General features: G+C 60.0%; 178 protein-coding genes, 14 pseudogenes and 1 riboswitch. Of the genes and pseudogenes, 98 read left to right on the plus strand and 94 right to left on the minus strand.

From position 1 onward, the window contains the following. Nucleotides 1–145 (minus strand): transposase family protein (locus tag C5748_RS13525; RefSeq protein WP_146119520.1); only part of this gene is annotated, 145 nt, incomplete at its 3' end. A 132-nt stretch (nucleotides 146–277) separates the two neighbouring features. Further along, nucleotides 278–397, plus strand: a riboswitch (TPP riboswitch). A gap of 88 nt (nucleotides 398–485) precedes the next feature. On the opposite strand from C5748_RS13525, the gene thiC reads away from it, so the two are divergent. Continuing rightward, nucleotides 486–2,285 (plus strand): phosphomethylpyrimidine synthase ThiC, encoded by a 1,800-nt coding sequence (gene thiC / locus C5748_RS13530; RefSeq protein ID WP_105742470.1) that lies wholly within the window; start codon nucleotides 486–488, stop codon nucleotides 2,283–2,285. A gap of 267 nt (nucleotides 2,286–2,552) precedes the next feature. Here the strand turns inward: thiC and C5748_RS13535 are convergent, their stop codons facing one another. The 4 genes from C5748_RS13535 to C5748_RS13550 all read right to left on the minus strand — a co-directional run bounded on the left by C5748_RS13535 (nucleotide 2,553) and on the right by C5748_RS13550 (nucleotide 5,932). Further along, entirely contained in the window at nucleotides 2,553–2,786 is a 234-nt protein-coding gene (locus C5748_RS13535; protein ID WP_105742471.1) for a DUF2093 domain-containing protein, read from the minus strand. 70 nt (nucleotides 2,787–2,856) lie between these two features. Then, nucleotides 2,857–4,722, minus strand: a complete 1,866-nt coding sequence (gene mutL, locus C5748_RS13540) for a DNA mismatch repair endonuclease MutL (RefSeq protein ID WP_105742472.1) — start codon at nucleotides 4,720–4,722, stop codon at nucleotides 2,857–2,859. A gap of 186 nt (nucleotides 4,723–4,908) precedes the next feature. Beyond that, nucleotides 4,909–5,370: a preQ(1) synthase gene (gene queF, locus C5748_RS13545; RefSeq protein ID WP_105742473.1), complete on the minus strand. Its 462-nt coding sequence runs from the start codon at nucleotides 5,368–5,370 to the stop codon at nucleotides 4,909–4,911. 169 nt (nucleotides 5,371–5,539) lie between these two features. Beyond that, nucleotides 5,540–5,932, minus strand: coding sequence for a RidA family protein (locus C5748_RS13550; RefSeq protein WP_105742629.1), 393 nt, complete (start codon nucleotides 5,930–5,932; stop codon nucleotides 5,540–5,542). Between the two features lie 226 nt (nucleotides 5,933–6,158). On the opposite strand from C5748_RS13550, the gene C5748_RS13555 reads away from it, so the two are divergent. After that, a complete protein-coding gene (locus C5748_RS13555; RefSeq protein ID WP_105742630.1) occupies nucleotides 6,159–6,680 on the plus strand; it encodes a DUF1993 domain-containing protein in 522 nt (173 codons plus the stop codon). A gap of 641 nt (nucleotides 6,681–7,321) precedes the next feature. On the opposite strand, the gene C5748_RS13570 is transcribed toward C5748_RS13555, so the two are convergent. Beyond that, nucleotides 7,322–7,738, minus strand: coding sequence for a VOC family protein (locus tag C5748_RS13570; protein WP_105742476.1), 417 nt, complete (start codon nucleotides 7,736–7,738; stop codon nucleotides 7,322–7,324). A gap of 443 nt (nucleotides 7,739–8,181) precedes the next feature. On the opposite strand from C5748_RS13570, the gene C5748_RS13575 reads away from it, so the two are divergent. Next, entirely contained in the window at nucleotides 8,182–9,372 is a 1,191-nt protein-coding gene (locus C5748_RS13575; protein ID WP_105742477.1) for an acyl-CoA dehydrogenase, read from the plus strand. A 217-nt stretch (nucleotides 9,373–9,589) separates the two neighbouring features. After that, nucleotides 9,590–9,958, plus strand: coding sequence for a hypothetical protein (locus C5748_RS13580; RefSeq protein ID WP_146119521.1), 369 nt, complete (start codon nucleotides 9,590–9,592; stop codon nucleotides 9,956–9,958). Here C5748_RS13580 and C5748_RS13585 read toward each other — a convergent pair. Further along, entirely contained in the window at nucleotides 9,955–10,296 is a 342-nt protein-coding gene (locus C5748_RS13585) for a protein tyrosine phosphatase family protein (protein ID WP_105742479.1), read from the minus strand. The genes C5748_RS13580 and C5748_RS13585 overlap by 4 nt on opposite strands. A 212-nt stretch (nucleotides 10,297–10,508) precedes the next feature. On the opposite strand from C5748_RS13585, the gene C5748_RS13590 reads away from it, so the two are divergent. From C5748_RS13590 to C5748_RS13625, 7 genes are all read left to right on the plus strand, one after another. Beyond that, nucleotides 10,509–11,402 (plus strand): LysR family transcriptional regulator, encoded by an 894-nt coding sequence (locus tag C5748_RS13590; RefSeq protein ID WP_105742480.1) that lies wholly within the window; start codon nucleotides 10,509–10,511, stop codon nucleotides 11,400–11,402. A 265-nt stretch (nucleotides 11,403–11,667) separates the two neighbouring features. After that, nucleotides 11,668–12,153 (plus strand): formate dehydrogenase subunit gamma, encoded by a 486-nt coding sequence (locus tag C5748_RS13595; protein ID WP_105742481.1) that lies wholly within the window; start codon nucleotides 11,668–11,670, stop codon nucleotides 12,151–12,153. Beyond that, a complete protein-coding gene (locus tag C5748_RS13600; RefSeq protein ID WP_105742482.1) occupies nucleotides 12,150–13,706 on the plus strand; it encodes a formate dehydrogenase beta subunit in 1,557 nt (518 codons plus the stop codon). The genes C5748_RS13595 and C5748_RS13600 overlap by 4 nt, the downstream gene beginning before the upstream one ends. A gap of 276 nt (nucleotides 13,707–13,982) precedes the next feature. Continuing rightward, nucleotides 13,983–16,868 carry a formate dehydrogenase subunit alpha gene (gene fdhF / locus C5748_RS13610; protein WP_105742484.1) on the plus strand — a complete coding sequence of 962 codons (2,886 nt, stop codon included), beginning with the start codon at nucleotides 13,983–13,985 and terminating at the stop codon, nucleotides 16,866–16,868. 250 nt (nucleotides 16,869–17,118) lie between these two features. After that, nucleotides 17,119–17,943 carry a formate dehydrogenase accessory sulfurtransferase FdhD gene (gene fdhD, locus C5748_RS13615; protein WP_105742485.1) on the plus strand — a complete coding sequence of 275 codons (825 nt, stop codon included), beginning with the start codon at nucleotides 17,119–17,121 and terminating at the stop codon, nucleotides 17,941–17,943. After that, nucleotides 17,933–18,169, plus strand: coding sequence for a formate dehydrogenase subunit delta (locus C5748_RS13620; protein ID WP_105742486.1), 237 nt, complete (start codon nucleotides 17,933–17,935; stop codon nucleotides 18,167–18,169). Before fdhD ends, C5748_RS13620 begins: the two co-directional genes overlap by 11 nt. Before the next feature lie 337 nt (nucleotides 18,170–18,506). Continuing rightward, on the plus strand, nucleotides 18,507–20,156 hold the full coding sequence (locus tag C5748_RS13625; protein WP_105742487.1) for an OFA family MFS transporter: 1,650 nt from the start codon (nucleotides 18,507–18,509) through the stop codon (nucleotides 20,154–20,156). A gap of 60 nt (nucleotides 20,157–20,216) precedes the next feature. On the opposite strand, the gene C5748_RS13630 is transcribed toward C5748_RS13625, so the two are convergent. After that, on the minus strand, nucleotides 20,217–21,380 hold the full coding sequence (locus C5748_RS13630) for a dihydrodipicolinate synthase family protein (RefSeq protein WP_105742488.1): 1,164 nt from the start codon (nucleotides 21,378–21,380) through the stop codon (nucleotides 20,217–20,219). A gap of 253 nt (nucleotides 21,381–21,633) precedes the next feature. On the opposite strand from C5748_RS13630, the gene C5748_RS13635 reads away from it, so the two are divergent. From C5748_RS13635 to C5748_RS13695, 12 genes are all read left to right on the plus strand, one after another. Further along, nucleotides 21,634–22,677, plus strand: coding sequence for a LacI family DNA-binding transcriptional regulator (locus C5748_RS13635; RefSeq protein WP_105742489.1), 1,044 nt, complete (start codon nucleotides 21,634–21,636; stop codon nucleotides 22,675–22,677). Continuing rightward, nucleotides 22,674–23,675, plus strand: a complete 1,002-nt coding sequence (locus tag C5748_RS13640) for a Gfo/Idh/MocA family protein (protein ID WP_105742490.1) — start codon at nucleotides 22,674–22,676, stop codon at nucleotides 23,673–23,675. Before C5748_RS13635 ends, C5748_RS13640 begins: the two co-directional genes overlap by 4 nt. Nucleotides 23,676–23,680: 5 nt before the next feature. Next, nucleotides 23,681–25,294, plus strand: coding sequence for an acyl CoA:acetate/3-ketoacid CoA transferase (locus C5748_RS13645; protein WP_199194792.1), 1,614 nt, complete (start codon nucleotides 23,681–23,683; stop codon nucleotides 25,292–25,294). Beyond that, nucleotides 25,287–26,078, plus strand: coding sequence for an enoyl-CoA hydratase/isomerase family protein (locus tag C5748_RS13650; RefSeq protein WP_245429100.1), 792 nt, complete (start codon nucleotides 25,287–25,289; stop codon nucleotides 26,076–26,078). Before C5748_RS13645 ends, C5748_RS13650 begins: the two co-directional genes overlap by 8 nt. Continuing rightward, a complete protein-coding gene (locus C5748_RS13655) occupies nucleotides 26,078–27,586 on the plus strand; it encodes an aldehyde dehydrogenase family protein (RefSeq protein ID WP_105742491.1) in 1,509 nt (502 codons plus the stop codon). The genes C5748_RS13650 and C5748_RS13655 overlap by 1 nt, the downstream gene beginning before the upstream one ends. Nucleotides 27,587–27,720: 134 nt before the next feature. Then, the gene (locus C5748_RS13660) at nucleotides 27,721–28,974 is read left to right on the plus strand and encodes an ABC transporter substrate-binding protein (protein WP_105742492.1); all 1,254 of its coding nucleotides are present in this window, start codon (nucleotides 27,721–27,723) and stop codon (nucleotides 28,972–28,974) included. Between the two features lie 118 nt (nucleotides 28,975–29,092). After that, nucleotides 29,093–29,971 carry a carbohydrate ABC transporter permease gene (locus C5748_RS13665; RefSeq protein WP_105742493.1) on the plus strand — a complete coding sequence of 293 codons (879 nt, stop codon included), beginning with the start codon at nucleotides 29,093–29,095 and terminating at the stop codon, nucleotides 29,969–29,971. Further along, on the plus strand, nucleotides 29,971–30,852 hold the full coding sequence (locus C5748_RS13670; protein ID WP_105742494.1) for a carbohydrate ABC transporter permease: 882 nt from the start codon (nucleotides 29,971–29,973) through the stop codon (nucleotides 30,850–30,852). The genes C5748_RS13665 and C5748_RS13670 overlap by 1 nt, the downstream gene beginning before the upstream one ends. A gap of 17 nt (nucleotides 30,853–30,869) precedes the next feature. Next, nucleotides 30,870–31,994 (plus strand): ABC transporter ATP-binding protein, encoded by a 1,125-nt coding sequence (locus C5748_RS13675; protein WP_105742495.1) that lies wholly within the window; start codon nucleotides 30,870–30,872, stop codon nucleotides 31,992–31,994. A gap of 229 nt (nucleotides 31,995–32,223) precedes the next feature. Next, the gene (locus tag C5748_RS13685) at nucleotides 32,224–33,744 is read left to right on the plus strand and encodes a GMC oxidoreductase (protein WP_105742496.1); all 1,521 of its coding nucleotides are present in this window, start codon (nucleotides 32,224–32,226) and stop codon (nucleotides 33,742–33,744) included. Beyond that, complete coding sequence (locus C5748_RS13690) at nucleotides 33,741–34,517, plus strand: 3-ketoacyl-ACP reductase (protein WP_105742497.1); 777 nt, start codon at nucleotides 33,741–33,743, stop codon at nucleotides 34,515–34,517. Before C5748_RS13685 ends, C5748_RS13690 begins: the two co-directional genes overlap by 4 nt. 83 nt (nucleotides 34,518–34,600) lie before the next feature. After that, complete coding sequence (locus C5748_RS13695) at nucleotides 34,601–36,256, plus strand: GMC family oxidoreductase (RefSeq protein WP_105742498.1); 1,656 nt, start codon at nucleotides 34,601–34,603, stop codon at nucleotides 36,254–36,256. 441 nt (nucleotides 36,257–36,697) lie between these two features. Here C5748_RS13695 and C5748_RS13700 read toward each other — a convergent pair whose 3' ends face one another. From C5748_RS13700 to C5748_RS13710, 3 genes are all read right to left on the minus strand, one after another. After that, nucleotides 36,698–37,399: a pirin family protein gene (locus tag C5748_RS13700; RefSeq protein ID WP_158259856.1), complete on the minus strand. Its 702-nt coding sequence runs from the start codon at nucleotides 37,397–37,399 to the stop codon at nucleotides 36,698–36,700. A gap of 66 nt (nucleotides 37,400–37,465) precedes the next feature. After that, the gene (locus C5748_RS13705) at nucleotides 37,466–38,113 is read right to left on the minus strand and encodes an alpha/beta hydrolase (RefSeq protein ID WP_105742500.1); all 648 of its coding nucleotides are present in this window, start codon (nucleotides 38,111–38,113) and stop codon (nucleotides 37,466–37,468) included. A gap of 78 nt (nucleotides 38,114–38,191) precedes the next feature. Then, entirely contained in the window at nucleotides 38,192–39,124 is a 933-nt protein-coding gene (locus tag C5748_RS13710; protein WP_105742501.1) for a VOC family protein, read from the minus strand. 123 nt (nucleotides 39,125–39,247) lie between these two features. Here C5748_RS13710 and C5748_RS13715 point away from each other — a divergent pair, with 123 nt between their 5' ends. The 10 genes and pseudogenes from C5748_RS13715 (at nucleotide 39,248) to C5748_RS27900 (ending at nucleotide 49,753) form a co-directional block, all read left to right on the plus strand. Beyond that, entirely contained in the window at nucleotides 39,248–40,147 is a 900-nt protein-coding gene (locus tag C5748_RS13715) for a LysR family transcriptional regulator (RefSeq protein ID WP_105742502.1), read from the plus strand. 286 nt (nucleotides 40,148–40,433) lie between these two features. Continuing rightward, a pseudogene (locus tag C5748_RS13720) lies at nucleotides 40,434–40,559 on the plus strand (ferritin-like domain-containing protein); the annotation flags it as partial. A gap of 258 nt (nucleotides 40,560–40,817) precedes the next feature. Next, nucleotides 40,818–40,907: a K(+)-transporting ATPase subunit F gene (gene kdpF, locus C5748_RS13725; RefSeq protein WP_105742503.1), complete on the plus strand. Its 90-nt coding sequence runs from the start codon at nucleotides 40,818–40,820 to the stop codon at nucleotides 40,905–40,907. Then, nucleotides 40,904–41,050: a hypothetical protein gene (locus C5748_RS28200; protein ID WP_158259857.1), complete on the plus strand. Its 147-nt coding sequence runs from the start codon at nucleotides 40,904–40,906 to the stop codon at nucleotides 41,048–41,050. Before kdpF ends, C5748_RS28200 begins: the two co-directional genes overlap by 4 nt. Nucleotides 41,051–41,087: 37 nt before the next feature. Then, a complete protein-coding gene (gene kdpB, locus C5748_RS13730; RefSeq protein ID WP_105742504.1) occupies nucleotides 41,088–43,160 on the plus strand; it encodes a potassium-transporting ATPase subunit KdpB in 2,073 nt (690 codons plus the stop codon). A 309-nt stretch (nucleotides 43,161–43,469) separates the two neighbouring features. After that, the gene (gene kdpA, locus C5748_RS13735; protein WP_199194794.1) at nucleotides 43,470–45,128 is read left to right on the plus strand and encodes a potassium-transporting ATPase subunit KdpA; all 1,659 of its coding nucleotides are present in this window, start codon (nucleotides 43,470–43,472) and stop codon (nucleotides 45,126–45,128) included. A gap of 14 nt (nucleotides 45,129–45,142) precedes the next feature. After that, the gene (locus C5748_RS13740; RefSeq protein WP_105742505.1) at nucleotides 45,143–45,700 is read left to right on the plus strand and encodes a potassium-transporting ATPase subunit C; all 558 of its coding nucleotides are present in this window, start codon (nucleotides 45,143–45,145) and stop codon (nucleotides 45,698–45,700) included. Nucleotides 45,701–45,797: 97 nt separating this feature from the next. After that, nucleotides 45,798–48,530, plus strand: coding sequence for a sensor histidine kinase (locus tag C5748_RS13745; RefSeq protein WP_105742506.1), 2,733 nt, complete (start codon nucleotides 45,798–45,800; stop codon nucleotides 48,528–48,530). After that, complete coding sequence (locus tag C5748_RS13750) at nucleotides 48,527–49,219, plus strand: response regulator transcription factor (RefSeq protein WP_105742507.1); 693 nt, start codon at nucleotides 48,527–48,529, stop codon at nucleotides 49,217–49,219. Before C5748_RS13745 ends, C5748_RS13750 begins: the two co-directional genes overlap by 4 nt. A gap of 339 nt (nucleotides 49,220–49,558) precedes the next feature. After that, nucleotides 49,559–49,753, plus strand: a complete 195-nt coding sequence (locus C5748_RS27900; protein WP_146119523.1) for a hypothetical protein — start codon at nucleotides 49,559–49,561, stop codon at nucleotides 49,751–49,753. A 75-nt stretch (nucleotides 49,754–49,828) separates the two neighbouring features. On the opposite strand, the gene C5748_RS13755 is transcribed toward C5748_RS27900, so the two are convergent. Both C5748_RS13755 and C5748_RS28205 read right to left on the minus strand, forming a co-directional pair. After that, nucleotides 49,829–50,590 (minus strand): GntR family transcriptional regulator, encoded by a 762-nt coding sequence (locus C5748_RS13755; RefSeq protein WP_105742508.1) that lies wholly within the window; start codon nucleotides 50,588–50,590, stop codon nucleotides 49,829–49,831. Between the two features lie 934 nt (nucleotides 50,591–51,524). Then, nucleotides 51,525–51,662 (minus strand): hypothetical protein, encoded by a 138-nt coding sequence (locus tag C5748_RS28205; RefSeq protein ID WP_158259858.1) that lies wholly within the window; start codon nucleotides 51,660–51,662, stop codon nucleotides 51,525–51,527. Nucleotides 51,663–51,900: 238 nt separating this feature from the next. Here C5748_RS28205 and C5748_RS13760 point away from each other — a divergent pair, with 238 nt between their 5' ends. After that, entirely contained in the window at nucleotides 51,901–53,136 is a 1,236-nt protein-coding gene (locus tag C5748_RS13760; protein ID WP_105742509.1) for a Fic family protein, read from the plus strand. A 194-nt stretch (nucleotides 53,137–53,330) separates the two neighbouring features. On the opposite strand, the gene C5748_RS13765 is transcribed toward C5748_RS13760, so the two are convergent. The 3 genes and pseudogenes from C5748_RS13765 to C5748_RS13775 form a co-directional block, all read right to left on the minus strand. Continuing rightward, nucleotides 53,331–53,954, minus strand: coding sequence for a glycosyltransferase family 29 protein (locus tag C5748_RS13765; protein ID WP_105742510.1), 624 nt, complete (start codon nucleotides 53,952–53,954; stop codon nucleotides 53,331–53,333). 258 nt (nucleotides 53,955–54,212) lie between these two features. Further along, nucleotides 54,213–54,953, minus strand: a pseudogene (locus C5748_RS13770) (YoaK family protein); the annotation flags it as partial. A 465-nt stretch (nucleotides 54,954–55,418) separates the two neighbouring features. After that, nucleotides 55,419–56,045 (minus strand): helix-turn-helix transcriptional regulator, encoded by a 627-nt coding sequence (locus C5748_RS13775; protein WP_245429103.1) that lies wholly within the window; start codon nucleotides 56,043–56,045, stop codon nucleotides 55,419–55,421. A 117-nt stretch (nucleotides 56,046–56,162) separates the two neighbouring features. Between C5748_RS13775 and C5748_RS13780 the strand changes: the two genes are divergently transcribed. Then, the gene (locus C5748_RS13780) at nucleotides 56,163–57,593 is read left to right on the plus strand and encodes an MFS transporter (RefSeq protein ID WP_105742512.1); all 1,431 of its coding nucleotides are present in this window, start codon (nucleotides 56,163–56,165) and stop codon (nucleotides 57,591–57,593) included. 112 nt (nucleotides 57,594–57,705) lie between these two features. Here C5748_RS13780 and C5748_RS13785 read toward each other — a convergent pair whose 3' ends face one another. The 5 genes from C5748_RS13785 to C5748_RS13800 form a co-directional block, all read right to left on the minus strand. Continuing rightward, nucleotides 57,706–58,467: an amino acid ABC transporter ATP-binding protein gene (locus C5748_RS13785; RefSeq protein ID WP_105742513.1), complete on the minus strand. Its 762-nt coding sequence runs from the start codon at nucleotides 58,465–58,467 to the stop codon at nucleotides 57,706–57,708. After that, complete coding sequence (locus tag C5748_RS13790; RefSeq protein ID WP_105742514.1) at nucleotides 58,464–59,144, minus strand: amino acid ABC transporter permease; 681 nt, start codon at nucleotides 59,142–59,144, stop codon at nucleotides 58,464–58,466. Before C5748_RS13790 ends, C5748_RS13785 begins: the two co-directional genes overlap by 4 nt. A gap of 113 nt (nucleotides 59,145–59,257) precedes the next feature. After that, a complete protein-coding gene (locus C5748_RS13795; protein ID WP_105742515.1) occupies nucleotides 59,258–60,028 on the minus strand; it encodes an amino acid ABC transporter substrate-binding protein in 771 nt (256 codons plus the stop codon). Nucleotides 60,029–60,361: 333 nt separating this feature from the next. Then, nucleotides 60,362–60,679 carry a hypothetical protein gene (locus tag C5748_RS27905; protein WP_146119524.1) on the minus strand — a complete coding sequence of 106 codons (318 nt, stop codon included), beginning with the start codon at nucleotides 60,677–60,679 and terminating at the stop codon, nucleotides 60,362–60,364. 50 nt (nucleotides 60,680–60,729) lie between these two features. Further along, a complete protein-coding gene (locus tag C5748_RS13800; RefSeq protein WP_105742516.1) occupies nucleotides 60,730–61,626 on the minus strand; it encodes a DMT family transporter in 897 nt (298 codons plus the stop codon). 134 nt (nucleotides 61,627–61,760) lie between these two features. Between C5748_RS13800 and C5748_RS13805 the strand changes: the two genes are divergently transcribed. Beyond that, nucleotides 61,761–62,207 (plus strand): Lrp/AsnC family transcriptional regulator, encoded by a 447-nt coding sequence (locus C5748_RS13805; RefSeq protein ID WP_105742517.1) that lies wholly within the window; start codon nucleotides 61,761–61,763, stop codon nucleotides 62,205–62,207. Continuing rightward, the gene (locus C5748_RS27910; RefSeq protein ID WP_146119525.1) at nucleotides 62,204–62,434 is read left to right on the plus strand and encodes a hypothetical protein; all 231 of its coding nucleotides are present in this window, start codon (nucleotides 62,204–62,206) and stop codon (nucleotides 62,432–62,434) included. Before C5748_RS13805 ends, C5748_RS27910 begins: the two co-directional genes overlap by 4 nt. A gap of 200 nt (nucleotides 62,435–62,634) precedes the next feature. Here C5748_RS27910 and arsH read toward each other — a convergent pair whose 3' ends face one another. From arsH to C5748_RS13835, 6 genes are all read right to left on the minus strand, one after another. Beyond that, nucleotides 62,635–63,360, minus strand: coding sequence for an arsenical resistance protein ArsH (gene arsH / locus C5748_RS13810; protein ID WP_105742518.1), 726 nt, complete (start codon nucleotides 63,358–63,360; stop codon nucleotides 62,635–62,637). Further along, nucleotides 63,335–63,757 carry an arsenate reductase (glutaredoxin) gene (gene arsC / locus C5748_RS13815; protein WP_105742519.1) on the minus strand — a complete coding sequence of 141 codons (423 nt, stop codon included), beginning with the start codon at nucleotides 63,755–63,757 and terminating at the stop codon, nucleotides 63,335–63,337. The genes arsH and arsC overlap by 26 nt, the downstream gene beginning before the upstream one ends. Continuing rightward, nucleotides 63,757–64,818, minus strand: coding sequence for an ACR3 family arsenite efflux transporter (arsB, locus tag C5748_RS13820; RefSeq protein ID WP_105742520.1), 1,062 nt, complete (start codon nucleotides 64,816–64,818; stop codon nucleotides 63,757–63,759). The genes arsC and arsB overlap by 1 nt, the downstream gene beginning before the upstream one ends. Nucleotides 64,819–64,820: 2 nt before the next feature. Continuing rightward, nucleotides 64,821–65,348, minus strand: coding sequence for an arsenate reductase ArsC (locus tag C5748_RS13825; protein ID WP_105742521.1), 528 nt, complete (start codon nucleotides 65,346–65,348; stop codon nucleotides 64,821–64,823). A gap of 76 nt (nucleotides 65,349–65,424) precedes the next feature. Then, nucleotides 65,425–65,772, minus strand: coding sequence for an ArsR/SmtB family transcription factor (locus C5748_RS13830; protein ID WP_105742522.1), 348 nt, complete (start codon nucleotides 65,770–65,772; stop codon nucleotides 65,425–65,427). A 245-nt stretch (nucleotides 65,773–66,017) separates the two neighbouring features. Next, the gene (locus C5748_RS13835) at nucleotides 66,018–67,820 is read right to left on the minus strand and encodes an ABC transporter ATP-binding protein (protein ID WP_105742636.1); all 1,803 of its coding nucleotides are present in this window, start codon (nucleotides 67,818–67,820) and stop codon (nucleotides 66,018–66,020) included. A gap of 580 nt (nucleotides 67,821–68,400) precedes the next feature. Here C5748_RS13835 and C5748_RS13840 point away from each other — a divergent pair. Then, nucleotides 68,401–69,915 (plus strand): S10 family peptidase, encoded by a 1,515-nt coding sequence (locus C5748_RS13840; protein WP_105742637.1) that lies wholly within the window; start codon nucleotides 68,401–68,403, stop codon nucleotides 69,913–69,915. A 117-nt stretch (nucleotides 69,916–70,032) separates the two neighbouring features. Here the strand turns inward: C5748_RS13840 and C5748_RS13845 are convergent, their stop codons facing one another. The 4 genes from C5748_RS13845 to C5748_RS13860 form a co-directional block, all read right to left on the minus strand. Next, the gene (locus tag C5748_RS13845) at nucleotides 70,033–70,503 is read right to left on the minus strand and encodes a DUF1801 domain-containing protein (protein ID WP_105742523.1); all 471 of its coding nucleotides are present in this window, start codon (nucleotides 70,501–70,503) and stop codon (nucleotides 70,033–70,035) included. 34 nt (nucleotides 70,504–70,537) lie between these two features. Further along, the gene (locus tag C5748_RS13850; protein ID WP_199194795.1) at nucleotides 70,538–70,729 is read right to left on the minus strand and encodes an SRPBCC domain-containing protein; all 192 of its coding nucleotides are present in this window, start codon (nucleotides 70,727–70,729) and stop codon (nucleotides 70,538–70,540) included. 113 nt (nucleotides 70,730–70,842) lie between these two features. Further along, a complete protein-coding gene (locus tag C5748_RS13855; protein WP_105742524.1) occupies nucleotides 70,843–71,295 on the minus strand; it encodes a DUF1801 domain-containing protein in 453 nt (150 codons plus the stop codon). A 61-nt stretch (nucleotides 71,296–71,356) separates the two neighbouring features. Continuing rightward, nucleotides 71,357–71,608 (minus strand): hypothetical protein, encoded by a 252-nt coding sequence (locus C5748_RS13860; protein ID WP_105742525.1) that lies wholly within the window; start codon nucleotides 71,606–71,608, stop codon nucleotides 71,357–71,359. Nucleotides 71,609–71,682: 74 nt separating this feature from the next. Between C5748_RS13860 and C5748_RS13865 the strand changes: the two genes are divergently transcribed. The 5 genes from C5748_RS13865 (at nucleotide 71,683) to C5748_RS13885 (ending at nucleotide 76,092) form a co-directional block, all read left to right on the plus strand. Continuing rightward, nucleotides 71,683–72,666 (plus strand): helix-turn-helix domain-containing protein, encoded by a 984-nt coding sequence (locus C5748_RS13865; RefSeq protein WP_105742526.1) that lies wholly within the window; start codon nucleotides 71,683–71,685, stop codon nucleotides 72,664–72,666. Between the two features lie 391 nt (nucleotides 72,667–73,057). Beyond that, nucleotides 73,058–73,489 carry a nucleoside diphosphate kinase regulator gene (gene rnk / locus C5748_RS13870; RefSeq protein ID WP_105742527.1) on the plus strand — a complete coding sequence of 144 codons (432 nt, stop codon included), beginning with the start codon at nucleotides 73,058–73,060 and terminating at the stop codon, nucleotides 73,487–73,489. 218 nt (nucleotides 73,490–73,707) lie between these two features. Continuing rightward, on the plus strand, nucleotides 73,708–75,225 hold the full coding sequence (adh, locus tag C5748_RS13875; RefSeq protein WP_105742528.1) for an aldehyde dehydrogenase: 1,518 nt from the start codon (nucleotides 73,708–73,710) through the stop codon (nucleotides 75,223–75,225). Nucleotides 75,226–75,287: 62 nt separating this feature from the next. Next, nucleotides 75,288–75,623, plus strand: coding sequence for a DUF779 domain-containing protein (locus C5748_RS13880; RefSeq protein ID WP_105742529.1), 336 nt, complete (start codon nucleotides 75,288–75,290; stop codon nucleotides 75,621–75,623). Nucleotides 75,624–75,705: 82 nt separating this feature from the next. Then, nucleotides 75,706–76,092, plus strand: a complete 387-nt coding sequence (locus tag C5748_RS13885) for an ester cyclase (protein WP_105742530.1) — start codon at nucleotides 75,706–75,708, stop codon at nucleotides 76,090–76,092. A gap of 7 nt (nucleotides 76,093–76,099) precedes the next feature. Here the strand turns inward: C5748_RS13885 and C5748_RS13890 are convergent, their stop codons facing one another. After that, entirely contained in the window at nucleotides 76,100–77,170 is a 1,071-nt protein-coding gene (locus C5748_RS13890; RefSeq protein WP_105742531.1) for a LacI family DNA-binding transcriptional regulator, read from the minus strand. A gap of 240 nt (nucleotides 77,171–77,410) precedes the next feature. Between C5748_RS13890 and C5748_RS13895 the strand changes: the two genes are divergently transcribed. The 5 genes from C5748_RS13895 (at nucleotide 77,411) to C5748_RS13915 (ending at nucleotide 82,844) form a co-directional block, all read left to right on the plus strand. After that, a complete protein-coding gene (locus C5748_RS13895; protein WP_105742532.1) occupies nucleotides 77,411–78,400 on the plus strand; it encodes an autoinducer 2 ABC transporter substrate-binding protein in 990 nt (329 codons plus the stop codon). A 90-nt stretch (nucleotides 78,401–78,490) separates the two neighbouring features. Beyond that, on the plus strand, nucleotides 78,491–80,005 hold the full coding sequence (locus C5748_RS13900) for a sugar ABC transporter ATP-binding protein (protein WP_105742533.1): 1,515 nt from the start codon (nucleotides 78,491–78,493) through the stop codon (nucleotides 80,003–80,005). Further along, a complete protein-coding gene (locus C5748_RS13905) occupies nucleotides 79,998–80,999 on the plus strand; it encodes an ABC transporter permease (protein WP_105742534.1) in 1,002 nt (333 codons plus the stop codon). The genes C5748_RS13900 and C5748_RS13905 overlap by 8 nt, the downstream gene beginning before the upstream one ends. After that, nucleotides 80,996–81,991 (plus strand): ABC transporter permease, encoded by a 996-nt coding sequence (locus C5748_RS13910; RefSeq protein WP_105742535.1) that lies wholly within the window; start codon nucleotides 80,996–80,998, stop codon nucleotides 81,989–81,991. The genes C5748_RS13905 and C5748_RS13910 overlap by 4 nt, the downstream gene beginning before the upstream one ends. A gap of 4 nt (nucleotides 81,992–81,995) precedes the next feature. Then, nucleotides 81,996–82,844, plus strand: a complete 849-nt coding sequence (locus C5748_RS13915) for a sugar phosphate isomerase/epimerase family protein (RefSeq protein ID WP_105742536.1) — start codon at nucleotides 81,996–81,998, stop codon at nucleotides 82,842–82,844. Nucleotides 82,845–83,074: 230 nt separating this feature from the next. Here C5748_RS13915 and C5748_RS13925 read toward each other — a convergent pair whose 3' ends face one another. Further along, nucleotides 83,075–83,566, minus strand: a complete 492-nt coding sequence (locus C5748_RS13925; RefSeq protein ID WP_105742538.1) for an SRPBCC family protein — start codon at nucleotides 83,564–83,566, stop codon at nucleotides 83,075–83,077. Between the two features lie 139 nt (nucleotides 83,567–83,705). Next, on the minus strand, nucleotides 83,706–84,191 hold the full coding sequence (locus tag C5748_RS13930; protein ID WP_105742539.1) for an Lrp/AsnC ligand binding domain-containing protein: 486 nt from the start codon (nucleotides 84,189–84,191) through the stop codon (nucleotides 83,706–83,708). Between the two features lie 154 nt (nucleotides 84,192–84,345). Here C5748_RS13930 and nhaC point away from each other — a divergent pair, with 154 nt between their 5' ends. Continuing rightward, nucleotides 84,346–85,863: a Na+/H+ antiporter NhaC gene (gene nhaC, locus C5748_RS13935; RefSeq protein ID WP_105742540.1), complete on the plus strand. Its 1,518-nt coding sequence runs from the start codon at nucleotides 84,346–84,348 to the stop codon at nucleotides 85,861–85,863. A gap of 441 nt (nucleotides 85,864–86,304) precedes the next feature. Further along, a complete protein-coding gene (locus C5748_RS13940) occupies nucleotides 86,305–86,967 on the plus strand; it encodes a MarC family protein (RefSeq protein WP_245429106.1) in 663 nt (220 codons plus the stop codon). A 238-nt stretch (nucleotides 86,968–87,205) separates the two neighbouring features. Here the strand turns inward: C5748_RS13940 and C5748_RS13945 are convergent, their stop codons facing one another. The 4 genes from C5748_RS13945 to C5748_RS13960 form a co-directional block, all read right to left on the minus strand. Next, nucleotides 87,206–88,246, minus strand: coding sequence for a LacI family DNA-binding transcriptional regulator (locus C5748_RS13945; protein ID WP_245429110.1), 1,041 nt, complete (start codon nucleotides 88,244–88,246; stop codon nucleotides 87,206–87,208). 118 nt (nucleotides 88,247–88,364) lie between these two features. Beyond that, the gene (locus tag C5748_RS13950) at nucleotides 88,365–89,864 is read right to left on the minus strand and encodes a tripartite tricarboxylate transporter permease (RefSeq protein ID WP_105742542.1); all 1,500 of its coding nucleotides are present in this window, start codon (nucleotides 89,862–89,864) and stop codon (nucleotides 88,365–88,367) included. Nucleotides 89,865–89,885: 21 nt separating this feature from the next. After that, the gene (locus C5748_RS13955; RefSeq protein ID WP_158259859.1) at nucleotides 89,886–90,311 is read right to left on the minus strand and encodes a tripartite tricarboxylate transporter TctB family protein; all 426 of its coding nucleotides are present in this window, start codon (nucleotides 90,309–90,311) and stop codon (nucleotides 89,886–89,888) included. Between the two features lie 106 nt (nucleotides 90,312–90,417). Continuing rightward, nucleotides 90,418–91,455, minus strand: a complete 1,038-nt coding sequence (locus C5748_RS13960) for a type 2 periplasmic-binding domain-containing protein (RefSeq protein WP_105742544.1) — start codon at nucleotides 91,453–91,455, stop codon at nucleotides 90,418–90,420. Nucleotides 91,456–91,996: 541 nt separating this feature from the next. Here C5748_RS13960 and araD point away from each other — a divergent pair. The 7 genes from araD (at nucleotide 91,997) to C5748_RS13995 (ending at nucleotide 100,678) form a co-directional block, all read left to right on the plus strand. After that, the gene (gene araD / locus C5748_RS13965; protein WP_105742545.1) at nucleotides 91,997–93,739 is read left to right on the plus strand and encodes an L-arabinonate dehydratase; all 1,743 of its coding nucleotides are present in this window, start codon (nucleotides 91,997–91,999) and stop codon (nucleotides 93,737–93,739) included. A 20-nt stretch (nucleotides 93,740–93,759) separates the two neighbouring features. Then, on the plus strand, nucleotides 93,760–94,470 hold the full coding sequence (locus C5748_RS13970) for a ribonuclease activity regulator RraA (RefSeq protein WP_105742546.1): 711 nt from the start codon (nucleotides 93,760–93,762) through the stop codon (nucleotides 94,468–94,470). A gap of 27 nt (nucleotides 94,471–94,497) precedes the next feature. After that, on the plus strand, nucleotides 94,498–95,400 hold the full coding sequence (locus C5748_RS13975; protein WP_105742639.1) for a dihydrodipicolinate synthase family protein: 903 nt from the start codon (nucleotides 94,498–94,500) through the stop codon (nucleotides 95,398–95,400). Nucleotides 95,401–95,448: 48 nt separating this feature from the next. Then, nucleotides 95,449–96,519 carry an SMP-30/gluconolactonase/LRE family protein gene (locus C5748_RS13980; RefSeq protein WP_105742547.1) on the plus strand — a complete coding sequence of 357 codons (1,071 nt, stop codon included), beginning with the start codon at nucleotides 95,449–95,451 and terminating at the stop codon, nucleotides 96,517–96,519. Nucleotides 96,520–96,734: 215 nt separating this feature from the next. Continuing rightward, nucleotides 96,735–97,769, plus strand: coding sequence for a serine hydrolase domain-containing protein (locus tag C5748_RS13985; RefSeq protein WP_105742640.1), 1,035 nt, complete (start codon nucleotides 96,735–96,737; stop codon nucleotides 97,767–97,769). Between the two features lie 603 nt (nucleotides 97,770–98,372). Next, entirely contained in the window at nucleotides 98,373–98,756 is a 384-nt protein-coding gene (locus tag C5748_RS13990) for a hypothetical protein (RefSeq protein WP_105742548.1), read from the plus strand. Next, the gene (locus C5748_RS13995) at nucleotides 98,753–100,678 is read left to right on the plus strand and encodes a pyrroloquinoline quinone-dependent dehydrogenase (protein ID WP_105742549.1); all 1,926 of its coding nucleotides are present in this window, start codon (nucleotides 98,753–98,755) and stop codon (nucleotides 100,676–100,678) included. Before C5748_RS13990 ends, C5748_RS13995 begins: the two co-directional genes overlap by 4 nt. Nucleotides 100,679–101,013: 335 nt before the next feature. Here C5748_RS13995 and C5748_RS14000 read toward each other — a convergent pair whose 3' ends face one another. The 7 genes and pseudogenes from C5748_RS14000 to C5748_RS14035 all read right to left on the minus strand — a co-directional run bounded on the left by C5748_RS14000 (nucleotide 101,014) and on the right by C5748_RS14035 (nucleotide 108,425). Further along, entirely contained in the window at nucleotides 101,014–101,451 is a 438-nt protein-coding gene (locus C5748_RS14000; RefSeq protein ID WP_105742550.1) for a TA system VapC family ribonuclease toxin, read from the minus strand. After that, entirely contained in the window at nucleotides 101,448–101,675 is a 228-nt protein-coding gene (locus C5748_RS14005) for a CopG family transcriptional regulator (protein ID WP_105742551.1), read from the minus strand. Before C5748_RS14005 ends, C5748_RS14000 begins: the two co-directional genes overlap by 4 nt. Before the next feature lie 320 nt (nucleotides 101,676–101,995). After that, the gene (locus C5748_RS14010; RefSeq protein WP_245581803.1) at nucleotides 101,996–102,598 is read right to left on the minus strand and encodes a disulfide bond formation protein B; all 603 of its coding nucleotides are present in this window, start codon (nucleotides 102,596–102,598) and stop codon (nucleotides 101,996–101,998) included. 11 nt (nucleotides 102,599–102,609) lie between these two features. Beyond that, a complete protein-coding gene (locus C5748_RS14015) occupies nucleotides 102,610–102,861 on the minus strand; it encodes a hypothetical protein (RefSeq protein WP_105742553.1) in 252 nt (83 codons plus the stop codon). Nucleotides 102,862–103,227: 366 nt separating this feature from the next. Then, a complete protein-coding gene (locus tag C5748_RS14020; protein WP_105742554.1) occupies nucleotides 103,228–105,495 on the minus strand; it encodes a glycoside hydrolase in 2,268 nt (755 codons plus the stop codon). 574 nt (nucleotides 105,496–106,069) lie between these two features. Further along, nucleotides 106,070–107,030 (minus strand): annotated as a pseudogene (locus C5748_RS14030) (IS30 family transposase). A gap of 270 nt (nucleotides 107,031–107,300) precedes the next feature. After that, nucleotides 107,301–108,425 (minus strand): iron-containing alcohol dehydrogenase, encoded by a 1,125-nt coding sequence (locus C5748_RS14035; protein ID WP_105742555.1) that lies wholly within the window; start codon nucleotides 108,423–108,425, stop codon nucleotides 107,301–107,303. Between the two features lie 513 nt (nucleotides 108,426–108,938). Here C5748_RS14035 and C5748_RS14040 point away from each other — a divergent pair. From C5748_RS14040 to C5748_RS14065, 6 genes are all read left to right on the plus strand, one after another. After that, nucleotides 108,939–109,418 carry a tripartite tricarboxylate transporter TctB family protein gene (locus tag C5748_RS14040; RefSeq protein WP_105742556.1) on the plus strand — a complete coding sequence of 160 codons (480 nt, stop codon included), beginning with the start codon at nucleotides 108,939–108,941 and terminating at the stop codon, nucleotides 109,416–109,418. 58 nt (nucleotides 109,419–109,476) lie between these two features. Then, a complete protein-coding gene (locus C5748_RS14045; RefSeq protein WP_105742557.1) occupies nucleotides 109,477–110,433 on the plus strand; it encodes a tripartite tricarboxylate transporter substrate binding protein in 957 nt (318 codons plus the stop codon). Nucleotides 110,434–110,504: 71 nt separating this feature from the next. Next, complete coding sequence (locus C5748_RS14050) at nucleotides 110,505–111,980, plus strand: tripartite tricarboxylate transporter permease (protein ID WP_105742558.1); 1,476 nt, start codon at nucleotides 110,505–110,507, stop codon at nucleotides 111,978–111,980. 15 nt (nucleotides 111,981–111,995) lie between these two features. Beyond that, on the plus strand, nucleotides 111,996–112,877 hold the full coding sequence (locus C5748_RS14055; RefSeq protein WP_105742559.1) for a dihydrodipicolinate synthase family protein: 882 nt from the start codon (nucleotides 111,996–111,998) through the stop codon (nucleotides 112,875–112,877). Continuing rightward, nucleotides 112,874–113,842 carry a phosphoglycerate dehydrogenase gene (locus C5748_RS14060; protein WP_245429112.1) on the plus strand — a complete coding sequence of 323 codons (969 nt, stop codon included), beginning with the start codon at nucleotides 112,874–112,876 and terminating at the stop codon, nucleotides 113,840–113,842. The genes C5748_RS14055 and C5748_RS14060 overlap by 4 nt, the downstream gene beginning before the upstream one ends. Before the next feature lie 2 nt (nucleotides 113,843–113,844). After that, on the plus strand, nucleotides 113,845–114,894 hold the full coding sequence (locus C5748_RS14065) for an Ldh family oxidoreductase (RefSeq protein ID WP_105742560.1): 1,050 nt from the start codon (nucleotides 113,845–113,847) through the stop codon (nucleotides 114,892–114,894). Here the strand turns inward: C5748_RS14065 and C5748_RS14070 are convergent. Both C5748_RS14070 and C5748_RS14075 read right to left on the minus strand, forming a co-directional pair. Beyond that, nucleotides 114,866–115,630: a FadR/GntR family transcriptional regulator gene (locus C5748_RS14070; protein WP_105742561.1), complete on the minus strand. Its 765-nt coding sequence runs from the start codon at nucleotides 115,628–115,630 to the stop codon at nucleotides 114,866–114,868. The genes C5748_RS14065 and C5748_RS14070 overlap by 29 nt on opposite strands. Before the next feature lie 11 nt (nucleotides 115,631–115,641). Next, nucleotides 115,642–116,730, minus strand: a complete 1,089-nt coding sequence (locus C5748_RS14075; RefSeq protein ID WP_105742562.1) for a four-carbon acid sugar kinase family protein — start codon at nucleotides 116,728–116,730, stop codon at nucleotides 115,642–115,644. A 185-nt stretch (nucleotides 116,731–116,915) separates the two neighbouring features. On the opposite strand from C5748_RS14075, the gene pdxA reads away from it, so the two are divergent. Continuing rightward, nucleotides 116,916–117,884: a 4-hydroxythreonine-4-phosphate dehydrogenase PdxA gene (gene pdxA / locus C5748_RS14080; RefSeq protein ID WP_245429114.1), complete on the plus strand. Its 969-nt coding sequence runs from the start codon at nucleotides 116,916–116,918 to the stop codon at nucleotides 117,882–117,884. An 85-nt stretch (nucleotides 117,885–117,969) separates the two neighbouring features. Here the strand turns inward: pdxA and C5748_RS14085 are convergent. The 13 genes and pseudogenes from C5748_RS14085 to C5748_RS14145 all read right to left on the minus strand — a co-directional run. After that, nucleotides 117,970–118,131, minus strand: a pseudogene (locus tag C5748_RS14085) (DUF2938 family protein); the annotation flags it as partial. A 101-nt stretch (nucleotides 118,132–118,232) separates the two neighbouring features. Continuing rightward, nucleotides 118,233–118,976: a glycerophosphodiester phosphodiesterase family protein gene (locus C5748_RS14090; RefSeq protein ID WP_105742564.1), complete on the minus strand. Its 744-nt coding sequence runs from the start codon at nucleotides 118,974–118,976 to the stop codon at nucleotides 118,233–118,235. A 54-nt stretch (nucleotides 118,977–119,030) separates the two neighbouring features. After that, nucleotides 119,031–119,894 carry an ABC transporter permease gene (locus C5748_RS14095; protein WP_105742565.1) on the minus strand — a complete coding sequence of 288 codons (864 nt, stop codon included), beginning with the start codon at nucleotides 119,892–119,894 and terminating at the stop codon, nucleotides 119,031–119,033. A 10-nt stretch (nucleotides 119,895–119,904) separates the two neighbouring features. After that, nucleotides 119,905–120,834: an ABC transporter permease gene (locus C5748_RS14100; RefSeq protein WP_105742566.1), complete on the minus strand. Its 930-nt coding sequence runs from the start codon at nucleotides 120,832–120,834 to the stop codon at nucleotides 119,905–119,907. Continuing rightward, complete coding sequence (locus C5748_RS14105) at nucleotides 120,834–121,832, minus strand: ABC transporter ATP-binding protein (protein WP_105742567.1); 999 nt, start codon at nucleotides 121,830–121,832, stop codon at nucleotides 120,834–120,836. Before C5748_RS14105 ends, C5748_RS14100 begins: the two co-directional genes overlap by 1 nt. Beyond that, nucleotides 121,829–122,839, minus strand: coding sequence for an ABC transporter ATP-binding protein (locus tag C5748_RS14110; protein WP_105742643.1), 1,011 nt, complete (start codon nucleotides 122,837–122,839; stop codon nucleotides 121,829–121,831). Before C5748_RS14110 ends, C5748_RS14105 begins: the two co-directional genes overlap by 4 nt. Before the next feature lie 32 nt (nucleotides 122,840–122,871). Next, nucleotides 122,872–124,506: an ABC transporter substrate-binding protein gene (locus C5748_RS14115; protein WP_105742568.1), complete on the minus strand. Its 1,635-nt coding sequence runs from the start codon at nucleotides 124,504–124,506 to the stop codon at nucleotides 122,872–122,874. A gap of 411 nt (nucleotides 124,507–124,917) precedes the next feature. Then, nucleotides 124,918–125,982 (minus strand): annotated as a pseudogene (locus C5748_RS14120) (ABC transporter ATP-binding protein); the annotation flags it as partial. A gap of 15 nt (nucleotides 125,983–125,997) precedes the next feature. After that, nucleotides 125,998–126,855, minus strand: coding sequence for a carbohydrate ABC transporter permease (locus C5748_RS14125; RefSeq protein WP_105742570.1), 858 nt, complete (start codon nucleotides 126,853–126,855; stop codon nucleotides 125,998–126,000). Nucleotides 126,856–126,862: 7 nt separating this feature from the next. Beyond that, nucleotides 126,863–127,792 (minus strand): carbohydrate ABC transporter permease, encoded by a 930-nt coding sequence (locus C5748_RS14130; protein WP_105742571.1) that lies wholly within the window; start codon nucleotides 127,790–127,792, stop codon nucleotides 126,863–126,865. A 491-nt stretch (nucleotides 127,793–128,283) separates the two neighbouring features. Next, a pseudogene (locus C5748_RS14135) lies at nucleotides 128,284–129,006 on the minus strand (carboxylesterase family protein); the annotation flags it as partial. Nucleotides 129,007–129,108: 102 nt separating this feature from the next. Continuing rightward, complete coding sequence (locus C5748_RS14140; protein WP_105742573.1) at nucleotides 129,109–131,715, minus strand: glycosyltransferase family 39 protein; 2,607 nt, start codon at nucleotides 131,713–131,715, stop codon at nucleotides 129,109–129,111. A 250-nt stretch (nucleotides 131,716–131,965) separates the two neighbouring features. After that, on the minus strand, nucleotides 131,966–132,220 hold the full coding sequence (locus C5748_RS14145) for a hypothetical protein (RefSeq protein ID WP_105742574.1): 255 nt from the start codon (nucleotides 132,218–132,220) through the stop codon (nucleotides 131,966–131,968). Nucleotides 132,221–132,578: 358 nt separating this feature from the next. Between C5748_RS14145 and C5748_RS14150 the strand changes: the two genes are divergently transcribed. The 8 genes and pseudogenes from C5748_RS14150 (at nucleotide 132,579) to C5748_RS14190 (ending at nucleotide 141,773) form a co-directional block, all read left to right on the plus strand. After that, nucleotides 132,579–133,316, plus strand: coding sequence for a response regulator (locus tag C5748_RS14150; protein WP_105742575.1), 738 nt, complete (start codon nucleotides 132,579–132,581; stop codon nucleotides 133,314–133,316). Continuing rightward, nucleotides 133,316–134,707, plus strand: coding sequence for an ATP-binding protein (locus C5748_RS14155; RefSeq protein ID WP_105742576.1), 1,392 nt, complete (start codon nucleotides 133,316–133,318; stop codon nucleotides 134,705–134,707). Before C5748_RS14150 ends, C5748_RS14155 begins: the two co-directional genes overlap by 1 nt. A gap of 428 nt (nucleotides 134,708–135,135) precedes the next feature. After that, nucleotides 135,136–135,303 (plus strand): annotated as a pseudogene (locus tag C5748_RS14165) (IS110 family transposase); the annotation flags it as partial. A gap of 217 nt (nucleotides 135,304–135,520) precedes the next feature. Then, nucleotides 135,521–136,831 carry an amidohydrolase family protein gene (locus tag C5748_RS14170; protein WP_245429117.1) on the plus strand — a complete coding sequence of 437 codons (1,311 nt, stop codon included), beginning with the start codon at nucleotides 135,521–135,523 and terminating at the stop codon, nucleotides 136,829–136,831. 505 nt (nucleotides 136,832–137,336) lie between these two features. After that, on the plus strand, nucleotides 137,337–138,479 hold the full coding sequence (locus C5748_RS14175) for an amidohydrolase family protein (protein WP_105742577.1): 1,143 nt from the start codon (nucleotides 137,337–137,339) through the stop codon (nucleotides 138,477–138,479). A 132-nt stretch (nucleotides 138,480–138,611) separates the two neighbouring features. Further along, entirely contained in the window at nucleotides 138,612–139,685 is a 1,074-nt protein-coding gene (locus C5748_RS14180; protein WP_105742578.1) for an efflux RND transporter permease subunit, read from the plus strand. 103 nt (nucleotides 139,686–139,788) lie between these two features. Beyond that, nucleotides 139,789–141,483, plus strand: coding sequence for an ISL3 family transposase (locus C5748_RS14185; protein ID WP_105742579.1), 1,695 nt, complete (start codon nucleotides 139,789–139,791; stop codon nucleotides 141,481–141,483). A 26-nt stretch (nucleotides 141,484–141,509) separates the two neighbouring features. Further along, nucleotides 141,510–141,773 carry a hypothetical protein gene (locus C5748_RS14190; protein WP_146119526.1) on the plus strand — a complete coding sequence of 88 codons (264 nt, stop codon included), beginning with the start codon at nucleotides 141,510–141,512 and terminating at the stop codon, nucleotides 141,771–141,773. 145 nt (nucleotides 141,774–141,918) lie between these two features. Here the strand turns inward: C5748_RS14190 and C5748_RS14200 are convergent, their stop codons facing one another. From C5748_RS14200 to C5748_RS14220, 6 genes and pseudogenes are all read right to left on the minus strand, one after another. Continuing rightward, complete coding sequence (locus C5748_RS14200; protein ID WP_105742581.1) at nucleotides 141,919–142,767, minus strand: metallophosphoesterase; 849 nt, start codon at nucleotides 142,765–142,767, stop codon at nucleotides 141,919–141,921. 17 nt (nucleotides 142,768–142,784) lie between these two features. Continuing rightward, entirely contained in the window at nucleotides 142,785–143,651 is an 867-nt protein-coding gene (locus tag C5748_RS14205; RefSeq protein WP_105742582.1) for an ABC transporter permease, read from the minus strand. After that, nucleotides 143,648–144,583: an ABC transporter permease gene (locus C5748_RS14210; protein ID WP_105742583.1), complete on the minus strand. Its 936-nt coding sequence runs from the start codon at nucleotides 144,581–144,583 to the stop codon at nucleotides 143,648–143,650. The genes C5748_RS14205 and C5748_RS14210 overlap by 4 nt, the downstream gene beginning before the upstream one ends. Further along, nucleotides 144,580–145,548: an ABC transporter ATP-binding protein gene (locus C5748_RS28895; RefSeq protein ID WP_245429120.1), complete on the minus strand. Its 969-nt coding sequence runs from the start codon at nucleotides 145,546–145,548 to the stop codon at nucleotides 144,580–144,582. The genes C5748_RS14210 and C5748_RS28895 overlap by 4 nt, the downstream gene beginning before the upstream one ends. Nucleotides 145,549–145,764: 216 nt before the next feature. Continuing rightward, a pseudogene (locus C5748_RS29490) lies at nucleotides 145,765–146,244 on the minus strand (ATP-binding cassette domain-containing protein); the annotation flags it as partial. Between the two features lie 2 nt (nucleotides 146,245–146,246). Beyond that, nucleotides 146,247–147,710: an ABC transporter substrate-binding protein gene (locus tag C5748_RS14220; protein ID WP_158259861.1), complete on the minus strand. Its 1,464-nt coding sequence runs from the start codon at nucleotides 147,708–147,710 to the stop codon at nucleotides 146,247–146,249. 263 nt (nucleotides 147,711–147,973) lie between these two features. Here C5748_RS14220 and C5748_RS14225 point away from each other — a divergent pair. Next, nucleotides 147,974–148,081: pseudogene (locus C5748_RS14225) on the plus strand (IS6 family transposase); the annotation flags it as partial. A gap of 426 nt (nucleotides 148,082–148,507) precedes the next feature. On the opposite strand, the pseudogene C5748_RS14235 reads toward C5748_RS14225, so the two are convergent. Both C5748_RS14235 and C5748_RS29630 read right to left on the minus strand, forming a co-directional pair. Further along, nucleotides 148,508–148,951 (minus strand): annotated as a pseudogene (locus tag C5748_RS14235) (beta-barrel domain-containing protein); the annotation flags it as partial. Between the two features lie 123 nt (nucleotides 148,952–149,074). Then, complete coding sequence (locus C5748_RS29630; protein WP_483428564.1) at nucleotides 149,075–149,272, minus strand: GFA family protein; 198 nt, start codon at nucleotides 149,270–149,272, stop codon at nucleotides 149,075–149,077. Nucleotides 149,273–149,587: 315 nt separating this feature from the next. Between C5748_RS29630 and C5748_RS14240 the strand changes: the two genes are divergently transcribed. Further along, entirely contained in the window at nucleotides 149,588–149,863 is a 276-nt protein-coding gene (locus tag C5748_RS14240) for a hypothetical protein (protein WP_105742588.1), read from the plus strand. Between the two features lie 42 nt (nucleotides 149,864–149,905). Here C5748_RS14240 and C5748_RS14245 read toward each other — a convergent pair whose 3' ends face one another. After that, complete coding sequence (locus C5748_RS14245) at nucleotides 149,906–150,619, minus strand: RES family NAD+ phosphorylase (RefSeq protein WP_105742645.1); 714 nt, start codon at nucleotides 150,617–150,619, stop codon at nucleotides 149,906–149,908. Continuing rightward, nucleotides 150,616–151,029: an MbcA/ParS/Xre antitoxin family protein gene (locus tag C5748_RS14250; RefSeq protein WP_105742589.1), complete on the minus strand. Its 414-nt coding sequence runs from the start codon at nucleotides 151,027–151,029 to the stop codon at nucleotides 150,616–150,618. Before C5748_RS14250 ends, C5748_RS14245 begins: the two co-directional genes overlap by 4 nt. A gap of 81 nt (nucleotides 151,030–151,110) precedes the next feature. Between C5748_RS14250 and C5748_RS14255 the strand changes: the two genes are divergently transcribed. The 4 genes from C5748_RS14255 to C5748_RS14270 all read left to right on the plus strand — a co-directional run bounded on the left by C5748_RS14255 (nucleotide 151,111) and on the right by C5748_RS14270 (nucleotide 154,696). Continuing rightward, entirely contained in the window at nucleotides 151,111–151,371 is a 261-nt protein-coding gene (locus tag C5748_RS14255; protein ID WP_105742590.1) for a hypothetical protein, read from the plus strand. Nucleotides 151,372–151,493: 122 nt separating this feature from the next. Then, complete coding sequence (locus C5748_RS14260; RefSeq protein WP_105742591.1) at nucleotides 151,494–151,958, plus strand: MarR family winged helix-turn-helix transcriptional regulator; 465 nt, start codon at nucleotides 151,494–151,496, stop codon at nucleotides 151,956–151,958. Next, a complete protein-coding gene (locus C5748_RS14265; protein WP_105742592.1) occupies nucleotides 151,951–153,159 on the plus strand; it encodes an HlyD family secretion protein in 1,209 nt (402 codons plus the stop codon). Before C5748_RS14260 ends, C5748_RS14265 begins: the two co-directional genes overlap by 8 nt. Continuing rightward, on the plus strand, nucleotides 153,152–154,696 hold the full coding sequence (locus C5748_RS14270; RefSeq protein WP_105742593.1) for a DHA2 family efflux MFS transporter permease subunit: 1,545 nt from the start codon (nucleotides 153,152–153,154) through the stop codon (nucleotides 154,694–154,696). Before C5748_RS14265 ends, C5748_RS14270 begins: the two co-directional genes overlap by 8 nt. Here C5748_RS14270 and C5748_RS14275 read toward each other — a convergent pair whose 3' ends face one another. From C5748_RS14275 to C5748_RS14285, 3 genes are read right to left on the minus strand one after another with little or no spacing between them, the layout of a single operon-like run. Then, nucleotides 154,697–155,452 carry an ABC transporter ATP-binding protein gene (locus C5748_RS14275; protein WP_105742594.1) on the minus strand — a complete coding sequence of 252 codons (756 nt, stop codon included), beginning with the start codon at nucleotides 155,450–155,452 and terminating at the stop codon, nucleotides 154,697–154,699. Further along, nucleotides 155,446–156,510 carry a FecCD family ABC transporter permease gene (locus C5748_RS14280; RefSeq protein WP_105742595.1) on the minus strand — a complete coding sequence of 355 codons (1,065 nt, stop codon included), beginning with the start codon at nucleotides 156,508–156,510 and terminating at the stop codon, nucleotides 155,446–155,448. Before C5748_RS14280 ends, C5748_RS14275 begins: the two co-directional genes overlap by 7 nt. Beyond that, nucleotides 156,511–157,650: an ABC transporter substrate-binding protein gene (locus C5748_RS14285; RefSeq protein ID WP_105742596.1), complete on the minus strand. Its 1,140-nt coding sequence runs from the start codon at nucleotides 157,648–157,650 to the stop codon at nucleotides 156,511–156,513. It lies immediately after the preceding gene. 107 nt (nucleotides 157,651–157,757) lie between these two features. Here C5748_RS14285 and C5748_RS14290 point away from each other — a divergent pair, with 107 nt between their 5' ends. Continuing rightward, the gene (locus C5748_RS14290) at nucleotides 157,758–158,555 is read left to right on the plus strand and encodes a class I SAM-dependent methyltransferase (protein WP_105742597.1); all 798 of its coding nucleotides are present in this window, start codon (nucleotides 157,758–157,760) and stop codon (nucleotides 158,553–158,555) included. Nucleotides 158,556–158,666: 111 nt separating this feature from the next. Here the strand turns inward: C5748_RS14290 and C5748_RS14295 are convergent, their stop codons facing one another. Genes C5748_RS14295 through C5748_RS14305 form a run of 3 tightly spaced genes read right to left on the minus strand, consistent with a single transcriptional unit; the run spans nucleotide 158,667 to nucleotide 160,861 of the window. Beyond that, a complete protein-coding gene (locus C5748_RS14295) occupies nucleotides 158,667–159,554 on the minus strand; it encodes an NAD(P)-dependent oxidoreductase (protein WP_105742598.1) in 888 nt (295 codons plus the stop codon). Between the two features lie 34 nt (nucleotides 159,555–159,588). Continuing rightward, entirely contained in the window at nucleotides 159,589–160,086 is a 498-nt protein-coding gene (locus tag C5748_RS14300) for a gluconokinase (RefSeq protein WP_199194797.1), read from the minus strand. 7 nt (nucleotides 160,087–160,093) lie between these two features. Next, nucleotides 160,094–160,861 carry an SDR family oxidoreductase gene (locus C5748_RS14305; RefSeq protein ID WP_105742600.1) on the minus strand — a complete coding sequence of 256 codons (768 nt, stop codon included), beginning with the start codon at nucleotides 160,859–160,861 and terminating at the stop codon, nucleotides 160,094–160,096. Between the two features lie 111 nt (nucleotides 160,862–160,972). On the opposite strand from C5748_RS14305, the gene C5748_RS14310 reads away from it, so the two are divergent. Then, the gene (locus tag C5748_RS14310) at nucleotides 160,973–162,004 is read left to right on the plus strand and encodes an L-idonate 5-dehydrogenase (RefSeq protein WP_105742601.1); all 1,032 of its coding nucleotides are present in this window, start codon (nucleotides 160,973–160,975) and stop codon (nucleotides 162,002–162,004) included. Nucleotides 162,005–162,048: 44 nt separating this feature from the next. Here the strand turns inward: C5748_RS14310 and recQ are convergent, their stop codons facing one another. The 6 genes from recQ to C5748_RS14340 form a co-directional block, all read right to left on the minus strand. Then, nucleotides 162,049–163,908 carry a DNA helicase RecQ gene (gene recQ / locus C5748_RS14315; RefSeq protein WP_105742602.1) on the minus strand — a complete coding sequence of 620 codons (1,860 nt, stop codon included), beginning with the start codon at nucleotides 163,906–163,908 and terminating at the stop codon, nucleotides 162,049–162,051. A 136-nt stretch (nucleotides 163,909–164,044) separates the two neighbouring features. Then, a complete protein-coding gene (locus C5748_RS14320; RefSeq protein ID WP_105742603.1) occupies nucleotides 164,045–164,827 on the minus strand; it encodes a FadR/GntR family transcriptional regulator in 783 nt (260 codons plus the stop codon). Then, nucleotides 164,820–165,674: an ATP-binding cassette domain-containing protein gene (locus C5748_RS14325; protein WP_105742604.1), complete on the minus strand. Its 855-nt coding sequence runs from the start codon at nucleotides 165,672–165,674 to the stop codon at nucleotides 164,820–164,822. Before C5748_RS14325 ends, C5748_RS14320 begins: the two co-directional genes overlap by 8 nt. After that, the gene (locus C5748_RS14330) at nucleotides 165,671–167,482 is read right to left on the minus strand and encodes a dipeptide/oligopeptide/nickel ABC transporter permease/ATP-binding protein (RefSeq protein WP_105742605.1); all 1,812 of its coding nucleotides are present in this window, start codon (nucleotides 167,480–167,482) and stop codon (nucleotides 165,671–165,673) included. The genes C5748_RS14325 and C5748_RS14330 overlap by 4 nt, the downstream gene beginning before the upstream one ends. Next, nucleotides 167,479–168,426 (minus strand): ABC transporter permease, encoded by a 948-nt coding sequence (locus C5748_RS14335; RefSeq protein ID WP_105742606.1) that lies wholly within the window; start codon nucleotides 168,424–168,426, stop codon nucleotides 167,479–167,481. The genes C5748_RS14330 and C5748_RS14335 overlap by 4 nt, the downstream gene beginning before the upstream one ends. Nucleotides 168,427–168,491: 65 nt before the next feature. Then, on the minus strand, nucleotides 168,492–170,060 hold the full coding sequence (locus C5748_RS14340) for an ABC transporter substrate-binding protein (protein WP_105742607.1): 1,569 nt from the start codon (nucleotides 170,058–170,060) through the stop codon (nucleotides 168,492–168,494). A 144-nt stretch (nucleotides 170,061–170,204) separates the two neighbouring features. Here C5748_RS14340 and C5748_RS14345 point away from each other — a divergent pair, with 144 nt between their 5' ends. Next, nucleotides 170,205–171,455 (plus strand): Zn-dependent hydrolase, encoded by a 1,251-nt coding sequence (locus C5748_RS14345; protein WP_105742608.1) that lies wholly within the window; start codon nucleotides 170,205–170,207, stop codon nucleotides 171,453–171,455. Nucleotides 171,456–171,480: 25 nt separating this feature from the next. Here the strand turns inward: C5748_RS14345 and C5748_RS14350 are convergent, their stop codons facing one another. After that, on the minus strand, nucleotides 171,481–171,909 hold the full coding sequence (locus tag C5748_RS14350) for a MarR family winged helix-turn-helix transcriptional regulator (RefSeq protein ID WP_245581799.1): 429 nt from the start codon (nucleotides 171,907–171,909) through the stop codon (nucleotides 171,481–171,483). 156 nt (nucleotides 171,910–172,065) lie between these two features. Here C5748_RS14350 and C5748_RS14355 point away from each other — a divergent pair, with 156 nt between their 5' ends. Genes C5748_RS14355 through C5748_RS14365 form a run of 3 tightly spaced genes read left to right on the plus strand, consistent with a single transcriptional unit; the run spans nucleotide 172,066 to nucleotide 176,781 of the window. Continuing rightward, nucleotides 172,066–173,841, plus strand: coding sequence for an N-acetylglutaminylglutamine amidotransferase (locus C5748_RS14355; RefSeq protein ID WP_105742646.1), 1,776 nt, complete (start codon nucleotides 172,066–172,068; stop codon nucleotides 173,839–173,841). Between the two features lie 4 nt (nucleotides 173,842–173,845). Further along, complete coding sequence (gene ngg / locus C5748_RS14360; RefSeq protein ID WP_105742610.1) at nucleotides 173,846–175,654, plus strand: N-acetylglutaminylglutamine synthetase; 1,809 nt, start codon at nucleotides 173,846–173,848, stop codon at nucleotides 175,652–175,654. Continuing rightward, the gene (locus C5748_RS14365; protein ID WP_105742611.1) at nucleotides 175,651–176,781 is read left to right on the plus strand and encodes an osmoprotectant NAGGN system M42 family peptidase; all 1,131 of its coding nucleotides are present in this window, start codon (nucleotides 175,651–175,653) and stop codon (nucleotides 176,779–176,781) included. The genes ngg and C5748_RS14365 overlap by 4 nt, the downstream gene beginning before the upstream one ends. An 89-nt stretch (nucleotides 176,782–176,870) precedes the next feature. Here C5748_RS14365 and C5748_RS14370 read toward each other — a convergent pair whose 3' ends face one another. Continuing rightward, nucleotides 176,871–177,554, minus strand: coding sequence for a L,D-transpeptidase (locus C5748_RS14370; RefSeq protein WP_105742612.1), 684 nt, complete (start codon nucleotides 177,552–177,554; stop codon nucleotides 176,871–176,873). Between the two features lie 97 nt (nucleotides 177,555–177,651). Here C5748_RS14370 and C5748_RS29495 point away from each other — a divergent pair. The 9 genes and pseudogenes from C5748_RS29495 to C5748_RS14410 form a co-directional block, all read left to right on the plus strand. Then, a pseudogene (locus C5748_RS29495) lies at nucleotides 177,652–177,777 on the plus strand (helix-turn-helix domain-containing protein); the annotation flags it as partial. Nucleotides 177,778–177,918: 141 nt separating this feature from the next. Continuing rightward, entirely contained in the window at nucleotides 177,919–178,554 is a 636-nt protein-coding gene (locus C5748_RS14375) for a substrate binding domain-containing protein (protein ID WP_425350253.1), read from the plus strand. 171 nt (nucleotides 178,555–178,725) lie between these two features. Continuing rightward, entirely contained in the window at nucleotides 178,726–179,742 is a 1,017-nt protein-coding gene (locus tag C5748_RS14380) for a Zn-dependent oxidoreductase (protein WP_105742614.1), read from the plus strand. Nucleotides 179,743–179,809: 67 nt separating this feature from the next. Further along, nucleotides 179,810–180,802: a TRAP transporter substrate-binding protein gene (locus tag C5748_RS14385; protein WP_245581800.1), complete on the plus strand. Its 993-nt coding sequence runs from the start codon at nucleotides 179,810–179,812 to the stop codon at nucleotides 180,800–180,802. Nucleotides 180,803–180,974: 172 nt separating this feature from the next. Next, nucleotides 180,975–181,469 carry a TRAP transporter small permease gene (locus C5748_RS14390; RefSeq protein ID WP_105742615.1) on the plus strand — a complete coding sequence of 165 codons (495 nt, stop codon included), beginning with the start codon at nucleotides 180,975–180,977 and terminating at the stop codon, nucleotides 181,467–181,469. Next, on the plus strand, nucleotides 181,469–182,746 hold the full coding sequence (locus C5748_RS14395; protein WP_105742616.1) for a TRAP transporter large permease: 1,278 nt from the start codon (nucleotides 181,469–181,471) through the stop codon (nucleotides 182,744–182,746). Before C5748_RS14390 ends, C5748_RS14395 begins: the two co-directional genes overlap by 1 nt. A gap of 7 nt (nucleotides 182,747–182,753) precedes the next feature. Beyond that, on the plus strand, nucleotides 182,754–184,235 hold the full coding sequence (locus tag C5748_RS14400) for a mannitol dehydrogenase family protein (protein WP_105742617.1): 1,482 nt from the start codon (nucleotides 182,754–182,756) through the stop codon (nucleotides 184,233–184,235). A gap of 50 nt (nucleotides 184,236–184,285) precedes the next feature. Beyond that, nucleotides 184,286–185,470, plus strand: a complete 1,185-nt coding sequence (gene uxuA, locus C5748_RS14405) for a mannonate dehydratase (protein ID WP_105742648.1) — start codon at nucleotides 184,286–184,288, stop codon at nucleotides 185,468–185,470. Between the two features lie 218 nt (nucleotides 185,471–185,688). Next, entirely contained in the window at nucleotides 185,689–186,423 is a 735-nt protein-coding gene (locus C5748_RS14410; protein WP_245581801.1) for a GntR family transcriptional regulator, read from the plus strand. A gap of 55 nt (nucleotides 186,424–186,478) precedes the next feature. Here the strand turns inward: C5748_RS14410 and C5748_RS14415 are convergent, their stop codons facing one another. After that, nucleotides 186,479–187,489: an alpha/beta fold hydrolase gene (locus C5748_RS14415; protein ID WP_105742618.1), complete on the minus strand. Its 1,011-nt coding sequence runs from the start codon at nucleotides 187,487–187,489 to the stop codon at nucleotides 186,479–186,481. Nucleotides 187,490–187,624: 135 nt separating this feature from the next. Between C5748_RS14415 and C5748_RS14420 the strand changes: the two genes are divergently transcribed. The 3 genes from C5748_RS14420 (at nucleotide 187,625) to C5748_RS14430 (ending at nucleotide 190,772) form a co-directional block, all read left to right on the plus strand. Then, nucleotides 187,625–188,086: a MarR family winged helix-turn-helix transcriptional regulator gene (locus C5748_RS14420; RefSeq protein ID WP_105742619.1), complete on the plus strand. Its 462-nt coding sequence runs from the start codon at nucleotides 187,625–187,627 to the stop codon at nucleotides 188,084–188,086. 528 nt (nucleotides 188,087–188,614) lie between these two features. Then, a complete protein-coding gene (locus C5748_RS29220) occupies nucleotides 188,615–188,749 on the plus strand; it encodes a hypothetical protein (RefSeq protein WP_280953483.1) in 135 nt (44 codons plus the stop codon). Between the two features lie 73 nt (nucleotides 188,750–188,822). Continuing rightward, nucleotides 188,823–190,772: a putative bifunctional diguanylate cyclase/phosphodiesterase gene (locus tag C5748_RS14430; RefSeq protein ID WP_245581802.1), complete on the plus strand. Its 1,950-nt coding sequence runs from the start codon at nucleotides 188,823–188,825 to the stop codon at nucleotides 190,770–190,772. A 66-nt stretch (nucleotides 190,773–190,838) separates the two neighbouring features. Here C5748_RS14430 and C5748_RS28210 read toward each other — a convergent pair whose 3' ends face one another. From C5748_RS28210 to C5748_RS14460, 7 genes and pseudogenes are all read right to left on the minus strand, one after another. Next, nucleotides 190,839–190,991: a hypothetical protein gene (locus C5748_RS28210; protein WP_158259862.1), complete on the minus strand. Its 153-nt coding sequence runs from the start codon at nucleotides 190,989–190,991 to the stop codon at nucleotides 190,839–190,841. A 94-nt stretch (nucleotides 190,992–191,085) separates the two neighbouring features. Then, a pseudogene (locus C5748_RS14435) lies at nucleotides 191,086–191,991 on the minus strand (NAD(P)-dependent oxidoreductase); the annotation flags it as partial. A gap of 72 nt (nucleotides 191,992–192,063) precedes the next feature. After that, a complete protein-coding gene (locus C5748_RS14440) occupies nucleotides 192,064–192,978 on the minus strand; it encodes an SMP-30/gluconolactonase/LRE family protein (protein WP_105742622.1) in 915 nt (304 codons plus the stop codon). 51 nt (nucleotides 192,979–193,029) lie between these two features. Continuing rightward, nucleotides 193,030–193,980 (minus strand): ABC transporter permease, encoded by a 951-nt coding sequence (locus C5748_RS14445; protein ID WP_105742623.1) that lies wholly within the window; start codon nucleotides 193,978–193,980, stop codon nucleotides 193,030–193,032. Next, a complete protein-coding gene (locus C5748_RS14450; protein ID WP_105742624.1) occupies nucleotides 193,977–194,924 on the minus strand; it encodes an ABC transporter permease in 948 nt (315 codons plus the stop codon). Before C5748_RS14450 ends, C5748_RS14445 begins: the two co-directional genes overlap by 4 nt. Continuing rightward, complete coding sequence (locus C5748_RS14455) at nucleotides 194,921–196,402, minus strand: ATP-binding cassette domain-containing protein (RefSeq protein ID WP_105742625.1); 1,482 nt, start codon at nucleotides 196,400–196,402, stop codon at nucleotides 194,921–194,923. Before C5748_RS14455 ends, C5748_RS14450 begins: the two co-directional genes overlap by 4 nt. A gap of 66 nt (nucleotides 196,403–196,468) precedes the next feature. Beyond that, the gene (locus C5748_RS14460; RefSeq protein ID WP_105742626.1) at nucleotides 196,469–197,485 is read right to left on the minus strand and encodes an ABC transporter substrate-binding protein; all 1,017 of its coding nucleotides are present in this window, start codon (nucleotides 197,483–197,485) and stop codon (nucleotides 196,469–196,471) included. A gap of 281 nt (nucleotides 197,486–197,766) precedes the next feature. Here C5748_RS14460 and C5748_RS14465 point away from each other — a divergent pair, with 281 nt between their 5' ends. Next, the gene (locus C5748_RS14465) at nucleotides 197,767–198,990 is read left to right on the plus strand and encodes a GAF domain-containing sensor histidine kinase (RefSeq protein ID WP_105742627.1); all 1,224 of its coding nucleotides are present in this window, start codon (nucleotides 197,767–197,769) and stop codon (nucleotides 198,988–198,990) included. A 22-nt stretch (nucleotides 198,991–199,012) separates the two neighbouring features. Then, nucleotides 199,013–199,765 carry a response regulator transcription factor gene (locus C5748_RS14470; protein WP_105742651.1) on the plus strand — a complete coding sequence of 251 codons (753 nt, stop codon included), beginning with the start codon at nucleotides 199,013–199,015 and terminating at the stop codon, nucleotides 199,763–199,765. Here the strand turns inward: C5748_RS14470 and C5748_RS14475 are convergent. Together C5748_RS14475 and C5748_RS14480 are read right to left on the minus strand one after the other, a co-directional pair. After that, a pseudogene (locus C5748_RS14475) lies at nucleotides 199,766–200,116 on the minus strand (helix-turn-helix domain-containing protein); the annotation flags it as partial. A gap of 36 nt (nucleotides 200,117–200,152) precedes the next feature. Further along, nucleotides 200,153–200,258 (minus strand): annotated as a pseudogene (locus C5748_RS14480) (IS5/IS1182 family transposase); the annotation flags it as partial.

The raw sequence follows: 200,258 nt of genomic DNA on the forward strand, positions 1-200,258 counted from the left end.
GCTCGATCTCAACGAAATCGTCCGCCCCGGCCATCGTCGCGCACAGCACGCAAAGCAATATCTCGGCTAAAGGATACAGCACCTTCCACGACTGGCGCGGGTCTTCAAGGGAGCCAAACTGATCGAGTAATGCTTTGCCGGACATAGGAAACCTCCACAAATCGAGGTTCCCTATGAATCATAACAATTCCGCCGCTGGAAGCGCTGTTCTTCAAGCGATTGCCCTGTGCCCGGCGTCGCCAGCGATTGACATAGCGCGCGTCACCTCGCATCATTGAAGCTTCACCAGGGGTGTCCCGACAAGGGGCTGAGATACTGTTGGGCCGCAAGGCAGCGCAGGGACCCTATGAACCTGATCCAGTTCACACTGGCGTAGGGACGGTGCGGATGCCTTCCGGTCGCGCGCGGCCAACCTATCCAAAGGTTTCCTTTCTCCTTCCCGTCAGAGCTGGGTCTCCATTGCTTGGATAGCGAGGAGCCTCGACATGACATCCACCCCCACGGTTACCACCGGGCCGCTGCCGGCTTCGGCCAAAATCCTTAAACACGGCATTCTGCACCCCGAAATTCGTGTGCCGATGCGCGAGATCACCTTGCATCCGAGCGCCGACGAACCGCCGGTCACGGTCTACGATTCCTCCGGTCCCTATACCGATTCGGCTGTGAAGATCGCCATTGAGCACGGTTTGCCACGCTTGCGCGAAAGCTGGATCGCCACGCGCGGCGACGTCGACGCCTATTCAGGACGGCATGTCAGGCCGGAGGACAACGGCTTTGTCTCGGCCGACCGGCTGACGCCGGAGTTTCCCGTCCGCCACCGTCCGCTCCGCGCGAATGATAGTAAGGCTGTGACCCAGCTCGCCTATGCGCGCGCTGGCATCGTCACGCCCGAGATGGAGTTCGTCGCCATCCGCGAAAATCTCGGCCGTCAGCAGGCCCACGCCGCACTGGAGCGTGACGGCGAGAGCTTTGGCGCTGCAATCCCCGATTTCGTCACGCCGGAGTTCGTGCGCGAGGAGGTGGCGCGCGGCCGCGCCATCATCCCCGCTAACATCAACCATCCGGAAGCCGAGCCGATGGTGATCGGCCGCAACTTTCTCGTCAAGATCAATGCCAATATCGGCAATTCCGCAGTCACCTCCTCCATGGCCGAGGAGGTCGAGAAGATGGTCTGGGCGATCCGCTGGGGCGCGGATACCGTGATGGACCTGTCGACCGGCCGCAACATCCACAATATCCGCGACTGGATCATCCGCAATTCTCCCGTGCCCATCGGCACTGTGCCGCTCTATCAGGCGCTGGAGAAGGTCGGCGGCGTGGCGGAAGACCTGACATGGGAGGTGTTTCGCGACACACTGATCGAGCAGGCCGAGCAGGGCGTCGACTATTTCACCATCCATGCGGGCGTGCGGCTGCACTACATCCCACTGACCGTCGAGCGCGTGACCGGCATCGTCTCGCGCGGCGGATCGATCATGGCGAAGTGGTGCCTGCACCACCATCGCGAAAGCTTCCTCTACGAGCACTTCGAGGAAATTTGCGACATCTGCCGCGCCTATGACGTGTCCTTCTCGCTCGGCGACGGTCTGCGCCCCGGCTCGATCGCCGACGCCAACGACGCCGCGCAGTTCGCGGAGTTGGAGACGCTTGGCGAGTTGACACAGATCGCCTGGTCAAAGGACTGCCAGGTGATGATCGAAGGCCCCGGCCATGTGCCGATGCACAAGATCAAGGAGAACATGGACAAGCAGCTCGCCGTCTGCGGCGAGGCTCCGTTCTACACGCTCGGGCCGCTGACCACCGACATCGCGCCGGGCTACGACCACATCACCAGCGGCATCGGTGCGGCGATGATCGGCTGGTTCGGCACCGCCATGCTCTGTTACGTCACGCCCAAGGAGCATCTCGGCCTGCCCGACCGCGATGATGTGAAGACCGGGGTGATTACCTACAAGATCGCGGCACACGCCGCCGATCTTGCCAAAGGTCATCCAGCAGCGAAAATCAGGGACGACGCGCTTTCCCGCGCCCGTTTCGAGTTCCGCTGGGAGGATCAGTTCAACCTCTCGCTCGATCCGGAGACGGCGCGCGCCTTCCATGACGAAACACTGCCTAAAGAGGCGCACAAGGTGGCGCATTTCTGCTCCATGTGCGGCCCGAAATTCTGCTCCATGCGCATCTCGCACGATATCCGCGCCGAGGCGCAGAAGGAGGGCATGGCTGCCATGGCGCAGAAATACCGCGAGGGCGGCGACCTCTATGTGCCAGCGGAACAGGAGGTTTGAGTGATGATGACGCCTTCCAATCTGTCCGCGCGCGTCGCCGCGATCACGACAAGGACGTCGCCTTCTGATCGAGATTCTACGAGCGCCTGGCTACAGCATCGGCCCGAAAATCGATTCCGATTTTCGGGTCGATGCTGTAGAAGGGGTGGTGTCAGGATCTGTGAGGCCGATCCTCCATCCGAGTGCATTTCTTGAAAATGCCGCCCGTTAGACGCCGCCTCGCGTGGCAAGGGCATCCAGCCGCGAACCCAGGAAGTCTTCGAGGATCTAACCCTTACGGCTGCGCAACGCCGGATTGCACTCCAACTCGCGCTGGTAGGACAGCAGGCCATTGGCATAGGGCTCCTGGCGCGCGACGCTCCAATATTTCAGCTCGTCAAGCGGGATTTGTTCGCCCGAGACCGCGCAGACGACATAGGCGCCGGGGCTGAGAACCTGAAAGTCGCCATCGAGATAGCGCAGCCGCGCCTCCTGGGAACGTGGACCTTCAAATCTGTTCATGGTTCTTCCTGTCTTACTACGTTCATTCAAAGCGCCATAAAACGGCTGAGGGGTCAAGGCCGGTCGCAGTTTATCTGCGTCCGAACAGGCGCTCGATATCGTTGAGTTTCAACTCGATATAGGTCGGACGCCCGTGATTGCACGTGCCTGAGCCCGGCGTCGCCTCCATCTGGCGCAACAGCGCGTTCATTTCTTCCGGTTTCAGGCGGCGTCCGGCGCGCACCGAGCCATGGCAGGCCATGGTCGCGGCGACATGATCGAGCATCGCCTTGAGCCCGTTGGACGTATCGTGCTCGGCAATTTCGTCGGCGAGATCGCGGATGAGTTGCTGCACATCCGTTTCCCCCAGCATGGCCGGCGTCTCGCGCACCGCGACCGCGCCCGGCCCGAAGCGCTCGACGCCGAGCCCGAAACATGCAAGCGTCTCGGCATGGCTTGCCAGCCGCTCGGCATCCTCCTCCGGCAAGTCGACGATTTCGGGGATGAGCAGCATCTGCGCGGGAAGCGGGCGTGAATGAAGCGCATTCTTCAGCGCCTCATAGACAAGCCTCTCATGCGCCGCATGCTGGTCGACGATCACCAGGCTGTCGTCGGTCTGCGCCACGATATAATTGGCATGGACCTGCGCCCGCGCCGCGCCGAGCGGCGCGGCTGTGAGCTCGGCCGCCGCATCCTCCACCGTTGCGCGTGCGTCCGCGCTGGGCATGGTCACGCCTTCGAAGGCGGCCTGCTCGTTCTCCCCGAAGCCCATATCCAGCGGACGATGCGCCGGGTGCGCCGTGGCGGGCGACCATTCGGAGCGTGGCCTTGGCGCATCGGCCCAATTGCCGGATTGATAGGCAGGAGCGCGATAAACCTGCGGGGAGGGGGCTGCCTTCGCGCCGAACCCTTCCGCACGGAACGCCTGCATCATCGCCTCCGCCCCGCTGGTCGCAGCCCGGATGCCGGATTGCGCGAGCGCTTGCCGGATCGCGCCGACGATCAACCCGCGCACCAGCCCCGGATCGCGGAAGCGCACATCCGCTTTCGCCGGATGGACATTGACATCGACCAACGCCGGATCGAGCGTCAGGAACAGCACGGCGACGGCATGGCGGTCGCGGGCGATCACATCGGCATAGGCGCCGCGGATCGCGCCCCATATCTGCTTGTCGCGCACCGGGCGACCGTTGACATAGGCGAACTGGTGCAGGCTGTTGGCGCGGTTGAACGAGGGAATGCCGGCGAACCCCGCCAGCCGCACGCCGTCGCGCTCCGCATCGATGGCAATCGCGTTTTCGGAAAATTCCTTGCCCAGCACCTGGGCGATGCGCTCCAGCATGCCGTCGCTGCCCGCACCCGTCGCGGGCATTTCCAGCGGCGAGCGGTCGCTGCCGGCGAGCGAGAAGCGGATATGCGGGAAGGCGATGGCGACCCGCTTGACGATATCGTTGACGGCCATTGCCTCGGCCCGGTCGGTCTTCATGAATTTCAGCCGCGCCGGTGTGGCGAAGAACAGATCGCGCACCTCCGCGATGGTGCCCTGGTTGAGCGCCGCCGGCCGCGGCCCCTCCAGGCGTCCGCCGGTAACAGCGATCTCGAAGCCGGATTCGGCATTGGCGATGCGCGATTTCAGCGACAGCCGCGCCACCGAGCCAATGGAGGGCAGCGCCTCGCCGCGAAAGCCGAGCGCGCGGATATCGTGCACGTCGTCGGCGAGCTTCGATGTGCAATGGCGCGCGACGGCGAGCGCCAGTTCGCCGGCGGGAATGCCCGAACCATTGTCGGTGACGCGGATCAGCGTCTTGCCGCCGCCCGCCGTCACCACCTCGATGCGCGTGGCACCGGCATCGATGGCGTTTTCGACGAGTTCCTTCACGACGCTGGCGGGCCGCTCGATGACCTCGCCCGCCGCAATCTGGTTGATGATGGTTTCGCTTAGATGCCGGATCGTCATGGAGTGCTTATAGGCGGATTCGCTATCCGATAGGAATGCCTATCAGCGCCAAGCGCCCCCGTGGTTCGAGGCTCGCTGTGCTCGCACCTCACCATGAGGGCTACTGAGGCGCTGGCCCTTCACCCTCATCCTGAGGTGCGAGCGCAGCGAGCCTCGAAGGACGAGGGTGAAGGGCTTGTTCTGACCTTACCCCCGTCCGCGGTAAGACGGCACCCCGGTCTCCGGCACCCATGCCCCTTCGGGCGGGGTACCCGTCTGCCAGAAAACATCGATGGGGATGCCGCCGCGCGGATACCAGTAGCCACCGATGCGCAGCCACAGCGGCTTGGTCGCCCCCACGATCCGCCGGGCGATCTCCAGCGTGCAATCCTCATGAAACGCGCCATGGTTGCGAAACGAAAACAGGAACAGCTTCAGCGATTTCGATTCCACCAGCCGCGCATCCGGCGCATAATCGATGACGATATGCGCGAAATCCGGCTGCCCGGTCATCGGGCAGAGCGAGGTGAACTCCGGGCAGGTGAAGCGCACGATCGCCGGCGGCCCATCGCGGCGGGTGTAGGGAACGGTTTCGAGCACCGCTTCGTCCGGCGAGGCCGCGATGCGGCTCTCCGCCCCCAGCTGGGTCAGTCCATGGACATCGGTCATGGGTTGTTCCTTTCAGCATTTTTCACACCGCAATGGCACTGAAAAGGCTGGTTGCGCAACCCCTGGGGAGGGTGAATGGTGAATAGTGAAATAGTGAATAGGAGGGAAAATTTCCCTTTGATATTCCCCATTCGGCTATTTGCACCATTCACCATTCACCATTCACCATTCACTTCGAAATCCGCGCGATCACCTTGATCTCGAAGTCGAAACCGGCAAGCCAGTTCACGCCAATCGCCGTCCAGTTCGGATAGGGCTTCTCGGTGAAAATCCGGTTCTTCACGTCCATGATGGTTGCGAACTGATTTTCGGGATCGGTATGAAACGTGGTCACGTCGACAATATCGTCAAACGTACACCCCGCCGCCTTCAACGTCGCTTCCAGATTGGCGAACGCCAGTTCGACCTGGGCTTTGAAATCAGGCTCGGGCGAGCCATCGGCGCGGCTGCCCACCTGTCCCGAAACGAACAGCAAATCATCGGAGCGGATTGCGGCGGAATAGCCATGCGCTTCGTAAAGAGCGTGGCGGTTGGCGGGGAAAACGGCATTGCGCTTGGTCATCTTCATTCCTTCGGTCGGTTCCCGAGTGTCTATGGCGCTGGCCGATCAGCCTGCGCCGCCGAAGCAACAAGCACATATACGCATTGTATGTCAATTCACATACGTGCCGTATATTGGTGTCCGGCACATCTGAAACAGCAGCATGGAAAATTCATTTGACCAGCCGCGCGCCCGCCCTCAAGGTCTGCGCCATCACTTTCAGATTCTCCGAACCGAAAGAAAACCCATGTCCCTGTCGCTCTATGATGTCACCGTGCCCGTCTTCCTGCGATCCTTCGCAAACTTAAGCGAAATCCTGGAAAAAGGCCGCGCCTTTGCGGACCAAAACGGCATGCCCCACGCCGACCTGCTCGAAGCCCGCCTCTTCCCCGACATGGCCCCGCTCACCGCCCAGATCCAGCGCGCCAGCGACACCGCCAAATTCGTCGCCGTTCGCGTCGGCCAGGTCGAGACCGTCGCGATGGAAGACGACGAGGCCAACTTCAACGACCTCCAAGCCCGCATCGCTGCAACCGTCGCCTTCCTGAAGACGGTTCCGGCCCATGCGATGGACGGGCGCGAGGAGGCCGAAGTGGAACTGAAGACCGGCCAGGGATCGAAGACCTTCACCGCAAGAGATTACGTGCTGGGCTTCGCCATCCCGAATTTCTTCTTCCACGTCACCACCGCTTATGCGCTCCTCCGCCACAAGGGCGTGCCGCTGGGGAAATTGGATTATCTCGGGCGGGGTGAGGAGCGGTCCGCGTAGCGGGCAAAAAGCCAACGATTTGGCTTTTTGAGCGACGAACGCCCGGAGCCATAGCGGAGGGCCGGGGATGGCGGGCGGCGGAGGGTGCAGGCTATCATCGCCACGCCCGCGTTCACCGCGTCTGGCCATTGAGAAAGAGCGCCCAAATCCTGGGATGGGAAGACGGGCGGTCTTGCGAACGCTCGCATGAAATTGTTTTGACTGCGGCCACAGGACCGCCCGTCCGGCGATTTCTGTCCCCGTCCGTCCCGCTTAAGTGCTCGTCCAGCACATACCGGTCGTAGTGCCGGCAGGGAAACCCAGGACGGAGCCCCCCAGGCACACCGCTACGTCAGCAGCGAGGCGGAGGCGCCGGTCCTTCCCCGCGAGACCCGCCATCGCGAGCCGCGTTCCCGCGGGAAGAACTGAGGCAAGGATAAGGGCGGAGTGAGGCTGTGGGATAAGTTTTGGGAGGGGCTGCTTCGGGGCCGACAGGAGACCGTCCCCTTGGACACGCCGAGTAATCGAAGCGGACATTCAATTGTGGCGCGCCCACAGTCGTTTCCGGCCCATTGCGGACTTTTGTACTCGGCGTAGCTAATGAGCTGCTTCGAGCCCAAACTACCGAATGCTGCGCTTCGCACGAATGTCTGCTCCCGCGTTTATTCATCGCGGCCAGGCTCATTCGGGTCGCTAGAGAACAGCGCGATTTTGTTTCCGTGCGGATCTCGAAGGTAGCTGACATAGAAGTTCGGCCCATAGGAATTCCGAAAACCAGGCTGCCCCTCGTCAGAGCCGCCTGCGGCCAGCGCGGAGGCGTGAAGGTCACGCACTTGTTTCTGCGACTGGGCCTGAAAAGCGACCATTACGCCGTTCCCAGCCGTGGCGGATTGCCCATTGAATGGCGATTTGACGTAGAAATCTGGCTGAACTGAGGACCGGCCCGGCTCTACGGGCAGGATGTAGCTCAGGTCGCCCTGGTATTCTTCGACCTCGTAGCCGAGGGACGGGAGAAAAGCCGAGTAAAAGCGTTCGGCCTGTGCGATGTCATCTGCACCAACGGTTATATAAGCAATCATAAAGTAGGGCTCCTCCGACAGATTCGGCGATGCTGATGGCATCACGGTTCGACACAACAGTAGCACAAACGGAAGCAGTCATTGGAGTAGCCGCAGCGAAAGCTCAGTTTGTCCGCAAAGCCGGCATTGGTGCAAACTGCTGCAAATGACTGCTTTCCGCCGACCTATCAAATTCACTGCGACGCAATGAATGTCAGCTTCTGGGATGCGGTCGATGATCTTTTAATGACCGCCTTGGGGGCGCAAACTTACCGTTTATAGCCCCCTCATTCCCCTCCCTCATCCCCCCATCACAAATCATCATAGCCCCACGTCCCCAAATCGAATTGCCCCGCCACAATTCCCACCTATGATGCGCGGCACATGTTCGTCTGGATATTTTAGCCGCATTTATGCGCCGCCAAGTTCCATTGGCTGCAAAATGCTTGAGGGAGCAAACCATCATGCCGCACGCCAAGCCGTCCTTTGTCTGGAGCGATCCTTTCCTCATTGAGGATCAACTGACCGAAGACGAGCGGATGATCCGTGACAGCGCGCGCGCCTTCGCGCAAAGCGAGCTCGCGCCCCGCATCGAGGAAGCCTATCTCGAGGAGAAGACCGATCCTGATCTTTTCCGCCTGATGGGCGAGGCGGGGCTGTTGGGCGTCACTTTGCCCGAGGAATACGGCACGGCGGGCGCGTCCTATGTGGCTTATGGGCTTGTCGCGCGCGAGGTCGAGCGCGTCGATTCAGGCTATCGCTCGATGATGAGCGTGCAGTCCTCGCTGGTGATGTACCCGATCCATGCCTATGGCTCCGAGGAGCAGCGCCGGAAATATCTGCCGAAGCTCGCCTCGGGCGAATGGATCGGCTGTTTCGGCCTGACCGAGCCCGACGCCGGCTCCGATCCCGGCGGCATGACGACGCGCGCCGAGAAGGTCGCGGACGGCTATCGCCTTTCCGGCTCCAAGATGTGGATTTCCAATTCGCCCATCGCCGATGTCTTCGTCGTCTGGGCGAAATCGGATGCGCATGACGGCGCGATCCGCGGCTTCGTTCTGGAAAAGGGCATGAAGGGGCTTTCCGCCCCGAAGATCGGCGGCAAGCTCTCGTTGCGCGCCTCGATCACCGGCGAAATCGTCATGGACGGCGTCATCGTGCCGGAGGAAAATCTGCTGCCCAATGTGTCCGGCCTCAAAGGCCCGTTCGGCTGCCTCAACCGCGCCCGCTACGGCATCTCCTGGGGCGCGATGGGGGCTGCGGAGGATTGCTGGCAGCGCGCCCTGGAATATGGCCTCGACCGCAAGCAGTTCGGCAAGCCGCTTGCCGCGACGCAGCTTTTCCAGAAGAAACTCGCCGACATGCAGACGGAAATCGCCCTCGGACTGCAGGCCTCGCTTCGTGTCGGGCGCCTGATGGACGAGGGCAGACAAGCGCCGGAGATGATCTCTATCGTCAAGCGCAACAATTGCGGCAAGGCGCTCGATATCGCGCGCGCCGCACGCGACATGCACGGCGGCAACGGCATCCAGATCGGCTACCACGTCATGCGCCACGCGCAGAATCTGGAGACGGTCAACACCTATGAGGGCACGCATGACGTCCATGCGCTGATCCTCGGCCGCGCGCAGACAGGTATTCAGGCGTTCTTCTAATAAGCGTGCAATATCGCGCAGTTGCGGCAAGCAAGGCCGGTGAAAACGCATAAAATTCTAAGCAAGGTGGGTAAAAGCGGGTAAGATAAAGTGATGGTATAGTGTCGGCAGCGACGCCGGCCGAACACGATCTCAACACAAAGCCACCCTAGCCACTTCAACCTAGATCAGGAAAAGGCGGAAGGTTTCCGCCCCGACCTGCTTCGGAGTGATTGTGATGGAAGCTGCCGTCAACACCGATGCCTGGCTGCCGATCGAACTGGTCCGGGTTGAACTGATCAATGTCGGCCTTGCCGCCGCGCTGTTCTTCTTTTGCCTGGGGCTTTCGTTCTGGCGGGCGCTCAACGACCATGAGCACCCGGTCTACTGGCGAACCGCCGCCGTGCTGATATGGGTCGGCGTCGTCACCATCGCCTTTGCCGGAAGCCGGCCCGACGTCTGGACGATCCTGCTCAATGCCGGCTGGTTCATGCTTTTGGCGGGCATGGCCGCGACCCTCCTGCGCGTAGGCGTCACGATCTGCCAGCATCTTTATGCCGGTGCGGCCAAGACATCAGGCACCCCTTCGGGCAGGATGCGCTCCTAGCCCTTTTTCTGCTGCTGCACGATCCCGTAGATGTTGGTCGAGCGTGCGCCCGAGCGGCAATAGGCGAGGATGGGTCCTTCCGCATTCTCGAGCGCCGCCGCCATCGCATCGACATCGTCCTGCGTCAGCATTCCCGAGACAACCGGGACATAATGGACCGGGATGCCGGCCTTTTCCGCGACATTGGCGATCTCGGCGAAATCCGGCTGGTCGGGCGCTTCGCCGTCCGGGCGGTTGCAGATCAGCGTCTGATAGCCGGAAGCCGCTATGTCGCGTATATCGTCCGGAGAAATCTGGCCGGTGACCGAAAAATTGTCGTCGATCTGGCGAATGTCCATGCGTTTCGTCCTTCAAGGCAGGAGATTTGTCCGGCGGCACAATACATCAAACGCTTGCTGGCGCCAGATCAAACCATAGCGTTTCCATTTGATATCGCCGATATGGTGATGCCGGTTTGCAGCCGCAACGAATATGCTTAACCTGGCCAGCGGGAGCAGGGCTATCGCATATCGCGTGATATGCGATAGCCCTGCTCCGGGGGAGTGACATCATGATCGACAAGCTGGAGTTTTTCATAGCGCTGGCCAAGGAGGAGCATTTCGGCCGCGCGGCGGAGGAATGCGGCGTGACGCAGCCGACGCTTTCGGCGGCGATCCGCCAGCTCGAGGATACGCTCGGCGTCATGCTGGTGCGGCGCGGCTCGCGCTACAAGGGGCTGACGCCGGAGGGCCAGCGCGTTCTGGAATGGGCAAGGCGCATCGTCGGCGACACCCGCACCATGCGCGAGGAACTCCGCGCCGCCCGCCTGGGGCTCTCGGGCCATATCACCATCGCCGCCATTCCGACCGCGCTCGCCATGGTCTCGCGGCTGACCACACCGTTTCGCGAGAAGCACCCTGACGTGACGTTCTCGATCCTGTCGCGCAACTCGCTCGAAGTGCTCTCGCTTCTGGCGAATTTCGAGATCGATGCGGGCTTCACCTATGTCGACAATGAACCGCTCGGAAAAGTCACCACCGTGCCGCTTTATTCCGAGCGCTATCATCTCATCACATCGACCGGCAATATTCTTTCCGACCGCGATTCCGTTAGCTGGGCGGAGGTCGCTGATCTGCCGCTTTGCCTGCTGACGCCCGATATGCAGAACCGCCGGATCATCAATCAGCATCTGCGCGAGGCGGGCGTGGAGGCCCAGCCGACGCTCGAATCCAATTCCATGATCTTGCTCTTCTCCCATATCCGTACCGGCAAATGGGCCAGCATCATGCCGCTCAATCTGGCGGAGACGCTTGGCTTCACGGAACCGATTCGTGCCATCCCCATTGTCGAGCCGGATGCCAGTCACCTTGTGGGGCTCGTTGCGGCCGAGCGCACGCCTTACACGCCGCTCGTTTCCGCGCTCCTGCATGAAGCCAGGACGCTGGCGGCGGGATTCAGAGCATGAAGAATAGCCCTATCCTGTCGTCATTCTCGGGCTTGTCCCGAGAATCTACCGAGGTCTGATCGGTCAGAACGGTATTCACTTACGTCCTTCTTATGGCAGATTCTCGGGACAAGCCCGAGAATGACGGCCCCGGGGAACTCTAATTCAAGAAGCCAAACCTTGATAGGTTTTTTCTATCAAGCAACGATATTGCGCTATTGATTATATCCAGACTTTTTGGTCTCATTCTAAAGTGAGGGGAAACAAGGGAGGGCGCTGCGTGGAAATGCAGACTGCTGGTACCAACAAAAGGGCCGATATCGCCGCAAGAGCGATAGAGATTATCGATCAAAACAAAAGCGCCGAAGGGCCGCTGCTGCCGATCCTCCATGGTCTGCAGGAGGAATTCGGCTATGTCCCGCCAGAAACGCTTCCCCTGGTTGCCAATGCGCTCAACCTGTCGCGCGCCGAAGTGCATGGCGTCTTCACCTTCTATCATGATTACCGCAGCCATCCGGCGGGCCGCCATGTGCTCAGGATCTGCCGGGCCGAGGCCTGCCAGTCGATGGGCGGCGATGCGTTGGCCGAACGCGCGGTCGAGCTTCTCGGCATCGACTGGAGTGAGACCAGCGCCGATGGCGCGGTGACGCTGGAGCCGGTCTATTGCCTCGGCCTTTGCGCCTGCGCGCCCGCCGCCATGCTCGATGGTGAGATGATCGGCAGGCTCGATGACGAACAGCTGCAAGAGATCGCGACGGAGGTCCGGCTATGACGACGACGGTCTATATCCCCCGCGATTCCGGCGCGCTGGCGCTCGGCGCCGACAGGATAGCGAAGGCGATCGAGAAGGAGATCGCAGCCCGCGGGCTCGACGCCAGGATCGTGCGCAATGGTTCGCGCGGTCTTTATTGGCTGGAGCCGATGGTCGAGGTCGAAACGCTCAACGGGCGCATGGCCTACGGCCCGGTGAAACCCGCCGATGTCGCTTCGCTCCTCGATGCCGGATTGCTTGAAGGCGGTACGCACCGTCTCTCCCTCGGCCCCACCGAAGAAATTCCGTTCTTCGCCCGTCAAACGCGACTCACCTTCGCCCGCTGCGGCATCATCGATCCCGTCTCGCTCGACGATTACCGCGCCCATGGCGGACTGAAGGGCCTGGAAAACGCCCTGAAACTGCAGCCCGCCCAGATCGTGGCGCAGGTCACCGAATCCGGCCTGCGCGGCCGTGGCGGTGCGGGCTTTCCCACGGGCATCAAGTGGAAAACCGTGCTCGATACGGACAATCCGCGCAAATATATCGTCTGCAATGCCGACGAAGGCGACAGCGGCACGTTCGCCGATCGCATGATCATGGAGGGCGATCCCTTCGTGCTGATCGAGGGCATGATCATCGCCGGCATCGCCACGGGCGCCACCAAGGGCTACATCTATCTCCGCTCGGAATATCCCCACGCCATCGCCACCATGAACGAGGCGATTGCCGTGGCCAGAAAAGCCGGCGTGATCGGCGAAAGCGTTCTGGACTCCGCATATGCCTTCGATCTGGAGGTGCGTGTCGGTGCGGGCGCCTATGTCTGCGGCGAGGAGACGGCGCTTCTGGAAAGCCTCGAAGGCAGGCGCGGCATCGTGCGCGCCAAGCCGCCGCTTCCCGCCCATAAGGGACTTTTCGGCAAGCCGACCGTCATCAACAATGTCATCTCGCTCGCCTCCGTGCCGATCATCATGGACCAGGGCGCCGCCTTCTACCGCGATTTCGGCATGGGCCGTTCGCGCGGCACCATCCCCATCCAGATCGCCGGCAATGTCCGGCATGGCGGCCTGTTCGAAACCGCCTTCGGCCTCACGCTGGGCGAACTGGTCGACGAGATCGGCGGCGGTACGGCGACCGGTCGCCCGGTCAAGGCGGTGCAGGTCGGCGGGCCGCTCGGCGCTTATTTCCCGCGCGAACTTTTCGATACGCCGTTCGACTATGAGGCTTTCGCCGCAAAGGACGGGCTGATCGGCCATGCCGGCATCGTGGTTTTCGACGATAGTGTCGATATGCTGAAGCAGGCGCGCTTTGCGATGGAATTCTGCGCCGTCGAGAGCTGCGGCAAGTGCACGCCGTGCCGCATCGGCTCGACGCGCGGCGTCGAACTGGCGGACCGCATTGCCGCCAATATCGAGCCGGAAAAGCAGATCGCGGTCCTGACCGACCTCTGCAACACCATGAAATTCGGGTCGCTCTGCGCGCTTGGCGGCTTCACGCCCTATCCGGTGATGAGCGCGCTGACGCATTTCCCCGAGGATTTCCGGCCGGTGCCGGTGAGGGAGGCGGCGGAATGATGGATAGCGCCAGACGATCCACCCCCCTCTGCCCTCCTGAGCGTTTGTCGAAGGGCGGGCATCTCCCCCACAAGGGGGGAGATTACACCTTCATGGGCGTTCGGCACCAATCGCAATTGTTGCAGAATAGGCGCCAAGAGTGGCGTCAGCCAATCTCCCTCCTTGTGGGGGAGATGTCCGCCCTTCGACAAACGCTCAGGAGGACAGAGGGGGGTGTTGCTACACGCCGCCCTTCCGACACCTCTTGCACCCACCAAACCCATCAGGAGGCTCCCCATGTCTCTCGTGCATGAAATCGACTACGGCACACCCGCCTCCCACTCGCAGAAGACGGTGACGCTCACCGTGGATGGGGCGGAGGTCACGGTTCCCGAAGGCACCTCCGTCATGCGGGCGGCGATGGAGGCGGGTATCCAGATCCCCAAGCTCTGCGCCACCGATATGGTCGACGCGTTCGGCTCCTGCCGGCTCTGCCTCGTGGAAATCGAAGGCCGCAACGGTACGCCGTCCTCCTGCACCACGCCGGCCATGGACGGGCTGGTCGTGCGCACCCAGACGGGCCGGCTCAAGGATATCCGCCGCGGCGTGATGGAGCTTTATATCTCCGATCATCCGCTCGACTGCTTGACCTGCGCCGCCAATGGCGATTGCGAATTGCAGGATATGGCGGGCGCGGTCGGCCTGCGTGACGTGCGCTATGGCTATGAGGGCGAAAATCACGTCTTCCCGGCGGCCAAAACGAATGGCGCGTCGAATGCGCGTTTCCTGCCCAAGGACGAGTCCAATCCCTATTTCACCTATGATCCCTCGAAATGCATCGTCTGCTCGCGCTGCGTGCGCGCCTGCGAGGAAGTGCAGGGCACGTTCGCGCTGACCATCGAGGGCCGGGGCTTCAATTCCCGCGTTTCGCCGGGAATGCATGAATCCTTCCTCGGCTCGGAATGCGTTTCCTGCGGCGCCTGCGTGCAGGCCTGTCCGACGGCGACGCTGACCGAGAAATCGGTGATCGAGATCGGCCAGCCCGAACATTCCAAGGTGACGACCTGCGCCTATTGCGGCGTCGGCTGCTCGTTCAAGGCGGAAATGCGCGGCGAGGAACTGGTCCGCATGGTTCCTTTCAAGGACGGCAAGGCCAATCGCGGCCATTCCTGCGTCAAGGGCCGTTTCGCCTATGGCTATGCCAGCCACCAGGACCGCATCCTCAACCCGATGATCCGCGAGAAGATCACCGATCCATGGCGCGAGGTAACGTGGGAGGAGGCTTATAGCCATGTAGCCAGCGAGTTCCGCCGCCTGCAATATCAATATGGTCGCAATTCCATCGGCGGCATCACCTCATCGCGCTGCACCAATGAAGAAACCTTCCTGGTACAGAAGCTGATCCGCGCCGGCTTCGGCAATAACAATGTCGATACCTGCGCCCGCGTCTGCCATTCGCCGACCGGCTACGGTCTCAAGTCGACCTTCGGCACCTCCGCCGGTACGCAGGATTTCGATAGCGTCGAGCAGACCGACGTCGTCATCGTCATCGGCGCCAACCCGACCGATGGCCACCCGGTGTTCGGCTCGCGGCTCAAGAAGCGGCTGCGCCAGGGCGCCAAGCTGATCGTCATCGATCCGCGCCGCATCGATCTGGTGCGCACGCCGCATGTCGAGGCGGCCTATCACCTGCCGCTCAGGCCCGGCACCAATGTCGCCGTCGTCACCTCGCTCTCCCACGTCATCGTCACCGAGGGCTTGTTCGACGAGGCCTTCATCCGCGAACGCTGCGATTGGGACGAGTTCCAGGATTGGGCGTCGTTCGTCTCACTTCCCGAGCACAGCCCGGAGGCGGTCGAGAAGCTCTCCGGCGTGCCCGCCGAGGCGATCCGCGGCGCAGCGCGGCTGTTCGCCACCGGCGGCAATGGCGCGATCTATTATGGCCTCGGCGTCACCGAGCACAGCCAGGGATCGACCACCGTCATGGCGATCGCCAACCTCGCCATGGCCACCGGCAATATCGGCCGTGAGGGCGTCGGCGTGAACCCGCTGCGCGGCCAGAACAATGTCCAGGGCGCTTGCGACATGGGCTCCTTCCCGCACGAACTGCCGGGCTATCGCCATATCTCGGATGATGCGACGCGCGACATCTTCGAAAAGCTCTGGGGCGTCCAGCTTCAGGACGAACCGGGCCTGCGCATCCCCAACATGCTCGATGCCGCCGTCGACGGCACGTTTAGGGGCATCTACATCCAGGGCGAGGATATCCTGCAGTCCGACCCTGACACAAAGCATGTGGCGGCGGGGTTGGCTGCGATGGAATGCGTCGTCGTCCACGACCTCTTCCTCAACGAGACCGCCAATTACGCCCATGTCTTCCTGCCCGGCTCCACCTTCCTGGAAAAGGACGGCACCTTCACCAATGCCGAGCGCCGCATCAACCGCGTGCGCAAGGTCATGTCGCCGAGGAACGGTTATGCCGATTGGGAAGTGACGCAGAATCTGGCGCAGGCCATGGGCCTCGGCTGGAACTATACGCATCCTTCACAGATCATGGACGAGATCGCCCAGACGACGCCGAGCTTCGCCGGCGTTTCCTACGACCTTCTCGAGCGCGAAGGTTCGGTGCAATGGCCGTGCAACGAAAAGGCCCCGCTCGGCACGCCGGTCATGCATATCGACGGCTTCGTGCGCGGCAAGGGCAAGTTTATCCGCACCGAATATGTGGCGACGGACGAGCGCACCGGACCGCGCTTCCCGCTTCTGCTGACCACCGGCCGTATCCTCTCGCAATATAATGTCGGCGCGCAGACGCGGCGCACCGAGAATGTCGTCTGGCACGAGGAGGACCGGCTGGAAATCCACCCCCACGATGCCGAGCAGCGCGGTGTGTGCGATGGCGATTGGGTGAAGATCGCAAGCCGCGCCGGCGAGACGACGCTGCGCGCCAAGGTTACAGATCGGGTTTCGCCCGGCGTGGTCTACACCACCTTCCACCATCCGACGACGCAGGCCAATGTCGTCACCACCGACTTCTCGGACTGGGCGACCAACTGCCCGGAATATAAGGTCACGGCGGTGCAGATCGCCCCCTCTAACGGCCCGTCCGAATGGCAGGTCGAATATGAGAGCCAAGCCAAGCAAAGCCGCCGCATCGCGGCCAAGTTGGAAGCGGCGGAGTAACGGCTGTGGCGATATTTGGTAGCGCCCGCCCGTACCCTCGTCCTTCGAGGCTCGCTGCGCTTGCACCTCAGGATGAGGGTACGGGGAGTCCCGTCAGCGTGATTTCGCTCCGCTCTGAGGTGCTCGGCGTTCAGATGACCCTCATCCTGAGGTGCGGAGCGAAGCGGAGCCTCGAAGGACGAGGGTCATCGCATCCATATGCCTTTGCCCCCTTTGTGGGCGAAATGGCCGGCAAGCGAGGGGGTGCTTCGTGACCGAGCGCCCCACCCGCCCCCTGCCCCACGTCGCCCACCGCAAGGGCGGCACGGCATCCGCAGTGCGCATCGTGCCGGAGGAAATTCCGGTGGCTTTCAGCTATGGCGGCACGACGCACGCGGTGATGATGGCGACACCCGCCGACATGGAGGATTTCGCGGTCGGCTTCAGCCTTTCCGAAGGCATCATCGAAAAGGCCTCGGACATAAAGGAGATAGCGGTCGAGGACCATGATCAGGGCATCGATATCCAGATCACGCTCGCCGGGAACAAGCGCGATGCGCTGACCGCGCGCCGCCGCCATATGGCAGGTCCCGTCGGCTGCGGCCTGTGCGGCATCGAATCGATCGAGCAGGCGTTGAAGCCGGTCGCTTCGGTCGAACCCGAGGGCATGCGCCTGACGGCGGGCGATATCGTGCAGTCCGTCAAGCTTCTCTCCAGCATGCAGCCGCTCCACACTGAGACCGGCGCGGTCCATGCGGCGGGTTTCTATATCGCAGGCAAGGGCATCGTCGCGGCGCGCGAGGATGTCGGACGTCACAATGCGCTCGACAAGCTGGCCGGCGCCCTGGCCCGGCAGGAAATCGAGGTGCCAAGCGGCGCGGTGGTCGTGACCAGCCGCGTTTCGATCGAGATGGTGCAGAAGACGGCAATCATCGGTGCGCCCGTGCTCATCGCCGTCTCGGCGCCGACGGCGCTTGCCATCCGCACGGCTGAGGCTGCGGGCATCACGCTTGTCGCACTGGTGCGCGGCGATGAGTTCGACATCTACACCCACACCGACCGCATAGAGATCGGGAGAACCGCACATGTCGCATAACGGCACCCATGACAAGCTGATCTATATGGCCAACCAGATCGCCACCTTCTTCACCTCGCAGCCGCGAGACGGTCAGGTGGCCGGCATCGCCGATCATATCAACCATTTCTGGGAGCCGCGCATGCGCAACCAGCTCTTTACCATTCTTGAGGAGGAAGGCGGCAAGGGGCTGAATGAGTTGGTGATCGAGGCGGCAAAGCAGATCCGGCGGCCAGCGGTAGCCTGAATTTGTAATCGTTGAACGCGACAGGGAGGAGCGATTGATCGGAAACTTGAAAAGAAATTTTAGAGCGTTTCACTTAGATGGAAACCGTTATGCGCCCTTCACCCTCGTGGTTCGAGGCTCGCTTCGCTCACACCTCACCATGAGGGTGAAGGGTCGGCGACGCTGCAGTAGCCCTCATCCTGAGGTGCGAGCGGAGCGAGCCTCGAAGGACGGGGGCGCTTGATGATTCCAAAACAAGAACCGCTTAGCAGCTAACCCTTCGGGGGCAGCATTTCAGGAAAATTTGACAATTTTAGAAGCCACCTTGGAGAAACCAAGGCGGGGGGAGGAAAAATTTATGTCTTCAGACACCACAGCTGGCACCCTTGCGGGCGCCGGAATTCTCGATCGTGAGCGCATCATCGCCAAAGCCGGCTTCAATCGCTGGCTGGTTCCGCCCGCGGCACTCGCCATTCATCTTTGCATCGGCATGGCCTACGGGTTCAGCGTGTTCTGGCTGCCGCTGACGCGCTCTCTCGGCGTCACGCAACCCGTCGCCTGCGCCGATCTCAATCTTCTGACTGCCCTGTTCACGACGACCTGTGACTGGCGTGTCGCGGATCTGGGCTGGATCTACACGCTCTTCTTCGTGCTGCTCGGCTGCTCGGCGGCACTTTGGGGCGGCTGGCTCGAACGGGTGGGGCCGCGCAAGGCCGGCTTCGTCGCCGCCCTTTGCTGGTGCGGCGGCATTCTCGTCGCGGCCGTCGGCGTTATGGTGCACCAGCTCTGGCTGATGTGGCTTGGCGCCGGCGTCATCGGCGGGATCGGTCTCGGCCTCGGCTATATCTCGCCGGTCTCGACCCTGATCAAATGGTTCCCCGATCGCCGCGGCATGGCCACCGGCATGGCCATCATGGGCTTCGGCGGCGGCGCGATGATCGGCGCTCCGCTCGCCGATATGCTGATGAACCATTTCAAGTCGCCGATATCGGTCGGTGTATGGGAGACGTTCATCGTCCTCGCGGCGATCTATTTCGTCTTCATGATGTGCGGCGCGTTCGGCTACCGCATTCCGCCCGCGGGATGGCGGCCCGATGGCTGGACGCCGCCGGACGGCAAGAAGGCGATGATCACCACGCGCCACGTCCATCTGCGCGACGCCCATAAGACATCGCAGTTCTGGCTGATATGGGCGGCGCTCTGCCTCAATGTCTCGGCCGGCATCGGCGTGATCGGCATGGCATCGCCGATGCTGCAGGAAATCTTCGGCGGCAAGCTCATCGGCCTGCCGGAATTGAGCTTCACCCAGCTCGACGCCTCGCAGAAAACGGCCATCGCGGCCATTGCGGCAGGCTTCACCGGGTTGTTGTCGCTCTTCAATATCGGCGGGCGCTTCTTCTGGGCGTCGCTCTCCGACAAGATCGGCCGCAAGAACACCTATTACACGTTCTTCCTGCTCGGCATCGTGCTCTATGCGCTGGCCCCGACCCTTGCCGGCATGGGCAACAAGGCGCTGTTCGTGCTGGCCTTCGGCATCATCCTGTCGATGTATGGCGGCGGCTTCTCCACCGTTCCGGCCTATCTCGCCGACATCTTCGGCACGCAGTTCGTCGGCGCGATCCATGGCCGGCTGCTGACGGCCTGGGCGACGGCGGGCATCGTCGGCCCTGTTGTGGTCAACTACATCCGTCAATTCCAGATCGATGCCGGCGTGCCGCGCGAACTGGTCTATAATTTCACCATGTACATTCTTGCCGGAATGCTGGCGCTGGGTTTCCTCGCCAATCTGTTCATCAGGCCGCTTGCCGAAAAATGGTTCATGTCCGATGCCGAGGTCGCGGCTCTTCAGGCGAAGACCACGGCAGTCTCTGGCGGACCGACGGGATCCTTCGGCATTGGCACGGGCGGGCTTGACGGCAAGGCAGCGCTCGCCTGGGCCGCGGTCGGTATCCCCATTCTCTGGGGCGTCTGGATCACCTTCCAGAAAACGATCGTCCTCTTCCAGTAAAACGTCATTGCTGGCGAGAACACGGCAGGCTCTCGATATCCCGAGAGCCTGCCTTTTTTGCTATTGCCCCAACACCGCCAAAAACTTCTTCATGCGACTGACGGCCAGTTCCGGCTTGTCGAGCACGTCTGCCTGGTCGGCGAGGCGGAATATATCCGTATAGTGAAGAAGCCCGCGCGCCGATTGCATGCCGCCGGGCATGGTGAAATGGCTCTGATGGCCGTTGAGCCAGGCGAGGAAGACCACGCCCGCCTTGTAATATTGCGTCGGCGCTTCGAAGATCTTGCGTGACAGCGGCACGGTCGGTTCGATGACGCCGCGGAAGGTTGCGGTGTCGCCGGCGGCAAGCGCCGCCAGCGCCTTCGAGGCGGAAGGCGCCACCGCATCGAATATGCCGAGCAGCGCATGGCTGTATTTTCGCCCGTCGCTTTCGATCAGTTCGGCATAGTTGAAATCGTCGCCGGTAAAGCAGAGCACGCCGTCCGGTAAACGGTCCCGCAACGCCACTTCGCTGGCGCTGTCGAGCAGCGAGATCTTGATGCCCTCGACCTTGTCCCGGTTGTCGCCAATGATATCGAGGACGGTTTCCAACGCATCCTGGAACGTCCCGCCGCCCCAATAACCCGCAAGCTGCGGGTCGAACATGTCGCCCAGCCAGTGCAGGACGACCTTTTCCCGCGTCTGTCCAAGGATATGGTTATAAACCCTAAGGTAATCGTCAGGCGATTTCGCCACCCGCGCGAGCGCCCGGCTCGCCATCATGACCGCCCGGCCGCCATGCTGCTCGATGAAGCCGATCTGCGTCTCATAGGCCTTGATGACATCATCGAGCGAACGGGTGTCGGCGGGATCGAGCTGATCGGTCCCGGCGCCGCAGGCGAGATCAGCGCCGGGAACCGTGCGCGCCTCGGCGAGCGAACGCCGGATCAATTCCTGCGCGCTTGCCCAGTCGAGTCCCATGCCGCGCTGCGCCGTATCCATCGCTTCGGCGATTTTGAAGCCGAGGTTCCACAGATGATGCCGGAAGGCCATCGTCGCGTCCCAGTCGATCGCGGGCTTGCTCCAGGGCGTGGTGTCGCGCAGGGGATCGGAAACGACATGGGCCGCGGCATAGGCGATGCGGTTGAAATTTGGGCGTGTCGCCGGCCGCGCGATCGGGTTGCCGACAAGCCGGTAATCCTCGCTCGTTCCATCCGCGCGCGGCAATCTCAAATTCAGGCTCATGGGGCTCCTCCAAACCGCAACCGCGTCCAACTGATCTATCAGCGGTAGCAATAATTTGGATCGTTCCAAACTTCAAGAGATTTGAAGAAAACATCTGAAAACCGGGCAATTAATCGGAATTTATGCAGGAATATCGCCCGAAATTTCCAGAATCTCCCCCAATTTTCCCACTTTCTCGGCATACTTGACAAATTTGGAACGTTCCAATTAACTGTCGGTGATGAGAATAGAAGAAGCCCGGGAGGCGGCCTGAGTGAAACGGACGAGGACAACGGTGATCGATATCGCACGTGCCGCAGGCGTGTCGAAATCGACTGTCTCGCTCGTCCTGCAGGGCAGCCCGCTGGTCAATGAGGCGACGCGCGCCAGGGTCTCCGCCGTCATCCGCGACCTCGGTTACGTCTATAATCGCAGCGCCGCCAATCTACGCCAGGCGAAATCGGCCATCGTCGGCATCGTCGTCAACGATCTGACCAACAGCTTCTTCGCCGAACTTGCCGTCGGCATGGATATGGTGGTGCAGTCGGCAGGCTACGTGCAGTTTCTCGCCAATACCGGAGAAAGCATCGACCGGCAGCGCGAGGTCATCGCCTCGATGCGCGAACATGGCATCGCCGGGCTGATCCTTTCGCCGGCGCGCGGTACGCAGGTCTCCGATCTCAAGCCGCTGGTCGAAAGCGGCATTCCGGTGGTTCTCGTGGTGCGCAACCTGCCCGGCGCCAGGGTTTCCTCGCTTCTCTCCGACAATTATGCCGGCACGTCGCAGGCGGTGGAACATCTGATCGGCCTCGGGTACAAGCGTATCGCCTTCATGGGCGGCTATGCCGATACGGCCGTCTTCGAGGAGAGGGTGCGGGGCTACCGCGATGCGCTCGCCAAAGCGGGGCTCCATTCAGGCGGCGAATTCGTCTTCAACTCCGCGCCTTCGCGGGCGGGCGGCGTGGCGGCGGTGGAAAAGATGCTGCTGCATGCCGAGCGCCCGACCGCGGCGGTCTGTTTCAACGATGCGGTGGCCTTCGGCGTCTGCGACGGCTTGCGCAGCGCCCGCATGGAGCCCGGCGTCGATTTCGGCATCGTCGGTTTCGACGATGTGATCGAGGCCAAGACCGCTGTTCCGGCGCTGACGACCGTCTCCGTCGATCCGCAGGGAATGGGCCAGCGCGCCGCGCAGCTTCTGCTCAAGCAGATCAATTCTGAAAAGGTCGAACCGGAAACACAGACGCTTTCGGTGCGACTGGTCGTTCGCGAAAGCTGCGGCATCAAGAAACACGTACAGGACCGGGAGGAATATGCATGACGAAATGGGGTCTGATCGGTGCGAGCACGATTGCGAAGGAATGGATGATCGGCGCGATACGCGCCACCGGCGGCGAAGTCGTCTCCGTGATGAGCACCGATGCGGCGCGCGGGAAATCCTATGCCGAAGCCAATGACATCGCCGGATCGGTGACCGATATCGACGCGTTGCTGAGCGATCGCGATATCGATGCGGTCTATATCTCGACCACCAATGAGCTGCATCGCGATCAGGCCATCGCCGCCGCGAGAGCCGGCAAGCATGTCCTGTGCGAAAAGCCGCTGGCGCTGACGCTCGATGATGCCCATGCCATGGCCCACGCCGCGCAGGAAGCCGGCGTGGTGATGGGCACCAACCATCACTTGCGCAATGCCGCCAGCCACCGCGCCATGCGCGACGCGATCAAGGCGGGCAAAATAGGCCGGCCGCTGGCCGCGCGGGTCTTCCACGCGGTCTATTTGCCGGCGCATCTGCAGGGCTGGCGGCTCGACCGCCCCGATGCCGGCGGCGGCGTCATTCTCGATATCACGGTGCATGACAGCGACACGCTGCGCTTCGTCCTCGATGACGATCCGGTCGAGGCCGTGGCGATGACGCAGACAGGTGGCATGGGCCGGTCGGGACTGGAAGACGCGGTTATGGGTGTCCTCCGCTTCAAGTCAGGGGTCATCGCCCAGTTCCATGACGGCTTCACGACAAAACATGCCGAAACGGGCTTCGAGGTGCACGGCACCGACGGTTCGCTGATCGCGCGCAATGTCATGACGCAGCGGCCTGTCGGAACGGTCCTGCTTCGCGATGCCGGTGGCGAACACGAACTCAAGCTGGACCAGCGCAATCTCTATGAAACGGCGCTCGCCGCCTTCCACGATGCCATCGCCGGCAAGGGCGTTCCCAGCGCGACAGGCGAGGACGGCATATGGTCGCTCGCCACGGCCCTGGCCGTTGCCAAGGCAGCGAAAACCGGGGCGGCAACGCCCGTCGAACCGGGACTGTGATCAGCATGAGCAAGCATATCACGCCGGCGCAAGCGGCAAGCCTGATCCCCGACGGAGCGATTATATCGGTTTCGTCATCGAGCGGTCTTGGCTGTCCGGACCTGATGTTGCAGGCGATCGGCGAACGTTTCACGGCATCAGGCCATCCGCGCGACCTCACCACCCTGCATCCGATCGCGGCGGGTGATATGAGCGGCATCAAGGGCGTCGATCACATCGCCAAAAAGGGATTGCTGAAGACCATCATCGGCGGCTCTTATCCCTCCGGCCCGTCGAGTGCCGAGCCGCCCTTGATCTGGCAGATGATCGGCCGTGACGAGGTGGCCGCCTATAACGTGCCGTCCGGCATCCTGTTCGACATGCACCGCGAGGCGGCGGCCAAGCGGCCGGGCGTGCTGACCAAGGTCGGGCTCGACACCTTCGTCGATCCGGCGCGCCAGGGCTGCGCGATGAATGCCTCCGCCGCAGCTATGCCGTTGGTGAAGAGGGTCGCATTCGAGGGCGAGGAATGGCTTTATTTCAAGGCGATCGTGCCTCAGGTGGCGATCATTCGCGCCACCACGGCCGACGAGCGCGGCAACCTCACCTATGAGCACGAGGGCGCTTATCTCGGCGGCTTCGACCAGGCGCTGGCGGTGCGCAACAATGGCGGCATCGTCATCGCGCAGGTCAAGCGCATCGCCAAATCAGGAACGCTCAAACCCCATGACGTACGGATTCCCGGCGTTCTCGTCGATTACATCGTCGTCGATCCCGATCAGAAGCAGACGACGCAGACCCTCTACGATCCGGCGATCTCGGGCGAGATTTTCCGCCCGCTGGAAAGTTTCCGCCTGCCCGAATTCAACATCCAGAAAGTCATTGCGCGCCGCGTCGCGCAGGAATTGCAGGCCGGCAGCGCCGTCAATCTCGGCTTCGGCATCTCGGCCAATGTGCCGCGTATCCTGCTGGAGGAGGGGCTGCATGGCGCTGTGACATGGGTGATCGAGCAAGGGCCGGTCGGCGGCATTCCACTGCTCGATTTCGCCTTCGGCTGCGCGTCCAATGCCGAGGCCTTCGTGCCGTCGCCGCACCAGTTCACTTACTTTCAAGGCGCGGGCTTCGATGCCTCGCTTCTCTCCTTCCTTGAAATCGACCGCACCGGCTCGGTCAATGTCTCCAAACTGAGCTTCCGCCCGCATGTGACGGCGGGCGCCGGCGGCTTTGTCGATATCACCGCGCGGGCGAGGAAGATCGTCTTCTCCGGCATGTTCAATGCCGGCGCCAAACTCGCTGTCTCCGACGGCAGGCTGGTGATCGAAAAGGAAGGCAAGCTCCGGAAGCTGGTCAACGAGGTCGAGCATGTCACCTTCTCCGGTCGCAGGGCGGTGGAGCAGGGGCAGGACATCACCTATGTGACCGAGCGCTGCGTGATGGTGCTGCGCCCGCAAGGCGTGGTGCTGACCGAAATCGCGCCCGGTGTCGATCTGCAGGCGCATATTCTCGACCAGTCGGAGTTCCCGCTGATCGTCTCCGATGGTCTGAAAATCATGGATGCGGCGCTGTTCCAGGAAAAGCCGATCGGGCTTACACTGGCGCAAAAGCCGGCGCGCAAGCTGGAGGGAGCGGCTCATGCCTGACGGCATTACCGACGACCGTATCAAGCTCGCTTTCGACGGCCCTGTCGCAACCATCACCGTCTCGCGGCCGGACAAGCTCAACGCCTTCGACATCGGCATGCTCAAGGCCCTGGCAGCGGCCTGCGACGAGGTGGACGCCAATACCGAGATCCGCGTTGCCATTATCACCGGCGAAGGCAAGGCCTTCTCCGCCGGGGGAGATATCAAGGCCTGGGCGGCGATGGGACCGAACGCGTTCGGCCACGAATGGGTGCGCTTCGGCCACCGCGTCTTTGAACGGCTCGCGACGCTGCGCATGCCGCTGATCGCCGCCTTGAACGGCCATGCGCTGGGCGGCGGGCTGGAACTGGCGGCTGCCGCCGATATCCGCATCGCTGAAAGGCAGATCAAAATCGGCCTGCCCGAGACGAGCCTCGGCATGGTGCCGGGATGGTCCGGCACGCAGCGCCTCGTCAGGCGGTTCGGCGCGCAGATCGTGCGCCGCATGGTATTGGGCGGAGAAATCTTTTCGGGCGGGGAGGCGCTGGCCCTAGGCCTTGTCGACCATACGGTCGAGCAGGGCCAAGCCCTTGATGCTGCTCGCGATTATGCGGCGCGTATCGCAAAGCGCGGCCCCGCCGCTCTGGAAATCGCCAAGCTGATGATCGCATCGGCCAATGATGAGGATAACGGCACCGCCGTCGAGGCGCTGGGCTCCATCCTGGCCGCCAAGACAGGCGATCTCAGGGAAGGCGTCGCGGCCTTTGCCGGCAAGCGCCAACCGAAATTCAGGGGAGAATGGTAATGACGGTTTTGCTGCGCCCGCAGGCGCTTGTGGATTTCAAGCCCCGCGCGTTCCAGATGCTGATCGACGGCCGTTGGATGAACGGTGCCGAGAGCATGATCACAGAGCGCAAAAGCCCTGCACATGACACCGTTGTCAGCCATTATCACACAGCAACGAAAGCCGATGCCGAGCGTGCCATCGCCGCCGCCCGCAATGCGTTCGACAAGGGGCCATGGCCGCGCATGTCAGGGGCCGAGCGCTCCAATATCCTGCTCAAGGCAGCCGATCTGATCGCTTCCAGAGCGGAAGATCTGGCATTTCTCGACTGCATCGAGTCGGGAAAGCCGATTTCGCAGGCGCGCGGCGAAATCGCCGGGGCTGTGGATATCTGGCGCTATGCTGCGGCCCTGGGGCGCGATCTGCATGGCGAAAGCTATAATACTTTAGGTGAAGGAACGCTCGGCGTCGTGCTGCGCGAGCCCATCGGTGTCATATCGATCATCACGCCGTGGAACTTTCCGTTCCTGATCGTCAGCCAGAAGCTTCCCTTTGCATTGGCGGCAGGCTGCACGGCGGTGGTCAAGCCCTCTGAACTCACCTCCGGTTCGACGCTGGTCCTGGGCGAAATCCTGATGGAGGCGGGTGTGCCGTCGGGCGTCGTCAACATCATCGTCGGCACCGGGCCTGAGGTCGGCGCGCCGATGACGACGCATGGCGATGTCGACATGGTATCGTTCACCGGATCGACTGCTGTCGGCAAGCTGACCATGGCCAATGCGGCGCAGACGCTGAAGAAGGTTTCCCTCGAACTGGGCGGAAAAAACCCGCAAATCGTCTTCCCGGACGCCAATCTGGAGGAATTTATCGATGCAGCGGTGTTCGGCGCCTATTTCAATGCCGGCGAATGCTGCAATGCCGGGAGCCGTCTCATTGTTCACAGATCCATAGCCGAAGATGTCGTTGCGCGGATTGCCGAACTGTCGAAAAGGGTCAAGGTGGGCGACCCGCTCGATCCGCAAACGCAGGTCGGCGCGATCATCACGCCGGAGCATCTGGCGAAGATAGACGCCTATGTGCGCAGCGCCACCGGCAACGGCGCCGAACTCGCCCATGGCGGTGCTCCGCTTGATCTCGGCAGCGGCCAGTTCATGGCGCCGACCGTCCTTTCCAAGGTCAGGCCCGACATGGCGGTGGCGCGCGAGGAGGTGTTCGGCCCGGTGCTTTCGGTTCTGACGTTCGATTCCATCGAAAACGCCATCGATATTGCCAATTCAATCGATTATGGTCTATCGGCTGGGGTGTGGAGCAGGGACATGGATACATGTCTGAGGATCGGTCGGGGGGTGCGTGCGGGAACTGTCTGGATGAACACGTTCATGGACGGAGCGTGCGAACTGCCGTTCGGCGGTTACAGACAATCCGGTCTCGGACGTGAGCTGGGCCGGCATTCGGTGGAGGATTATACCGAGACCAAGACGCTGAATATGCATATCGGGCCGCGTACGGCCTGGTGGATGCCGCGATAGGTTTGCAGCCGTGCGTGGCGCACCGACAACGGTGTCTTAAATGGGAGTTTCCTGCGGACTTCGGGAGGCGGGAATGGAGGAAAAGCCGGGTCGAGGTGATCCTGCTTTTGAACATTGCAACAGGGAGGCAAGTCATGCGTAAGTTTTTGTCGACGGCTGCGGTCGCAGCTTTGATGGTCGGGGCGGCCACACTCGCCCAGGCCCAGCCAAAGGAGAGCGTCGAGGTCCTGCACTGGTGGACATCGGGCGGTGAAGCCGCGGCGCTCGATGTTCTCAAGAAGGATCTTGAAAGCAAGGGTATTTCCTGGGTCGACATGCCGGTTTCGGGCGGCGGCGGCACCGAGGCGATGACCGTGCTGCGCGCTCGTGTTACCTCAGGCAATCCGCCCACGGCCGTGCAGATGCTCGGCTTCGATATCGTCGACTGGTCCAAGCAGGGTGCGCTCGGCAATCTGGATGAGGTCGCCGAGAAGGAAAAATGGGGCGATGTCATCCCCACCGCGCTGCAGGAATTCGCCAAATATGACGACCACTGGATCGCCGCTCCAGTCAATATCCACTCGACCAACTGGATGTGGATCAACAAGGAAGCGCTCGACAAGGCCGGCGGCAAGGAGCCGCAGAATTGGGACGAGCTGATCGCGCTCCTCGACAAGTTCAAGGAACAGGGCATCACGCCCGTCGCCCATGGCGGCCAGCCCTGGCAGGATGCGACCATCTTCGACGCGGTCGTCCTTTCCTTCGGCGACGATTTCTACAAGAAGGCCTTCATCGATCTCGATCCCGACACGCTCGGTTCCGACACGATGGTTGAGGCGTTCGATCGCATGACCAAGCTGCGCTCCTATGTCGATGACAATTTCTCCGGCCGCGACTGGAACCTTGCCTCGGCGATGGTCATCGAGGGCAAGGCCGGCGTGCAGTTCATGGGCGATTGGGCCAAGGGCGAGTTCGTCAAGGCCGGCAAGGTGCCGGGCAAGGACTTCGTCTGCATGCGCTTCCCCGGAACGCAGGGCGCGGTGACCTTCAACTCCGACATGTTCGCGATGTTCAAGGTGGCGGAAGACAAGGTGCCGGCGCAGCTGCAGATGGCATCGGCAATCGAGGATCCCAAATTCCAGTCGGCCTTCAATGTCGTCAAGGGTTCCGCTCCGGCACGCACCGACGTTCCGGATACGGATTTCGATGCTTGCGGCAAGAAGGCGATCGCCGACGTGGCCGACGCCAACAAGACCGGCCGCCTGATGGGTTCGATGGCGCATGGCTATGCCAATCCGGCCGCCGTCAAGAACGCGATCTACGACGTCGTGACGCGCCAGTTCAATGGCGAGCTGTCTTCTGAGGAAGCGGCCGAAGAACTGGCTGCCGCTGTCGACGCGTCGAAGTAAGCGCTGACGGACCGCCGGGGTTTCGCGCCCCGGCGATCCGGCTGCCGCGCCGTGTCTGCGCTGGCCACATGCAAAGACAACAAGAATAAAAGGGCGCTGATGCGCCGGGATGAGGCGAATGAACAATCGCAGCCGCTTGCAGGATTGGGTGCCTAAGCTCGTTGTGAGCCCCAGCTTTTTCCTGATCCTGGTCTTCGTTTACGGGTTTATCCTCTATACGGGCTATCTCTCGCTGACCGACAGCAAGATGCTGCCCTCCTATGGTTTCGTGGGATTGGACAACTATCGCAGGCTCTGGAAGCTGCCGCATTGGTGGCGGGCGATCAGCAATCTCGGCATTTTCGCGTCCCTCTATATCCTGATCTCGGTCGTCATCGGGCTCGGGCTCGCCATCCTGCTCGACCAGAAGATCCGCGGCGAAGGCTTTCTGCGCCCGATCTATCTCTACCCCATGGCGCTCTCCTTCATCGTCACCGGCACGGCCTGGAAATGGTTCCTCGATCCGGGCATCGGCCTTGAGAACACCATGCACCAGCTTGGCTGGACGAGCTTCGCCTTCGACTGGATCAAGGATCGCCACATGGCGATCTATACCGTCGTCATCGCCGCGGTCTGGCAGTCGTCGGGCTTCGTCATGGCGATGTTTCTCGCCGGCCTGCGCGGCGTCGACAATGAGATCATCAAGGCGGCTCAGATGGATGGCGCGTCGACCATGACGATCTACCGCCGCATCATCATTCCGCTGATGCGCCCGGTCTTCCTCTCGGCTTTCGTCGTTCTCGCGCATCTCGCGATCAAGGCCTATGACCTGATCATCGCCTTGACCGGCGGCGGCCCGGGACAGGCGACCGAACTGCCCGCGACCTTCATGTATTCCTACACCTTCACGCGTAATTCGATGGGGATCGGCGCCTCGTCCGCGATCATCATGATGGTGATGATCTTCTCGATCATCATCCCTTATCTCTATTCGGAAGTCCGTGGGGAGAAACACTGATGAGCGCTAAGACGCCGGACAATGTCATCAATCACGGCAAGCTGACCCGCGCGCTGATTTATTCAGCCCTGATCCTCTTTGCCATCTACTACCTGCTGCCGCTCTACGTCATGCTGACCAATTCCTTCAAGCCGCTCGACGAGATCCGCCAGGGCGGCATGCTGTCGCTTCCGCATGAATGGACCATCGCGCCATGGCTCTCGGCCTGGTCGACCGCCCAGATCGGCGTCCAGCCGACGGGTCTCAAGCCCTATTTCATCAATTCGATCCTGATGGTGGTCCCAGCCGTCGCCATCTCGACCATCCTTGGCGCGCTCAATGGCTATGTGCTGACCAAATGGAATTTCCGCGGCTCCAACGTGATGTTCGGCATGATGCTGCTCGCCTGCTTCATTCCGTTCCAGATCGTGCTCATCCCGATGGCGCGCATCCTCGGCATGCTCGGCATCGCCGGCACCATCTGGGGATTGGTGCTCGTTCACGTGGTCTACGGCCTCGGCTTCACCACGCTTTATTTCCGCAATTATTATGCGGCGTTTCCGACCGAGCTGGTCCGCGCCGCACAGATCGACGGCGCGAGTTTCTTCCAGATTTTCCGGCGTATCCTGCTGCCGTCCTCCGGCCCGATCATCGTCGTCTCGGTCATCTGGCAGTTCACCAATATCTGGAACGACTTCCTGTTCGGCGCTTCCTTCTCGGATGCCAGCAGCACGCCGATGACCGTCGCGCTCAACAATCTGGTGAACTCCTCGACGGGCGTGAAGGAATATAACGTGCATTTCGCGGGCGCGGTCCTCGCAGCCCTTCCCACGCTTCTCGTCTATATCGTCGCCGGCCGCTACTTCGTGCGTGGCCTGATGTCCGGCGCAGTCAAGGGGTAAGTCCCATGGATAAATCAATGTCGTTTCTGGCCATCAAGAACCTCTACAAGTCCTATGGCACCGTGCCGGTCCTTAGGGATATCAATATCGAGATCGAGGAGGGCGGCTTTCTCGTCCTCGTCGGCCCGTCCGGCTGCGGCAAGTCCACGCTTCTCAACACCATCGCCGGGCTGGAGCCGATCACCTCGGGTGAAATCCTCATCAATGGAAAATCGGTCGCGGGCCTGCATCCCTCGCAGCGCGATATCGCCATGGTGTTCCAGTCCTATGCGCTCTACCCCAACATGACGGTTGCCGGGAATATCGGCTTCGGCATGGAGATCAGGGGCGTGCCGAAGGCCGAACGCGAGAAGGCGATCAAGTCGGTTGCCGAAACGCTGCAGATCGGCCATCTGCTCGACCGCAAGCCGAGCCAGCTCTCCGGCGGCCAGCGCCAGCGTGTCGCCATGGGCCGGGCGCTGGTGCGCGATCCGCAGGTCTTCCTCTTCGACGAGCCGCTGTCGAACCTCGATGCCAAATTGCGCGTCGATATGCGCACCGAGATCAAGCGCCTGCATCACCGCCTGAAGACGACCATCGTCTATGTGACGCATGACCAGATCGAGGCGATGACGCTCGCCACCAAGATCGCGGTCCTGAAGGACGGCGTCCTGCAGCAGTTCGGCACACCAGCTGAAATCTACAACAGCCCGGCCAACATGTTCGTCGCCGACTTCATGGGATCACCCGCGATGAACCTCCTCACGGCGAGGATCGACGACGGCCCGTCGGGCCTGAGCGTTTCGCTCGACCGCCCCCATGGCGAACCGCTCGCTCTGCCGGTCAAGTCGGTCAACGGCGCGAGCAGCAAGCTTGCCGCCTATACGGGCCAGCAGGTGATTTTCGGCATCCGCCCGGAAGCGCTGACCGATCCCGACGGCGCGGATCGCAAGGCGCATTCCGTCGCGGAAGGCGAATGCCTGATCGAAGTGGTCGAGCCGGCCGGCTCCGACACCTTCGCCGTCACCAATCTCGGCGGCAAGGAAGTGGTGGCGCGACTTCGCGCCGATGCCAATATCGAGGTCGGCCAGAAGGCCAAGCTTGCCTTCAATCTCGACAAGGCGGTGTTTTTCGACCCGAAAAGCCAGTTGCGTATCGGCTGAAGCAGTTCATGTTTATGTGGAAGCACCCCCCTCTGGCCTGCCGGCCATCTCCCCCACAAGGGGGGAGATTAGCCTGCATTGATGACGGTGTTTTATTCTGCGACGTTGGCGATTGGCGAAAGCGGTCCTCGTATCCAATTTCCCCCCTTGAGGGGGAGATGCCCGCCCCTCGACAAATGCTCGGGAGGGCAGAGGGGGGTGAATGGCGAAACGCAGGGCTCCAAGTCGAATGACCACATCGCCAGACATCGTCATCATCGGTTCCGGCATAGGCGGCGCGACAATCGCCGCCGGTCTTGCCGCTTCCGGGGCGGAAATCCTCATCCTCGAAGCCGGTGGCCATATCGAGGATCTGCCGGTTAATCGCGACCAGCGCGCCATTTTCCAGCACGGCCATTTCCGCCCGAAGGAAATCTGGTACGAGGTTGGCCCCGACAAAAACGATAAAGGCTTCAATCCCGGCAATTATTACAATGTCGGCGGCAATTCGAAATTCTACGGCGCGGTGCTGACGCGTTACCGCCGCGAAGATTTCGCCGAGATGCGGCATCCGGAAGGCGTCTCGCCGGCCTGGCCCTTTCCATACGAGGAACTGGAGCCCTGGTATTGCAAGGCGGAAGCACTCTATCAGGTGCGCGGCACGCTTGGCGAAGACCCGACGGAGCCGCCGCATTCAAAACCTTACGCTTTCCCGCCTGTTGCGGACGAACCGGCGATCGCCGCCGTTCGCGAGCGGCTGAAGGCGGTCGGACTGCATCCGTTCTCACTGCCGCTCGGCGTCGATATCGATTGCTGGCTCGCCAAGGCGAAAACCCCCTGGGACGCCCATCCGAATTGTTTCGATGGCAAGATGGATGCCGAGACGACGGCGTTAGCCCTGGCCTTGCAGCACAAAAATGTGCGCCTGCAGATCCATTCGACGGTGACGCGGCTTGAAACGGCGTCGGATGGCCGCGCTATCGCCGCCGTCCACTACACCCATAACGGCGAAGAGCATGTGCTGAAGCCGAAGCTGGTGATCCTTTCGGCCGGCGCGGTCCAGTCGGCGGTGCTGCTGCTCCGCTCGGCCAATGACACCAATCCGGTGGGCCTCGCCAACCGCTCCGATCAGGTGGGGCGCAATTTCATGAATCACAATTCGTCCGCCGTGCTGGCCGTCAGCCCGTGGTATCGCAACGATTCCATCTATCAGAAGACCTTCGGCTTCAACGATTTCTATCTCTCCGATGGGGAGGGTGGACTGCCGCTCGGCAATGTCCAATTGCTCGGCCGCGTTTCGGGGGCGATCCTCAAGGCCAATCTGCCGCGCGTGCCGGAACGGCTGCTCAATGCCATTTCCGCCCATGCCATCGATTTCTACGCCATGAGCGAGGACCTGCCATCGCCGGAAAGCCGCGTCATGGTCGATGGCGCGCGCATCGTGCTGCAATGGCGGCGCACCAATTGGAAGGCGCATCTCCAATTGGTGGCGAAGCTCAAATCCGTGCTGCGCAAGGCAGGCTTTCCGCTCGTCCTGGCGCGTGCCTTCGACAAGCGCACCCCGTCGCACCAGTGCGGCACCGTGCGCATCGGCAATGATCTGGCCACCGCGCCGCTCGATACCTGGTGCCGCGCCTTTGATCATCCCAATCTCTTCGTCGTCGACGCGGGCTTCCTGCCGACCTCGGCGGCGGTCAATCCGGCGCTGACTGTCGCCGCGCAGGCGCTGCGCGTCGCCGATCACATCATCAGCAAGGATCTTGCGGCATGACGGGAGAGGCAAAGCCGGTCGCGCTGGTGACGGGCGCGCGGCGTGGCATCGGTCTGGCGATCGCCAAAGCGCTTGCCGGCGCCGGCTTCGATCTTGCCATCACTGATCGAAAAGACGACGAGGCAAGTGCCGCCGCCATTGCGGCCCTTGAGGCGCTGGGCGCCAAAACCCTGTTCCTTGCCTCCGACCTGGCTGACATCGACGGCCATGCAGCGACGGTGGAGAGGATCGCCGGCCATTTCGGCCGCATCGATTGTCTCGTCAACAATGCCGGCATCGCCTCGAAGGAACGTGGCGATTTCCTCGATCTCAAGCCGGGCAATTTCGATGCCGTCATGGCGGTCAATCTGCGCGGCACGGTGTTCTTCACTCAAGGAGTGCTGCGCATGATGCTCGGCGCGAAGCCCGGCGCGCATCCGCGCTCGATCATCAACATCACCTCGATTTCGGCCGAGATGACCTCGCCTGAAAGGCTCGACTATTGCATGACCAAGGCGGCGCTCGCCGCCTTTGCCCAAGGCCTGGCGCTGCGGCTTGCCGGAACCGGCATCGACTGTTTCGAGATCCGTCCCGGCATCATCCGTTCCGATATGACGGCGGGGGTAGCGGATAAATATGAAAAGCGGATCGGCGAGGGCCTGGTCCCGGCGAAGCGCTGGGGCGAGCCGGAGGATATCGGCCGCATGGCCGCGGCACTCGCCAGCGGCGCGTTCGGCTTTGCCACGGGTTCGGTGATCAAGGCCGATGGCGGCTTGTCGATCGGCCGGTTGTAGAGCGGTCAGATTAAGATGGAAGCGTTGGCGTTTTTACCCCCCTCTGGCCTGCCGGCCAGAGGGGGGTGTTCTGGGAGGAAACCATGGATTACGACTATATCATCACCGGCGCCGGGCCTGCGGGCTGCGTTCTCGCCAATCGGTTGAGCGAGGATCCGTCGGTTCGCGTGCTGCTGCTGGAGGCGGGCGGCGGTGACTGGAACCCGCTTTTTCATATGCCGGCGGGCTTCGCCAAAATGACCAAGGGCGTGGCGAGCTGGGGCTGGGAAACGGTCCCGCAAAAGCACATGAAGGGCCGGGTGCTGCGCTATACGCAAGGCAAGGTGGTCGGCGGCGGTTCCTCGATCAACGCCCAGCTCTATACTCGCGGCAATGCCGCCGATTACGATCTGTGGGAAAAGGAAGACGGCTGCACGGGCTGGAATTATCGCTCGGTGCTCCCCTATTTCAAGCGCGCCGAGGACAACCAGCGCTTTGCCGACGATTACCACGCCTATGGCGGGCCGCTCGGTGTCTCCATGCCGGCCGCGACGTTGCCGATCTGCGACGCCTATATCCGCGCCGGGCAGGAATTGGGCATACCCTATAATCACGATTTTAACGGCCGGCAGCAGGCGGGCGTCGGCTTCTACCAGTTGACGCAACGCGACAAGCGCCGTTCCTCGGCCTCCATGGCTTATCTCAGCCCGATTCGCGGGCGCAGGAACCTGACGGTCCGCCTCGGCGCGCCGGTGACGCGCATCGTCGTCGAGAAGGGCAGGGCCGTCGGCGTCGAAGTGGCGCGTGGCAGCGCTACCCAGATCATCCGCGCCGGGCGCGAGGTGCTGATCTCATCAGGCGCGATCGGCTCGCCCAAGCTGCTTCTGCAATCGGGTATCGGCCCGGCGGATCATCTCAAAAGCGTCGGTGTTCCCGTCGTCCATGATCTGCCCGGCGTCGGCGGGAACATGCAGGACCATCTCGACCTCTTCGTCATTTGCGAATGCACGGGTGATCACACCTATGACAATGTGGCGAAGCTGCACCGCACGCTTTGGGCCGGCATCCAATATGTGCTGTTCCGCACCGGCCCGGTCGCCTCCAGCCTCTTCGAGACGGGCGGCTTCTGGTATGCCGACGCGCAGGCCCGCTCGCCCGACATCCAGTTCCATCTGGGCCTTGGCTCAGGCATCGAGGCAGGTGTGGCACGGCTGAAGAATGCCGGCGTGACGCTCAACTCCGCCTATCTGCATCCCCGCTCGCGCGGCACGGTGCGCCTTGCCAAAAGCGATGCGGCGGCCGCCCCGCTGATCGATCCGAATTACTGGAGCGATCCGCATGACCGCAAGATGTCGATCGAGGGGTTGAAGATCGCCCGCGAAATCATGCAACAGGCGGCGCTCAAGCCCTATGTGCTGGCCGAGCGCCTGCCAGGGCCGGGCGCCGTCACCGACGAAGACCTCTTCGACTATGGCTGCGCCAATGCCAAGACGGATCATCATCCCGTCGGCACCTGCAAGATGGGCGCCGACGCGATGGCGGTGGTCGACCTCGAATTGAAGGTGAGGGGGATCGAAGGCCTGCGCGTCTGCGATAGTTCCGTCATGCCGCGCGTCCCCTCCTGCAACACCAATGCACCGACGATCATGGTAGGCGAAAAGGGCGCCGACATCATCCGCGGCGTCGATCCGCTGCCACCGGCAATCTTCGCTCACGAGATGAACGAATTGCCGCCACGCGGCCGGCGCGAGATATGCTGACAGTGCGGTCTGAATAATTCTCGACAAAAAAGCGTTTCAGGATCATCTGAAACGCTTTTTCCGTTCGAAATCTTAAATTTGCAAGATGCGCGCAGGAATGATGGCTGAAAGTCCGGCGTGCCTATGGCAGCAAGTCGCGCCCCATCACGCCGATGGCAAGCGCCATATTGAGCGTGATGATCATCATCGAATAAAAAATAGCACTTCTCATTATATCGCTCATCTCAACCTCCATGCGCCGGGCCCCCGCCCAAGTTCGGCACAGATAACTAGCGAACGGTAACGCAACGTAACAAGGTGTTATTCGCTGCGCAACCCCCTTTCGCACGCATTTGTGAAAGAGGAAAATATTCCGTGATATTGCGGTGCTTGCATAGACAAAGAATTGGAGCGGGGTCCCGATTCCCTTAAATCACAAACCGCTCCAGGAGAGCCCGTCTCTCAGCGTGGCATATCGAAGAGAAGCGCTTTGCCATCCGTCAGCCAGTCGATTTCAAGACCGGTCGCATCAGAAATCTGAAGTCCGTCTCCGGCTCTCAATTCCTCGTCGCCGATCTTTGCCAGGCCTTCGATGATCTGCACGAAGGCGAGGCGGCCGGCGGCGACCGGGATATTGCTCCGGTCGCCGTCCCTCGGGCAGGCGATCGATATCCTGCTGTCGGAGAGAAGGGCGAGGGGCGCTTCGCCGGCATCGCCGCTGGCGATCAGCGTCCAGTCCCGCGCCTCTTCGGCCGCCGGCAGGCGCGCATGCTGATAATGCGGCGCGGCGTCTGATGTCTGCGGGATCAGCCAGATCTGCAGAAAATGCGCCGTCTCGTTTTCAGACGCATTCATCTCCGAATGGCGCAGACCCGTTCCCGCCGACATCAGCTGCATCGCGCCCGGCTCGATGACCGAGACATTGCCCATCGTGTCCTGGTGCCGCAGTTTTCCCTGAAGAACCATGGTGAGGATATCCATGTTGTCGTGCGCATGTTCGGAAAAGCCCGAACCGGGCGCGATCCAATCTTCATTGATCACGCGAAGCGGGCCGAAGCCCATGCGCGTCGGGTCCTGAAAGCCGCCGAAGGAGAAGGTGTGATAGCTGTCGAGCCATCCCTTGTTCGTCCGGCCGCGGCTCATATTTTCATGGATGAGAATCATCGGTGCCTCCGTGTGCCTATCCCGCGCTTTCCAGGCGGGGTGTCGCATCAAATCGTGGGGAAGGGTTCAACCTGCCGACAGCCTATGGGGCTCCGCCAGCGGGCCTGCTGTCTTCCGGGTGAAAAAGGCCTGAAGGTCCTGAAGTTCGTTCTGACGAATCTCGTGTCCGCCGGCATGCAGGCTGAGTTCGACATCGGCCTCCTGGCGCCTGAAATAGGCCGTGAGCGCCTGTGTCAGCGGCAGCGGGCAGATCGGATCGCGCTCGCCGGCGGTGATCAGGATCCGCTTGCCCTTCAGTCCGGCCTGCGCCTCGGGCGTCCACGGGATGAGTGGATGCATGAGTGCGGCCCGATCGAACAGCTCGGGGTGCTTGAACAGGACGGCGGCCAGGATGTTGGCGCCGTTCGAATAGCCAAGACCATAGACCGGCCGGTCCGGGTGCTCGGCCCTGTGAGCGGCGATGAACCCGGCCATCTTGTCGGTGCGCCGGGCAAGGTCTTGCATGTCGTAGACACCTTCGCCCGTGCGGCGGAAGAAGCGCAACGCGCCGAATTCCGATACATCGCCCCTGGGCGAGACGATGCCGGCATCCGGCATGATCTGCTCGACCAGTTCGGTGAACTGCAGCTCGTTGCCGCCTGTGCCGTGAAACGTAAACACCAGTGGCGCTCCGGCGGCCGGTGGTTTCCTGAAGGCTTGATAAGAGGTCGTCATCGTCTTCGTCTCCAACGTCTTCGTTCAACGGGCGGGACCGGCAGGCCCCACCGCCTATCTGTTTTTGTGAACGGCGTATCAGTCCTTGATCGGGTCGAGCATCTGCTCGATCTGCGCCCGGTGCGGCTCATAGCGTGCCGGCAGCTTCAGGGCTTCGCCGAGATGCGCTGTGTCTTCGTCGCGGTCGAAGCCGGGCTCGTTGGTGGCGATTTCGAACAGCACGCCACCCGGCGTGCGGAAGTAGATCGCCCAGAAATAATCGCGGTCGATCACCGGCGTGACCTGATAGCCCGTATCAAGCAGCGCTTTTCTCGCCTCGAGCTGTGCGGCACGGTCTTCGACCGCAAAGGCGATATGGTGCACTGAGCCTGCCCCCTGGCGTGCATAGTCCGCCTGCGGCACGGTTTCGAGGTCGATAAAGCCGGCGCCATTGCCGCCCTTGATGGCGAGGCGTGACCAGTTGTCCTTGCTGTCCACCGCCTCATAGCCCATGAAGCCCAGGAGTTCGCGGGTGGCGCCGGCATTCTTCAAGCGTATGCTCGCACCGTGAAAGCCCTTGATCGCTTCGGCAGCACCGATTTCGTCATGCAGCCAGCCGTCGCGGCGGTCGTCATCGACCTCGATCAGCGAAAAGCCGTCATGATCCGGTCCGTGGAAGCGCAGCCGCTTTTCGCCGAACACTTCCGTTTCCTGAAGCCCCTTCACGCCGAGATTGTCGAACCGGCCCTTCCAGTAGCCGAGCGATCCCCTGGGAACGGCGAAATAGGTTTCTCCGACTTCCCCCGCGCCTAGACGACCGGCCGTGATATGCGGGAAGGGAAAATAGGTCATGACCGAACCGGGCGTGCCGAGTTCGTCGCCATAATAAAGGTGGTAGACCTCGGGGGCGTCGAAATTGACCGTCTTCTTGACGCGCCGCAGGCCCAGCGTCCTGGTGAAGAAATCGCTGTTCTGCTGGGCATTGGCAGCCATGGAGGTAACGTGGTGCAGGCCTTTGATCTGTGTAAGCATGGTGTTGCTCCCTATTCCGGCGCCCTCGCGCCGCTGTTATGGCCACAAGATGGGGCAAGATCGCCATCAGGAGAATAGAAATAATATTGACAATATTATTGCAATTATTGCAATAATCAGCCGATGGACGATTTGAACGACATCCGGGTGTTCCTGACGGTCGCCAGGCAGCGCAGTTTCGTTGCAGCCGCACGGCAATTATCGATGACCGCGCCAACCGTGACCCGCGCGGTCGGCGCGCTCGAGGACCGGCTGGGCGTGCAACTGCTGCTGCGCACCACCAGGCAGGTTTCCCTGACATCGGCGGGCGCAGTCTATGCCGCGCGTGTCGGGCCGCTTCTGGAGGCTTTCGACGCGGCGGCGGACGAGGTCAGGGCCGAGGAGGGCGAGGCCGCGGGGCTGATCAGGCTCAACGCGCCGCTGTCGCTCGGCCAGCGGATCCTGCCCGACGTGGTGTCCGGTTTTCGCGCCGAGCATCCCGGCATCGCCGTGTCGGCGACGTTGACCGACCGCTTTATCGACATCGTCAACGACCGTTTCGACCTTGCCGTGCGCATTTCCGAGCCGCCGCGCGACAAGTCGACCATCTGGCGCAAGATCTGCCGCGTGCGCCGCATGCTGGTTGCCTCGCCAGGATATCTCGCCACCAACGGTACGCCGCAAACACCCGACGATCTCGATGACGCCGCCTGCCTTGCCTATGACGAGGAAGCGCTGGCCGAGACATGGGAGCTTACCCATGCCGGAAAGACGCGCAGAGTAAGAGCGGGCAAGGTGCTTGCCGGAAACAATGGCGATCTGATTGCACGGCTTGCCGAAAATGGCGAAGGCGTGGCGCTGCTGCCGTTCTTCATCGTCGACGAGGCATTGGCCGCTGGCCACCTCGTGCAGATCCTCGCAGACTGGCAGCCGCCCGAACTCTGGCTGACGCTGTACTACCCGCCCTATGACAAGCTGCCGATGCGGGTCGCGAAATTCTCGGATTTTTTCGAAGCCTATGTGACGACGATCCGGCTGCTTTGAAGGCTGCTCCGTATCTCGACCGCACCGATCCGTCAAATCTGGGTATCGCTATACAAGTGATGCGGCGACATCGCTGTTATGATATGGCCGTCATGCTGGTGATCTCTTCGAGGCAATGCCCATCAGGAGATACCCCATCAGGAAATAGCAATGGGCTCTCGCTTGCCATCTGATGATGAGATTGGCCTGTGCTTTGGACGACGACATGCGCCTTGCATGGCGGTCTGTCCGTTCGAAGAGGCTCGCTTCTCCGTCACCCGCCTGACAAGCACATTGTCCCCGCTTCCGCATCCTGCACGATCTTTGCGACGAGCACGGCGATGTGGCGACGGCAAGCCTCATCGAAAACTGGATCGACGAAAGCGAACGGCATGTCTGGTTCCTGTTCGAAACATTGCGCCTGACCAATTGATGGCTCCGGACACGAGGCGAGTTGCCGAGGCGTCATGACGCGCCTCGGTTCTTCCAGGGCGATGCGGCCTTTGTCCGTTTCCGCGGCATGCCGCTCACCGGGAGGAGGCGAGGGCCTTCGCCGCAATTGCCGCAACGCGATTTCTTTATGAGATTTTTATTTCTTTCCCCTTCGGCCTCTCTCGATCCTTTATGCGGGTCGGGCCCATATCTCCTCATGTGCTTAATCTGCATGTCGAACCTGATTTGAGGCCGAAGGATGCTTGTGGAATATCTTCTGGGCGGTGCCGTCACCGTCTTCGTCGCTGTCTATCTGACATATGCCCTGCTTCATCCGGAGCGCTTTTGAAAAAGCCGCGGGATCGAAAGGGCGTGCTTCATGCGCGGCGTGAAACTGGCAAGCCGCCTCGCGCCTCGGAGATCATTCTCGGTGTGACGCTGGTCGTCGTGCTCGCCGCCGCCCTGCTTACACGTGTGTTCACGGCGATCTGATCCCGACATCACCAAGCAAGTTAACTTGGAGTCTCTCATGAGCCAGTCCAAATCCGCGAGCATCATGGACGCTCGCATTCTCATCCCCGCCATCGGCGGGGCGTTCAGGAAACTGGATCCGCGCAGCCTTGCCAGGAACCCGGTTATGTTCGTCGTCGCTGTCGTGTCTGCGCTGACGACTGTGCTGTTTTTGAAGGATCTGGCGACGGGTGCAAGCAATCTGGGCTTCTCCTTCCAGATCATCCTCTGGCTGTGGTTCACCGTGCTTTTCGCCAATTTCGCAGAAGCCGTCGCGGAAGGGCGCGGCAAGGCGCAGGCGGATTCGCTGCGCCGTTCACGCACGGAGACGCAAGCCAAATTGCTGGCCGGCGATAGCAGGTCGGATTTCAAGCTGGTGCCCGGCACCGGCCTGAAGGTCGGCGACATCGTTCTCGTGGAAGCCGGCGATATCATCCCCTCGGACGGCGAGATCATCGAAGGCATCGCCTCGGTCAACGAGGCGGCGATAACAGGCGAATCCGCGCCGGTCATCCGCGAGTCCGGCGGCGACCGTTCTGCCGTAACCGGCGGTACGCAGGTTCTCTCCGACTGGATCCGCGTGCGCATCACCGCCGCTGCCGGCTCCACCTTCCTCGACCGCATGATCGCGCTCGTCGAAGGGGCCGAGCGTCAAAAGACGCCGAACGAAATCGCCCTCAACATCCTGCTGGCCGCGATGACGCTGATCTTCGTCATGGCGGTGGCGACGATCCCCAGCTTTGCCGCCTATGCCGGCGGCGCCATTCCCGTTATCGTGCTGGTCGCCCTGTTCGTGACCTTGATCCCCACGACCATCGGCGCGCTTCTCTCGGCCATCGGCATCGCCGGCATGGACCGGCTGGTGCGCTTCAACGTGCTGGCCATGTCGGGCCGCGCCGTGGAAGCGGCGGGCGATATCGACACGCTCTTGCTCGACAAGACCGGGACGATCACGCTGGGCAACCGCCAGGCGACCGAGTTCCGCCCGGTGAGCGGGGTGAGCGAGCACGAACTGGCGGATGCAGCCCAGCTTGCCTCGCTCGCCGACGAGACGCCCGAGGGACGCTCCATCGTCGTTCTCGCCAAGGAGAAATACGGCATCCGGGCGCGCGACATGGCAAGCCTCAACGCCACCTTCGTGCCGTTTACCGCGCAAAGCCGCATGAGCGGCATCGATTCCGATGGCGCGTCCATCCGCAAGGGTGCGGTGGATGCGGTGCTGAAATATGTCGATCAGATTTCATCCAAGACCGGCAATGCGCGGGCCAGAAACGAGGCGGTCCGCGATATCCAGTCGATCAGCGACGAGATCGCCAAAAAGGGGGGCACACCGCTTGCCGTCGTGCGCGATGGCCGCCTGCTGGGCGTCATTCATCTGAAGGACATCGTCAAGGGCGGCATTCGCGAGCGCTTTGCCGAATTGCGCCGTATGGGCATCCGCACCGTGATGATCACCGGCGACAATCCGATGACGGCGGCAGCCATCGCAGCCGAGGCCGGCGTCGATGATTTTCTCGCGCAGGCCACGCCCGAGGACAAGCTGCGGCTGATCCGCGACGAACAGGCCAAGGGCAAGCTGGTCGCCATGTGCGGCGACGGCACCAATGACGCCCCGGCGCTGGCCCAGTCCGATGTCGGCGTGGCGATGAACACCGGCACGGTGGCCGCGCGCGAGGCGGGCAACATGATCGACCTCGATTCCGATCCGACCAAGCTCATCGAGATCGTCGAGATCGGCAAGCAGCTTCTGATGACGCGCGGTTCGCTGACCACATTCTCCATCGCCAACGATGTCGCCAAATACTTTGCCATCCTGCCTGCGATGTTCGTCACGCTCTATCCGCATCTGGGCGCGCTCAACATCATGGGGCTGTCAACGCCTGAAAGCGCCATCCTTTCCGCGATCATCTTTAACGCGCTCATCATCATCGCGCTCATCCCGCTGGCGCTGAAAGGCGTCGCTTACCGTGCGATCGGGGCCGGTCCCCTGTTGCGGCGCAACCTGCTGATCTACGGCCTCGGCGGGCTGATCGTGCCATTCGCGGGCATCAAGCTCATCGACATGGCTATCACCGCGCTGCATCTCGTTTGATCGAAAGGGATCAAGACAATGACCATTCTCTATCTCATTCTGGGGCTGGCGGTATTCGGGCTCCTCATCGCCCTGACCTCGGCCATCGACCGCGCTTAGAGCGGTTCATTTTTGGATGGAAACGCTGATGTAACTGGAATGCCCCTCATCCGCCTGCCGGCACCTTCTCCCCGTAAAGCACGGGGAGAAGGAAGAGGTGGCAAGGTCTACGCCCCCTCTCCCCGTTCTTCACGGGGAGAGGGTAAGGGTGAGGGGCATGGCGCAAACATCAAAACAGGAACCGCTCTACCCTGATCCGGAGTTATCTCGATGCTCTTACAATCCATACTCTTCGTCGCGCTCATCGTCGGCGGCACGGCGCTCATCTCATGGCCGCTCGGTCGCTACATGGCCTGGGCCATGGACGCGAACGCTTTCACGCGCCTTTTCCAATCCATCGGCGGCGCATCCACGCGTGGCACCCAGGACTGGAAGCAGTACATGCTGGCGATGCTGGCGTTCAACATCGTCATGTTCGTCGTGTGCTTCGCGCTATTGGCGCTGCAGCAATATCTGCCGCTCAATCCCGATGGCAAAGGCGCGCTTGAAGGCAGCCTGATCTTCAACACCGCCGCCTCGTTCACCACCAACACCAATCTCCAGCATTATTCCGGTGAGGTGTCTCTCTCCTACCTGTCGCAGTTGGCGGCGCTGATGTGGCTGCAATTCGTGTCAGCCGCGACGGGCATTGCCGCCCTTGCCGCTCTGGCGCGCGGGCTGGCGGGCCGGGAGCTTGGAAATTTCTTCGTCGATGTGCAACGCGCAACCTTCCTGGTGCTTCTGCCGATAGCACTCGTCGTCGCCTGCCTGCTGGTATCAGGCGGATTGCCGATGACATTCCACGGAGCGGCTGTCGCCACGACGCTGGAAGGCGTGCAGCAGACCATCGCACGCGGCCCTGTCGCGGCGTTCGTGGCGATCAAGCAACTGGGCACCAACGGCGGCGGCTTCTTCGGCCCCAACTCGACGCATCCGCTCGAAAACACCAGTTTCTGGACCAATGCGCTCTCCATGATAGCGATCATCATCATTCCGATGGCATGTGTCTGGATGTTCGGCCGCATCATCGGACGCATGCGCCACGCCGCTGTTATCTTCGGTGTCATGATGGTGCTGCTGCTCGTCAAGATCACCGGCGCCGTCTATTTCGAAAGCGCCCCGACGGAAGCCTTCGCAAATTTGGCCGTCGAGCAGACTGCCGGCAATCTCGAAGGCAAGGAACTGCGGTTCGGCCCCACCGGCGGCCCGCTCTGGTCCGTGCTGACCACATCGACCAGCAACGGTTCCGTCGGCGCGATGCATGACAGCCTCAATCCGATGACCGGGCTGATGCCGATGATCGGCATGTGGCTGAACGCCACCTTCGGCGGCGTCGGCGTCGGCATGATCAACATGTTCCTCTATATGGTCGTCGGCGTCTTCATCGCCGGCATGATGATCGGCCGCACGCCGGAATATCTGGGCTGGCGAGTCGAGGCGCGCGAGGTCAAGTTTGCCATGCTGGCCCTGCTGAGCCACGGGTTCTTCATCCTCGTCGGGACGGCTGTGTTCGCGGCAACGCCATGGGGACGCGATACGCTCAACAATATCGGCCCGCACGGCTTCAGCGAGATGCTCTACGAGTTCACATCGGCTGCGGCCAATAACGGCTCGGGCTTCGAAGGTCTTGGCGACAACACCATGCCGTGGAACATCGCGACAGGTCTGGTGATGCTGCTCGGACGCTTCATCCCGATCATCCTGCCGCTGGCGATCATCGGCTCGCTGTCGGCCAAACGGCGCAGCGCCGAATCGAGCGGAACGCTGAGCGTGGAAGACGGCACCTTCGCCGGAATGCTGATCGCGACGATCTTCATCGTCGGCGCGCTCACCTTCTTCCCGGCGGCAACGCTTGGGCCCATTGCCGAGCATCTTACCTATATGAAATGAATCGGAGACCGATCATGGAAACTCTACTTGCCAGCCTTCGCATAAGCGTCGCCACCATGCTGATCTGTGTTGGCGGTTACTCCACCGCCGTCTGGGCCTTCGGCCAGACCGTAACGCCCGGTACGGCGGAAGGCTCCCTGATAACCTTGCCGAACGGCACGATTGTCGGCAGCCGCCAGATCGCTCAAGGCTTCACTCCGCCCAAATATTTCTGGCCGCGACCATCGGCGGTGGATTACAACGCCGACGCCGCCGGCGGCAGCAACAAATCACCGACCAGCGCCGATTTGACGAAACGCGCAGAAGAAACCATCGCCCGCTACGGCGCCACCCCGCAGAACCCCCTTCCCGCCGAACTGGCGACGGCTTCCGGTTCAGGACTCGACCCCAACATCTCGGAACACGCCGCGCTCTATCAGGCCCCGCGCGTGGCGGCAGCGCGTGGGTTGCCCATTGCCCAGGTCGAGGCGCTGATCCATAAGCAGTCCTTCAAACCGGGCGGTTTTCTCACATCGGCCAAGCTGGTAAATGTGCTAGAACTCAATCTGGCGCTCGATCAGCGAGGCAGTTAGGATTTATCCTGCAAATTGCCCCTCACCCTTACCCTCTCCCCGTAAGCACGGGGAGAGGGTAAGGGTGAGGGGCATCTTCGCCACGTATAGGAAACGAATGGCCAACGACCGGCGCGATCCTGACAGACGCCCCTCACCCGAAGCCCTGCTGAAGGCGGCGCAGCGGGAGGAGACCCGCGCGGGCAAGCTCAAGATTTTTGTCGGCTCAGCGCCGGGCGTCGGCAAGACCTATGAGATGCTGCGGACCGCCCATGCGCGGGCAAAGGACGGCTATGACATCGTCGCCGGCGTGGTGGAGACCCATGGCCGCAACGAGACGGCGGCCCTGCTCGAGGGATTGGAGATCGTCCCCCATAAGCACATCACCTATAGAGGCCGCCGGCTCGAAGAGATGGACATCGACGCCATCATCGAGCGGCGGCCGCAGATCGTGCTGGTGGACGAGCTTGCGCATACCAACGCATCGGGAAGCCGCCACCCCAAGCGCTATATGGATGTGGAAGAACTGCTGGATAACGGCATCGACGTCTACACCACCGTCAATATCCAGCACATCGAGAGCCTCAATGATGTGGTCGCCCAGATCACGCGCGTCCGGGTGCGCGAGACGGTGCCGGATGCGATATTCGACCGCGCCGATGCCGTGGAACTGATCGACCTCACGCCCGAAGACCTGATCGCGCGCCTGAGAGACGGCAAGGTCTATGTTGCCAAGCAGGCGACGCGCGCGCTGAAACATTTCTTCTCGCCCGCCAATCTGACCGCGCTGCGCGAGCTTGCCTTGCGCCGCACGGCCGAGCAGGTGGACGAGCAATTGCTGACGCAGATGCAGGCGGGCGCCATCGAAGGACCATGGGCGGCGGGCGAGCGCATTCTGGTCTGCGTCAGCGAGGATCCCCGCTCTGCCGGGCTGGTGCGCTATGCAAAGCGCCTTGCCGACCGGCTGCACGCGCCATGGACCGCGCTTTATATCGAATGCAGGCGTGGTTCCGAGCTCAGCGAGGAACAGCGTGACCGCATTGCCGATACGCTTCGTCTCGCCCAGGGGATGAAAGGTGAAGCGGTCACCATCCCGGGGAGCGAGCGCCGCGTCGCCGACGACGCGATCGGCTATGCCCAGGCAAACAACATCACCCATATCGTCATCGGCAAATCCAGCCGCTCGCGGTGGTTCGAGATCCTGAACGGCTCGGTGGTGCACGAACTGGTGCGCCGGGCCGGCAATATCAGCGTGCACGTCATCGCCGGCGAACAGATCGCCGGTGGCGCAATCGCGAAAAAGACGGTGAAGACAGCGCAGCCTGCTCCGGCGTTCAATTACCGCCCCTATGGCGTGTCGGTGCTCGCGGTGGCGGCGAGCGTGGGGTTCGGCCTCGCACTATGGCCGTGGATTCGCATCGAGAATATCGATCTGGTCTTTCTCGCCGCCATTGTCGGCGTCGCGGTGCGCTTCGGCCTGTGGCCGTCACTCTTCACCAGCGTGCTTTCCACGCTTTGCTACAATTTCTTTTTCACCGATCCCTATTACACGCTGCTTGTTTCACGTCCGACCGATGTCATCGCCGTCATCTTTTTCGGCATCGTGGCAATCGTCGTTTCCCATGTCGCGGCGCGAGCCCGCATTCAGGCCGTGGCGGCGATGGGACGAGCGCGCACGACGGAATCGCTCTATACGTTCAGCCGGAAGCTCGCCGGCGTTGGTACGCTGGATGACGTCCTCTGGGTCGCCGCCTATCAGACGGCCCTGATGCTGAAAGTGCAGGTCGTGCTTCTCTTGCCGGAACAAGACGGCGCAATCACCGTCAAGTCAGGCTATCCGCCGGAGGACATGCTGGATGATTCCGATCTGGCAGCCGCCAACTGGGCCTGGAAGAACGACCGCCCGGCGGGACGCGGCGCGGACACGCTGCCCGGCGCCCGGCGCCTGTTCCTGCCCATGCGCACGGGACGCGGCGTGGTCGGCATTGTCGGCATCGACAGCGACAAGCCCGGACCGTTGCTTACGCCCGACCAGCGGCGCCTGCTCGACGCGCTGATCGATCAGGCGGCGCTGGCGATCGAACGGGTGCATCTGGTCGAGGATATGGACCGGGCCCAGCGCACCATCGAAACGGACCGGCTGCGATCCGCCCTCCTGACCTCGATTTCGCACGATCTCAAGACGCCGCTCGCCGCCATCATGGGCGCGGCAGGCACGCTGAAGGAATTCGCTCCGGCCCTCGACGATCAGGCCAAGGCGGAACTGCTTGGCACAGTCATCGACGAATCCGAGAGGCTCAACCGCTTCATCGCCAATCTGCTCGACATGACCCGGATCGAGTCCGGCGCGATCTCGACGGAGCCGCAGCTCGGGCTCCATTATGTCGGCGATATCGTCGGCAGCGCTTTGAAGCGGGCCAGGAAAATGACCGTCGGCCATGAAATAGATATCGACATTCCATCCGACCTGCCGATGCTGAGGCTCGATCCGGTACTGTTCGAGCAGGTTCTGTTCAATCTTCTCGACAATGCCGCCAAATATGCACCGGCGGAGTCCGCCATTGTTATCCGGGGCCGCGAGAACGAGGATTTCGTGGTTCTCCAAATCATGGACGAAGGCCCCGGCATTCCTCCGCAAGATCTGGAGCGGGTTTTCGATACATTCTACCGCGTGGCCAAGAGCGATCAGGTACGCGCGGGAACAGGGCTCGGCCTTTCGATCTGCCGGGGATTCATCGAAGCGATGGGGGGAACGATATCGGCCGGCAACAGGACGGACAGGTCGGGTGCGGTCTTCACCATCACCATGCCGGTGCCATCCGAAGAACCGTTTCTGGATAATCCCACATGACCATATCCACGGTAAAAATCCTTGTCGTCGATGACGAGCCACCGATCAGGAAACTCCTGCGTGTCGGCCTGTCGACGCAGGGCTACACCATCCTGGAAGCGTCCAATGCGAAGACGGCCATCGAACAGTTGGAAGCCAACCGACCCGATCTGATCCTCCTCGATCTGGGTCTGCCCGATATATCCGGGCATGAACTGTTGCGCAAATGGCGCAACGAGGGAATGGCGCTTCCCGTGGTCATCCTTTCGAGCCGCACGGATGAAGTCGGCATTGTCGGGGCCCTTGAACTGGGGGCCGATGATTACGTGACCAAGCCGTTCGGCATGAACGAGCTCGTTGCGCGCATTCGTGTCGCGCTCCGGCACAGACTGCAGCAGCAGGGTGAAAAGCCGATCTTCCACACCGGCGATCTGTCGGTCGATCTGGTGAAACGGATCGTCAGGCTCGGTGACAAGGAGGTCAAGCTGTCGCCGAAGGAATACGACATTCTTCGCGTCCTCGTGCAACATGCCGGCAGGGTGCTGACCCACCGGTTCCTCCTGGAGCGGATTTGGGGCGGAGCCACCGACGTGCAATATCTCAGGGTCTATGTGCGCCAGCTCCGCCAGAAGATCGAGCAGACGCCGGATCAACCCCGTTATATCCTGACCGAAACCGGTGTCGGATACCGGCTCAGCGAGCCGGAGTAAGGCGGACAGATGAGTCCGTGGGTCTGTTATTGTTTTCTTTGAATCGTTTTTATCCAACGATAGGCAGTATCCAATCTGCAATATCAAATTGCTTACGGAAGTTTCCCCAATCGCCGGCAGGTTCCATTTGGCATGCTGCCCCGCCTTTTGGCGTGTTATGCTACGGCTGCGACGGCTGAAAGCGGTCGGGTTTGCTGCCCTTTGGTCATGCACAAGAGGATCGTTAGACCCCGCCGCCTTCGGTCGTTCTTAGTAAAGAAGCGTATCATGCCTCAAATTTGCTGGAAAAATGGTGAGGCTGCCCATCGCCGGTGAAATTCATCTGCGAAGGAGCAAGCCTTGAAAAAGCAATTGCTCGTATGGAGCACCCTGACATTTTTAAGCGTGGCAAGCCTTGTGCCGAATGCGCCACATATCTTTCCAGCCAAAATCCCGGCAGTCCATGCGAACCCGGCTGACTTGCCGTTTGATGATCTTGATGATGAAGCAAAGGAAGACAGATGGACGGAAAGCCGCCATGGGTCCGCGAGGTAGCGTGAGCGTTTCCGCTTTATATCCCTCCCTCCACAAATAGCATGTATGCCGCATGCGGGTTCGATAGCGGCACAGCTAGCTGCTCTGCGCCATGTAATATCTGCCTTCCTCCACAAGGCATTGCCCCAGGCGCCATTCCGCGGGTACGCCCTGCAACGTATAGATCACGCGATCAAGCCACATGATGGTGGTTCCTGCTTCGACTTGCAGGGTGGAGGCCACGTCAGGCGCTGCGCTGTTGATGGTGATGCGCTCATCGCTCCGGCCGAGCAGAACCCCGAATTGCTGCGCCAGCACTGCGAGGCGCTGCGATGCCTTGTCATGGCCGGCGAGCCCAGGGAACAATTTGGCGGATAGCACCACATCCTCCAGCATATAGGGCTTGCCATTGGCCGACCAAAGGCGCTGGATGTGATGCACCCGCTCGCGGGCCCGCAGGCGCAAGCGCATGCCGTCGGCTTCGCTGACCGTTGTCTCATAGATGCCCAGCACCTCCACGTCGCCGTCCACCCGCTTGCCGTCACGGCTCCTGATATTGCTGTAGCGTGCGGCATATTCCTCGGAAGACTGATCGTTCACGAAGGTGCCACGGCCCTGCCGGCGCGTGACCAGCCGCTCCGTCTCAGCCAGATCCAGTGCCTTGCGCATGGTGCCCGGGCTGACGCCGAACTCGCGCGCCAAATCGGTTTCGTTGGGAATGGCAGCGTGCGGCTTCCACTCGCCGGTGGCGATTCGCTGGGCGATCGCGTCGCGCACCTGCAGGTAGAGTGGACGGTTCGAGAAGCGGCTGGTTGGAAGCTCATTATTCAGTGCATAGATTTCCGATGCTTCTCTCATAGGGGGCTCCTCCTTTGAAATATGCGTGCCTTCAACTCCGAGCCGGTACAAGCGTTCCGGCTTCTTTGGGTATGATTACGAGTAAGAATACATGTTTATTGAGTATGTGCGACGATAGTGTCTGACCATACGGAAGGATGCCAGCCTATTGCGTGGAGAATGTTATTTCTTTGATAAACCACTGTTCGTTAAAAGATAACAGATAGAGGCTTGAGGGGTGTACGCAAGTTTGCTCGCTGCATAGAGAAGAGATAATGGGAAATCAACTAACAGTTTGATACATTTGTCTTTTTAGATTCCGGTAATATTAGATATTACTTGGAGAGTGGCGGTAATGCGTGAAGTGGCGCGGTAAGAGAACCGCCCCCGCATGGGTGGTGCGGCGGGAAAAAGCCATTCGTTTTATCGTTAATAGATAGTTTCTATCTTCCCGCCGGATTGTACGGATCGGCCGGTGGCGGATTTACAGCTTTGCGTTGAATTATTGGATGAAATCCGAATCCGCGGCAGCTTCGATTCCTGCCGGGCCCGCAATCAGCCATGACGCGGTTCGGGCCATAGGCGACGCTCAAAGAACTCGCAAGGGCGTGGACCGGGGCGCGATGGCGCACCGCGAATGAGGGATGACCGGAAGGGGCTCTGTAGTCCATTGCAGATCGAATGGAAACCCTTACAGGCGGCCTCTCGCCGGGTGATCACCACTTGATACCAATGCCCGCACCGGGATCGAGGTGGTTGTCGGAAAGCACAATGCGCAGATCCAAAGTTCCAGCGCCCGAGTCGTTGAGATAACCGGCACGAAGGCCAAAGTTCCGCCCCAATCCGTCCTTCGGCTCAGAGGTCTGAACCAGCGGCACGCCAGGAGCCGTTCATGGCGCGAGCCGATGGTGCGTCGGCGCGTTCAAGCTCTTATCCATCCCGCGGTCGGCAGTCATCAGATCGCCTGGCCGATGTGGGCCAGCGCCTCTTTCGCAATGCCTTCAGTGCGCCGCCGCGCTGCTGTCGTCAATGTGGACATATGCATACACTTTTCGCGTAATGGCCGCTTGATGAACGCGGTGCGGATAGCCATCCCATCGCCGCGTCGTGCCCTCGATCCCGTACAGCGCGTTTTCGGCGACGGGTATGGTGTCGCACATGGCTTGGTTGTTGTGAATTCCGGGACCCGTCTCGCGCCTGATCGAGCAGCATTTCCTTATCGGTAGTAACTGGCAACCAAGATCGGCAACAGGTATCGGCAAAACCTTGCTTTCAGCGTCATAAAATGTTTTAAATGCAAGACTTTATGCGCTCAATAAGATCGGCAAAAAATGAGCACCATCGAGACTCCGTCGCGGATCGAGCCGCTATTCTTCGAGGATAGCATTCCCGCTGTCTTGGCCGACCTGACGGTCGAACTCCAGCGGGAGGCGGGGGATCTCGGCCGCGGCCTTCATCGTGAATCGGCTGCCGAACTGGCCGATCTCGTCAGGATGATGAACAGCTATTACAGCAACCTCATCGAGGGCCACAATACCCGTCCAAAGGACATCGAACGAGCACTGGCCGGTGTCGAGGTTGAACCCGAACGGCGGGCGCTGGCCCTTGAGGCGAAGGCCCATGTCGAAGTGCAACGCGAGATCGACGCCATGCATCGACGGGACGACCTACCGAGCCCGACATCAATCGATTTCATAAAATGGATTGATGGGTGCTTTTATATCGAAATGCCCGACGAATTCCGCTTCACCGAACGCCCGGACGGCACGAAGATGGAGATTGTGCCTGGAGCGTTCCGCTGTTCTCCCGATCAGGATATCACTGTTGGCCGACATCAGCCCCCTTCATCCGAAAGCGTCCAAACGTTCATGGAATGGTTCCAGAAACGGTTTGCAGCGGCCGAAAAACAGGCCAGCCTTCGCATCATCGCCATTGCCTCCGCTCATCACCGATTGAACTACATCCACCCATTCCCCGATGGCAACGGGCGCGTGTCTCGTCTGATGTCCCATGCCATGGCTCTGCAGGCTGGTATCGGAGGGCAGGGGCTGTGGTCGATTTCCCGCGGGCTGGCCCGTGGTCTCAGAGATCGTGGCGAATATAAGCGGCTCATGGATCACGCCGACAGCCCACGGCAGGGAGATCTCGATGGTCGTGGCAACCTGTCCCAGAAGGCGCTGAAGGATTTCTGCGAATGGTTCTTGACGGTTGCACTCGACCAGGTGCGCTTTTCGACCACGATGTTCGATTTTGATCGCTTGGAAGATCGCTATCGTTCCCTCGTTCGCGACACTTCCGACGATAGGCGTGCACCTGAACTAATCTCAGCTGTGTTGAAGCATGGTTCGCTCGCTCGGGGAGAAGCCAATCTTGTGCTGAAGACCTCTGAGCGGACAGCCCGCACAACACTCAACGGTCTCGTGAGACAGGGCTTCCTGAAGTCAGATAGCCCGAAAGCTCCAGTTCGGATCGCATTTCCCCTCGACTACCGAGAACGCCTGTTCCCGAACCTCTTCACGGATGCGGAGGTCGTTGTACCTGAGCCACCTGATTTGCGATACGGCTGAGAATCTGAAAGCGGCCAAAGAGGCTGTGCGAAAAGGGCGATGCTCCGTGCGGTCTCGTAAACGTCATTGCCGGCCAGGGCGCCACGGCTGGCCAAATCGCAGTTCGACACGGTGTTTAGCCCGGGGACATGGCGGACACCTGTTCGGATAGATCACTGACGGATTTCTTGTTCGTCAAGTCGATTGTTACGATTCTATGAGCGGCAAAGAAGACGGCGAAGACGGCCCTCGGCGGCAAGGACATCGACGAACTGTCGTTCGGCGGCAAAGGGATGCAATTCCCAACCAAAATGGTCGAAACCGGCCAGTACGACGTCGTCATCCCGCGTTGCAAAACTGGAAAGGACGTCGGCAATGACGATCATGCCGCTCGATGGCACGGCGTAGGGCGCCGGCCCAAACCGCGCCAGATCCCGATCCACCTGCTCATGCACAGCGGCGGCGATGACGCGATGCCGGCGGCCCGTCGCCTGGGCGAAGCTCTCGAAATCCGTCGTGTAATCGTCGCAGAAATCGCCCAGATCTGGATAGGTTTTTGCCAGTTCTGCACGCATGTTCGCGAATTTCCCGCCGGATCGCACGCTCCAGATCTCCCATGCCTGCCGTACAGCGCTATTGGACTTCCAGCTACCGCCCAGCATGGAGAGCGCAGGACGACCGGTGTTGCAGACGGCGACGATATCGGTCTTTGTGCCGCTGGCACCGACGGAGCGGCAATCGTTGAAACGGATCACGACATCGGCTGCATCGATCATGGCGCCAGCACCTGCCGGCACGTCACCGTTTCCCACAATCATGATGATGCGACCGGTCTTCAACGGTCAATCCTCGATGCGCGCTGTGGTCAGTTGCGCCATTTCGCCAGTTCCTTGCCCGGGATCATGTGGTTGTCTCCCCTGCTTGTCACGCCGCAGCATTCGCAATTCGGCGTAGCGCCGGAAGGCTGGAATGAACAAGACAATACATTGGCCTGCAACAATAATGGCACCCGGTGATGCTCACATAATCGTTACGCCGAATCCGGAAAGCCGGCGATCCTCCGGGCCTGCGCTCTGCTGTTACTGCCGGCGTGACCTCAGCTTTGTCCTGATATCGTCGAGAACAGGCATGAGAGCCAGCATCAGGAGCAGGGCGGCGAGAAACAGGGTCGCCGCGAAGCCCATCTGCTTGAAGCCCACTGCACCAAGAACGCCCCCGGCGAAGAAGAGGAAAACAAGCGATACCAGCAGCTTCAGTTTTTTGCGATCAGCTTTCACCAGGGGTTTCGAGGGAATGTCCTTGGAGGTATTCCAGTAGAACAGCTTGCCGAATTCGATACCCATGTCGGTTACCAGTCCTGTGACATGGGTTGTCCGGATTCTCGCTCCAGACAGCTTGGTGATAATGGCGTTTTGCAAACCCATGATGAAGCACAGCAGCATCACCGTCAGCGAAATAAACAGTCCCTGATGGCGGGCAAGATGGCTGCCAAGCAGGCCGAAGCAGATCAACAAGCCGGCTTCCAGGACAAGCGGAAAGGCATATTCGCTTTCCAGATGTTGGCGGCGTCCCCAATTGATCAGGATTGCCGACATGGCCGCACCTGCGACGAACGACAAAAGCGCGCCTACACCCGAGAGCATCAGCATCACATCGCCCAGGGCCAGATTGTCGGCCATTGCCGAAACAATACCGGACATGTGAGAGGTATATTGCTGGACAGCCAGAAACCCGCCGGCATTGGCTGCTCCCGCGATGAAGATCAAGTAGCCGGCGAGGTGCCGATCGGCTTGATCAGTTCGTTCCTTGGCAGCCAATCTGCGCAAATAAACAATCACAGTTGAACCTCTCCATCCGGACAGGAAAGACCGAAACGGGAATGGTCAGTTGGGGTCATTGACGTTCTTGGCGATGGGGCGGGCGATGCTTCTAAGAATTCCACCGCAATGCATGAGTTATGATATCAGCACATGTATCATCGATGTATGAGACTTCAATACAGAACATTGGATATGAGGGCGAAGGGAACATCAGGGCTCGCGCGCGCCTTGCAGCCGATAATAAGCAATCATGGCGGATGCGTAGATCGGGTGCAGGCCGTGAAGCGGCATCGGTTTGACGTCGGAGGTCCCCGACCGTGTAGTTCTCGGCATTATCGACGGCGACGAACATGGCGTCGCCATAGGTGTAGACGGGTGTGCTGAAATCGACCGCGTTCCTCCAATTCGACCAGCGCCTTGCCATCATCCGCACGCATTGGCGCGTCGGGGGATACATTCATGAGCCTTATGACCTATGTAGTTTCATTGCCTGCCGAGAGCCTTGCGTTGGATCGGCTTTATCTTATAGGCGCAGCGCCTTGCGCCCTTGAGAATGTGTTCGAAACGGTCCACCTCGACGCTGGGTCCAAGTGCCGCTTGAAAGATTTCAAGTTCTGAGCGGCACAGTTTCTGACAGGATCTGGCTGCAACGCAGATCGGGCAATGGTTCTCGATCAGAATGAAGTTTCCGTCCGCATCACGTTCACTCGTCGCCATATAGCCTTCGGCAGACCGTATTTTGGCGAGCTCCTCGACCTTGGCTTCCATCGTTTCAACCGATTCGAGCGCTATTTTATACTGATCGAGTGTTGCCTGTTCCCTGTGCGAAATCAGGCGTTCCAGCCCCTCATTTCCGAATATTGCGGAAACCGATGCCAGGATGTCGGTTGTCAGAACCGCATGATTATCAGGAAACTGGCTGTTACCAGCATCGGTCAGATGCCAGAAACGCTTCGGCCGCCCTACACTCTCCCGCAAATCCTCGAAATCGACGAGCCCGGCCTCGTGCAGGCGGCCAAGCATCTGCCGCACCGCTACGGCGGTGATATGAAAGCGCTGGCCCAGTGAAGTCGCGGTCTGAGGTCCTGCAACTTTCAGGGAATATAACATGCGATTGGCGGTTCGATCCTGCATCATGGCATTATAGCGGAAAAAATTAAAAAACATATTGCTTGTTTTATAGAGGTGAATATAAAAACGTAAAACTTGTTTTAATGAGAGTATCCCATGACGACCCCATCAGATAGCCGCGACGCAAGCTGGTCCGAACTGCTGACCGCAGACTATTCCGCCGCAACGATGACGCTATGCCTGGGCGTGGCGCTTTTCGCCTTCAATGGCTTTCTGGTCTCGACATCCCTGCCCACGGCTGTCGGTGAAATCGGCGGGCTCGAACTCATCTCATGGGCTTTCACGCTTTATCTTGTTCTTTCGATCATTGGCGGTGCGAGCGCGGCGCTGCTGAAAGTCCGGTTCGGTGCGCATACGGCTCTCGTCGCATCAGCGCTGGTCTTTCTTGCCGGGACACTGATTGCCGCCTTCGCCTCATCGATGACGGAGGTGCTGATAGGCAGGGCGCTGCAAGGCCTGGGTGAGGGGGTCATTGCGGCCATTTGCTATGCGTTGATACCGGAGCTGTTCCCGTCACGGCTTGTTGCCAAGGTCTTCGGCGCGGAGGCTGTCGTCTGGGCCATTGCTGCCTTTGGCGGCCCGTTGGTATCGGGAATATTGACGGAACATGTGTCGTGGCGTGCGGCATTTCTCGTCAATGTCCCGCTTGGGCTGATATTCATCGCACTGGTGTTTCGCATCGTTCCGAAGATTTCGGGCGAAACGGAGCGCCTGACGGTGCCCTTCATGCGGCTTGCGGCCATTGGCGCCGGCATCATGTTCGTGGCGCTTGCCAGCATCATGCAGGCAGTGTCGCTCGAAATCCTTTTTGTAGCGGGTGCTGCGATCGTTCTTGCATCCGTCGTCGCAATCGACCGGCGCAGCGCGACGCCGCTGTTTCCATCGGATGCCTTTGCACTGAACTCGACCGTCGGTATCGGACTTTGGATCGTGTTGCTCATGCCCGTGGCCCAATCCTCCACCTCGGTTTATCTGGTGCTGACGCTGCAGAATTTGTGGGGCTATGGTCCTACGAAAGCCGGCGCATTCAGTGCCACATTTGCAATCGCGTGGAGCCTTTGTGCAATTCTCGTGGCGAATATCCAGGATTCCCGCCAACGCTCATGGATGATACGGCTTGGACCCACATTGCTGGTCAGCGGGCTCGCCACCCTTGTTCTCGGTTTTTCCATGGACATGGCGCTTGTGGTCATGGTCGGCCAGATTCTCATCGGCACCGGATTTGGCGTCAGTTGGGGCTTCCTGAGCCAGACCGTCATGGAGGCCGCCCGTAGCGGAGAACGCGACCGCGCTTCGGCCCTGCTGCCTACCCTGCAGTCGGCGGGCTATGCGATAGGGGCTGCCCTTGCTGGGCTGGCCGCCAACGTCGTGGGGTATCCTCTCGCCATGAGCCCGGATGCCTTGCGGGGTGCCACAATGGCAATCTTCGCCGTCTCAACCATTATCGGAATCGGCGCTATGATCGCCGGCTATGCATTGCCGTTGCGCAAGCGAACGATGCTGGCGATCGAGTTGCCGAAAAACTGAAGCGCTCCGACAGTTGGCGGACAGCTGGAGCCACGGGCGAACCCAGCCGAAAATCGCGGATACCGGCAATGATTTCGATGGTCCGTCGCCGAGTTGCGATGCGTCGCCATGCCTAGGTGCCTTTTGCCGCCTCCTGCGTCAGCGTTGCGATGAAGCGCTTGGTGCGCTCGCGTTCAGGCTTGGTGAAGACCTGCTGCGCAGGTCCTTCTTCCACGACCACGCCGGCATCGAGGAACACCACCTCCTTGGCGATCGTCGACGCGAGCCGCAGATCATGGGTGGCCATCACCATGGTCGTGCCTTCCCTGGCAAGGTCGCTCAGCACATCCACCACTTCCTGCGCCAGTTCCGGGTCAAGCGCCGAGGTCGGCTCATCGCACAACAGCACTTTGGGCGAGGGGGCCAAAGCGCGGGCAATGGCGACACGCTGCTGCTGACCGCCCGACAGCGTCGCCGGCCAGGCGTCGGCCTTGTGCGCCATGCCGACCTTTTCCAGGAGCGACAGCGCCCGCTCGCGGGCGCGAGCCGCCGGCCATTTCAGCACCGTGGTGAGGCCTTCCATGACATTCTCGATGGCTGTGAGGTGCGGGAAGAGCTGGAAATTCTGGAAGACCATGCCGGTCTGGCGCCGAATCCGCTGGACTGCGGCGGTGGCAACCCGTTGGCCTGGATGAAATTCAAGCCGGTCATTGCCAATACGCACGGCGCCGGAGGTCGGGATTTCGAGCAGGTTGATGCAACGCAACAGCGTGCTCTTGCCGCCGCCGGAGGGACCGACAAGTGCGGTGACGCTGCCTTCTTCCATGGTCAGGGTCACACCCTTGAGAACGGTCAGGTCGCCGAACTGCTTTTCGATGTTTTCCAAGCCGATCATGACCGTGCCTCGATGAAGCCGCCATAACGCCCGAGGCGGCGTTCAAGCCGGACCTGGAGCTGCGACAGGATTGAACTGAGCGCCAGATAGATGAGCGCGGCCTCGATGTAGAGGATCAGCGGTTCATAGGTGGTGGCGACAATGCGCTGCGCCGCCTGGAACAGTTCCGGCACGGTGATCGCCGCCGCAAGCGAGGTGTCCTTGACCAGCGAGATGAAGGTATTGGACAGCGGCGGCACGGCGACGCGCGCGGCTTGCGGCAGGATGGTACGGCGCATCGCTTGCGACCATGTCATGCCGATCGAATAGGCGGCTTCCCACTGGCCCTTCGGAACCGAGCCGATGACGGCGCGGATGATTTCCGACGTATAGGCGCCGACATTCAGCGTGAAACCGATCAGGGCCGCCGGGAAGGCATCGAGCACGATGCCGACGCTGGGCAGGCCGTAGAAGATCAGGAAGAGCTGCACCAGGAGCGGCGTGCCGCGGATGATCCAGACATAGAAGCGCACGATCGCCACGAGCGGGGCAGGTCCGAACAGGCGGATGAGCGCGACGACCAGGCCGAGAGTGAGCCCGAAAGCGAAGGAAAGGAGCGTGAGAGGGGCTGAAAACATCAGGGCCGCCGATAGTAGCGGCCCGAGCGAATCCAGCATCAGCTGAAGCCAATTGGGCAAGGATATGTCCTCCGGTGCTCCGGAAAGATTGCAGGATTTCGTAAAAAGATCATGCACAAAATAAAGGGCTGGCCGATCTGATTGGACCGGCCAGCCTTATGTACAAGTCGCGTTTATTTCGAAACGTCCTGTCCGAAATACTTATCAGAGATCTGTTGATAGGTGCCGTCGGCCTGGATTTCCTTCAGCGCCGTATTGATCGCCTTGAGAAGTTCCGGTTCGTTCTTGCGGATGATGACACCGGAATAATCCGCCTTGTCCTCGGTGGCGGCGATCTTCACATTGGCGTCGGGCTTGTGCTTCTTGAAATCGAGGAAGGACAGGCTGTCGTTGATGGTAGCGTCGGCGCGGCCATTGACAACGAGCTGGATCGACTGGTCGAAGCCCTCGGTGCCCACCAGCTTTGCGCCGGAAGCCTGCGCCAGCCTGCCGAAATTGCTGGACAGTGACTGGGCCGCCTTCTTGCCTTTGAGATCGGCGAAGCTCTTGATCTCCTCATTGTCGCCACGCACGATCAGCGCCGCTTTCGAGGTGATGTACGGATCGGAGAAGTCGTATTTCTTCTGGCGTTCTTCGGTGATCCCGACCTGATTGATGACGGCGTCGTAGCGATCGGCATCCAGACCGGCGATCAGTCCGTCCCAGCGACCTTCCAGGAATTGAGCCTTCACGCCGAGGCGCTGGGCGATAGCCTCTCCGATTTCGACGTCGAAGCCGACAAGCTTGCCCGTTTCGTCATGATAGGTGAAGGGCGCATAGGTCCCCTCGGTGCCGATGCGGAAGACGCCCGAAGTCTTGATCTGTTCGAGAGAAGCGGCGTAACCAGGGGCGAGCGCCAGAAGTTGCAAGGCGCCGGCAACGAGCAGCGAATGGAACCATTTCATGCTTTGCGATCCTGAGATTGTCGGCCTGCGTCGGCCGAACGGTTGCGTTGAACACTTAGGATGGCAAAATCATAGCAGGAATGGAACGCGAATGGTTTTCTAATCATGAAAAATGTTGGAATATGAATCCACATCCGGTTAATTCCAGAGATAAAATCCTTCATCTTTTCTCATGTCGACGTTCCGTTCGAAAAAACCTCCTGTTGGAGGGGTGAAATCGATTTACCCCCCACCCCTCCGCCTTGGGCGTTCTCCGTTGCGCCTTATCTCTTTGGCGATTAACGGCGTCAATCGGCTGATGGCGCCGGAAAATCCGGGTTATAAATATGACTTTCAAGCGTGTTTTAGAAACGCATTGGCAAACGCTTTCATCGTGGCGCGTTTGTCAGCCGAAAACATTTCCAATACAATTGCGAGGAAATCGGCTCTGTCGATGAAGAGATCAACGCAAGTAACGCCGCCACCTTTCGATGCAATGGATGTTCCAAGTTTAATTCCTGGTGATGGTCGATGATTTGAAGGTCGATAACCTACGGCTGTTATCTTCGCGTCACGTTCATAAGTGTAATATGTTGAAGTAACGCCGCGTCTCTGGACCAACGATTGCTCAAGCCTCGCCATCCTGTCTCCCTCCCAGGTTGAAACAGCCATAGGTAAGCACCAAATGGCGCTGCCTGACAAGTAGCAGCGAGAGGGGGGGCTCAGCTTGCCTGGTGTTGCGCGCGGCGCGGTAATGTCCAGCCGAACGTCATGCCTGCGGCAGCAATCAGGATCGCCGCCGAGCCGGCAAGTTGCGTTGGCTGCAGCAGATGTCCGAAAGCGACGCGGTCGACGCCAAGGGCGACGACCGGATAAATGAAGGAAAGCGCGCCGGTCAGATGCGTCGGCAGCTTCTGGATCGCGCTATAGAGCAGAATATACATCAAGCCCGTATGCACTGCGCCCATGGCGACGAGGAGCGCCCATTGATGGGCCTCTGTCGGTAGACCACCGGCGCCGGCAAAGGGTAAGAGCATCAACAAGCCGGTTACAACCTGGATCAGCGCGATCAGATGCGGCGGCGTACCCTTCAGCTTCTTGGCCACCAGCGCTGCCAAGGCATAGAAGAACGCGGCGCCAAGCGCCATGGCGATTCCCGTCAGATAATCAGCGCCGGTGAAACCATCCGATGGTTTGGCCTGGACGATGGCGATCATGCCGGTAAAGGCGACAGCCAGCCAGAAGAGCTTGGTGACAGTAATCCTTTCCCTGAAGAACAATGCGCCAATGGCCAGAAGCATGAAGGGCTGGGTATTGTAGACCATCGTCGCGATCGAGATCGAGGCGCGGGAATAGGCTGCAAATAGCAACAGCCAATTGACGACGATGGCAACACCACCGAGGACGGCAAGAGCGAGGAGCCGCCATGTCAGAATATTTGCGCGAAAGTGCCCCAGGGAACCGCAGATGGCGAAAAGCGTCAGGGCGCCGAACAGGCACCTCCAAAACACCACATCGATCACCGGCTGCCCTGACATCAGCACGAACCAGCCGATCGTACCCGAGATCAGCATGGCTGCCGTCATCTCGATGCTGCCGGTCTTGATATCCTGTTCCATGACGTTCACCCTGTTGAACAATGGTGAGAGAATAGAACGAGGTGCCACGGTATTATATGGATTCTGTGAGGAGGAAATGCTATTTTCCCTTATTATCGAAGGTGAAATTTGCATTTTCCTTGTAGGAGCCTGCATTGATTGATGATCTCGACCGCCGCCTGCTCAACATCCTGTCCGCCAATGCGCGGATTTCGCTGAAGGAGCTGGCGCAGGAGGCTGGCATCTCCTCGCCAAGCACCGCCGACCGGCTGCGGCGGCTGGAAGACCGCGGTGTCATCACGGGCTTCACCGTCGGCATCAATCCGGCTGCGCTCGGTTATAGCCTTCAGGCGGTCGTGCGCGTGCGGCCGATGCCAGGCATGCTGCACGTCGTCGAGAAGCTGATTCAGGACACACCGGAAATCGTCGAATGCGACAAGGTGACAGGCGATGATTGCTTCATTGCCAAACTGCTGGTCCGGGACATGGAACAGCTCGACACCATTCTCGACCGCATCGCCGAACGGGCCGAGACCAACACGTCCATCGTCAAATCATCGCCGGTCAAGCGCAGACTGCCGCCGCTGGGCAGCGGCAAGTGACCGTTACAGCGCAGTGCATCCTTGCGGCGCCAGAGCTGATCCGCGCCCTATCTCTTTCTACAGGACTGGATTGCCATCATCAGGAAAAGTCCAGCTGGAATGATCCACAACGAGCCGCCTGCCATCAGGTTGTGGCCATGGATGAAGCTCATTTTCATAGCGATGTGGGCCGCACAAGAAAAAACGGTGTCTATGAACTCGCCTGCCGAGATCTGACATGCCTGTGACCAACCTCATGTGGCAGCATTTTTCCGAATGGCAGCTATTGCCGGGCTCGTCTTCGGCGTCTCGCCGTCCTAGTGGATTGACTCCGACGCTTCGCTCCCGCGAAACGTCCGCCCAACCACTAGATAACCTTTTGTTTGTGTTTGTTTCTTTTACACATTTGCGTCCAATTCCATCGGACTCAAATGTTAGAAACAAACCACTAGATGGCCTTGAGATTGACTCGCGTTTCGAGCTTTTCGGCATCTTCCTTACGTTCGCTGTAACGGTCGGTGAGATAATGGGAGACGTGCCGTGTCAACAGGGTGAACTTCACGAGTTCCTCCATCACATCGACGACACGGTCGTAATAGGATGAGGGCTTCATTCGTCCTGTCTCATCGAATTCCTGGTATGCCTTGGCCACGCTGGATTGGTTCGGGATGGTGATCATCCGCATCCAGCGGCCGAGCACGCGCATCTGGTTTACCGCATTGAAGCTTTGTGAGCCTCCGGACACCTGCATGACGGCGAGCGTGCGGCCCTGCGTCGGCCGAACCGACCCGACAGAAAGAGGGATCCAGTCGATCTGGGACTTCATGACACCAGTCATCGCACCATGGCGTTCCGGGCTGGACCAGACCTGGCCTTCCGACCAAAGCGATAGCTCGCGGAGTTCCTGCACCTTCGGGTGATCGGTCGGCGCATCATCGGGCAGGGGGAGACCCGTCGGATCGAAGATGCGGGTTTCCGCGCCGAAATGCTCCAGCAGCCGCGCCGCTTCCTGCGTCAGGAAACGGCTGTATGAGTGCGCGCGCAACGAGCCATAGAGCAGCAGGATGCGTGGCTTATGTGTGGAAAGCGGAACGGCAAGCCGGTCGGGATCGGGCCGCTGGACGGCCCGCTCCATTAAATTGGGTAGATCAGGCAATGCGATTTCCTTCGGCATCGATGACGGGTTCGCCATCCTCCTTTGCGAATGCTCCCTTCTGGGGGAGCGGGAGAATGTCCAGGACCACCTCGGACGGACGGCACAGGCGCGCGCCCAAAGGGGTCAACACGAACGGACGATTGATCAGGATGGGGTGTTCGAGCATGGCGTCGAGCAAATCGACGTCGGTCAGAGCCGGATTGTCGAGACCGAGGTCGGCATATGGCGTTCCTTTTTCCCTCACCGCTTCGCGCACGGACAGGCCGGCTTTGGCAATCATATCCTTCAACTGCGAGCGCGATGGCGGTGTTTTCAGATATTCGATCACCTTCGGCTCGATACCTGCGTTGCGGATCAGCGCCAATGTGTTGCGGGACGTGCCGCAATTGGGGTTGTGGTAGATGGTGATGTCCATCACGCGGTCCTTTCGGCTTGCTTGGAGGCGCGGACAGAGGAACCGCGTTCGTACCAGTCCTTGCTGCCATTGACGATCCAGACCACCGACAGCATCACCGGAACCTCGACCAGCACACCGACGACGGTTGCCAGCGCTGCGCCCGAGCTGAAGCCGAACAGGCTGATGGCGGCAGCGACTGCCAGTTCGAAGAAGTTCGATGCACCGATGAGTGCCGACGGTCCCGCGACACAATGCTGTTCGCCTGAAATCCGGTTGAGCAGGTAGGCAAGGCCCGAATTGAAATAGACCTGGATCAGGATCGGCACCGCCAGAAGTGCGATGATCATCGGCTGGGCGATGATCTGTTCACCCTGAAAGCCGAACAGCAGCACCAGGGTCGCGAGAAGCGCAACGAGCGAAAGCGGCTGCAGTATCTTCAGCAGGCTATCGAGAGTGGACTGGCCGCCCGACGCAAGAACGCTGCGACGCACAAGCTGGGCGATGATGACTGGAATGACGATGTAGAGGGCAACCGAGAGGACGAGCGTATCCCACGGTACGGTGATCGCCGACAACCCAAGCAGCAGGCCGACGATCGGGGCGAAGGCGACCACCATGATCGCATCGTTGAGCGCAACCTGGGACAGCGTGAAATGCGGTTCGCCCTTGGTCAGGTTGGACCAGACGAACACCATTGCCGTGCAGGGAGCGGCGGCCAGGATGATCAGGCCGGCTATGTAGGAATCGATCTGGCCTGCGGGCAGATAGGGGCGGAAGAGCCAGCCGATGAAGAGCCAGCCGAGCAGCGCCATGGAAAATGGCTTCACGGCCCAGTTGATGAACAGCGTCACGCCGATTCCGCGCCAGTGTTGGCCGACTTCGCGCAACGCGGCGAAGTCGATCTTCAGCAGCATCGGGATGATCATGAGCCAGATCAGCACGGCGACAGGAATGTTGACCTTGGCGATCTCGGCTGTGCCGATCGCATGGAAGAGCCCAGGCAGCATATGGCCAAGGGCGACGCCCGCAACAATGCACAGTGCGACCCAGAGCGTCAGATAGCGTTCGAATGTCGACATGGTCAGGCAACATCCGGGGTCTTGGAGGTCGTTCCCTCCAGGCGGCCGATCGCCTTGAGATGATGGTCGAGAGCCAGCCGGTCGATCGAGGCGTGCGGCAGGGCAAGGAAGGCCATGATCCGGTTCTTCAGGAACCGGGCGGCGGTGGTGAAGGCCCGCTCCTTCTCGATGTCGTTCCCCTCCACATGGGAGGGGTCCTCGATGCCCCAGTGCGCTGTCATCGGTTGGCCCGGCCAGACCGGGCAGGATTCGCCGGCCGCATCGTCGCAGACGGTGAAGACGAAATCCATTTGCGGCGCATCCGGGACTGCATATTCTTCCCAGGATTTGGAGCGGAATCCCGTGCTCGGGTAGTCGAGCGCCGCCAGCACCTTGAGGGCGAAGGGATTCACCGCGCCCTTGGGTTGGCTGCCGGCGGAATAGGCATTGAAGCGTCCGGCGCCTTCTTTCTGCAGGATGCCTTCAGCCAGGATCGAACGGGCAGAGTTGCCCGTGCATAAAAACAGAACATTGTAGCCGCGGTCACTCATGAGGCAGTCTCCGTGATGGTGGATTCTGGAAATCGATCTGTTGTTCCGTCAGGCGAAAGACGCTCGCGTTCGATGCTCATTGCGCGGCCTCCGCGGGTTCGCAGCATGCCTGGCTGAGAAACGGCGCGCAGATAGCCGGATTGCCTGCGCAGCAGTCTTCGAGAAGAAACTTGATCAGGCTGCTCAGCGCCTGGTATTCGGCCGAATACACGATCGACCTGGATTCCCGGCGGGCCGCAACGAGGCCGCCGCGTTCCAGTTCCTTCAAGTGGAACGAAACGTTCGACGCAGAAACCCCCGCTGCCTCCGCGATATTGCCTGCGGCCAGGCCCTCGGGGCCTGCTTTGACAAGCAACCGAACGATCCGAAGCCTGGTTTCCTGGGACATCGCCCCGAACGCGATGAGCGCCTGACTCTCATTCATATTTCAATTATCCTAAAAATATCAAAGTGACAAATAACGCAGATGCCGGCTGCTGGCAACTGGAAATTTGACTGGCTCTGGGATCGTGTCGGCAGGCGCTCATGGGGTTGCTCTTACGCAAAGGACGCAGGGGCTGTTTTCACCTTGACGGTATATCGGCAATCCGGCGCTGGGCTTCGCCCATTTCGGTGTTCTTGCCGAACTGCAGCCGGAGCGGGAAGGGCCGCAATCGGCCCTTCCCGAGATTACACGAAGCCCTTGGTCAGCTCCAGCGCCTGGCGTTCGAAGAGGCGGCGATAGACGCCGTTTTCGCGCCGGATGAGCTGGCCATGATCGCCTTCCTCGATGACCCGGCCCCGGTCGAAGACGAGCAGCCGGTCGAGCGAGCGCACGGTGGAGAGCCGATGCGCGATGACCAGCGTCGTGCGTCCGACCATCAGCCGCTCCATCGCGTCCTGGATTAGCACCTCCGATTCCGAATCGAGGCTCGATGTCGCCTCGTCGAAGATCAGGATCGGCGCATCGGCCAGGAATGCACGGGCGATGGCGACGCGTTGGCGCTCACCGCCCGAGAGCTTGATGCCGCGCTCGCCCACCAGCGTCGCATAACCCTTGGGCAGGGTGGTGATGAAGTCGTGGGCGCTCGCCAACCTCGCGGCGTGCTCGATCTCACGCATCGATGCCCCCGGCCGGGCATAGGCGATGTTTTCCGCCAGCGAGCGATGGAACAGGACCGGCTCCTGCTGCACGATGGCAAGCTGCGCGCGCAGCGACGCCTGTTCCACCTGCGAGATATCCTGCCCGTCGATCATGATGCGCCCGTCCGTGACGTCATAGAGCCTCTGGATCAGCTTGACGAACGTCGTCTTGCCCGATCCAGAATGCCCGACAAGGCCTACGCGCTGGCCAGCAGGGATCGACAGCGAGAAATTCCGGTAGAGCGGCGTGGTGTGTCCGCCATAAAGGAAGGTGACGTTTTCGAAATCGATCCGGCCCTCCTCGATGGCGATCGGCGCCGCGCCCGGACGGTCCTCGATGCCGAGGGGCTGGTCATGGATATCGACCAGTTCCTCCATCTCGTTGACCGAGCGCTGTACATTGCGCACATGCATGCCGACATCGCGCAGATAGCCCTGCAGCACGAAGAACGCCGTGAGCACGAAGGCGATGTCGCCCGCACTCGCCTGGCCGCGGCTCCACAGAACGATCGCGAAGCCGATGATCGCCGCACGCAGGATGAGCAATGTCATGCCTTGCGCGGTGCCGTTGATCGTGCCCCGCACCCAGGTACGCCGCGTACGGCCGCGCCATTTCTCGACCACCTTGGCGAGGCGTGCATCCTCGCGCGCCTCCGCGCCGAAGGCCTTGACGACCGGATTGCACGAGACGGCATCGGCCAGCGCACCGCCAAGCCGTGTGTCCCATGCGTTGGCAAGGCTCGCGGCCGGCGCCACATAGCCCAGAGACAGTGCGACCGTCAGGGTGACATAGAGGAGCGAGCCGAGGGCGACGATGAGACCCATCATGGGCCAATACCAGCCGAGCAGCAGCGTCGTGCCCACCAGCATCACGGCGGAGGGAAGCAGCGCTACCAGGATCGTATCGTTCAGGAGGTCGAGCGCCCACATGCCGCGGGTGATCTTGCGCACCGTCGAACCGGCGAAGCTGTTGGCATGCCAGTCGGTCGAGAAGCGTTGGACGCGGTGGAACGCATCGGCGGCGATCTCCGACATCATTTTCAGCGTCAGCTCGGTGATGCCCATGAAGGTGATATGCCGCATGACGGTGGCAACGCCCGAAAGTGCAAGCAGCATAAAGAAAGCGGCCATCGCCGCGTTCCAGGCGATTTCGTCAATGGCGGCGCCCCGCGCCACGGCATCGACCAGGTGACCCGAATAGAGCGGCGTCAGCACATCTGCCGTCGTCGAGACGAGCACTGCGCCGATGATGATGGCGAGCCTTGCCGGCTGGCGCCGCCAGTGGGCGCTCAAAAAACGAAACACGCTGCGAAAAGCGTTGCCCCGCAGGGCATTGCGGAAAGAAACCATGATATCAGCCGGATACAGGCGCATCCGGTCCCAAATCGGAAATTCTTGAAAATGGCGCCAGGACGGAAAACACGTCTTTCAGGCGGTGCCGAAGCGATGCCAGGCGCGTCCCATACGGGAGGAGCTCGGGCGGCAGCTGCCTTGACGTTGCGGCGCGACGATTGGCCGGTGGTGACCTAGCCGCGCAGGAGCTTCAAGCCGCTGCCTTGCTGAGAAGAATCGAATGCTGGCATTCGTAGCCTCCCTTGAAGGGCTGAACGTGGAGGGAATTCATAGACGGGCAAATCCGTTTCGCCAAGTCCCCTGATTTCTTTCGTAGAGATGTGTGATCGGGGTGCAACAGGTGGGTGAAGCAGCGATGTTCCGGTTGCAAGGCCGTAAGAGGGTGAGAACAATCGCATATGGTGAAATTTGCGCTCTTCCTTCCTTCTCCCACAAGGGGAGAAGGAAGGGCAGGCGTCGTCGCATTAATTCCATATGCGATTGCCCTGGGAAGAGGGTTCCTGCCCTTTGACTTCGACCCCATCTGCTGCATGATAACATGACATCATCAGGCAATTTTCTTCTCCCTGGAGGCATCATGCGTTTCAAGCTCAAAGCGGCGGCCGTCATCCTGTTGCTGTTTGCAGGTAGTCTCTATCCAGGTCAGGCACAACTGGCCGAGCGTCCCGCGCCTTCGGGTGGCGTGCTGTCGCTTCTCCCGCCACCCCGGACGACCGAACATTCAATCGCCATTGCCGGGCGCACGCTTCAGTATCAGGCAAAGGCTGGTACGCTGTCGCTTTTATCAGGCAAGGGCGAGGTAACCGCGGAGGTCTTCTACGTCTCCTATACGCTCTCCGGCGAAGCTTCTGCCAATACGAGGCGCCCCATCACCTTCGTCTTCAACGGAGGTCCGGGAGCGGCATCAGCCTATCTGCATCTCGGCGCCATCGGCCCACGTGTCATTGCGACGGGGGCCGACGGAGAGTTTCTCCCACCGCCACAACGGCTCCTGGACAACCCGGATAGCTGGCTGGACATGACGGATCTCGTCTTTGTCGATCCCGTGGGAACGGGATATAGCCGCGAAGCTCCCGGCCAGGAGGGGCGCAATTTCTGGGGCGTCAAACAGGATGCCACGGCAATGGGAGCGTTCATCCGGCTTTATCTTTCGCAGACCGGCCGCAGCGGATCGCCGGTCTTCCTTGCGGGCGAAAGCTATGGCGGGTTTCGGGCAGCATTGCTTGCCAAGACGCTTCAGGAAGATGCTGGCATCGGTGTGAGCGGCGTCGTGCTTATCTCGCCGGCGCTTGAATTCATGCTTGTGCGACCTGACGAATTCGATCTCCTCCATTGGGCGCTCGAACTGCCCTCGCTCGCCGCGGTGCGTTTGCATGGCGAAGGCGTCACCGGCGATACGCTCCGCGAGCAATTGGCCGAGGTCGAACGCTATGCGCTTGGCGATTATCTCGTCGCCCTGGCCAGTGGACTCGAGCAAGGCGGACAACGGGCGACCCAGCGCGTGGCGGAGATCACGGGTCTGCCTCTCGAACTCGTCCGGCGGAATTTTGCGCGTATCCCGACAACGCTTTTCGCCAAGGAGTTTGCACGTGCAAAGGGCGATGTCCTCAGCGCCTATGACGGCACCATCGCGACGGCGGATATCAATCCCGGCAGTGCGCGGATTACCGGCCCGGATCCCGTGCTTGATCGCAGCGTGCCGGTGCTTACCTCGGCCTTTGTCGGCTATGCACGCAATGAGCTGAATTTCCAAACCGATATCAGCTATCGACTTTTGAATGGCGAAATCAGCCGCAACTGGGATTATGGAACGACGCCCTCGCGCCAGGGCTATGCGGGCGTCATGGATGATCTCCAGCGGGCCCGGTCGCTGAACCCCGCCCTGGGCGTCCTGATCATCAACGGCTATACCGATCTGGTGACGCCTTACATGACCTCGCGCTATCTCGTGGATCAGGTTCCATCTCTTGCCGGTGCCAAGCCCATTCGCGTCGCGGCCGTCGAAGGAGGACACATGATGTATTTCCGACCGGATGGCCGGCGCGCCCTGAAGGAATATGCCTCCGAGCTTTACATCAGGACGACTGAATAGATCTGAAGCGGCAAGGCAGACCGAAGATTCGTTGCCGCGCGCCGCAACGAATCTTCGGGTGTTTCCGGTTTTGACTGGATGGAATGTGCGGGTGCTTTGCCGGTTTTACGACGCTCCTCAAGCGCTCTTCGGGGTCTTCTGAGAGCGGGCGGGACGGGCGGCGGCTCGCACCGAAATATTCAGTGCCACGGCGGCGTGAATGAGCGCCTTCAACGCCTCTTCATCGATCTTGCCGCCCTGATGGAAATCGATGGCGCGCCTGGCATTGCCTTCGAGGCTGGAGTTGAAGAGGCCCGAAGGGTCCTCCAACGAGGCGCCCTTGGCGAAGGTCAGCTTCACCTTGTCCTTGTATGTCTCGCCGGTGCAGATGATTCCGTTGTGCTCCCACACCGGAACCCCCAGCATGTTCGACGGCTTTCTCCACTTCACCTCCTCGACCACTTCGGGGGCGGCCTCTTTGATGAGAGCTCGGATGCGAGCAAGCATCTCGCCCCGCCAGTCGCCCAGTTCGTTGATCCTCGCATCGATCAGCCGAGAGGGAGAATCTTCTGCTTTTTCTTCCATCGCGCCGCTCTTGCTCTTTTTCATGGTGTTGTCGCTTTCTTCATGGTCATTGGCTGGTTTAGAGCGTCCGGGCGAGGGCTTCGAGTTGGACGGCCGTTCGTCCCCAGCCTTCATGGAAGCCCATCTCCTCATGCTTTTTCCGCGCCTCCTCGGTCCAGTGCAGGGCGCACACGATATAGCGGGTCCTGCCGCCTTCATCCGACATCTCGATGAACGTGGTTCGGTCGTCCAGGACTGGCGCGCGAACCATTGCTCCAGCAGCTTGGACTCCGTCCAGCAGCACCACACATTCGCACGCGGCACGTCCAGCCGGGGTTGCGAGCCGATCGGGATCTCTTCCCGGTGCCTCCGTGGTCACGCCACTCACATTCGTTCGCCGGGCAAAAGGCTTGCTTGCTTTACCCAATCGGCGAACTGAGCTTCGTCGAGTTGGTCATCCTCGTGGATGTCGAGGTAGCGCACTTCCTTTTGCTTGGACTGGCCAGGCGGGACAGGACGCAGCGACGTGCCGCGGAAGAAAGCCACTTTGATGTATTTCGTGAAGCAATGATAGCTGAGGAACCAGCTGCCTTGGCCCTCGGGGCCCTCGATGCCGTAGAAGGGCGAGTTCCATTTGACTGCCTTGTTCACGCCGGGGACGGTGCGCGTGATGAGCGCGTCGAGGCGGCGCCCGACATCGCTTTTCCAGCCCGGCATGGCGGCGATATAGGCCTGCACGGGGGCGTCGCCGTAGCCCTTCGCGATCTGAGGATTGCCGCCTGCGAGGAGGGTCGGCTTCGCGGCCTCCGCCGATTTGTTGGACGTTTTGCCGGCCATTGCCTTCGCTCCACTGATAGATGAATAACTGATCCAGGATACTTGATCTTAGTGTGTGAACTCAATTGATCCAGTCCCTGGCGGCCAATCGATTGGGGAAATCACAAACCGAGTTCAGGTAGCTTGAACGTATCGCCCGCTTGACCTGAAGATGTGCTGGCACGCGGGCCCGCTTTTGCATCGCCTGCCTGGTAAACGGCGTCGGTACCCGGACCGAATTCAACACGATCAGCGGAAAAGACACGATTGCGAGATCGCGCGCTTCCTGCTTGACGCCAGAGCTTCCAAGGTTCCATTCTGTGGATGTCGACATGTGCCGTTGCAATTTGCGAATGCAACGGAAACTGCTTTGCATATGTGGAAGGGTTCAGGCCTCGGGAGGAGAGCATGGACGAATATCCATTCGATCGTCACGCAGATCGGATACAGGCTGCGGTCGCCTCGGACGCGGCGGCAAAATCCGCGTTGATCGCCTCCTGGCGCCGGTCCTGCGATCTTCACAGGCTTGATCCTGCCTACCGCAAATCCCCAAAACATCTGACGGATACCGAGCTGAACGAGGCCCGGCAAAGGATCGAGCCGCTTCTTGCCGCGGCCAGGTCGAGTCTGGACAGGCTCTATCTGGCGGTGGGTGGGGTAGGCTGCTGCGTATTGCTGGCGGATCGCGACGGCGTGCCGGTCGAGCGTCGCGGTGCTGTTGCCGACGATGAGACCTTTCGTGAATGGGGGTTGTGGACAGGCGCGGTGTGGAGCGAAGACAGCGAAGGCACCAATGGCATTGGCACCTGCCTTGTCGAACAGCGGGCGCTTACCATTCATCGTGACCAGCATTTTCTGACACGCAACACGGCTTTGAGCTGCACGACGGCCCCCGTCTATGATCATGAGGGAAATCTGGTCGCGGCGCTCGACGTGTCGTCCTGCCGCGCCGATCTGACGGAGGGGTTCGTCAATCTCATTTCCATGGCCGTCGTCGATGCGGCGCGCCACATCGAAATGGACAATTTCCGCATGTCATTCCCCAGGGCGCGGATTCTGCTGGCGCCTGTCGCCGACAAGAGTGGCAGAGCCCTGGTCGCGGTCGATACGGATGACCTGGTGATCGGCGCGACACGTGCTGCCCGCCTGGCTCTGGGGATCACGCCCGATTGCCTGAAGAAACCGCTTCCGGTGAGCAGCCTGTTCGGCTCCACGATCGAAGCGGAGAATTTTGGCCATGCCGAACGCGGTGTCCTGCAACGGGCGCTCGCGCGCGCGGACGGCAATGTTTCGGCCGCCGCCCGGCTTCTCGGCATCAGCCGCGCCACGCTGCACCGCAAGCTGAAGCGCTTGGGCGTGCAGCGTCCTGCTCCAATCTCCTGGAGTTCATGATCGGTGTGCATGCTGGCGATGTGGTGTGGATCGTCATGACATGAAAGGACGCCTTTCTTCATGCCTTGCATTTGGCTCTTCTGCCGATAAAACAGCGGCCTGCACTATGCGTGGATGTCCTGGCCGCGGCCCCTGCCATCTTGACAAAGTAAAATAACAGGCCAAGGTAATGGTATGAGCAAGACACACGCCACTATTTTCCGGAGTCATCCGATCGCGGATTTGTAGCCCCTGGGCTCGGCCATGTGCGCCCCGAGCTCGGGGGCACACCTACGCTGTCATACAGCGTCGTCTCTCGATGCGCCTTCAGCAGAACATTCAACCCGGTACCAGCGGCGCGGCTTCGCGCTGATGGTGTTCGGGTGCCATCCTCAGGAGATAATCGGCCGTCATGACACAGCCCAAGAAGAACCACCGTAAGCCCAAGATCGTCGTCGGCGATGTCGACTATAAGCGGCTCACCGATCTTGCCGCCGCGGCTCAGGAGCGGTTTCCGGAGGTTGCCGAAGAACTCCAGTCCGAAATGGATAGGGCGCATGTGGTTCAAGCCGGCACCGTGCCGGCAAAAGTTGTCCAGATGGGTTCAACCGTGGAATTCCGATCGGACAGCGCGCAGCAACGGCGCGTCACGCTGGTTTTCCCCGGGGAAGCCGATATCGCGGAGAACAGGATCTCGATCCTCACGCCGATCGGCGCTGCGCTCATCGGTCTTTCGACCGGTCAGTCGATCACATGGACCGCCCTCAACGGCCGTCAGCATGCGCTGACAGTCGTCAGTGTCGAACAGCCTGCCTTGGCCGTGCCCGGCTCACTCCCCGGGTAACTAACTCGATATCCCTGCATGCCTTCAGCGGGATACCGCATGGCATGTCCGTTAGTTGGCGCGTTTGAAGTCCCGACACTTTGCTAGCGCCAGGTGTCGCAGGTTTGCGACACCTGGCGTATGCGATCGTCTCCAGCTAGGCTGACGGAACAAGTGCCAGCGGCGATAGTTTCCTCTAGAACGCCGCATCCGGCGGCGCTGCTTCTCGGGAGGAAGATATGAACAAGGTAGAGTTTTCTCGCACGGCGAAGGTTCCCTTCGCCAAGCGTTACGACAATTTCATCGGCGGCAAATGGGTCGCACCCAAATCGGGAAGATATTTCGAGAACATCTCGCCTGTGACGGGCCGGCCGCTTGGCGAAGTCGCCCGCTCGGATGCAGCCGATGTCGAGGCGGCGCTCGATGCCGCCCATGCGGCCAGGCAAGCTTGGGGCCGCACCAGCGCCGCCGAGCGCGCTCTTATGCTCAACCGGATCGCCGACCGCATGGAAGAAAATCTCGATCTTCTGGCGCTTGCCGAAACCTGGGACAATGGCAAGCCGATCCGCGAGACGACCGCCGCCGACCTGCCGCTCGCCATCGATCACTTCCGTTATTTCGCGGGCGCCATACGCAGCCAGGAGGGCGGCATATCCGAGATCGACCACGATACGGTCGCCTATCATTTCCATGAACCTTTGGGCGTCGTCGGCCAGATCATCCCGTGGAACTTTCCGCTGCTGATGGCCTGCTGGAAGCTCGCCCCGGCGCTCGCCGCCGGCAATTGCGTCGTCCTCAAGCCGGCCGAACAGACGCCTGCGACGATCATGCTCTGGGCCGACCTGATCGGCGATCTGTTGCCCGCAGGCGTGCTCAACATCGTCAATGGTTTCGGTCTGGAAGCGGGCAAGCCGCTTGCCTCATCGCCGCGCATCGCCAAGATCGCCTTCACCGGCGAGACGACGACCGGCCGGCTGATCATGCAATATGCCAGCCAGAACCTGATCCCCGTCACGCTCGAACTGGGTGGCAAGTCCCCCAACATCTTCTTTAGGGATGTGACCGCCGAGGATGACGACTTCTTCGACAAGGCGATCGAGGGCTTCGTCATGTTCGCGCTCAATCAGGGCGAAGTATGCACCTGCCCGAGCCGTGCGCTGATCCACGAGGATATCTATGATGTGTTCATGGAGAAGGCGCTGAAACGCGTCGAGGCGATCGTTCAGGGCGATCCCCTCGATCCCGCGACCATGATCGGCGCCCAGGCGTCGTCCGAGCAGTTGGAGAAGATCCTCTCCTATATCGATATCGGCCGTCAGGAGGGGGCTGAGGTTCTAACCGGCGGCGCGCGCAATGAGCTGCCGGGCGACCTGGCCGGCGGATATTACGTCAAGCCGACAGTGTTCAAGGGACACAACAAGATGCGTGTCTTCCAGGAAGAGATTTTCGGACCGGTGGTTTCGGTCACGACCTTCAGGGATGATGACGAGGCGCTGTCGATCGCCAACGATACGCTTTACGGCCTTGGAGCGGGCATCTGGAGCCGCGATGCAAACCGCTGCTACCGCTTTGGCCGCGCCATTCAGGCGGGCCGTGTCTGGACCAACTGCTATCACGCCTATCCGGCACACGCGGCATTCGGCGGCTATAAGCAGTCCGGCATCGGACGTGAAAATCACAAGATGATGCTCGACCATTATCAGAACACCAAAAACATGCTGGTCAGCTACAGCCCGAAGAAACTTGGTTTCTTCTGAGCCCGGCAAGGCTTCAAGACGGCGCGGTGCCTACCGCGCTGTCCTGATTCAGCGAGGATCGCATGAACGACAAGGTTTCAGCCACGCCGACCGCATTGCAACTGCTCGAGGAGATTGTCGCGGACCACGGCCCCGTCCTATTTCACCAGTCCGGTGGCTGTTGCGATGGTTCATCGCCGATGTGCTATCCGCAAGGTGACTTCATCGTCGGCGACAATGACGTGCTGCTCGGGCATATAGGCGGTGCGCCGGTCTATATCAGCGCCTCTCAATACGAGGCGTGGAAGCATACCGATCTCATCATCGACGTGGTGCCCGGACGCGGTGGCATGTTCTCGCTCGACAATGGCCGCGAAAAGCGATTCCTGACACGGTCAAAGGTCTGCGCTGTCCGATAAGCGGTCTGCTTTCCGCTAGGCAGAATTTCCGCATCGCTCTATTTTGCGGTAGAAACCGTGAAGAAACCTGGGTGCTACTGCCATGACGAAAACCGACCTCGCCGACATCTACCGAGATTATATTGGCTGCCTGAACAAACAGGACTGGCCGAATTTGGGGCAGTTCGTTCATGAAGCCGTTCATTACAACGGGGAGCGGATCGGGCTGTCAGGCTATCGCGAGATGCTGGAGGGAGATTTTCGTGCGATTCCAGACCTCTATTTTGACATCCATCTGCTGATCTCCGAGCCACCTCGTGTAGCGAGCCGCCTGCGCTTCGACTGCACGCCAAAAGGAATTCTGTTCGGCTTCCAGGTAAACGGAAAAAGAGTCTCGTTTACCGAAAACGTATTCTATGAGTTTCGAGACGAGCGGATTGAAAAAGTATGGTCGGTCATAGACAAGGCCGCTATCGAAGCCCAGCTTTAGCGAATATTCAGCGCGAGAAGGCATCGATCTCCTTGATCAGATCGAGCGGGCCGGTCAGCGCCGTTCGTGGATGAACGAGCTCGGGCGGGATCAGATGGATTTCGATCGCAGGGCGGGCTTCCTCCATGATCTCAAACGCTTTGGCAAGCATTCGCTCGACGTCCTGCCTGATCATGAGGACGGGGAAGGGGAGGAATGAACCGAAGGGATCATAATCGTAGCAGCCGACGACGATATCCGCGAAAGCTTCGTGTGGATGTTGTGCCAGGAAACGCAAAAGGCCTTCGAAATTGATCGAGGAGTTGATGAAAAGTCCGCGTGGCAGTCTTTTCTCGCGCGCATAAAATGTCTCGAACGCCTTCTGCGACATGTCGGGTGAATAGCCCGTCGGCTGGATGCACTTATCCGGGTCGGCGCCGAACATCTCTGTCTTGATATCCCGGAAGCCCCTTATGCGCTCGTGGCTGGCGTGGTCATTGCGCCCGCCGAACAGATAGATTTCGTCAGGTTTCAGGATGCCGGTCCCACCGAGACGATGAATGATCGCTTCCGTCAGCATCCGCGCGCCTTTGTAATTATCGCTGATGACCGAAGGCGCCTTCGTTCCGGGCAAGTCGATATTGATGTGCCGGATGCCGGCGGCTTCGCACAGCGCGTGGATGCCGTCAGGGTCGGTGGCCCCGGCAACGAACAGCTCGTCGATCGAATAGGAGATCAGTGTTTCGACTGTCGTTCGTTCCTCCCGCGGGTCGCGGCAGGCGCTGACGACAACAGGACATTTTCCATGGCTGCGCACCTCCGCTTCGAATGTCTGTGCCATGGAGGAGAAATAGCGGCTGTCATGTACCGGCAGCAGCAGGCCGACCAGGCCGGAGCGGGAATTGCGAAGCCCTCTTGCCTGCAGATTGGCAGTGTAGCGATGTTGCTCGGCGAGTTTTTGAATGAGTTCGGCCGTGCTTTCCTTGATGCGGCGCTTTCGCCAGGTGCCGTTCAAAACCGCGCTGACGGTGGAGGGCGAACATCCCGATAGAACCGAAAGATCGTAGATCGTCGCCTTCTTCTTGCCCTGATAATCCATGCCCCTGCCTCCTCGAAATCCTTATCGCCAATCCGCTCTTGACGAAAGTTTAATTCTAACTGATATTGATTGCACCATCGATTGTGCAAAGGCGAAAAATCGATTGTGCACAGCATGGTACCGCTTGAGGAGGCGGTGAATTGGAGGATGCGAACCCGCGTCAGTTCGATCGAATCCGGGAGACCGCCACGGGCGGCCTCGCTGTTTCATGCGCGGAGACGTTTTGGAGGAGGAATAGATATGAAAAAGCTTCTGGTTGCCGTGCTTGTCGCGTCGCTATCGCTCAGTGCCTCGCTTGCGGCACTTGCCGCGGATGCCGGCAAGGTCGGCGTCGTTGTCAAGATAGGCGGCATTCCCTGGTTCAATGCCATGGAAGCCGGCATCAAGGAACGTGGCGAAAAGCTCGGTGTCGACGCTTTCATGGTCGGCCCGACCAGCGCCGATCCGGCGCTTCAGGTCCGCGCGATCGAGGATCTCATCGCCCAGGGTGTCAAGGTGATCGGCGTCGTGCCGAACGATGCCAAGGTGCTCGAGCCGGTGCTGACCAAGGCCAAGCAACAGGGCATCATCGTCATCACCCATGAATCGCCGGGCCAGAAGGGTGCTGACTGGGACTTCGAACTGGCCTCGTCCACCGGCTTCGGTGAGGCTCATGCCAAGCTCCTGGCCGAGAAGATGGGCGGCTCGGGCGAATATGCGGTCTTTGTCGGCTCGCTGACCGTTCCGCTGCACAATGCCTGGGCTGACGCGGCCATCGCTTATCTGAAGGAAAACCATCCTGACATGACGCTGGTCGGCGATCGCTACGGCGTGGCCGAAGATGCCGACAAGAGCCGCAGCACGGCACTCGATCTGATCTCGGCCAATCCCGATCTCAAGGGCTTTCTCGCCTTCGGCAGCCAGGGTCCGATTGGCGCCGGCCGTGCGATCGAGGAGCGGCGCAAGATCGGCAAGATCTTCGTCCTCGGTCCTTTCTCGCCGGGCCAGGGTCAGAAACTGCTGATGAACGACGCCATCTCCGGCGGCTTTATGTGGAATCCGAAACAGGCCGGCGAAGTCTTCGTCACGCTTGCCGACAAGCTGATGAAGGGCGAAGAGCTGAAAGATGGTGATGAGATCGAAGGTCTGGGCAAGATCAAGCCCGATTTCGAGAACCGCAACATCATTGTCGATCAACTCGTGCCGATCAACAAGGACACGGTCGCCGATCTCGCGGCCATGGGGCTCTGACCATCAGAGCATCCTCCCCGCCGCCGGGCTGGCTTCGGCCGGCCCGGCAGTGCCCCTGATCTCATCGCCCGATTTCATAGGTTGCCGTTAATGAGCGAGCTGGCGAGACCGAAGAGCGGCCAAAAACCACTGCTTTCCCTGCGCAATATCAACATGACCTTCGGCGGCATCAAGGCGCTGAAGAATGTCAGTTTCGATGTCCTGCCCGGCGAGGTGCATTGTCTCGCGGGTGAAAACGGGTCCGGCAAGAGTACCCTGATCAAGATCGTCACCGGCGTGTATCGGCCGGAGCCAGGCGCCTCCATCGACTATGACGGACAGACCTATTCGCATATGTCGCCGGTGACGGCACAGGCTGCCGGTATCAAGGTCATCTGGCAGGATCTTGCGCTGTTTCCCGAAATGTCGGTGGCGGAAAACATCGCCTTCCAGACCGTGCTCGGCCGCTGGCCCCGCTTCGTCAATTACGCACGCATGCGCGAAACGGCGATCAGGGCGCTGGCGCGGCTGGGTGTGAGCCTCGATGTCGATCTGCCTTTGAAGGAATACCCGATTTCCCAGCGTCAGATCGTGGCGATCGCCCGGGCCCTTGTCGGCGAAGCAAAGCTCGTTTTCATGGACGAGCCGACCGCATCGCTGACCCAATCGGAAACCGACCACCTGCTCGACATCGTCCGAACCCTGTCGGCATCCGGCGTCGCTGTGGTGTTCGTCAGTCATCGCCTGGCTGAGGTGCTCGACATATCAAGCCGGCTAACTGTGTTGAGGGACGGTGCGCTCGTCGGCGTTTATCCGGCCACCGGCATGACCCAGTCGCGGATCACCGAATTGATGACCGGCAAGACCTTCGATCATGAAACCCGCGCGCGCGATGTCAGTGCCAATCCGGCCATGCTGGAGGTCGAAAAGTTCTCACGGCCCGGGCTGTTCGAGGATATCTCCTTCACTGTACGGCGCGGCGAGACGCTGGGCATCACCGGCCTGCTTGGCGCCGGGCGCACGGAACTGGCGCTTTCGCTGTTCGGCATGCTGAAACCACGCTCCGGCACGATAAAGATCGACGGAAAACCGGTGCGTTTTTCCTCCAATCGCGACGCCATAGCGGCAGGTGTCGCCTATCTCTCGGAAGACCGGCTGTCGCTCGGTCTCATTCAGCCGCAATCGATCGCCGACAATCTGGTGATCGCGTCGCTCGACCGGATCACCTCCGGCGGGTTGCTTTCCGATGACCGAAAACGCGCGCTCGTCGCCCGATGGATTGCCGATCTCGGCATCCGGATCGGACGGCAAGGCGATGCGGTCTCCACCCTTTCCGGCGGCAATCAGCAACGGATCGCCATCGCCAAATGGCTGGCGACGGATCCAAAGCTGCTCATCCTGGACGCACCGACGGTCGGCGTCGATGTCGGCGCTCGCGCAGGCATCTTCGACATCATCGCGAAACTGGCCGATAGCGGCCTGGCGATCATCCTGATCTCCGATGAAGTGCCGGAAGTCTATTTCCATGCCGACCGTGTGCTGCACATGGCTGAAGGGCGGATCGTCAACCGATTTACGCCACGCGATTGCACGCTGCAGGATATCGAGGCGGCCGTCTATGCATAGAATGATCCAGTCTCATGCGACGGAATTTGCGCTGCTTGCGGTGATCATCGTCATCAGCCTGGTCTTGTCTCTCTCCACCGACAGCTTCTTTACGCCCGGAAACGCCTTCGATCTGCTGAATTCCAGCTCCGTCAACATCATCTTCGCCGTCGGCCTGCTGGTCGTGCTGATCGCGGGCGGCATAGACATCTCGTTCGCGGTCGCCGCCTCGGTCGTGCAATATGTGACGGCGATCCTGCTTGGATGGATCGGTGGCGGCGGATGGCTCAGCGGGCTCTTGATCGCCGGCGGGGCAGGGGTGCTTCTCGGCGCCTTCAATGCCTTCCTGATCCACAAATTCCGGATCATCTCCATCGTCGCGACCATCGCCACCTTCAACATCTATTTCGGTCTTCTGATGTTCTTCACGCGCGGCGTCTCGATCTACAATCTGCCGGAGTGGCTGACCGACCGGGTGATACTCTACGAGCGCGAGATGACCGACGGGAGCTGGATCGAGATCACCCTGCCGGTGCTCGTCATGATCATCTGCGTCGTCGCCACCTGGATATTCATCACCCGGACGACGACCGGCCGCCAGCTCTATGCCTTTGGAGACAATCCCGAAGGGGCGCGCCGCTTCGGCATCAATATTGGCGCGATGCAATTCATCGCCTTTGGCTGGCTCGGCCTGATGGCGGGTATCGGCGGATTGATCCAGGCACATTACGCGCAGGAAGTGGTGCCGAACGCACTTTATGGTCGCGAGCTGGATGTGCTTGCCGCCGTGGTTCTCGGCGGCGCGCGGCTCGGTGGCGGGAAGGGCTCCGTGTTCGGCTGTGTGCTCGGCGTCCTGCTGATCTCGATCACCCAGAATGGCCTCAATCTCGCCGGCGTTTCACCCTTCGCCTTCAGGATGATCATCGGCGCCATCATCCTGGCCGCCATCACCCTGTCGAATACGAGGCTGGAAAAACTCTTGCCTTTCATGCGTCAGGAAGGAGGCCGCGGATGATCGCGTTTTTCAATCGCGCAAGGGCACTTATGGGACCGGAGATGGCCGGACCGGGCTTTGCCCTCCTCGCTGTCGTCGTGTTCTTCAGCCTGGCTTCGCCGCAATTCCTCAGCCGCGCCACCTTCGGGTCGGTCGCCTTTCAACTGCCGGAACTGGGATTGCTCACGCTTGCCATGCTCTTGCCGATCCTGACCGGTGGGCTGAACCTTGCCATCACCTTCACCGCCAATATCGCCGGGCTGACGGCGGCCTGGGTTCTCAAGAGCAATGGCGGCGTGGATGCCGGGCCTGTCGCCTTTTTCATCGCTTGCCTGCTTGCAATCGGCGTTGGCGCGGCAAGCGGTCTGGTTATGGGTCTCGTCATTGCCTATACGCGCGCCCATCCGATCCTCGTATCGCTGTCGATGATGATTTTTCTGCGTGGGCTTGGCGAATTCCTGACGCGCGGCGGAGACATTTCCGGCTTTCCGACCTTCATCCAGCCCATAGGCCACGGCAGCATTCTGGGGCTCCCGATCCCGCTGCTGATCTTCATCATCTGCGTTTTGATCTGGCACGTGCTGCTGACGCGGATGAAGCTCGGCTTCAACACCTACATGATCGGCTCGAACATCGAGGCAACACGTTATTCCGGCATCAACACGCGCAAGGTACAGGTGCTGGTCTACACGCTTTCCGGCGCCATGTGCGCGATTGCCGGCATCATCATGATGGCGCGGTTCAACTCGGTGCGCGTCGGCCACGGTGAATCCTATCTGCTGATTACCGTGCTCGCCTGCTTCCTTGGAGGCGTCAATCCGTTCGGCGGTTTCGGCCGGGTCATCCCTGTCTTCGTCGCTCTCGTCGTCCTGCAGCTTCTGTCTTCCGGCCTCAACCTCATGGGCGCCAACCAGCATCTGGCAACGGCGGTCTGGGGCATTCTCCTCATCGCCGTGATGATCCTGCGCTATGCGGCAGGGCACCTCAAATTTCTCCAACGAATAAAAGGATAGAACCATGGAAGGCTTTGGCGTTCACACCAGCATGTGGACCATGAACTGGGATCGCGCCGGCGCTGAAAAGGCGATAGCGGCGGCGGTCGGATATGAGATGGATTTCATCGAAATCGCTCTTCTCAACGCACCCGCCGTCGACGCCGCACATACGCGCGCGCTTCTTGAAAAACACAAGCTGCGCGCCGTCTGCTCGCTCGGTCTGCCCGAGCGCGCCTGGGCGTCGGTACGTCCGGATGCGGCCATCGAATATCTGAAAATCGCCATCGACAAGACGGCGGAAATGGGTGCCGAGGCGCTGTCGGGCGTCATTTTCGGTGGCATTGGCGAGCGCACGGGCGTTCCGCCGACCGAGGGCGAATATGACAACATTGCCCGCGTGCTGCAGGCTGCCGCAAAGCACGCCAAGCCGCTTGGCATCGAACTCGGCATCGAGGCGGTGAACCGCTATGAAAACCACCTGATCAACACCGCTGGCCAGGCGGTGGACATGATCGAACGCGTTGGCGCCGACAATGTCTTTGTCCATCTCGACACCTATCACATGAACATCGAGGAAAAAGGTGCCGCCAACGGCATTCTCGATGCCCGTAACCACCTCAAATACATCCACCTTTCAGAAAGCGACCGTGGTACGCCGGGCTACGGCAATTGCCCATGGGACGCAATTTATGCCGCGCTCGCGGCCATCGGCTTCAAGGGGGGGCTTGCCATGGAGAGCTTCATCAACATGCCGCCGGAAGTCTCCTATGGTCTCGCCGTCTGGCGGCCGGTTGCCAGGGACGAGGAAGAGGTCATGGGCAATGGTCTGCCGTTCCTGCGCAACAAGGCGCTGCAATACGGCCTGATCTGATCCATTGTCGCTGGCCAGATAAGCTGCTTTTTCTGGTCAGTATCTTGGATTTGCTCTTGGCATGCGTACGGGGGCTTGCACGCCTTGGGGTCCGTGCGCGCTGTAGCGACGCCTCGGGACTGAGGGCAAGGCCGGCTCCATTTGTGCCAACCACCGCTGCGTCACCGGCTGGGATGCAGATGGCGGCGCGAAGAGACGCCTGAGTGATCTCTCGAATGTCTTGGCCGTCGCTAAGCCTGCCACCCGTAACGCTTGTCGAGCTTCGAGAGCTGGCTCGTGAAGCCTTCCCGCTGCATCTTCGTGAAGTTGTCGTCATGCATCGGGGACAGGGTAACGACCATGCGCACGCGCCCGTCGGGGACGGGGAAGAATTCGACCATCATGGTGCTGTCATAGGGTTTCACGCCCGGCAGAAAATCGATGACATGTGTGAGGACCAGCCGTTCGTGCGGCTTGAACTCGGTGAATGTGCCGCGCGTTTCATGCGACGGAGGCTGGCCCATCTCCTTCATCGCCGCGACCATTTCAGGCGTATCGGCAACCATGTCGTAGTGCAACGCACCGCCCAGGCGCGCCTCAAGCGTGTGCACGTCGGCGCGAAAATCCTGCGGCCCCCACCATGACGCGAAACCGTCCTTCGTGGTCCACAGGTCCCACAATTCCTCCACCTGAGCCTTGTACGTGCGTTCGATGACGATGTTCGCCTTGGTTCTGTCGGTCATGTTTCAGCGCTCCTTGCTACGTGTTTTTACGTTTTTGCCGGACACCCTGTGACCATTCCTCCATGGCTTGAGGAACTGATCGCCGGATTGGTATTTACGGGTCGGTGAAGCTCTCGAACCGTCCATCATGTGGCGAGGCTTACCATGTTCTTGCACTTGCGACAGGCAGCGTCACCTCATCCTTGACCGTCTCCATCACCACATAGGTGTGGGTCTGGAGCACTCCGGGTAATTTGGAAATGACCTCTCCCAATATTTTTCTGTAAGCGTCGATATCCTTGCTTCTGACCTTCAGGAGATAGTCAAAGCCGCCCGCAACCATGTGGCATGACTGGATTTCAGGGGCGCGAACGACTGCCGTGTTGAACGCTTCGAGATCATCGGCCGTCGTGCCCTTCAACTGCACCTGGACCATCACGATATGGCCGGCATTCACGACCATCGGGTTGAGCTTTGCGAAATAGCCGCAAATGACGCCGGTTTTCTCCAGCCGCCTCAACCGTTCCGCGCACGGCGTCTTGGTCAGATGCACTCGCCGGGACAATTCAACGACCGAGATCCTGCCGTCTTTCTGGATCTCCTCCAGGATGCGCAGATCCGTCAAATCCAGACCGCCTGCCGCCATGTTATTTTCCTTCCAAATAACGGATCAATAGGAAATCTAACTGCCTTCCGGCTTATTTTGGAGCCAAAGTCTACTTTAAGACTGCTATTATCCAGATGGAAAGGAAAATGCCGTGCGGCATCGGACTTTCGAGGGTCAACGATGGGAGAAAACGATGACAGCCACCAAACGGGCTCTGCCGAGCCTTCCTCTGGCGCTCACGCCGGTGATATTGACACTCCTGGTATTGGCGTTGCAGCTTTTCTATTTCGGGGACTTCACACCCCACGTACCGCTGGCGATCGGGCTGGCGATCACCGGCCTCGTGGGGCTGAAGCTCGGCTTTAAGTGGATCGACATCGAAAAAGGTGTGTTCCACGTCATCCATGTCTCGTTGCCGTCGGTTTCCGTCCTGATCACCGTTGGCATGATCATTGGCGTCTGGATCGCCAGCGGCACCGTTCCCACGCTCATCTATTACGGTCTCGTCATGCTCTCCCCGCAAATCTTCCTGGCCGCGGCGATGATATTGTGTTCGGTGGTCTCCCTGTCGCTCGGCACTTCCTGGGGCACCGTTGGAACGGTTGGACTGGCGCTCATGGGAATCGGCGCTGGCTTCGGCATCCCGGTTTACTGGACGGCCGGCGCGGTCGTTTCCGGCGCCTTTTTCGGCGACAAGATCTCGCCGCTGTCGGACACCACCAATCTGGCGCCCGCCGTCACCGGCACCAATGTGTTCTCCCATATCAAGAACATGATGCCGACAACGATCCCCGCGATGCTGATCGCACTCGCGATCTATCTTGCCGCCGGTTACGCGGTGATCGAGACCGGAAACGTCTCCTTCGCCAGGATCGACAGCATTACCGCCGCGCTTCAGGCGAATTTCTACATTTCACCCCTGCTGCTCCTGCCTGCGTTGCTGGTCATCATTCTGGCCATCAAGAAGATGCCGCCGATCCCTTCGCTGTTCGCCGGCGTCGTCGCCGGCGGCCTGACCGCCATGCTGGCGCAGGGCTCGGGACTGCACGACATCTTCGGCTATGCCAATAGCGGCTACTCGATCAAGTCGGGTGTCGCGGAAATAGACAGCTTGCTCAACCGCGGCGGCATTCAGTCGATGATGTGGACCATCTCGCTCGTCCTTATCGCGCTTGGTTTTGGCGGTGCATTGGAGAGGACCGGCTGCCTGGAAACGATCATCAACACGATCATCGCCAGGGTTCGCACCTTCGCCGGCATCCAGACGGCCGCGATCGGAACATCCATGGCCACCAACCTCGTCGCCGGCGATCCCTATCTCTCGATCGCCCTGCCGGGGCGCATGTATGCGCCGGTCTATCGGGGCATGGGCTATTCGACACTCAACCTTTCGCGCGCGATTGAAGAGGGGGGCACGTTGATATCCCCACTGATCCCCTGGAACGCCGGTGGCGCGTTCGTCATAAGCGCGCTTGCTCTTGGTGTGGCAGACGGGAACCTGCAAAACCTGCTCTACATTCCTCTGGCCTTCGCTTGCTGGCTGTCGCCGGTGTTCGGGGTGATCTATGCCAATATAGGGGTCTTTTCACCGCGGGCGACTGAAGAAGAAAGGCGGGAATGGAAAGAGAGCGGAGAGGCTGTCGCAGATCTGGGCGCACAGGGCTGGAATGTCGAAGAGGCCGAAGCCGCTCGTCCAGTGGCCACCGCCTGACCTGCTCTTTCCACCTACATGCCCCTGCCGGTCGGGCGGGGGCATCGTTCGTCCCGATTCCCACAATCTTGCCGGATTGCGTGCGGGAATAACGCAATGAAGGCGAATTCAACCGCCTTTCCGATCCAGCTGAATTTATTGGCCGATTGTACGCTGGCTTCTCTCGGCTCCCTCCGTGGGCGAAGACCGGCTTGCGAGAAGCTCCGCGCATGTCAGGAAATGGCGGGACGATGCCTAGCAGTGATTGCCGTACCCTGCATGATTGTCTCCCATCGGCAGAGATTTGTGGCAAGCGCAATCCGGTCGCAGGCAATATCCAAACTTGAAATCACCCATTGACTGTCGTTCATTGAGTATTTTGTAATTATATTAAATTTTTTACTTATATGATATGAGCATTTCTATGATTTATCTGGCGATCGACAGCATGGAGCCGATATTGTGAGCAACATCATTCACGCCTTATTTTTGACCTATGCGGCGCTGTTTCCTATCGTCAACCCTCTCGGGGGCGCCCTGATCTTTCTGAACGTGACGAACAATTGCTCGCAGCAGATGCGCCACAGGCTGGCGTGGCGCGTTGCCGTCGGCGGCTTTCTCGTGCTCGCATGCTCTCTGTTCAGCGGGTCCTATATCCTGGGGTTTTTCGGCATCAGCCTTCCGGCCGTGCGGATCGCCGGGGGCTTGGTGATTGCCGCCATGGGCTGGAAGATGCTCAACAGCAGCGACAGTCCGGTGGAGGCAAGTCCGGCGAGCGTCAAGTCCGACGAGGGAGCCCTCGACCTGGCCTTCTATCCCCTGACCATGCCGCTCACTTTCGGGCCGGGCGCGATCGCCACGGCCATCACGATCGGCAGCCAGCAACCCGACCTCCTGACTGACTTCGATCGGGCTGCGGTCCATGATGTCGCCGTGATCATTGGGCTTCTGGCGATCTGTGCGACGGTTTATCTCGCCTACCGTTATGCGGACGAACTGAAAAGAGTGCTTGGAAAGAACGGCACCAGCGTGCTGGTGCGCCTGTCGGCGTTCATTGTTCTGTGCATCGGAATCCAGATCATCTGGTTCGGCATCGCCGATCTCGTTCAGTCGCTTTCGCATTGAGGGCTGCTGGCATAGCCCATGCTTCAGGGCCTTTACCCCGGCCTGGACAGCCGTGTCCTCGCTATTTGAACGACGGCCTTAGGACAAGCATGATCAGGGCCAACGGCACGGTGACGACATTGCTCAGTACAGCGCCGACAAGCACGACGGGATGCCCTCTGAAAAATGATCCCTGTTGAAGCATGGCCTTGATCAGGCTTTTGCCCGGATCGATCCGGAACTGCCCAGACGGCATTTCTCAGGCGCTTTCGCGCTCGATCATTTCAAAGCCGACATCCACGCGCCTTGTCTCCGCGGGTTTCCCCGCGATACGCGCGAGCAATGCTTCGGCGGCCCGGCGTCCAAGCGATAGGCGGTCTACCCTGATCGTCGAAAGGGAAGGGAATGTGTGGGCGGCAAAGTCCTGATCGCTGAAGCCGATGACTGCTATTTCACCTGGAATTGTCAGGCCGCGCGCCTGCGCTTCGATCATCACCCCATGTGCGAGAAGATCGGAACTGCAGGATATCACGCCATTGGAGAACCCGTTCTCCAGCAATTGCTTCAACCCGTCGCGCCCGTTGGCGATCGATGCCGGCGTGTCGAAACTGACGACCGGCGGGCTGGGATAGCCCAGAGACGTCAACTCAGCAGCAAAGGCATCCTTGCGCCTGAGTGCTCGCATATCCCCGGCTGTGATCACGGCCGCGCGCGTATAGCCTTTTTTCTGCACATAGCGTGCCACCGCACGGCCTGCCTCCCAATGGGAAAAGCCGACGCATACGTCGATCGGCGTTTCGGATTCGTCCCAGACTTCGACAACGGGCAGTCCGCTGCCGAGCAGCATGCGGCGGCATTCCGATGAGTGGTGAACACCTGTCAGCAACATGCCTTCGGGCTGCCGGCTGAGCAGGCTCTGGACCATGATTTGTTCGTCATCCGGTGAGAAGCCGGTTTCCGCCAGAATGACCTGATAGCCGGCGAGACGTGTTGCTTCGATGAATGGTCGCAGAAAGCTGCTGTAGGTCAGGTTGGTGATCGACGGGATAAGAGCGGCGATGATGCCGCTGCGCCGTGATGCAAGCGCGCCCGCGACAAGGTTGGGCACGTAGCCCGTCGCCCGGATCGCCTCCTGGATACGTGCCAGCGTTTCGGGCGCGACCTTGTCGGGATGGTTCAGGGCCCGAGAAACGCTGACCTGCGAAACACCGGCAAGCCGCGCGACCATCTCCATCGTGATGGAATTTGATTTCTGGGTGCCGGTGGCCGGAGCACCGTGCTGCTGCTGCGGTCGTCGCACTGCTGTCTACTTCCAACACATGGCAGGGAAGGTCATCTGCAAGTTGTGCCGACCCCGCCAATTCTTCTGGCACGAACCGCAGCTTCCCCGCAATAGCCAGCCGTCTGCAGGCGCCATGTCATGTCTCGTCATTGTGGCGTCCGGCAGCCATGGACATCCAGATGGACAGGCCGATGGAGGCTGCGATCAAAAGCCAAAGGACGCCGGCGATCCAGCTTTTGGTGAAAAAGATCGAAACCGTACCGAAGGATTCCAGGCTTTTCACGAAATATATCTCCGCCGACGGGCCGAGGATAAAGCCGATGATGAATGGCGCGATTTCAAGCCCGATAAGGTAAGCCAGATATCCGAACAGACCGAAAATCAGCAATGTCCAGACATCGAACATGATGCCGTAATTAATAGTGTAGGAGCCGACGACGCACATCATCAAGATGATCGGCAGCAATATGTATTTCGGCACCGTGACGATTTTGGCGATGTGACGGATCGCGAAATACATGATCGCGAACATGAAGATGTTCGCAAAAAGCATTGCGACGATCATGGAATTCCAGATCTCGAGATTGCCGCTGATGAAGAGCGGCCCGACCTGGATGCCCTGAAGCGTGAAGGCGCCGATCAGGATCGCGGTGGTGCTGTCACCGGGTATGCCTAAGGAAAGCAGCGGGACCAGCGCTCCACCGGTGAGGCCGTTGTTCGAGGCTTCCGAGGCAACGATGCCTGTGGGGTGGCCCTTGCCGAATTCCTTCGGGGTCTTGGAAAAGGTTTTGGCCTGGCTGTAGGACATGATCGAGGCGGCGCTGCCGCCCACCCCGGGAAGCAGGCCAATGAAGGTTCCGATCGACGCTGAACGGAAGAGATTGCTCCATTCACCACGGAAGATGGACAGGCGAAATTTCTTGCCGTGGCCGAGCGCGATTTTCGCAGCTCCTTCGTTCTCTGGCACGCCGCCCGCAGCTTCGATCAGAATGCTGGAGAGGCCGAAAACACCGATCAACACCGGCAGTAGGGAAAAGCCGCCGCTGAGATAAGGCTCCATGAAACCGAACATCAGCCGATATTCGCCGTTGCCTCCCACGGAGACGTCATAGGCGCCGATCAGGCTGACGAGGATGCCGAGTACGCCACTGAAAATACCGATCAACATGCTGCTGCTCAGTGCCGCCATGACGGTAAGCGCGAGAAATATGATCAGGAATTTTTCGACATAGGAAAACTGGATGGCGAAATCCGCCAGGGCGGGTGCGAAAAGGTAAAGGACGATCAGGCTGAACAGGCCACCGAACAGCGATGCGAAGATCGCGATCTTCAGCGCCGATTCGCCCTCACCGCGCTGGGTCATGGGATAGCCGTCGAAGGTGGTCGCGATCGAGGAAGGGGTGCCCGGGATATTGAGCAGGATCGCCGGCACGAGTCCGCCGGATATACCCCCGACATAAAGGCCGAGAAGCAGGGCAAGCCCGTTTTCCAATCCCAATGAATAGGTCAGAGGCAGACACACCGCCACGGCCATCGTCGCGGTCATGCCGGGGACGGCGCCGAAGATGATTCCGATCACCGTGCCCGAAAAGATCAGGACCAGGAAAAGCGGCGTTATCATCGAAAGGAAATCCATGACATTTGTCCAATGCGATTGTCAGGGCAGGGTCAGATTGAAGACCGTTGAAAGCAGGTACCAGACCACTGTCGGAGCAATCGCAGCATTGATCGCGGCGATGACGATCTGCCTGCGGCTGCGCCGATGCAGGTAAAGCAGCGACATCAGGAACAGGAACGGTATCGAGGCGATCAGAAAGCCATAGCCTTCATTGGGAAAGAGATCACCAATCTGCGGCATTGCGAGGAAGTAGAGAACGGTCAGTGCGATCGTTCCGAAAAAGCGGAGCTGATCGATGCCTGCCGGCCAGTAGGGGCCTGTGGTGAAGGCGCCCCATATTGTCCGCCAGCGCGTTGCCAGGATCGCCACCAGCAGGAGGCCAAGCAGGATCGAGACAAGCATCGGAAATACCAGATGCGATGTCGCGAAATCGATGGAAACGTTTGGAAATGACGCGAGATTCATGGGAATCCTGCCGGTAATTTGCATGAAACCGCCCTTGGCTGCACAAAGAGTGCGGCTACTGACGTATGAAAGCGGGCGCCGGAGATGGACCGGCGCCCTGAAGCGGCTACTGACGGATCGCTTCGATCACTTTCTTGTAGTCATCGCGCTTTTTCTCGAGATAGGCCGCAGCCTCCGTGGACGGCAGGAAATGCGGCACGAAGAAAGCGTCTTTCATCGACGTCCCGATCGCGCCTTCGGCATAGATTTCCTTCAGTCCTGCATCGACCGCAGCAATGATGGCCGGGTCGATCTCCTTGTTGTAGAGAATGAAGAAATCCTTGTCGAAGGTGAAGTCCGTCTTGCCATCCAGCGTCACGCTGGCCTTGGGCGTGGCATACTCCATGAGGGCCTCGCGGCTGGTCTCGCCCAAGCCCTTCTCGTTGACCTGTTCCAGCGTTTCATGTGCGGCGGTCAACCAGATGAAGCGCATGGCTTTCTGGTCGTCCTCGGGTAAGCGGGTATATTGCTCGTTGGACTGGACCGAGCCATTGATCACATCGGCCTGACCATCGAACAAAAGCTGGTCCTTGTCGGCCTGAGACCCGGTATTGACCGGAACGATATTGGCCTCGCTGCCGGGGCTCTTGATTTTGGCCGCGTTCTTCAGCGCTGAAAATCCGATTTCGGATACACCGCCCGGCTGGATGGCGACGCGGATGCGCGTGCCCTTGGCTGCAGCTTCGAGGATGTCGGACATTGAATTATAGGGCGATTTTTTCGGCACGAGATAGGCATTGCCGGGATTGACCGTCAGGGTAGGGCCGATCTTGTAGGTGGCGAAGATATCCTCATAGCCTTTGACGCCGTACAAATGCCCGAGATAGGACTGGTCGTGATGGATCATGATCGTCGTGCCGCGCGTGTCGCGCGCAATGGCTTTGAACGCCTCGGTCGGGCCGACGGCATCCACCTTGGCGTTTATTCCAAAATGTTTTGACATGGCGTCGGCAACAAAGGATGCCGCCTGATAGGTGTCGCCGCCGGTCGATGTCGAACCGATGACAACGCGAAGATTTTTCGGCAGTTCCTGCGCCACGCCGCCAGTGGCCGTCACAAGTGCGAGGCCGGCTGCGAGGCCGAGCTTGGTAATTAATCGGGTCATGTTTCCCCTCCCAGGGTTCTTGGATTGAAGGCCCTACGGACCCGCTTCATCGGTCATGGCTGGGCTCCTCCCGGCTCGCTGAAAACGATGGCCATGTCGGACACATTCAAGAAGTCGGAATTTTGACTGACTTCAAAATGAATGCGCATACATATGCTCTCGCATGGGGCACCAAGACATGTCAAGCTGGGCAGTCGATATTTCCAACGGCAAATCTCGCTGCTGATGTGGCAGCTATTCCGTATCGTTTGTGTCTGTCAGGGCTAGCATGAAATAGCTTCCTCCTCGCCGTCATTCTCGGGCTTGTCCCGAGAATCTGCCGTGGCTAATCGGCCGGGGCCGTATTTGCCTCTCCTTTTTCTTATGGCAGATCCTCGGGACAAGCCCGAGGATGACGGCAGGACATGGGGCGTTGTCATGCCCAATGCCTCTCGAACCATGACAGCCTCTAGACAGGCTTGATCTTGTCAATGAATGCGCATACACAAATCGAAGCCGGTGAGGAAAATTGAGTTTCAAGCGAATAGGGAGGCGAGTTGGGATGAGTAAAACACAAGGGAGGAACCCCCGTGATCTGCGAAGCGCGCGCTGGTTTGCTCCTGATGATTTGCGCAGCTTCGGCCATCGTTCGCGCCTGATGCAAATGGGGCTTGGGCCGGGCGACTGGGAGGGCAAGCCGTTTATCGGCATCCTCAACACCTGGTCGGAACTCAATCCCTGCCATGCGCATTTCCGCCACCGGGCCGAGGATGTGAAGCGCGGCGTGCTGCAGGCAGGCGGCATTCCGTTTGAACTGCCCGTGATATCCGTCGACGAAAGCTTCACCAAGCCAACATCGATGCTCTATCGCAACATGCTGGCGATGGAGACGGAGGAGCAGATTCGCTCGCATCCGCTCGATGGCGTGGTGCTGATGGGCGGTTGCGACAAGAGCACGCCCGGCTTGGTGATGGGCGCTTTGTCGGCTGGCGTGCCGATGATCTATCTGCCGGCCGGCCCGATGTTGCGCGGCAATTATGCCGGCAAGATTCTCGGCTCCGGTTCGGATGCATGGAAATACTGGGACGAGCGGCGCGCGGGCAACATTACCGACGCGCAGTGGCATGGTATCGAGAGCGGAATCGCCCGCTCCTACGGCACCTGCATGACGATGGGAACGGCCTCGACCATGACGGCGATTGCCGAGGCGATGGGGCTTTGCCTTCCGGGCGCATCCTCCATTCCAGCCGCCGATTCGAACCACATCCGCATGTCGGCGGCCTGCGGGCGCCGTATCGTCGAAATGGTCTGGGAGGATTTGACGCCGGACAAGATCGTCACCGATGCCTCGATCCGCAATGCGGCCACGGTCGCCATGGCGACGGGCTGTTCGACCAATGCGGTGGTGCATCTGCTGGCGATGGCGCGGCGCGGCAAGGTGGCGCTCGATCTGGACGATCTCGATGCGCTGGGCCGTGTCACACCGCTCATCGCCAATGTCCGGCCGTCCGGCACCGACTATCTCATGGAAGACTTTTACTATGCCGGCGGTTTGCGTGCGCTGATGGCGCAGCTTGGCGACCGGCTGGAACTTGGCGCGATCACGGTGACGGGAAAGACGCTGGGTGAAACGCTGGACGGGGCAGAGGTCTTCAATGACGACGTGATCCGGCCCCTTTCGAACCCCGTCTATCACGAGGGCTCGCTTGCAGTGCTGCGTGGCAATCTGTGCCCCGATGGCGCCGTGATCAAGCCTGCCGCCTGCGACCAGCGTTTCCAGCTTCATGAAGGACCGGCACTGGTTTTCGACAGCTATGGGGAGATGAAAGCGGCGGTCGATGACGAAAATCTTGACGTCACACCGGACCATGTCATGGTTCTGAGGAACGCCGGTCCGCTGGGCGGTCCGGGCTTTCCCGAATGGGGAATGCTGCCGATCCCCAAGGCGTTGATCAGGCAAGGCCATCGCGACATGCTTCGGATATCGGACGCCAGAATGTCGGGTACGTCCTATGGTGCCTGCGTTCTTCATGTCGCGCCGGAATCCCACATCGGCGGCCCGCTCGCTTTGCTGCGAACCGGCGATATCGTGCGGCTCGACATTCCCAACCGGCGGCTCGATATGCTGGTGGACGAAGCCGAGCTTGAGGCGCGCCGTGCCGCGTGGGTTGCCCCGGAGGCTCCCTACAAGCGCGGCTATGGCTGGATGTTCGCCCGTCATGTCACTCAGGCCGACAAGGGCTGCGATTTCGATTTCCTCACCGCCGCCTTCGGCCCTTCCGCGGGCGAGCCGGATATCTACTGAGACGTTCAGGAGCACGATCAATGAACCCCGATACACATGCCAAGCTGATGACCGTCTCGACGGCCACCCTTTGCACCGCACTGTTCAAGCGCGGGCTTAGAAACCAGTTCATCCAGGATGTTCGTCCGGTGAAGCCGAAGGGACGCAACATGGTCGGTCCCGCTTTTACGCTGCGTTACATCCCCGCCCGCGAAGACCTAAATTCGCTAGAAGTCTTCCGCAATCCGGAGCATCCGCAACGCGCCGGTGTCGAGCAATGCCCGGCTGGTGCCGTCCTGGTGATGGACAGCCGCAAGGATGCGCGCGCGGCCTCGGCAGGCGGCATTCTCGTGACGCGGCTGATGGTGCGCGGCGTCGCCGGTGTTGTGACCGATGGCGGTTTCCGCGATAGCCCTGAAATCGCCGAAATGGCGATCCCCGCCTATCATTCGCGCCCGTCCGCGCCGACCAACCTTACCCTGCATCAGGCCATCGATCTCAACGTTCCGATCGGCTGCGGCGATGTTCCGGTTTTTCCGGGCGATATCGTCGTGGGTGACGATGAGGGGGTTATCGTGCTGCCAGCGCATCTGGCCGATGAACTTGCCGACGAGGCGGTGGAAATGACGGCCTATGAGGATTTCGTCATGGAGGAAGTGGGCAAGGGGCGCAGCATCATTGGCCTTTATCCCGCCACCAGCGACGAACCGAAGCAGGATTTCGCCAAATGGCGCGCCGCCAAAGGCCGCTGATCAGCCGAAACAATTGGGATGACGACCATGACGAAACTCACCGAAGCCCTTACCGGAATTTCCGGCATTCTGGTCACGCCATACGACCATGACGACCGGATCGCACCCGCGCTGCAAGGCGCAATCGTCGAGCGCGCCATTGCAGCCGGCGTCCACATATTGGTGGCCAATGGCAATACCGGCGAATTCTACGGATTGACCATGGATGAAGCCGAGCGGATGGTTCATTCCGCCGCCGAGCACATCAATGGCCGCATACCGCTTTTGGGCGGCGTAGGGCGCAGCATCCATGACGCCTGCCATCTGGCAAAGGTCTCGAAGGAAGCCGGCGCCGACGCTTTCATGGTGCATCAGCCGCCCGATCCGTTTTCCGCGCCGCGCGGCTTCGTCGAATATGTGCGCCGTGTCGCCGGCGCCGCCGATGGCCTGCCTTTGATGCTTTATTTGCGCAACGATGCGATCGGAACGAAGGCAATCGCCGAGCTCTGCGCAATCGAAGGCGTTGCGGGCGTCAAATGGGCGACGCCGAACGTGCTCAAGCTGGCCGAAGCCATCAATGCGACCGATCCGTCGATCATCTGGGTCGGCGGCCTTGCCGAGACTTGGGCGCCGCCGCTTTATGCCGTCGGCGCGCGCGGCTTCACCTCGGGCCTTATCAACGTCTGGCCGGAGCGGTCCATTGCCATTCACGCAGCGCTTGCGCGTGGTGATTACACTGCTGCGGCATCGCTGATCGCGGGCATGAAAGTGTTCGAGGATATCCGCGCCGAAGAACTGAACGGCACGAATGTGACCGGGGTGAAGGCCGCACTGAAGGCGCTCGGCCACGATTGCGGCCACGCGCGTCCGCCCTCGGCCTGGCCGCTTACGGCCGCACAGCAGAAACAGCTCGATACTTTCGTCACGGAACAGAAACTGCCGCGTTTTTGAACAGGGCGGGCAAGTTTAAATCATTGGCAAACAGAGGAGGAGATTGCCATGGGAATGACACGTCGGAATATTCTGTCCATCGGTGGCGCGGGGCTGGTCGCCGTCGCTGCTGGTAAAGCATGGGGGCAAAATCTGCGTTATCCGGATCCCGCAATAGAGATCCTGGATCCGAGCTTTGCCAAATATCGCATCTATGCAAGCACGGTGGAACAGCTCGCATCCGGAATGCGCTGGGCGGAGGGGCCCGCCTATTTTCCGGAAGAGCGTTATCTCCTCGTTTCCGATATTCCCAACAACCGGATCATGAAATACGATGAGGAGGATGGCACCTTCACCATCTTCCGCTCTCCGGCCAATTTCGCCAATGGTAATACCCGCGATAAGGAAGGCCGCCTGATCACCTGTGAGCATTCGGTGACGCGTCGCGTGGTGCGGACGGAAAAGGATGGCACGATCACGGTTCTGGCCGACGCGTACGAAGGCAAGCGGCTCAACGCGCCGAACGACGTGGTGGTCAAGTCGGACGGAACGATCTGGTTCACCGATCCGCTCTTCGGCATTAACGGCAATTACGAGGGCGAGCCTGCCAAGCCGGATCAGGCGACGACCAATGTCTACCGCATCGATGCCGATGGCAAACTTGCCGCCGTCATCACCGATCTCATCAATCCGAACGGACTTGCCTTCTCGCCGGATGAAAAGGAGCTCTATGTGGTGGAATGGAAGGGGACGCCCAATCGCAGCATCTGGAGCTATGACATTGCAGCCGATGGCGCGGTATCCAACAAGACGAAGCTGGTGAATGCCAGTGATTTCGGCGCGCTCGATGGGTTCAAAGTGGATCGCGACGGTAATCTGTGGTGCGGCTATGGCAGCAATGGCGCTCTCAGTGAGGAGCCTACCGAAATCGCAGGGCGCAAGGTATACGCGCTGAAGGGCAAGTCGGAAGACCTCGACGGTGTGATGGTCTTCAATCCTCAGGGCGACCCGATCGGCTTCATCCGCTTGCCGGAACGCTGCGGCAATCTGACCTTTGGCGGGCCGAAAGGCAACCGCCTTTATATGGCGAGCAGCCATTCGCTTTATGCGCTTTATGTCGAGACACAAGGCGCCGTGTGACGGAACTCAGTTAGCCGGTCGGCGTCATCGCTCCGGCTATATCCAGGCATGCAATATGGGTTGATTTTGGCTGGTCACCTCGCCCGTCGGTTCTGGCGGGCGAGGTCATGGATGTGTTGCTTGTACGGTTTCGATCTATTTTTGTAACGGCGTGTTGATTTGATGCACGATGGCTGCCTGATATTGTCAGCGCCATGATGCACTCGACGCCTGCGATGAAGATAGCTCTTACTACATCTCTGTGGGTCGCTCTTTTCTCGACGACCGCAACGGCGCAGGCCGTTCCGTCGGCCGAAGCGCCACGTCAGCCGTCGCTTACGGATATCGTCGAACGGGCGGAAGCTCTCGATCAACTGGAAACGCTGATCATCGCGCGCGATGGCGAAATCCTGGTCGAGAAAGGGTTTCGCGGTCATTCGACTGATGCGCCGACCAATATCAAATCGGCATCGAAATCCATCATTTCGGCCCTGGTCGGCATAGCCATCGACAAAGGGCTGATCGAGGGTACGGACCAGAAGATGACATCCCTGCTCAATGACCGGCTGCCGGAAAATGCCGATGCGCGCATTCACGACATCACCATCGGCAACCTGCTCTCGATGCAGGCCGGGCTCGGGCGCACCTCGGGAGCAAATTATGGGCGCTGGGTATCAAACAGCGATTGGGTCCGTGCGGCACTCGCGCAGCCTTTCGTCGGCGAGCCGGGTGGCGGCATGCTCTATTCCACCGGCAACACGCATCTCCTTTCGGCGATCCTGACGCGCGTGGGCAGGCGTTCCACGCTTGGACTGGCGCGGGAATGGCTGGCGCCGGTCAGGAATTTCGCCATCGCAGACTGGATGCGCGATCCGCAAGGCATCTATCTCGGCGGCAACCAGATGGCGATGAGCCCGAAATCCATGCTTGCGTTCGGCGAACTCTATCGCAATGGCGGCAAGGCCGGAGGCCAGCAAGTGATCTCGCAGGAGTGGATCGAGGCTTCGTGGCGCCCGCGTACACGTTCTGTCTTTCATGACGACCAGTACGGCTATGGATGGTTCATGGCCGATATGGCAGGCCACCGGGTAAATTACGCCTGGGGCCATGGCGGCCAGATGATCTATGTCGTGTCGAGCCTCGACCTCACAACTATCATGACGTCGGCCGAGGGGCAGGGGTCGGCGCGCAACGGACATCGCGACAATTTGCACGATCTGATGCGGGACATCATCACGGTGACGAAGGTGGAGACGGAGGGGCAAGGGTAGCCCTGGCACCAAACGGGTCGAGGCGACGTCGACGGTGGAGCGTTGTCGAAGTCGTAATAGAGGTTGGCGAGGCCGTTCTGGTGCGGAAATAGCGCGAGGTCTTGCCCGTCCTCGGGTCTAAAACAGCGCACCACCCACCGCTCTGATGCTTGATATCGCTCGATTGATATCCAGCCGTGATGTAAATGCATCGATGCACGTCATTGCAGATAGTCTATACAAGCCTATCCCTATATATTGCTGGCATTTCTTCTTGTAGGCGCAACCGATGCATTGGCTGCCGGGCCGGCGGGGCAGGGGTGGGGCCAGTCATCCTCCGAACGGTTTTACCAAGCGCCTCTTGTCGTCATATAGATCGCCGCAGGCTGTCTGGCAGCTTTTTTCATGATAAAACAGGGGTATTTCAATATAAATGAGAGGAAGTTATATAAAGTCAAATTTACCGAAAAGTACGGAAGTATTGACTTAAGTATTTCTTCATGATCTGCCTCTAGCCTCCAGGCAGAAGGGGCCGGTGGCAAACGTGAAACGAGGTTCGCCGCGTTCCAGAGTCGAGAATATGCTGGGTGGTGAAGATTCTCAGCCAAGACATGGAGTGACGCAATGAGCCGGGCAACAAGCGCCGGTCTGATCGCCCTTGGGGCGGCGGCCGGCCTGATCATATCTCTTATGGCTTACACCTCCCGTTCGAGCGGGATAGACGGCACGGGGGGCGCGCTCCTGGTCATCGCTTCGAGCACGGCAATCCTGCTTGCAGCTCTGGCGCTGTCGATCTGGCCGGCGAAGCGGGGCTGGCTGCCCGGAACGCTTGTGTTTCTGCTGTTTCTGGGAATCCTGGGTACTGCTTTCGCCGCTTATCTCCTGGACAGCACCTGGCTTCAACTCGCAATGGCGGTCTGCCTGATAGGCTGGCTTCTCACCATCATCGCCCGGCGTGCTCCGGTCGCCCGCAGCACGCACACGGTGAAAGGAAAGGCATCCTCATGAAACGAACCGTCTCTTTGGGCTCGGCGCTTTGTTCTGCCCTGGCAATCACGGCCGCGCTCGGCTTGGCTCCGGCTGTGGCTGCCGACAACACCTGGTCGACCTTCAATGGTGATTTGAAGGCGCAGAAATATTCTCCGGCGGATCAGATCACGCCTGAAAATATCGGCAAGCTCAAGAAGGCCTGGGAGGTCCATACGGGCGACGTGTCGGACGGCAGCGGTGACATACCTATGTCGGTATGGTCGGCGACGCCGCTCTTCGTCAACGATACGGTTTATGTCGGCACGCCTTTCTATAATATCGTTGCCATCGAGCCCGATACCGGCAAGGTCAAGTGGACCTATAAAAGCAATGCGGTGTTGAAGGCGCTGACCCAGCCGGACATGAAGAACCGCGGCGTTGCCTATTGGGAAGCGGAAAACCCTGTCGAGGGACAGCTCTGCCAGAAACGCATCTATATCGGCACGATGGACGCGAAACTGCATGCCGTCGATGCCGATACGGGCAAGCCCTGTGCCGATTTCGGCAACAACGGTGTTCTCGATATAAACAGCTGGAATACCGAAAACGCCAAATGGCCGCTCTCCATTCTCCAGCCGCCGACCGTCTACAAGGACAAGCTCTATATCGGCTGGGCGGGCAAGGACTGGGTCGAAAGCATGGCTCCTCCCGGAACGGTCTTTGCCGTCGATGCGAGGACCGGTAAACTCGAATGGACCTTTGAATCCATTCCGGCAGAGATGCGGCCCAAGTCGGGCACGGCCAATGTCTGGGGCAGCATGTCCATCGATCCGGATCGCAACATCCTCTACCTCCCGGTCAGTTCACCCAGCCCGAATTTTTACGGCGGCAACCGGCTCGGCGATCCCATGCCTCTGACAACTTCGGTGACCGCTGTCGACACGGATACGGGCAACGTCATCTGGAGCCGGCAATTGGTGCACCATGATATCTGGGATTACGATACCAATTCGCCGCCCACGCTGGTGGACATCGAAAAAGACGGACAGGTCATTCCCGGTCTCGTGCAGACGTCGAAGCAGGGCTTCCTCTACGTCCTCAACCGCTATACGGGCGAGCCGATCTATCCGATCGAGGAGCGTTCGGTTCCGGCCTCAGACGTGGAAGGCGAGGTAGCATCCAAGACGCAGCCTTTCGTTGATCGCCCGGAGCCGACGGTTCGTGCGAAATGGCCCGGCGTGTTCTGGCTCGCAGACGCGCTGAGCTTCGGCTATTGCAGCCGAAAGTTGAAAGAGCTCCGCTATGATGGCCAGTTCACACCGCCGAGCCTCAAGGGAACGCTGGCCTACCCGGCGTTGATCGGCGGCGTCGAATGGGGTGGTGGCGCGGTGGATCCGGAGAGCCAGACCTTTGTCGTCAACAGTTCTCATGTCGTGCAGATCAATCAGCTCATCCCCAGGAAGGAGTACAACGTCGACACCGACGATGGGGCTCATCAAAATGGCGGCTTCGCGCCGATGAAGGATAGCCCATACGGTTTTCGCATGACGACCTTCCTCAATCCGCTCGGCATGCCGTGCTGGAACCCGCCATATGGCGAGATTTCCGCCTATAATCTGAAGACTGGCGATCTTTTATGGCGCAAGCCGATGGGTGCCGTTCAGCAGTGGGGTTTCTATATGCCCGATGCCTGGGGCTCGGTGACCATCGGGGCGCCGGCAATCACCAAGGGCGGCCTCGTTTTCATCGGTGCTTCGATGGACTCCAAGGTCCGTGCTTTTGACCAGAAGACAGGAGATTTGTTGTGGAAGGCGCAGGTGGATGCACCGGCTGTCGCCATGCCTGCCATCTATACCTACAAGGGCAAGCAGTATGTGGTCTTCGTGGCCGGCGGTAATTCCATTCTGACGCCGCGTGTGAGCGATCAGGTTGTCGCCTTCACCTTGCCGGATGCGAACTGACAGCAATAACAGCCACGCGGGATGTCTTCAGACAAATCGCGTGGCATTGTATCCTTAGGAAGGGATGTCCTCCCGGACCGCTATTCCTTTCCTGATTGATCGAACGACGATCATCCATGCCCAATCTGGATCCAAGCGCGCTTACGCCAATCCTTGCGAGCGATAACCATAAATTATCGCTCGCAAGTGCTTCTGAGAAAGATCGCGGTAATTTCTGGCGCTGCTATGGTGTAGATCCATCAAGGGCAGGGAATGCGCCAGCGGCATGTGTGGCGCCGAGGCTGCCATAGCTCAAGGTTGAAGGCTGCAACTGTTCCACCACGAGTGACACAGCGCTACCTGGCGGGGATCAGGTGCAAGGCAGATTTCCCTCCTTTCACAGCTTTCACCGAAAGCTTGCGATCGAAAGTTGCCAATTGACCACCATGTGCTTTGGCGAGTGCGAGCAGATAAGTGTCTGTAATTTGGGCGGAGGTCAGGATTTTCGCAGGATCGATGTCGTGCGTGCCTACAAGGCTGACATCATCCGGCCAGAAGTTATGACCGGAAAGTACACGCAGTTTGCTGACAATCTCCGCCACGACGGACGGCGAGCCTGGAGAGTTCGGGTATTTTGGGCTGCCGATGATTCGAATGACGCCGTTTTCGGTTATCGGAGAGGTAGCCCATGATGGCTGCCCGGTTGAAGCAAACCAATTATGTGCGTCATCATGGGCGACATGACCGGGATCGATCAGCGCGATCAGCACATTGACGTCTAGCAGGAAAGTCACGGCAGTTCGTCACGCAAGGCGTTGACGATTTCAAGCGTGACTGGGGGTGCGTCGGGCCGCGGCGACAGCAGGGGAACTCCATTGCGCTCGCCGCCGCGCTGCGGCCGGCGCAGGGAACGTCTTGCAAGATCGGAAATAACCTCGCCGACGCTGCGGCGCTGCTGCGCTGCCATCGCCTTGGCGGCGATTAGAACGTCGTCGTCAATACCGAGTGTCGTTCTCATATTTCCTCCTGGTTGCGCATCATCATCAATCATCACGCATCATATAGCGTGAGACGGCCAACGTCGCAAGAAAGCGGCCTTCTTCGATGCCATATTGTGGCGCCTGTCCACTCCGGTTCCGGGTGGTTCATACCCTTTCAAGTACAAGCCGACCCTTGTTGTGGACGGTGAAACGGAGAAGGTGACCACATAAGTCGAACGTCGCCGAATTGACAAACCACAGAACCCAAACAGCCCCTCCTGGATCCTATCGGAGATCAGGGGGAGCTGTGACTGGTGGCTTTGCTACGGAATGTCGGAAATTCGGCCCAGGCCTGCGTTCATTTGAGCAGCGCGTAGCCGAAGGTGTGGCACTCGTCGAGGCCGCACTGCAGCACTACAGAGCCGAAATTGATCAGCCCGATGGCGATCACATACAGGCTGAGCACCGTCGCAAGCGTGCGAATCAAAGGATAATCAGCGAGGCGGGCATTGCGCAGATATTCGCTGCCGCCCCAGAAGATGAGCTTGAATGCATAGGCGATGAGCAAGGCAAGCGCGATGAGGATCGACCAGACCGGCATGTGCAGGCCGAACACGCTGGTGCCGATATATTCGTGGCCGGGACGCGGATAGATGTCGAGCAGCGTCTGCCGCACCGATACGACCAGCAGGAGGATCACGAACAGCAGGCTCAAGCCGGTGTTCTGATAGGAAAAGCCGTTGCGGAACTGCTGCATGATGCCGAAGCAGACGCCGAGCAGCGCCACGCGCTGTAAGAGGCAGAGCGGGCAGGGCAGTTCACCCCAGACATATTGCATCGCCATCGCCGCGGTGAGGATGCCGGCGATGACCGCCATCATTCCCAGGAGATAGAGATAATGGAGCATGACGGGCAGCGGCCGCAAGGCGGGCTGTTCGAGGCTCGTGGCGACTTTGGTCATGGTGTTCTGGCTCATGCTCGGCCTCCGCGCACTTGCGCCATAGAGTAGTAAACGATCGGCTGCTGCGCGACGGGCGGCGTGTCCATGTACCGGGTCTGGATCCATGGCATGCGGTATCCGTAGGTGGAACTGTGGATCTCCCAAAGGAATTCCTTCACCGTCACGGCGAGGCACAAAAAGATGCAGAGCATGGCGATGGAACGGCGACCGAACCAGCTAAGAACAAGCGCAAGAGATAGTAACGCGAAAACAGCAACCATCATGGGGCAAAACTCCTTGTCAGTTGTATTAAACGCTACAATCGTCAACTCAAAGTTAACTTGAGATCATGCCGTGAAAACTATATGCGAATGGCAATATGCTTCTATTGGAGCGGAAAAGACGCCTTGTTCCGTGAACAATGACGGTATGAGTTATGCAGCGCCCCGAGCATTTGGCGAACAAACAAATACGTGCCAATGGCGGTGCCGATCTCATCGATGACAGCCTCCGTCGAAGAGACGGCATGAACGTCGTCGCGCATCGTGCGCTAAACATTCGGGACCTTATGCAGGCCGTTCAACGCGGGGAGTGTGGGGTCGGTTCCGGTAGGGGGAATGACACCCTAAGCGAAACCGATGGTCACCCTCTCAATCATCCCGTATCTCGACGCTATAAAGGACAGGCTCCTTCTGCCCGGCCAGATACGCTGCTATGGATCGGCCTGGCAGGACAATGCCCTCACGCCGATAGGTATCCTGGCCGAAATTGGCAACCATCCTGGTGCCGTCCCCGAACGTCGTCTGCTGAACGAGGCGGTCTTTCGTCAGCCAGTGGAAATCGACCATGGGCTCAGTGGCGAGGCGTTGGTGCAAGGGGCGAAAGAAGGCGTCCTGATGCTTGATGATCGGCAAACGGTCTTTCAGCGTATCGAGGCTGAGATTATAGAGCGGCGGGACATTGTAGAGAAGCTGGGCGAGCTCGTTTTCGGCGCGGACATTCGTCAGCTTCAAACTGTCGAACAGCCAGTGATGCGTGGTGATGACCGACCCGTGGAATACCGCCTGATAGAGCGGCAGCCGCGTTCTCGGATCGAAATGGATCGTCCGGTATGGTTCCTTCACCGGCACCGTCTTGAAGAATTTCTCCGGCTGCTCCTCCGGATACCAGCGCCCGAGATAGTAAGGCGACGAAGTGTCGTCCTGCATGTCCTTGTCGCCCCAGCCGATCACCGGCGTCTGCATGCCGTGGGCGAAGAGGACACCTTGCGCCGTGGTTGCATTGCCATCTTCGGAACCGAGCGGGAGCTTCAGCGCCTTGCCGACCCAGCGCATGTTCTCGATATTGCCGGCGGCATTCTGCGCCTGCGACATTGGCTGCCCCGGCGGGTAGCTGTCGAAGACCATGCCCGTTGCATAGACATCGAGGAACCAGCTGTTGAAAGGGACAGCGGACAGAATCGACCGGATGCGCGCCTGCATCAGCGGGCGGACGCAATCTGGTCGCGTATAATGCCCGCTCTTCTGGAATCCCGTCTGAAGCGAGCCGTCCTCGTGCGTGATCGCGCAATCGCGATAGGCGGCCTCTCCCAGATGCGCCTCCGTCCAGCTCGGATTATCTCCCTGCTTCAGGGCCGTGTCATATGAATCGTACGGCGCCATGAGATAGCCGGCATCGACGCCGGCCTTGATAGCCTCTGGATGCCATAGGCCACCTTTCCATCCGCCTCCGAGACCGATCCACAGCCGCTGCAGGCCCGTGGCTTGCAGCTTTTTCATCGTCGAGATCGAGACGCCACCGCCCCAATGGGCAGGGTCGGAGCGAAGGGCGTCAGCGAAAGCCGCGGCGACCTCGCTCCGCAACGCGCCGTATCGCTGCGCCAGACCCTGCATATCGGGAGCGGCCGACTGCCAACTCTCCTGGGCGAGCGCGTCGAGCGCGCCATCGAAAGCACGCACCAGCACCTGCTGCTGGTAGTGGTATGGCTTGCCTCTCGCCTCATTCAGCGTTGCGAGGCCCTCCGCATCGAAGTTGCGGCGCAGATCCATGGCCAACTTGCCGTCACCCGCCAGGATCACGAGGAATTTTTTCCAGTCCTTTACGTCATCGGGGGAAAGGAGCCCGCCGCCCCACAGATAGGCCTGGGCCGCACCGATCAGCTTCGCCGCTTCCGGTTGCGCGGCGATCTTGTCCTTGAGCAATTCATACTTGCCTTCCGCGATCAGCCAGGTGCGATAGCGCTTTGCTCCGGCCAGCGGATCGGCATCCCCCAGATGAAGGATCAGGGTCACCGGCGTGCGGGGATCGAGCGTTGTGAACTCGTGATCCAATGAAAGCGCAAGGCCGTCTCCGTCGCGGGTGAACCTCGCCGTGTTGTTGAACGGATTGGTCAATATCCAGGACAGCGAGAACGTTCCGTGATCAAGCCCCCATATGGGAAGGCTGATGTCCTGCGACGTGTTGAACTCCGCCTTGCGGTCGAGCAGGAAATCCCGCCAGACCTTGTCACCGGCGGGAACGTAAGAGCCCTCCGCGAGCGGGAAGATCAGCCCCTTGCCCATGGCGGAGGCTGGCTGGCGCAGGATCGGCAGACTGCCGGCTTTCTTCGCCGCGATCGAAAGCAAGAGATCAGCGCCGCTTAGCCGCGCCGAGACCATATAGGCACCGCTGTCCCAGCGCCAGCTTGCGTGATCTGGACCGGCCTCCAGGCCCTTGACGGAGTGGATCGAGCCTCCCGTGGAAACGCCAACAGTCGATTTGCCCGCCGGTCGCGCCCCAATGCCGAGGGTCTCCGGCTCCAGGGTTACGGACCATGCATCGTTTTGCAATGTAACGGCGGCATGGGCGGGAAGGCTGGCGAACAGGGACGCGAATATAGCTGCGCACAGGCGGGTCAATTGCAGGGTTCGAATCTCCATCGCAGAGTTAAGAGTTAAGTGTCGCTTTCCATACTGTGCTAGAAATTTTGGTCACAACATGTCTGCGGTATCGAAAAGGATACAGGGCCGATAAAGTTCGGCCGTACATTAAGGCATCCTCGCAACGAGATTCGATGTCGCTGTGCTATTTCCGAAACCGTATTTTGGTTGATGCCGAGATCGCGACCGATCCAGCGGTAGCTGCGACTTCTGGCAACCAAGGCCATCACTTTCGGTGTAAGCCGGGCGGACTTAGAGTCTGTTTGAAAACGGATGATGCCGGACTGCAAATGGCGATTTCCTGTGCTCCGGTGCTCACGTACTTTCATGTACGCTCCGCTCCGGTGCTCGCAAATCACCATTTTCGACTCGGCCCAATCCGTTTTCAAACAGACTCTTAGGGCTGGGCGCACATCCTGCTGACCGGCGAATATCTCTGGATCATGATGGTCATGAGAGGGTACCATTCCGCCCAGCTGGAACCGACCCCAGCGTGGCATTCCAACTTTGCAGAAACAGGACATTTTAACTTTTGTGGATTCACGCCGAAGCGCGACTTGTCAGACGCGTCATGCTATCCGGCCCGTCGCGTCTGTGCCAGAAGCTTCTGCCGAAAGACCTCGGCAGGTGTTTTGTAGTTCAGGCATTTTCGTGGCGTTGAATTGAGCCGGTCACAAATGTCCTTCAAGTCACGGTCGGTAATCGATAGGGGATCGGTCTCTCTCGAAAGCCATTTTCGGGCGCGGCCGTTGGTGTTTTCGACGGTGCCTTTCTGCCAGATAGGGCCAGTCGGTGAATTCGGTGCCGCGGTCGAAGGTGATCGAGCGTCGGGCGACGTGGGGAAGGGGGCTTAACACCTCAATCAGGCCGTCCATGATTGGCCTCGATTGCCGATCGTTGTTGCGCAGAAAAACGGCAAAACGGCTCACACGTTCGACAAGGGACGTGACGTTGGCTTTTCCGAACTTCCTGCGGAATTGAATAAGGTCGCACTCCCAGTGCCCGAACTGGTCTCGCGCGGCAACGGCATCGGGACGGTGAAGAATGTTGAGTTCGGGGCCGAAACGGCGGCCGTGTCGCCGTCTGGCATGACGTGGGCGGCGTCGGGAACGGCGTTCCGGCAGATGCCGCCACAGCTTGATCGCATGGCCGTCAGGCGAATAGGCGAACTTGTAGATTGTTTCATGGCTGACCGAGACTGGATGCTGTTCAAGCCGCATCCGCCCGGCGATTTGTTGCGGTGACCAGCCATGCACGATCCGGTCGATCACCGACTGACGCACATGGGCAAAGCGAGCGAGCTTACCGAGCCTGGCGCGACGACCGCGCGCCATCTCATTGGCCGTGACGCAATAGTAGCCGTTGAGGTCCGGCATTTGTGGATCGACGAAGCTGTTGCGTTTGATCTCACGGAAAACCGTCGAGCGATGCCGGCCAAGCTTCGCCGCAATGACATCGATGCTGATGCCCGCCATCCGCCAGCGAGCAATCTTGCGGCGTTCGTCCATATCAATCTGGGAGTAGGTGCGTTTCATGCACGGGTCCTCGCGTGAGATAAACCATTGTTATCTCTGGCAAGTCGCGCTTCAAGTTAGAACCCACCCTTGCGTGTGATGTTTATCGCATAACGTATATTATGGAACCAACATCATTGGGCTTTTGTTCTGTCGCTGGTCCCGAGAGCACGCTCGATATCTTTAGTGCCCGTGTCGTGGCTTTCGACCAACCTGGATATTCAGTTCTCAATCCACACTCAGTTCTGTACGGAAAATCCACTGCGACCTCAGTCCGTCGATGCGAGGGCGCTACCAGGCCGACCTATAGATCTGCAAAATATCGCTCTCCAGCAAGTCAATCGGATTCCAGTCCAGAAGCCGGCGGATGGCATGTGCTTCCCGGGCCATGGCGGCTAGATCGTCTTGCGGAACACCGTGGGCACGCAATCGCATATCGAGGCCGAGAGCTTCGCAGAACGTCAATGCGCCCTTCCTGATCTCTTCCACCGTCGAGCCGGTAAAGCCGAGCGCCTTGCAGACCCATGCGGTTTTTTCCGGCTGTGCCGGTGCATTCATGGCGAGCACATGGGGGAAGATCAAGGCATTGGCGATGCCATGGGCGATTCTATGCCGGGTTCCCAGCGGGTAAGCGATGGCATGGCCGCCCGTCGTATTGACCGGACCAAGGCAGACGCCGCCGTAAAATGAAGCGAGCGCCAGTGCCGAGCGCGCTTCCATATCCCTGCCGTTTTCGACGGCGCGCTTCAGGTTTGCACCGACGAGTTCTATTCCGCGCCGGGCGTAATCATCGATCAGCGGATGGGCTCGCCTGGACGTGAAGGCTTCGACACAATGAGCCAGGGCATCGATGCCGGTTGCCGCCGTGATGAAAGGCGGAACGGTCGCGGTCAGTTCCGGATCGATGATCGCGATGTCGGCGAGCATGTGCAGGCTTTCGGTCGCGATCTTGTTCTGTGTCGCCGGATCGGTAATGAGCGCCCTTGTGCCGACTTCCGAACCGGTGCCGGCGGTGGTCGGAATCTGCGCCAGGCCGGCTATCCGCGATGGTGCGCGGTGCGGCCCCGAAATGTCGTGAAGGTGCTTGCCGCTCCCGGCGATGACGGCAACGAGCTTGGCGAGATCCATGGCGGAGCCCCCGCCAAATCCGATGATCACGTCGGCGCCTGCGGCCTCTGCCGCCGCGACGGCTTCCTCCAGATTGGTGATATCCGGCTCCGGTTTCACCGTGCCGAAACAGCTGGCATTCGCCAGGCCCAGCAATGACAGCCGCGTAGCGTTGACAGCATCGGCAATGATGAATGGACGTGCAAAGCCGCGGCTCGTGACCCATTGACCGAGCTTCGGCAGGACGCCGATGCCGAAATGAACGATCGGCGGGCGCTGTATTTCCAACGGATGCGTCAGGGCTAGCATGTTCCATCTCCGAAAAAAACCGTGCCAGCAGACACGTGATGCATGGAGAGGTCACCGTCAGCCAGGCTACTCACACTTGGTGAAGTTGTCTGACGCCTCCCCTGGTTCGCATCAAGAGATACGAGAGCGTTTGCATATTTGTCAATTCATAAATGCCAGGTATTGCGATTGAGGAAGGCGAGCAGATGAAGACATTCGATTGACGATGTGTGTAATTAATCCAACCATATCAATGGTATGTAGAAATTTCGCGTTCCTCATTCGTCACGCTTTGAACGGAAATAACGCTTCGCTACGGGCAAAATTGCAAAACCAGCCGATGCAAAGTTGACATATTTACTATTTCTGATCATGATCCGATCAATGGTTGTCGGAGTCCGCATCCAGCGGCAAGCGCATCGCCGCCAAAACCGGTATCGGTTTCAGAAAGCACGATGCGCGGATTTGATAACTTGCAGTGTCCTTTGTACGTCATGGAGGACGCACGGCGCTGTAAGAGAGGCAGGAGGAGCTATGCAAAGAATCGGAAGCGATGTGGCGGTCGGCTGCGGCCTGCTGGCATTCTCCGCCTTTGCCGCATGGAGAAGCCTCGGCATCAGAGGGCAGAGTGCAGGCACCATTGCCGGACCGTCTTTTTTGCCTTGGCTGATGATCGGAGCCATCATCATCCTGTCGCTGATGCTGGTTCTGCGCGCACGCCGCGCGGCAGCCGCGGCCTCGGCAGAGGCGGGAAGTCGCCCGGCTCCGGTTGACCATGGCGGAGGGATGAAGCGCCGCGATCTTCTTCGCATTGCGCTTTTTGCCGCCATGCTGGTCGCCTATTCCGCGGCCTTCATGCCGCTCGGCTATTTGCCGGCGACGCTCATCGTGTTCATCGCCGGCATGCTGCTCATGGGCGAGCGGTCTCCCCTGAAGTTCTTCGTCCTGCCGGTCCTGATCACGGGGGCGGTATGGTTCGGATTTACCCGTTTTCTGCAGGTCTGGCTGCCCTAGCCGGACGTTTTCACCATCCCCGTGGAGGAGCAATTCAATGATTTTGAGGAGGAATTCGATGAACAAGCATATCATCATGACGGCGGCCCTGATCGGCGCGCTGACGGCAACTGCGGCTTATGCCTATCCGGACCGTCCGATCCAGATTGTCGTGCCCTATTCCGCCGGCGGCGGTACTGATCTTTCCATGCGGCTTCTGGCGGAAAGCATGCAGCGCCATATTCCCGGCGCAACCGTCATCGTGCGTAATCAGCCGGGTGGCGGCGGCGCGATCGGGACGTCTGCGATCATCCATGCCCGTGCGGATGGCTATACGGTTGGCGCGGGTGCGCAAGGTCCGCTCGCACTGCTGCCCCATCTCGGCAGTGCGGACTATACCCTGGATGATGTCGAGTTCATCGGCCTGGTCGGGCGAAACCTGCAAGTCATGATCGCCTGCAAGGACGCACCCTTCACCGATTTCGACAGCTTCATGGCCTATGCCAAGGAGAAGGCGCCGCAGATCGGCAATTCCGGCGCCGGCGGCGCGAACCACATCTCCACCGAAGCCTTTGCCAAAGCGGCCGGCATCAAGGTCGAATCCGTTCCCTTTGGCGGCTCGTCCGAAGCCATGACGGCCTGCGCCGGCGGCCATATCCAGGCCATGGTGGCTTCACCGGCAGAGGCGCTCGAGCAGGTCAAGGCCGGAACGGTCAAGCCGCTTTTCGTCGAGGAGGAAGGCCGCATCGACCTTTTCCCCGACACGCCGAGCGCCAAGGAAAAGGGCGTCGATTTCACCTGGTCGTCCTGGAAGGGCATCATCGCGCCGAAGGGAATTCCGGAAGCCGATCTCCATATCCTGCGCGACGGCTTGAAAGCCGCCGTGGCGGACGAAGAATTCCAGAAGAAAATGAACGATTTGGGCGAGTTCGTCCAATATGAGGATGCGGATGCCTATAAGGCGCGCGCCCGACACGATAGCGTCACCGCGGAAGCCGTGATCAAGGATCTCGGCATGTATCAGATGAATAAGTAACGCAGACAACCCGTTGCTTTAGCAGGCGGGGCGGCGATCGCAGGCCGCCCCGATTCAAAGAGTTGAGCATCATGGACTACCTCGCCTATCTCCTTCCCTTGTTTCAGCCGCAGGTCCTTTGGGCGATCGCTCTGGGCACGCTGGGCGGGATTGTCATCGGTGCCCTCCCCGGACTGACGGCGACGATGGGCGTGGCGCTGCTGATCCCGCTGACCTTCGGCATGCCGCCTGTCATGGGCATCAACATGCTGATCGGGATTTATATCGGTGGCATCTATGGTGGCTGCATTTCGGCCATTCTGCTGCGCACCCCCGGCACCCCCGCTTCGGCCGCAACCGTGCTCGACGGCTATCCGATGGCTAGGAATGGCGAGGCCGGCAAGGCACTCGGAATGGCAACCATAGCCTCCGCCTGCGGGATGCTCTTTGCCTCGATCGTGCTTGCCACGCTTGCCCCGCAGCTTGCAGGTGTCGCGCTGAAGTTCGGCGCGCCCGAATATTTTGCCCTGGCGCTCTTCGGCCTGACCATCATCGCCTCCCTTTCCGGCGATATCCTGAAAGGTGCCATTTCCGGCTGCCTGGGCGTCCTGATATCCTGTGTCGGCGCCGATCCGATCTCCGGTGTGCTGCGTTACACCTTCGGCGTTTCAGGCTTTGCCTCCGGCTTTTCCTTCACCCCGGCGCTGATCGGGCTCTTCGCGCTTTCGGAGGTCTTCACCCAGCTCGAACGTCTCGGCAGAACGGAAGAAACGCCGGCTAAAGTATCGGGACGCTGGCCGTCCTATCAGGATATGCGCGAAAGCGCGAATGCCCTTGTCCGCGGGTCTTTGATCGGAACGATCATCGGCGTCATTCCGGGCACGGGTTCCGGTACCGCCTCCTGGATTTCCTACAACGAGGCACGGCGAACCTCGAAGACGCCGGAGCGCTTCGGCACCGGCTACGCGCCGGGCATTGCCGCGACCGAAAGCGCCAACAGCGCCGTTTGTGCCGGCGCGCTCATTCCGCTCCTGGCGCTCGGCATTCCCGGCGATGTCGTCACCGCCGTCCTGATGGGCGGGCTGATGATCCAGGGACTGGCGCCTGGACCCATGCTGTTCGAAACACGGCCGGACATCATCGTCGGGATTTTCGGCGGCACCTTCCTGGCGACGATCTTCATGTTCGTCTTCGGTATGATGCTGATCCCGATCGCTTCCAAGATCCTGCTCGTGCCGCGCCGTATCCTCACCATGTCCATCGTCGTCTTCTGCTTCATCGGCTCCTTCGCGATCAATCTCAATCCCGTCGACCTCTATACGATGGTTGGTTTCGGCATTCTGGGTTGGGGTATGCAGAAATACGGCTTCTCGCAGGCGGCGTTATGCATCGCCCTCATTCTTGGCCCATTGGCGGAAGCAAATCTGAGACGCGGACTGCTGCAGACCGGCGATGATCTGGTCGCCTTCGTTTCCGGGCCGATCACCCTGCTCTTCCTCGGACTTACGGTGATTTCGCTCGCCCTCCCCTATTTACAAGCCCGCCGCGCCAAACGCGCCGCGGCCTGATCCCACGGAGTGACCATGAACAAATCGGCTTACGTCGCCCTCGTTACCTGTTTCAACGAGGACGAAACCATCAATTTCGAAGCCACGCGCGCGCAGACGCGCCGCCAGATCGCGGCGGGAAACAACATTCTGTGCGCCGGCACCAACGGTGATTTTTCCGCGCTCACCTTCGAGGAAAAAGTGCGCCTGACGGAAGAAGTCGTCGACGAAGTCGCCGGCAAGGTGAAGGTGATCGTCAATGCAGGCATGCCGGCCACCTTCGAAACGCTGAAATTAGCTCGTGAATTCGACCGAATCGGTGTCGATGGTATCGCTGTCATTACCCCTTTTTTCATTTCTTGTACGCAGGAAGGCCTGATCCGGCATTTCACCAGCGTCGCGGACGCCGTGAAGATCCCGATCTATCTCTACGATATACCGGCACGCACCCAGAACCACATCGAGCCGGAAACGGCACGGATTCTCGCCGCCCATGGTAATATCGCCGGCATCAAGGATTCCGGCGGCTCCCAGGAGACGCTGGCGGCCTATATGACTGTCGGTCGCGAGATGGCTGGTTTCGATATCTATTCCGGTCCGGATCATCTGGTGCTGTGGTCGATGGAAAACGGCGCGGCGGGCTGTATTTCCGGTCTCGGCAATGTGCTGCCGGATGTGCTCGCGGGCATCGTCAACGCCTATAATAGCGGCGACATGGATGAGGCGCGGCGCTGCCAGGAAATCTACACAAATTTCCGCACGGATCTTTATGCGCTCGGCTTTCCGCCGGCTCTTGTGAAGCGTTCGCTCTATCTGATGGACGACTCCGTCGGTGCAAGCCGTCAACCCGCCCTGCTGCCCAATCCGCAACAGGATGGTAAAATCCTCGACATTCTCAAGAAATATGGGCTTGCATGATGACGGTGATCCTCACGACATCGCCGGGTTTCGGCAAATATGGGCGTGTGCCGCACAGGCTGCAGGAACTGGGCTGGGAACTGATACGCTGCGTCGACACCAGCAAGCCTGATGGCGGCGTTTCGGATCATATCGCCCGCGCCGACTATATGGTCGTCGGGCTGGTTCCGGTAACGGACGCGATGCTGGACGGGGCGACCAAACTCAAGGCCGTTCTCAAGCATGGGGTCGGTGTCGACAATATCGACATTCCCGCCTGCACTGCGCGCGGCCTGCCGGTCGCCAACACGCCTGGCGCCAATGCCGATGCCGTCGCCGAACTCGCGATCGGCATGATGCTATGCCTTGCCCGCAATATTCCCGGCGGTCACAGCAGTGTCGTGACGGGCGGCTGGGACCGCAGGGTTGGCAGCCAGATCGGCGGCAAGGTGCTCGGTATCGTCGGCCTCGGCAATATCGGCCGGTCGCTTGCCCGTATGGCACACGGGCTCGGCATGCAGGTCATCGCAACCGACCCCTATGCCGACAAGGCCTTTGCAGCCGCAAACCAGATCGAGCTCGTTGAACTCGACGCGCTCCTGTCGCGCGCCGATTATGTGTCGCTGCATGTGTTCGGCGGTGCCGGCAACGCCTCGCTTGTCGATGCCGAAAAACTGGCGCTGATGAAGCCGACTGCCTGCCTGCTCAATCTGGCCCGCGGCGAAGTGGTCGATCTTGATGCTCTGGCGGCAGCACTTCATCAAAACCGGCTCGGTGGGGCGGCAATCGATGCCTATGTCAGCGAACCGCCTGACATCTCCCATCCGATCTTTTCCCATCCCCACGTGGTCTTCATGCCGCATTCAGGCGCCGACACGCTGGAAGCGACCGAAAATGTCGGACTGATGAACATTGCCGATATCGAAGAGCTGATGGTTGGCGGACGCCCGCGCCGCGTTCTCAATCCGGAAGTCTTTGGAGCGTAAAATTGGACCGTATAGCAATTATCGACCTTATCGATTTTGCAGAAGCGCTGTTCAGTGCTGCCGGGCTGGCGCATGACAAGGCTGAGGCCGTTGCCGCCTATCTTGTCGAGGCCGATGCCCTCGGCCACACCACCCATGGCCTGGCGCTTGCGCCATGGTACCTGCAAAGCATCGCCGACGGCGTCATGACGAAAGATGGCGCGCCGGAGGTGTTGTCCGACAAAGGGCCGGCGATCTGCTGGCGCGGACGCAGGTTGCCCGGCGCCTGGCTGACCTCCGAGGGCGTGAAACTGGCCTCGGCCCGCGCCAGGCAGTATGGTACGGCGACGCTCGTCATCGGCGATAGCCATCATATCGGTGCGCTGGCCGCCTATCTGCCGATCGCCACCGACCAGGGTCTGATGGTCTCCATCGCCTCATCATCGCCGTCCGGCGCGCAAGTCGCACCCTTTGGAGGCACGACTGGCGTTTTCACGCCGGATCCTGTGGCCTATGGCATTCCAACGCCGGACGAGCCGATCCTCATCGATATCTCCGCATCGATCACCACCGTCAACATGGCGCAGCGGCTGATCCGCGAGGGAAGGCGCTACGATGCGAACTGGCTGATGGAGGCCGACGGCACCCCGACCAGCGACCCGCACGCCGTGACGCGCGGCGGTACGCTTCTGCCCACCGGCGGCCGCGATCACGGGCAGAAAGGCTATGGCATGGCGCTTTCGGTCGAAGCGGTCACGCAAGGGCTTGCCGGTTATGGCCGGGCGGATTCCCCGAAAGGCACGAATGCGGCCGTGACCATCAGCGTTTACGATCCGGCAGCCTTCGGCGGTCGTGACGCCTTCCTCAAGCAGACCGGCTGGCTGACCGATGCCTGCAGGGCATCCACTCGGCTTCCGGGCGGCGCGCCTGTCCGGCTGCCCGGTCAGGCGGCACTTGCCCGCAAGCGCGAAGCTCTGGCTGAAGGGGTAAAGCTTTATCCCGGTATCCTGGCATCCCTGCTGACCGAAGCGAAAAAATACGGCGTCACGCCACCGAAGACGATCCGCGCCTGAGATCGAGAAGCGATCCTCCGAACAGGCGTTCGCGGGAATGCACGAGGTGATCATGCATCAGGCGCCGGGCGGCATCGCCGTTCCCGTCCCTGATGGCGACAAAAAGCGCGCTGTGCTCATTGAAGACCTCGCGCAGGCCCTTGGGTCCATCGGACATCAGCGACTTTCCGTGCATCTTCATGCCGACCGCGATGTGTTCGCGAAGAGCCCGCATCGACGCCTCGAAATAGTGATTGCCGGTAGCGGTCATAACCGCCAGGTGAAAAGCGAAATCGGCGTCTTCGCGATGCTGATGTGAAAGTGTCGCCGCATCCATCAACTTCAATGCCGATTCCATGGCTCCCAGATCGTCTTCGCTTCGTCTTTCAGCGGCAAGGCCTGCGGCTTCGGTTTCGAGATTGATACGGAATTCATAGCAGCGCTGGATGTCGGCAATGGTTTCGACCCTGGCGTAACCGAGGGCCTGGCCCTGCGGTGCGCGGACATAACTGCCGGCGCCCTGCCGGGAATAAACCAGCCCTTCACTGCGCAGCCGCTCGAGCGCCGTGCGCAGGACGGGGCGGGAGACGCCGAACTCTTCGCTGAGGTGAAGTTCCGGCGGAAGTTTGGAATTCGTCGCATAATCGCCATTGCAGATCCGCGCGTAAAGCATGTGATAGACACGCTCGGCCAGGGCAGGCTTGGGGCGCGACCGGCCACTTTTCCCTGTATCTTCTGACGAATTGTCAACCGACATGAGAAGCTCCTTTATGACCAGTCTATCCCGCAGGATTCCATGAAATCAATGTTTTCAACGATATTGGCCAGGCAATTCAAATCGCCGAATCCCCCCGATTTCGTAGCAATCATGAGTTTTTTGTCACCAATTTTGCCAAACCCGACGGGAACGCCTGGCGAAAGCTCGCCTTCCAGCGTCATGACGTCGATGCCGGCGGTGGCAAGGACCGCATCCGCCGTTTCGCCGCCGCAGCACAGGAGCGATCCGACGCCCTGACCGAGGAGACGGCAGGCGGTTTGGGAAAAATTTTGATTGGCTTGATGGCCACTGATCACTTCGTCCGATGGCAGCATCTGCAGGATGGTTATGGCTGATCCTTCTGCGATATCAGCCGATGCGGCGCCATTCGGAGCGCCGATCCACGACGGATTTGCCCTTTCCTTGAGCTGCATGATCTGTTCAAGCGTGATCGGATCACGCGAACCGATGGCCAGTAGCGCCGGCGCACGAAGGCGCGGCGCCCGCCGCCCGAGATCCGCCTCTGGCGCGAGAGTGCGCGCCAGTGCCGTGCTCAAGCCAGCGGCGCCAACCAGCATATCGGCCGCGCCGGCTGCCGTTACGATCTGTTGCAGATCTGCGCCGTTTGCGGCATCCGGTGCGAGAACGGTCAGGCCTGTTTCCCGGAAAAGACCGGCAATTCCTACTGTCTCGGTGAGCCCCCTGCCCTTGACCACTCCATTGTGAACGATGCGGCCCTGTGCCGGGATTGCAGGACAGACAACAATGCGGCTTGCGGCGCATGCTCCGGCCACGACGAGCACCTCCACCGCGACATGTCCCTTCATCCGCGAATCGATCTTCTTGAATATCTGTCGCGGCGTGCCGATACCAGCACGCATAGCCGAGCGCATCACCTGCGCGACCGCGGCGCGGGCCGCCTCGGCACTACCCTCCCGCGATGCTGTGGACACCGACACGACGTCCGCCTGCCGGGCGAATGCGGCATCCAGATGCTGAGGGCGGCACGCAATGACGGTTTTCAGGCCGCGCACGGCAAACGGCACGGCGCTGTCGAGCGCCCCGGTCAGGTCATCGGCTATGATCAGAAGCTTCGTCATGACGGCTCATATCCTGCGCACGCTGCATCGCCATACAGCATATATACAAATTTTGAATAATTCCAACATTTGTGGCGGTCTTTATGAAAAAGATTCAATGAAATCATTGTAAAGCAGAATGTAATTGGGTTGACATTTTGTAAAATCATGGGGCAAATAGTCTGACCAGAAGCAGGAGAAATACCATGTCAGCGCCGACCGCCCGCAAGCCCTTCGTGATCACCATGGGCGATCCCTCCGGCGTTGGGGCCGAAGTTGCCGTGAAGGCGCTGGCGAGCCTGCCCGCCGCCGAGCGGAGCCGCTATGCAATCATTGGCGACCTTCCGACATTGGAGCGTGCGCGTGCCGCCTGTGGTGTCGATCTGCCGTTCGATGCATCCACGGGTGCTGTCAAGGTGATCCATGTGCCGGTCGAGGGTCTGCCGGGACAGTTCGGAATCCTTTCCCCGCGTTGTGGCGAGGCCTCTTACCAATACATCAAGACGGCCGTCGATCTGACCAGATCAGGCGATGCCGCAGGTATCGTCACGGCTCCGATCAATAAGGAGGCGCTGAACGCCGCCGGCCATCACTATGATGGCCATACCGGCATGCTGGCCCACCTGACGGGCTGCACGTCCTCCTGGATGCTGCTTGCCTCCGAGCGGCTGAACGCCATCCATGTATCGACGCATGTATCGCTGAAGGACGCGATCGAGCGCGCCACGCCCGAACGCGTCGCCGAGACGATCCGTGTCGGGCACAATCATTTCAGGCGCATGGGCGTTGAAAACCCGCGGATCGCGGTTGCCGGCATCAATCCACATTGCGGCGAAAATGGGCTTTTCGGGCGCGAGGATGATCTGCAGATCGCGCCGGGTGTGGCGATGGCCAAGGCCGAGGGGATCGATGTCGCCGGGCCGATTTCCGCCGATACCCTCTATCACAAGGCTTATCAGGGCGCCTTTGATCTGGTGGTGGCGCAATATCATGATCAGGGCCATATCCCGATCAAGCTCGTTGCCTTCGATACAGCCGTCAATGTTTCGCTCGGCCTGCCGATCGATCGCGTTTCAGTGGATCACGGTACAGCTTTCGACATCGCCGGCAAGGGTCTCGCCGATCATGTCAACATGCTCTCGGCGCTTGAATATGCCCGCAGACTGGAAGGCTGATCGGAGACCGCAATGGCCGCAAGTCGCAACGGCCGATCTTCGCATTAAACATGCGGCATCGGTCGAACGAATGGGCCGATCCCGATCAGCGTATCAAAAGCGCGGTACCGTAGAGTCCCAAGCCGAAAACCGTATGTGACACAAGATTGCGGACGCGCACCTGGCCGGCGTTCGAAAGCTTCGAGGCAGCCCAGCCAAGGCCGAGACCCGGCTGCAGCAGAAACCACCCTGCCCCGATCGTGACGATACTCGCGCAACTCGAAGCACTCGGCATCGCCCAGTGAAGCTACCTGAAAACACAACAATGCCGTGCGTCCTTTGGCAGCACGGCATTGCCATATCCTGAATTCAAGCAGCCACTTTCCCGCGCAGTGCCAACGCCAGATCCGGCCGGTCCGAAGTCAGCTGCCGTAATCCCTTGTTCAGCCAGAAAGCGATATCCGGCTCGCTGTTGGGCACCCATACGCCAAGCCGATCCAGCGGAAGCATCGCCGTTATCCGGTCCCATGCTGCGTCAAGCAGGGATTTTTCGATGGCAATGATATCGGCCACTCCCGAAAGACGACGAAGGGCCGGTTCGAGCCCGCCCAAGGTGACAGCCGATCCGACAGCCATCGATGCCAGCCGCCGCATATCGGGCGCGACATCACGGACCTCTTCAAGCGCTTGGGGCGTGAAGCCGGTGAGAATGCAGCGCTCTTCCATTCCCGCCTCGCGGATCGCTGCAACCGCTTTTTCCGCCAATCCGTTGTAGAGATCACCTGCCAGGGTATTTTTCAGTTCGATATGCAGTTCCATGTCGGTGTCCCTGAAAATATCGAGCACCTCCTCGAGAACCGGTACATGCTCGTCACAGCTCTCGCGCAGGATGGTATTGCGGCGCGCTTGCGGCGTAAGAGCCGCCACATCGCCGCTGCCAAAGGTCGTACGGTCGAGGCTTGCATCATGCAGGACGGCGATCTCTCCATGTGCGGTCAGGTGAATGTCGAATTCAACCGCGTCTACGCCCAGCATTGCAGTTTTGCGGAAACCGGAAAGGGAGTTTTCCGGCCAAAGATTGCGGGCACCACGATGTCCGGCGATCAGCGTCATATCTCGATCCTCGTTGGGGTAAGCGGCCGACAAACCGGCCCGGATTGGCATGCATCAGCGGATCGTCGGATCGAGCTGGTCACGCAACCAGTCCCCGAGAATGCTGATCGATAGCGTGGTGAACATGATGATCAAGGCGGGTGCAAGCATGATCCACGGCGCGGTGGTCAGATATTCGCGGCCGTAGCCCACCATGTTTCCAAGGCTCGTCATCGGCGGCTGTACGCCGAGACCCAGGAAGGACAGGCTGCTCTCGAGCAGGATGATCTCCGGAAAAGTCAGCGTCATGGAGACGATCAGCGTCGAGGCTATATTGGGCAGGATGTGCCTGAGATAGATGCGCGAAGGCTTGGCGCCGAGCTGCGTGACAGCGGCGGCATAGCCCTGCGCATTTGCTGAAATCGCCAGACCCCGGGTGATACGGGCATAGCGCTCCCATCCGTAGAAGCCCATCAGACAGGTGAGAAGCAAAACCGAATTGCCGAAGAAGGCAAGCACTGCCAACGACAGGATCAGGAATGGCAGTGCTGCCTGAAAATCAGCCAGCATCAGCACGACTTGCTCGACGATACCCCGGAAATGGGCTGCCAGAAAACCGAGAAAAGTTCCGACAAAGGCAGAGATCAACGTCGATCCGAAGGCGATCAGCAGGGAAATCCGGATGGATTCGATCAGCCGGGACAGCACGTCGCGGCCGAGTTCGTCGGTGCCGAGCAGATGCGCGGCATTGCCGGGCGGTGCAAGGCGGTTCTTCAGGTCGAAGGCAGTGATGTCATAGGGTCGAATGAAATCTGCTGTGAAGGCGATGATGATCATCGCCGCGATCCAGAGGAGTGCGATAACAACCAGGGAAGGCAGCCGTTCCTGACCGCTTTTTTCTGTCGTGACGGTGCCGGGTGCAAATGGGGTGTCGGTCATCGCATCCTCCTCAGGCTTTCGCCTGGTTGTTGCGCAGGCGCGGATCGAGAAATCCGTAGAGGAGATCGACGGCGAAATTGGAAGCGACCATCGTCGCTGCGACCAGGAGGAGGATGCATTGAACCACCGCAAGATCGCGGTTGGAGACGGCGACCACAAGCAGCCGGCCGACACCCGGCCACGAAAAGACGGACTCGACCACCACGGCGCCGGCGACAAGCGAGCCGACCATGAAACCGACGATGGTAACGACGGGAATGGCCGCATTCGGCAAGGCATGGCCACGCACCACCCTTGCCCAGGCAACGCCCTTTGCGCTGGCGGTGCGGATATAGGGCTGGCCGAGAACTTCGATCATGGCGCTGCGCGAAAAGCGCGCCAGAATGCCGGCCCCGCCAATGCTCATGGTCAGGATGGGCAGGATGGCATGGGCCCAACTGTCCTGCCCGCCGGAAGGCAGCCAGCCCAGCGTCACGGAAAAGATCAGCACGAGGATCAGCCCCAGCACGAAACTCGGCATGGTGAAGCCGGCGATCGCCCCCGCCATGACCATGCGGTCGATCAGGCTGTTGCGGTGCAGCGCCGCATAGATACCGGCGGGAATGCCAAGCGCAAGTTTCAGGATCAGGGCCGGTATGGTTAGTTGCAGGGTCGCGGGAATACGTTCCGCCACAAGTTGGATGGCCGATTGGCCGTCACGCATGGATACGCCCAAATCGCCTCGCATGATCGCACCGAAATAGCGCAGATATTGCTGCCAGATCGGATCATCGAGCCCCCAGTTCGTGCGAAAGGCGGCAATCGCTTCCGGCGGCGCATCGGGACCCATGATGATCTGCGCCGGGTCGCCCGACATGCGCAGGACGACGAAGGCGAATGTCACGACCAGAATGATGGTGATAAGGGCGCGGAATGTTCGAGTCAGCAGGAAAGCAAGCATTACATCGTCCGACCGGATGCTTCAGTAATCGGGGCAGAGCCCATGAGATGACAGGCGACGCTGCGACCTGTTTCGATCGACAGCAGTTCAGGCGTTTCGCTGCGGCAGCGGGCGATGGCATGGCGGCAGCGTGGATGAAAAGCACATCCTGTGGGTCGCGCTGCTGGGTTCGGCGGCTCTCCCTGCAGAATAATCCGTTGTTTCAGCGCAGTTCCCGCAACCGGTACGCTGGAAACCAGCGCTTGCGTATAGGGATGCAGCGGCCTGCGGAAAATCTCGTCCGAAGAGGCCTCCTCGACGATCCGCCCAAGATACATGACGGCGACCCGGTCGCTGATATTGCGCACCACTTTCAGATCATGGCTGATGAAAATCATCGCAATGCCTCGCTCCTCCTGGAGGTCGCGCAGGAGATTGACGACCTGCGCCTGGATGGAGACATCGAGGGCCGAAACCGCCTCGTCGCAAACCAGAAGTTCTGGATTGCAGGCGATGGCGCGGGCGATGACGACACGCTGGCGCTGGCCACCGGAGAGTTCATGCGGGTAACGCTCCGCCTGGTCCGCACGCAGCCCCACCGCCTTCATCAGTTCAGCCACGCGGGCTTTACGCTCCTCAGCCGATCCCATGGCGTGGATTTGCAGCGGCTCACCGATCTGGACGCCGACGGTAAGACGCCGGTCGAGTGCCGCGAGAGGATCTTGATAGACAAGTTGCATGCGTGCCCGCAAGCCGCGCCATTCATTGGTCTTTTCCTGCGGCATCCGGTTTCCGTCGAAGGACACCGTTCCCTCGGTCGGTTGTTCCAGACCCAGGACAAGCCGCCCGGTCGTCGACTTTCCCGAACCCGATTCACCGACAATGCCGAGCGTCGTCGCCCTTGCCAGTGAGAGGGAGACGCGGTCAACCGCACGTACGGCCGTAGCCGTCGAAAACGGGCCCCGGCGCGATGTATAAGTCTTGACGAGGTTTTCCGCGGCAAGAAATGCAGAATTCATATGAGTTCCAGTTCACTGCGCACTTTGGCGGATTTTTTGGATGAATGAGCGGATGCTTCATCTGAAACCGGATGAAAGCACGCCACGGCGCGATGTCCTTCAAGCTTGGACAGGACCGGAGGGGACGTCAGGCATTCGTCGGTGATATGGCCGCAACGCGGCGAGAAAGCACAGCCCTTGGGCAGCATGCCGGGTTGCGGCACCGTGCCCTCGACAGGCGTCAGGCGTTCGCGGCCACCATCCAGCCGCGGGATCGCCCCGAACAGGCCACGCGTATAGGGATGGCGCGGCGAGCGGAACAGGGCGGCCGTCGGACATTGTTCCACGATGCGGCCGGCATACATGACGCAGACACGCTCGCAGATTTCTGATACCGCGCCGAGATCATGGCTGATGAAGACGACCGCCATGCCGGTTTCAGCCCGCAGCCTCGCCAGAAGATCGAGGATCTGCGCCTGGATGGTGGCATCGAGTGCGGTCGTCGGTTCATCGGCGATCAGAAGATCAGGATTTCCGGCAAGCGCCATGGCGATCATCGCGCGCTGGTTCTGACCGCCCGAAAATTCATGCGGGTAATTATCGAGCCTGCGTCCCGCATCGGGCATCTCGACCAGTTCCAGAAGCCGTCTCGCTTCGGCGCGCGCCGCCTGCCCTGTCAGCCCGCGATGCAGCCGGACCGCCTCTTCGATCTGCCGCCCCACACGGATCACCGGGTTGAGCGAGCTCGACGGGTCCTGGAAGATCATGGCTATGCGCCGGCCACGAATGCTTTCAAGGTGGCGCTGCGATGCGATGACCAGATCGTCCTTTCCCAACATGACATGTCCTGAAATAGCAGCCTTCTTGGGCAGAAGGCCGAGCGCGGCAAGCCAGGTGACGGATTTGCCGCAACCGGATTCCCCGACGAGGCCAACGGCCTCGCCCTTTTCGATCGTCAGATCAATGCCGTGAAGAACCTGCACACCATCGAAAGCAACTTTCAGGTCCCTGATGTCGACCAGCGGCATATGATCCTCCATCGCACCTGCTCGCGCGGTTTTCAGCTCCAGTTCCCTTTGCGGAAATCCATGGCGAATGCCGATGCGGCCTTCCACTTGATCGCCTTTGGCTTTGCCGTGAAGACTGCGTTCTGGTGGAGCACCGTGTAGGCGGGATCCTCGCGCTCGCAGATTTCCAGCATGCGTTTGAAGGCCTGACGCCGCTTTTGCCGATCCGTTCCTGTCTCGAGCACGACGGAAAGCTGGTTGGCTTCATCATTGGTCCATTCACCGACCTGCTGCTGCTGTCCGTTCGGGCCATGCTGGGCCACGATGGACGAAACAGGATCATTGAACGGTGCCGAGTTCGACCAGTCACGCACTGCCCGGCTCGGCGTCTTCTCCAGGATATGCTGCCAGTTTTCCTTCATCTCGATCTCGACATTCAGCCCAACCTGCTTCCACATCTCGACAAGGATCTGACCGGTCGCCGTCTGGTTGATGTAGTAATTGTTGAGCAGGCGGTAGGGGATCGGATCGCCCTTGTAGCCGGCTTCCTTCAGCATCTGCTGTGCCAGTGCCGGGTCATACTCCGGTACCGACCAATCCTTGATGAACATGTCATCGTAATATTCCCACTGAAGGCCGGCGGGAACCTGCGTGCGGCCTGCCCAAAGGGAATCGACGATGGCCTGCCGATCGATGGCATGGGTCATTGCGCGGCGGACGAGCGGATTGGCAAGCTGCTCGTGGTTCTTGTCGAAGACCGTAAGCCGATGATTGAGAATGGTGCCGCCCTGCACCTCGAACGTGCTGTTCTGCTCGATGCCTTCGATCTGGTCAGGCGGAATATCGCAGGCGAACTGATATTCTCCGGACAAAAGGCCATTGATGCGCGAAGCGACTTCCGGAACCTCCATGAAACGAATGGATTTCAGCGGCGGCCGGCCATCCCAATATTCGTCATGCGCCTCGAGCACGAGCGAATTGTCAGGCTTGAATTCAACGATCTTGTAGGGCCCGGTGGTGATCGGCTTGCGCGACCAATCGAGATAGCTCCTGGCTTCTTCCCAGCCGCGGCGGCTCATGATCTGGCTGCCATAAGAGGAGATGCGGCCTTCCATCGTCACGTCAGGCGTGCCGTTGACGAAGCGAACCGTATATTTGTCGACGATCTCGACGCCAAGCAGCGCCGGCCACAAACGGCGGGCGACGGCGGGAACCTCTGCAGGCAGTTCCTTGGTTTCGCTGTTAGTCGGATTGGCTTCGTTGACATAAATCGTGTTGCCCTGGCTCGGCTGGGTATCTCCGAACATCCGTTCGCGGCCAAAGGAGAAGGCCACATCCTCGGCCGTCATCTCATCGCCATTGTGGAACTTGACCCCCCGGCGCAACTTCAGTTCGACGGTCCTGTCGTCGATACGCTTCAATTCGGTAGCAAGCCCCGGCACGGAACCGAGATTTCCGAGCCAATCCCGGTTGAGCAGGCCTTCCCACAGATGGGAGAAGAAAATACGCTCGCCGACATTCGACTGCTCGCGCAGCACATCGAGCGTATTGGAGTTGGAAATCTTCTGGACCGCGATGGTCACCGAGGGACGCGTATCGCCCTGAGCGATCGCGAGGCGCGGCAGGATCAATGAAGCCGCACTTCCGGCAGCGAAGCCCAATGCGCCGCGGCGAGTCATGATTGCCATAAGTTTTTTCTCCCTTGTTCATTGCTTGGCGATCACGGGCCCGACAGTCGGGCGCGGTGATGGGTGATCTCCGGTAGGCTCAGCCAAGACGTCGTGGAAGCGCCTTTGCGCAGGATTGCGAACAAGCATGGCCTTCACGCATCCCGTGCTTTGATCGTTTCCAATGAGACGAAAACGATCAAAGCACGCTCTTGCGCGTCACAAGCCTCGTTCTGCGCAGGCAATCTGATGGCGGGTCATGTCAGACGCATGAACCCTCCGTTGCAGTTTGATGAAAACTGGCGGGTTTCCACAGCCGTGAATGGTGTGGCCGTTGCGATCTCGCGCAATGGTCGGCGGCGACGTCGTTTCCGTCGCCAGCCTCGCCTGCCGGTGCCAGGGAATCAGCGCCGGCTGGGTCAGTCGTGCGTCCTACAACGCCATCCCGCTCGCACCGTCGAAGACATAGACTTTCTCGCCATCGGCAATGGCTTCGAAATTCATGCCGTGACGGGCCGGATGGTCGCCATCGACGACCGCCGTCATCTGTCCGCCGGCGAATTCGAAGAGGACATGCGTCTGCGCACCGGTCGGCTCCACCAGCAGCGTTTTGCCTGAGACGATGCTGCCGGGGCCGCTTGAGGCGAAATGTTCGGGTCGCAGGCCGATCTTGACGGGCTGGCCACGTTGGACCTTTCGTTGCGGTGCAATCCGGATCGCCGAACCGTCGCCTAGCCGGACGGCGGGTTCGCCATTGTCGGCATCCACAACGCCATCGAGAATATTCATCGCCGGCGAGCCGATGAAGCCTGCCACGAACAGATTAGCCGGCTGGCGATAGAGTTCGAGCGGGGTGCCGACCTGCTCGATATGGCCCTGATTGAGCACCACGATGCGGTCGGCGAGCGTCATCGCCTCGATCTGGTCGTGGGTGACATAGATCGAAGTCGTGCCCACCTTCTGGTGCAGCGACTTGATCTCGGTGCGCATCTGCACCCGCAGCTTGGCATCGAGATTGGACAATGGCTCGTCGAAGAGAAACACCGCCGGGTCGCGGACGATGGCGCGCCCCATGGCGACGCGCTGGCGCTGGCCGCCCGAGAGCTGGCTCGGCTTGCGGTCGAGCAGATCGGTGAGCGCCAGCATGCGGGCGGCTTCGCCTACCCGCTTTTCAATCTCCGGCCTGGAGACGCCCGAGAGCTTCAGGTTGAAGCCCATATTGTCGGCGACTGTCATATGCGGGTAAAGCGCATAGGACTGGAAGACCATGGCGATGTTGCGCTCACGCGGGGTGAGCGGATTGACGACGCTGGCCCCGATCATCACCTCGCCATCAGTGATTTCCTCCAGCCCCGCGATCATGCGCAGAAGCGTGGATTTTCCGCAGCCCGAGGGGCCGACGAGCGCGATGAATTCTCCATCATGGATCGATAACGAGACGCCGTGGATCACCTCCAGCGTTCCATAGTTCTTGCGGATGTCGTTGAGTTCTACGGATCCATTGTTTACTCCTCACCCCTTCACCGCACCGGCGGTCAGGCCCGCGATGATATGTTTCTGCGCTAGAAAGAAGACGATGATGGTGGGCAGGATCGTCAGCGTGATGAAGGCGAGCACGAGTTGCCACTGGGTGCCGAACTCGCCGCGATAGACCATGATGTCCAGCGGCCAGGGGTATTTCGTCTCCGTATTCAGCATGATCAGCGACAGGATGTAGCTGTTCCAGCTGTTGACGAAAGCGATGATGCTCACCGTGGCGATGATCGGTCGCGAGAGCGGCAGGGAGATATGCCAGAAGAACCTGACATAGCCGCAGCCATCGACGAAAGCCGCCTGGAACAGCTCTTCCGGCAGATTGCGGAAATAGTTGCGGAAGAGCAATATGCTCATGCCGAGGCCGAAGGCGACCTGTGGCAGGATCACGCCCCAATAGGTATCGAGCAGGCCCAGATCGCGGATACGGATGAACAGCGGGAGGATGGCGGTGGCGGCGGGAAACATCAGCCCGATGAGGAAATAGTTCAGCAACTGGTTGGCGCCGAAGAATTTGACATGCGCCAGCGTGAAGGCCGCCATGCTTGAGGCCACCACGGTCAGAAACACCGTCATAATGGCGATGAACAGCGAGTTGATCATCTGCCGCCAGTAGCGATCGCCGAACAATATATCGAGATAGTTCGACCAGTGCCATTGCGACGGCAGGCCGAAGGGGTTGACGCGAAGCTCGCCCAGCGACTTGAAACCGCCCAGCGCGGTGGCGAGCAGCGGGACCAGCACGAGGGCGGCGACCAGCGACAACGAGACATAGAGATAGATGCGGGTGCCCGCATTGATACGGACGGCCGTTCCGGATGTGCTTGTGTCAGTCATCTTTCTATTAATCATGGCGCATGAATATCCGTTTGTAGCCGAAAGCGAGCGTGATGCAGATGATGAAGAGGACGACGCCCACCGCGCCGCCCAGGCCCACCTGCATCCGCGTCACGCCATAGGTGTAGAGAAAGGTCACCATGGTCTGCGTCGAATTCAACGGCCCGCCGCCGGTGAGCGGCATGATCAGGTCGAAGAGTTGCAGCGAACCGATGATGGCGAAGAACACGGAAATCCGCACGGTGGAGCCGAGCAGCGGCAGCGTCACATAGCGGAACTTCTGCCAGCCGGTCGCCCCGTCGATTTCGGCGGCTTCCAGCACGTTCTTGTCGACCGCCTGTAGGCCGGCGATGAAGAGCATCATGTGGAAGCCGAAATATTTCCAGATGACCACCGCGAGAACCGCATAGATCGCGAGGTTCTTGTCCGCCAGCACATAGGGCGTGGCGACGCCGAAGAAGCCGGCGACCGCCGCGAACAGCCCGTAGTCTCCATCATAGACGAAGCGCCAGATGAGGCCGGCGGCGACATCGGCCAGCACATAGGGCAAGAAGAAGATCAGCCGAAAAGCGATGACGCCGGTGATCTTGTGCGCCAGCATCGTGGCAAGCCAGATCGCCAGCGGGACTTGTAATAACAGCGACGCAAGGATGATCAGGCCGTTGTTGATCAGCGCTCGCGAGAAGGCGGCATTGTTGAACAGCACCTCGAAATTTCGCAAGCCGATGAAGTGCTCGGGCGCTCCATAGCCGTTCCACCGGTAAAGGCTGTACCAGGCCGCCTCGCCCATCGGCAGGATGACGAAGAGGGTGAAAAGGAGCAGCGCCGGGGGAAGGAAGAACAGCAGGACGGGGAGACGCCTGCGCACTGTGGGGCTCTTGTGGCGGGTCTTGTTGGATGCCATGGCGGATGGCGCGGTCATTGTGGCGTCGGTCATGCACGAAATCTCCGTCGCGGAGAGGGATAATGTTTGATGGAATCGCGAGGCAACACCCCCCTCTGCCCTGCCGGGCATCTCCCCCACAAGGGGGGAGATTAGGCCTTCATGAACGCTTGATACCAATCGCAAACGTCGCAGAATGAAGGTAGGAGTTGCGTCAGCCAATCTCCCCCCTTGTGGGGGAGATGCCCGGTACTGGATATCGGCGGTATGATCAGCCATTGGTTCAAAGCCTTGCATGTCGGGCAGGTTGGGGGGCGCCGTACGATCATTGAACTGATAGGCGTACACTGTCGATTTCTTTGAAATTGCGGCAAGACGATCCCGGGTCACGCACTGGAAAAATGGCCCGCCCTGGGTGCCGATCGCCGAAATGGCCTGCTGAGGTGCTTCGTAGCTGGAAAGCGGGTAGTGTGTGCGGATAGCCTCGGCGACAATGGCGTTGCCGCCCGCTCGTGCCAGAACAAATTGGTCGTAGTCATCACGCGTCATCGGCGTGGTCCTGCCGGTAGCATAGAATTGAACCCCGGTAAGGAATTCCACTCGTCCTGGGTCGTGCTGCTGAGCACCGGGACGTTGGCAAAGTTGCCGCTTTCAAACGCTGCTTTGAGCCCCACTGCGGGGACGATCTGACCATCGGCGACCACGCCATCGTTGGTAGGATACTTTCCTTCAGCGCCTTGCACCGCTAGAATGCGGCTCGCCGGGATACTGCGAAGGCAGTCAACCGACTGAGCATTGTTGCCACATCCTAATTCTTCAGAGAAGTTTACCCCCAGCGCTTCGGCGTCCGCAAGCGGGGCTGCTTCCTCCACGCCACTCTGAAGTATGGCCCCATGGAACAGACCACGCGCCAAAGGCGAAACCATATGGGCCTGCACATCAAAAGAACCGGCCGACTGGCCGCCGATGGTGACATTTTCGGGGTTGCCGCCAAAAGCTGCAATATTGTCCCTTACCCAAGTCAGCGCCATCTGCTGATCAAGCAATCCGTAGTTCGCGAAAGGATGTCCTTCCGCGTCGAGCCCCGGATGGGCAAGCCATCCGAGCACGCCCAGTCGATAGTTGAGGGTGACGACAATTACGTTACCTGCCCTCGTGAGGGCACTTACATCGTAGGCATCGCCGGCGCCCGCGAAATTGCCGCCACCGTGGAACCAGACGATAACCGGCAAGGCCGTCCCACTTGCGGCATCCTCAGGAGTGTAGACATTGAGGTAGAGACCCGTCCGTCATAGTGGTTGCGCTCGAGGGCGCCACGGGACAAAGAGACCCGGCGGCATGAGCCGATGGGCCGGAGACGGGAGCGGGCGTCAATCGGGATGCCGGAATCCGTAGCCGATCCTGTAAAAGAAACGTCCCACCACGGCGCCGTTCTTTCGCACCGCCTGCCGCTCGACCGGGCCGATGGACTCAAACCATGCGGACAATCCGTCATCGGAAACGCCGGCTTCCTTGACGCTGACCATGATCACGTCCCGTCCGTCGGAGGAGCGGTTGGAAAACCAGGTGTCGAACATGAGGCCGTTGCGGCCGAAAAGGTTCTGACTTGTGACGTTTTCCAACGCGGCCGGCCCTGTGCTGTAAAAGCCGAGCTCGCTCGCGATGTTGTAGGTGTCCATGCCGACAAGCAGCGGCGGTTGACCGGTTTCGGCTTCCACGCTCGCCTTGATCCGCTCCGCTTGCGCGCCAAACTCTTCCCAGGCCACCGGCAAGCCGCGCAGCTTGCCGGTATGGCCGATCAAGGGCAGGCCCAGAGCGACGTAGTGAAATAGTAGCGCGAACGCCACAATGCTGACCGCCGTGGTGATCTGCAGGGAAGCCATGAAACGGGGTTTGTCGCCCTTCTTTATTGCTTTGACGACCACATTGGCCATGGCAGGCACCAATGCCAACCAGACCGGCCCTGTCCAGTTGAGCTTGACTGAGTGGAACAGGCTGTAGAAGACGAAAACCGAAAGCGGCGCCAGTGTGAAGACGATGACGAACATGCCGGCTTCCCGCAGAAAAGTCCTCGCCGGGAGCCGGACCATCCGGCTGGCTGCATGTCCGGCAAGGGAGATCCCGATCGGGCCCAGCAGCGCCGCCATGAACAGCACCAGGGTAGGCATCGAAAATTCAGGGTCGCCCTGGGACCATCGCCTGCTTCCCTGGAAGTGAAAGGAAGCCCAGTCGTGGTTCGCGTTCCATGCAATCACCGGGGTAAACAAGACCGCCACCACGCCCGCGCAGAGGTACGGCCATGGTGTGAGGAGCCACCGTCGAGACTGCGGATGGACGAGCAGATAGACCAGCGTCGCAGGGCCCAGCAATGCGATCGTGTATTTCGACAGCATGCCAAGGCCCACGCAGACTCCGGCGCCCAGCCAGGCCTTCGCATCTTTCGCCCGCAAAGCACGCTCCAGGAAATACAATGCTCCCGCCCAGGCGGCCGTAAGCGGTGCATCAGGCGTGGTCAGGATCCCGATGAGGAAATAGAACGGAAAAACCGACAGCAGCATCAGAGCCAGAAACGCGGCAGTCTGTCCGAAGAGATTCTTCGTAAGCCGAAACATGAAATAGGCGGTCGTCAGCCAGGCGAAGGTTGCCACGATGCGAACGCCGAATTCGGAATCGCCGAAAATGGACGTCCCCAGCCATATCAGCCACGCCACCATCGGCGGATGGTCGAGGTAACCCAATGCGGGATGCTGGGCGTAGTTCCAGTAGTAAGCCTCCTGAGGGATCAGGTCCATGCTGCCCTGATAGACGATCCTCAGCGCCACGGCGTAGACGGCTATGGCGAAAGCCGCCAGTCTCCACCGGGCCGCTGAAGACAGGAACCGGTCATTCCTGAATACATAGAACTCGTTGCCGATGTAGCTGACGACCCCGCCGCCCGCGATGCCCGCGAACACCACGGCGAAGAAGGGAAAACCCAGATCGGTCCCCGCCGCGATGAAGCCGCCGCGCAAGGCAATGGCCATGGCCGACACGAGAATGAACCGCGCGAACTGCGATTTCACCCGAGGACGATCGTGGAAAGACCATTTCATGTGTCCAATATAATTGAACGCCGCCGAGAGGCAGAAGCCGGAGACATGAGCGATGGCGATGCTGGTGCCGAGAGACTGCAGAACCGCGACCACAAGAAAGTCCATGAGGAACCCGGCCATGCCGACCAGCGCAAAGCGATGCATGGCGACCGCTGAGGTGGTGCCCCTGGAAAACCGCAGCAGTTGGTTGAGGTAGGCGATCGTCTGACTGGCGCCTATTTTCGACGTTCCATGAACCCTGTCGGAAAATGAAATCGGCACCTCGCATACCCTGATGCCGTCGCCGCCGGCGACAATCGCCTCCAGTCCGATCTTGAATCCTTCCGCATCCGCGCCCGCAGCCAGGAGACGTGTTCGTCGTATCGCGAAAAAGCCCGACAGCGGATCCTGGATATCGGTAAAGGGCGCCGCGAGCGCTGCGCCGAGGCGCGAAAGCGCCTGGCGCGGGAAGGGCCAGTCGACCGTTGCACCACCGGCAACATACCGGCTGCCGATCGCTATGTCGTATTCGCCTGAAGCTACGGCGTCCACGAGGGAAGTAATCGCTGAAGCCGGATGACTTCCATCCGCATCGAGCACAACGACAATCGGAAATCTGGCGCTCAACGCCGCGGCACGGACATCTTTGGCCAGCCCGCCGCCGCCAATGTTTCCAAGCAGGCGAACGGGTCGATCCTTCTCCCAGCAGGCCACCCTTTCGCGCGTACCATCGGTCGACCCTCCATCTGTGACGATGATTTCAAAATCAAAGCGCCCGCCGATATTCTCGATGATGGCGCGCAAGGTCCGGTCGATGTTCTCCGCCTCGTTCAACGTGGGGACGATGATTGAGACGGACGACTGGCGGGTATGAACGTCAGGCGACGGTCTCGGACGAGAATTCATGCAAGACTCCAGGTGGAATTGGCCGGCGCGCGATCGGTGATCGGGCCGCGCTGCCGCCTAGACCTAGCCGGCTTCCCGACCGGACGGTGTTAAGTCTTGTTGAGCTTTGCTCGGATTTGTTGCGCTCGGACCGGGATGAATCCCGGCCACGCAGGCCGCTTTCCCGCGAGCCTGTGCTTGCGGGTGCCGACGGTTATTTCGCGACTGTCCGGGAGGTGCGATTTTGAGCCAATCGCGGATTGATTGGCCTCTATGTCTTGTCAGGATTCCAGAGGGGCAATTGGCCATCGGGAAATGCATAGACGTGCCGACGCGGGTTTCCGGACCCGTCGGCGGTGGGGATCTTGCCTACCTTAATCGGGTGCCCGTTACAGCTCCCTTGTGCCCGGGCTGCTTCCAGAAGCAGCCTCTCCATCTGTCCAACAGATACTCCGTCAGCTTGCATCAATTGTCCGACGAGCGGGTCGTCCAGGATGTCGGCTATCGTCATTTCATCATGGATCATGAGTGCCTCCGGGCGTGATTTCGCCCTAGATGAAGACTGCGAAGAGCTTTGCGATGTCAAAACCGCGACAAAACCGAGGCGTTCAGTGAAGTTGTGTTTCCGAACCTCGGTGCTGGCGGCACGGCAGATGCCGGCGGGTTTGCCCTGGCTGCGGCAACCTTCAACAGGTGTTGCCGCGGTTTCTCTCCTGGCTTGCACGATCCCGATACAAGGCAAAAACTCATAACAATACAACACCCCACGTTTTTCATCTTCTTAACATATCCAAACAACTTGATCCTGTGACTTCGGGTGTATTTCTGCGACAATGAAGCACGAGATCCCAGCCATCGCCGATCACGCTTTGCAGAGAAAACACATGACAGTTCACCATCGCGTCGCGCCGGAAACCGTGTCCCGCATTCTTCTCGTCGAGGACGACGGGGAGATTGCCGCCATGGTCATTGAGATGTTGCGGGAGAACGGTCTGGAGGCTGTTGCGGTTGGCTCAGCCGCCAACATGGACGCCGCCATGAGAAAGCAATCCTTCGATCTGGTTGTGCTTGATGCCATGCTGCCTGGCGAAGACGGCTTCAGCATCTGCCGCCGGCTGCGGGCATCATCGACGATCCCGATCGTCATGCTCACGGCGCTCGGCGATGAAATCAACCGCATTGTCGGAATCGAGCTCGGCGCGGACGATTACGTCACCAAGCCGTTTCATCCGCGTGAGCTCATGGCGCGCATCAAGAGCCTGTTGCGGCGCGCGTCCTATGGAGCGGATCAGCCCTTGCGACAGACCCCGATGCGGTTTGCGGGTTGGCAGATCGATCCGATCCTGCGGCAACTCATCAATCCGGAAGGTGTGCACGTCTCGATGACCACGGCCGAGTTCGATATTCTTCTCGCACTCTGCCAGAATCCGGGACGGGTCATGACGCGTGAGCAGCTTCTGCGGCTGACCCACGCCGGTCTTGCCGGTTCGGTCGAGCGCAGCATTGATGTCCACATCAGCCGCGTCAGGCAGAAGATTGAGCAGAATGTACGCGAGCCGTCCTTCATCAAGACGGTCCGTTTGGGCGGCTACATGTTCACCCCGGAAGTCGAGAGCTGCTGATGAGCAAGCGCTTTAGGGGCGGATCGATTCGCCGCCAGATCGCAGCCCTGGCCATCGGCCCGATCATTAGCCTCGTCATTCTGGCCGCGATTTCCGATTGGTTGCTGCGGGAAGACCCGGAGAGCATCTCCTATGCCCGGGCGACGGCATCGAAGATCGAGACTGTCATCGATCTGGTACGCGCGTCCACTTCCCCGGGGCAGAAGGCGGCAATCCTCAATGCGTCAGCAAAGACGGGGTTGCGGGTCGAGGAAGTGGCAATGGCGGAGCTTTCGCAAAGCGAAACGGATATTTCCGTCGAGGATGTCCGCCACATGGTGCAGGAGAATCTGCCGGTCAGCTTCGCGACGTCGTTTCGTTCGGAGACCGCAACTGGAAGCCTTCGCGATGTGCTGGTCGTCGGGATCGGCGAGAACCGGGCCCTGGCATTTAGGCTCGCACCGCCTCCTCCCGATGCATGGATCAGCGACCAGGAAGTCGTCATCGTGCTGCAACTGTTGGTTCTAGTCCTGCCGGTGGCTCTCTTGTCGCTCTACGCAGCGCGGGTGATTGCGGCTCCCCTTCTTGAATTTGCGAAGGCTGCGGAAACGTTGAAGGTCGACGACGGGCCGGCCAGACCTTTCAAGGAGAGCGGCGCGACCGAAATCCGGACATTGGCGACGTCCCTCAATGACATGCGCAGCCGCGTGCGCCGCATGATCGATGATCGCACGCGCATGTTGCGCGCGATTAGCCATGATCTTCGTACACCGCTGACCCGTCTGCGTCTGCGCGTGGAGCGGTCGACGCAGCCGGAGCTCAAATCGGCGATGCTCAAGGACATCTCCGCTTTGAGCGATATGATCAACGATACGCTGACCTATCTCAGCAAGGAGATGGCGTCCGAGAAGCCGGTGAATGCCGATCTTCCCAGTCTGTTGGCGACCGTATGTTCCGACTTTTCCGATATCGGCTTCAACGTGACTTATGCCGGGCCGGACCGTTTCGCCTATCGCTGCAAACCGCGATCGCTGGCGCGCGCGGTCACCAATCTCGTCGAAAACAGCACCAAGTTCGCTGGCCATGCCATGGTGGAATTGTCAGTCCTCGGAAATGGGGCCGTGCGCATAAGCGTCACTGATGAGGGCCCGGGCCTTCTCGGCAGCTTGCGGACCCTTGTGCTGGAGCCCTTTTTCAAAGCCGATACCGCACGGACACCGGCCAGTCGCACCGGGTTCGGACTCGGGCTTTCGATCGTTGACGACATCGTGCGGGCGCATGGCGGCACGATCGAACTTCTGAACAGAGTGCCGCATGGGCTTTTGGCACAGATCGTACTTCCCGCCGCAGGAGATGTGGCAAGCGATGCCACGTTCAATTCATCGGCCGGTGAGCTTGCCCACGCTGGGTGATCCAGCAAAGCGGTGATAGTATTGCGTCAACGAGGCGCAAGTGAAGGAAACGAGCAACCCAAACCAGATTCCAGCTTACGGTAGAGATGGGCTGATGGGCAACAGCGAGGCGGGCGAACAAAAAGGCGCACGCATTTTTCAAGGAGCAAGGCGTCATGTCTTTCGGCTGTTCGCCGATTGCTCGACGGAGCTCGGCTTGCCAATTCGGAGGACGGACCGAGCAAGGACCAGATGCACAGCTTCATGGCGATCAAGCGCCATGGCCGGCCCGAGAATGTCGCCGGCGAGACCGGTAATTTCCCTGGGGTCGAATACGGGTTGTTAGGTCGGCGTGGTCCATCAGCGTGGCTTTGTTCGGAAACAAAGCGATGGCGGTGGAATGGACGATCACGATCGAGGGCAGGAACGAATTTGGCGACACGTGCCGGAAGGAGGTGCGCATCAACGGTGAGGCGCTGCTGCGGGCCTTGATGGCCAATAAGCGAGGTGAGCCGCGTGTGTGCGCCATGGTCCGGGTGCCGACGCCTGAAGAAGAGGATCATCGCCGCCCCTGTCGCGAACGCAAGATGTCGTTGTGCGAGGTCGTGGTGAGCGTTGTTATGTTTTGTTGCCCGCGATCACCGGCGCCGTCGGTTGATGTACCGTGGGGGCAATACTGTATCCAGGTCGCTTCGCTCCGCCCGCATGCATGCGACGAAACAACTCTCAACAAAAGAAAACACAACCCAACGACAAAATCGGAATAAGTGCAGCCAGATTCCGATCTCAAAGGAAACTGGCTGTGAACGACCTGAAACTGACTATGCGCTCGCGATGCTGGGCGCATCGGCGTTCAAAACGCTCGCGGCGATCTACAGGACAATCGGCGGGCTCATTAATGTGTCGCCATGCCTCCAGGATGCGGCAGGCTATACCTCGCTTCTAGCGGTCGAGATGAAGTCTTTGTCAAGCGAAAGCACCTATACTGCACAACGCGACATCGGAGTAGAAACTGACATGAAACCGATCGAAAAACTCCTAAAGAGCCTGGCAATGGGCCCCCGCAAATTTCTAAGTGGCGCGGCTGCACTTGGTGTTGGTGCCGGATTGTCCGCGCCCGCCATTGTCTCACGCGCCGCCGCGACAGAGATTTCGGACATCTCGTTGCGAGACCAGGACCTGCCATTTATCGGCACGGAAGAGACCTTTTCCACTCATGAGCTGATGGTGCTGAACGACAGGCTGTTCCTCGAGGATACTGGTCTTGCCGAAATCGGCCCGCGCCGCATCGGTGCAATGGACGAGGCGGGGATCAACGTTCAAATCCTCTCCGCACATACGCCAGGTGTGCAGAATGTCCCAGGTCAGGAGGGCATCGATTTTGCGTATCGTCTCAACAAAATGCTTGTCGATGGACCGATGGCCACCTATCCGGGGCGGTTCCAGGCATTTGCAACCTTGCCGTTGCAGAATCCGGAGGCCTCAGCGGACGAACTGGAACGCGCAGTTCGGGAAGATGGCTTGCTGGGAGCCCTGACTAATGGAATCATCGGGAAAAAATTCCTCGATCACCCCGATTTTGAACCCGTGCTCGCGCGTGCCGAAGCCCTTGATGTGCCGATATACATCCATCCAGGCATTCCACCAGACGAAGTTTTCCAACTCTACTACAGCAATATGCGGCCGGAATATCAGGAGCAGTTCCAGGACCAGGTTCTCAGCATCTCAGCATATGGATGGCACCAGGAAGTCGTCACTCAATGCCTTCGAATGATCACGTCTGGGGTATTCGACAGATATCCCAAGCTCCAGATCATCATCGGCCATATGGGCGAGGGCCTTCCGTTCTTCTACAAACGCATCGTGGAAAAGATGGGTGAAGTGACCGAAAGCACCCTGGATAAGCCATTCGAGCAATATTTCCATGACAATTTCTGGTTCACAACCAGCGCACTCTTTCAAGATGAACTGCTCGATCTTTTGCTGAAGTACATCAGTGTGGATCGAGTGATGTTTGCAACCGACTACCCGTTTGCGAACATGAAGGAAGGGACCGACTGGTTTCGGGCAGTCGATCTGCCCCGTGAAACCAAGGAAAAAATTGCATTCCGAAACGCGGAAGAACTGTTCGGCATAAAGGTCTGACGCATCCGCCCCGCCCGGCGCTGCGGACAGGCCGTACCGCAGAAGATCCGCCCGACTGGCGGCGCCGGACGCTCGCGCCAGGTCAGACGACCGAACGCGATGCACCGAATGACGGAAAGGCGAAGCATAACCCCGACACCGTTCACGCCGTTGCACGAGCCCGTTGGGCGGGTGCAGCGCAAGGCATTCACGATCGGTTGTCACACTGTTGTGTTTGTCGCCCGCGATCACCGACGCCGTCGGTCGATGTACCGTGGGGGCAATACTGCATCCGGGTCGCTTCGCTCCGCCCGCAGGCATGCATGCGACGAAACAACTCTCAACAAGAGAAAACCCAACCCAACGACAAGATCGGAAAAAGTGCAGCCAGGCGGGCTCATTGATGTGTCGCCACGCCTCCAGGATGCGGCAGGCTATATCTCGGCTTCTAGCGGTCGAGATGAAGTCTTTGTCGAGCGAAGCTGCACCCAGACTGCCCAACGCAAACATCGGAGTAGAAACTGAGATGAAACCGATCGAAAAACCCCAACAGAGCCTCGCAATGGGACGCCGCAGCTTTCTGAGTGGCGCGGCTGCACTTGGTGTTGGTGCCGGATTGGCCGCGCCCGCCATTGTCTCCCGCGCCGCCGCGGCAGAGCCTTCGGTCATCGCGTTGCGAGACCAGGACCTGCCATTTATCGCCACGGAAGAGACCTATACCACCGACGAACTGATCGCGCTGAATGCGATTAACGATGAACACGTAGAGTACCTCAGGGAAACTGGTCTTGCCGAACTCGGCCCTGGCCGCATCGGCGCAATGGATGAGGCGGGGATCAATGTTCAAATCCTCTCCGCACATACGCCGGGCGTGCAGAATGTCCCCGGTCAGGAAGGCATCGATTTTGCATATCGTCTCAACAAGATGATTGCCGATGGCCCGATGGCCACCTATCCGGGGCGGTACCAGGCCTATGCAACCTTGCCTCTGCAGGACCCGGAAGCATCAGCGGACGAACTGGAACGCGCCGTTCGGGAAGATGGCTTTGTGGGGGCCATGACCAATGGATTCATTGGCAACAAATTTCTCGATCATCCCGATTTCGAGCCCCTTCTGGCGCGTGCCGAGGCGCTTGATGTGCCGATCTACCTGCATCCAGGTTTCCCACCGGAAGACGTGTTCAATATTTATTACAACACCACGCGGCAAGGGTATGACCAGGAGTTCCAGAACTACATTTTTAGCGGTTCAGGGTATGGGTGGCACCAGGAAGTCATTACTCAATGTCTTCGACTGATCATCACTGGGGCGTTCGACCGCTTCCCCAATCTGCAGATGATTATCGGCCATATGGGAGAGGGCCTTCCGTTCTTCTACGAGCGTATCGTGGGCGATATGAGCGGGTCGACTGAAGACTCGCTGAACAAGCCTATCGGGCAATATTTCAGTGACAATTTCTGGTACACAACCAGCGCATTCTTCCAGGATGAACTGCTTCATCTTTTGCTGAGGTACATCAGTGTGGATCGAGTGATGTTTGGAACGGATTACCCGTTTGCAGACATGAAGCAGGGAACCGACTGGTTTCGGGCAGTCGATCTGCCCCGTGAAGCCAAGGAAAAAATTGCGTTCCGAAATGCAGAAAAGCTGTTCGGCATAAAGGTCTGACGCATCTGCCCCGCCCGGCACTGCGGACAGGCGTCTCCCGTCCGTCCGCCGCCGAGCGGGGCCGATGGATGCGAGGCGCCGAACCGACCGCGACAAGCGCCGCGTGTCGCCGGGAATTTTCTCGCATCCCGCGTGTTCCCGCTGATTGCCGGGTCGGTGCCGCAGAAGATCGGCCCGACGTGCGGCGCCGAACGCTTGCGCCAAGGTTGGACGACCGAACACGATGCACTGAATGACGGAAAGGCGAAGCATGACCCCGAAACACCGGTCACGCCGTTGACGCCGGCCGATCTCGACATCCTCGGTGCGGCGGAACGTGCGGTCGGCGGTACGGTCAGCCTGCGCGGCACGGGCGCCAAAGCGATGGAGCTCGGCGCCGAAACGGTGGTCGGCGTCGATCCCCGGCTCGAGGGCCTGAAAGGCATCCGGGAGCTGCAGTCGACGGCCTCGCAGGCCGTCGGCACGGTGGCCGCCGAACTCAACGCCGGCGCCGACCCGCGCGAAGTCGAGAACGACATCGAGACCGAGGTGGCGCGGATCACGACGTTTCCTGCCGCCGCCGAGGCGCCGCGCATCACGCAGGTGGAACCGCAGGAACTCGCCGTCCAGTTCGTGCTGCACGGCGACATCACGCGCGACGCGCTCAAGAATCTGGCCGTCCGCGTCCGCGACGAGCTGACCGACCTCCCGGGCGTCAGCCAGGTGGGGATCTCCGGCATCCCCGCCGACCAGATCGACATCGAGGTGCGCCGGGAGACGCTCCGCAGCCATGGCCTCGGACTTCTCGACCTCGCGGACCGCCTGTCGGCGCGCAATCTGGACCTCAGTTCCGGGCAGATCGACACGGGCGCGTCGGAAGTCCAGGTGCGCACGCTCGGCGAGGCCAAGACCGCCGACGACTTCCGCAAGATTGAGCTGTTCTCGGACGACAACGGCGCCACGGTCGAACTCGGCGACATCGCCAGCGTCAGCGAAACGCGCGCCGAGACCGCCGTTCAGGCGACGTTGTCGGGAAATCCGGCGATCTTCGTCTCGGGCCGGCACCGAGCAGGTCCTCTCCGTTGCCTCCGAGGCACTCGCCTATCTGGAGGAGGATCTGAAGGCGTCGGTCTGGCGAAACCAGAGCGAGGTGCTGCAGGGACGTATCGACCTGCTCGTCAAGAACGGCACGCTCGGCGCGATCCTGATCTGTCACTTGGCAGCTAATGGTAAGAATGCGGCTGTTTGGTTCGCGTTGGGCACTTAATTAGGGTCTTCCACACTTTGTGTGGTTAACAGATCGTTAGCAGTGACGCCGCTATGGGCTGGCATGCGAACGCAATCGAAATGGTCGCCCGGTCCGGGCATTAAGGTGCTAAGTGTCGTATCCAACGGCGATGGTGATTGGGTTGTGTCTGCTTGCGGACCATCCTCGGGTATTTGCCCAGATTGCCGACAACAGAGCGGAAGTCGGCACGGCTGGTCGTACCGCAGTCTCCAGGACCTGCCGATCCAAGGCAATGAAGTGACGGTATGGCTTCAGTTAAGCCGCTGGCGTTGCACATATCGGCAGTGCGGACGGAAAACGTTCACGGACCGGGTCCCGGCGATTGCCTCCCCTTACGCCCGCAGGACAACGAGGGTCGCTGACATAGTCGGCCTGCTCGGTCACAGTACGGGTGGGAGGCCCGGAGAGCGCTTGATGAGGCGGCTTGGGATGTCGATCAGCGACGACACCATCCTTCGGCACTTGAAGCGCAATGCTTCACGGGTCGGCGACGAAGCGCCGGCGCGGATCGTCGGAATCGATGACTGGAGTTGGAGGAAATCATGGCGCTACGGCACGATCATCGTTGATCTCGAACGCCGAAAGGTCATGGACATTCTCGAAGGCCGGAGCGTGGTAAGCGTTGCCCAATGGTTGAAGCGGCACCCCTCTATTGAGATCGTCAGCCGAGATCGATGCGGGCTCTACGTGCAAGCTGCTCGTGAGGGCGCGCCGCAAGCGTCTCAGGTGGCGGATCGCTTTCATCTCATCCAGAATCTGCGTCTTGCTATCGAGGAACAGATGAGCCTCTCCGGCCGAGCTACAGGCAGAGCATTGCTGCCAGACGAGGACATCGAGACTGATCACGACGATCGTGCTTTGCATGAGCAGGCCCCTGAAACGCCTTGGCGCAATCAGCTTCGCCGGGCACATCGGCAATCCCGGAAGGAGGTGTTCGAGACGGTGCACGCCTTGAGCAAAGAAGGCCTGACCTGCTCGGAAATTGCGCGTCGCACAGGATATGGCCGCCGCAGCATCGCGAAATGGCTGACGTTCGAAACCCTACCCGATCGACGCAGGGGTGCGCTACAGCCGACATCTCCTTTATATTTCGAAGCGTTTCTCACCCAGTGTTGGAAGGATGGCAACCGTCGTGGGCGGCATCTGTTTCACGACATCAAGAACCGAGGATACACAGGCAGCTTCTCCAATCTTGAACGCCTCCTGGCAACCTGGCGCCGCGCCGAGAAGCCGGGAGAAGATCATGTAGCACCATTTCCAAGCGTTTTCGTCGGCGAAACACCTGACAATGCGCCTGTGCGTGATCCGCATACCGGTCATTTGATCTCACCGGTTGTCGCCGCTACTCTTTGCATCAAGCCGCGCGGCGCGCTGACCATCAATCAAGCACGGAAAGTCGATGCCCTCAAACAGCGATCACAGACGTTTGCTGTTTTGCGCAGCTTCTCCATGCGATTTCGCGGAATATTTCATAGCCGAACTTCGGCGAAGCTTGAAGATTGGATCGAAGATGCCATTCATTCTGGCCTCGCCTTCCTGGCCCGTTTTGCCCGCGTTCTACGCCGCGATATCGACGCGGTCTGTAACGCCATCGACCTGCCCTGGAGCAACGGTCAGGCAGAAGGTCAGATCAACCGACTGAAGACGATCAAGCGCGCAATGTATGGCCGAGCGGGCCCAGAGCGTCTCAGAGCGCGGATGATGCCAATCAAATCGGCTGATCTCCACACAAAGTGAGGAAGACCCTATTTACGGAACAATCCTTGCGAGACAGCCTGCAAGACGTCGGATGTACCGACGTTGATGTTCATGTCGCACAAGCGGATTGGAGCCCGTTTTCCTCGGCTGAGGTGGTCAGTGAATGTGATCCGATGTTCAAGAGCTTTCCCGGATATCAAGCGTTGACGGCGAGTGAAGCAGAATTGCTGCGTAACTCGCTGCAGGCCGCCTTCGACGGCTACGCCGATACCAGCGGAAAGATCCACTTACCAACCAAGGCCTTTATGGCCACGGCACGGATAGATTAACCGGTACGTGTGGGCACCCCCTCCACTAGGCGTTAGCCAATCAAGTGAGCGCGCGGGTAAAGACGCTGAAGGAAGACCTTGGTGTCCTCTTGTTCGAGCGCCATGCGCGCGGCGTGCGCCAGCCCTCCTAAAGCGGAGCGACCTGTTAACGCAAGAACGCAGGGATATATTGCCACTGATCTTTCTTCCATGGAAACATGGCTGCGGGGAGTTCGATATTGCGATCGACATAGCCATGGAAATGCACGGTGCAATCGTCTCCGTCGCAGATGACGATGCCGAATTGGGCTGACCCTTCGTAGCAGGCCTGCTGTCCGGTCATGCCGGGAAAGAAAGGGGCGACGCGGTGCTGGTTACCGGAAATGGTAACCGCCGGGTATCCGCCCCAGCTACCGGCTGTCGTGATGTGGCAATGCCCGGCTATGATGAGCGGGATGGGAACACCGCTTTCCTTCAGCACCGCCATCAGCTTCTCCGGTTCCGCCAGACTATAGCGATCAACCGGCATATGGAGCTTTTGCGGATTGTGATGCACGATCAGAATGACTTTCTGGTTCTTGCCATTGGCTTGCGCCAATTGCTCCGCCAGCCAGCCAAGGCGCGCCGGGCATAAGATGCCTTCGACATGACCGGGTTCCGAACTGTCCAGCATGACGACCTGCATATCGCCTACTTCATGCGATCCCTGAACAAAGCCATTGGCGTCGAGCATCGGAGCCGTGCAATTATCGAGATAGACCTGCCGGTCGTCGTGATTGCCCAGCATCACATATTGCGGCATTGCAAGGCGTGTGCGCATTTGCTCGAACAAACGGTAGGCTTCAGGATCGGCTTCATCCGCGATATCGCCTGCGAAAACGCACAGATCGGCGTCGGCATAAAGCCTGTTGATCTCGTCAAAAGCCTTTGCCAGTCTTTCTTGCGTATCCAGCCCGAACTTCACGGTTCCCGGCGCGCCCAGATGCAGGTCGCTTAGTACGATAATCTTTGTCATTGTTTTTCCTTTTTCGTTCAGGCCTGATCGAATTTGTCGCGCAGCCAGTCCCCGATGAGAGAGACGGATAGTGTGGCAAACAGGATAATCAGCCCCGGTATGAGAGCCAGCCAGGGCGCGTTGTAGATGTGGTTGCGGCCAAGGCCCATCAAAACGCCAAGGCTGGTGTCGGGCGGCTGAATGCCGATCCCAAGAAAGTTGAGCGAAGTTTCCGCCAGGATCGTCGCCGGGAAATTCAGCGACATATTGACAAGCAGCACGCCCATCGCATTGGGCAGGATGTGCAGCAGATAGATGCGCCAGGCAGGCGTTCCGGTCACGGTCAGCGCCTGCACGAATGTTGACTCCTTCGCCGACAGGGCAACCGAACGCGCCAACCTTGTGTACCGCTCCCAGCCATAGATGCACATGATGACGATAAACAGGGTCATATCCGCTCCGGGAAGTACCGCCAGCAGGGCAAGCACCAGCACCAGAAATGGCATGGTCGCCTGAAAATCCACCAGAATGCCGATCGCGTCATCGACGATCCCGCCAGACCAGGCAGCGATCAGGCCCAAAATTGTGCCGATAATCGCGCCGCCGATCGTCCCGACAAAAGCAATCAGAAAGCTGACCTGAATGGCGCGCAGCACCAAAGAGAGCATATCCCGCCCCAGATTGTCGGTTCCGAACGGATGGGCCCAGTCGCCGCCAAATAGAAGCGGCGGTGCGAAACGGTGCAACAGGTTTGTCTTCGCCACTTCATAGGGCATGATCCATTGCGCGCTGAGCGCGCAGGCAACGAGCAGCAGCGTGAACAGAATGGAAAGCTTGACCAGGAGCGGCATGGGTGCCGAAACAGGCGTTTTCTCCACAATCGCCAGTCTTGTGGCACCAGTCATGATTTGCTCCTCCACTTTGCGTCGCGCAGGCGCGGGTCAACCCAGAGATAACAGACATCCACCAGCAGATTGGCCACGATCATCGTCGCGCCGATCAGCAGAACCGTGCACTGCACGACAGTAAAATCGCGAGCACCGACGCTCTCCACCAGCAGGCGCCCGGTGCCGGGCCAGGAAAAGACATTCTCCGTCACCACGCCGCCGCCGATCAGACTGCCGACGAACAAGCCGGCGATCGTCAACAGGGGCAGTCCGGCATTCGGCAGAACATGCACAAGCAGCACCTTGCCTCTGGTAAAACCGCTCGCCAGCGCCGTTTCGATCATCGGATGTTCCAGCACCTCGATCATGGCCGAGCGGGTGAAACGCGCAAAAATCGCCGCTTCTGCAATCGCCATCGTGAACATGGGCATCAGGAAGGAGCGCCAGTCAACGATACCCGAAGGCGGCAGCCAGCCGAGTTTCACGGAGAAAAGATAAATCAGAAGAATACCGATGAGAAAATTCGGTATGGCAAAACCGACAATGGCGATCAGCGTGATGCACCGGTCCCATCCCGTACTCCGCTTATAGGCAGCCAGTATGCCCATCGGCACACCGATCGCCAACGCAACAAGTGCTGTCGGGATCATGAGGGCAAGCGTTGCCGGAACCCGCGACAGCACCAGTTGCAGGGCCGACGCATTGGTGCGGTAGGACATGCCCAGATCGAGTTGCAGCACATGGGCCAGATAGGTCAGGAACTGACGCCAGAGCGGTTCATTCAGTCCCCATTTCTGGCGAAAAGCCTCGACAGCTTCCTTGCCGGCATCAGGGCCAAGAATCTGCAAGGCCGGATCCGCGCTGATCTTCAGGGCGAAAAATGTGAACGCGATCAGGAGGAGCAAGGTTATGACAGCCCGTCCCAACCGGCCAAGCAACCAGCGGATCATGCGGGCAAAACCTCTTCGTACCTGTTTGCGACCGGCAATTGCGGCAATGACCGGAGAAGTTCGCGCGTATAGGACTCAGCCGGGTTTTGCCAGACCACATCGGTCAATCCGGATTCAACGATTTTTCCAGCTTGCATGACGACGATCCGGTCGCACAGATGCTGAATCACCGACAGGTCGTGGCTGATGAACAGGATTGCGATGTTTCGCTGCGCGCGGATTTCAAGCAAAGTGTTGAGGATGCGCGCCTGTACGGACACATCCAGCGCGGAAACGCTTTCATCGCAAATCAGAATTTTGGGATCGAGCGCCAGGGCGCGGGCGATGGTCACGCGCTGGCGCTGCCCGCCCGACAAAGTGCCGGGCTTGCGCTGATAGTGGCGCGGCTCCAACCCGGCTCGGCCCAATTCCGTCGCTGCGATCCAGTCGCGCTCGGCACTTTCACCGATCCCATGCACATCCAGCGGTTCCCGAACCTGTGACAGCACCCGGCGGACAGGATCGAGCGCGCCACGCGGGTCTTGAAAGATATATTGAATCTTGCGTCGTTCAGCTCGCGCCGCCTTGTCCCAATCGACGCGCTGCCCTTCAATCAGAACCTCGCCCATCGACGGTCTCACCAGCCCGACGGCGGATTTGGCCAATGTGCTTTTGCCGGAACCGGACTCACCCACAATGCCCAGAATCTCATTGCCGTAAATGTCAAGGTTGATGTCATCGACCGCCCGGAACGCCTGTCCGTCCGACCGCTTGTAATCCACACAGATATTGCGAAAGCGCAGAACCGGCTCATGGCTGCGATTGATGAAAGGCGCAGGCGGCATGGGCGGCATATCCGTCCCGGCTTGCATGTCTTCTAGCGTCGGAAGGCGCTGCCCCTTGGTTTCCGGACGCGGGATCGCGGCCAGCAGGCTGCGCGTATAGAGGGCGCGTGGATGACGAAGAAGCCGGTCGGTCTTGCCCACTTCCTCAATCTTCCCGTATCGCATGACAAGAACCCGATCGCACAGTTCGGATACGACGCTGAGATCATGCGTGATAAAAAGCATGCTCATGCCGCGCTGCCGGACGGTTTCTCGCAACAGGTGAAGAATGCCGGCCTGTATCGTGACGTCGAGCGCCGTGGTCGGCTCATCGGCGACAAGCAGCCGGGGGCTGGATGCCATTGCACAGGCAATGACGATCCGCTGGCATTGACCGCCGGAAAGCTGATGCGGATAACGGTCGAGAACACTTGCCGGATCAGGAAAACCGGCTTGCGCCAGCAGCTGTTCGGCTTGCGCGCCGCCTGCCCCCCTCAAGGCAAGCTGGCGGCGTATCCGCATAAGCGGGTCGAGTGCGCTCATCGGATCCTGAAAAATCATGGAAATATCGCGTCCGCGCAGCCCGGCGCAGGCCGCCCGGTCGGACAGGTCATAATTCCGACCATCAAACATCATGCGCCCCGAACTGGCCGCTTGATCGGGCAAAAGCCCGATCAAAGCACGGCACGTCACGGTTTTCCCCGACCCGGATTCGCCGACGACACCGAGGATTTCACCCCGGCCAAGGGCAAAATCCACGCCCTGAATTACATCGGACCCACTAAAAGAGACCCGTAAGCTCGTGATATCCAGCAGGGAACTTCCCTGCTGGATATTGTGCGTTGCGTTTGTCATCATGCTTACTTGAACTGAACACCGGCTGTCGTCAGGTCGAGATAGTTCGTCGGCATCGTATCGAGCGTCAGACGGGTCTTGTTGACACCGAAGAACTGGGTGAGCAGATGCAAGGCTGAACCATGCGGATTGCTATTGAAACGATCCAGCATCTCTGCGAACACTTTCCGGCGCTCATCCGTGTCCATGCTGGTCGCCAATGTCTCGCCAAGCGAGGCCTGCTCCGGGTCGACAACAAAAATCTTGCTTGCCGCCCAGTTCGATGACGTACCAAAACGACGCCAGAACTGGCCCATTGGATCGGGGTAATAAGCCGTGAAAGAGGCGTTGAAGATCGCCCGGTCAGGAGTGTCTTCATTGATCTGATCCCAGGTTTCCTTCACATCGAGTTGAACATTCAGCCCAACAGCCGACCACATGCCCTGAAGAATCTGCGCCGTTTCGATCTCGTTGGTATAATAGGCGTTCATCGTGCGATAGGAGATGCGCTCGCCCTTATAGCCCGCCGCCTTCAGCAATTCCCTTGCCTTGCCGGGATTAAATTCCGGGGCCGGCCTATCGGCCAGATACATAGCGCCGAAGGTTTTCATCTGCCAGCCATTCGGCATTTCCGTCTTACCGTTATAGAGCGACTTCACAATCGCTTCACGGTCGATGGACAGATCCAGCGCCTCGCGGATGCGCGGGTCGCTCAGGATGGAGCCAGTGCTGTCATAGACGACCCCGCGAATATTCTCGACCGCACCACCGACGATAGCGGCATTGGAAGAGCTTTCAATTTGCTGGAAATTGTCCGGATTCAATTCGGTTACGATGTCGAACTGGCCCGATAGCAGACCGGCAATGCGTGTGGACGCTTCGGGAACGACCGTGAACGTCACCTTGCCGGCCGCAGCCTTTTCCTCACCCCAATAACCAGCGAAGGATTGCAGAATGACCCGTTCGCCGAGATTGAAATCAGACAGTTTGTAGGGTCCCGTGCCAATGGGACGCTTGGAATAGGCTTCCATGGAACCGGCATCCTCAAACCCCTTCCTGGAAAGAATCTGGGCCGGATAATTAGCAAAACGCTGCACGATCAGTGCATCCGGCGTGCGCATATGAATGCGAACCGTGAGCGGATCGATCACATCGACTTTATCAATTCCGCCAAGGAATGGCATGGAAAGAACCGGCTTCGCACCGTTCTTCTCTTGCCCGGTGCGCTCGGGCGAAAAGCTGAAAACCACATCCTTGGCGTTGAAATCGTCGCCATTGTGGAACTTCACACCGGGGCGCAACTTGAACTCAATCGTCTGCGCGTCGAGAATTTTCCATTCGGTTGCAAGACCGGGCTTGAGTTTACCGCCATCGCGATAATCTGTGGTCACCAGCGTATTGAACAGCGACCACATGATGCGTTCATTGACATTGGAATTGTCCAGGACCGGATCCAGAAAGTCCGGCACCTTTTGAACTGCAATCGTCAAGTCCGCCGCATAGGACGCAGTAGATAAAAGAACGCCGGCTAATAGAGGTAGGAGTTTCGTGCGAAGCATTGGGAGGGAGAGCCTTCTGTGTTGAAGTTTCCCCCCGCTACATGCGTTATTTAACAGCCTGATGAACTAGGTGTTCGATCGCGGCTTTTGATGGTGCATTATTTTCCTTTGAATGGAAGGAGGCACACTATGGGCCGATGCTTCGCGGGAGCCGCAACGTCGGAGCGAAACCCCTGGAGATGATTTCAAAGGGCGGCATTGAGACCGACCGCCTCCGAATGAAGAAGAACACGCCGAAGGGCAGCGGCTTCTCCAGCAGTTGGACTGTCAACGACCAGAACGATCTGCTTGCACCTCTTTAGGCTCAAAAGCGAACAAAGCATGAATACCTGGGCGTACTCTGGCAACGGGCCTGTTCATCCTATCCCAGCGTCGCGAAAAGACGGCCGTAACCTTGAATGACAGGGCTGCGGTTCGCGAGTTTCAGACTATGCCAGAGGATGAGTTGGTTCGCGGTAACCAGCGTAATGCCTAGATCTTGTTCTATAGCCTCGATGATACCCACTGCTCGTTGCCCGTTGGCAGACGACCGAAGTCTTGACGCTTGGGTGCTTCTCAAGCGCGATTTCGACATCGCGGAGATTTGTGCGGACATCCCTCACCTTCACCACGAAATCGCGCCAACTAAATGAGCGCGCATCGTCAATATGTTTGTGCAAGCAATATAACGTTGAATTGCGGCTGTTTTGCCTTGCGCCGGGTACACGGCTCGACTGTGCTGATGGAGATTATTCCTCGCGAAATGCCCGGTTGATCTGGTCGCTCAATGGTTTGACAAGAAAAGACAAGGCCGTCCTTTCTCCCGTCTGAATGAATGACTCCGCGGGCATACCGGGAACCAATGCAAGCTCGTCAAGCTTGGCGAGTTCGTCGGCGGAGATAAAGATCCGGACCAGATAGTAAGAAAGACCCGTGCGCTGATCCTGAGTGAGATCGGCCGCAATTCTCCCAACCTGCCCCTGCAGTTCAGGAGTGGTCCGCTGATTGAACGCCGATAGCCGGAGGACGGCTTTTTGTCCGAGTTGGAGCTGGTCTATGTCCTGAGGAGCGATCTGCGCCTCGAGTGCAAGATCGTCACTGGCGGGCACGATCAGCATGATCACATCGGCTGGCGAAACCACCCCGCCCACCGTGTGGACAGCAAGCTGATGCACGGCGCCTGACTGCGGCGCGAAGGCACCTGTCATCCATGATCTCCGAACCATCAAAACCCATGGATTCAGACCGCGAAAGAAATTGAAACTGTAATGCTAGTGCAGCAACTGTATTCGGACGATCATATTTCGCAAAATCCATCAAGCCAAATAATATACATCATCATATCGGATGTGTAGCATCATATTTGGTGAGTTTTCTCCATAATACCGGTGTTCTCCGGTCGCGTGGCGGCACATGGTGCAATGGCAATAGGCTGAAATGGATGGCGTACGCCTGAAACGGTAATGCCGCTTGCCGCACAAATGCCCTCCTTTCCAATCAATGTTTTCTGCCATGGCGCTTAAAACCAAGATGGTGGAGCATTGTTCCACTCAGACATTTGCGGCACTTTGCGCCGTACTTTTGTCCGGCAACCATCGGATGAAAAGGCGTTCGAATGAACTGGCCCCACGCACGACTTCGCGGGACGGGCATGGGACCAGCCACCCGAGAAACCTTATGGCTTCAAGGGGAAAATAACATACGACCCTCAACCCATGCGCGCAATCCAGTTGATATAGACGATCTGAAGTTTAGTTATTAAAAATATAAAAATTTAGACTAGTCAAATATGAATTCACTTCGTACTTTGTATACAGAGGGGTAGAGCAATGACAGAAAGATACAGGCAGCTCTGTAATATTGTTGATCAATGGAGTGATAATTTACCTTTCCCGGGCGACTTTCCGAAAAACCGCAAGCAAATCGTGGAAGCCACGTACTCCCAATTTCTTACGGCGTTGACGACTCTTGGCTTCACCAAGGACGAAATCGAAGCAGCGACGGGCGGACTATTCAACCTTATCGAAAGACGTCTTGATGCGCTTTACAGATCCGGGCTGGTAATTTTAAGACTGGATGCAACCGCGCTTTCGAACAATCGATGACCATCCGGTTTCATCGCGCCGGGCGAGGCTGATCTGTCCGCATCAGATGATCCGATAGACCTGCCCGGTAGCGGCGTCGCGGCACATGTCCACATGGCTGCCATCCCAGTGATAATCGAGATGGCGGCCCTGAACGGGATGCCTCGCGCAATCGGGGTAAAACAAGCCCACGCATTTTCCGTCCTGCCGACGCAGGCTCGGATAGATCAGCCCGTCTGATCCGGCCGTGTGCAGCCTTCGGCCGAGTAGCTGACTTTCAGAATAGTCGTTTGGATCAAGCACGGTCGAGTAGGCCCGATGCTTGCCGCGGATATCGTGCAGGCGGGCGTCGATATCGAGGACGATCTCGCGGAACTGCGATGTCCAGCCGGCGCTCTCCTGTGTACGCGCCATGAAGCGGGCGTGGTGATAGATCGTTTCGAAGAGCGCCGTTTCGAACGTATCACCTACATAAAGCACCCCGAATGCGCCATCGCTGAAGCGGCTCGGCCGATCGGTGCTGATATGCGTGAAGGGCGCCATGAGGTAGCTGGCTCCCGGGCCCGCGACACGGCGGCCTGCCGGAACCAGATCCAGATTGCCGATCGATTCCATCAGACGAGGATTGGTCTTCTGTTCCGCGGCGAGAAGCAGCGGCCAATCGGCGGGATCAGCAATATCCTCGAACAGGTCGATGGGTGGAAACGAACTGCGAATGATGCGAACGGCCCTCTCCCATTGGATGGGAGAGACCGGTATGGTTGCGATGTCGATCACCAACTGCCGCGTTCGGCGTCCAGATAACGCCGCACCCGCATGAGGTCGGTCAATTCGCCTTCAAGCATGATATCGAGTGCCGATCTTTCTCCAAAAGCCGCATTGGGCGCCTGAATCCAGGCATATCCACGTTGCGGCTCGCGGAAGATCAACCGAAGCGCCTTGTGGATACCCATCAGGTTCGAGAGCCGTGCCTTGGTATCGCGGTCCATGCGGCCGAGTTCGCCCGCCTTCCAACGCCGATAGGTCCGCACCGGCAAATCGAGCAGCGTAGCCGCCTGATCGTCGGTGACATCCCACAGGCGGAAAAGATTGAGCGCGGCCCGAAACATCGCTCCCGCCTCGTCATCCGTCAGGGGCGCAGAGGAAAAGTCCCGCGGTTTGGTATCGATGGGCACCAGGGCGATCATGGTTTATCTCCTATATGGCCTAAAATAGGAGAGTTAATGCCAAATGGCAAGTCTTTGTCGATGCAGCATTCTAACTAGCTCGTGCTGATAGCACTGCTCGGCACGGTCGCCATGAATGCGATCTTCTGGTTCGCCGTTCAGCCGGTGAATAGCTACTGGATGGAAGGCCATGCGGTCAGCTCTTTTGCTGCTTCCTTCTTCCGGATCGGAGCGATGCGTGAGGACCAGAGGCTGCAATGGACGCGACTGCGCGATCGCTGGGAATATTCCCACCTTGCGCGTGCCGTTGCCAGCAGCGTCAGCTTGCTCGCGCTGGTGATATCCCTCGCCATCCAGTCCTAGCCAATCTCCCGGCGGTAACGAAAAAGTTCCCGATGCCGCTATCGCAAGCCATTGTCTGGATGACATCCCCCTTCTATATGGAAAACTCATAAGCATCCTTACGAGTTTCAGGCTCTTCGTCGATGAATTCCCAACCCACCCTCGGTTTCCTTCTGCATGACGTCGCTCGGCTACTGCGCAAGCGGTTCGAACAGCGTGCCGGCAATCTCGGTCTGACCCGGTCGCAGTGGCAGGCGCTGGCCTTTCTCTCGAAGAACGAGGGGATACATCAGGCAGGCCTGGCGGAAATCCTTGAAATCAAGCCGATCACATTGGCCCATATTCTCGACAAATTGGCAGAACGCGAATTGATCGAGCGGCGCCCGCACCCGACCGACCGCCGCATTTGGCTGCTTTATATGCGCGACGAGGCGCAGCCGCTTTTGAACGAGATGCGCAAGATCGGCGATGCGACACGCAGCGAAGCGCTCGAAGGTATCTCCGACGCCGACCGCGATCATCTCGTCGAAATCCTCACACATATGAAAAAGAACATTTTGCAGACCTGCCGCACGCCGGCGGGTGACGGAAAGAAAGACCATGGCTGACGGATCTCCTCCCTTGCGTGACCCCGCAAACGAAAACATCACCGCTCGCAACGTTCTTTTGGAAAAGGTCGCAGAGGCGCCCTCCCCATCACGGGAGCCAGAAGAGCAGGAAACGTCATCGCCTGCGAGAACGATGAACCGGCGCGGGCGGATGCGTCCTCTCCTGTTCGCGCTTTTGCCGATCGCCCTGATCGCTGGCGGCTATGTCTACGTCACCGGTGGCCAGGTCGTGTCGACGGACAATGCCTATGTCGGGGCCGACATGGTGGGTGTATCGACGGACGTTTCCGGCATTGTCGAATCCATCGCTGTCCATGAGAACGAGCCCGTGAAGGCGGGACAGGTGCTGTTCCGCCTCAAGCCGGCTTCCTTCAGGATCGCACTTGCCGGCGCAAAGGCGCAGCTTGGCGCGGTGCGCAACCAGATCCTCACACTGAAGGCGAATTACCAGCAATCGCTTGCCCAGATAGAACAGGCTGAGGCCGATATCTCGTTTTATGAGAAGAACTTCGAACGCCAGCAGAATCTGCTGTCAAGCGCGGCCGCGTCACGGGCATCTTATGATCAGGCTAAGCACGATCTGGAAAGTGCACAGCAGAAGGTCGATGTCGCGAAGGCGCAGGCGCAGGCGACGCTCGCCCAACTCGGAGGCAATGCCGACCAGCCGGTCGAGCAGAACCCGCTCTATCTCCAGGCGAAGGCTGCCGTGGACAACGCCCAGCGCGAACTCGATGATACCGTAGTGCGCGCGCCCTTCGATGGTGTGGTGGCCAATGTCAATTCGCTGCAGGCCGGCGCTTATCTCGAAGCGTCGCAACAGGGCTTTTCCCTCGTCTCCACCAGGGATATGTGGGTCGCCGCCAGCCCGAAGGAAACGGAGCTGACCTATGTCAAGCCGGGCCAGCCCGTGACGGTTTTCGTCGATACCTATCCGGGCGTCGAATGGAAAGGCACGGTCGAAGGCATCAGTCCCGCCTCGGCGTCCAGCTTTTCATTGCTGCCGGCACAGAACACGACAGGCAATTGGGTGAAAGTCGTGCAGCGTGTCCCGATGCGCATCAAGATCGACGATGTGGCCGGCAAGCCGCCGCTGCGGGTGGGCATGAGCGCGACCGTCGATGTCGAGACGGGCCACGCCCGCGGCCTGCCTGATTTCGTATCGAATATGTTCGGCCATTCAGGCAGCCGGGATCATGGATAACGCAACGGCTTCAAGTGCTGCCCCGGTCATAAACCGCGGCGCGATCACCGCCTGTGTCATTCTGGCGGTGATCATGCAGGCGCTCGACACGACGATCGCCAATGTGGCGCTGCCCTATATCCAGGGCAGCGTTTCGGCGAGCGCCGACCAGATCAACTGGGTGCTGACCTCCTATATCGTGGCCGCCGCCATCATGACGCCGCCCTCCGGCTTCCTGGCCGCCAAGTTCGGGCGAAAGCGCGTGCTGCTGACGGCGATCGCCGGCTTTGTCGTCGCCTCGATACTCTGCGGCCTGGCCCAGTCCCTGACGCAGATCGTCGGCTTCCGCCTGATGCAGGGCCTGTTCGGCGCCGCACTCGTTCCCCTGTCTCAAGGCATCCTGCTCGATATGTATTCGGTGGAGGAACGGGGGTCGGCGATGGCGCTTTTCGGCGTCTCGGTGATGGTGGGGCCCGTGCTCGGGCCGGTGCTCGGTGGCTGGCTGACGGATCATATCAGCTGGCGCTGGGTGTTCTATATCAACATACCGATCGGGCTTCTCGCTTTTGCCGGCATCATTGCCTTCGTCAGGGAGACCAGCATCGATCTGCGGGCGCGTCTCGACTGGTTCGGCTTCGGCACGCTGAGCATCGCCATCGCCGCGCTTCAGCTTTTCCTTGACCGGGGCGAGCAGCTCGACTGGTTCTCCTCCGGCGAAATCATCATAGAGGCAGTGGTATGCGCCAGCGCATTTTATCTGCTGCTCGTGCACACATTCACTGCGAAGCGCTCCTTCATCGATCCACGCCTGTTTCTGGACCGCAACTTCGCCGTCAGCATGCTTTTCATCTTCGTTATCGGCGTGACCTATCTGGCATCTCTGGCGCTGATGACACCCTATCTCCAGACGTTGATGGATTATCCCGTCATCACCGCCGGCATCGTGATGGGGCCGCGCGGCCTGGGGACGATGGTATGCATGTTCGTTGTCGGCCGCCTGATCGGCAAGGTAGACACGCGCTGGCTGCTGCTGACGGGCCTGGGGCTCACGGCATGGGCGATGTACGACATGACCGGCTGGACGCCCGACGTATCGCAATGGACGATCGTCTCGGTCGGCTTCATCCAGGGCGCTGGGCTCGGCTTCCTCTTCGTGCCGTTGACGACGGTTGCCTTCTCCACATTGCCGGCCCATATGCGCGGCGACGGCACGGGGCTTTACAATCTCTCGCGCAATATCGGCTCAAGCGTCGGCATCTCCATCGTAGCCGCGCTGCTCGTCGAGAACGTGCAGACGAACCATGCCTCGATCGCATCTTATGTCACCCCGTTCAACCGCGCCTTCAACGCGCCGGCGATCATGGAAAATCTCGATCCGATGAAGGCGGCGGGCCGCGCTGCTCTCGACAGCCTCATTACCTCGCAGGCAACGATCATCGCCTATATGGACGATTTCAAACTGCTGATGCTGATGTCGCTCGTCGTCATGCCGCTCGTCTTTCTCCTGCGCAAGCCGGCAGCGTCAGCAGCGGTGGATCACAGTATCGCCGTTGAATAGTTAGACGATCGAATCGTCGATGATGATGATCGGGCGGCCTTTCGAGCAGGATTCGATACGCGCATTGACGCGATAGACATCCCGCAGGAGATGTTCCGATATCACTTCCTCAGTCGGTCCACTGACAACCATTGAACCGTCCGCAATGACGATCGTCTGCTCGCAATAGCGCAGGGCGTGATTGAGATCGTGCAGCGCGATCAGAACGGCCACGCCCGATCGCGAAGACAGCTCCTTCATGAAACCAAGAACCTCGACCTGTCTGAACAGGTCGAGGGCGGATGTCGGTTCATCCATCAGCAATACTTCGGGATTGCGGACCAGGGCCTGCGCGATCGACACGAGCTGCCGCTGCCCTCCCGATAATTCGCCAAGGCTCTTGAAGGCAAGCGCCTCTATTTTGAGCGCTTTGAGAATACGATCGATCTCGCGCAGCTCGCTGTCGTGGACCTTCAGGCTCGATCCCTGCTTGGCCGCGAGCAGGACCGATTCATAGACGGTGAGAACCGCATTCGCGCCTGTGTCCTGCGGCATGTAGCAGATGGTGTCGTGGCCTTTAACCGTGTCCGACAAATGGACCAGTCCGGGGCCGGAAATCAGGCCGGCGATACGCTTGAACAGTGTCGACTTGCCCGCCGCGTTCGGCCCGATGACGGCGGTCATGCTGCCACCCTTCAGCACGCCGGTCGTGACATCGGCAAGCACGGTGTGCTTGCCGTATTTCGCGCCGAGTTGTTCGACCGCTATGCTTACCATGACCGTTTCCGATGCGTGAAAATCAGCACGAAGAAGAATGGCACGCCGACGAGCGCCGTCATTACGCCTATGGGCAGTACAGCACCTGGAATGAGCGTCTTGCTTACCACCGAGGTGACCGACAGCAGCAGCGCGCCGCACAGGACGGACGCCGGAAGAAAGAAGCGCTGATCCTCGCCAACCAGCATCCGCGCGATATGGGGCCCGACAAGGCCGACAAACCCGATGGTGCCGACGAACGATACCGGAATTGCGGCGAGAAGGCTGACGATCAGCATCGTCTCCAGCCTGAGATAACGCACCTTGACGCCAAGGCTGGCCGCCTTGTCCTCACCCAGCCGCAATGCCGTCAAGGCCCAGGCGCGCCGGGCGAACAGCGGAACGGTAAGGAACAGGGTCGCCGCCGTTATCGCCACCTTCGGCCAGGTCGCCTTGGTGAGGCTGCCCATCGTCCAGAACACCACGGCGGCAAGCGCCTGCTCGGAAGCGAGATATTGGAGCAGCGACAGCAGCGCATTGAAGGTGAAGACCAGCGCGATGCCGAGAAGCACGATGGTCTCGACGGTCACCCCGCGCATGGTCGAGGCAAAGTGGATGAACAGCGCCGCCAGCATCGCCATCAGAAAGGCATTGGCCGGAACCATGAACTGGATAGCGAACGGAAAGACCGCAACGCCGCTGACAAGCGCAAGGGCCGCGCCAAAACCTGCGGCGGCGGAAATCCCCAGCGTGAAGGGGCTGGCGAGCGGGTTGGCGAGGATCGTCTGCATCTGCGCGCCGGCCACCGAAAGCGATGCCCCAACGGTCACCGCCATCAGCGCAATCGGCATCCGGATATCCCAGATCACCACGCGCATCTGATCGCTCACCGCGCCGGGATGAAACAGCGTATTGAGCACATCGGCAAGCGCGTAGTTCGCAGGTCCGAGCGCCATGTCGGTGGAAACGCTCAGGAACAATGCCACGACGAGCACCGCGATAAGCACTGTGCGGCGCAGCACCAGCGCGCGGTAGGCATCGCGCGCTGGTGTTGCGCTATTTTCGGAAATGACGGTCATTTATTCCGGCTGTCCGTCTTTGAGCGAGACGAAATAGCCGGACTTATAGTCGAGCGGCAGGAACCGTTCGTGCAATTCCTTGAACGTCGCCACCGGATCGAGATCCGCGAATAGATCCGGATGCAGCCATTTCGCCATCTCCTGAATGGCGACGAACTGATAGGGGTTGTTGTAGAACTGGTGCCAGATGGCGTGAACATTGCCGTCCTTGACCGCTTTCACGTCGGTGAAGGCCGGGCGCTTGGTCAGCGCATCGAGCTTGCGCCGCGCTTCCTTTTCATCCGCGCCATAGCCGACGCCGACCCAGTTGCCCCCCGGCACATAGCCCTGCCAGTTGCCGCCGGTGACGATGATCTGATCCGGATTGGAAGCGATGATCTGTTCGGGATTAACATTGCCGAACGTGCCGGGGATGATGTCCTTAGCGAGATTTACGCCGCCCGCGATCTCGACCATCTTGCCGAAATTCGCGTCGCCGAACGACATGCAGCAATCGTCGGAATAGCCGCCGGCGCGCTCGATGAACACCAGCGGCTTCGGCGCATTGGATTTCGCCAGGGCATCGGTGACTTCAGCGATATTCTCGGCACGGAACTTGACGAATTCCTCGGCTTTGTCTTCCTTGCCGAAGAGCTTCCCAATAATGCGGACGCTCGCTTCCGTGTTTTCCATCGGCTTCTCGCGGAAATCGATATAGACAAGCGGAATCCCCACCTTGTCGAGCTTCTCGATATATCCGGATTCTTCCGTGGCGGTCTTGGCATCGATGTTCATGATGATGACATCGGGCTTGAGCGCCACCGCCTGCTCGACATCGAATGTCCCGTCTTTCATGCCGCCGAAGGTCGGCAGCTTGGCAATCTCGGGATACATCTCGAGATATGCCGCATAGCTCTCGGGATCGGCCTTCGGCAGATCGTCGCGCCAGCCGACAACACGTTTGAACGGATTGTCGCGGTCGAGAATCGCGGTGAAATAGACCTGGCGCCCTTCGCCGAGGATGACATGCTCGACCGGAACATTTACCTCGACATCGCGACCAGTTATATCCTTGATCGTAACCTTGTCCGCAAGCGCTCCGCCTGACAGAACAGCAAGCCAACTTATGGCAGCAAATGCTGCCTTGCCGAATAACCGCATCGCTTGTAACTCCGTGGAAAACTGGAGCGTTCTATTATTTCATGAGTTTCGCAGTCAATATATATCTTTTAGAACACTTCCAGATCATCGGGTCAGTGGAATGAGTGATGGACGGACCAGCAATCGGATCGAATTTTAGCCTCCGCGAAGAAATCAAGGCCTATTGGTCGCAACGTGCCGCGACGTTCGATCAGTCTCCGGGTCACGAGATATTTTCCGAAGACGAACGAGCCGCGTGGCATCGTCTGATCGTCAAGCATCTGGGCAAAGGCAAAGGCCGGACCGCACTCGACCTCGCCAGTGGCACCGGGGTCGTGTCACTGCTGATGGACGATCTCGGCTTCAACGTAACGGGGATGGATTGGGCCGAGCCAATGCTCGAACGGGCCCGCGACAAGGCCAAAGGACGCAATATTACGTTTCGGCTCGGTGACGCGGAAAGCACCATGGAGCCGGACAATCATTATGATGTTATCGTCAACCGCCATCTGGTCTGGACCCTGGTCGATCCGGCAGCGGCCTTTGCCGAATGGCTGCGCATTCTCAAGCCCGGCGGTTGTATTCTCATTGTCGACGGGGACTTCGTCAACTCCACTCCCCTCGAACGGTTCATCCAAAAACTCTCAAATCTTTCCCGACGACTGGGCTTTGCACATCCCGAGACGATGCAATTGTCACAGCAACTCATGAAGACCCATCAGAGCATACTCTCGCGGGTCCATTTTTCCGGCGGCGCTCGCGCTGAGGCGGTTGCGGAGCTCTTGAGAAAAGCAGGGTTTCAGAACATCATCATCGATACCGATATGCGGCGGATTCACCGCGCTCAGGCCAGGCACCTGGGGCTTTGGAAAGGCCTGGCGCGAGGCACGCAACACCGTTACGCTATCAAGGCGATCAAATTGTAGCAACTGTTATCGATAACATTCACGCGATTCGAAGCCCCGAAAAACCGGCTAAACTTTGCGAAAAACCGCCGATTTTCCCATGATATCGCATCTATTATCGTGAAGTTTCACTCAAAAAGATGCCGTTTTCCCGTCGAGAAGCCGCATCATTTCCGCTGAATCCCTGGGCCCCAGACCAGCCGCGCAGAGCAGGCGGTGGATCTCGACCACCTGCCCGGTCATCGGCAGCGGCGTCTTTGTCTTCAGCGCGAAGGCTTGCAGTGAATCAAGATCCTTCAGCATATTATCGATCCGGCCGGTCGGTGTGTAATCGCGCGCGGCGAATTTCGCCATGAATTCCTGCATGATGCGATTGTCGGCGCGTCCGCCCGCCAGCGCCTGCGGAATGATTGCCGGGTCGACGCCACCGGCTTCTGCAAGCTTCACCGCTTCGGCTACCGCCTGGAAGGCGACGGCGCAGAAAAGCTGGTTGATGAGCTTTGTGGTCTGGCCGGCACCGCTCGGTCCCATCAGCGTATAGTTGGCGCAAAGGTGCTGCATGACAGCACGGCCTTGCTCGAAATCCTCGGTGGTGCCGCCGGCCATGATTGTAAGACGCCCTGAAAGCGCGCCGGGTGCGCCGCCGGAAAGCGGGCAGTCCAGCCATTTCATGCCGGTCTCGTATGCCAGCTTCGCGGCCATTTCAGCCGTTCCCTTTGGATCGATGGACGACATGTCGATCAAAAGCTTGCCCGGCTTTGCAGCGACCGCGACGCCGTCTCTGCCGAACACGGCAGCGCGTACGATATCGGCATGGTTCAGGCTCAAGATTACATAATCGCTTGCCGCGGCAGCCTCCGCCGCCGAGGCTGCGGCCACCGCGCCCTTGTCGACAAGCGCTCCCACCTTGGACTTATCGAGATCGAATACGCTGATCCGGTTGCCGGTTTCGAGGAGGCGCGTGACGATCGCCGAACCCATGATGCCTGCGCCGACGACGGCGATTTTCATTTGTGTCATGCGGATAGTCCTCTCCAATGATGGATCGGGAAATTCATCCCCTGCCGTTCCGCAGCCAAGCCGCGCTGGCTTCGACGATGCGATCGATCGGTTGCGCGATGTCCTGCCGCAACACCAAGGGCTCGCCGGTCGGCGGCTCCAGGGTCGCAAGCTGGCTGTCGAGCATGGAAAGCGGCATGAAATGACCTGTCCGGTGGCCCATATGCTCGCGCAGGTCGGCTAAACTTCCATCAAGGAAAATGAAGCAAAGCGACGATCCGGCGGCTTGCCGCAAGCGGTCGCGATAGATTTTCTTCAGCGACGAGCAGGAAATGACGATTCCGTCCGGCGCCTGCGCCAGGCGCGCGCCGATCAGGTCGAGCCACGGCCAGCGGTCCTCGTCGGTCAATGGAGTGCCCGCCGACATCTTCTCGACATTGCTCCTGGGGTGCAGCGTGTCGCCTTCCAGAAACGGCAGGCCGAGCTTTTCTGCGAGCGCCGCACCGACCGAAGATTTGCCCGAACCGGAAACGCCCATGACGATGACGCGCATCACGACCTCACACGCTCGCGGTCATGCCGCCGTCAATGTGCAGCACCTGCCCATTGACGAAGGAAGAGGCATCACCCGCCAGGAAGACGGCGGCGCCGACCAGCTCCTCGACATCGCCCCAGCGTCCGGCAGGCGTGCGCTTTTCGAGCCAGGCGGAGAATTCCGGATTATCGACCAGCGCCTGGTTGAGCGGCGTCTTGAAATAGCCTGGCGCGATGGCGTTGATCTGCAGGCCGTATTTTGCCCAGTCCGTCGCCATGCCGCGGGTGAGATTGCGCACCGCACCCTTGGTTGCGGTATAGGGCGCAATCGAGGGGCGCGCGAGTTCGCTCTGCACCGAGGCGATATTGATGATCTTGCCGCGCCCACGCGCGATCATGTGGCGCGCTACTGCCTGCCCGGCATAAAACACGCTGGAGATGTTGGTATCGAGAAGCTGCTGCCATTTGTCGACGGGAAAATCCTCGAGCGGTGCGCGAAACTGCATGCCGGCATTGTTGATAAGGATGTCGATCGGCCCGATCTCGGCTTCTATCCCATCGATCCCGACCTTGACCGCATCCGCGTCGGTCACGTCGAAAGCGGACGCATGAGCCTTATGGCCGGCCTTTTTCAGGTCTTCCACTGCAGCTTCGACCTTTTCCGCATTGCGCCCATTGATCACGACCGCCGCGCCGTGTTCCGCCAGCCCGGTCGCCAGCGCCAGGCCTATCCCCTGGCTCGACCCGGTCACGACGGCAAGCTTGCCCTCTAGATTGAAAAGCGAAAAAGCCATATCTCCACCCTATCCCTCGTTTATTCTGCCGGTGCAGCAAAAATTACGGTAGTAATAGCGCTTGACATAAATGTTATCGATAACATATGCAAGGGCCCTGAGGAGAAGTCGATGGACGCCGTCATTATACATGCCGCCAAGGATCTGAGAATAGAAGACCGTGAAACCGGCGATATGAAGCCCGGGCAGGTCGAGATCGCCATCCAGGCGGGGGGCATATGCGGGTCGGACCTGCATTATTATCATCATGGCGGCTTCGGGACAATTCGGCTGCGCGAACCGATGATCCTCGGTCATGAGGTGGCGGGAACCGTCGTGGCGCTGGGCCAGGGCGTCAGCGGACTTGCGATCGGCGACCGCGTCGCCGTTTCGCCGTCACGGCCCTGCAATGCGTGCGAATATTGCCTCAAGGGCCAGCAGAACCACTGCTTGAACATGCGCTTTTACGGCAGCGCCATGCCGATGCCGCATATCCAGGGCGCGTTCCGGCAAAGGCTGATCGCCGAGAGCTGGCAGTGCCACAAGGTGGCCGACGGCATCTCGATTAACGAGGCAGCGTTTGCAGAACCCCTCGCCGTCACCCTCCACGCCGTCAACAGAGCGGGCTCGCTCCTCGGCAAGCGCGTGCTGGTGACAGGCTGTGGCCCTATCGGCGCGCTCACCATCATCGCGGCCCGTGCTCACGGCGCCCGCGAGATCGTCGCAACCGATGTGATGGACGCCGTTCTAGAGAAGGCGCGCGAGATCGGCGCCGACCGCACCATCAATGTCGCCGAGCACGGCGAAGAACTGGCGGCCTACACGGCGAACAAAGGCTATTTCGACGTGATGTTCGAAGCGTCGGGGAACGAGCGGGCCGTGCGCGCCGGCATGGAGGTGCTGCGGCCGCGCGGCATTCTCGTGCAACTGGGTTTGGGCGGCGACATTTCCATTCCCCAAAATCTCGTTGTCTCCAGGGAAATCGACATGCGCGGCTCCTTCCGCTTTCACGAGGAGTTCGGGCTTGCCGTCGATCTTATCAACCGCCGGACTGTCGACATGAAACCGCTCCTGAGCGAGATCTTCGACTTCAGGGATGCCGTCGCGGCCTTCGAAGCCGCCGGAGACCGCAGCCGGTCGATGAAGGTTCAGTTGTCGTTTTGAAGCGGAACATCTGTTGGCGACCTGCGAGGATGCGCGGTAGCCGTCTATCTCTGATGTGCCCGTATTACCATCAGGAAGGCATCCCCATAGCGTTCCAATTTTGACTGGCCGACACCGGAGATGCCGAGGAGCGTGTCGCGGCTCGTCGGGCGGTCGGTGGCGAAAGCAACCAGTGTCGTGTCCGGAAAGACGACATAGGGCGGGACCGAAAGCTCCTTGGCGATCGCCATGCGAGCGGCGCGCAATGCCTCGAAAAGCTCCATATCAGCCCCTTCCAGCGCGGATTTGCCACTTGCCGAACGCGATGATGCTGATCTCGAGGCCTTTCCCGTCGTTGGCCGGTCCTTGCGGAAGCGAACCTCGCGTTCGCGCTTGAAGACGGCGCGAGCGTCCGGCTCCAGCTTCAGCGCGCCGAAAGCCGCATGATCGACGCTGACGAAGCCGGCGGCGAGAAGCTGGCGGTAGACCGACTGCCAGGTTTTGGACGGAATATCCTTGCCGACACCGAAAACCGGCATGTCAATATGGCCGAAGCGTGTGGTCTTTTCGTTTTCATTGCCGAGCAGCACGTCGATGAGATGGCCGGTGCCGAAGCGCTCGCCGGTCCGATAGATCGCTGCCAATGCCTTGATGGCGGCGTCCGTTCCGTCCCAGGTCTCGACCGGCTTGAGGCAGGTGTCGCAGTTGCCGCAATTGCCCGCATGCGCTTCGCCGAAATGGGCAAGGACCGCCTGCCGGCGGCAACCGGGGGTTTCGCAGATGGCGAGCAGCGCATTGAGCTTGGCGCGTTCGACACGTTTGATATCGTCGCCCGAATTGCCTTCGTCGATCATTCGGCCGCGCTGGATGACATCGGCCATGCCATAGGCCATCCAGACGTCGGACGGCAATCCGTCGCGGCCGGCACGGCCGGTTTCCTGATAATAGGCCTCGACGGAGCCAGGCAGGTCGAGATGCGCGACATAGCGCACGTTCGGTTTGTCGATGCCCATGCCGAAGGCGACGGTGGCGACGAGGCAAAGATCCTCCTCCTTCAGGAAAGCATCCTGGTTGGCGTCGCGAACCGCGCGGTCCATGCCGGCATGATAGGCGAGAGAGCGTATTCCTTGGCCGTTCAGCCATTTGGCCGTGTCCTCGACCTTGGCGCGCGACAGGCAATAGACGATGCCGCTTGAGCCCTTGTGGCGCGACAAAAAGCGCAGGAGCTGCTGGCGCGGCTGATCGCGCTCGACGATTTCATAGGCGATGTTCGGCCTGTCGAACGACGTCGTGAAAACCTCCGCCGAATGCAAACCAAGCTTGTCGATGATGTCTTCGCGGGTATGCGGATCGGCCGTCGCCGTCAGCGCCATACGCGGCACGCCGGGATACGCCTCGGCGAGATGGCCGAGTTCGCGATATTCCGGGCGGAAATCATGTCCCCATTGGGAAACGCAATGCGCCTCGTCTATGGCGAACAATGCAATCCTGGCATTGCGGATCATGTCCTTGAAGGCAGGTGTTACAATGCGCTCGGGCGTCACATAGAGAAGATCGAGCTCACCGTTGGCGATCGCCCGGCGGACATCCAAAAGCTCTTCGCGCGTCAGCGAGGAATTCAGCGCAGCGGCGCACACACCCAGCTGTTTCAGCGCTTCCACCTGATCGCGCATCAGCGCGATCAACGGGGAAACGACGATTCCGACGCCATCGCGACAGAGCGCCGGAATTTGATAACACAGCGATTTTCCGGCACCGGTCGGAAACAGAACAACGGCATCTTCACCCGACACGACCCGTTCGACGACATCAGCCTGTTTGCCGCGGAAGGCGGGATAACCGTAGACGTGCTTCAGGATGGCAAGTGGATTTTTCGCGACCTCGTTGTCAAACAGCGGATCGAAGCGGGTTTGCATCTGCACCATGGAATCGCTCTCTTGTGAAGACCGTTATTATGGCACAGGTCATGCGAGTAAGAGAATAGGGAGACCTCCCTAATGGGGCAAGCTAGGGCCATGCCGCGAATGACGACGGGTATGTCGGCGGCAGCGCCGATCGCGGTCACCGCGATGCATGACCTCGGCGGATTTCTGTCCGCTCCAGCATATAGATCTCGGCCGCAATCATATGGTGGCGCATGATTGTGGAGGCCCGCTCGGCATCGCCGGCTTTGATTGCCCGCAACAACGCCACCTGATAGTGCAGCCCCGTTTCGCGCAGCACGGGATTGTGCTGTTGGTATACGTCCCTGCAAGCCGCCATATCCTTCAGCAAGCTGACCAGGAAACGGCAGAGAAAGCCCAGCAATCGGTTTTCACAAAGCCGCGCCAATGCATCATGGAAGTCGAGTTCGGCCATTCTCTGCCGATATTCTTCCTCGACCGTCGCCGGCTCGTCCTCATACAAGCGTATTTTCGCCTGCAGCAATGCGAATGCAGGCGGCGTCAGCTTTCCTGCCAGACTCGCGGCCAATAGCGGCTCCAGTTCCTTGCGGATCGCGTAGATCTCGGCAATCGACGGTGGCTGGTGGAGGAACAGATTGTCGAGGAGCCGGATCGCCTGTTCGGCCTCGACGGAAGCGACGAATACACCGCCGCCCGGTCCGGTCTTGCTCAGTGTCAACCCTTGCGATTCCAGAACCTTCAGGGCTTCGCGGAGCGTACCGCGAGAGACATGCCAGGCTTCCGGCTCGATCCACTCGTGAGGCAGGCGGTCACCTGGTGAGAGACCATGTTCGACGATTCGATCACGAATCTGGTCTGCTACGGCGTCCGGCCGCTTGCGGCGGCGGATCACCACGGGCACGTCTGCAATGGTTTCTTCTCGCCCCGGCATCTCACTCATGTGCGGCTATCCGCCCTCCAGTTGACCGAGGCGTCCAGGCGGTTTTCAGCCGCGGCGCACTCGATAACAGCTTTCTCGTATATTCGTGCCGGGGTGATCTGAAAAGCTGCTCCGCGGGGGCAATTTCAACGATCTCACCGGAATACATGACCGCAACCCTGTCGGAGATGCTTTCCACCACGGCGAGGTCGTGACTGATGAACAGATATGACATATCGAATTCCTTTCGCAGATCCTCCAGCAGCAGCAGGATCTGCGCTTGAACGGAGACATCGAGGGCCGAAACCGGCTCGTCGAGTACGATGATACGCGGCTCCGCGGCCAATGCCCGGGCAATGGCGATGCGCTGGGCCTGGCCGCCGGAGAATTCATGTGGGTAGCGCTCCAGCGCGTTGGCCGGCATCTGCACGGCATCCATGAGTTCCTTCATGCGGGCCCGGCGCCGAACCCGGTCATATCCCTTCAAAAGCCGCAGCGGCGGGTCGAGGATCGCGTCGACGGTCTTGCGCGGATTGAGCGAGGATACCGGATCCTGAAAGACATACTGGATAACCCGCCCGAAAGCGCGGGGCCCCTCGGCTCTCAGAGCGGCGGCATCCTTTCCGGTAATGCGCATGTCGCCTGATGTAGGCGTTTCGAGACCCACCATCATGCGCGCGAGCGTGGACTTGCCCGAACCGCTTTCGCCAACGACGGCAAGCGTCTCTCCATACCGCAATGCCAGCGTGATGTCTCTGACCGCCCTGATCTCATAACCGCGCCCGCTGAACAACGACCATTCGCCGGCGAAGGTCTTGCTGAGATCGGTCACGCTGATTGCATCCACGGATTTTCTGTCTTCCGTCATGCGCTGCGCCCTCCCGCTATGTCGGCAGGCGGCATCGCGCGGATCGCGTCGAGGAAACCCCTGCCCTGCCCCGGCACAGGAACACAGGCGATCAGCCGCTTCGTATAGGGATGTTCCGGATTGCCCAGGACGGCAGCAGTCTCTCCCGTCTCCACGATTTCTCCGTGCCGCATGACTGCCACCCGGTCACAGATCTCGGCCACGACGCCGAAGTCGTGTGTGATGAACAAAAGCGCCAATCCCCGTTCGCGCCGCAAGACCTGCAGCAGCCGCAATATTTCCGCCTGCACGGTGACGTCGAGCGCCGTGGTTGGCTCGTCGGCGATAATGATATCGGGATCGTTGGCGAGCGCCATCGCGATACCCACGCGCTGGCGCTGCCCGCCCGAAAGCTCGTGCGGATAGGCGCGTGCGCGCTGCTCGGGATCAGGGATCTGCACGGTCCCCAGGAGTTCGACCGCCTTGCGATGGGCCGCGGCGCGACCGACCGGCTGATGCGCCCGGACGGCCTCGGCCACCTGTTCGCCGATCGTGAAGAGCGGATGCAGCGTCGTCAGCGGATCCTGGAAGATATACGCCACTTTGCCGCCCCGGAAGGAGGCGATCTGCGTCTCGTCGAGCGACAGCACGTCGCGCCCCTCTATCGTTACGGCTCCGCCGGTGATGACGCCGGGGGGCGAGGCCACGAGGCCGAGGATGGAAAGCGCGGTAACGCTCTTGCCGGATCCGCTTTCGCCGATCAGGCCGAGGCATTCGCCCTTCCGCAAAGTGAAGCTGATATCCTTCACCGCCCGCTGCCTTCCGCTCCTTGCCTCGAAGCTGGTCTCCAGTTCCACGACTGCGAGGGCCGAAGCCTTTGCGGTCTCGTCGGGCACCGGCACATTTTCGCGTTCGATGCGGGTCACCGGCATGGGACGGCCAAGCGAACCGGCTCTCAGGCGCGGGTCGAGTACGTCCCGCACCCCATCGCCAAGCAGATTGACGCTCATGACGATGAGGAAGACCATCACGCCGGGAATCACTGAAACCATCGGAGCGGTGAATAGAAGTGCCCTGCCCTGGCCCAGCATGGAGCCGAGATCCGCTTGCGGCGGCTGTGCGCCAAGGCCCAGGAAACTGAGCCCCGCTGTTTCCAGGATCATCCACCCGATGGTGGTCGACATGGTGATGACGACGATCGGCAGCACATTGGGCAGGATTTCCGTCGCCACGATTGCAATATGGCTCTTGCCGGAAAGGCGCGCGGCATCGACGAATTCCCTGTGCGAGAGGCCGAGCGTAATTCCGCGCACATTGCGGGCGAAAAACGGGATATTGACGATGGCGATGGCGTAGAGCGCATTGAGCAGACCCGGGCCCAGCACTGCCACGATGGCAAGCGCCAGCAGGATATAAGGAAATGCCATCAGCATATCGATGCCGCGCATGATGAGATTGTCGGCGCGCCCGCCCGCATAGCCGGCGACAAGGCCGATAACAGAGCCCAGGAACGCCGCCACGAAAGCAGCGGCAATGCCGACAAACAGCGAAACGCGGGTTCCCCAGACGAGGCGCGCCAGCACGTCCCGCCCCAGATGATCGGTGCCGAGCATATGGCCTTCGGAAAGCACGGGCAGCAGGCGGTCGGCCGGGCTGGTTATATCGGGATCGTGGAGCGGCAGGACCGGAGCCAGCAGCGCCATGACGACGATCAGGGTGATCGCGTAGAAACCGGCAGCCGCCAACCTGTTGTTCATGAGGAGCCGCCAGGCCATACGCAGGCGGCCATCGCGCTCGGGCGCCACCACTTCCACGGCTTGCGTGCTCATGTCTTCAGCCTCGGGTCAAGGATCGCCTGCACGATATCGGCAATGAGATTGACGAACACATAGGCGGCGGCGACAAACAGCACCCCTCCCTGCACGAGAAGAATATCCCGCGTGGAAATAGCCTTGACGAGCATGGCGCCGATACCCGGCCATTGGAACACCGTCTCGATATAGACGGCGCCACCAAGCACAAAGCCCGCCTGGAGCCCGATCACCGGAACCACGCTGACCATCGCCGCCTTGAGCGCATGGCGATAGATGACCTTTCGCTCGCTAAGTCCTTTCGCCCGCGCCGTGCGGATATAGTCCTGCCTTAGAACTTCGAGCATGGCCGTGCGCGTCAGCCGCGCGACCACGCCGGTGGCGATGACGGCGAGCGTCACGGCGGGCAGGATGAGATGGTAGAGAAGATCGGCAAGATCGCCGCCCCCATAGATCGCATACATGCCGGAGGCCGGCAGTAACCGCAACTGCACCGCAAACAGCAGAATCAGCAGCAATCCGAGGAAGAAGGATGGTATGGATATGCCGATCAGGACGAACAAGGTGACGATCCGGTCAACCCAACCGAACTGGCGCACGGCCGAGACGATGCCCGCCAGCAGTCCGAAGACCGTACACAGTATCAGCGCCGTGCCAGCAAGGATCAGCGTTGCGGAGAAGCGCTCCAGCACCTCGTCCAGGACCGGCCGGTTCAGCCCATATGACCTGCCGAGATCCCCGTGAAGCAGGTTTCCGAGCCAGATGACATATTGCTGCGGTAGCGACTTGTCGAGACCGAGACTGCGGTTCAGCCGCTCGACGTTTTCCGGCGTCGCGTAGGAACCAAGGATGGCCGTCGCCGGATCGCCGGGAATCATCGCCATGATCAAAAAGATGATGACCGACAACCCGAGCAACACCGGAATGGCAGCGAACAGGCGCTTGATGATGTAGGCGGCCACGGCGCTGACCCTCCAAATCCGAATGCCGGCCCCGACGGACTGCCGTCAGGGACCGGCTCACAACGTCACTGCTTGGCCACGTCCTGCAGCATCAGGAAGAACGACGGCTGCAGCTTGAAGCCCTCGACATTGGCCCGGGTGACGGCGTTCTGCTTCCAGTTAGCCACGAATAGCCAGGGCGCATCGTCATGCACGATCGTCTGCATCTCCTTGTAGAGCTCGGCGCGGCGCTCCTGGCTGTTGGCGGCCCGCGCCTCGCTGAGGAGTTCGTCCACCTTTTCGTTGGAATAATAACCCGAGTTGAAACCACCCTTGTCCGGAAATGCTTCCGTGCGCAGGGTAAGGAAAGGCAATGTATCGGGATCATTCGTCATCCAGGCCATTTCGGCCATGTCCGCCTTGCCTTCGAGACCGGGGTTCACCTTTCCGAGAAAGGTGTTCCACTCATAGGTCTCGATCTTCGTCGGCATGCCAACGGCTTCCAGATCGGCCTGGATGGCGGTGCCCATCGCCACGGGATCGAGCATGCCCGAGCCTCCCTCGGTCACGTAGAAAGTAAGTTCCTTACCGTCATACCCGGCTTCCTTGAGCAGTTGCCTGGCGCGGTCGGGGTCGTAGGCATAGGGATCGAGATCCTCATTATAGGCCCAAGCAAATGCCGGCGGGGTCGGCCCGGCCGCGACCTCAGCCGTGCCTTGAAGAACATTCTCCACCAGCGCTTTCTTGTTGACGGCATAATTCACCGCCTGGCGGATCTGCTTGTTGGCAAACGGGCCTTCCCTGGTGTTCAGGATCAGGAACCAGAGATGCGGCCCGATCTGCTCTTGCACGGTGAAGGTGGGGTCATCGCGGAACTGCTTGAGACTGTCGGGGGGAACCTCCACCATCACGTCGAGGCCTCCCGAGAGCATTTCGGCTATGCGTGTATTGGCGTCGGTGATCGGTCGATAAACGACAGCTTCAAGCGGCGGGGCGCCGTCCCAGTAATCCTCGTTGCGGGTAACCACCACGCGCGAATTCGCCTGCCATTCCGCGAATTTGAAGGCGCCGGTGCCGCTCGGATGACGGCCGAAATCCTTGCCATGCTCCTGCACCGCCGTCGGCGATACGATAAGTCCGGTCGGATAGGCAAGGTTGGAGAGAAATGGCGCATAGGGTTCCGAGAGCTTGAATTCCACAGTGAGATCGTCAAGCGCGGTAACCTTCTCGACCGAGGAGAAGAAGAAGGCCAGCGGAAACGGTCCGGTGTCGTGATAGGGGTGCTTCTCGTCGAGCATGCGGTCGAAGTTGAACTTCACCGCCTCGGCATTGAACGGCGAACCGTCATGAAAAACAACGCCGGAGCGGAGCTTGAACGTATAGGTTTTTCCATCTTCGGAAATATCCCAGCTTTCGGCGAGTGAGGGCTCCACCTCGAGCGTGCCCTCCTTGTAACGCGTGAGCCCGTCATAGACATTCACCAGGATGCGAAAATCGTTGACAGCCGTGACGGCCTGCGGGTCGAGCGATTTCGGCTCGGCGATCTGTCCGACGACAAGAGCGTTGGGCGGTGTCTGTGCAAACGCCGGCGAGGTGAAGGCTAGCAACATTGCCGAGACGATGGCAGCCAAAACATTCCTTATAACGGGCTTCATAGCGGGTTCCCCTTCCTTACGCTGGCCTTAAATTAATTCTGATAATTTGCATTCGTGCAAGCATTTATCATAATAAATTTGGCGCGCGCGCCTCCAGAACGAGGCGCGCGGCCCCGATAAATATCTGAAGAAGAACGAAAAACGATGCCGTGTGACCATCTCGCTATTAACCCCGACCGCCTGCGCGGACTGCTCGAGGGCATCAACAGCTTCGGCTTCAATCGCCAGACGGGTGGATATAACCGGGTCGGCTATTCCGACGCCGATATGGCGGTCCGGGAATGGTTTATGGATCAGATGCGGGCTGCAGGACTGGTCATACACCGTGATGGCGTTGCAAACCTCTTCGGCCGATTCGGCCCGGCGGAGGGTCCCTGCGTCATGGTCGGATCACATCTCGACACGGTGCCGGAAGGCGGCGCCTTCGACGGTGCCCTGGGCGTGGCGGTCGCGCTGGAATGCGTGTGCGCGATCCAGGATGCCGGCCTTCTTCCAAAGTGCGCGATCGAGATCGTGGCGACAGCCGAGGAGGAAGGACGCTTCGGTGGCATGCTCGGCTCCCAATCCATTGCCGGCGTCGTGGATTCCAAGTGGCTCTCGCAGGCATCCGATGCCGACGGTGTCATGTTGGTTGATGCGATGGCGGTCCAGGGCCTGAACGCCAATGATGCGCTCGCTGCAAAGCGCAGCAGCGGCGACATCCGCGCTTTCCTTGAACTTCATGTCGAGCAGGGCCCGGTGCTGGAGAGCCGCTCCATGCCGATCGGCATCGCATATTCGGTCGCCGGCGTCCGTAATCTTGGTGTTCGCTTTGAAGGCGAAGCCAATCACTCGGGCACGACGCCGATGAACCTGCGTGCCGATGCTTTTGCCGGCCTTGCAGCGATCGGCACGGCCATACCGGGCATTATCGCCCGGTATGGACACGAGAATACGCGTGTTACGATCGGCAAGGCGGATTTGCGGCCGAATTTTATCCACACCATTCCCGGCGAGGCCGAGTTCGTCATCAACATTCGCGACACCGAAGCCGAGGGCATCGATTCGATCGACGCAGCCCTGCGGAACGCGATCGCTTCGGTCGCCCGTGCAAATAACCTCAAAGCCAGCATCGTGGAACAAAGCCGCATCGCACCGGTTCAACTGGATCGGGACCTCGCCACATTGTTCCATGAAGAAGCGCACAGGCTGGGATTGGAGGCGCTTGCAATGCCGTCGGGTGCGGGACATGACGCACAGACGATGCAGGCATCGTGCCCCTCGGCGCTGATTTTCGTGCCGAGTCGCGGCGGCATCAGTCATTCTCCGATGGAGTGGACCGACTGGGCGGATATCGAAAGGGGCGCCAATCTCATGCTTGCGGCGCTGGTGAGACTCAGCGGCAGCACCGGCTGATATAATCAAACAGCCGACCGGATGTTCAGATGTGAGAACCATCCTCTACACCGGTGCTCATGAGCTCCGCCAGCGTGGTCACCCGCGAAATGAGCTCGCGTCTTCGACTGGAAGGAAGGCTTGCAAAGCGCTGGGCAAACGCGTCGCCGAATACGCGCGGTGCATGAGAGATGAGTTGCTGCCCTTTCGCGGTGAGCCGCGTGAACACGATGCGGCGATCAATGTCTGATCTGTAACGCTGCACAATCACCCGCTGCTCCAGATTTTCCAGTACCGTCACGACGGTCGCCGGACTCAGATCCGCATGATCGGCCAACGCTTTTGTCGTCACTTCCCCGAGTTCCGCCACCGCCATGAGGATCACCAGCTGCGGCCCGGTCAGCCCAATGGATTTCGCCAGCGCGCGCGACTGCAGATCGTTGGCGCGAACGATGCGGCGGATCGATTTCAGCAAGCTGCGCGTTTCCTCCGGTGAGACGGCCTCAGCGAGCGTGGGGGATGAAAATTTTTGGCTCATGGCGTTTTATTTGACTTCAAATCATTTGAACTCTAACTATATGGACCTGTGAATGCAATTTGGCAATGAACAATGGAGGATATGGATCCGCCGATGTGCGGCATTTGTGGTGAAGTAAGATTTGATGGCGTCGCGCCATCCGTTTCAGCGATTTCGAAGATGATGGACGCCCTTGCGCCAAGGGGCCCGGACGGCTCGGGCATTGTTTCCCATGGCAGCGCGGGTTTCGGCCATCGGCGGCTTCGCATCATCGACCTGTCGGAAAAAGCTCAGCAGCCCATGGTCGATTCGATGCTTGGCCTGACGATCGCTTTCAACGGTTGCATCTATAATTATCCGGAATTGCGCCGCGAACTGGAGGCGGAAGGCTACAGCTTCTTCTCGCAGGGCGATACGGAAGTGATCCTCAAGGCCTGGCACGCCTGGGGCAGGCGATGCGTTGAACGTTTCAACGGCATGTTCGCCTTCGTCATTCAGGAGCGCGACAGCGGCCGTATCATCATGGCGCGCGACCGCTTCGGCATCAAGCCGCTCTACCTCGCCCACTCGGGCCGGAAGCTGCGCTTTGCCTCATCGCTGCCCGCATTGCTGAAGGCGGGAGATATCGATACGTCGATCGACCGCGTGGCGCTGCATCACTACATGACCTTTCATGCCGTGGTGCCGCCACCGCGCACCATCATCAATGGCGTGCGCAAGCTGCCGCCGGCAACCGTCCGTATCATCGAAGGGGACGGACAGTTCTCCGACCATGTTTATTGGGATCCGCCCTATCAGCGCAATCCGGCCGAAAGCGGCATCTCCAGTGAAGAGTGGCGCGACCGAGTGCTGGAAGCGTTGCGGCTGGCGGTGAAACGGCGCATGGTGGCCGATGTTCCGGTGGGCGTCCTGCTCTCCGGCGGCGTCGATTCCAGCCTGATCGTGGGGCTTCTTGCCGAGGCAGGTCAAACAGGATTGATGAGCTTTTCGGTCGGCTTCGAGGAAGCCAATGGCGAGAAGGGCGATGAGTTCGTCTATTCCGACTTGATCGCCCGCGAGTTCGGAACCGATCACCACAAGATCTTCGTTCCATCGGAGCGCCTGATGGACGCGCTGCCGGGAACCTTCGCGGCGATGTCGGAGCCAATGGTCTCATATGACAATGTCGGGTTTTACCTTCTGTCGCAAGAGGTCTCCAAGCATATCAAGGTGGTGCAATCCGGGCAGGGTGCAGACGAAGTATTCGGCGGTTATCATTGGTATCCGCCATTGGCCAATTCCAACGATTTGGTGGGCGATTACACCAGCGTCTTCTGCGATCGCTCGCACGAGACATTGAAACGCCAGCTTGGGCAGGATTGGATTGACGGCGAAGATTACAGCCGCGAATTCGTCGAAGCAGAACTCATGCGCGCTGGCGCCGATACACCGGTCGACCGCGCGTTGAGGCTCGATTCCAATATCATGCTCGTCGACGATCCGGTGAAGCGGGTGGATAACATGACGATGGCCTGGGGTCTGGAGGCCCGGGTGCCGTTCCTCGATCACGAGTTGGTGGAGCTTGCCGCCCGCATTCCACCAGAGGAAAAGCTGAAGGACAATGGCAAGGGCGTGCTCAAGGATGCGGCCCGCCTGGTCATCCCTCACGAGGTGATCGATCGCAAGAAGGGCTATTTCCCGGTTCCGCAGCTCAAATATGTCGACGGTCCCTATCTCGACATGGTCCGCGATGCCTTGACGTCCGCTGCGGCGCGCGAGCGCGGCCTGTTCAGGGAGGACTATCTCGAAACATTGTTTGCCGCGCCGGCAGAGCACATTACGCCGCTGCGCGGCTCGGAACTGTGGCAGGCGGGACTGCTCGAAATGTGGCTCCAGACGCACGGGATTTAGCGAGATGACAAAAGCTGTCGGTACGCGAAACAGCGGGAGGAGCGAAGGAGCACTCGACCATCGTCTAAGGCGGCTGCGTGTTCATTCGATGAAGGCGCCGATCGACAATGGCGGCGATGCTGGAGACCTGGCGCGCAAATCAGTCGTGCTCGACTGCGGATGGGGCCGTCTGATTTTTGCGCAGACCTTTACGAGCAACCAGGAAATCGTCGATGCGCTGCGCCAGGAACGGCAGGATCAGCGTGACATCGCCTTTTATGTGCGCGACCCACATGTCCTTTTGACGCTAGCGCCAGAGGAGACTTTTCTCGACCCGTCACATACCTACCGGCTTGACCTGTCGACCTACCGGGTTAGCAGACGACAGCCGAAAGGCTTCTTTGTTCGCCGGCTTGCCTCGGAAGCCGACGCCAAGGCGGTCAACGCGATCTATGCATCGCGCGGCATGGTGCCGGTCTCACCCGATTTTTTCTGGGCGAAGCGCGACAGCCGCTCGCTCACCTATTTCGTTGCCGAGGAGGAGGCGACAGGCGAGATCATCGGCACCGTCACCGGCGTGGATCACCATCGGCTGTTCAACGATCCCGAACGCGGCTCCTCGCTGTGGTGTCTAGCGGTCGATCCGCAGTCCAGGCATCCGGGAATCGGTGAGGTGCTGGTGCGACGGGTCTCCGAGTATTTCCAGGCGCGTGGCGCAGCCCATGTCGACCTTTCGGTCCTGCACGACAATGAGCAGGCGATCGGGCTGTACGAAAAACTGGGATTCCGGCGTATTCCAGTCTTCGCGGTCAAGCGGAAGAACCCGATCAACGAGAAGCTCTTCGCTACTCCGCTGGAAGAGTACGATGCGCTCAACCCGTATGCCCGTATCATTGTCGATGAGGCGCGGCGGCGCGGCGTTCACGCGGAAATCACCGACGCGGCGGGCGGATTCTTCCGCCTTACCTATGGCGGACGCTCGATCCACTGCCGGGAGAGCTTGTCGGAGATGACGTCGGGCGTTGCCGTTTCGATCTGCGACGACAAGGCAGTGACACGACGCATCGTCTCGGCAGCCGGGCTCGAAGTGCCGGAGCAGATCACCGCGGATGATGAAAACGCGATCGCGGAATTCCTGGATTCGCACAAGACAGTGGTGGTCAAGCCTGCACGCGGCGAGCAAGGCCGCGGCGTATCCGTTGGCCTGACCAGGACGGAGGATGTGAAACAGGCCGTGGCCGAGGCGCGTGAAATCAGCGAACGCGTGCTAATTGAGGATTGCTTCGACGGGCAGGATCTGCGGCTGGTCGTGATCGATCACAAGCTGGTCGCGGCGGCGGTGCGACGCCCGCCATGCGTGCTGGGGGACGGCCAGAGCAATCTGAAGGCGCTGATCGAACTGCAGTCCCGGCGGCGTGCGGCGGCCACCGCCGGCGAAAGCACGATCCCTATCGATGACGAGACGCAGCGCTGCCTCGCCGCGTCGGGCAAGACGCTGGAGACCATTCCCGCCGCAGGCGAAGAAGTCCTGGTGCGCAAGACCGCAAATCTCCATACCGGAGGTTCTATCCATGACGTAACAGACATCGTGCATCCAAAGCTGGTGGAGGCAGCCTGCCGCGCATCGCAGGCAATCGACATACCTGTCACCGGGATCGATTTCATGGTCAAATCCCCGTCACAGCCGGACTATGTATTCATTGAGGCGAACGAGCGACCCGGGCTGGCCAATCATGAACCGCAACCGACCGCCGAACGCTTTCTCGACCTGCTTTTTCCGCTGTCGCGGGCCCGGCGAACCCAGGAAGCGTCCAACAGAACGGCAATTGCATGAGCAAGCTCAATATCGATGCGGACTATCTGCTGGGCCAGCTAAGGACAATACTATCGATCGACAGTCCGACCGGCTACACCGATAACGCCGTACGCTACTGCAGCCGTGAACTGGAGCGGCTCGGACTAAAGCCGGAACTGACGCGCCGCGGAGCGATCCGCGCCGTGAGCCAAGGCGGCAGGCGCGAGGGCGCCCGCGCAATTGTCTCGCATATCGATACGCTCGGCGCCCAGGTAAAGGCGATCAAGTCCAATGGCCGTCTCGAACTCGTGCCGATCGGCCACTGGTCGGCCCGCTTTGCCGAGGGGGCCCGCGTCACGATCTACGGATATGAGAAGATCCTCCGGGGCACGATCCTGCCGCTCAAGGCTTCGGGCCACACTTTCAACGAGGAAGTGGATACCCAGCCTACCGGCTGGGGTTTCGTCGAACTGCGTATCGATGCGCCGACGACCAGCGCCGAAGAAACGGTCGCATTGGGTATCGATATCGGCGACATTGTCGCGGTCGATCCGCAGTCGGAATTTCTGGACAACGGCTTTATCAACTCTCGTCATCTCGACGACAAGGCAGGCGTGGCGATCATGCTCGCCACCATCGAAGCGTTCGAGCGCTCAGGCGCTGTCGCTCCTGTCGATGTGCACTGGCTATTCACCATCGCTGAAGAGGTCGGCGTCGGCGCCTCCTCGGTGATCAGGCCCGATGTCGCTTCCCTTGTGGCTGTCGACAATGGCACCACCGCGCCAGGCCAGAACTCTTCCGAGTTCGGCGTGACCATTTGTATGGCCGATCAATCCGGCCCGTTCGATTATCATCTCACCAGGCAACTCACGGAGCTATGTCAGAAGAACGGAATCAAATACCGGAAGGACATTTTCCGCTATTACCGCTCCGACTCGGCCTCCGCGCTTGAAGCGGGCCATGACATCCGAACGGCACTCGTCACCTTCGGTATCGATGCTTCGCATGGTTACGAGCGCATTCACCTCGATGCACTCCGCTCGGTGGGCGAGTTGCTAACGCATTATGTGACAAGTCCGATCGAGATCGCCCGCGATACCGAGGAATTTTCTGACGTGCAATCCTTCCCGAGACAACCCGTGCCGAAAACCAAAAGCAAGATTTAGAGAACCGGCTACAGATGCATGCCGTGCCGGCAGCCTTTGGTCTCATCCCTTCCGACCGGGATGGATAGGTGGCTTCGCTCTTTAGGCGGTCAGGCGACTTCATCCGTGGCAAATGTCGGGAGAACCACAGCCTTCGTTCCAGCTGGGACGCGACTGTAGAGATCGATGATATCCTGGTTGAACAGACGGATGCAGCCCGAGGATACCTTTGTACCGATCGTCCAGGGTTCCACTGTGCCATGCAGTCGATAGAAGGTATCCTGACCATTCCGGAAGAGATAAAGGGCGCGGGGGCCGAGGGGGTTCCTTGGCCCGCCTGGCAGGCCGCCTTTGAGGGGACCATACCGGTCAGGCTCTCGAGCGATCATGTCCGGCGTTGGTCGCCAGCCCGGCCATTCCTTCTTCGCAGCAATCGTGGCCTCGCCCTGGAAATTGAAGGCCTCGACCTTGCCCACACCCACGCCATAGCGAAGCGCCCTATCGTTTTCCCCGACGAGGTAGGCAAAGCGCTCATTGGGATCCACCACTACCGTGCCCGGCGCATAGGATGATGCGTAGGACACTTCCTGGCGAAAGAATTTCGGGTTGACGTTCGTCAGATCGACAGCAGCGATCGGCCACGGCTCCGAAGTGATCGAGCCATACATCGAGCGATAATACTGATCTTTGACCGGGCTAAACGCCTGCGGCTTTATCGAAACTGATTCATTTGTGATGCAGCCACCGAGAGCAAACGGCAGTCCTACTATCACTGAGCGGCGGTTGATTGACATGTTCGATCCATACTCCTTTGATTCCGCCATCAAGCCGCATGGCGCCGCTACTGTCTATCGGTTATGATGGAATTGCAGCCATAACCAGGAGATATGCATGGATATCAACGCGGCGTTGCGGGCCTTCGTGAGAACCGTCGAAAAAGGGTCGATCACCGGTGCGGCCAAGGATCTCGCCATCTCACAGCCGGCTGTCACGAAGCACCTGAGGAATTTGGAGCGGCACGTCAACGCCAGACTGCTCGAGCGCAGCAATCGAGCCGTGAGGCCGACAGCGCAAGGGTTGGCCTTGTACGAAACCAGCCGGGTGGCGCTCGCATCCATCGAAGCTGCGCTCGAAGGCGTCCGTCGCGATGTCGGCGAGATGCAGGGGACGCTTCGCATCTTTGCCCCCTCATGCATCGGCGCGCAGCACCTGGACCGGATCGTGATGGAATTCCAGGACGACCACCCCCTCGTCTGCGTTGATCTGGTGCTCGACAACCGCCACGTTGATCTTGTCTATGAGAATTTCGACCTGGCAATTCGCTATGACAAACCGGAGAATCAGGATGTGATCGCGCGGCGGATCGGGCTGGTGAAGCGCATCCTCGTAGCATCGCCCAAATTTTTGGAGTCGGTCGGCCTTGTCGAATCGGTGGAGCGCCTGACCGATCTCAATATCGTGACGACAATGGTCGTGCTGTCAGCCCGCAATACGCTAACCCTGTGTCGGGGAGAGGAGACGTTCGAGATTCCCGTTCGTCCGAGCTTGCGAACGAACAATTCGCAGGTGATTACCCGCAGCCTGAGGAGCGGGCGTGGAGCGGGACCGGTCCAGGTGATCCTCGTGGCCGATGATCTCGCGGCAGGCACGCTTATTCATATCCTGCCAGACTATGCACTCCGACCAACGGAGATGTTCCTCACATACCCCTCGACGCGCTTTATGAGGCCGACCGTTCGGGCTTTCATTGATTTCCTTGTCCTGAAACTAAGAAAGATCGAAGGCATCGACTGATATCCGGTCCTGCAAGCTGCGTATCTGACTTTCCACCCCTCGCCTGCGACCAAGGCTGTGCATCTCTGTAGAAATTGCCGTGGAAATATTGACATACTACCATGGCAGCATTAGAGCATTGCCAAACTGGCGATTGACCGCGAATGGTGGAATGCGGGAGGAACTCTGATATTGATAGCAGTCCGTGTGCGTGCGCCGCATTCTCTTGAGGTTATCGAGGCTGATCGCGCCGAGCCCGGCCCGGATGAAGTACGGGTCAAGGTTTCAAGCGCCGGAATTTGCGGTTCCGACATCCATATCCTTCATGGCTCCAATCCCTTCGCCAAATATCCGCGCGTGATCGGCCACGAATTTGCGGGCACCATCGCCGCAACAGGCGCTGCCGTCACCGCGCTCTCCGTGGGCGACAATGTCGTCGTCGACCCGGTCATATCCTGCGGTCATTGTTATGCCTGCCGCGTCGGGCGCTCCAATGTCTGCGCCAATCTGGAGGTGCTGGGCGTCCACCGCGATGGCGGTTTCCGCTCGCAAGTCGTCGTGCCGGCGGCCAATGCGGTGAAAGTCTCCAAGAGCTTGCCGATCTCAGTTGCGGCACTGGCCGAACCGTTCTCGATTGCCGCCAACGTGCTTGTCCGCACCGGATGCGACGAGCGCGATACCATCCTTATCTACGGTTCCGGCACTGTCGGGCTGACCGTCCTGCAAGTCGCCAAGCTGAAGGGTGCGCGGGTCATTGTCGCGGATCCGGACAAGCGACGCCTCGAGCGCGCGGAACAATTCGGCGCCGACCGGCTTCTCCAGTCGGGCAAGGACGACGTGCCGGCAAGTGTCGCCGGTGAAAATGACGGATTGGGGCCGACGCTGGTTATCGACGGCGCAGGCGTCCCAGCGCTTCTGGAAGAGGCCTGCCGCGTGGCAAGCCCGGCCGGGCGAATCGGAATTCTCGGCTTTTCGCCGGCCCCCTGCAATGTATCGCAGCAGGAGATCGTCAAGAAGGAACTGACGCTCGTCGGTTCACGGCTCAGCCGCCGGCTTTTGCCCGAGGTGATCGGCTGGCTGGAAAGCGGGCAATTGAAGCCGGAAGCGATGATCACCCAGACGTTCAGCGGCAGCGATGCGAAGGATGCCTTCGCACTGATCGAACAGGCTCCGGAAAAAACGGTAAAGGTACAGCTGGATTTCAGTTGACGTGCGGTGCAAGCCGCTGAACCAATATGGCCACCGGTGTTCGGTAGGCACAACAAGGGAGGATAGCATGATCAAGACGAACCTGAAGAGACGCGGCTTTCTGGCCGCAATGCTTGCGACCTGCGTTACCCTGGCGGCTTTGGCGCCGGGCCTCGCCGAAGCCAAGACACTGAAGCTCGGCCATCTCGGCAATGAGGACAATTCCTGGCACAAGGCGGCGCTGAAATTCGCCGAAGAGGTGAAGGCCCGCACCAATGGCGAACTCGAAGTGCAGGTCTTTCCGAACGAGCAACTCGGCAAGGAAACCGATCTCATCAAAGGTCTGCAGCTTGGAACGGTCGATTTCACCATCACGGGCGAATCCCTGCAGAATTGGACGCCCTACGCTTCGCTCCTCGCCGTTCCCTATGCGCTCCGCGACAGCGAGCATATGCGCAAGGTGGTCGAGGGACCGATCGGCGAGAAGATCGCCGCCGAAATTGAAGCCAAGGCCAAGCTGGTGCCGCTCACCTGGTTCGAACGCGGTCCGCGTGAACTGACCTCCAACAGGCCGATCAAATCACCCGACGATCTCAACGGACTGAAGCTGCGCGTGCCGAATGTCCCGCTGTTCGTCTCGGTTTGGGAGGCGCTCGGCGCCAAGCCGACGCCGATGGCTTTCTCGGAAGTCTTCACCGGCCTGCAAAGTCATGTCATCGACGCCCAGGAAAACCCCCTCGCATTGATCCGCTCGGCAAGCTTCTATGAAGTCCAGCGCTATGTGAATATGACGGATCATGTGCGCAGCTGGATTTACCTCGTCGGCAGCCAGCGCCTGATGAACGGCCTGAGCGATGAGCAGCGCAAGGCTGTGATGGAAGCCGCCAAGGCGGCACAGGCTTACGAGCACGAGCTTTTCCTTGCCGATGAAGAACGCTTCAAGAGTGAGTTGGAAAGCAAGGGCATGGAGTTCGTCGAGGTCGACAAGGCGGCATTTGCGAAAAAAGCAAAGGCGGCGGTGGTCAAGGCGCTCGATCCGAGCGTCGTGCCGCTCTATGAAGAGATGCTGGCCGTCAAGTAAGCGTCCAAGCTGTTCGAAATGCGGGCCGCCCTAGAGCATCCCGCTTTCAGGTGGAAACGCCGAAAGCGGATAAGGTGCTCTAGATTCAAAGTGCTAGAGCGTCCTTTGCGCGTTCAATTGAACACGCGGCGCTCTGGTCTCCGGGCGGCCACCTTTTCAAGGATCTGATACCATGAAAAACCTGTTCGGGAAAATCATCGAGGGCGTTGCGGTTCTGTGCAGGGTCGGCACGGTTATCGCCTTTGCCGTGCTGATCGTCATGGTGACCCTGCAGGTTCTGGGCCGCGTTCCCGGGATTGCGGCTCCGATCTGGACGGAAGAAGTGTCGCGCTTCGCCCTGCTCTATCTGGTCGCGTTCTCCTGCGGCCTTGCCGCGCTGGACGGGGAACTGGTCAATGTCGATCTCTTCACAGCAACCCTGCCCGTCAAGGTGCAGGCCGCCATCGACAAGCTCGTGGATGTCGCCGTGATCGTCTTTTCGCTGGCGATCATTCCCGGCGCCTATGCCTATGTCCTCAACAGCTTCGGCGAACGGGCCCGCTCGTTCGATGCGCCGATGGTCATCGTCTATATCACCATCCTCATCATCCCCGTCTCGCTTGCCTTCTTCTATCTCGCCCGGCTCCTCGGCTTCGGCAAACCGATGCAACATCAGGAGACGCTGTAATGCTGGTCGCAGCCCTTTTCGGCACCTTTATCATCTGTCTGGCGCTCGGCGTTCCCGTCGCCATCACACTCGGCATTTCCTCGGCGGTCTACCTGTTTCTGGCCGACATCGACCTGACGGTGGTCTCGCAGTTCATGTTTTCGGGTATGGACAGCTTCGTGCTGCTTTGCATCCCCGGTTTCGTGCTGGCCGGCAATCTGATGAACAATGGCGGCATCACCGACCAGATCGTCCGCTTCGGCAATGCCCTTGTCGGCCATATCCGGGGCGGGCTTGGCCTTGCCAACGTCACCGGATCGATGATCTTCGCCGGCATCTCCGGAACGGCCGTGTCGGAGACCGCTTCGATCGGCTCGGTGATGATCCCGGCCATGAAGAAATCCGGCTATGGCGCAGGCTTCGCCTCGGCGCTGACCGCCGCGGCGTCGACGGTCGGCCCGATCATTCCGCCCTCGGTGCCGATGATCATCGTCGGCACGCTGACCGGCCTGTCCGTCGGCCGCATGTTCCTTGCCGGCGCCATCCCCGGCCTCATGATGGGCCTTGGCATGATGCTGACGGTCTACATCATTGCCCGGATGCGCAATTACCCAAAGGGCAAATGGGTCGGTTTTCGCGAGGTTTTTGTCTCCGGAAAGGCCGCCTTCTGGGCGGTGCTGATGACCGTGATCATCCTGTTCGGTATTGTCGGCGGCGTCTTCACACCCACCGAGGCGTCGATCGTCGCCTCGCTCTATGCGTTTGCCGTCGGCCTCTTCATCTATAAAGGCTTCAGGCTCCGCGACGTGCCGCGTATCATGCTGGAATCCGCCGTCGGCTCGGGTGCGCTGATCCTTTTGGTCGGCCTCGCCAATGTGTTCGGCTGGATCCTCACCAGCGAGCAGATCCCGCAGATGATCGCCGGTGCGATGCTGTCGGTGACGGACAACAAATATCTGATCCTGCTGATGATCAACGTGCTGCTTCTCTTCGTCGGCACGTTCATGGAGACGATCGCCGCGCTGATCATCCTGTTTCCGCCGCTGCTCGCGGTGGCGCTGCAGGTCGGCATCGATCCGGTGCAATTCGCCATCATTGCCATCATCAATCTGATGATCGGCCTGACCACCCCGCCGGTCGGCATCTGCCTGTTCGTCGCGGGAAATATCGGCAAGGTGCCGCTCAGCGTCATCAGCCGCGAGGTTCTGCCCTTCATCCTCAGCAATCTCATCGTGCTGATGCTGGTGACCTTCATTCCGGCGCTGTCCCTGTGGCTGCCCTCCATTTTCTTTGATTGAGCACGATATGACCCAGAGACTTGACAGTGAAACGCTGAAAAATGCGAAGGCTCGCCTTCCCGGCTTCGACAGAGCGAGATTAACGCCCGGCATCGTCCATATCGGCCTCGGCGCTTTCTTCCGCGCCCATGGCGTCGTCTATAATGACGATGCAATCGAGACCGATCCGGCGGCGCACAATGGCTGGGGGATCATCGGCGTCAGCTTGCGCAGCCCTTCACAGCGTGACAAGCTTGCGCCGCAGGATGGCCTCTACACCACGGTGGAGCGTTCGGCTTCCGGCGACCGACCGCGTATCATGGGATCGCTGCTGCAAGCGATCGTGGCGCCGGAAGATCCCAAGAGTCTCGTCGATACTCTGGCCGATCCCGGCATTCGCATCGTGACCATCACGGTCACCGAAAAGGGCTACTGCCATGATCCGGCGACGGGACGGCTCAATCCGGCGCATCCCGATATCGTCCATGATCTGGAACATCCCGAGCGGCCCATGTCCCTCCTCGGCTTCCTCGTCGCCGCGCTGAAATTACGTCGGGAGCGCGGGATTGCCCCGTTCACAATCATCAGCTGTGACAATCTTCCTTCCAATGGCAAGCTGCTGCGCGGTCTCGTCCGCGATTTCGCCGCGCTCCGTGATGATGGCCTTGCCACATGGATCGAGAGCACGGTCGCTTTTCCGAGCACGATGGTCGACCGCATCGTTCCCGCTTCGACCGATGATGATCTGGCGTTGACCCTCGATCTCACCGGTTTGCAGGACTTGGCGCCGGTCATTCACGAGCCTTTCCGCCAATGGGTCATAGAGGATGTTTTCGGTGCGGCGGAGCGGCCTGCCTGGGAGCGCGCCGGAGCCCAGTTCGTCGCCGATGTCGAGCCGTTCGAACTGATGAAGCTGCGCATGCTCAACGGTTCGCATTCGGCGCTCGCCTATCTCGGCTTCCTCTCAGGCTTTCAGACCATATCGCAGACAGTGGCCGATCCGGCGTTCAGGAATTTCCTCGCCGGTCTGTGGCGCGACGAGATCATCCCGACCGTGCCCACGCCTGATGGAACCGATCTTGAAGCCTATGCGGGCCAGTTGCTCGAGCGCTATTCAAACCCCGCCATCAGCCATCGCACCGCGCAGATCGCCATGGACGGATCGCAGAAGCTGCCGCAGCGCATCCTCGGCACCATCCGCGACCGGCTGCAGGCCGGCCAACCATGGGACCGCCTTGCGCTGATCGTCGCGGCCTTCATCGCTTACACCAGCGGCACGGACGAAAAGGGCCAGCCCATCGACGTCAAGGACCCGCTTGCCGACCGGCTTAAGGCGGACGGGCAGGATCCCGCCGCCCATGTGCGACGCGTGGCATCCATCGAAAGCATATTCGGCACCGACCTCGGAAAAAACGAACAGTTCCTGGACGGGGTTGAAGCCGCCTATCGCAAGCTTTTGGTCGATGGCTCGCACGCGGCGGTCAGCGCAATCAATCAGACGGCGGAATAGGACAAATGGCAGACCAGATCGACGCAACCACCATGGAAGAATCTTGCACCATGGAAGAAACCTGGCGCTGGTTCGGGCCCGACGATGCCTGCGAGCTCAAGCACATCCGGCAGGCCGGCGCGCGCGGCATCGTCACCGCGCTCCATCACATTCCGTATGGTGAAATCTGGACGACGGACGAGATCAAACGCCGTCAGGCAATCATCGGCGCCGATCCCTCGCTCGGACTGGAATGGCGCGTGGTCGAGAGCCTCCCGATCCACGAAGACATCAAGATCGGCGCCGGCAACCTGACGCCGCTGTTCGATCATTACCGGCAGTCATTGCGCAATCTCGCGGCCTGCGGCCTGAAAATCATCTGCTATAATTTCATGCCGATCCTCGACTGGACCCGCACCGAGCTTGCCGCACCCCTGCCCGGAGGCGGCACGGCGTTGCGCTTCAACCGGCATGAATACGCCGCCTTCGATTGCTACATGCTGAAACGGCCGGGCTCGGAAGACGAGCAGGACAGCATCACCCTCGACAGAGCGCGGGCGTGGATGGCCGCGTCTTCGGAAAGCGACCGCGAAAAGCTGCTCGCCAATATCATGGCCGGCCTGCCCGGCGCCTATGCCCGCTACGATGTGCCGGGGCTGCGCGCCATGCTCGAGCGCTATCATGACGTTTCGCGTGAACAGTTGCGCGAGAATTTCGCCCGCTTCCTGCGCGAAGTCATACCGACAGCCGAGGAGGTAGGCATCCGGCTTTGCGTGCACCCCGATGATCCGCCGCGCCCGCTTTTCGGACTGGACCGGATCGTCTCGTCTGCCGACGACATCGATTTCATTCTGTCGGCGGTCCCCTCGCCCTCCAACGGCCTGACGCTGTGCTCCGGCTCGCTTGGCGCAAACCCGGCCAACGATATTCCAGCCATCGCCGAACGCTTCGCCGACAAGATCCATTTCGCGCATCTGCGCAATGTGAAAAAGGATCCGGACGGTTCGTTCATGGAGGCCGATCATCTCGGCGGCGACACCGACATGGTCAAGCTGGTGCGTGTTCTGCTGCGCGAATGCCGCCGCCGCAAGGACGAAGGCCGCGCCGACTGGCGCATCCCCATGCGCCCCGACCATGGCCATGAACTGATCGGCGATCACACACGCAAAACCCATCCAGGCTACCCGATCATCGGCCGCCTGCGCGGGCTTGCGGAACTTCGCGGCGTGATGGCAGCTGTTGCGGCGGTGGATTGAGTCTGTCAGGGCTAGCTCGAAACAGCTCCCCCCTCGCCGTCATTCTCGGGCTTGTCCCGAGAATCTACCGTGGCTGATCGGCCAGGACCGTATTTGCTTCTCTTTTTTCTTATGGCAGATTCTCGGGACAAGCCCGAGAATGACGGCAAGAAAAGGGGCGTTGTCCTGCCAGTGTCTCAATTAAACCATGACAGACTCTAGCACCAGGGAGAGGATATTTGTCAGTTCATCGGGCAGCAGACTGGACCAGTCCCATCGATCCGAAATCACCGATCGGGACGCAGGTTCACAGCCAGATAAAGCGGGCGATCCTGATGCTCGAACTGGCGCCGAACGAAGCCTTGAGCGAAAAGGAACTGTCGCTGAAGCTCGGCATCAGCCGTACGCCGGTGCGCGAAGCGCTGATCAAGCTGGCAGATGAAGGGCTGGTCGATATCTTTCCGCAGCGCGGGACCTATGTTTCGCCCATCCGGGTGGCGGAGGTGCTGGAAGCCCAGTTCATCCGCGAGGCTCTGGAAATTGCCGTCGTGCGCCGGGTCGCGCAAGATGCCGATGCGGCCTTTGCCGCCCGGCTCGATGAGCAGTTGCGGTTGCAGAAACAGGCCGCAGACGCTAGGAACCTCGATGATTTCATAGCGCTCGACGACCAGTTTCACCATGCATTCTCCGATATCGCCTCGTTGCCGCGAAGCTGGAAGGTCATACAGTCGGTGAAAAGTCAGCTCGATCGGGTCCGTTATCTGAGCCTGCCGCAGCCGGGGCATATCGAGCAGCTTTACATGCAGCATTCCGATATCGCCGCGGCGATGCAGGCGAATGATTCCGATCTGGCCGCCCGGCACATGAAGACGCATCTGCGGGAAGTCTTCCGCTCGATCGACAAGCTCGTCAAACAGCACCCATCGCTGTTCGGAGAGAAGGCTGGCGGGCCGGCGAACCGTCCGGCCCGGTAAAGAATTCCGGACCATGGGAATGCCGGACCGGCCCAAGCCGATCCGGCTATAATCGCTACGATCTCAGGAAGGTGAGCAGATCGGCGTTGAGCTGCTCCTTATGGGTGTCGGCAAGGCCGTGCGGCGCGCCCGGATAGACCTTGAGCTCGGCATGCGGAACCAGCCGCTTCGAAGCGCGAGCCGCAGCGTCGATCGGCACGACCTGGTCGTCGTCGCCATGGACGATCAAGGTCGGCTTGTCGAACTTCTTCAGATCCTCGGTGAAATCGGTTTCCGAGAATGCCTTGATGGAGTCATAGGCGTTCTTGTGGCCGGACTGCATGCCCTGCAGCCAGAACGAGTCGATCATGCCCTGGGAAACCTTCGCGCCGGGCCGGTTGAAGCCGAAGAACGGGCCGCTGGCGAGATCCTGATAAAGCTTCGAGCGGTCGGTGATGCTGGCGGCGCGAAGTCCGTCGAAAACATCGATCGGCAGACCGCCGGGATTGGCATTGGTCTTGAGCATCAGCGGCGGCACCGCCGAGATCAGGCCGATCTTGGCGACCCGCCCGGTACCGTGCCGGCCGATATAACGCGCCACCTCGCCGCCGCCGGTCGAAAAGCCGAAGAGCGAGACGTTCTGGAGATCGAGCGCCTCGATCACCTGCGCCAGATCGTCGGCATAATGATCCATGTCGTTGCCGTCCCAGGGCTGGCTGGACCGGCCATGGCCGCGCCGGTCATGGGTGACGACGCGGAAGCCGTTCGACGCGAGATGGAAAGCCTGGGACTCCCAGCTGTCGGAACTGAGTGGCCAACCATGGCTGAGGACGACGGGCTGACCCTTCCCCCAGTCTTTGTAATAGATCTCGACGCCGTCGCGGGTGGTGATGGTGCTCATGGTTCTTGCTCCTTGTGTTCGGGTTGCTTGTGCTTGGGTTTCAGGGGTGGAGAGAGTATGTCCGCCGGCCCTTGCGGTCGCGGCGGCAATAAGGGGAAACGCGGCGATGCTCGCGCCGGCGAAAAGAATCCGCCGCCGGGAGACGATACCCGCGCGCTCGGGCTGATCAGACGAAATCACGCTCATGGCTGCTCCTCAATCAGTTTTATTGCTACACGATTTAATCGTGCACGATATAAATACATCGTCATTTGCCGATGTCAAGCGCTTGCGATAAGATCGTGTGCGATATATATGCACGATCAAGTGATGAGGTGCGCCATGCCCAGACCCGAAGATGACCACAAGCCGGACGATGCCCTGAAACTGGGCGATTTCCTTTGTTTTGCCGTCTACTCCGCCAATCACGCGTTCAACCGCGTCTACAAGCCCCTGCTGGACAAGCTCGGCCTGACCTATCCGCAATATCTGGTCATGGTCCTGCTCTGGACGCAGGATGACCAGACGGTCGGCAATCTCGGTGAAAAGCTGTTTCTTGAATCAAGCACACTCACGCCTCTGCTCAAACGGCTGGAAGCGCTGGGGCACATCAAGCGCAGCCGCGATCCCGTCGACGAGCGCCAGGTACGGGTACAACTGACCGACAAGGGCCGAGCACTCCGCGAAAACGCGCTGGATATCCCGCCGTGCATCCTTGATGCCTCGGGGCTGGAGGCCGGGCAAGCCAACCGGCTGCTGAGCGAGATCACCGCACTGCGGAATGCCCTGGAACGCTATAAGTAATGAGAGCAGCCCCCCGGCAGTCGAGGATGCATCAAAGAAGGCGCCGATCAACTACGCCAAGCGCCTGATCCCTGCGCGCCAGAAGACATGGCCACCGACTGCGCCGCTGAACCCCAATCCGGCAGCATAAACGGCAACGATATCGTGAAACGGATTCGAGGCAGTCGCAAGCACTCCGACCGCGCCTGTCAGCGCTCCACCGATCATATAGGTGATCGGTCCCGGATGCCCTGCTGCCATTTCCTTTGCGCTATGCGCCTGGCTGACGGAGGTTTCGCAGCCCCGGGTCTTCTATTTTTCTCCATTCCGGGCCTGGGAATTCGCGCTTGGAGGCCTCGCCTCCATGACGTTGTCGGAGAGCTGGGCGAAGCGATCGCCGCTTTCGCCTCTGGTCGGCTGGCTTGGCCTCGCCCTGATCATGGGATTCTATCTGACCGTATCGGAGCAGTCCTCCTTCCCCGGTTTCATCGCTCTGGCGCCGGCGGCGGAAACCGTCATGATACTGGGGCTGCAAGGGCTTGACGACGGGTGCCGGCATTCGATGATCGGGTATGCGAAAACACCTGTGTGGGCGAACTCCTGCCGCAGATCGGGACCATGCAGGGCGATGAAATCCATCTCTTCGATGGCCCGTATTATCTCGATGAGCGCCTGGTCAGTTAACCAGTCTTTCAGTAGACAATGTAATTCTGGTAGATGAAATGATGAACGCCATCTCAAACGAGTACGCCGGCCCTTGCAACACCTGATCCTTGCCGACCAGCTGATGGCCGTGCGCCGCAGCATGCTTATTTCCATTCCGGTGAGTTTTGTTCTCGGTCTGACGAGCCTGCTCGTAGCCATCTACTATGGGAACGGACTGGCCGGATTGTGGTGGTTTCTCGCATCGAGCCTCGCCAACATCGGCCGGGTCGTTCTGTGCCGCTTTCCCGTACGGCTTCTCGATACCGATAAACCCGCCGAACCAAAGAACCTGGATCCATCGTCTGTAAAGCAGCATCTCTTCCTGCAATCGATCTCAGCGGCGGTATCGGGTGTGGTCTGGGCCTTCATTGCCGTTCTGTGCGACGGCTACACAGCCCCGCAAACGGTGTTCTACCTGACCGTCCTGTGCGGAATTACAGCAGGCGCCATAACCCACGGCTTTGCCTACGCGCGAATGCCGGTTTGTTACATTGTTCCAGTCCTTTTGTCCGTCGCCGGTTGCCTCATCTATGCCGGCGGATTTGACCATTACTGTCTGGCAGCAACGACCATACTTTATCTTGTCGCCCTGACACGTGCGGCATGGGAAAGCGAAGGATTGTTTCGGCAATCCAGCAGGCTGAAGAACGAGGCGACCGCCATGGCGGAATCCCTGGAAGCGGCCAAGGATCAGGCGACCAAAGCCGCTGCTGAAATGGAGTATCGCGCTACCCATGACGCATTGACCGGTCTCCTCGACCGCAGCGGGTTTATGCAGGAAGCCGCATATTTCTCATCTTCGGGCACAACAGGGCTCGTGCTCATGCTTCTCGATCTTGATGGCTTCAAATCGATCAATGACGCTTTCGGTCATAAAGCGGGAGACAGGGTTCTCGTCGAAGTCGGCAGAAGGCTCCGTCAAAGTCTCCAGGACCATGTTCTGGTGGCACGTTTGGGAGGAGACGAGTTTGCCGTTCTGTTCGACCCGGCACTTTGTGAGGAGACACCTTCGATCCTGGCTGCCAAATTGATCGCGACAGTCTCCATTCCATTCGCCAGCTTCGACGCCGGACGGATTGGCGTCAGCATCGGGGTTTGTCCATCCGGCCAACTTGATGTCGATGAGATGCTGGTCCGTGCCGACGCGGCTCTCTATCGAGCCAAGGCACAGGGACGCAATCGGCATTATGTCTTCGACGAAGACTTGCGCAATCACCTCGCGATGAAACGCGATATAGAGCGGGACCTTGCCAATGCGATAAGCAATGACGCATTGGAGGTCTGGTTTCAGCCTATTCTTGGCGAGGGGGGACGCAAGCTAACGGACCTCGAAGCTCTCGTACGCTGGAACCATCCCAGACATGGCTGGGTTCCCTCGGCCGATTTGGTAACAGTCGCCTCGTTTTCCGGACTTGCAGAACCGCTTTTCCGGTACATCCTGAAGGATGTGTGCGCAATGATGCAAACATTGCGCGCCATGAACCTCGGGCATTTGCGGGTGGCGATGAACATCTCTCCGCGCGAGATCTCTCAAATCGGGGTCGACAATCTGATCATTGCAAAACTCCACAAACTCGATCTTCCCGCCTCCATGCTGGAAATCGAGATCACCGAGGATACCGCGAAAGATATTCAATCGGTGCAGAGCAAGCTTAGTGCTTTGGCCAAAGCGGGCGTGCGAATTGCCGTCGACGATTTCGGGGTAGGTTATTCCTCGATGTCCTCACTTCGACAACTGCATGTCGATCGCATCAAGATCGATCGCTCCTTTGTCCATGGCATCGCCAACTCGACCGACGATCGCAATGTTGTTCAATCAATCCTCACCCTCGGAAAATCGTTCGGAATCGAGGTGGTCGCCGAGGGTGTCGAGACAGAGGCGAGCCGAAACATATTGCGGCAACTTGGATGTTCGATCATGCAGGGTTATTATTTTGCAAGGCCAATGCCCCACCACGAAGCCATCAAATGGATAAATCAATCCAGATCCTTCGTGGAATGAATAGTGCATCGAGGGCTGCTCACCGGAACCAAATCCGGCACCGGTGAACGTGCATGCCTCGTTCTCTCAGGCGGCCAGTTTCAGCAGGCCGAGAGCATCGTCCAGCGCAATCTCGCCCTTGCATCTGCCGTTCCCGACTGGCGCTTCGCCGCGCTCGATGGCGTGAGCAAACTGGACCGCCGGATCATCCTCCAGCTTCTCGAAAAGCACCTTGGTCACAACAATCTTGACGCCGCATCGGCGTGGCCATCTGCCCGTGGCCCTGATGGACTGGCTTTATCGCAACAAAGCGGCCTGAAAATGCCCGGGACTGTCAGTCCTCCACCAGCTTGACGCCGTTCATCTCCGCCACGACGTCCGAGAGCATGGGCACATAATGCTCTCCGTGGCCGGTGCCGACCGCAAGCGCATAGGAATTGCGCACGGCGGAGCCGACCGGATTGGCGAGACCGGCGGCATTGGCGAAAGAGGCGAGATAGGTGGTATCTTTCAGCGCGTTGACCAGCGTGAACTTATGCGCGTCGCGGTCGCGTTCGAGCACATATTTGAAGAAGGTCTGGTAGAACAGGCAATCCATGCGGCCACCACGGATGACGCTGTCGAACACCTCTGGCGTCAGCCCCGCATGGGCACCGAGCGCCAGCGCTTCGGAATAGATCGCCGCATAGCCCAGAGCGAGGAAATTATTGAGGAGCTTCATCGTGTGGCCGGTGCCAATGGGCCCGGTTTTGATGATACGCTGGGAAAAGGCCTCGAGCACCGGCCAGGCGCGCTCGATCGCCGCCGGATCGCCCCCGACCATCACATCGAGCGTACCCGCTTCCGCATCGCTGGGCGTGCGGCTGAGTGGTGCATCGATCAATGTGATGCCCTTGGGTGCAAGCTCGGCGGCAAGCTTGAGCGTCGAGGACGGTTCGGAGGTCGAGCAGTCGCAAATGAGCAGCGGCTTGCCTGCGGACGCCAGACCCTGCGGACCGTTGATGACGGCTTCCACCTGCGGGCTGCCGGTAACGCAGATCACGACGATGTCGCTCTTTTCGGCAAGGTCGCGCGGACTCTTGGCCTCAGCTGCGCCGCGGGCTTTCAAATCTTCCACCGGCGCGCGGTTGCGATTTCCCAGCACGGTCAAGGGCCAGCCCTTTTCCACGATATTCCTGGCCATGCCATGGCCCATCAGCCCGACGCCGATAAAGCCGATCCGTTCCTTGCTCATGTGATAACTCCTCCAGTTCGCAGCGCCCTCAGATTCAGCTTCAGTCTAGCCGAGAAAAGTAACGGCCGTCACCATGCGTCAGGGAAGCTGCGCGCCCGTTGCGGTGACATAGATCGAATAAACGGATTTCGTTGCTGTGATGAACAATCTGTTGCGGCGCGGGCCGCCAAAGGTGAGGTTCGCCACGACCTGCGGCACCCGTATCTTCCCCAGCAAGGTTCCATCCGGTGCAAAGCAGTGCACGCCATCGGCGGCGCTGGTCCAGACATTCCCCTCCGTATCAACGCGCATCCCGTCGGGTACGCCTTTGTCGATAGTGCAGAACACCCTGCCATTGGTCAGACGTCTGCTGCTATCGATATCAAAGACGCGGATGTGGCGTGGCAGGGTTTCATCATTGCTCCCCGATGAATCGGCAATGTAGAGTCTGGTTTCATCAGGCGAGAAGGCAAGCCCGTTCGGCTGGACGAAATCATCCACGACGGATTCGAGCGTTCCCGCATCGGGATCGAGACAAAAGACATTGCGCGCGGCCTGTTCCGGTTCCGCCTTGTAGCCCTCGTAATCGGAAAGAATGCCGTAGGTCGGATCGGTGAACCAGATAGAGCCGTCCGAACGCACGACCACATCGTTGGGCGAATTGAGGCGCTTGTTCTGATAGCTGTCGGCAAGGACAGTGATCGATCCGTCGATTTCGGTACGCGTCACGCGGCGCGTGCCATGCTCGCATGAAACAAGTCTGCCCTGCCGGTCGCGCGTGTTTCCATTGGTGAAATTGGAGGGCGTGCGGAAGGTTGAAACGCCGCCATCCGGAACCCATCGCAGCATTCTCTGGTTCGGAATGTCGCTCCACAGAAGACAACCCATATCGGCAAACCAGACCGGGCCCTCCGCCCACCGGCAGCCGGTATGGAGTTCCTCCAAATCAGCATTCTTGACGATAAGGTGACGGAACCGTTGGTCATGGATCTCATAGATTGGATTGTGCAGCATGCGCCTGCTCCTCGTAGAAATTATCAAAAACACCAGGGGCTGTTACACCCATCAGGACCGGCCGCGCTTTCGTCCTCCCGCCACCATGATCACCGCAATGATGATGACACCCGTCATGACGAGACGGATGCCGGCTCCCAGCCCGTATGTATTGAGCATGGAAACCACGAGGAACAGGAACAGCGAGGCCCCCCATATGCCCGGTACGTTGGAATCGCCACCGGCAACGGCGGTACCGCCGATGACGACGACGGCGATCGACATCAGGAGATATTCCGAACCCATATTGAGCGCAGCGCCCCCGGAAAAACTGGCCAGCAGATAGCCGCAGATGGAGGCCAGCACCGCACACAGCACGTAGGTTGCGAGGCGGACGCCATCGACCGGTATGCCGGCCATCCTTGCCGCGGGGATACTCTGGCCGATGGCCGATATCCAGCGTCCGTAAACGGTTTTCTGCAACAGCACCCATGCGATCGCGGAAAGGACGAAGGCAGCGATGGCGATATTCGGGATGCCCCAGATGGTCGAAGTGGTGAAATCGGCCAGCATCGCCGGCGGCTTGACCCGGATGCCGCGATTGGTCCAGATCGCCATCGACTGGACAATGAAGCTCATTGAAAGTGTCGCGATAATAGGCGGGATGCGCAAAAGCTTGATGAAAGCGAAATTGCCGATGCCCACCGCCACGCCGAGCCCGATGGCGACGGCAAGGCCAGGCAGGATCAGCGAATTATCCACATCCATCAGCTTCAGCGCCACCGTGCCCGAAAGCGTGATCATCGCGGGCACCGACAAATCGATATTTCCGGGACCCAGCGTGATGACGAACATCTGACCAATGCCGACGATGACCGAGAATGCCGCGAAGGTGAATGCCGCCTGCGACAGTCCGGCAGCACTTGCGCCGCCGGTGAACATAATGGTCACCAACCAGACAATGGCCGTGGCCACGAAAGACCATATCCATGGCCTGGCTGAAAGCGAGCGAAGCGCGTTCATCGGCCCTTCTCCCGCTTTTCCAGCCGGTTGAGAAAGAGGCGCAGCGCCAGCACAACGATGAGGATCGCTCCTTGCGCGCCGATCTGCCAGTCCGGTGAAATTCGCAGGAAGGAGAGAAACGAGCCGGCGAGCGTCAGTGTCAAAGCGCCGATCACCGCGCCGATGGGCGACACGCGTCCGCCGACGAACTCGCCGCCGCCGAGGATGACGCCAGCGATGGAAAGGAGCGTATAGCGCAACGCGATATTGGCGTCGGCCGATGTGGTCAACCCGACGAGCGCGATGCCGGCGAGGACGGCGAAGAAGGCGGCAAGCGCATAGGCCCCGGCCCGCGCGCTAATGATCGACCAGCCGGCGCGCTCGACCGAACGGGTATTGCCGCCGACGCCGCGTATCAGCACGCCGAAGGACGAGCGCATGACGATGAAATGAGTGAGCACGGCAATGACGATGCTCGCGACGATCGCCATCGGCATCAGCGGCGGCTTGGACGTCATGATCCAGCGCGCCCAGACCGGAGCCTGACCGCCCGGAGCAGGCAGGATCAGCACCGCAAGCCCGCCCCAGACAAAGCTCATGCCGAGGGTCACCACGATCGACGGCAGTTGCCTGACATGGATGACGACGCCGAGAACCGCATAGGCGGCGATCGCCGCCAGAAGAATGGCCACGCCGGTCAGCGGCGCTGTCGGCAGGAACGCGGCGGCGACGCAGGCGACGAAACTGACAAATGTTCCCATCGACAGATCAAGATCATTGACCGTCATGATCAGCATCTGCGCGATCGTCGCAAGGGTGATCGGAACCGCCAGATTGAAAAGGAGATTGAGCCCGGTATAGCTCATGGCGCGCGGCTGCAGATAGAATACCGCACAGAGAAGCACGGTCAGCGACAGCGCCGGGATCAAGAGCCGGACGCTATCGGTCGATAGCCTGATCTTCATGCGACAGCTTCCCCGATCACTGCTTCGGTGAACGAGGCGGCGAGAATGTTTTCTTCATTGATATCGTTTCCGGCAAGCTCGGCGACAATGGCGCCCGCGTTGAACACATAGACGCGGTCACAGATGCAGACTTCCTCCATCTCCGTGGAATACCAGATAAAGGTACAGCCGTTCTCCGCTTCGCTGCGCAATATGTCATAGACCTCCTGCTTGGTGCCGATATCGACGCCACGCATCGGATCGTCCATCAGCACGATCGGAGCGCGGGCTGCCAATGCACGGGCGAAGAGCACCTTCTGCTGATTGCCGCCGGAAAGCGACAGGATGCCGTTCTCCATATCCTGGGTGCGGACTTCGATCTTGCGTTTCCACTCATCGCCCAATTCCGCTTCATGCTGTTCATCGACAAAAGTGGCGCGCGACAGATCGCCAAGGGAGGCGACGCTCATATTCTTCAGGATGCTCCACAGCGGGAATGTGCCGTTATAGCCCCTGTCTCCGGCGACGAAAGCGACCTCCGGTTTTCGGCGTTGCAGCCAGTTTCCGCTGCGCGAAAGATAGAGGTCGACAAGCATATCGGTCTGGCCATGCCCGCTCAATCCGGCAAGCCCGACGATCTCGCCTGGGAATGCCTTGAAGGGTAGCCCGCGACCACGGCGAAGCGGCAGCGAGAGGACGGGAGCCGTTGAAGTCGCCGCCCGCACCGCCCGCGCATCCCTCTTTTCCGCAACGACGCTTCCCATCGCCTGAACGAGCTTTTGCTGTGTGAATTCCGAGGCCGGGCGATCGGCGACGACGCGGCCGTCCTTCATCACGACGATCCGGGTTGCGGTCGAAAGCACCTCGCCCAGAATATGGGAGATGAAGATGATCGACCCGCCGCCTGCCACATATGCACGGATATGCGCCAGCAACTGCTCCGCAAGGCTCGCATCGAGCGACGAGGTCGGCTCGTCGAGAATGACTAGCTTCGGCTTTTGGCCGACATCCGCGAATGCGGTGGCGATCTCGACCATCTGGCGCTCGGCGATCGAGAGATCACCGACAGCACGGGAGCGGTCGATGCGGTGACCGGGGAAAATCTCGTCGAGCTTGCCTTTGATCGCGGCAGCCGCCCTGCTGCGCCAGCCCCACCCGCTCAGTGCGCGGTGCATCACCCGCATGTTCTCGATGACGGTCAGGTTCGGGCAAAGCGACAGTTCCTGAAAGACGCAGCGGATGCCGTGGCCACGTGCGCTGTTTATGCCATAGCGGCCCGGCGCTTCGCCCTCATAGGAAAGCGTTCCGTCATGCGGTGAAAGCCCGCCATTGATGACATTGACGATGGTCGATTTTCCGGCGCCGTTATGGCCGACGAGGCCGACACATTCACCTTGCCGGATAACGAGATCGACGCCGGCAAGCGCGCGCACGGCGCCAAAGCTGACTTTGACGCCCTGCGCCTCGACTACCGGCACGGGATGGGAACTGCCTGTCATAATCTGTTTTACGGCCTCTACTCGCTGCAATGAGGGCCGGCGCCAGACAGGGCGCCGGCCACAAGCTCATTTTGCGCTGTTGATCACCGCCTGTGCATCCTCCAACGTATATTCGACATTGGCGACGCCGCCCTGTGGAGTCTTCTCCAGATTGGCTTCGAGATTGTCCTGGTCGATGCGCAGGAACGGCACGACGAGGTCCTTCTTGACCTCCTTGCCGTCGAGGATCTGCTGGGCGACCCAGAAGGCCAGCGTCGAGACACCGGGCGCGATCGAAACCGACATGGTTTCATAGCCATTGGCGTCCTTTTGCTCCTTCCACCAGGCAAGTTCGTCCTGGCGGTTGCCCATGATGATAATGGGCGTCGGGCGCTTGGCCGCGGCGAAAGCCTGTGCTGCGCCATAGCCGTCGCCGCCCTGCGTCACGACGGCTGCGATTTCCGGCAGGCTCGGCAGGATACCGGCAACGGCACGCTGCGCGACATCCTGGGCCCAGTCGCCATGCACCGACCCGGCGATCTTGAACTGCGGATATTGCGCAACGCCCTCGTGAATGCCGGCCGAAATCGCGTCATCGACGAAGACGCCGGCCAGTCCGCGGATTTCCAGGACATTACCGCCGTCGGGAAGTCTCTTGGCGAGATATTCGATTTCGCTGCGGCCCATTTCCTTGAAATCGACGGCGATACGCCAGGCACACGGCTCGGTGACGATGCCGTCGAAGGAAACGACGGTGATGCCGGCATCGCAGGCTTCCTTGACCGCGCCGTTGAGCGCCGTCGGAGATGCGGCGTTGATGACGATTGCGTCATAGCCCTGCAGGATCATGTTCTGGATCTGCGCGGCCTGTTCCGTCGCCTGGTTTTCCGCTGTCGTGAATGCATCGGCGGCGGCGACAACGCCGCTCTTCACCGCTTCGCCGGTGATTTTCTCCCAGCTTGTCAGCATCGCCTGGCGCCAGGAATTTCCGGCATAATTGTTGGACAGCGCGATTTTCTTGTCGGACGTATCCGCCAGCGCCGAAACAGGCACGGCGGTGAACGCGATCGCCACCGATGCCAGAAGCATCTTTCTGATATTCATTGTCTCTCTCCCTCATGGCCCGTCGCTATGACGGAGCCTATATGTCTCTTCCGCTCTTCGCGGATAGCAAAACTGCTTTGAAACTGAGTTTCCTCCCCTCAGTGCCGAACAGGATGACGAAGATCGATGGCGTTGTACAGGCGCATTGAGGCAACCCATTTGCGGTATGTCCTCAAAAATGTGCGGGATCCCGCAAGACGGAGTAGCCTCATGCGGCGCTAGATCGGCTATAGAGATCGTATTGTATCGCCAGGGAGAGGCGAACGGAGGAGGAATGTGCAGTGCTCAACCCGGCGCCTGCCACGCTTTTGGATCATTATCTCGGCATATCGCGGCTTTTAGCAGGCCAGCTCGATTTCCATTCGGCCATCCAGTCTGTGGCGGCCGAGATCAATCATATCATTCCACACGATCATCTCGACGTGTGCATGATCATGCTCGACGGCAAATATCACATCGCTTACGAGACCGGGATAGAAACCGCCTGGGGCCAGCCGCCGCCCGCTCCGCTTGCCGGCAGCCCGATCCGGGCCGTTCTATGGGGCGAAGAAGCGTTTCTCCTGACGGCCGATGCCTGCAGCGACCCCCGATTTCACTTCGAGGGCGCCTTCTCCGCACCGATCCAGCAGCAATCGCTTCGAAGCCGTCTGCATGTGCCGCTAAAGGTGCAGGGCGATGTCATCGGCGCGCTGAGCTGTTCGAGCCGCGCCGCCGATCTCTACACCATAGAGGACGTCAACAACGCTCAGCCGATCGCCGATCTGCTGGCGCCGTATTTCTTCGCGCTCAGGGCGGCAGACCAGGCCCAGCGCTCGGCGATCGTCGAGGCGGAAGCGCGAGCGCGCGAGGAAGGCTTGCGCCTCGGCGCGCTGAAACTGACCGAAGCGCTGGAGACGGAAAGACAGCGCATCGGCATGGATCTGCACGACCAGACACTCGCCGATCTGACCAGGCTGGCGCGGCGGATCGAGCGGCTGACGCATCTGCCTGAAGTGACCGGAGAAACGCTTGAGCCCTTGTCGCGCGGGTTGCAGCAATGCATGCAGGATCTCCGGCAGATCATCGAGCAGGCGAAGCCTTCGGTGCTCCAGCTATTCGGCTTTGCGCAAGCCGTGGAGAACCATCTCGACCGCTCGGTCAGCGAGAGCGGCTCCACCATCGAATGGCAATTGGCGGACGATACCGGCGGAGCGATCGACGATCTCGACCAGACTGTCAGCATCGCGCTTTTCCGGATTCTCCAGGAGGCCATCAACAATGCCGTCCGTCACGCTCAGGCGAGCCGGATTTCGGTGCGCCTTCATGTCGTGCGGGGCAATATCGTGATCGAGATCGACGATAATGGACAGGGGTTGGGAATATCAGGCAGACGGACCGGCAGCGGTCTGGAAAACATGCGGACGCGCGCCCGGCTGATCTCCGCGAAGTTCGATATCAGGGCAACCGAGGAAACGGTCGGAACCTGCGTCACCGTCCTGTTCCCAATGGCTTCGCGGCCCGCCTGAAGATGAACTATGGGAGATGAAAATGAAGGTTTTGATCGTCGAGGATGATCCGCTGCATCGCTCCTATCTGAACGAAGCCGTGCGGGCGGCACTGCCCGAATGCGACAGCGTCATAGAGGCCGAAAACGGCATTGCGGGCGAGCGCATCGCGCGCGAATACAAATCCGCTCATATCGTCATGGATTTGCAGATGAGCCCGCGCAACGGCATCGAGGCGGCGCGCACGATCTGGAAGGAGCGTCCGGAAACCCGCATCCTGTTCTGGTCGAACTATTCCGATGAGGCTTATGTGCGCGGCGTTTCCCGCATCGTGCCGGATGGCGCGGCCTTCGGCTATGTGCTGAAATCCGCTTCCGATGACCGGCTCAGGCTGGCGCTGCGCAGCATCTTCATCGAGGCGCAATGCGTTATCGACCGCGAAGTGCGCGGCATGCAGCAAAAGAGCCTCGGCCAGACCAATGGCTTCAGCGATTCCGAATATGAAATCCTCGTCGATATCGCGCTGGGCCTCACCGACCGCGCCATCGCCCGCCGCCGCAATCTGTCGCTGCGCAGCGTGCAGAACCGGCTGCAGCATCTCTATGAAAAACTCGGCGTCCATCACCCGTCGATGCCGAAGCATGAGGGGCCGAAACATGAAGGGCCGGAACACGACGAAGGACGGTTCAATCTGCGCTCACGCGCCGTCACGGTCGCTTTTCTGAGGAAGCTGTTGAACTATAGTGCCCTGGAACGCGCCGAGGCCGAACTTGGCGAATGGCTCCGCGCCCGCTGATCAACCGTTCGGCGCGAATTGCGCCAGCTTCGCCGTTTCCGCACTGCGATAAGCCCGCGGGGTCATGCCGGTCCGCTGCAGGAAAAACCGCGAAAAATAGGCTGGATCGGCAAATCCGAGGCCAAAGCCGATCTCCTGCACCGTTGCTGTCGTGAAGACGAGAGCCCGCTTTGCCTCCTCGACGCGTTTGCGTGCGATGAGCTCATGCGTGCTGAAGCCTGTGACCTCGCGAACGATACGGTTGAGATGGGTGGGCGAAATGCCAAGCTGCCGCGCATAGAAGCCCGCCGGCTGGCGGGTGCGGAAATGCTGATGGATGAGGCCGGCGAGCCGCTCCACACGCCGTTCATTCGCCCCCATGTCCCCTAGGTCGTAGTGACGATTTAACTATTTGAGCCAGATGGCGATTGCGGCGAGTTTGACGAACCCCATGAAATTGGAGAGGAGCTTGTCGTATCGAGTTGCGACGCGTCGGAACTGTTTGAGCTTGTTG

The sequence above is a fragment of the Phyllobacterium phragmitis genome (genome assembly GCF_002980495.1).
Lineage (GTDB): Bacteria > Pseudomonadota > Alphaproteobacteria > Rhizobiales > Rhizobiaceae > Paramesorhizobium > Paramesorhizobium phragmitis.

Coding starts and splice junctions, on each gene's coding strand:
- C5748_RS14375 (WP_425350253.1), top strand. CDS start 177,919: ATGCAGGGGACGCTTCGCATCTTTGCCCCCTCATGCATCGGCGCGCAG.
- C5748_RS14125 (WP_105742570.1), bottom strand. CDS start 126,855: ATGACTGACACAAGCACATCCGGAACGGCCGTCCGTATCAATGCGGGC.
- C5748_RS13675 (WP_105742495.1), top strand. CDS start 30,870: ATGTCGTTTCTGGCCATCAAGAACCTCTACAAGTCCTATGGCACCGTG.
- C5748_RS13985 (WP_105742640.1), top strand. CDS start 96,735: ATGAAGATAGCTCTTACTACATCTCTGTGGGTCGCTCTTTTCTCGACG.
- C5748_RS13660 (WP_105742492.1), top strand. CDS start 27,721: ATGCGTAAGTTTTTGTCGACGGCTGCGGTCGCAGCTTTGATGGTCGGG.
- fdhF (WP_105742484.1), top strand. CDS start 13,983: ATGTCTCTCGTGCATGAAATCGACTACGGCACACCCGCCTCCCACTCG.
- C5748_RS13930 (WP_105742539.1), bottom strand. CDS start 84,191: ATGGCGGCAGGCGGTCTGGATTTGACGGATCTGCGCATCCTGGAGGAG.
- C5748_RS14035 (WP_105742555.1), bottom strand. CDS start 108,425: ATGCTAGCCCTGACGCATCCGTTGGAAATACAGCGCCCGCCGATCGTT.
- C5748_RS14100 (WP_105742566.1), bottom strand. CDS start 120,834: ATGCTTGCTTTCCTGCTGACTCGAACATTCCGCGCCCTTATCACCATC.
- C5748_RS13880 (WP_105742529.1), top strand. CDS start 75,288: ATGAACGACAAGGTTTCAGCCACGCCGACCGCATTGCAACTGCTCGAG.
- C5748_RS14445 (WP_105742623.1), bottom strand. CDS start 193,980: ATGAACGCGCTTCGCTCGCTTTCAGCCAGGCCATGGATATGGTCTTTC.
- C5748_RS14055 (WP_105742559.1), top strand. CDS start 111,996: ATGAACAAATCGGCTTACGTCGCCCTCGTTACCTGTTTCAACGAGGAC.
- C5748_RS13755 (WP_105742508.1), bottom strand. CDS start 50,590: ATGAGAGAAGCATCGGAAATCTATGCACTGAATAATGAGCTTCCAACC.
- C5748_RS14265 (WP_105742592.1), top strand. CDS start 151,951: ATGGCTGACGGATCTCCTCCCTTGCGTGACCCCGCAAACGAAAACATC.
- C5748_RS14260 (WP_105742591.1), top strand. CDS start 151,494: ATGAATTCCCAACCCACCCTCGGTTTCCTTCTGCATGACGTCGCTCGG.
- C5748_RS13625 (WP_105742487.1), top strand. CDS start 18,507: ATGTCTTCAGACACCACAGCTGGCACCCTTGCGGGCGCCGGAATTCTC.
- C5748_RS13575 (WP_105742477.1), top strand. CDS start 8,182: ATGCCGCACGCCAAGCCGTCCTTTGTCTGGAGCGATCCTTTCCTCATT.
- nhaC (WP_105742540.1), top strand. CDS start 84,346: ATGACAGCCACCAAACGGGCTCTGCCGAGCCTTCCTCTGGCGCTCACG.
- C5748_RS14330 (WP_105742605.1), bottom strand. CDS start 167,482: ATGAGCACGCAAGCCGTGGAAGTGGTGGCGCCCGAGCGCGATGGCCGC.
- C5748_RS14130 (WP_105742571.1), bottom strand. CDS start 127,792: ATGACCGACGCCACAATGACCGCGCCATCCGCCATGGCATCCAACAAG.
- C5748_RS14470 (WP_105742651.1), top strand. CDS start 199,013: ATGAAGGTTTTGATCGTCGAGGATGATCCGCTGCATCGCTCCTATCTG.
- queF (WP_105742473.1), bottom strand. CDS start 5,370: ATGACCGATGTCCATGGACTGACCCAGCTGGGGGCGGAGAGCCGCATC.
- C5748_RS13670 (WP_105742494.1), top strand. CDS start 29,971: ATGAGCGCTAAGACGCCGGACAATGTCATCAATCACGGCAAGCTGACC.
- C5748_RS13900 (WP_105742533.1), top strand. CDS start 78,491: ATGAGCGAGCTGGCGAGACCGAAGAGCGGCCAAAAACCACTGCTTTCC.
- C5748_RS14075 (WP_105742562.1), bottom strand. CDS start 116,730: ATGACGAAGCTTCTGATCATAGCCGATGACCTGACCGGGGCGCTCGAC.
- C5748_RS13700 (WP_158259856.1), bottom strand. CDS start 37,399: ATGATTCTCATCCATGAAAATATGAGCCGCGGCCGGACGAACAAGGGA.
- C5748_RS14155 (WP_105742576.1), top strand. CDS start 133,316: ATGAGCAAGCGCTTTAGGGGCGGATCGATTCGCCGCCAGATCGCAGCC.
- C5748_RS14400 (WP_105742617.1), top strand. CDS start 182,754: ATGACCCAGAGACTTGACAGTGAAACGCTGAAAAATGCGAAGGCTCGC.
- uxuA (WP_105742648.1), top strand. CDS start 184,286: ATGGAAGAAACCTGGCGCTGGTTCGGGCCCGACGATGCCTGCGAGCTC.
- C5748_RS14345 (WP_105742608.1), top strand. CDS start 170,205: ATGCCGTGTGACCATCTCGCTATTAACCCCGACCGCCTGCGCGGACTG.
- C5748_RS14240 (WP_105742588.1), top strand. CDS start 149,588: ATGACAGAAAGATACAGGCAGCTCTGTAATATTGTTGATCAATGGAGT.
- C5748_RS14050 (WP_105742558.1), top strand. CDS start 110,505: ATGGACTACCTCGCCTATCTCCTTCCCTTGTTTCAGCCGCAGGTCCTT.
- C5748_RS13860 (WP_105742525.1), bottom strand. CDS start 71,608: ATGTCGACATCCACAGAATGGAACCTTGGAAGCTCTGGCGTCAAGCAG.
- C5748_RS13705 (WP_105742500.1), bottom strand. CDS start 38,113: ATGACGACCTCTTATCAAGCCTTCAGGAAACCACCGGCCGCCGGAGCG.
- kdpB (WP_105742504.1), top strand. CDS start 41,088: ATGAGCCAGTCCAAATCCGCGAGCATCATGGACGCTCGCATTCTCATC.
- C5748_RS14205 (WP_105742582.1), bottom strand. CDS start 143,651: ATGACTGGTGCCACAAGACTGGCGATTGTGGAGAAAACGCCTGTTTCG.
- C5748_RS14385 (WP_245581800.1), top strand. CDS start 179,810: ATGATCAAGACGAACCTGAAGAGACGCGGCTTTCTGGCCGCAATGCTT.
- rnk (WP_105742527.1), top strand. CDS start 73,058: ATGACACAGCCCAAGAAGAACCACCGTAAGCCCAAGATCGTCGTCGGC.
- C5748_RS13630 (WP_105742488.1), bottom strand. CDS start 21,380: ATGAGCCTGAATTTGAGATTGCCGCGCGCGGATGGAACGAGCGAGGAT.
- araD (WP_105742545.1), top strand. CDS start 91,997: ATGAGTAAAACACAAGGGAGGAACCCCCGTGATCTGCGAAGCGCGCGC.
- pdxA (WP_245429114.1), top strand. CDS start 116,916: ATGTCAGCGCCGACCGCCCGCAAGCCCTTCGTGATCACCATGGGCGAT.
- C5748_RS13905 (WP_105742534.1), top strand. CDS start 79,998: ATGCATAGAATGATCCAGTCTCATGCGACGGAATTTGCGCTGCTTGCG.
- C5748_RS13715 (WP_105742502.1), top strand. CDS start 39,248: ATGGACGATTTGAACGACATCCGGGTGTTCCTGACGGTCGCCAGGCAG.
- C5748_RS13535 (WP_105742471.1), bottom strand. CDS start 2,786: ATGAACAGATTTGAAGGTCCACGTTCCCAGGAGGCGCGGCTGCGCTAT.
- C5748_RS13585 (WP_105742479.1), bottom strand. CDS start 10,296: ATGGACATTCGCCAGATCGACGACAATTTTTCGGTCACCGGCCAGATT.
- C5748_RS14185 (WP_105742579.1), top strand. CDS start 139,789: ATGCGAACGCAATCGAAATGGTCGCCCGGTCCGGGCATTAAGGTGCTA.
- C5748_RS14340 (WP_105742607.1), bottom strand. CDS start 170,060: ATGAAGCCCGTTATAAGGAATGTTTTGGCTGCCATCGTCTCGGCAATG.
- C5748_RS14150 (WP_105742575.1), top strand. CDS start 132,579: ATGACAGTTCACCATCGCGTCGCGCCGGAAACCGTGTCCCGCATTCTT.
- C5748_RS14420 (WP_105742619.1), top strand. CDS start 187,625: ATGCCCAGACCCGAAGATGACCACAAGCCGGACGATGCCCTGAAACTG.
- C5748_RS14285 (WP_105742596.1), bottom strand. CDS start 157,650: ATGCGGTTATTCGGCAAGGCAGCATTTGCTGCCATAAGTTGGCTTGCT.
- C5748_RS13590 (WP_105742480.1), top strand. CDS start 10,509: ATGATCGACAAGCTGGAGTTTTTCATAGCGCTGGCCAAGGAGGAGCAT.
- C5748_RS14390 (WP_105742615.1), top strand. CDS start 180,975: ATGAAAAACCTGTTCGGGAAAATCATCGAGGGCGTTGCGGTTCTGTGC.
- C5748_RS28205 (WP_158259858.1), bottom strand. CDS start 51,662: ATGGCTATCCGCACCGCGTTCATCAAGCGGCCATTACGCGAAAAGTGT.
- C5748_RS13760 (WP_105742509.1), top strand. CDS start 51,901: ATGAGCACCATCGAGACTCCGTCGCGGATCGAGCCGCTATTCTTCGAG.
- C5748_RS14045 (WP_105742557.1), top strand. CDS start 109,477: ATGAACAAGCATATCATCATGACGGCGGCCCTGATCGGCGCGCTGACG.
- arsH (WP_105742518.1), bottom strand. CDS start 63,360: ATGCCGAAGGAAATCGCATTGCCTGATCTACCCAATTTAATGGAGCGG.
- C5748_RS13665 (WP_105742493.1), top strand. CDS start 29,093: ATGAACAATCGCAGCCGCTTGCAGGATTGGGTGCCTAAGCTCGTTGTG.
- C5748_RS14320 (WP_105742603.1), bottom strand. CDS start 164,827: ATGAGTGAGATGCCGGGGCGAGAAGAAACCATTGCAGACGTGCCCGTG.
- C5748_RS13620 (WP_105742486.1), top strand. CDS start 17,933: ATGTCGCATAACGGCACCCATGACAAGCTGATCTATATGGCCAACCAG.
- C5748_RS13645 (WP_199194792.1), top strand. CDS start 23,681: ATGAGCAAGCATATCACGCCGGCGCAAGCGGCAAGCCTGATCCCCGAC.
- C5748_RS13600 (WP_105742482.1), top strand. CDS start 12,150: ATGACGACGACGGTCTATATCCCCCGCGATTCCGGCGCGCTGGCGCTC.
- C5748_RS14005 (WP_105742551.1), bottom strand. CDS start 101,675: ATGAGAACGACACTCGGTATTGACGACGACGTTCTAATCGCCGCCAAG.
- C5748_RS13855 (WP_105742524.1), bottom strand. CDS start 71,295: ATGGCCGGCAAAACGTCCAACAAATCGGCGGAGGCCGCGAAGCCGACC.
- C5748_RS13850 (WP_199194795.1), bottom strand. CDS start 70,729: ATGGTTCGCGCGCCAGTCCTGGACGACCGAACCACGTTCATCGAGATG.
- kdpA (WP_199194794.1), top strand. CDS start 43,470: ATGCTCTTACAATCCATACTCTTCGTCGCGCTCATCGTCGGCGGCACG.
- C5748_RS14275 (WP_105742594.1), bottom strand. CDS start 155,452: ATGGTAAGCATAGCGGTCGAACAACTCGGCGCGAAATACGGCAAGCAC.
- C5748_RS13745 (WP_105742506.1), top strand. CDS start 45,798: ATGGCCAACGACCGGCGCGATCCTGACAGACGCCCCTCACCCGAAGCC.
- C5748_RS14355 (WP_105742646.1), top strand. CDS start 172,066: ATGTGCGGCATTTGTGGTGAAGTAAGATTTGATGGCGTCGCGCCATCC.
- C5748_RS13800 (WP_105742516.1), bottom strand. CDS start 61,626: ATGGAACAGGATATCAAGACCGGCAGCATCGAGATGACGGCAGCCATG.
- C5748_RS13785 (WP_105742513.1), bottom strand. CDS start 58,467: ATGATCGGCTTGGAAAACATCGAAAAGCAGTTCGGCGACCTGACCGTT.
- C5748_RS13925 (WP_105742538.1), bottom strand. CDS start 83,566: ATGACCGACAGAACCAAGGCGAACATCGTCATCGAACGCACGTACAAG.
- C5748_RS13845 (WP_105742523.1), bottom strand. CDS start 70,503: ATGAAAAAGAGCAAGAGCGGCGCGATGGAAGAAAAAGCAGAAGATTCT.
- C5748_RS13970 (WP_105742546.1), top strand. CDS start 93,760: ATGAACCCCGATACACATGCCAAGCTGATGACCGTCTCGACGGCCACC.
- C5748_RS13825 (WP_105742521.1), bottom strand. CDS start 65,348: ATGAGTGACCGCGGCTACAATGTTCTGTTTTTATGCACGGGCAACTCT.
- C5748_RS14110 (WP_105742643.1), bottom strand. CDS start 122,839: ATGCCGCTGGTCGACATCAGGGACCTGAAAGTTGCTTTCGATGGTGTG.
- C5748_RS13975 (WP_105742639.1), top strand. CDS start 94,498: ATGACGAAACTCACCGAAGCCCTTACCGGAATTTCCGGCATTCTGGTC.
- C5748_RS13580 (WP_146119521.1), top strand. CDS start 9,590: ATGGAAGCTGCCGTCAACACCGATGCCTGGCTGCCGATCGAACTGGTC.
- C5748_RS13915 (WP_105742536.1), top strand. CDS start 81,996: ATGGAAGGCTTTGGCGTTCACACCAGCATGTGGACCATGAACTGGGAT.
- C5748_RS13910 (WP_105742535.1), top strand. CDS start 80,996: ATGATCGCGTTTTTCAATCGCGCAAGGGCACTTATGGGACCGGAGATG.
- C5748_RS14450 (WP_105742624.1), bottom strand. CDS start 194,924: ATGAAGATCAGGCTATCGACCGATAGCGTCCGGCTCTTGATCCCGGCG.
- C5748_RS13830 (WP_105742522.1), bottom strand. CDS start 65,772: ATGAATGAGAGTCAGGCGCTCATCGCGTTCGGGGCGATGTCCCAGGAA.
- C5748_RS13695 (WP_105742498.1), top strand. CDS start 34,601: ATGGATTACGACTATATCATCACCGGCGCCGGGCCTGCGGGCTGCGTT.
- C5748_RS14140 (WP_105742573.1), bottom strand. CDS start 131,715: ATGAATTCTCGTCCGAGACCGTCGCCTGACGTTCATACCCGCCAGTCG.
- C5748_RS14070 (WP_105742561.1), bottom strand. CDS start 115,630: ATGTCGGTTGACAATTCGTCAGAAGATACAGGGAAAAGTGGCCGGTCG.
- C5748_RS14170 (WP_245429117.1), top strand. CDS start 135,521: ATGCTGGGCGCATCGGCGTTCAAAACGCTCGCGGCGATCTACAGGACA.
- C5748_RS13740 (WP_105742505.1), top strand. CDS start 45,143: ATGGAAACTCTACTTGCCAGCCTTCGCATAAGCGTCGCCACCATGCTG.
- C5748_RS14325 (WP_105742604.1), bottom strand. CDS start 165,674: ATGACGGAAGACAGAAAATCCGTGGATGCAATCAGCGTGACCGATCTC.
- C5748_RS14060 (WP_245429112.1), top strand. CDS start 112,874: ATGATGACGGTGATCCTCACGACATCGCCGGGTTTCGGCAAATATGGG.
- C5748_RS13885 (WP_105742530.1), top strand. CDS start 75,706: ATGACGAAAACCGACCTCGCCGACATCTACCGAGATTATATTGGCTGC.
- C5748_RS13570 (WP_105742476.1), bottom strand. CDS start 7,738: ATGATTGCTTATATAACCGTTGGTGCAGATGACATCGCACAGGCCGAA.
- C5748_RS14310 (WP_105742601.1), top strand. CDS start 160,973: ATGGACGCCGTCATTATACATGCCGCCAAGGATCTGAGAATAGAAGAC.
- C5748_RS14145 (WP_105742574.1), bottom strand. CDS start 132,220: ATGATCCATGATGAAATGACGATAGCCGACATCCTGGACGACCCGCTC.
- C5748_RS13950 (WP_105742542.1), bottom strand. CDS start 89,864: ATGGATTTCCTTTCGATGATAACGCCGCTTTTCCTGGTCCTGATCTTT.
- C5748_RS14395 (WP_105742616.1), top strand. CDS start 181,469: ATGCTGGTCGCAGCCCTTTTCGGCACCTTTATCATCTGTCTGGCGCTC.
- C5748_RS14280 (WP_105742595.1), bottom strand. CDS start 156,510: ATGACCGTCATTTCCGAAAATAGCGCAACACCAGCGCGCGATGCCTAC.
- C5748_RS14010 (WP_245581803.1), bottom strand. CDS start 102,598: ATGACCAAAGTCGCCACGAGCCTCGAACAGCCCGCCTTGCGGCCGCTG.
- C5748_RS14295 (WP_105742598.1), bottom strand. CDS start 159,554: ATGACACAAATGAAAATCGCCGTCGTCGGCGCAGGCATCATGGGTTCG.
- C5748_RS13960 (WP_105742544.1), bottom strand. CDS start 91,455: ATGACCCGATTAATTACCAAGCTCGGCCTCGCAGCCGGCCTCGCACTT.
- C5748_RS13995 (WP_105742549.1), top strand. CDS start 98,753: ATGAAACGAACCGTCTCTTTGGGCTCGGCGCTTTGTTCTGCCCTGGCA.
- C5748_RS14015 (WP_105742553.1), bottom strand. CDS start 102,861: ATGATGGTTGCTGTTTTCGCGTTACTATCTCTTGCGCTTGTTCTTAGC.
- C5748_RS13990 (WP_105742548.1), top strand. CDS start 98,373: ATGAGCCGGGCAACAAGCGCCGGTCTGATCGCCCTTGGGGCGGCGGCC.
- thiC (WP_105742470.1), top strand. CDS start 486: ATGACATCCACCCCCACGGTTACCACCGGGCCGCTGCCGGCTTCGGCC.
- C5748_RS14210 (WP_105742583.1), bottom strand. CDS start 144,583: ATGATCCGCTGGTTGCTTGGCCGGTTGGGACGGGCTGTCATAACCTTG.
- C5748_RS13780 (WP_105742512.1), top strand. CDS start 56,163: ATGACGACCCCATCAGATAGCCGCGACGCAAGCTGGTCCGAACTGCTG.
- C5748_RS13555 (WP_105742630.1), top strand. CDS start 6,159: ATGTCCCTGTCGCTCTATGATGTCACCGTGCCCGTCTTCCTGCGATCC.
- mutL (WP_105742472.1), bottom strand. CDS start 4,722: ATGACGATCCGGCATCTAAGCGAAACCATCATCAACCAGATTGCGGCG.
- C5748_RS13685 (WP_105742496.1), top strand. CDS start 32,224: ATGACCACATCGCCAGACATCGTCATCATCGGTTCCGGCATAGGCGGC.
- C5748_RS27905 (WP_146119524.1), bottom strand. CDS start 60,679: ATGGCTGTTTCAACCTGGGAGGGAGACAGGATGGCGAGGCTTGAGCAA.
- adh (WP_105742528.1), top strand. CDS start 73,708: ATGAACAAGGTAGAGTTTTCTCGCACGGCGAAGGTTCCCTTCGCCAAG.
- C5748_RS13795 (WP_105742515.1), bottom strand. CDS start 60,028: ATGAAATGGTTCCATTCGCTGCTCGTTGCCGGCGCCTTGCAACTTCTG.
- C5748_RS13840 (WP_105742637.1), top strand. CDS start 68,401: ATGCGTTTCAAGCTCAAAGCGGCGGCCGTCATCCTGTTGCTGTTTGCA.
- C5748_RS13640 (WP_105742490.1), top strand. CDS start 22,674: ATGACGAAATGGGGTCTGATCGGTGCGAGCACGATTGCGAAGGAATGG.
- C5748_RS14175 (WP_105742577.1), top strand. CDS start 137,337: ATGAAACCGATCGAAAAACCCCAACAGAGCCTCGCAATGGGACGCCGC.
- C5748_RS14105 (WP_105742567.1), bottom strand. CDS start 121,832: ATGAATTCTGCATTTCTTGCCGCGGAAAACCTCGTCAAGACTTATACA.
- C5748_RS14365 (WP_105742611.1), top strand. CDS start 175,651: ATGAGCAAGCTCAATATCGATGCGGACTATCTGCTGGGCCAGCTAAGG.
- C5748_RS13865 (WP_105742526.1), top strand. CDS start 71,683: ATGGACGAATATCCATTCGATCGTCACGCAGATCGGATACAGGCTGCG.
- C5748_RS13775 (WP_245429103.1), bottom strand. CDS start 56,045: ATGTTATATTCCCTGAAAGTTGCAGGACCTCAGACCGCGACTTCACTG.
- C5748_RS13980 (WP_105742547.1), top strand. CDS start 95,449: ATGGGAATGACACGTCGGAATATTCTGTCCATCGGTGGCGCGGGGCTG.
- C5748_RS14095 (WP_105742565.1), bottom strand. CDS start 119,894: ATGACCGACACCCCATTTGCACCCGGCACCGTCACGACAGAAAAAAGC.
- C5748_RS14270 (WP_105742593.1), top strand. CDS start 153,152: ATGGATAACGCAACGGCTTCAAGTGCTGCCCCGGTCATAAACCGCGGC.
- C5748_RS14415 (WP_105742618.1), bottom strand. CDS start 187,489: ATGAGCGTGATTTCGTCTGATCAGCCCGAGCGCGCGGGTATCGTCTCC.
- C5748_RS13710 (WP_105742501.1), bottom strand. CDS start 39,124: ATGCTTACACAGATCAAAGGCCTGCACCACGTTACCTCCATGGCTGCC.
- C5748_RS13690 (WP_105742497.1), top strand. CDS start 33,741: ATGACGGGAGAGGCAAAGCCGGTCGCGCTGGTGACGGGCGCGCGGCGT.
- C5748_RS14020 (WP_105742554.1), bottom strand. CDS start 105,495: ATGGAGATTCGAACCCTGCAATTGACCCGCCTGTGCGCAGCTATATTC.
- C5748_RS13650 (WP_245429100.1), top strand. CDS start 25,287: ATGCCTGACGGCATTACCGACGACCGTATCAAGCTCGCTTTCGACGGC.
- C5748_RS13895 (WP_105742532.1), top strand. CDS start 77,411: ATGAAAAAGCTTCTGGTTGCCGTGCTTGTCGCGTCGCTATCGCTCAGT.
- C5748_RS13595 (WP_105742481.1), top strand. CDS start 11,668: ATGCAGACTGCTGGTACCAACAAAAGGGCCGATATCGCCGCAAGAGCG.
- C5748_RS14305 (WP_105742600.1), bottom strand. CDS start 160,861: ATGGCTTTTTCGCTTTTCAATCTAGAGGGCAAGCTTGCCGTCGTGACC.
- C5748_RS14290 (WP_105742597.1), top strand. CDS start 157,758: ATGGACGGACCAGCAATCGGATCGAATTTTAGCCTCCGCGAAGAAATC.
- C5748_RS29630 (WP_483428564.1), bottom strand. CDS start 149,272: ATGGCAGAAAACATTGATTGGAAAGGAGGGCATTTGTGCGGCAAGCGG.
- C5748_RS14090 (WP_105742564.1), bottom strand. CDS start 118,976: ATGACGCTGATCGCCGGACATCGTGGTGCCCGCAATCTTTGGCCGGAA.
- ngg (WP_105742610.1), top strand. CDS start 173,846: ATGACAAAAGCTGTCGGTACGCGAAACAGCGGGAGGAGCGAAGGAGCA.
- arsB (WP_105742520.1), bottom strand. CDS start 64,818: ATGTCGACATTCGAACGCTATCTGACGCTCTGGGTCGCACTGTGCATT.
- kdpF (WP_105742503.1), top strand. CDS start 40,818: ATGCTTGTGGAATATCTTCTGGGCGGTGCCGTCACCGTCTTCGTCGCT.
- C5748_RS14300 (WP_199194797.1), bottom strand. CDS start 160,086: ATGCGCGTCATCGTCATGGGCGTTTCCGGTTCGGGCAAATCTTCGGTC.
- C5748_RS13750 (WP_105742507.1), top strand. CDS start 48,527: ATGACCATATCCACGGTAAAAATCCTTGTCGTCGATGACGAGCCACCG.
- C5748_RS14460 (WP_105742626.1), bottom strand. CDS start 197,485: ATGAATATCAGAAAGATGCTTCTGGCATCGGTGGCGATCGCGTTCACC.
- C5748_RS14200 (WP_105742581.1), bottom strand. CDS start 142,767: ATGACAAAGATTATCGTACTAAGCGACCTGCATCTGGGCGCGCCGGGA.
- C5748_RS13955 (WP_158259859.1), bottom strand. CDS start 90,311: ATGAATCTCGCGTCATTTCCAAACGTTTCCATCGATTTCGCGACATCG.
- C5748_RS13550 (WP_105742629.1), bottom strand. CDS start 5,932: ATGACCAAGCGCAATGCCGTTTTCCCCGCCAACCGCCACGCTCTTTAC.
- C5748_RS13655 (WP_105742491.1), top strand. CDS start 26,078: ATGACGGTTTTGCTGCGCCCGCAGGCGCTTGTGGATTTCAAGCCCCGC.
- C5748_RS14115 (WP_105742568.1), bottom strand. CDS start 124,506: ATGGCAATCATGACTCGCCGCGGCGCATTGGGCTTCGCTGCCGGAAGT.
- arsC (WP_105742519.1), bottom strand. CDS start 63,757: ATGGACATCACCATCTACCACAACCCCAATTGCGGCACGTCCCGCAAC.
- C5748_RS14440 (WP_105742622.1), bottom strand. CDS start 192,978: ATGCTGCACAATCCAATCTATGAGATCCATGACCAACGGTTCCGTCAC.
- C5748_RS14455 (WP_105742625.1), bottom strand. CDS start 196,402: ATGACAGGCAGTTCCCATCCCGTGCCGGTAGTCGAGGCGCAGGGCGTC.
- C5748_RS14250 (WP_105742589.1), bottom strand. CDS start 151,029: ATGATCGCCCTGGTGCCCATCGATACCAAACCGCGGGACTTTTCCTCT.
- C5748_RS14370 (WP_105742612.1), bottom strand. CDS start 177,554: ATGTCAATCAACCGCCGCTCAGTGATAGTAGGACTGCCGTTTGCTCTC.
- recQ (WP_105742602.1), bottom strand. CDS start 163,908: ATGGTGCAGATGCAAACCCGCTTCGATCCGCTGTTTGACAACGAGGTC.
- C5748_RS13835 (WP_105742636.1), bottom strand. CDS start 67,820: ATGGTTTCTTTCCGCAATGCCCTGCGGGGCAACGCTTTTCGCAGCGTG.
- C5748_RS14040 (WP_105742556.1), top strand. CDS start 108,939: ATGCAAAGAATCGGAAGCGATGTGGCGGTCGGCTGCGGCCTGCTGGCA.
- C5748_RS13890 (WP_105742531.1), bottom strand. CDS start 77,170: ATGGATTATCAGGGCAAGAAGAAGGCGACGATCTACGATCTTTCGGTT.